At 71.7% G+C, this 224994-nt stretch carries 210 protein-coding genes and 2 pseudogenes (1 of these 212 cut by a window edge); 121 read left to right on the top strand and 91 right to left on the bottom strand.

The features are described 5' to 3' along the window. From CHC05_RS12105 to leuC, 6 genes are all read left to right on the top strand, one after another. A protein-coding gene (locus tag CHC05_RS12105; RefSeq protein WP_089247943.1) for a hydantoinase B/oxoprolinase family protein crosses the window boundary here: on the top strand, positions 1-1443 show its 3' portion. It extends 420 nt beyond the left edge of the window; the window shows 1443 of its 1863 coding nt (coding positions 421-1863); the start codon falls outside the window, past its left edge; it ends in the stop codon at positions 1441-1443. Continuing rightward, positions 1440-2066: an isochorismatase family protein gene (locus CHC05_RS12100; RefSeq protein ID WP_218824521.1), complete on the top strand. Its 627-nt coding sequence runs from the start codon at positions 1440-1442 to the stop codon at positions 2064-2066. Before CHC05_RS12105 ends, CHC05_RS12100 begins: the two co-directional genes overlap by 4 nt. Beyond that, on the top strand, positions 2063-3007 hold the full coding sequence (locus CHC05_RS12095; protein ID WP_089247941.1) for an ABC transporter permease: 945 nt from the start codon (positions 2063-2065) through the stop codon (positions 3005-3007). The genes CHC05_RS12100 and CHC05_RS12095 overlap by 4 nt, the downstream gene beginning before the upstream one ends. 121 nt (positions 3008-3128) lie before the next feature. Next, on the top strand, positions 3129-4253 hold the full coding sequence (locus CHC05_RS12090) for a sugar ABC transporter substrate-binding protein (protein ID WP_179266145.1): 1125 nt from the start codon (positions 3129-3131) through the stop codon (positions 4251-4253). A gap of 4 nt (positions 4254-4257) precedes the next feature. After that, positions 4258-5727 carry a sugar ABC transporter ATP-binding protein gene (locus CHC05_RS12085; RefSeq protein WP_089247937.1) on the top strand — a complete coding sequence of 490 codons (1470 nt, stop codon included), beginning with the start codon at positions 4258-4260 and terminating at the stop codon, positions 5725-5727. Then, positions 5727-7103: a 3-isopropylmalate dehydratase large subunit gene (leuC, locus tag CHC05_RS12080; RefSeq protein ID WP_089247935.1), complete on the top strand. Its 1377-nt coding sequence runs from the start codon at positions 5727-5729 to the stop codon at positions 7101-7103. Before CHC05_RS12085 ends, leuC begins: the two co-directional genes overlap by 1 nt. Here the strand turns inward: leuC and CHC05_RS12075 are convergent. After that, a complete protein-coding gene (locus CHC05_RS12075; protein ID WP_089247933.1) occupies positions 7100-8197 on the bottom strand; it encodes an NAD(P)/FAD-dependent oxidoreductase in 1098 nt (365 codons plus the stop codon). The two genes, leuC and CHC05_RS12075, sit on opposite strands and share 4 nt — an antisense overlap. Before the next feature lie 94 nt (positions 8198-8291). Between CHC05_RS12075 and CHC05_RS12070 the strand changes: the two genes are divergently transcribed. The 4 genes from CHC05_RS12070 to CHC05_RS12055 all read left to right on the top strand — a co-directional run bounded on the left by CHC05_RS12070 (position 8292) and on the right by CHC05_RS12055 (position 10758). Further along, entirely contained in the window at positions 8292-8978 is a 687-nt protein-coding gene (locus tag CHC05_RS12070; RefSeq protein WP_089247931.1) for a TetR/AcrR family transcriptional regulator, read from the top strand. A gap of 82 nt (positions 8979-9060) precedes the next feature. Beyond that, positions 9061-9996 (top strand): helix-turn-helix domain-containing protein, encoded by a 936-nt coding sequence (locus CHC05_RS12065; RefSeq protein ID WP_089247929.1) that lies wholly within the window; start codon positions 9061-9063, stop codon positions 9994-9996. A gap of 7 nt (positions 9997-10003) precedes the next feature. Continuing rightward, entirely contained in the window at positions 10004-10459 is a 456-nt protein-coding gene (locus CHC05_RS12060; RefSeq protein WP_089247927.1) for an RrF2 family transcriptional regulator, read from the top strand. Beyond that, a complete protein-coding gene (locus CHC05_RS12055) occupies positions 10459-10758 on the top strand; it encodes an MTH1187 family thiamine-binding protein (RefSeq protein ID WP_089247925.1) in 300 nt (99 codons plus the stop codon). Before CHC05_RS12060 ends, CHC05_RS12055 begins: the two co-directional genes overlap by 1 nt. A 7-nt stretch (positions 10759-10765) precedes the next feature. Here CHC05_RS12055 and CHC05_RS12050 read toward each other — a convergent pair whose 3' ends face one another. Next, positions 10766-11050 carry a hypothetical protein gene (locus CHC05_RS12050; protein WP_089247923.1) on the bottom strand — a complete coding sequence of 95 codons (285 nt, stop codon included), beginning with the start codon at positions 11048-11050 and terminating at the stop codon, positions 10766-10768. 60 nt (positions 11051-11110) lie between these two features. On the opposite strand from CHC05_RS12050, the gene CHC05_RS12045 reads away from it, so the two are divergent. Beyond that, positions 11111-11749 carry a TetR/AcrR family transcriptional regulator gene (locus CHC05_RS12045; RefSeq protein ID WP_245870791.1) on the top strand — a complete coding sequence of 213 codons (639 nt, stop codon included), beginning with the start codon at positions 11111-11113 and terminating at the stop codon, positions 11747-11749. Between the two features lie 4 nt (positions 11750-11753). After that, a pseudogene (locus CHC05_RS12040) lies at positions 11754-12167 on the top strand (YybH family protein); the annotation flags it as partial. Between the two features lie 17 nt (positions 12168-12184). Here CHC05_RS12040 and CHC05_RS12035 read toward each other — a convergent pair. Next, positions 12185-13537, bottom strand: coding sequence for a transaminase (locus CHC05_RS12035; RefSeq protein ID WP_089247919.1), 1353 nt, complete (start codon positions 13535-13537; stop codon positions 12185-12187). A 43-nt stretch (positions 13538-13580) separates the two neighbouring features. Between CHC05_RS12035 and CHC05_RS42420 the strand changes: the two are divergent. Continuing rightward, positions 13581-13760, top strand: a pseudogene (locus CHC05_RS42420) (nitroreductase family protein); the annotation flags it as partial. 102 nt (positions 13761-13862) lie between these two features. Here CHC05_RS42420 and CHC05_RS12025 read toward each other — a convergent pair. Then, positions 13863-15425: a glycoside hydrolase family 10-like protein gene (locus tag CHC05_RS12025; protein ID WP_245870790.1), complete on the bottom strand. Its 1563-nt coding sequence runs from the start codon at positions 15423-15425 to the stop codon at positions 13863-13865. A 108-nt stretch (positions 15426-15533) separates the two neighbouring features. Between CHC05_RS12025 and CHC05_RS12020 the strand changes: the two genes are divergently transcribed. The 3 genes from CHC05_RS12020 to CHC05_RS12010 are packed head-to-tail and all read left to right on the top strand — an operon-like array spanning position 15534 to position 17544. Beyond that, a complete protein-coding gene (locus CHC05_RS12020) occupies positions 15534-16052 on the top strand; it encodes a GNAT family N-acetyltransferase (protein WP_089247913.1) in 519 nt (172 codons plus the stop codon). Beyond that, positions 16049-16432 (top strand): RidA family protein, encoded by a 384-nt coding sequence (locus CHC05_RS12015; protein WP_089248608.1) that lies wholly within the window; start codon positions 16049-16051, stop codon positions 16430-16432. Before CHC05_RS12020 ends, CHC05_RS12015 begins: the two co-directional genes overlap by 4 nt. Before the next feature lie 20 nt (positions 16433-16452). Then, positions 16453-17544: a damage-control phosphatase ARMT1 family protein gene (locus tag CHC05_RS12010; protein WP_089247911.1), complete on the top strand. Its 1092-nt coding sequence runs from the start codon at positions 16453-16455 to the stop codon at positions 17542-17544. Here the strand turns inward: CHC05_RS12010 and CHC05_RS12005 are convergent. Both CHC05_RS12005 and CHC05_RS12000 read right to left on the bottom strand, forming a co-directional pair. After that, positions 17510-18418 (bottom strand): transglutaminase-like domain-containing protein, encoded by a 909-nt coding sequence (locus CHC05_RS12005; protein ID WP_089247909.1) that lies wholly within the window; start codon positions 18416-18418, stop codon positions 17510-17512. The two genes, CHC05_RS12010 and CHC05_RS12005, sit on opposite strands and share 35 nt — an antisense overlap. Further along, positions 18415-19260: a MerR family transcriptional regulator gene (locus CHC05_RS12000; protein WP_089247907.1), complete on the bottom strand. Its 846-nt coding sequence runs from the start codon at positions 19258-19260 to the stop codon at positions 18415-18417. Before CHC05_RS12000 ends, CHC05_RS12005 begins: the two co-directional genes overlap by 4 nt. A gap of 94 nt (positions 19261-19354) precedes the next feature. On the opposite strand from CHC05_RS12000, the gene CHC05_RS11995 reads away from it, so the two are divergent. Both CHC05_RS11995 and CHC05_RS11990 read left to right on the top strand, forming a co-directional pair. Beyond that, positions 19355-20518 carry an LCP family protein gene (locus CHC05_RS11995; RefSeq protein WP_425426734.1) on the top strand — a complete coding sequence of 388 codons (1164 nt, stop codon included), beginning with the start codon at positions 19355-19357 and terminating at the stop codon, positions 20516-20518. 10 nt (positions 20519-20528) lie between these two features. Continuing rightward, a complete protein-coding gene (locus tag CHC05_RS11990) occupies positions 20529-21185 on the top strand; it encodes a class I SAM-dependent methyltransferase (protein WP_089247905.1) in 657 nt (218 codons plus the stop codon). 382 nt (positions 21186-21567) lie between these two features. Here the strand turns inward: CHC05_RS11990 and CHC05_RS11985 are convergent, their stop codons facing one another. Continuing rightward, complete coding sequence (locus CHC05_RS11985; RefSeq protein ID WP_245870789.1) at positions 21568-22569, bottom strand: zinc-binding alcohol dehydrogenase family protein; 1002 nt, start codon at positions 22567-22569, stop codon at positions 21568-21570. A 111-nt stretch (positions 22570-22680) separates the two neighbouring features. Here CHC05_RS11985 and CHC05_RS11980 point away from each other — a divergent pair, with 111 nt between their 5' ends. After that, positions 22681-22941 carry an SHOCT domain-containing protein gene (locus CHC05_RS11980; RefSeq protein WP_218824519.1) on the top strand — a complete coding sequence of 87 codons (261 nt, stop codon included), beginning with the start codon at positions 22681-22683 and terminating at the stop codon, positions 22939-22941. Between the two features lie 274 nt (positions 22942-23215). Here the strand turns inward: CHC05_RS11980 and recQ are convergent, their stop codons facing one another. Further along, complete coding sequence (gene recQ / locus CHC05_RS11975) at positions 23216-25273, bottom strand: DNA helicase RecQ (protein WP_245870788.1); 2058 nt, start codon at positions 25271-25273, stop codon at positions 23216-23218. A 122-nt stretch (positions 25274-25395) separates the two neighbouring features. Between recQ and CHC05_RS11970 the strand changes: the two genes are divergently transcribed. From CHC05_RS11970 to CHC05_RS11955, 4 genes are all read left to right on the top strand, one after another. Next, positions 25396-25851, top strand: a complete 456-nt coding sequence (locus CHC05_RS11970) for a MarR family transcriptional regulator (RefSeq protein ID WP_089247903.1) — start codon at positions 25396-25398, stop codon at positions 25849-25851. 164 nt (positions 25852-26015) lie between these two features. Further along, positions 26016-27764 carry an ABC transporter ATP-binding protein gene (locus CHC05_RS11965; RefSeq protein ID WP_245870787.1) on the top strand — a complete coding sequence of 583 codons (1749 nt, stop codon included), beginning with the start codon at positions 26016-26018 and terminating at the stop codon, positions 27762-27764. Beyond that, positions 27709-28560, top strand: coding sequence for a Rieske (2Fe-2S) protein (locus CHC05_RS11960; protein WP_089247899.1), 852 nt, complete (start codon positions 27709-27711; stop codon positions 28558-28560). Before CHC05_RS11965 ends, CHC05_RS11960 begins: the two co-directional genes overlap by 56 nt. Positions 28561-28605: 45 nt before the next feature. Then, positions 28606-29799 carry a metallophosphoesterase gene (locus CHC05_RS11955; RefSeq protein ID WP_245870786.1) on the top strand — a complete coding sequence of 398 codons (1194 nt, stop codon included), beginning with the start codon at positions 28606-28608 and terminating at the stop codon, positions 29797-29799. On the opposite strand, the gene CHC05_RS11950 is transcribed toward CHC05_RS11955, so the two are convergent. Further along, a complete protein-coding gene (locus tag CHC05_RS11950; RefSeq protein WP_089247897.1) occupies positions 29790-30140 on the bottom strand; it encodes a DoxX family protein in 351 nt (116 codons plus the stop codon). The two genes, CHC05_RS11955 and CHC05_RS11950, sit on opposite strands and share 10 nt — an antisense overlap. Positions 30141-30188: 48 nt before the next feature. On the opposite strand from CHC05_RS11950, the gene CHC05_RS11945 reads away from it, so the two are divergent. Beyond that, positions 30189-31157 carry a ketopantoate reductase family protein gene (locus tag CHC05_RS11945; protein ID WP_089247895.1) on the top strand — a complete coding sequence of 323 codons (969 nt, stop codon included), beginning with the start codon at positions 30189-30191 and terminating at the stop codon, positions 31155-31157. A gap of 4 nt (positions 31158-31161) precedes the next feature. Here CHC05_RS11945 and CHC05_RS11940 read toward each other — a convergent pair whose 3' ends face one another. Both CHC05_RS11940 and CHC05_RS11935 read right to left on the bottom strand, forming a co-directional pair. Beyond that, positions 31162-31713 (bottom strand): dihydrofolate reductase family protein, encoded by a 552-nt coding sequence (locus tag CHC05_RS11940; protein WP_089247893.1) that lies wholly within the window; start codon positions 31711-31713, stop codon positions 31162-31164. Positions 31714-31749: 36 nt separating this feature from the next. Then, entirely contained in the window at positions 31750-32280 is a 531-nt protein-coding gene (locus CHC05_RS11935) for a GNAT family N-acetyltransferase (protein WP_089247891.1), read from the bottom strand. Between the two features lie 46 nt (positions 32281-32326). Between CHC05_RS11935 and CHC05_RS11930 the strand changes: the two genes are divergently transcribed. Continuing rightward, positions 32327-33097 (top strand): 2-phosphosulfolactate phosphatase, encoded by a 771-nt coding sequence (locus CHC05_RS11930; protein WP_089247889.1) that lies wholly within the window; start codon positions 32327-32329, stop codon positions 33095-33097. A 63-nt stretch (positions 33098-33160) separates the two neighbouring features. Here CHC05_RS11930 and def read toward each other — a convergent pair whose 3' ends face one another. Beyond that, the gene (def, locus tag CHC05_RS11925) at positions 33161-33676 is read right to left on the bottom strand and encodes a peptide deformylase (RefSeq protein WP_089248595.1); all 516 of its coding nucleotides are present in this window, start codon (positions 33674-33676) and stop codon (positions 33161-33163) included. Positions 33677-33738: 62 nt separating this feature from the next. Between def and CHC05_RS11920 the strand changes: the two genes are divergently transcribed. Both CHC05_RS11920 and CHC05_RS11915 read left to right on the top strand, forming a co-directional pair. Next, on the top strand, positions 33739-34248 hold the full coding sequence (locus CHC05_RS11920; protein ID WP_218824518.1) for a winged helix-turn-helix domain-containing protein: 510 nt from the start codon (positions 33739-33741) through the stop codon (positions 34246-34248). Further along, on the top strand, positions 34245-34772 hold the full coding sequence (locus CHC05_RS11915) for a GNAT family N-acetyltransferase (protein WP_089247885.1): 528 nt from the start codon (positions 34245-34247) through the stop codon (positions 34770-34772). Before CHC05_RS11920 ends, CHC05_RS11915 begins: the two co-directional genes overlap by 4 nt. On the opposite strand, the gene CHC05_RS11910 is transcribed toward CHC05_RS11915, so the two are convergent. Next, the gene (locus CHC05_RS11910) at positions 34694-35230 is read right to left on the bottom strand and encodes an NUDIX domain-containing protein (RefSeq protein ID WP_089247883.1); all 537 of its coding nucleotides are present in this window, start codon (positions 35228-35230) and stop codon (positions 34694-34696) included. The two genes, CHC05_RS11915 and CHC05_RS11910, sit on opposite strands and share 79 nt — an antisense overlap. 78 nt (positions 35231-35308) lie before the next feature. On the opposite strand from CHC05_RS11910, the gene CHC05_RS11905 reads away from it, so the two are divergent. Then, entirely contained in the window at positions 35309-36112 is an 804-nt protein-coding gene (locus CHC05_RS11905; RefSeq protein ID WP_089247882.1) for an SMP-30/gluconolactonase/LRE family protein, read from the top strand. On the opposite strand, the gene pdxR is transcribed toward CHC05_RS11905, so the two are convergent. Continuing rightward, entirely contained in the window at positions 36061-37413 is a 1353-nt protein-coding gene (pdxR, locus tag CHC05_RS11900) for a MocR-like pyridoxine biosynthesis transcription factor PdxR (RefSeq protein ID WP_089247880.1), read from the bottom strand. The two genes, CHC05_RS11905 and pdxR, sit on opposite strands and share 52 nt — an antisense overlap. Positions 37414-37460: 47 nt before the next feature. Between pdxR and CHC05_RS11895 the strand changes: the two genes are divergently transcribed. From CHC05_RS11895 to CHC05_RS11880, 4 genes are all read left to right on the top strand, one after another. Continuing rightward, a complete protein-coding gene (locus tag CHC05_RS11895; RefSeq protein ID WP_089247878.1) occupies positions 37461-37910 on the top strand; it encodes a carboxymuconolactone decarboxylase family protein in 450 nt (149 codons plus the stop codon). Further along, positions 37907-38641, top strand: a complete 735-nt coding sequence (locus CHC05_RS11890; RefSeq protein ID WP_089247876.1) for an isocitrate lyase/PEP mutase family protein — start codon at positions 37907-37909, stop codon at positions 38639-38641. Before CHC05_RS11895 ends, CHC05_RS11890 begins: the two co-directional genes overlap by 4 nt. 16 nt (positions 38642-38657) lie before the next feature. Then, positions 38658-39170: a DinB family protein gene (locus tag CHC05_RS11885; RefSeq protein ID WP_089247874.1), complete on the top strand. Its 513-nt coding sequence runs from the start codon at positions 38658-38660 to the stop codon at positions 39168-39170. A 68-nt stretch (positions 39171-39238) separates the two neighbouring features. Further along, positions 39239-40429 (top strand): endonuclease/exonuclease/phosphatase family protein, encoded by a 1191-nt coding sequence (locus tag CHC05_RS11880; RefSeq protein ID WP_089247872.1) that lies wholly within the window; start codon positions 39239-39241, stop codon positions 40427-40429. Here the strand turns inward: CHC05_RS11880 and CHC05_RS11875 are convergent. Then, positions 40426-40992, bottom strand: coding sequence for a TetR/AcrR family transcriptional regulator (locus CHC05_RS11875; RefSeq protein ID WP_089247870.1), 567 nt, complete (start codon positions 40990-40992; stop codon positions 40426-40428). The genes CHC05_RS11880 and CHC05_RS11875 overlap by 4 nt on opposite strands. Positions 40993-41097: 105 nt before the next feature. Here CHC05_RS11875 and CHC05_RS11870 point away from each other — a divergent pair, with 105 nt between their 5' ends. After that, a complete protein-coding gene (locus CHC05_RS11870) occupies positions 41098-42246 on the top strand; it encodes an FAD-dependent oxidoreductase (protein ID WP_089248593.1) in 1149 nt (382 codons plus the stop codon). Between the two features lie 159 nt (positions 42247-42405). Here CHC05_RS11870 and CHC05_RS11865 read toward each other — a convergent pair whose 3' ends face one another. Further along, positions 42406-43320 (bottom strand): sulfite exporter TauE/SafE family protein, encoded by a 915-nt coding sequence (locus CHC05_RS11865; protein WP_089248591.1) that lies wholly within the window; start codon positions 43318-43320, stop codon positions 42406-42408. Positions 43321-43459: 139 nt separating this feature from the next. Here CHC05_RS11865 and CHC05_RS11860 point away from each other — a divergent pair, with 139 nt between their 5' ends. Next, positions 43460-45322: an AMP-binding protein gene (locus CHC05_RS11860; RefSeq protein WP_089247868.1), complete on the top strand. Its 1863-nt coding sequence runs from the start codon at positions 43460-43462 to the stop codon at positions 45320-45322. On the opposite strand, the gene CHC05_RS11855 is transcribed toward CHC05_RS11860, so the two are convergent. After that, positions 45319-46635: an NAD(P)/FAD-dependent oxidoreductase gene (locus tag CHC05_RS11855; protein WP_089247866.1), complete on the bottom strand. Its 1317-nt coding sequence runs from the start codon at positions 46633-46635 to the stop codon at positions 45319-45321. The genes CHC05_RS11860 and CHC05_RS11855 overlap by 4 nt on opposite strands. 234 nt (positions 46636-46869) lie before the next feature. Between CHC05_RS11855 and CHC05_RS11850 the strand changes: the two genes are divergently transcribed. The 13 genes from CHC05_RS11850 to CHC05_RS11790 all read left to right on the top strand — a co-directional run bounded on the left by CHC05_RS11850 (position 46870) and on the right by CHC05_RS11790 (position 68015). Further along, on the top strand, positions 46870-50013 hold the full coding sequence (locus CHC05_RS11850; protein ID WP_089247864.1) for a fascin domain-containing protein: 3144 nt from the start codon (positions 46870-46872) through the stop codon (positions 50011-50013). A 21-nt stretch (positions 50014-50034) separates the two neighbouring features. Beyond that, positions 50035-51294: a ThuA domain-containing protein gene (locus tag CHC05_RS43415; protein WP_089247862.1), complete on the top strand. Its 1260-nt coding sequence runs from the start codon at positions 50035-50037 to the stop codon at positions 51292-51294. A 99-nt stretch (positions 51295-51393) separates the two neighbouring features. Next, entirely contained in the window at positions 51394-54264 is a 2871-nt protein-coding gene (locus CHC05_RS11840; protein ID WP_089247860.1) for a ricin-type beta-trefoil lectin domain protein, read from the top strand. A 77-nt stretch (positions 54265-54341) separates the two neighbouring features. Continuing rightward, positions 54342-56456: a ThuA domain-containing protein gene (locus CHC05_RS11835; RefSeq protein WP_089247858.1), complete on the top strand. Its 2115-nt coding sequence runs from the start codon at positions 54342-54344 to the stop codon at positions 56454-56456. 11 nt (positions 56457-56467) lie between these two features. After that, positions 56468-59299, top strand: a complete 2832-nt coding sequence (locus tag CHC05_RS11830) for a PQQ-dependent sugar dehydrogenase (protein WP_089247856.1) — start codon at positions 56468-56470, stop codon at positions 59297-59299. 127 nt (positions 59300-59426) lie between these two features. Next, a complete protein-coding gene (locus CHC05_RS11825) occupies positions 59427-60734 on the top strand; it encodes an L-fuconate dehydratase (RefSeq protein ID WP_089247854.1) in 1308 nt (435 codons plus the stop codon). 37 nt (positions 60735-60771) lie between these two features. Beyond that, complete coding sequence (locus CHC05_RS11820) at positions 60772-61836, top strand: sugar ABC transporter substrate-binding protein (RefSeq protein WP_089247852.1); 1065 nt, start codon at positions 60772-60774, stop codon at positions 61834-61836. Next, on the top strand, positions 61836-63374 hold the full coding sequence (locus CHC05_RS11815; protein WP_089247850.1) for a sugar ABC transporter ATP-binding protein: 1539 nt from the start codon (positions 61836-61838) through the stop codon (positions 63372-63374). The genes CHC05_RS11820 and CHC05_RS11815 overlap by 1 nt, the downstream gene beginning before the upstream one ends. Beyond that, complete coding sequence (locus CHC05_RS11810; protein WP_089247848.1) at positions 63371-64393, top strand: ABC transporter permease; 1023 nt, start codon at positions 63371-63373, stop codon at positions 64391-64393. Before CHC05_RS11815 ends, CHC05_RS11810 begins: the two co-directional genes overlap by 4 nt. Positions 64394-64408: 15 nt before the next feature. Further along, positions 64409-65080 carry a FadR/GntR family transcriptional regulator gene (locus CHC05_RS11805; RefSeq protein WP_089247846.1) on the top strand — a complete coding sequence of 224 codons (672 nt, stop codon included), beginning with the start codon at positions 64409-64411 and terminating at the stop codon, positions 65078-65080. A 107-nt stretch (positions 65081-65187) separates the two neighbouring features. Continuing rightward, a complete protein-coding gene (locus CHC05_RS11800) occupies positions 65188-65643 on the top strand; it encodes a hypothetical protein (protein ID WP_144022555.1) in 456 nt (151 codons plus the stop codon). Beyond that, the gene (locus CHC05_RS11795; protein ID WP_245870785.1) at positions 65640-67382 is read left to right on the top strand and encodes a multicopper oxidase family protein; all 1743 of its coding nucleotides are present in this window, start codon (positions 65640-65642) and stop codon (positions 67380-67382) included. Before CHC05_RS11800 ends, CHC05_RS11795 begins: the two co-directional genes overlap by 4 nt. An 87-nt stretch (positions 67383-67469) precedes the next feature. Beyond that, on the top strand, positions 67470-68015 hold the full coding sequence (locus CHC05_RS11790; protein WP_089247844.1) for a hypothetical protein: 546 nt from the start codon (positions 67470-67472) through the stop codon (positions 68013-68015). Between the two features lie 25 nt (positions 68016-68040). Here the strand turns inward: CHC05_RS11790 and CHC05_RS11785 are convergent, their stop codons facing one another. Further along, entirely contained in the window at positions 68041-71349 is a 3309-nt protein-coding gene (locus tag CHC05_RS11785; RefSeq protein ID WP_179266143.1) for a bifunctional diguanylate cyclase/phosphodiesterase, read from the bottom strand. A gap of 329 nt (positions 71350-71678) precedes the next feature. Beyond that, positions 71679-72272 (bottom strand): TetR/AcrR family transcriptional regulator, encoded by a 594-nt coding sequence (locus tag CHC05_RS11780; protein ID WP_089247840.1) that lies wholly within the window; start codon positions 72270-72272, stop codon positions 71679-71681. Between the two features lie 92 nt (positions 72273-72364). Here CHC05_RS11780 and CHC05_RS11775 point away from each other — a divergent pair, with 92 nt between their 5' ends. Next, complete coding sequence (locus CHC05_RS11775; protein WP_089247838.1) at positions 72365-72973, top strand: short chain dehydrogenase; 609 nt, start codon at positions 72365-72367, stop codon at positions 72971-72973. A 7-nt stretch (positions 72974-72980) separates the two neighbouring features. Next, complete coding sequence (locus CHC05_RS11770) at positions 72981-73820, top strand: ATP-grasp domain-containing protein (RefSeq protein WP_089247836.1); 840 nt, start codon at positions 72981-72983, stop codon at positions 73818-73820. A 4-nt stretch (positions 73821-73824) separates the two neighbouring features. Here CHC05_RS11770 and CHC05_RS11765 read toward each other — a convergent pair whose 3' ends face one another. From CHC05_RS11765 to CHC05_RS11750, 4 genes are read right to left on the bottom strand one after another with little or no spacing between them, the layout of a single operon-like run. Further along, entirely contained in the window at positions 73825-74937 is a 1113-nt protein-coding gene (locus CHC05_RS11765; protein ID WP_089247833.1) for a winged helix DNA-binding domain-containing protein, read from the bottom strand. Further along, positions 74934-76109 (bottom strand): low temperature requirement protein A, encoded by a 1176-nt coding sequence (locus CHC05_RS11760; RefSeq protein ID WP_089247831.1) that lies wholly within the window; start codon positions 76107-76109, stop codon positions 74934-74936. Before CHC05_RS11760 ends, CHC05_RS11765 begins: the two co-directional genes overlap by 4 nt. Positions 76110-76132: 23 nt before the next feature. Further along, a complete protein-coding gene (locus CHC05_RS11755) occupies positions 76133-76795 on the bottom strand; it encodes a spermine/spermidine synthase domain-containing protein (RefSeq protein ID WP_089247829.1) in 663 nt (220 codons plus the stop codon). 39 nt (positions 76796-76834) lie between these two features. Next, positions 76835-77884 carry a LacI family DNA-binding transcriptional regulator gene (locus CHC05_RS11750; RefSeq protein WP_089247827.1) on the bottom strand — a complete coding sequence of 350 codons (1050 nt, stop codon included), beginning with the start codon at positions 77882-77884 and terminating at the stop codon, positions 76835-76837. A gap of 212 nt (positions 77885-78096) precedes the next feature. On the opposite strand from CHC05_RS11750, the gene CHC05_RS11745 reads away from it, so the two are divergent. Together CHC05_RS11745 and CHC05_RS11740 are read left to right on the top strand one after the other, a co-directional pair. Continuing rightward, positions 78097-79722, top strand: a complete 1626-nt coding sequence (locus CHC05_RS11745) for a glycoside hydrolase family 43 protein (RefSeq protein ID WP_089248587.1) — start codon at positions 78097-78099, stop codon at positions 79720-79722. Positions 79723-79903: 181 nt separating this feature from the next. Then, the gene (locus CHC05_RS11740; protein WP_089247825.1) at positions 79904-81094 is read left to right on the top strand and encodes an endo-1,4-beta-xylanase; all 1191 of its coding nucleotides are present in this window, start codon (positions 79904-79906) and stop codon (positions 81092-81094) included. 30 nt (positions 81095-81124) lie between these two features. Here the strand turns inward: CHC05_RS11740 and CHC05_RS11735 are convergent, their stop codons facing one another. Continuing rightward, positions 81125-82183, bottom strand: a complete 1059-nt coding sequence (locus tag CHC05_RS11735; RefSeq protein WP_218824517.1) for an amidohydrolase family protein — start codon at positions 82181-82183, stop codon at positions 81125-81127. Positions 82184-82209: 26 nt separating this feature from the next. Here CHC05_RS11735 and CHC05_RS11730 point away from each other — a divergent pair, with 26 nt between their 5' ends. Next, positions 82210-83538 carry a type I glutamate--ammonia ligase gene (locus CHC05_RS11730; RefSeq protein ID WP_089248585.1) on the top strand — a complete coding sequence of 443 codons (1329 nt, stop codon included), beginning with the start codon at positions 82210-82212 and terminating at the stop codon, positions 83536-83538. Here the strand turns inward: CHC05_RS11730 and CHC05_RS11725 are convergent. Continuing rightward, positions 83519-84058 carry a TetR/AcrR family transcriptional regulator gene (locus tag CHC05_RS11725; RefSeq protein ID WP_245870784.1) on the bottom strand — a complete coding sequence of 180 codons (540 nt, stop codon included), beginning with the start codon at positions 84056-84058 and terminating at the stop codon, positions 83519-83521. The genes CHC05_RS11730 and CHC05_RS11725 overlap by 20 nt on opposite strands. Positions 84059-84173: 115 nt before the next feature. On the opposite strand from CHC05_RS11725, the gene CHC05_RS11720 reads away from it, so the two are divergent. Then, the gene (locus CHC05_RS11720; protein ID WP_089247821.1) at positions 84174-85082 is read left to right on the top strand and encodes an SDR family NAD(P)-dependent oxidoreductase; all 909 of its coding nucleotides are present in this window, start codon (positions 84174-84176) and stop codon (positions 85080-85082) included. On the opposite strand, the gene CHC05_RS11715 is transcribed toward CHC05_RS11720, so the two are convergent. From CHC05_RS11715 to CHC05_RS11705, 3 genes are all read right to left on the bottom strand, one after another. Next, complete coding sequence (locus tag CHC05_RS11715) at positions 85079-85522, bottom strand: hypothetical protein (protein ID WP_089247819.1); 444 nt, start codon at positions 85520-85522, stop codon at positions 85079-85081. The two genes, CHC05_RS11720 and CHC05_RS11715, sit on opposite strands and share 4 nt — an antisense overlap. Before the next feature lie 90 nt (positions 85523-85612). Then, entirely contained in the window at positions 85613-86719 is a 1107-nt protein-coding gene (locus CHC05_RS11710; protein WP_089247817.1) for a hypothetical protein, read from the bottom strand. 55 nt (positions 86720-86774) lie between these two features. Continuing rightward, positions 86775-87719: a DUF4142 domain-containing protein gene (locus CHC05_RS11705; RefSeq protein ID WP_245870783.1), complete on the bottom strand. Its 945-nt coding sequence runs from the start codon at positions 87717-87719 to the stop codon at positions 86775-86777. Positions 87720-87995: 276 nt separating this feature from the next. Between CHC05_RS11705 and CHC05_RS11700 the strand changes: the two genes are divergently transcribed. Both CHC05_RS11700 and CHC05_RS11695 read left to right on the top strand, forming a co-directional pair. Beyond that, positions 87996-88889: a ferredoxin gene (locus CHC05_RS11700; protein ID WP_179266142.1), complete on the top strand. Its 894-nt coding sequence runs from the start codon at positions 87996-87998 to the stop codon at positions 88887-88889. Then, positions 88886-90184 carry an NAD(P)/FAD-dependent oxidoreductase gene (locus tag CHC05_RS11695; protein ID WP_089247813.1) on the top strand — a complete coding sequence of 433 codons (1299 nt, stop codon included), beginning with the start codon at positions 88886-88888 and terminating at the stop codon, positions 90182-90184. Before CHC05_RS11700 ends, CHC05_RS11695 begins: the two co-directional genes overlap by 4 nt. A gap of 1191 nt (positions 90185-91375) precedes the next feature. On the opposite strand, the gene ligA is transcribed toward CHC05_RS11695, so the two are convergent. Then, a complete protein-coding gene (gene ligA, locus CHC05_RS11690) occupies positions 91376-93505 on the bottom strand; it encodes an NAD-dependent DNA ligase LigA (RefSeq protein ID WP_245870782.1) in 2130 nt (709 codons plus the stop codon). 66 nt (positions 93506-93571) lie between these two features. After that, positions 93572-94333 (bottom strand): polyprenyl diphosphate synthase, encoded by a 762-nt coding sequence (gene uppS / locus CHC05_RS11685; RefSeq protein WP_089248579.1) that lies wholly within the window; start codon positions 94331-94333, stop codon positions 93572-93574. A gap of 71 nt (positions 94334-94404) precedes the next feature. Here uppS and CHC05_RS11680 point away from each other — a divergent pair, with 71 nt between their 5' ends. The 3 genes from CHC05_RS11680 to CHC05_RS11670 are packed head-to-tail and all read left to right on the top strand — an operon-like array spanning position 94405 to position 97035. Further along, positions 94405-95157, top strand: coding sequence for an SDR family oxidoreductase (locus tag CHC05_RS11680; RefSeq protein WP_089247809.1), 753 nt, complete (start codon positions 94405-94407; stop codon positions 95155-95157). 31 nt (positions 95158-95188) lie between these two features. Then, on the top strand, positions 95189-96364 hold the full coding sequence (locus CHC05_RS11675) for an acyltransferase family protein (protein WP_089247807.1): 1176 nt from the start codon (positions 95189-95191) through the stop codon (positions 96362-96364). Beyond that, a complete protein-coding gene (locus CHC05_RS11670; protein WP_089247805.1) occupies positions 96361-97035 on the top strand; it encodes a ThuA domain-containing protein in 675 nt (224 codons plus the stop codon). The genes CHC05_RS11675 and CHC05_RS11670 overlap by 4 nt, the downstream gene beginning before the upstream one ends. Here CHC05_RS11670 and CHC05_RS11665 read toward each other — a convergent pair. The 5 genes from CHC05_RS11665 to CHC05_RS41420 all read right to left on the bottom strand — a co-directional run bounded on the left by CHC05_RS11665 (position 97032) and on the right by CHC05_RS41420 (position 100905). Next, entirely contained in the window at positions 97032-97265 is a 234-nt protein-coding gene (locus tag CHC05_RS11665; RefSeq protein ID WP_143049843.1) for a hypothetical protein, read from the bottom strand. The two genes, CHC05_RS11670 and CHC05_RS11665, sit on opposite strands and share 4 nt — an antisense overlap. 77 nt (positions 97266-97342) lie before the next feature. Continuing rightward, positions 97343-98206, bottom strand: coding sequence for a nucleoside hydrolase (locus tag CHC05_RS11660; RefSeq protein ID WP_089247801.1), 864 nt, complete (start codon positions 98204-98206; stop codon positions 97343-97345). 12 nt (positions 98207-98218) lie between these two features. Further along, positions 98219-100186 carry a glycoside hydrolase family 15 protein gene (locus tag CHC05_RS11655; RefSeq protein WP_089247799.1) on the bottom strand — a complete coding sequence of 656 codons (1968 nt, stop codon included), beginning with the start codon at positions 100184-100186 and terminating at the stop codon, positions 98219-98221. 9 nt (positions 100187-100195) lie between these two features. After that, on the bottom strand, positions 100196-100657 hold the full coding sequence (locus CHC05_RS11650; RefSeq protein WP_179266141.1) for a DUF7144 family membrane protein: 462 nt from the start codon (positions 100655-100657) through the stop codon (positions 100196-100198). Between the two features lie 71 nt (positions 100658-100728). Continuing rightward, positions 100729-100905, bottom strand: coding sequence for a hypothetical protein (locus tag CHC05_RS41420; protein WP_179266140.1), 177 nt, complete (start codon positions 100903-100905; stop codon positions 100729-100731). Positions 100906-101212: 307 nt separating this feature from the next. Between CHC05_RS41420 and CHC05_RS11645 the strand changes: the two genes are divergently transcribed. Next, positions 101213-101473, top strand: a complete 261-nt coding sequence (locus CHC05_RS11645; protein WP_089247797.1) for a hypothetical protein — start codon at positions 101213-101215, stop codon at positions 101471-101473. A gap of 166 nt (positions 101474-101639) precedes the next feature. Here the strand turns inward: CHC05_RS11645 and CHC05_RS11635 are convergent, their stop codons facing one another. Next, positions 101640-102557 carry a sugar kinase gene (locus tag CHC05_RS11635; RefSeq protein ID WP_089247795.1) on the bottom strand — a complete coding sequence of 306 codons (918 nt, stop codon included), beginning with the start codon at positions 102555-102557 and terminating at the stop codon, positions 101640-101642. Between the two features lie 51 nt (positions 102558-102608). Between CHC05_RS11635 and eda the strand changes: the two genes are divergently transcribed. Both eda and CHC05_RS11625 read left to right on the top strand, forming a co-directional pair. Further along, positions 102609-103238: a bifunctional 4-hydroxy-2-oxoglutarate aldolase/2-dehydro-3-deoxy-phosphogluconate aldolase gene (gene eda / locus CHC05_RS11630; RefSeq protein WP_089247793.1), complete on the top strand. Its 630-nt coding sequence runs from the start codon at positions 102609-102611 to the stop codon at positions 103236-103238. Between the two features lie 31 nt (positions 103239-103269). Beyond that, positions 103270-106524, top strand: coding sequence for an AfsR/SARP family transcriptional regulator (locus CHC05_RS11625; RefSeq protein ID WP_179266139.1), 3255 nt, complete (start codon positions 103270-103272; stop codon positions 106522-106524). On the opposite strand, the gene CHC05_RS11620 is transcribed toward CHC05_RS11625, so the two are convergent. After that, entirely contained in the window at positions 106499-107329 is an 831-nt protein-coding gene (locus CHC05_RS11620; protein WP_089247789.1) for an ABC transporter permease, read from the bottom strand. The two genes, CHC05_RS11625 and CHC05_RS11620, sit on opposite strands and share 26 nt — an antisense overlap. After that, the gene (locus tag CHC05_RS11615) at positions 107326-108276 is read right to left on the bottom strand and encodes an ATP-binding cassette domain-containing protein (protein WP_089247787.1); all 951 of its coding nucleotides are present in this window, start codon (positions 108274-108276) and stop codon (positions 107326-107328) included. Before CHC05_RS11615 ends, CHC05_RS11620 begins: the two co-directional genes overlap by 4 nt. 153 nt (positions 108277-108429) lie before the next feature. Here CHC05_RS11615 and CHC05_RS41415 point away from each other — a divergent pair, with 153 nt between their 5' ends. Genes CHC05_RS41415 through CHC05_RS11585 form a run of 7 tightly spaced genes read left to right on the top strand, consistent with a single transcriptional unit; the run spans position 108430 to position 114182 of the window. After that, a complete protein-coding gene (locus CHC05_RS41415) occupies positions 108430-108597 on the top strand; it encodes a hypothetical protein (RefSeq protein WP_179266135.1) in 168 nt (55 codons plus the stop codon). Next, entirely contained in the window at positions 108564-109586 is a 1023-nt protein-coding gene (locus CHC05_RS11610) for an AAA family ATPase (RefSeq protein WP_089248577.1), read from the top strand. Before CHC05_RS41415 ends, CHC05_RS11610 begins: the two co-directional genes overlap by 34 nt. After that, positions 109583-110497, top strand: coding sequence for a DUF58 domain-containing protein (locus tag CHC05_RS11605; protein ID WP_089247785.1), 915 nt, complete (start codon positions 109583-109585; stop codon positions 110495-110497). Before CHC05_RS11610 ends, CHC05_RS11605 begins: the two co-directional genes overlap by 4 nt. Continuing rightward, positions 110494-111444 (top strand): VWA domain-containing protein, encoded by a 951-nt coding sequence (locus tag CHC05_RS11600; RefSeq protein ID WP_089247783.1) that lies wholly within the window; start codon positions 110494-110496, stop codon positions 111442-111444. Before CHC05_RS11605 ends, CHC05_RS11600 begins: the two co-directional genes overlap by 4 nt. Positions 111445-111453: 9 nt before the next feature. Then, positions 111454-112311: a S1C family serine protease gene (locus CHC05_RS11595; protein WP_089247781.1), complete on the top strand. Its 858-nt coding sequence runs from the start codon at positions 111454-111456 to the stop codon at positions 112309-112311. 9 nt (positions 112312-112320) lie between these two features. Continuing rightward, positions 112321-113010 (top strand): response regulator transcription factor, encoded by a 690-nt coding sequence (locus CHC05_RS11590; RefSeq protein ID WP_089247779.1) that lies wholly within the window; start codon positions 112321-112323, stop codon positions 113008-113010. Further along, complete coding sequence (locus tag CHC05_RS11585) at positions 112998-114182, top strand: sensor histidine kinase (RefSeq protein ID WP_089247777.1); 1185 nt, start codon at positions 112998-113000, stop codon at positions 114180-114182. The genes CHC05_RS11590 and CHC05_RS11585 overlap by 13 nt, the downstream gene beginning before the upstream one ends. Here the strand turns inward: CHC05_RS11585 and CHC05_RS11580 are convergent. The 3 genes from CHC05_RS11580 to CHC05_RS11570 all read right to left on the bottom strand — a co-directional run bounded on the left by CHC05_RS11580 (position 114179) and on the right by CHC05_RS11570 (position 118743). Beyond that, positions 114179-115231 (bottom strand): LacI family DNA-binding transcriptional regulator, encoded by a 1053-nt coding sequence (locus tag CHC05_RS11580; protein WP_245870781.1) that lies wholly within the window; start codon positions 115229-115231, stop codon positions 114179-114181. The two genes, CHC05_RS11585 and CHC05_RS11580, sit on opposite strands and share 4 nt — an antisense overlap. 95 nt (positions 115232-115326) lie before the next feature. Further along, on the bottom strand, positions 115327-116592 hold the full coding sequence (locus tag CHC05_RS43265; protein WP_089247775.1) for a DUF1996 domain-containing protein: 1266 nt from the start codon (positions 116590-116592) through the stop codon (positions 115327-115329). A gap of 15 nt (positions 116593-116607) precedes the next feature. Further along, positions 116608-118743: a discoidin domain-containing protein gene (locus CHC05_RS11570; protein WP_179266138.1), complete on the bottom strand. Its 2136-nt coding sequence runs from the start codon at positions 118741-118743 to the stop codon at positions 116608-116610. Positions 118744-119176: 433 nt separating this feature from the next. Between CHC05_RS11570 and CHC05_RS11565 the strand changes: the two genes are divergently transcribed. From CHC05_RS11565 to CHC05_RS11550, 4 genes are all read left to right on the top strand, one after another. After that, entirely contained in the window at positions 119177-120445 is a 1269-nt protein-coding gene (locus CHC05_RS11565) for an ABC transporter substrate-binding protein (RefSeq protein ID WP_089247771.1), read from the top strand. Positions 120446-120524: 79 nt separating this feature from the next. Continuing rightward, positions 120525-121457: a carbohydrate ABC transporter permease gene (locus CHC05_RS11560; protein ID WP_144022554.1), complete on the top strand. Its 933-nt coding sequence runs from the start codon at positions 120525-120527 to the stop codon at positions 121455-121457. Between the two features lie 62 nt (positions 121458-121519). After that, the gene (locus CHC05_RS11555; RefSeq protein WP_425426742.1) at positions 121520-122350 is read left to right on the top strand and encodes a carbohydrate ABC transporter permease; all 831 of its coding nucleotides are present in this window, start codon (positions 121520-121522) and stop codon (positions 122348-122350) included. Beyond that, on the top strand, positions 122347-123732 hold the full coding sequence (locus CHC05_RS11550; RefSeq protein WP_089247767.1) for a GH1 family beta-glucosidase: 1386 nt from the start codon (positions 122347-122349) through the stop codon (positions 123730-123732). The genes CHC05_RS11555 and CHC05_RS11550 overlap by 4 nt, the downstream gene beginning before the upstream one ends. A 4-nt stretch (positions 123733-123736) precedes the next feature. Here CHC05_RS11550 and CHC05_RS11545 read toward each other — a convergent pair whose 3' ends face one another. Further along, positions 123737-123937, bottom strand: a complete 201-nt coding sequence (locus CHC05_RS11545) for a hypothetical protein (RefSeq protein ID WP_089247765.1) — start codon at positions 123935-123937, stop codon at positions 123737-123739. A 90-nt stretch (positions 123938-124027) separates the two neighbouring features. Between CHC05_RS11545 and CHC05_RS11540 the strand changes: the two genes are divergently transcribed. Further along, entirely contained in the window at positions 124028-124918 is an 891-nt protein-coding gene (locus CHC05_RS11540; RefSeq protein WP_089247763.1) for a TolB-like translocation protein, read from the top strand. On the opposite strand, the gene CHC05_RS11535 is transcribed toward CHC05_RS11540, so the two are convergent. Further along, positions 124905-126431 carry a M20/M25/M40 family metallo-hydrolase gene (locus CHC05_RS11535; RefSeq protein ID WP_089247761.1) on the bottom strand — a complete coding sequence of 509 codons (1527 nt, stop codon included), beginning with the start codon at positions 126429-126431 and terminating at the stop codon, positions 124905-124907. The two genes, CHC05_RS11540 and CHC05_RS11535, sit on opposite strands and share 14 nt — an antisense overlap. Positions 126432-126600: 169 nt before the next feature. On the opposite strand from CHC05_RS11535, the gene CHC05_RS11530 reads away from it, so the two are divergent. After that, positions 126601-127866, top strand: coding sequence for a multidrug effflux MFS transporter (locus CHC05_RS11530; protein WP_483860510.1), 1266 nt, complete (start codon positions 126601-126603; stop codon positions 127864-127866). 51 nt (positions 127867-127917) lie between these two features. Then, the gene (locus CHC05_RS11525) at positions 127918-129411 is read left to right on the top strand and encodes a dihydrolipoyl dehydrogenase family protein (RefSeq protein ID WP_089247759.1); all 1494 of its coding nucleotides are present in this window, start codon (positions 127918-127920) and stop codon (positions 129409-129411) included. Here the strand turns inward: CHC05_RS11525 and CHC05_RS11520 are convergent. From CHC05_RS11520 to CHC05_RS11480, 9 genes are all read right to left on the bottom strand, one after another. Then, a complete protein-coding gene (locus CHC05_RS11520; RefSeq protein ID WP_089247757.1) occupies positions 129393-129923 on the bottom strand; it encodes a DUF6886 family protein in 531 nt (176 codons plus the stop codon). The genes CHC05_RS11525 and CHC05_RS11520 overlap by 19 nt on opposite strands. Positions 129924-129935: 12 nt before the next feature. Further along, positions 129936-131372, bottom strand: a complete 1437-nt coding sequence (locus CHC05_RS11515; protein WP_089247755.1) for an FtsX-like permease family protein — start codon at positions 131370-131372, stop codon at positions 129936-129938. Beyond that, positions 131369-132070, bottom strand: a complete 702-nt coding sequence (locus CHC05_RS11510) for an ABC transporter ATP-binding protein (RefSeq protein WP_089247753.1) — start codon at positions 132068-132070, stop codon at positions 131369-131371. Before CHC05_RS11510 ends, CHC05_RS11515 begins: the two co-directional genes overlap by 4 nt. Beyond that, positions 132067-132603 (bottom strand): PadR family transcriptional regulator, encoded by a 537-nt coding sequence (locus CHC05_RS11505; RefSeq protein ID WP_089247751.1) that lies wholly within the window; start codon positions 132601-132603, stop codon positions 132067-132069. The genes CHC05_RS11510 and CHC05_RS11505 overlap by 4 nt, the downstream gene beginning before the upstream one ends. 49 nt (positions 132604-132652) lie before the next feature. Further along, a complete protein-coding gene (locus tag CHC05_RS11500; protein WP_089247749.1) occupies positions 132653-134782 on the bottom strand; it encodes a xanthine dehydrogenase family protein molybdopterin-binding subunit in 2130 nt (709 codons plus the stop codon). Beyond that, positions 134779-135762 carry an FAD binding domain-containing protein gene (locus CHC05_RS11495; protein ID WP_089247747.1) on the bottom strand — a complete coding sequence of 328 codons (984 nt, stop codon included), beginning with the start codon at positions 135760-135762 and terminating at the stop codon, positions 134779-134781. Before CHC05_RS11495 ends, CHC05_RS11500 begins: the two co-directional genes overlap by 4 nt. Next, positions 135759-136247, bottom strand: a complete 489-nt coding sequence (locus CHC05_RS11490; RefSeq protein WP_089247745.1) for a (2Fe-2S)-binding protein — start codon at positions 136245-136247, stop codon at positions 135759-135761. Before CHC05_RS11490 ends, CHC05_RS11495 begins: the two co-directional genes overlap by 4 nt. Positions 136248-136373: 126 nt before the next feature. Then, a complete protein-coding gene (locus tag CHC05_RS11485) occupies positions 136374-137540 on the bottom strand; it encodes an App1 family protein phosphatidate phosphatase (RefSeq protein WP_089247743.1) in 1167 nt (388 codons plus the stop codon). A 127-nt stretch (positions 137541-137667) separates the two neighbouring features. Beyond that, positions 137668-138282 carry a hypothetical protein gene (locus tag CHC05_RS11480; protein ID WP_089247741.1) on the bottom strand — a complete coding sequence of 205 codons (615 nt, stop codon included), beginning with the start codon at positions 138280-138282 and terminating at the stop codon, positions 137668-137670. An 80-nt stretch (positions 138283-138362) separates the two neighbouring features. On the opposite strand from CHC05_RS11480, the gene CHC05_RS11475 reads away from it, so the two are divergent. From CHC05_RS11475 to CHC05_RS11440, 8 genes are read left to right on the top strand one after another with little or no spacing between them, the layout of a single operon-like run. Further along, a complete protein-coding gene (locus tag CHC05_RS11475) occupies positions 138363-139241 on the top strand; it encodes an FAD binding domain-containing protein (protein WP_089247739.1) in 879 nt (292 codons plus the stop codon). Positions 139242-139243: 2 nt separating this feature from the next. Then, positions 139244-139726 (top strand): (2Fe-2S)-binding protein, encoded by a 483-nt coding sequence (locus CHC05_RS11470; protein WP_089247737.1) that lies wholly within the window; start codon positions 139244-139246, stop codon positions 139724-139726. Then, on the top strand, positions 139723-142098 hold the full coding sequence (locus CHC05_RS11465; protein WP_089247735.1) for an aerobic carbon-monoxide dehydrogenase large subunit: 2376 nt from the start codon (positions 139723-139725) through the stop codon (positions 142096-142098). The genes CHC05_RS11470 and CHC05_RS11465 overlap by 4 nt, the downstream gene beginning before the upstream one ends. After that, positions 142095-143015: an XdhC family protein gene (locus CHC05_RS11460; protein ID WP_089247733.1), complete on the top strand. Its 921-nt coding sequence runs from the start codon at positions 142095-142097 to the stop codon at positions 143013-143015. Before CHC05_RS11465 ends, CHC05_RS11460 begins: the two co-directional genes overlap by 4 nt. Then, positions 143012-143884: an AAA family ATPase gene (locus CHC05_RS11455; protein ID WP_089247731.1), complete on the top strand. Its 873-nt coding sequence runs from the start codon at positions 143012-143014 to the stop codon at positions 143882-143884. The genes CHC05_RS11460 and CHC05_RS11455 overlap by 4 nt, the downstream gene beginning before the upstream one ends. Continuing rightward, positions 143877-145070, top strand: coding sequence for a vWA domain-containing protein (locus tag CHC05_RS11450; protein ID WP_089247729.1), 1194 nt, complete (start codon positions 143877-143879; stop codon positions 145068-145070). Before CHC05_RS11455 ends, CHC05_RS11450 begins: the two co-directional genes overlap by 8 nt. Continuing rightward, positions 145067-146194: an XdhC family protein gene (locus CHC05_RS11445; protein WP_218824513.1), complete on the top strand. Its 1128-nt coding sequence runs from the start codon at positions 145067-145069 to the stop codon at positions 146192-146194. The genes CHC05_RS11450 and CHC05_RS11445 overlap by 4 nt, the downstream gene beginning before the upstream one ends. A 16-nt stretch (positions 146195-146210) precedes the next feature. Further along, positions 146211-147029 (top strand): SRPBCC family protein, encoded by an 819-nt coding sequence (locus tag CHC05_RS11440; RefSeq protein WP_089247727.1) that lies wholly within the window; start codon positions 146211-146213, stop codon positions 147027-147029. Positions 147030-147031: 2 nt separating this feature from the next. On the opposite strand, the gene CHC05_RS11435 is transcribed toward CHC05_RS11440, so the two are convergent. The 3 genes from CHC05_RS11435 to CHC05_RS11425 form a co-directional block, all read right to left on the bottom strand. Then, positions 147032-147781: an SDR family NAD(P)-dependent oxidoreductase gene (locus CHC05_RS11435; protein WP_089247725.1), complete on the bottom strand. Its 750-nt coding sequence runs from the start codon at positions 147779-147781 to the stop codon at positions 147032-147034. Between the two features lie 91 nt (positions 147782-147872). Continuing rightward, a complete protein-coding gene (locus CHC05_RS11430; RefSeq protein ID WP_089247723.1) occupies positions 147873-148463 on the bottom strand; it encodes a TetR/AcrR family transcriptional regulator in 591 nt (196 codons plus the stop codon). A gap of 65 nt (positions 148464-148528) precedes the next feature. After that, positions 148529-149155: an HhH-GDP family DNA glycosylase gene (locus CHC05_RS11425; RefSeq protein WP_089247721.1), complete on the bottom strand. Its 627-nt coding sequence runs from the start codon at positions 149153-149155 to the stop codon at positions 148529-148531. A gap of 95 nt (positions 149156-149250) precedes the next feature. Here CHC05_RS11425 and CHC05_RS11420 point away from each other — a divergent pair, with 95 nt between their 5' ends. Together CHC05_RS11420 and CHC05_RS11415 are read left to right on the top strand one after the other, a co-directional pair. Next, on the top strand, positions 149251-149628 hold the full coding sequence (locus CHC05_RS11420) for an SgcJ/EcaC family oxidoreductase (protein ID WP_179266137.1): 378 nt from the start codon (positions 149251-149253) through the stop codon (positions 149626-149628). Beyond that, positions 149625-150563: an RNA polymerase subunit sigma-70 gene (locus CHC05_RS11415; protein WP_089247717.1), complete on the top strand. Its 939-nt coding sequence runs from the start codon at positions 149625-149627 to the stop codon at positions 150561-150563. The genes CHC05_RS11420 and CHC05_RS11415 overlap by 4 nt, the downstream gene beginning before the upstream one ends. Before the next feature lie 5 nt (positions 150564-150568). Here CHC05_RS11415 and CHC05_RS11410 read toward each other — a convergent pair whose 3' ends face one another. Beyond that, positions 150569-152176, bottom strand: coding sequence for an MFS transporter (locus CHC05_RS11410; protein WP_089247715.1), 1608 nt, complete (start codon positions 152174-152176; stop codon positions 150569-150571). Between the two features lie 199 nt (positions 152177-152375). Between CHC05_RS11410 and CHC05_RS11405 the strand changes: the two genes are divergently transcribed. Next, on the top strand, positions 152376-152645 hold the full coding sequence (locus tag CHC05_RS11405; RefSeq protein WP_089247713.1) for a DUF4235 domain-containing protein: 270 nt from the start codon (positions 152376-152378) through the stop codon (positions 152643-152645). Positions 152646-152712: 67 nt separating this feature from the next. Next, positions 152713-154137: a serine/threonine-protein kinase gene (locus CHC05_RS42025; RefSeq protein WP_089247711.1), complete on the top strand. Its 1425-nt coding sequence runs from the start codon at positions 152713-152715 to the stop codon at positions 154135-154137. 35 nt (positions 154138-154172) lie between these two features. Here CHC05_RS42025 and CHC05_RS11395 read toward each other — a convergent pair whose 3' ends face one another. Then, positions 154173-156803, bottom strand: a complete 2631-nt coding sequence (locus tag CHC05_RS11395; protein WP_089247709.1) for a Tex family protein — start codon at positions 156801-156803, stop codon at positions 154173-154175. 62 nt (positions 156804-156865) lie between these two features. On the opposite strand from CHC05_RS11395, the gene CHC05_RS11390 reads away from it, so the two are divergent. Both CHC05_RS11390 and CHC05_RS11385 read left to right on the top strand, forming a co-directional pair. Further along, on the top strand, positions 156866-158077 hold the full coding sequence (locus tag CHC05_RS11390) for a PP2C family protein-serine/threonine phosphatase (protein WP_089247707.1): 1212 nt from the start codon (positions 156866-156868) through the stop codon (positions 158075-158077). Positions 158078-158112: 35 nt separating this feature from the next. Continuing rightward, entirely contained in the window at positions 158113-158571 is a 459-nt protein-coding gene (locus CHC05_RS11385; protein WP_089247705.1) for a MarR family winged helix-turn-helix transcriptional regulator, read from the top strand. Here CHC05_RS11385 and CHC05_RS11380 read toward each other — a convergent pair. Further along, positions 158548-159402 carry an aminoglycoside phosphotransferase family protein gene (locus CHC05_RS11380; protein WP_089247703.1) on the bottom strand — a complete coding sequence of 285 codons (855 nt, stop codon included), beginning with the start codon at positions 159400-159402 and terminating at the stop codon, positions 158548-158550. The two genes, CHC05_RS11385 and CHC05_RS11380, sit on opposite strands and share 24 nt — an antisense overlap. A 111-nt stretch (positions 159403-159513) precedes the next feature. Between CHC05_RS11380 and CHC05_RS41410 the strand changes: the two genes are divergently transcribed. Both CHC05_RS41410 and add read left to right on the top strand, forming a co-directional pair. Continuing rightward, on the top strand, positions 159514-159654 hold the full coding sequence (locus CHC05_RS41410; RefSeq protein ID WP_179266134.1) for a hypothetical protein: 141 nt from the start codon (positions 159514-159516) through the stop codon (positions 159652-159654). A 54-nt stretch (positions 159655-159708) separates the two neighbouring features. Continuing rightward, positions 159709-160683 (top strand): adenosine deaminase, encoded by a 975-nt coding sequence (gene add / locus CHC05_RS11375; RefSeq protein WP_089247700.1) that lies wholly within the window; start codon positions 159709-159711, stop codon positions 160681-160683. Here the strand turns inward: add and CHC05_RS11370 are convergent. Further along, the gene (locus tag CHC05_RS11370; protein WP_089247698.1) at positions 160634-161032 is read right to left on the bottom strand and encodes a carboxymuconolactone decarboxylase family protein; all 399 of its coding nucleotides are present in this window, start codon (positions 161030-161032) and stop codon (positions 160634-160636) included. The two genes, add and CHC05_RS11370, sit on opposite strands and share 50 nt — an antisense overlap. A 98-nt stretch (positions 161033-161130) precedes the next feature. Here CHC05_RS11370 and CHC05_RS11365 point away from each other — a divergent pair, with 98 nt between their 5' ends. Next, the gene (locus CHC05_RS11365; RefSeq protein ID WP_089247696.1) at positions 161131-161493 is read left to right on the top strand and encodes a metalloregulator ArsR/SmtB family transcription factor; all 363 of its coding nucleotides are present in this window, start codon (positions 161131-161133) and stop codon (positions 161491-161493) included. After that, positions 161490-161969, top strand: coding sequence for an SRPBCC family protein (locus tag CHC05_RS11360; RefSeq protein ID WP_089247694.1), 480 nt, complete (start codon positions 161490-161492; stop codon positions 161967-161969). The genes CHC05_RS11365 and CHC05_RS11360 overlap by 4 nt, the downstream gene beginning before the upstream one ends. Here CHC05_RS11360 and CHC05_RS11355 read toward each other — a convergent pair. Next, on the bottom strand, positions 161937-165023 hold the full coding sequence (locus CHC05_RS11355; RefSeq protein WP_179266136.1) for an AAA family ATPase: 3087 nt from the start codon (positions 165021-165023) through the stop codon (positions 161937-161939). The two genes, CHC05_RS11360 and CHC05_RS11355, sit on opposite strands and share 33 nt — an antisense overlap. Before the next feature lie 114 nt (positions 165024-165137). On the opposite strand from CHC05_RS11355, the gene CHC05_RS11350 reads away from it, so the two are divergent. Next, entirely contained in the window at positions 165138-165497 is a 360-nt protein-coding gene (locus CHC05_RS11350) for a cupin domain-containing protein (RefSeq protein ID WP_089247690.1), read from the top strand. After that, positions 165494-166384 (top strand): TIGR03086 family metal-binding protein, encoded by an 891-nt coding sequence (locus CHC05_RS11345; protein ID WP_089247688.1) that lies wholly within the window; start codon positions 165494-165496, stop codon positions 166382-166384. The genes CHC05_RS11350 and CHC05_RS11345 overlap by 4 nt, the downstream gene beginning before the upstream one ends. Before the next feature lie 4 nt (positions 166385-166388). Here the strand turns inward: CHC05_RS11345 and CHC05_RS11340 are convergent, their stop codons facing one another. The 3 genes from CHC05_RS11340 to CHC05_RS11330 are packed head-to-tail and all read right to left on the bottom strand — an operon-like array spanning position 166389 to position 169812. Further along, the gene (locus tag CHC05_RS11340; RefSeq protein ID WP_089247686.1) at positions 166389-167135 is read right to left on the bottom strand and encodes a succinate dehydrogenase/fumarate reductase iron-sulfur subunit; all 747 of its coding nucleotides are present in this window, start codon (positions 167133-167135) and stop codon (positions 166389-166391) included. Beyond that, positions 167132-169072 (bottom strand): fumarate reductase/succinate dehydrogenase flavoprotein subunit, encoded by a 1941-nt coding sequence (locus CHC05_RS11335; RefSeq protein ID WP_089247684.1) that lies wholly within the window; start codon positions 169070-169072, stop codon positions 167132-167134. Before CHC05_RS11335 ends, CHC05_RS11340 begins: the two co-directional genes overlap by 4 nt. A 2-nt stretch (positions 169073-169074) precedes the next feature. Continuing rightward, positions 169075-169812 carry a succinate dehydrogenase cytochrome b subunit gene (locus CHC05_RS11330; protein WP_089247681.1) on the bottom strand — a complete coding sequence of 246 codons (738 nt, stop codon included), beginning with the start codon at positions 169810-169812 and terminating at the stop codon, positions 169075-169077. A 72-nt stretch (positions 169813-169884) separates the two neighbouring features. On the opposite strand from CHC05_RS11330, the gene CHC05_RS11325 reads away from it, so the two are divergent. The 3 genes from CHC05_RS11325 to CHC05_RS11315 all read left to right on the top strand — a co-directional run bounded on the left by CHC05_RS11325 (position 169885) and on the right by CHC05_RS11315 (position 172028). Next, positions 169885-170766 carry a LysR family transcriptional regulator gene (locus tag CHC05_RS11325; RefSeq protein ID WP_179266168.1) on the top strand — a complete coding sequence of 294 codons (882 nt, stop codon included), beginning with the start codon at positions 169885-169887 and terminating at the stop codon, positions 170764-170766. 41 nt (positions 170767-170807) lie between these two features. Further along, positions 170808-171260 (top strand): type II toxin-antitoxin system PemK/MazF family toxin, encoded by a 453-nt coding sequence (locus tag CHC05_RS11320; protein WP_089247677.1) that lies wholly within the window; start codon positions 170808-170810, stop codon positions 171258-171260. A gap of 63 nt (positions 171261-171323) precedes the next feature. Beyond that, positions 171324-172028, top strand: a complete 705-nt coding sequence (locus tag CHC05_RS11315; RefSeq protein WP_245870779.1) for a carbonic anhydrase — start codon at positions 171324-171326, stop codon at positions 172026-172028. Here CHC05_RS11315 and CHC05_RS11310 read toward each other — a convergent pair. Further along, the gene (locus CHC05_RS11310) at positions 172025-172663 is read right to left on the bottom strand and encodes a phosphotransferase (RefSeq protein ID WP_089247673.1); all 639 of its coding nucleotides are present in this window, start codon (positions 172661-172663) and stop codon (positions 172025-172027) included. The two genes, CHC05_RS11315 and CHC05_RS11310, sit on opposite strands and share 4 nt — an antisense overlap. Beyond that, entirely contained in the window at positions 172663-173535 is an 873-nt protein-coding gene (gene sigJ, locus CHC05_RS11305; RefSeq protein WP_089247671.1) for an RNA polymerase sigma factor SigJ, read from the bottom strand. The genes CHC05_RS11310 and sigJ overlap by 1 nt, the downstream gene beginning before the upstream one ends. Positions 173536-173614: 79 nt before the next feature. On the opposite strand from sigJ, the gene CHC05_RS11300 reads away from it, so the two are divergent. From CHC05_RS11300 to CHC05_RS43410, 3 genes are all read left to right on the top strand, one after another. Continuing rightward, positions 173615-174403, top strand: coding sequence for an SDR family oxidoreductase (locus CHC05_RS11300; protein ID WP_089247669.1), 789 nt, complete (start codon positions 173615-173617; stop codon positions 174401-174403). 125 nt (positions 174404-174528) lie between these two features. Next, positions 174529-174765 carry a hypothetical protein gene (locus tag CHC05_RS11295; protein WP_089247667.1) on the top strand — a complete coding sequence of 79 codons (237 nt, stop codon included), beginning with the start codon at positions 174529-174531 and terminating at the stop codon, positions 174763-174765. Beyond that, positions 174743-174826, top strand: coding sequence for a 50S ribosomal protein bL37 (locus CHC05_RS43410; RefSeq protein WP_425426741.1), 84 nt, complete (start codon positions 174743-174745; stop codon positions 174824-174826). Before CHC05_RS11295 ends, CHC05_RS43410 begins: the two co-directional genes overlap by 23 nt. On the opposite strand, the gene CHC05_RS11290 is transcribed toward CHC05_RS43410, so the two are convergent. The 3 genes from CHC05_RS11290 to CHC05_RS11280 form a co-directional block, all read right to left on the bottom strand. Beyond that, positions 174823-175308 carry a universal stress protein gene (locus CHC05_RS11290; protein WP_089247665.1) on the bottom strand — a complete coding sequence of 162 codons (486 nt, stop codon included), beginning with the start codon at positions 175306-175308 and terminating at the stop codon, positions 174823-174825. The genes CHC05_RS43410 and CHC05_RS11290 overlap by 4 nt on opposite strands. Before the next feature lie 80 nt (positions 175309-175388). Continuing rightward, positions 175389-179309, bottom strand: a complete 3921-nt coding sequence (gene hrpA, locus CHC05_RS11285) for an ATP-dependent RNA helicase HrpA (RefSeq protein WP_089247663.1) — start codon at positions 179307-179309, stop codon at positions 175389-175391. A gap of 32 nt (positions 179310-179341) precedes the next feature. Further along, positions 179342-180493 carry a winged helix DNA-binding domain-containing protein gene (locus tag CHC05_RS11280; RefSeq protein ID WP_089247661.1) on the bottom strand — a complete coding sequence of 384 codons (1152 nt, stop codon included), beginning with the start codon at positions 180491-180493 and terminating at the stop codon, positions 179342-179344. An 88-nt stretch (positions 180494-180581) separates the two neighbouring features. Here CHC05_RS11280 and CHC05_RS11275 point away from each other — a divergent pair, with 88 nt between their 5' ends. Then, positions 180582-182855, top strand: a complete 2274-nt coding sequence (locus tag CHC05_RS11275; protein WP_089247659.1) for a HelD family protein — start codon at positions 180582-180584, stop codon at positions 182853-182855. A gap of 46 nt (positions 182856-182901) precedes the next feature. Here the strand turns inward: CHC05_RS11275 and CHC05_RS11270 are convergent, their stop codons facing one another. From CHC05_RS11270 to CHC05_RS11255, 4 genes are read right to left on the bottom strand one after another with little or no spacing between them, the layout of a single operon-like run. Beyond that, positions 182902-183642 carry an ABC transporter permease gene (locus CHC05_RS11270; RefSeq protein WP_089247657.1) on the bottom strand — a complete coding sequence of 247 codons (741 nt, stop codon included), beginning with the start codon at positions 183640-183642 and terminating at the stop codon, positions 182902-182904. A gap of 34 nt (positions 183643-183676) precedes the next feature. Next, positions 183677-184567 (bottom strand): ABC transporter ATP-binding protein, encoded by an 891-nt coding sequence (locus tag CHC05_RS11265; RefSeq protein WP_089247655.1) that lies wholly within the window; start codon positions 184565-184567, stop codon positions 183677-183679. Then, the gene (locus tag CHC05_RS11260) at positions 184564-184881 is read right to left on the bottom strand and encodes a transcriptional regulator (RefSeq protein WP_089247653.1); all 318 of its coding nucleotides are present in this window, start codon (positions 184879-184881) and stop codon (positions 184564-184566) included. Before CHC05_RS11260 ends, CHC05_RS11265 begins: the two co-directional genes overlap by 4 nt. Then, positions 184878-185531, bottom strand: coding sequence for a transporter (locus tag CHC05_RS11255; protein WP_245870778.1), 654 nt, complete (start codon positions 185529-185531; stop codon positions 184878-184880). Before CHC05_RS11255 ends, CHC05_RS11260 begins: the two co-directional genes overlap by 4 nt. Before the next feature lie 85 nt (positions 185532-185616). Here CHC05_RS11255 and CHC05_RS11250 point away from each other — a divergent pair, with 85 nt between their 5' ends. Next, positions 185617-186645 (top strand): DUF4331 family protein, encoded by a 1029-nt coding sequence (locus CHC05_RS11250; RefSeq protein WP_089247649.1) that lies wholly within the window; start codon positions 185617-185619, stop codon positions 186643-186645. Positions 186646-186663: 18 nt separating this feature from the next. Further along, positions 186664-187479, top strand: coding sequence for a DUF427 domain-containing protein (locus tag CHC05_RS11245; protein WP_089247647.1), 816 nt, complete (start codon positions 186664-186666; stop codon positions 187477-187479). On the opposite strand, the gene CHC05_RS11240 is transcribed toward CHC05_RS11245, so the two are convergent. The 9 genes from CHC05_RS11240 to trmB all read right to left on the bottom strand — a co-directional run bounded on the left by CHC05_RS11240 (position 187476) and on the right by trmB (position 198827). Beyond that, entirely contained in the window at positions 187476-188207 is a 732-nt protein-coding gene (locus tag CHC05_RS11240) for a hypothetical protein (protein ID WP_089247645.1), read from the bottom strand. The genes CHC05_RS11245 and CHC05_RS11240 overlap by 4 nt on opposite strands. A 1-nt stretch (position 188208) precedes the next feature. Continuing rightward, a complete protein-coding gene (locus CHC05_RS11235; RefSeq protein WP_089247643.1) occupies positions 188209-188943 on the bottom strand; it encodes a GNAT family N-acetyltransferase in 735 nt (244 codons plus the stop codon). Between the two features lie 42 nt (positions 188944-188985). Continuing rightward, complete coding sequence (locus tag CHC05_RS11230; RefSeq protein WP_245870777.1) at positions 188986-191670, bottom strand: helix-turn-helix transcriptional regulator; 2685 nt, start codon at positions 191668-191670, stop codon at positions 188986-188988. 33 nt (positions 191671-191703) lie between these two features. Continuing rightward, entirely contained in the window at positions 191704-193110 is a 1407-nt protein-coding gene (locus CHC05_RS11225; RefSeq protein WP_089247638.1) for a hypothetical protein, read from the bottom strand. Then, on the bottom strand, positions 193107-193604 hold the full coding sequence (locus tag CHC05_RS11220) for a hypothetical protein (RefSeq protein ID WP_089247636.1): 498 nt from the start codon (positions 193602-193604) through the stop codon (positions 193107-193109). Before CHC05_RS11220 ends, CHC05_RS11225 begins: the two co-directional genes overlap by 4 nt. Continuing rightward, a complete protein-coding gene (locus CHC05_RS11215) occupies positions 193601-194113 on the bottom strand; it encodes a hypothetical protein (protein WP_089248569.1) in 513 nt (170 codons plus the stop codon). Before CHC05_RS11215 ends, CHC05_RS11220 begins: the two co-directional genes overlap by 4 nt. Before the next feature lie 883 nt (positions 194114-194996). Next, complete coding sequence (locus tag CHC05_RS11210) at positions 194997-195623, bottom strand: hypothetical protein (protein WP_089247634.1); 627 nt, start codon at positions 195621-195623, stop codon at positions 194997-194999. A 58-nt stretch (positions 195624-195681) separates the two neighbouring features. Beyond that, positions 195682-198198 carry a DEAD/DEAH box helicase gene (locus tag CHC05_RS11205; protein ID WP_089247632.1) on the bottom strand — a complete coding sequence of 839 codons (2517 nt, stop codon included), beginning with the start codon at positions 198196-198198 and terminating at the stop codon, positions 195682-195684. After that, a complete protein-coding gene (gene trmB, locus CHC05_RS11200) occupies positions 198195-198827 on the bottom strand; it encodes a tRNA (guanosine(46)-N7)-methyltransferase TrmB (protein WP_089247630.1) in 633 nt (210 codons plus the stop codon). Before trmB ends, CHC05_RS11205 begins: the two co-directional genes overlap by 4 nt. A gap of 127 nt (positions 198828-198954) precedes the next feature. On the opposite strand from trmB, the gene CHC05_RS11195 reads away from it, so the two are divergent. Further along, positions 198955-199506 (top strand): hypothetical protein, encoded by a 552-nt coding sequence (locus tag CHC05_RS11195; RefSeq protein WP_245870776.1) that lies wholly within the window; start codon positions 198955-198957, stop codon positions 199504-199506. Positions 199507-199510: 4 nt separating this feature from the next. Continuing rightward, positions 199511-200110, top strand: coding sequence for a class F sortase (locus tag CHC05_RS11190; RefSeq protein ID WP_089247628.1), 600 nt, complete (start codon positions 199511-199513; stop codon positions 200108-200110). Here CHC05_RS11190 and CHC05_RS11185 read toward each other — a convergent pair. Both CHC05_RS11185 and CHC05_RS11180 read right to left on the bottom strand, forming a co-directional pair. Continuing rightward, the gene (locus CHC05_RS11185) at positions 200094-200864 is read right to left on the bottom strand and encodes an exodeoxyribonuclease III (protein WP_089247626.1); all 771 of its coding nucleotides are present in this window, start codon (positions 200862-200864) and stop codon (positions 200094-200096) included. The two genes, CHC05_RS11190 and CHC05_RS11185, sit on opposite strands and share 17 nt — an antisense overlap. Beyond that, positions 200864-201784 carry a proteasome assembly chaperone family protein gene (locus CHC05_RS11180; protein ID WP_089247624.1) on the bottom strand — a complete coding sequence of 307 codons (921 nt, stop codon included), beginning with the start codon at positions 201782-201784 and terminating at the stop codon, positions 200864-200866. Before CHC05_RS11180 ends, CHC05_RS11185 begins: the two co-directional genes overlap by 1 nt. A 414-nt stretch (positions 201785-202198) precedes the next feature. Here CHC05_RS11180 and CHC05_RS11175 point away from each other — a divergent pair, with 414 nt between their 5' ends. Further along, complete coding sequence (locus CHC05_RS11175) at positions 202199-203272, top strand: hypothetical protein (RefSeq protein ID WP_089247622.1); 1074 nt, start codon at positions 202199-202201, stop codon at positions 203270-203272. A 1-nt stretch (position 203273) separates the two neighbouring features. Here CHC05_RS11175 and CHC05_RS11170 read toward each other — a convergent pair whose 3' ends face one another. Further along, complete coding sequence (locus tag CHC05_RS11170) at positions 203274-204131, bottom strand: carbohydrate-binding protein (protein ID WP_089247619.1); 858 nt, start codon at positions 204129-204131, stop codon at positions 203274-203276. Positions 204132-204346: 215 nt separating this feature from the next. Between CHC05_RS11170 and CHC05_RS11165 the strand changes: the two genes are divergently transcribed. Then, a complete protein-coding gene (locus CHC05_RS11165) occupies positions 204347-205063 on the top strand; it encodes an EcsC family protein (protein ID WP_089247617.1) in 717 nt (238 codons plus the stop codon). Here CHC05_RS11165 and CHC05_RS11160 read toward each other — a convergent pair. Both CHC05_RS11160 and CHC05_RS11155 read right to left on the bottom strand, forming a co-directional pair. Further along, positions 205060-205728, bottom strand: coding sequence for a response regulator transcription factor (locus tag CHC05_RS11160; protein ID WP_089247615.1), 669 nt, complete (start codon positions 205726-205728; stop codon positions 205060-205062). The genes CHC05_RS11165 and CHC05_RS11160 overlap by 4 nt on opposite strands. Next, the gene (locus CHC05_RS11155; protein ID WP_089247613.1) at positions 205725-206930 is read right to left on the bottom strand and encodes a sensor histidine kinase; all 1206 of its coding nucleotides are present in this window, start codon (positions 206928-206930) and stop codon (positions 205725-205727) included. Before CHC05_RS11155 ends, CHC05_RS11160 begins: the two co-directional genes overlap by 4 nt. Before the next feature lie 199 nt (positions 206931-207129). Here CHC05_RS11155 and CHC05_RS42020 point away from each other — a divergent pair, with 199 nt between their 5' ends. From CHC05_RS42020 to CHC05_RS11115, 8 genes are all read left to right on the top strand, one after another. Then, on the top strand, positions 207130-207639 hold the full coding sequence (locus CHC05_RS42020; RefSeq protein WP_089247611.1) for a DUF1707 SHOCT-like domain-containing protein: 510 nt from the start codon (positions 207130-207132) through the stop codon (positions 207637-207639). Between the two features lie 34 nt (positions 207640-207673). Continuing rightward, positions 207674-208924, top strand: a complete 1251-nt coding sequence (locus CHC05_RS11145) for a PQQ-dependent sugar dehydrogenase (RefSeq protein ID WP_144022553.1) — start codon at positions 207674-207676, stop codon at positions 208922-208924. 29 nt (positions 208925-208953) lie between these two features. Beyond that, positions 208954-209229 (top strand): DUF6343 family protein, encoded by a 276-nt coding sequence (locus CHC05_RS11140; protein ID WP_089247607.1) that lies wholly within the window; start codon positions 208954-208956, stop codon positions 209227-209229. Between the two features lie 51 nt (positions 209230-209280). After that, a complete protein-coding gene (locus CHC05_RS11135) occupies positions 209281-209868 on the top strand; it encodes a helix-turn-helix domain-containing protein (protein ID WP_089247605.1) in 588 nt (195 codons plus the stop codon). After that, positions 209865-211151, top strand: a complete 1287-nt coding sequence (locus CHC05_RS11130; RefSeq protein WP_089247603.1) for an MFS transporter — start codon at positions 209865-209867, stop codon at positions 211149-211151. The genes CHC05_RS11135 and CHC05_RS11130 overlap by 4 nt, the downstream gene beginning before the upstream one ends. Before the next feature lie 324 nt (positions 211152-211475). Next, a complete protein-coding gene (locus CHC05_RS11125) occupies positions 211476-212432 on the top strand; it encodes a TIGR03885 family FMN-dependent LLM class oxidoreductase (RefSeq protein WP_089247601.1) in 957 nt (318 codons plus the stop codon). Positions 212433-212470: 38 nt separating this feature from the next. Then, positions 212471-214057, top strand: a complete 1587-nt coding sequence (locus CHC05_RS11120) for a Na+/H+ antiporter (RefSeq protein WP_089247599.1) — start codon at positions 212471-212473, stop codon at positions 214055-214057. Between the two features lie 10 nt (positions 214058-214067). Next, complete coding sequence (locus CHC05_RS11115) at positions 214068-214325, top strand: UBP-type zinc finger domain-containing protein (protein ID WP_089247597.1); 258 nt, start codon at positions 214068-214070, stop codon at positions 214323-214325. Between the two features lie 139 nt (positions 214326-214464). Here the strand turns inward: CHC05_RS11115 and CHC05_RS41400 are convergent, their stop codons facing one another. Further along, positions 214465-215643: a hypothetical protein gene (locus CHC05_RS41400; protein WP_089247595.1), complete on the bottom strand. Its 1179-nt coding sequence runs from the start codon at positions 215641-215643 to the stop codon at positions 214465-214467. A 133-nt stretch (positions 215644-215776) separates the two neighbouring features. Between CHC05_RS41400 and CHC05_RS11105 the strand changes: the two genes are divergently transcribed. Both CHC05_RS11105 and CHC05_RS11100 read left to right on the top strand, forming a co-directional pair. Beyond that, the gene (locus CHC05_RS11105; protein WP_089247593.1) at positions 215777-217204 is read left to right on the top strand and encodes an Nramp family divalent metal transporter; all 1428 of its coding nucleotides are present in this window, start codon (positions 215777-215779) and stop codon (positions 217202-217204) included. Positions 217205-217273: 69 nt separating this feature from the next. Beyond that, positions 217274-217813 carry a hypothetical protein gene (locus tag CHC05_RS11100; RefSeq protein ID WP_089247591.1) on the top strand — a complete coding sequence of 180 codons (540 nt, stop codon included), beginning with the start codon at positions 217274-217276 and terminating at the stop codon, positions 217811-217813. Here CHC05_RS11100 and CHC05_RS11095 read toward each other — a convergent pair. Continuing rightward, positions 217779-219182, bottom strand: a complete 1404-nt coding sequence (locus tag CHC05_RS11095) for a DUF2252 domain-containing protein (protein WP_245870774.1) — start codon at positions 219180-219182, stop codon at positions 217779-217781. The two genes, CHC05_RS11100 and CHC05_RS11095, sit on opposite strands and share 35 nt — an antisense overlap. Next, positions 219179-219784 carry a hypothetical protein gene (locus CHC05_RS11090; RefSeq protein WP_089247589.1) on the bottom strand — a complete coding sequence of 202 codons (606 nt, stop codon included), beginning with the start codon at positions 219782-219784 and terminating at the stop codon, positions 219179-219181. The genes CHC05_RS11095 and CHC05_RS11090 overlap by 4 nt, the downstream gene beginning before the upstream one ends. Positions 219785-219898: 114 nt before the next feature. Between CHC05_RS11090 and CHC05_RS11085 the strand changes: the two genes are divergently transcribed. Continuing rightward, positions 219899-221491 (top strand): MFS transporter, encoded by a 1593-nt coding sequence (locus tag CHC05_RS11085; protein ID WP_089247587.1) that lies wholly within the window; start codon positions 219899-219901, stop codon positions 221489-221491. Here the strand turns inward: CHC05_RS11085 and CHC05_RS11080 are convergent. Together CHC05_RS11080 and CHC05_RS11075 are read right to left on the bottom strand one after the other, a co-directional pair. Next, positions 221477-222778: a hypothetical protein gene (locus CHC05_RS11080; protein ID WP_089247584.1), complete on the bottom strand. Its 1302-nt coding sequence runs from the start codon at positions 222776-222778 to the stop codon at positions 221477-221479. The genes CHC05_RS11085 and CHC05_RS11080 overlap by 15 nt on opposite strands. Then, on the bottom strand, positions 222775-223503 hold the full coding sequence (locus CHC05_RS11075) for a PP2C family protein-serine/threonine phosphatase (protein WP_089247582.1): 729 nt from the start codon (positions 223501-223503) through the stop codon (positions 222775-222777). The genes CHC05_RS11080 and CHC05_RS11075 overlap by 4 nt, the downstream gene beginning before the upstream one ends. Positions 223504-223650: 147 nt before the next feature. Between CHC05_RS11075 and CHC05_RS11070 the strand changes: the two genes are divergently transcribed. Further along, complete coding sequence (locus tag CHC05_RS11070; RefSeq protein ID WP_218824511.1) at positions 223651-224559, top strand: zinc metalloprotease; 909 nt, start codon at positions 223651-223653, stop codon at positions 224557-224559. Continuing rightward, positions 224556-224882: a hypothetical protein gene (locus tag CHC05_RS11065; protein ID WP_089247580.1), complete on the top strand. Its 327-nt coding sequence runs from the start codon at positions 224556-224558 to the stop codon at positions 224880-224882. The genes CHC05_RS11070 and CHC05_RS11065 overlap by 4 nt, the downstream gene beginning before the upstream one ends. Positions 224883-224994: the final 112 nt, after the last annotated feature.

Genomic DNA, 224994 nt, shown 5'->3' with positions numbered 1-224994 from the left:
TGCTCGATGCCCACCGACGCGCACACCATCTTCGAAGAGGGCGTCATCATCCCGCCCTTCAAGCTGTACGACGGCGGGAAGCTCAACGAGGACGCGTTGCGCGTGATCCTGAACCAGGTGCGCCAGCCGGACTGGAACCGCGCCGACCTCAACGGGATCGTGGCCGCCTGCCGCACCGCGTCCCGCCGGATCCAGGAGCTGTGCGCCCGGTTCGGCGTCGACACGTACGTCTCCGCCCTCGACGCGCTGCTGGATCGCAACTACCAGGCGATGAAGGCGTTGCTGGGCATCGTCTTCGAGGACGGCGAGACGATCAGCTTCACCGACTACATCTGCGACGACGGAGTGGGCAACGGCCCCTACCAGCTCACCCTGTCGCTGACCCGGACCGGCGAGAAGGTGCTGCTGGATTTCAGCGGTAGCTCCGCCCAGTCGCCCGGCCCGATCAACTACTACATCAACGAGAACCTGGCCCGGATGTTCTTCGGGATCTACATGATCACGGTGGCCGACCCGCAGATCCTGTGGAACGACGGGTTCTACCCGCTGGTCGACGTGAAGATCCCGGACCACTCGTTCTGGAAGCCGGACTTCCCGGCCGCCCTCAACGCCCGCAACCACGGCGTCGGCCGGATCTTCGACCTGTTCGGCGGCCTGCTCGGCCAGAAGAACCCCGACCTGCTCAACGCGGCCGGCTTCTCGTCGTCGCCGCACTTCATGTACTCCGGGAACTACGCCGACGGCGAGCGCGCGGGGGAGTGGTTCCAGCTCTACTCGATCGGCTTCGGCGGCATCCCCGGCCGCCCGATCGGCGACGGGCCGGACGGACACTCGCTCTGGCCCTCGTTCGTCAACATCCCCTGCGAATACCTCGAGTCGTACTACCCGTTGCGCATCGAGACCTGGGAGACGGTGGCGGACACCGGTGGCGCCGGCCTGCACCGCGGCGGCAACGGCGTCGACGTGGCCTACCGCTTCCTGCAGCCGGGCACCATCGCGATCCACGACGACCGGTGGCTGACGTACCCGTGGGGCGTCAACGGCGGCGATCCGGGCGCGCGTGGTCGCAAGTGGATAGACCGGGCCGACGGCAGCCGCGAGATCCTGGCGAGCAAGGTGCACGACGTGGCCGTGGCCAAGGGCGACGTGCTGCACTTCGTGACCTGGGGCGGCGGCGGCTGGGGCGACCCGTTGGCCCGTGACCCGGAGCTCGTGGCGCTGGAGGTGCGGCGGGGCCTGGTCACCGCTTCTGGGGCGGCCCGCTACGGCGTGGTGCTCGACGGCGAGACGGTCGACGCGGCCGGCACCGAGGAGCTGCGGGCCCGGCTGCGGGAAGGTCGCCCGGAGAAGGCGCCCGTGTTCAACATGGGACCGCCGCTGGAAGAGATCCTGGCCAACTGCGAGGCCGAGACCGGCCTGCCCGCGCCCAAGGTGCCGGCGTGACTGATCTCGACGACGACTACGCGGGTGCCGGCTTCGGCCGGCCCCTCGACTGGGGTGAGAAGCCGGCCGTCCTGTTGATCGACATGGTCCGGGCCTACTTCGAGCCGGACGCCGAGCTCTACATGGGCAACCGCGACTGCCTGGACTCGGCGGCACGCGTGGTCTCGGCCGCGCGTACCGCCGGGGTTCCGGTCATCTACACCCGCGTCGCCTATGGGCCGGGTGGCATCGACGGCGGCCTGTTCTTCAAGAAGGTCGGCGCGTTGCGGCACTTCGTGACCGGCTCCGGCAGCGACCTCGGCGAGATCATGCCGGACGTCGCGCCGGAGGCCGGCGACCTGGTCATCACCAAGCAGTACGCGAGCGCGTTCTTCGGCACCACACTGACGGCGACGTTGGCCGCCAACCGGATCGACACGCTGGTGATCTGTGGTGTGAGCACGAGCGGCTGCGTGCGGGCCACCGCGGTCGACGCGATCTCCTACGGGTACGTGCCGATCGTCGTCCGGCAGGGCGTCGGTGACCGGGATCCCCGGCCGCACGAGGCGAACCTGTTCGACATCGCCGCCAAGTACGGCGAGGTCTGGGACGAGTCCGCCGTGACGGAACGGCTCGCCCGGTGAAGACGGTCGAGAAGTACGCCGTCCTGGTGGTCTGGGCGCTGACCATCGGGTTCTTCTCGTGGCGCTCGGACGCGTTCGGCTCGACGTCGACGGTCAAGCTGATCCTGAGCACCCAGACCGTCATCCTGATCGCCACCCTCGGCGTGATGGTGTCCCTCGCGGTGCAGGAGTTCGACCTGTCGATCGGCTCCGTGGTCGGCTTCGGCGGCTGCATGGTCGCGGTGCTCGACGGCGTGCACGGCTGGGCGCCCGGCCCCGCGATCGTCGTGTCGGTGCTCGTCTGCGCCGTCTTCGGCCTCCTCAACGCGGCCCTGTCGGTGCTGCTCGGCATCCCCTCCATCATCGTGACGCTGGGCACGGGCACTCTGCTGACCGGCATCACGCTCGGCATCACCGACTCCAAAGTGGTCACCGGCATCTCCGTCAAGACGGTGCGGTTCATGACCGACCCGTTCCTGTTCGGCATTCCGGCGCCGTTCTACCTCGGGCTGCTGCTCTGCCTCGTCGCCTGGTTCGTGCTCCAGCACACCCCGCTGGGCCGGCGGATGGTCTTCATCGCCGAGAACCGCGAAGTGGCCCGGCTGGCCGGTCTGCGGGTGACCCTCATCCGCGCCGGCGCACTCGTCGCCACCGCCACCCTCGGCGGCCTGGCCGGCATCGTGCTCGCGGGAACCAACAGCGCGGCCAACCCGCAAGCTGGTTCCTACTACCTGCTGCCCACCTTCGCGGCCGCGTTCCTCGGCTCGACCACGATCGTGCCGGGCCGGTTCAACGCCTGGGGCGCGTTCGTCGCGGTCTACTTCCTCACCACCGGCATCACCGGACTTCAGTATCTGGGCTATGCCGGCTGGCCGGAGCAGGTGTTCTACGGCGGGTCCCTGGTGGCCGCCGTGACCCTGAGCCACATCGCCGGCCACCGCCGAATGCCCAGCGTCGCTTGACCGAGCCAGCTAAGCGTCCTCAGGAACCGCGACGCTGGCGCGTCGCCGTTCCTTCCGGTCATCACCCCCTGGAGCACATCAAATGCTACGCAGATCAGCGCATGTCAGAGCAGGTGTCGCATTGGCGGTCGTCGCGTTGCTGGCCGCCGGCTGCACCGACGAGGAGGCTCCGGCCACCGCCACGGCGCAGACCACCGGACCGGCCGTCACCGACTCCGCCGCCGGCATCGCCGAAGCCCAGAAGATCATCGACCAGTACCGCAACCCGCCGGCCTGGCAGGGCCCGAACGACCCGGTGCAGATCGGCTCGCTGGCCGGCAAGAAGGTCACCTACATCAGCGTCTCCAACTCGATCCCGGTGCTGAAGTACTGGTCGGACAAGCTGACCGGGCTCCTCCAGCAGTACGGCGGCGTGCAGATGACCGTCATCGACGCCAAGGGCTCGGTCGACGAGGCCAACAAGGGCTTCGAGCAGGCCATCGCGCAGAAGGCCGACGCGATCGTGTTCCAGGCGCTGCCGCCCGCGCTGTTCCAGGCCCAGATCACCAAGGCGAAGGCCGCGGGCATCAAGGTGATCAGCGCGAACACCGGCGTGCCGGGCAAGGTCGACGGCGGCCAGGACGCCGAGATCGGCTTCGACTACGTCAAGGTCGGCCAGCTCATCGGCGACTGGATGGTGGTCGACTCGCAGGGCAAGGGCAAGGGCCTGGTGGTCAGCTCGGACGACGTGCCGGCGTCCCAGCCGCAGGCGCAGGCGACCCTCGGCGAGGTCAAGCGCCTCTGCCCGGACTGCGACGTGTCCATGAAGGACGTCCAGATCCCGCAGTGGCAGACCTCGGTGCCGACGCTGTTCCAGACCACCATCAACAGCGACCCGGACCGCAAATACCTGCTGCCGTTGTACGACGGTCAGGCGTTGCCGGGCCTGGGCGCGATCCGCACCGCCGGGGCGGGCTCGAAGGTGACCGTCGGCGCGTTCAACGCGACGCCGGGCATCGTCGAGCAGCTCAAGGACCCGGCCAGCGGTCTCAAGCTGGACATCGGCGGCCACAACGAGTGGTGGGCGTACGCCGCCGCGGACCAGATCTTCCGGGTGCTCAGCGGCGCCGCACCGATCGCGAACTACCAGATCGGGCTGCGCATCTTCGACACCAGCAACGCCGAGCTGATCCAGGGCAGCGACGAGTTCGCCTGGTACGGCGCCAGCGACTACAAGACGAAGTTCCCAGCACTGTGGACGAAGTAGCGACATGACCACGAACGTGCTCGAGCTCACCTCGGTGTCGAAGACGTTCGACGACATCCGGGTGCTGCACGACGTCACGCTCGCCGTGGGGCCGGGGGAGATCCTCGGCCTCATCGGCGAGAACGGGAGCGGGAAGTCCACGCTGATCAAGATCCTGTCGGGCTACCACGCCGCCGACCCGGGCGCCGAGGTCCGGGCGGGCGGCCTGGCCTTCGTACACCAGGATCTCGCTCTCGTGCCGTCGATGACCGTGCTGGAGAACCTGCGGATCGCCCGGTTCGCGACGGGGTTCGGTTGGCGCATCCGCTGGTCTGCAGAACGCGCGGGTGTCAAGCGGTTCCTCGACCAGGTCGGGCTGGACGTGCATCCGGACACCCGGGTGGGTGACCTGTCGGTGACCGAGCAGGCGCTGGTCGCGGTGGCGCGCGGGCTGGCCGACATCGAGGAGACGGGCAACGGCCAGCGGCTCCTCGTGCTCGACGAGCCCACGGCGTACCTGCCGAGGGATGGTGTCGAACGGCTCTTCGGTGTGCTGCGTGACCTGACCGGGCAGGGCGCGTCGGCGGTGTTCGTCTCGCACCGGCTCGACGAGGTGCGCGAGCTGTGCGACCGGGTGGCCGTGCTGCGGGGTGGCGAGCTGGTGGCGACCGTGGACGCGGCGGACAAGACGGAGCGGGACCTCCTGGAGCTGATGCTCGGCCGGCCGGTGGAGGACCTCTATCCGGACACCGCCGCGCCGGAAGGGTCGCCCTCGCTCACCGTCGACGGCCTGGGCGGTGGTGCGTTGCGCGAGCTGTCGTTCACCGCGCGGCCCGGCGAGATCATCGGTTTCGCGGGACTGCCGGGGTCCGGCTACGACGAGGTGCCGTACCTGCTGACCGGCGCCCGGCGGGCCACCGGCGGCACGGTCCGGCTCGACGACCGGTCGGTGGCGGCGGCCACGCTGCGGCCCCGGGCCGCGATCGACCTCGGCATGGCGCTGCTGCCCGCCGACCGCCCGCGGGCCGGTGGTGCGCCCGCGCTGACCGTGCGGGAGAACATGACCCTGCCCAGCCTGCCGGCGTTCACGCGGTTCCGGTCGGTGGTCAACCGCGGCCGGGAGCGGAAGGTGGCGATGGAGCAGTCCGAGCGGTACGCGGTGACGCCGCGCCGCCCGGAGTCGGCGTTGCGCTTCCTCTCCGGCGGCAACCAACAGAAGGTGCTGCTGGCCAAGTGGATGCTCGGCGAGCCCCGGGTGCTCGCGTTGCACGAGCCCACCCAGGGCGTCGACGTCGGCGCCAAGCGCGAGATCTTCGCCCACCTGTCGGCTGCGGCCGCCGCCGGCGCGGTCGTGCTGCTGTCCACCGTGGAGCACGAGGACCTCGCGCACCTGTGCGGCCGGGTGCACGTGCTGCGCGGCGGCCGCTGCGTGCGGGTCATCGAGGGTGGCGAGCTCACCCCGGCCCGATTGGCGGAGGCGGTGTACGCGAGCTGATGGGCGAGGTGCTGGCACGCAAGATCTGGGAGGCGCACCTGGTGCGGCGGGCGGCGGGCGAGCCCGACCTGCTCTACGTCGACCTGCACCTGGTGCACGAGGTGTCGTCGCCGCAGGCGTTCGACGGGCTCCGGGCGGCCGGGCGGCGGGTCCGCCGCCCGGAGCTCACCCTCGCCATGGAGGACCACGCCGTGCCGACGCTCGGGCTGACCATCGCCGACCCGATGGCCCGGGCGCAGGTCGAGGCGCTGCGCCGCAACTGCGCCGAGTTCGGCATCCGGCTGTTCTCGCTGGGTGACGCCGAGCAGGGCATCGTGCACGTGGTGGCGCCGCAGCTAGGCCTCACCCAGCCGGGCATGACCATCGTCTGCGGCGACTCGCACACGTCGACCCACGGCGCGTTCGGCGCGCTGGCGTTCGGCATCGGCACGAGCGAGGTCGAGCACGTACTCGCCACGCAGACTTTGCCGCAGCGGATGCCGCGCACGATGGAGGTGCGGGTCGACGGCCGCTTGGCGCCGGACGTGACCGCCAAGGACCTCATTCTCGCGATCATCGCGCGGGTGGGCGTCGGCGGCGGGGCCGGGCACATCGTCGAATATCGGGGCACCGCGATCGAGGCGCTGTCGATGGAAGCGCGGATGACGTTGTGCAACATGTCGATCGAGTTCGGCGCCCGGGCGGGCATGGTGGCGCCCGACGAGACCACGTACGCCTATCTGGCTGGTCGTCCGTACGCCGCGCTCGCGCTCGACCACTGGCGGGGCCTGCGTACCGACGAGGACGCGGTCTTCGACCGGACTGTCGTCCTGGACGGCGCGGCCGTGCGCCCGTTCGTCACCTGGGGCACCAACCCGGCCCAGGCGGTGCCGGTGTCGGGCGTGGTGCCGGCGCCGGAGGAGTTCGACGACCCGCTGGTGCGCTCCGCGGCCGAGCAGGCCCTGCGCTACATGGAGCTGACGCCCGGCACCCCGGTGCGCGACATCGCCGTCGACACCGTGTTCCTGGGCTCGTGCACGAACGGCCGGATCGAGGACCTGCGGGCCGCCGCGACGGTGCTGCGCGGCCGGCGGGTCGCCGACGGCGTCACCATGCTGGTGGTGCCGGGCTCGATGAAGGTCCGCGCCCAGGCCGAGGAGGAGGGCCTGGCCGAGGTCTTCACCGCGGCCGGCGCCCAGTGGCGGGCCGCCGGCTGCTCGATGTGCCTGGGCTTGAACCCGGACCGGATGGCTCCGGGCACCCGCAGCGCGTCGACCTCGAACCGCAACTTCGAGGGCAGGCAAGGCCCGGGAGCCCGGACCCACCTGGTGTCACCCCTCGTCGCGGCCGCGACCGCGGTCACCGGTCGGCTGACCGCGGCCGCGGACCTCGACTAGGCCGCGTCGAAGAGGGCCGCCCAGGGCTCGACCAGCATGGTCTTGCCCTTCAGGCCGGCGATCATCTCGGCACCGGCGACACCGTCCAGGCCAGGTAGCTGGCCGGCTCCGCCGTCCGGGCCCAGGGGCACCGCGATGGCCATCGGCCCCGGCACGTACGACCGGACCTCGCCCTCGCCCGTGATCCTGGCCCGCAGGTTCGCCGCGACCAGGTCCGCCTGCGCGCTGGCCGTGCCGATGCCGTCCCGGTCGGCGTCGGTGATGTCACCGACCGCGTAGACGCCCTCCGCACCAGCGACCCGGAGCTGGTCGTCGACCCGCACCAGGCCGTTGGGGTGGCGGGCCGCGGCGAGGTCGCCGCGCAGGTAGCCGGTTGCCGGTGTCACGCCGAAGGCCTGGTACCAGACGTCCGCCGTCAGCTTCTCGCCCTCCGCCGTCGTCACCACGACGTCGCCGACGGTGGTCGGTGGCACCGCCGGCAGGTCGCGGATCGGGGTGCCGAGCCGCAGCTCCACACCCAGCTCGTCGAGCTGGCGGCGCAGCTCGTCGCGCAGGTCCTGGTCGAACGGGCCGGGCATGACGTCGCTGTCCGCGCCGACGATGGTCACCGTCTTGTCGGGGAAGAAGGCCCTGATCTCGCCGGCCAGCTCCAGGCCCGCCGGCCCGGCGCCGATCACCAGGACCCGCTTCGCGTCCCGCAGCTCCTGGTGGGCCTGCTGGAACCTGGCTCGGGCGGTGTCGGCGTTCCGCTCGTCGACCTTGGCCGGGAACGGGTAGCCCGAGCCGGTCGCCAGGACCAGGTGGTCGGGTTCGAGCACCTGCCCGGAGGCGAGGGTGACCCGGCGCCCGTCGACGGCGGTCGCCCGGTCGTGCACGAACCGGCCGCGGGTCAGCAGGCGGTCGTACGGCAGGAAGATCCGGTCCAGCCATTCCGGCTCGACCAGGGCCCGCCAGGCGGCGCTGTTGTGGGTGAACGCGTCGGCGGGTGCGACGAGCGTCACGTCGGCGACGTCGTCGAGCGCCTTGGCGACCTTGATGCCGCTGTATCCGCCGCCCAGGACCGTGACGGTCGGGCGGGTGTCGGTGCTGCTCACAGTGTTGAACTCCCTCGATACTTTAACGGAGTGATGCCTCCGTTAAGAGGGTGTAACGGATACGGCTCTCCGGTATTCCCGCTATGCTGGACGCGTGGCGAACGAGGCTGGTGGGGGGACACGGCGCACCCGCGCCGAGCGCAGCGACAGCGTCCGCAACAGGGAGCGCCTGCTGGTGGCGGCTCGCGCGCTGTTCGCGACAGACGGGCTGCACGCGCCGCTCGACCGGATCGCGACCACGGCCGGCGTCGGCCCCGGCACTCTCTACCGGCACTTCCCGACCCGGCTGGCGCTCTGGGAGGCGGTGCTCGAGGAGCCGCTGCGGGCCCAGCTCGACCTGGTCGAGCGTGCGCTGGCCAACCCCGACCGGTGGACGGGGCTGGCCGGCTACCTGCTGGAGACCTGCGCGCACGAGGCCGAGCGCGGCGGCTACCTCAACCTGATGACCACGCGGTTCGACGGCGCGCCCCGGCTGTCGGAGCTCCGCCGGCAGATCCAGCGCCGGATCGTGGAGCTGATCAGCCGCGCCCGCACCGAAGGCGTCATCCGCCCCGACTTCACGACCGAGGACCTGGTCTTCCTCACGCTCTCGAACTCCCGGGTCGCGGAGGTCACCCGCGACGTGGCGCCCGGCGCCTGGCGCCGCAACGCGGAGCTGTTCCTCGACAGCATGCGCCCGGAACGGGCCCACCCGTTGAGCCAACCGCCGTTGCAGCCGAGCGAGGTGGCGCTCACGATGACCCGGCCGGCTCCGCGGAAGCCACTGTCCGAAGAGGACTAGGGGCGGGGTTCGGCTACCACGGACGGGGATCGTCACCGGCTTGTGGGATGCGCTCCGGCCCGTCCCCGGCTACCGTCGGGCGATGGCCCTTATCGGTCAGCCGGCCGGAGACAGTGCGGCGCTGGCGCCCGCGCCCGGCTGGGCTGGTGTCGGCACCGTTACTCTGCGCGAGCTGTCCGCACACTACGACCTGGCCGGCGTGCGCCGGTGCGACCAACACGTCCTCGTGCTGGTCACGGTCGGCCACGGTCAGCACGAGATCGACTTCCGGCCTTATCTGTGCCGGCCCGGCACGCTGCTCTGGGTGCGGCCCGGCCAGGTGATCCGCCACAACGGCGGCGCCGGGCTCGACGCCGTCGTCGTGTGTTGGGAGCCGTCCGCGGTCGCGGAGGTCGCCGACGACCCGGCGTTGCTCGACAGCGGGCTCGGCCCGGCCTGCTGGCAGCTCGCGGGTGAGGACGAGGACGCGGTCATCAACGAGGTGAGCCAGCTCGTCGTCGACTGCCAGCGCCACCGTTCCGGCACGCTCGCCGCCGGCCTGCTCCGGCACCAGCTCGCCGTGCTGCTGCTGCGCATCGCGCTGCTGCCCGGTCGCCGGCCGGCCGAGCGCAACGACGCGTACGTCCGGTTCCGCCTGGCGGTCGAGGAGGACTTCACCCGGACCAGGCGGGTCGAGGAGTACGCGGAGCGGATGGGCTACTCCGTGCGCACGGTCACCCGGGCCTGTCTCGCGGCCACCGGTCGCAGCGCCAAGCAGGTCATCGACGATCGGGTGACGCTGGAGGCCAAGCGGTTGCTCGCGGTCACCGACGACCCGATCGCCGACATCGGCCGGCGGCTGGGCTTCCCGGAGCCGACCAACTTCGGGCGGTTCTTCCACCGCGAGGCGGGCACCAGCCCGGGCGCGTTCCGGTCCGCCCAACGGCCTCCGCCGCGCAACACGTTCCCGGCCCAACGGCGGCCGGCCGCCGCTGATCTTCACGGGCGGCCGACACCCCGGGTCGCGGGCGAGGCATGATGGTCCCGTGCAGATTTCGGCGCGGGGCGACTACGCGGTACGCGCGGCACTGAGCCTCGCCGCGGCGTACCCGTCGGTGATGTCGGCTCAGGCCTTGGCCGCCGACCAGGACATGCCACGCAAGTTCCTCGAGGCGGTCCTGGCCGACCTGCGCCGCGCGGGCATCGTCCGGGCGCAACGCGGTGCCGAAGGCGGCTACACGCTGACCCAGCCGCCGCGCGAGGTGACGGTGGGCGCGATCCTGCGGGCGGTGGATGGTCCGCTGGCCGGGGTGCGCGGCGTGCGCCCCGAGGAGACGGCTTACGAAGGCTCCGCCCAGAACCTGCCCCGGATCTGGGTGGCGGTCCGCGCCGCCGTCCGCGAGGTGGTCGACGAGACGACGCTGGCCGACGTGCTCAGTGGCAAGCTGCCCGCGCACATCCGCAAGCTGACCGCCCTGCCCGACGCTTGGCAGCCGCGCTGATGTCGGTCCTGGTGGCGTTCAGCGTGACCCCGTTGGGCGTCGGCGAGGGGGTCGCCGACCTGGTCGCGGAGGCGGTCAAGGTGGTCCGCGCGTCGGGCCTGCCGCACCGCACCGACGCCATGTTCACCACGGTCGAGGGCGAGACCTGGGACGAGGCGATGGCCGTGGTCAAGGCCGCCGTCGCCGCCGTCCAGGCCCGCGCCCCACGCACCTCGACGGTCATCAAGGTGGACTGGCGCGAGGGCGTGACCGGCGCCCTCGACAGCAAGGTCGCCACCATCGACCGCCTCCTCGGCTGAGCGCGCTCTACCGCTCGTCGACGATCTCGGCCGTTTCGACACCCTTCAGCTCGACCAGTGCGAACGCCTCGGCGGCGAGCGGCAGGCGGGCCGCGGCCGCGGCGTCGGCGTGTGCCGCCGACTCCCAGGTCCAGGTGTCGGTCCAGGTCTGGCTCTCGGTGTCGCGGGTCAGGCGGGTCGCGGTGGGCCCGGCGAACTGGGCGCGCACGGTGGCGATGAGCTCGGCCCGCTTCGCCAGCACGTCGGTGTCCGGGTGGTCGGTGGTGAACCGGGTGACACGCACGATCGACATTTTCTGATCTCCTCGCTAGAGTCGTTCACTAGTGACTGACTCTAGAGTTACACTAGGTCCGTGACGAGCGTCAAGGGCAAGGCGCCGAACCGGCGCACGGTGAAGGCGCGGGAGACCCGCACCCGCATGCTGGACGCGGCGCGGCAGTTGTTCGTCGAGCGGGGCTACGGCGCCACGACGCTCGCCGACGTCGCCGAGGCGGCCGGGGTCGCGGTGCAGACCATCTACTTCACGTTCGGCAACAAGCGGTCGTTGTTCAAGGAGATGGTCGACGTCACCATCGCCGGTGACGACGAGCCGGTGGCCACGATGGACCGTGACTGGTTCCGGGCCGGGATCGACGCGCCGACCGCGCCGGAGCACCTGCTCGCCCACGTGGCCGGCAGCGCCCGCGTGCTCGAACGGGTCGCGCCGATCGTGCGGACGGTCGAGCAGGCCGCCGGCTCCGACCCGGAGATCTCCGGGCTGTGGCCCGACGCCGACCCGCGCTACACGGTGCAGTCGACGGCCGCGCGGTCGTTGATGGCCAAGCCCGGCGCCCGGCCCGGCGTCTCCGCTGCCGACGCCGCCGACGTGCTCTACTCGATCCTCTCGCCCGAGCTGTACCTGCTGTTCGTACGCGATCGGGGTTGGTCTCCCGAGCGCTTCGAGGGATGGGCCGTTTCGACCCTGCGAGCCCAGCTCTGCGCGGAGAATTGACCGCATGCCGACCGACGCCGACCGCATCGCCATCGACCGCCTCATCCGCGACTGGGTCAGGGCCGTGCACGCCGGCGACCTCGACGGAGTGTCGGCCGACCACGCCGACGACATCGTGATGTTCGACGTGCCGCCGCCGTACGCCGGCGTTCGTGGCCTGGCCGCCTACCGCGCGACCTGGCCGGACTTCTTCACCTGGCAGGCGCAGGGCGCGGAGTTCGCGCTGGAGTCACTCGACCTGACGGTCGGCGACGACGTGGCGTTCGCGCACGGGCTGCTGCGCTGTGGCACGCCCGCCGAGCTCGCCGCCAAGCCCGACCTGCGGCTGCGGCTGACCGTCGGCCTGGTCAAGCGCGACGGCCGCTGGCAGGTCACCCACGAGCACCACTCGTTCGCGGACGACAGTGCGACGGCCGACGACACCGAGCTGGCCGCCTAGCCCTTGAGGGAGGCGACCGCCGCCGCGAACACCTCGTGGTGTGCGGCCACGTCGGCGAGCGTCGTGTCCGGGCTCGTCAGCGCCATGTTGTGGAACGGGGTCAACAGCACGCCCCGGTTCAACAGGTACGCGTGCAGGTAGTCCTCCAACGCGGGGTCCGCAGCCGCGGCCGAGGCGCCGCCACTGGTCGGCGCGGGGGACTGGAAGCGGTACTCCACGCGCGCGCCGAGCTGGGTGACCGACCACGGCAGGCCCGCGCGGTCGATGATGTCGCGCACCCCGTCGGCGAACGCGGTCGCCACCGCGATCATGCCGGCGAACGCGGTCGGCGTCAGCACGTGCTGCAGGGTGGCCCGTGCGGCGGTCAGCGAGAGCGGGTTGCCGGCCAGCGTGCCGCCGACCCCGCCCATGTCGACCAGGTCCAGGTCGGCGCGGTTGCCGAGCAGGTCCGCGAGCGGTTCGGACAGGCCGTACGCGCCGATCGGAATGCCGCCGCCGATCGCCTTGCCGATGGTGACCACGTCGGGTTCGAGGCCCCAGGCCGCGGTCGCGCCGCCCGGCCCGGCGGAGAACGTGTGCGTCTCGTCGTTGACGAGGTAGCTGCCGTGCCGCCGGGTCAGCTCGCGGACGCCTTCCAGATAACCGGGTGCCGGCAGCACGATGCCGATGTTGGTCAGCGCCGGCTCCATCAGCACCGCGGCGACATCGCCGTGCGCGAGCTCGCGCTCCAGCCCGGCCAGGTCGTTGTATTCCGCGACCCGGCTGGTCGTGGTGACGTCGCTCGGCGCACCGACGTTGCCGGGCCGGCTGGCCGCGCGACCGTCCGGCCCGACCACGATCAGCGACTCGTCGACGGAGCCGTGGTAGCAGTAGGAGTTGACCAGGATGCGGGGCCGCCCGGTGACCGCCCGCAACAGTCGGATCGCCCACCGGTTGGCGTCGGTCGCGGTCAGCGCGAAGCTCCACCTCGGCACGCCGAACCGCCGGGCCAGCTCTTCGCCGACCCAGGCGGCGTCCTCGGTGGGCAGCATCGTGGCCAGTCCGCCGCCGGACGCCAACCGGTCGGTGACCGCCGCGACCACGGCGGGCGGCGAATGGCCGGCCATGGCGGCGGTGTCGCCCAGGCAGAAGTCGACGTAGTCGTGACCGTCCACATCGGTCAGCCGGGAGCCGCGCGCCCGGGCCGCGTACACGGGAAGTCCGGTGGCGGCCTTGTTCATCCAGGTCATCGGCACCCGGCCGAACAGGTTGCCGGCGGCCGCGTACGCGTCGGCGGACCGGGGATGCGTGGCGACGAACGCGGCCCGCTCGCGGGCGAGAAGCGCGTCGAGTCGATCGCGATCGATCATCGCCGCACCGTACCAGCGAACCTCCCGCCGGTACGGTGATGCGATGGAGTTTCAGGATGTTGTCCGCAAACGCCGGATGGTGCGCAGCTACGAGCTCGACCGTCCGGTGCCGCCCGAGGTCGTCGACCGGATCCTGCACAACGGCCTGCGCGCCCCGTCCGCCGGCATGTCACAGGGTTGGGGGTTCCTGGTCCTCGACACGGCCGCCGACCTCGACCGCTACGCGCAGCGGCGCCATCTCCGTGGGCTACAGCACCGAGCCGCCACGGGATCTGCGAAAGCGCCGCCGCCCGACCGACGACGTGGTCTTCCGCGGCAACTGGGGCTAACCCACCAGCACCGGCTCGCTCTCGTTGTTGGCGCGGTCCAGTGACGTGACGCAGTAGCTGGCCGCCGGGCCGATCCAGCTCGGCAGGTCGTTGGCCCGGATGGTGTCGACCAAGGTGGCGGTCTTGGCCTCCGGATCCGCCCGGTAGATCGCGTAGCTGGTCACGTCGTCGACCGGGCGCCAGGTGAGCACCGTGCGGTCGCCGTCGCGTCGGGCCCCGGTCGGGGTCGGCGCCGGCGGCCGCGCGTCGCGCAGCCGGTCGATCGTCGGCACGAGCGCGGGCGTCGCGTAGTGCTTGTCGCGGTAGCGGGACACGGCACCCAACCGGTCGGCCTTGACCTGCTTGGCACTGAAATGGATGCTGCCGCTGACGCCGTAGCGCTCGTTGAGGGTGAGCTGCTGGTCGAGCTCGGCCGGCTTGCTCCACGGGCCGGCCTCGCCGATGCGGTAGTCCGCCTGACCGACGTAGAGCTGCACGCCCGTGCCCTTGACCGTGTCGGCCCACCAGGGCAACAGCTTCGCGTAGTCGGCCTTGTCGAAGCCGATGTTCCAGTAGAGCTGCGGCACGATGTAGTCGAGCCACTTCTTCCGTACCCACTTGCGGGTGTCGGCGTAGATGGCCTCGTAGCTCTCCAGGCCGTGCGTCGGCGAGCCGGCCGGGTCCGAGCTCTTGTTGCGCCAGATGCCGAACGGGCTCAGGCCGAAGCGTACCCACGGCTTGGCGTCGTGGATCTTCTGGCTGATCTCCTCCACGAACGTGTCCACATTGGCCCGACGCCAGTCTCCTCTGGACCTGCCGTTGCCGTAGCGCGCGTAGCTGGCGTCGTCGTTGAACTCGTGCCCTTCCGGGTACGGGTAGAAGAAGTCGTCGAAGTGGACGCCGTCGATGGCGTAGCGGTTGACCGCGTCGAGGATCGCGTCCTCGACGTGCGCACGCGCCGCGGGGTTGCCCGGGTCGAAGTAGAAACGACTGTTGGCCGTGCCCTCCGGGAAGGCCACCGCCCAGTCCGGGTTCTTGCGCAGGGGGTGGTCGGGCGCGAGCTTGTCGAAGTCGGCGCCGGCACCGCCGGAGGTCGCCGGCTGGCTGCCCCGGTACGGGTTGAACCAGGCGTGGAACTCCAGGTTGCGGGCGTGCGTCTCCTCGATCATCCAGGCCAGCGGATCCCAGCCGGGGTCCTTGCCGCGCACGCCGGTCAGCCATTCCGACCACGGCGCGTACGCCGAGGGCCAGAAAGCGTCGCCGCTGGGCCGGACGTGCACGAACACCGCGTTGTGGTTCATCTTCTCGGCCAGGTCGAGCCAGCCCCGGTATTCGTCTTTCACCTTGGCCTCGGACAGGCCGGGCTTGCTCGGGAAGTCGATGTTGCTGACCGTGGTGAGCCACATGCCACGAAGCTCGCGCTTGGCGATCAGGCCCTGCGTGTCACAGGTGGCCAGCGGAGCACCGACCTGGTCGCCGTCAGGGCTCGACTCCGAGGTGCGATTGAACAGCCCGACACCGGCCGGCACCGTCACCGCGAGGACGACAACCACCAGCCCGACGAGCAACCGACGCTGCACGGCCAAGACGGTAGGCCCATGCATGCATCGTGGTCAACGGAACAAAAGGCCCACATAAGGAAAGCGACCCCTTTGGGTACGGTCGCTCGGGGCTGGTTGAATCGGATCATGGTTCAGATCCGCCCGGTCGAGACGACCGACGTCGACGCGTTCACCGCCCTCGCCATCGCGAACCGCGAGTTCATGGCACCCTTCGAGCCGGACCGTGCCGAGTCCTTCTACACGCCGGCGGGGCAGCTGTCCCGGATCGAGAGCGCCCTGGCCGACCCGCACGTGCACCGGTGCTCCATTGAGGCCGACGGCGAGGTGGTCGGGATGATCTCGCTGAGCGTCATCGAGTACGGACCGGCCCAGTCCGCCAATCTCGGGTACTGGGTGTCCCAGGCGGTCAACGGCCGGGGCATCGCGTCCAAGGCGACCGCGCTGATGATCGAGGTGGCGTTCGGCGAGTTCGGCCTCCACCGGGTGCAGGCCGGCACGCGGCTGGACAACGTCGCCTCGCAGAAGGTTCTCGCCAACAACGGTTTCGAGCGGATCGGCGTCGCCCGGTCGTACCTGCGGGTGGCCGGCGACTGGCGCGACCACGTGCTGTTCCAGCGCATCAACGACGAATGGGAGCCGGCGTGACCACCCGACAGACGATCACCAGCGGTTCGACCTTCGAGGAGCGCATCGGGTACGCCCGCGCGGTGGTCGACGGCGACCACGTGTACGTGTCCGGGACCACCGGGTACGACTACGCCACGATGACCATCGCCGACGACGTGGTCGCCCAGTGCGCACAGGTGATCCGCAACGTCGAGGCGGCCCTGGCCGAGGCCGGCTGCACGCTGGCCGACGTGGTCCGGGTCCGCTACCTGCTGCCGGACCGGGCCGACTTCGAGCCGTGCTGGCCCACCTTGAAGGCGGCGTTCGGCCCGGTGCCGCCGGCCGCCACGATGATGGTCTGCGGGCTGGCCGACCCGGCGATGCGGATCGAGATCGAGGTCGACGCCCGGCGGCACTGATTGCGCCGGATGATGGTGCGGTGCGCGACACACCTGAAGAGCTGCTGGTCGGGACCCCGGGAAGGTACGCCCGGGAGGTCTTCCACGACCGCCATCCGACGCTGATCGAGCGGGTCGCGGCCGCGCACCCCTACGGCGAGGCGCAGCGGTCCGCCCTGCGCGCGCTGCTCGACGAGTCGCTGACCGGCGAGGTCCGCGGCCTCCCCGGCGACGCGCCCGACTGGGCCGACTGGGACGCCTGGGACCGGGGGTACTTCGGTCGGCCCTGGGCGGAGGTGCCGTTCCTCTGGGCGGAGAGCTACTTCTACCGGCGGATCCTGGACGCCGTCGACTACTTCCGGGCGGGCCCGTGGCAGGGCGTCGACCCGTTCGCGCCGATGAAGGCCGCCGAGCTCGCCGACCCGGCGCTGGATCGCGACTTCGCGTGGGTTTTGAGCCTGCCGTCGTCGGCCGACGGCTTGGACGCCGTGGTGCGAGCCTCGGTGTTCGGCAACCGGGCCGACATCAGCTTCCGCCTTCAGGAGCCGGACGCGGCGTGGTCCGACGAGTTGCTTCTTGACGACACCTCTCGCTTGGCGCTGGCTCTGCCGGGATCGGTCTGCGTCGTCGTGGACAACGGCGGCCGGGAGATCATGGCGGACCTGGTGCTGGCCAACTGGCTGCTCGACACCGGTCGGGCCGACCGGGTCACGCTGCACGTCAAGCCGATGCCGTACTACGTCTCCGACGCGACGGCGTCCGATGTGGACGACGCCTGCGCGCGGTTGGGTCGGCCGCTGGACCCGCGGATCGCCGTGCGTACACACTGGTTCTGGTGTGCGCCGCTGGACTTCCGGGCCATGCCGGCGGACCTCGCCGACGACCTGCGCGGGCACCGCGTGGTCCTCGTCAAGGGCGACCTCAACTACCGCCGGCTGGTCGGCGACCGCGACTGGGACCCGACGACGCCCTTCGCCGCCGCGGCTGTCGATCTCGGTGTCCCGGTCGTCGCGCTACGCACCTGCAAGTCGGAGGTGGTGGTCGGGCTCGACGGCGCGACCGTCGCATGGCTGGACGCCGCCGAGCCCCGATGGCGGGTCAGTGGCCGGCACGGGCTGGTGCAGGCGCGCTGACCCGGGTCGCCAGGTCGACCAGCGTCTCCTCGCCGGTCGGCGACAGGCAGCGCACGTGGCCGCGCGGGTTGAGCCGGTCGTCTTCCGCGTAGCGGTCGGCCAGCTCTTTGGCGGCGGCGTCGTCGCCGGCGTCGGCGGCCAGCAGCAGTGCGGCGAGCTCGTCGGCGAGCGCCGCGCCGGCCTCGTCGACCTTGTCGGACATGTCCCCCCAAACGTCCCAGAGCAGCACCTCGTCACCCTGGCGGGCGGCGAGCTCGCCGATCACCGCGTCGCGGATGAACCAGTCACCGCGGATCGGCATCGACGGGTCGACACCGTAGGTGTCCGGGTCGACCTCGCCCTTGCGGTAGGCGGTCCAGACCGCGGCCGCCGTCGCGAACGGGGTGCCGGCACCGTCCGGCCGGGGCATGTCGTCGGGGTCGAACGGCCAGTCGCCCGGGCCGATCTGCGGGTCGGCGAGCACCCAGCGGCTGCCGTTCCAGTAGTCGGCGACCACGTGGTCGTGGTGCCAGCCGGGCACGAAGAAGTAGTCGGCGAAGCCGATCCGTACCCGGGCCGGAATCCCTTGGTGGCGCAGGGCCGAGACGGTCAGCAGGGAGAAGTCGCGACAGCACCCGCCGACGCGGTCCTCGGGTGCGCGCGGCTCGGTCAACGGGCAGTCGTGCCGGCCCTGGTCGGTGGCGAGCACGCGTTCGATCCAGCGGTTGTCGATGTCGTCCGCACGATCTTTCGGCAGCGTCACGTTGGGGTCGCGGTAGTGCGTGAGCACGTTGCGCACCACCGCGGTCAGCTCGCGCGGGTCGGTGGGGAGCTTGTCGAACAGGTGCGCGTACGCCCCGGGGTCGCTGAACGCGGTCTGGCGTGCGTAGTTCATGCGCGGTCATCCTCCATTGTGGTCTGCACTGGGACGGCGACGTGTACGAACGGGTCGTCGTCGCCGATGTCGCACCATTCGGCGAAGTAGATCTCGCGGGACACCCCGGCCGCGGTCAGACCCTTGTCGTGCACGTGGTCCTGGACGTCGTCGTACGCGAGCATGATCTTGGGGTAGAAGCAGTCTTTGCGGGGCACCGTGACGGCCGCCAGGGTCTGTGCCGGCTCGATCCGGATGACGATGTCGTCGGTCGGCTCGACGGTTCCGGTGAACGGCAGGCAGATCTCGACGGTGGCCTCGCTGTCGGGCGTGACGTGGCCGTAGAAGAGGAGCCATCGCTCGCCGGCGGAGTCGGCACCCGCGGCGCGCACGTGCGTGCCGAGTTTGTCGACGCAGGCCGCCATCGTCGGCACCAGGCTCTGTTGGTCGCAGTCGCGGGTGATGCTGGCGACCTTGGTCCGCGGCCGGTCGAGCAGGTGCACCGGATACGGAGTGCGGTCCGGGCCGCCTCGGGTGAGCTGCGCGCGCAGGTAGTCGGCGCTGGCCCGGCGGGACCGCACCTGCGCCTCCTGCGCCTGCCACCAGCGGTCCAGCCGGATCGCCGCCTCGGTGTCGTCGCCGTGCAGCACTTCCGCCACGACGGCGAGGGGCATGTCGAGTTGGCGCAGGAGGCTGATTCTTCTGGCCCGCTCGACCTGCTCGACGTTGTAGCGGCGGTAGCCCGTGGCCGGGTCCACACTGGCCGGTCGCAGCAGGCCGGACACCTCGTACAACCGCAGGGCTTTTGGTGACAAACCGGTCCGTCGACCGAACTCCCCGATGGTCAGGTCGCGCACGTCCATGGCGACAAGTCTTCACCCTGCCCAAGGGGCAAGGTAAAGACCGCAACGGATTGGGTATCCGAATGCGTCTCTCTAATGACACGGGAGGACGCCGATGCCCCGGAAGGAACCCGCCGAGCCCGAAGCCACCGTCGAGAAAACGCCCACGAAGAAGCCGGCTCGGGCGCGCATGACCCCGCGCTGGGCCCGGGTCTGCGTGATCATCGGCGCGGTGTTGATGGTCGCGAGCGGCGGGTTGATCGTCACCTCGCAGGCCTTGCTGGCCCGCTACGAGGGCGCGGTGCAGACCGAGGACCTGTTCGGCGAGGGCGGCGACGTCGAGCCGGAAGAGAGCGAAATCAAGGGCCCGATCAACATCCTGCTGGTCGGCATCGACCCGCGCGAGGAGACCGCGCTGCCGCTGGCCGACTCCATCATGATCATGCACATCCCGGCGGGGCTCGACCGCGGTTACCTGTTCTCGTTGCCGCGCGACCTGCTGGTCGACATCCCTTCTTTTCCGAAGTCGAACTATCGCGGTGGCAACGGGAAGCTCAACTCGGCGATGGCGTTCGGCAGCCGGGTCTCGGGCGGTGGGCGGCCGGACCGGGCCAAGGGCTTCGAGCTGCTGTCGAAGACGATCACCGGTTACACCGGGATCAAGCGGTTCGACGCCGGCGCGATCGTCAACTTCAACGGCTTCAAGAAGATCGTCGACGCGATGGGCGGCGTCACCATGACGGTCGACCAGGACGTGGTGCTGTCGGAGCACCTCAAGCCGGACGGCACCCATCGCCCCAACGACGGGTCGGGGAGCGAGCATCCCTACTACGGTCCGCAGGCCAAATACACGCGTGGCACGCACAAGTTCAACGGCTGGCAGGCGCTCGACTACGTGCGGCAGCGTTATGGCGTCAAGGACGGCGACTACGGGCGGCAGCGGCACCAGCAGCAGTTCGTCAAGGCGATGGCGCAGCAGGCGTTGAGCAGGTCGGTGCTGACGGACCCGCCCAAGCTCGACCGGGTGCTGCGGGCGGCGGGGGAGTCGCTGGTGTTCAACGGGCGGGGGCACAGCGTGGTCGACTTCGGCTTCGCGCTGCGGCACATGCGCCAGGACTCCATCACGATGGTCAAGTTCAAGGGCGGGAGCGTTTTCAACTCCAGCGGCAAGTACGCCGGTGAGGGGTTGCCGGCGGTCGCGAAGCAGTTCTTCGCGGCGATCCAGGCCGGCACGGCTGACTCTTTCGTCGCCGCGAACCCGGAGCTCGTCAGCAAGTAGTCTTCCCGGAATGTCGGAAAGCCGGATTCGCGAAACGTACGACACCGTGGCCGCCGCCTACGACGCGGCGCTGCGGTCGGAGCTGGCGGCGAAGCCGGTCGACCGCGCCCTGCTCGACGCGCTGCTCTCGCTCTGCCCCGGGATCGTCGCCGACGTGGGCTGCGGTCCGGGACACGTGACGCGGCACCTGGCCGCGCGGCACCGGGCGGTGGTCGGCGTCGACCTCTCGCCGTCGATGGTCGAGATCGCCCGCGCGGCCGCGCCGTCGCTCAGCTTCGAGGTCGGCTCGATGCTGGACCTGCCGGTCGCCGACGGCGCCTGGTCGGGCATCGTGGCGTTCTACTCGATCATCCACCTGACGCCGGCGGAGCGGGTCCGGGCTTTCGCGGAGTTCGCTCGCGTGCTCGAGCCGGGCGGGTGGGCGCTGGTGGCATTCCACGTGTCGGCCGACGACCAACCGCCGGGCAGCACCCAGCACACGACCTCGTGGTTCGGCTCGCCGGTCGACTTGGACTCGTTCTACCTCGACCCGGCCGAGGTGACCGCGGACCTGGGCGCGGCCGGGTTCACGGTCGCGTCCAGCACGATGCGCGCGCCTCTGCCGGATGTCGAGTACCCGAGCCACCGCTGCTATCTGCTGGCGCAGTCGGACGCGCGGCGGTTGTAGGTCCCGGGGCCGTCGATCCTTCCGTCCGCTGGCTCGGCCGTGATCAACGCGGGGTGGCGGACGCCGGTCGACGAGCGTTTGCGCTGCCTTCGGGCAGCCCCGCCGCATAGGTGGTGGCGCTGGTCGGGCCGCGGCGGCTGGCTGATGCGGGAGTGGCGGTCGGGCGTCGCCGGCCTTGCGCGGGTTGGACCGCCCCCGCCGGGCGACGGCGTCGGCCGAGGACGGAGGCCACCCGCGGTGCTGCCGCGGCGGCTGGCTAATGCGGGAGGCGGCCTTGGCGTCGACTGCACTGGCGATACCCCTTCGACCCGGCCGCCCTCCGGGTGGAAGTCGAGTTCGTGCCGATGATCTGGGGTACGACGATCGCGCTGATCGGCCTTGGTCAGCTCGCGGAGACGACCACCTTGCCGATGGCGGCCGAGCTCTCGACGCGGGCGTGCGCGTCCCGCATGGTCGCCGCGTCGAGCGGGCCTAGTCGGGTGGTCGCGGTGCTGCGTACCTTGCCCGCGTCGACCAGCTTGGCCGTCTCCTCCAGCAGGTCGTGCTGGTAGCTGTCCTCAGGCAGCAGCATCGGCCGGGTGAACATCAGCTCCCAGTGCCAGGCCACGCTCTTCGCCTTGAGCGGCAGCAGGTCGAGCCCTTCCGGCTCGTCGGTGGCCGCGATGTGTCCGAGGGGGCGGATGAGCTCGGCGTACGCGTCGATGTTGCCCTTCGAGAACGGGCTGATCAGGTAGTCGACTCCGTCCGGCGCCGCCGTGCGCACCGACTCGACCAGGTTGTGCCGGTCCACGACCTGGTGCGCGCCCATCCGCGTGGCCCAGCGTTGCGAGTCGCCGCGGCCGGCGGTGGCGACCAGGGTCAGGCCGGTGCGGGCCCGCGCCAGTTGGAGGACCATCGACCCGACGCCGCCCGCGCCGCCGATCACCAGGAGCGTGCCGGTGCTCGCGGCCGACAGTCCGAAGTGGTCGAAGAGCATCTCCCAGGCGGTGATCGTGGTCAGCGGCAGCGCGGCCGCCTCTGCGAAGTCGAGGCTGGCCGGCTTGTGCCCGACGATGTTCTCGTTGACCGCCTGGAACTGCGCGTTGCTGCCCGGCCGGTCGATCTGGCCCGCGTAGTAGACCTCGTCGCCGACCCCGAACCGGGTCACGGCGGGGCCGACCGCCGTCACCACGCCCGCCGCGTCGTACCCGAGGATGCGAAAGCCCTTCGGGTCGCTTCCCGAGCGGGACTTGACGTCGACCGGGTTGACCGAGACCGCCTCGACCCGAACGAGCAGGTCGTGCGGTCCCGGCGTGGGGATCGGCACGTCCGCGTCGACCAGGCTCTCGGAGTCGGTGATCGGAAGCCGTTTCCGGTAGCCGACCGCCCGCATGAGGTCACCCATCACCCCACGCTAGGCGCTGCGTCCGCCTGCGTACGCCGGATGTCGCTCCCAGGCTGACGTCGCGCGCGGCCGCCTGCGGGACCGTCGAGGCACAAACGAAAGGAGCCCACGATGGTGACCGAACTTGCGACCCACGCCGCCGACCCCGCGTGGCACAACGGCCCCTGGAACCACGGCGGCCCCGGCTGGTGGATCGTCTTCCCGATCGTGTTCTGGGTGCTGGTGGTGTCGGTGATCGGCTACGTCATCTGGCGCCGCTCCCCGGGTCAGAGCGCCCGACACGCGGCGGAGCAGACGCTGGCGGAGCGCTACGCCCGCGGCGAGATCGACGAACACGAGCTCCGCGAGCGCCGCGCAAACCTCAAGCGCTGACAGCATCCAGGTCGCGCCATCCCGGCTGGCGCGGGTCCCCGGGCAGGCGACAGAGCTTGGCCTCGGCGGAGGCCGCGCTTGTGCCGAGGTCGCCGGGCTTGGGCTCCGCGCGGAACTCAAGCGTTGACCAGAAACGTGGCCTGGTCATGCCGGTTTAGGCGGACTCCCCGGGAACGCGGCGGAGCCGGGCGTCGGCGGAGAGCTGTCCTTGTGCCGCGGTCGACCGGGCATGCGCTCCGCGCGAACCTAGAACGCCAACCGGAACGGGGCCCGGCTATTCGTCGTAGTAGTCGGGCTCCACCAGATCCTCATCACCCCACAGGTCGTCGTCGGCGGGCTTTGGTCGGGGTGCGGAGGTCGCGGCCCGCGCGCCCGTGGCCGGCGGAGGCGGCGGGGAGCTGGTTCCCACGGCCGCGACTGGCGGAGAGTCGGTCCGCGCGGCCGCGGTTGGCGGAGAGTCGGTCCGCGCGGCCGCGGGCGACGGGCCCGGTAGCGAGTCGGCCAGGACGTCCAGGACCGGCTGGCCGTACTTGGCCAGCTTGTTCTCGCCGATTCCGCTGATGCGGCCGAGCTCGGCCAGCGAGCCTGGCTCGTCGGCGGCGATGTGGCGCAGGGTCGCGTCGTGGAAGATCACGTAGGCCGGGACGCCCTGCTCCTTGGCGGTGGCGGCGCGCCAGGCGCGTAGCCGCTCGAACGTGCCGACCGCCTCGCCGGACAACGCCGCCGTCGCGGACGCCGCCTTGGGGGCGGCCGCGCGGGACTGCCGCGGGGTCTTGGGCGGCTCGCGCCGCAGCATCACCTGGCGTTCCTTGGCCAGCACACCGCGGCTGGCATCCGTGAGCGACAGCGTGCCGTAGTCGCCCTCGACCGCCAGCAACCCCTGCGCCAGCAGTTGCCGCACCGCGCCTCGCCACTCGGCCTCGGACAGCTCGGTGCCGATGCCGTAGACGGACAGCTGGTCGTGCCGGAACCGGGTGACCTTGTCGGTCTGCCGGCCCAGCAGGATGTCGATCAGCTGGCCGGCGCCGAACCGCTGGTTGCGCTCGCGGTCGAGGCGCAGCACCGTGGAGAGCAGCTTCTGCGCCGCGACCGTGCCGTCGAACGAGGACGGCGGCGTCAGGCAGGTGTCGCAGTTGCCGCACGGCTGGCCGTCGGGCTCGCCGAAATAGGCCAGCAACTGGACCCGGCGGCACGAAACCGTCTCGCACAGCGCCAGCATCGCGTCGAGGTGTTGGGCCAGCGCGCGGCGCCGGGTGCGGTCGGCGTCGGAAGTCTCGATCATTTTGCGTTGCTGGACCACGTCTTGCAGGCCGTAGGCCAGCCACGCCGTCGACGGCAGCCCGTCGCGGCCGGCCCGGCCCGTCTCCTGGTAGTAGCCCTCGACCGACTTCGGCAGGTCGAGGTGGGCGACGAAACGCACGTCGGGCTTGTCGATGCCCATGCCGAACGCGATGGTCGCCACCATCACCAGGCCGTCTTCGCGCAGGAAGCGGGCCTGGTTGTCGGCGCGGGTGCGGGCGTCGAGCCCGGCGTGGTAGGGCAGCGCCGGCACCCCGGTGGCGACCAGCAGCTCGGCGGTGCGCTCGACCGACGCCCGGGACAGGCAGTAGACGATGCCGGCGTCGTCCTTGTGCTCGGTGCGGAGGAAGTCGAGGAGCTGCGTGGCCGGGCTCTTCTTCGGCACGATGCGGTATTGGATGTTGGGCCGGTCGAAGCCCGCCACGAACCGCTTGGCCTCGGTCAGGTTGAGCCGGGTGGCGATCTCGTCGCGGGTCGCGGTGGTCGCGGTCGCCGTCAACGCGATGCGCGGCACGTCGGGCCAGCGCTCGTGCAGCACCGACAGCCCGAGGTAGTCGGGCCGGAAGTCGTGGCCCCACTGCGCGACGCAGTGCGCCTCGTCGATCGCGAACAGGGCGATCCGCCCGCGCTCGAGCAGGCGCATCGTCTTCTCGGAGCCGAGCGCCTCGGGTGCCAGATAGAGCAGGTCGAGCTCGCCACCGATGAACGCGGCCTCGGTGTCGCGCCGCTCGCCCCACTCCTGCGTGGAGTTGATGAAGCCCGCCCGCACCCCGAGCGTCCGCATGGCGTCGACCTGGTCCTGCATGAGCGCGATCAGCGGCGAGATGACCACGCCGACGCCGGGCCGGACGATCGCCGGGATCTGGTAGCAGAGCGACTTGCCACCGCCGGTCGGCATCAGGACCAGCGCGTCACCCCCGCCGACCAGCTGCTCGATGATCTCTTCCTGCTGGTTGCGAAACGTCTCGTAACCGAAGAGCCGCCGAAGCACCTCGACCGGCGCGGCACCTGCCAGATCCGCTGTCGTCGTCACCCGGCGATTCTATGGGGCCGCAAGCCCGGTGCGTTTCTGCCTGTGGATAACTCAATTGATACGCATGAGCTGACGACCAACCCCGGGTCGCGAGCGCAAAACCAAGAAGATATCGTCAGCGAATGCGTACGGAAACGGATGTCGCGATCGCCCGCCGGATCCGCACGGGCGTCGCCGCCTACAGCGAACGCATCCGTGCCGAACGCGCCGGCCTGCTGACACTCACCCAGACGGCGGTGCTCGGCCAGGTCTACCGGCACGGCGCGCTGACCCCGGGCGAGATCGCCGACCGGCTGCGCGCGAAGCCACAGACGCTGACCCGGGTGCTCGCCGCCCTCGAGGAAAGTGCCCTGATCACCCGCACGCCGGACCCGGACGACCGCCGCCAGTCACTGATCACGATCACCGACACCGGCCGCGCCACGCTCCGCGACGAGATGCACCCACGCGACGTCTTCGCCGCCGCACTCATCGCGCACGAGCTCACCGCCGAGGAACGCGACCTGCTGACCATCGCCGCCCGCCTGCTGGAGCGATTGGCCACCGCCGGCGACCCACCGGTGAGAACCGAACCATGAGCAGCAGTGATACGCACGACGGCGCCCCGAAACCCCGGAGGAGCACCGCCGGCCGTGGCCGTCCCGCTAGCGGTCGTGGCGCGCCGGCCGACAAGGACATCCGGCCGCCTTTGCGGCGAGTCACCGCCCTCTTCCGCAGGCACCGCCGCTGGGTGGTCGCGCTGGTGGCAGCCGCCTGTCTGCTCGGTGCTGTCAACGTCGTCTCGCCGTTTCTGCTTCGGGCGATCATCGACCGCGCTCTGCCCGACAAGAACGCGGCGCTGATCTCGTACCTTGCCGGGGGCATGATTGTCGCCGCTCTGGCCGGTGCCGGTCTTGGCGTGGTGACCACCTGGCTGGCCAACCTGATCGGCCAGCGGGTCATGCACGAGCTTCGCGTCCAGGTCTTCACGCACCTGCAGCGGATGTCACTGCTCTACTACGTGCGTACCCGCCCGGGTGAGCTCCAGTCCCGGATCGCCAACGACGTCGGCGGCGTGGAGAACGTGGTCGCCAACACCGCCGCCTCCGCCGTGCAGAACGCGACCAGTGCCGCCGCGGTCGGAGTGGCCGCGCTGGTGATGAGCTGGAAGCTCGCCCTGATCTGCCTCGCGGTGGTGCCGCTGTTCCTGTTGGCCGCGATCCGCCTCGGGTCCCAGCGCCGGGGGATCGCGCGGCGCCGCCAAGGGCAGCTCGCCAACCTGACCGCGATCGTCGAAGAAGGACTGTCGGTGGCCGGGATGCTGCTCGCCACCACGATGGGTCGGCGGGCGGCGCTGGCGCAGCGGTTCACGACGGAGTCCCAGGCGCTGGCCGACAGCGAGATGCGCGCGGCGATGAGCGGCAAGTGGCTGCTCTCGACCCGCCGGGCGAGCCTGACCATGGTGCCCGCCGTCGTCTACTGGGTGGCCGGCCTCGCGTTCGCCCACGGTGCGGTGGTCATCTCGATCGGCACCGCGGTCGCGTTCACCAGCATGCTCAACCGGCTGGTCGGGCCGGCCAGCGCGCTGCAGGGGCTGGGCCTGCAGGTGTCCACCTCGATGGCGCTGTTCGGGCGGATCTTCGAGGTGCTCGACGAACCGGTCGACATCGTCGAGAAGCCGACGGCCCGCGCCCTGCCCGCGGTGGCCGGCGACGTGCGGTTCGACGGCGTCGGCTTCCGGTACGCGGACGACCAGCCGTGGACGCTCGACGGCATCGACCTGCACGTGCCGCCCGGCACGACGACCGCCCTTGTCGGCGAGACCGGTTCGGGCAAGACCACGCTCGGCTACCTGGTGGCCCGGCTGGTCGACCCTGGGCGCGGCGCGGTCCGGATCGACGGCGTCGACCTGCGCGACCTGCGCCTCGACGCGGTGTCCGGCGCGGTCGGGCTGGTCTCGCAGGACACCTACCTGTTCCACGACACGGTGCGGGCCAACCTGCTGTTCGGCGCGCCGGACGCGAGCCAGGAGCAGGTCGAGGCGGCCTGCCGCGCGGCCCGGATCCACGACCTGGTGGTGTCCCTGCCGGACGGCTACGACACGGTGGTCGGCGCGCGCGGCCACCGGTTCTCGGGCGGCGAGCGGCAGCGGCTGGCGATCGCTCGGATGATCCTGCGCGACCCGCCGGTGCTGGTGCTCGACGAGGCGACCAGCGCGCTGGACAACGAGACGGAGCGGGCGGTGCAGGCGGCGCTCGACGAGCTGTCCCGGGGGCGCACCACGATCGCCATCGCGCACCGGCTGTCCACGGTGCGGCACGCCGACCAGATCGTGGTGCTGGACCGGGGCCGGATCGTCGAGCGGGGTACGCACGACGAGTTGATCACCCTGGGCGGCCGCTACGCCCGGCTGGCGGCCGGCGTTTGGGGTGCCGGACCCGGGGAAACCCCAGCAGATGAAGCAGCTGCTGACCCGACTCGAACAGGCGTCCGGTCTCGACCGGATCAGTGATCCACTTCAGAAGGCGCTGCAGGCGGCACTGAAGCCGCGTATGCTCCGCGACGCTCTGCACGGCGTCCAGGTCGGCCACCCGCTGCATCCCGCACTGGCCTCGTTCACCCTGGGCTCGATGACCAGCGCCGCGATCCTCGACGTGCTGCGCGGCCAGGAGTTCCCGGCGACGCTGATGGTCGGGGGCGCCGTGGCCAGCGCTCCGGTCACCGTTGTCGCGGGCGCCAACGACTGGGCGGAGCTGGACGCCGAGCAGCGCCGCGTCGGCCTCGTACACCTGTTGGTCAACACGGCTTCGGTCGGCTTCTACACCGCGTCGCTGCTGCTCCGCCTGCGCGGCGACCACGCCCGTGGCCGGCTGCTCGGCTTCGCCGGGTTCGGCCTCGTCAACCTGGGCGCGTTCCTCGGCGGACACCTGGCCTACAAGCAGGGCGCCCAGGTCAACCAGGCGGCCACCCAGCTGCACCGGATCAGCGACGGCTGGCACCCGGTGGCCGACATCAGCGCACTGCCGCACGGCACGCCGGTCTCCCGCAGCATCGGCGAGGTGCCGGTGCTCGTCTACCGCGACGGCGACCGGGTCTCGGTGCTGCTCGAGCGGTGCGGCCACGAGACCGGCCCGCTCGGCGAGGGCCGCATGGTCGACGTCGACGGCGACGCCTGCGTCGAGTGCCCGTGGCACGGCAGCACGTTCCGGCTCGCCGACGGCCTGGTCATGCACGGCCCCGCCGGATCCGATCAGCCTGTCCTGCGTACCCGCGTGGTCAACGACGTGGTCGAGGCAAACCTGCCGTAACCGCACGTCCACAAGGGAAACGGTTGATCGTGACATGCTTTGCCGGTGACCGAAGCTGAGATCGTGCCGGAGCCGCCGGCCCAGCAACCCCGCCGGCTGCGCCGGACGGTGCTGACCCTCGCGACGATGGTGCTCATCCTCTTCGGGGTGCCATGCGGGTTGCTCGTCTTCACGGGCCAGGACTGGCCGGCCTGGGTACGCGGCCTCGGCAGCGCGGTGTTCTTCTTCGGAGCCCTGCTGTACGGGCGGATGATGGTGCTCGGCCACGGCCGCCGGCATCGCGACTGGGCCGCCCGGATCGGCGACACCACGCTCGGCGTCATCTGGGTGTTGTTCACGTGCTCGATCCTGGCGCAGCTGCTGCGGCTGCCGCTGTGGGCGGGCGGCGTCGACGACCCGCTCCGGTCGCGCGTCACGGCCGGCGCCGCGGTGGTCGCCGCGCTGGTGCTGCTGGGTTGGGGGCATTACGAGGCGATGCGGGTCTCCCGCGTGCGCGAGGTGTCGGTGACCATTCCGCGCCTCGGGGCCGGGCTGGACGGGCTGCGGGTGGTGCTGCTGACGGACACGCACTACGGTCCGATCAACCGGGCGCGCTGGTCGGCCGGTGTGGTCGACGTGGTCAACGCGCTCGACGCCGACCTGGTCTGCCATACCGGTGACATCGCCGACGGCACGGTCACGCAGCGCCTGGAGCAGGCGGCGCCGCTCGGTCAGGTCAAGGCCCGCTACGGCCGCGCTTATGTGACCGGCAACCACGAGTATTTCTCCGAGGCGCAGGAGTGGCTCGACCACATGCGCGAACTCGGCTGGGACGCCCTGCACAACCGGCACATCGTGCTCACCCGCGACGGTTCGAGCCTGGTGGTGGCCGGCGTCGACGACCGCACCGCGGCGCTCTCCGGCAAGCCGGGTCACCGCACCGACCACGCGGCCGCGCTCGCCGGAGCCGACCCGGACCTGCCCGTGCTGCTGTTGGCTCACCAGCCCCGCCAGATCGACGGTGCGGTCGAGCACGGGATCGACCTGCAGATCTCCGGCCACACGCACGGCGGGCAGATCTGGCCGTTCCACTACCTGGTGCTCACCGACCAGCCGGTGCTGCACGGGCTGAGCCGCCACGGCGAGCGGACGCAGCTCTACACGAGCCGGGGCACCGGTTTCTGGGGCCCGCCGTTCCGGGTCTTCGCGCCGAGCGAGATCACGTTGATCACGTTGCGGGCCGGCGATCCTCAGACGTAGCAGAGGCTGACCAGCCCCGACAGGAGGCCGAGGCCGACGGCGTTGCGGAAGTTGCGGCGGAGGTCGCGGGCGCGGATGTGCATGGCGATGGCGATCGCGAAGTACGCGACCAGGGCGGCGCAGGTCAGCACGCCGAGGTACGGGACGACCAGGCCGGCGATCAGCCCGGTGCCGGCGGCCAGCTTGATCGGGGTGAGCAGGCGGCGGACCAGCGGCGGCGCGTGGACGTCGTCGAGGCAGCGGCGGACGGCGTCCACCGGTCGGGCGCACATGGCGGCGTCGACGTACTGGATCGCGGCGAGCACCACGACCGGCCAGACCGGGTCGGCGATGATGGTCATGCTCACAGGACGGGAGCGGCCGGCGAAATGTGACATAGGTTCGTCGGTGTGCGTTGGGTGATCGTGGGTGCGGGCGCTGTCGGCGGAGTGGTCGGTGGCCGCTTGGCGGCGGCCGGGCAGGACGTGGTGCTGGTGGCGCGCGGCGCGCACCTCGACGCCATCCGCAGCGACGGGCTCGCGCTGCACTCGCCGGAGGGCCGCCGGACGCTGCGGCTGCCCGCGGTCGGCGCGGTCACCGAGCACGAGTGGCGCCCCGGCGACGTGGCAGTGCTTGCCGTCAAGGGCATGGACACCCCGGACGTGCTGCGCCCGCTGGCCGCGGTCGCGCCGCCGGAGACACCGGTGCTGTGCCTCCAGAACGGCGTGGCCAACGAGCGCGCGGCCCTGCGGGTCTTCCCCAACGTGTACGGCGTGTGGGTCATCCTCCCGGCCACCCACCTCGCGCCGGGCGTGGTGGTGGCCCACAGCTCACCGACCCCCGGCGGCCTCGACCTCGGCCGGGTCCCGGGCGGCGTGGACGACACCGCGCTGGCGCTGTCGAGTGGCCTGCGGGCGGTCGGCTTCGCGTCGGAGCCGCGGGCCGACATCATGCGCTGGAAGTACGTCAAGCTCCTGATGAACCTCGGCAACGCGATCCAGGCCCTCTGCGGCCCGGACGCGGAGGGCATCGACGAGCTCGACGCCCTGCTGCGCGCGGAGGCCACCGAGGTGCTGCGGGTCGCCGGCATCGACGTAGCCACCCCGGAGGAGGACGCCGCCCGCCGCAAGGGCCTGCTGACCATCCAGCCGGTCGAGGGCACCCCGCGTGGTGGTGGGTCGAGCTGGCAGAGCCTGGCCCGCGGCACGGGCACGGTCGAGGCGGACTACCTCAACGGCGAGATCGTGCTGCTGGGCCGCCTGCACGGCGTCGCGACGCCGGCCAACGAACTGGCCCGCCAACTCGTCAACCGCGCGGCCCGCGAAGGCACCCGCCCAGGCGCGCTCACCCCCTCCCAGTTCCTGAAGCTCCTGCCCTAACCCCCTAACCCCCTGACACGCTGTAGGTCAGGTAGGCGAACGGGCCCACCTGTTCCGCCGCCGTCAGGGTCAGGCGGCGCGAGGTTAGTCGGCGCGGTAGGAGTGGTGCGCCGCCGCCCAGGGTCACCGGGGTCACGCCCAGGATGATTTCGTCGAGGAGGTTCGCGTCGGCGAAGGCGCCGACCAGCTCGCCGCCGCCGACCAGCCAGATGTCGCGGTCGCCGGCGGCCGCTGTCATCGCCGCGTGGACCGGGCGGACGTCGCCCGAGACGAAGGTGAGGTTGACGCCCGGGACCGTGGGTAGGTCACGGTGGGTGAAGACCCAGGCCGGACGGTCGCCGTACCACTCCTGCCATTTCGACGGGTTCTCGAGTAGCTTCTCGTGGTCGAGCATCCACTCGTAGGTCGTCGAACCCATCGCCATGGCACCGACCCGTGCGATGAACGGGCCGAAGCGGTCGTCGCGGTCGGTGACCTCGAAGAGCCAGTCGAGCGAGTTGCGCTCGTCGGCGATGTAGCCGTCGATGGACGTCGCGGTGTAGTAGCGGGTAGCCATGCGGATACGAGACCACAGGGGTACGACAAGAAAGGCTCAGAGCGGCGACCGATCAGAGCGCAACCGGCTGTAGAGGTAGCCGTTGCGCCAGGCGCCGTCACGGAACTCGCAGGCCCGCACCACGCCCTCGAGCTGGAAACCGGCCTTGACCAGGGAGTGCCGCTCCGGCAGGTTCTCCTCGTGCGTGCCGGCCTGGATGCGCTGCACCGGCGAGTGGGCGAACAGGTAGTCACAGAGCATCGCCTGCGCCCGCCAGCCGATGCCGCGGCCCCGGAAGTCGGGGAGGAGGGCGATGCCGATCTCCCAGTACGGCGCGCGCCCGGCGTAGAGCCCCTCGGTGAAGCTCACGAACCCCGTCCGCTTGCCCGCGGCCTCGACGATCAGCCGCCCGTCGCGCTCGCCGAGGAAACCGTCCTCCGCGTAGCGCTTCGCGACACCCTGCGCGTCCAGGAAGCCCCGCCAGTCGAGCCCGATCAGGCCCGGCTCGAGGCAGAACCGGCGGAACATGTCGAGGTCTTCCTCGTCGGACACCGGCCGCAGCCGGATCGCGATCTCGCTCACCACCATTCGGCCATCCTGCCGCCCGGGTACGCGGCTGTGTGACCCTGCTCGGATGGAGGCATGGTTGCAACGGGGGTACGGGGTCCGGTTCGACTGGGGTCTCGAAGGGGCGCGCCGGCTCGCGCCGGGGAGCGCGTACGCGGTGGTCGTCGACGTGCTGTCGTTCACCACCTCGGTGTCGGTGCTGGTCGACGCCGGCACCCGGGTGCGTCCCCGGGCCTGGCACGACGACGCCGCGGCACAAACTCAGGACGTGCCGGTCGCGGTCGGCCGCCGCGCGGTGACGCCCGAACGCCCCTGGTCGCTGTCGCCGGCCGCGCTGCGCCGCGCACCGCGTACCGCCGAGCTCGTCCTGCCCTCACCCAACGGCTCGGCCATCGCCGCCGCGATCAAGGACCACTGCGGCCTCGTCGCCGGCAGCCTGCGCAACGCCGCGGCGGTCGGCCGGTGGTTGCGGGAGGCGGGCATCGGCACGATGCCCGACCGCCCGCTGACCGTGATCGCCGCGGGGGAGCGCTGGCCCGACGACAGCCTGCGCCCGGCGGTCGAGGACCTGCTCGGCGCGGGCGCGGTGATCGCCGCGCTGGGCGCGACCACGCTCTCGCCGGAGGCGGAGACGGCACTGCGGGCGTACGCGGGCGCGGACCTCGAACGCACCATCACGGACAGTGCCTCGGGCCGCGAGCTGGCCGCGACCGGCTTCGCGGAGGACGTGGCTATCGCGGTGGAGGCCAACACGTCGGACGCCGTGCCGGTCTTCCGCGACGGCGCGTTCAGCGCGGCGGAGCCTGGGTCGGGTGCGGGCTCGCGGTCCGATGGGTGACCGGGTCGAGCCGGCCTGGAAGAGCACGCGCGGGCGCCGTGTGGGTATTTCGGGGCGGCGGGTTCAGCGCAGCAGGCCCCGGATCGGGTGTGGGCTGAGCTTTACGCGGATGTCGCGCATCGCGGTGCGGCGGGTGGTCGGGTCGAGTCGGTCCAGGAACAGCACGCCGTCGAGGTGGTCGGTCTCGTGCTGGAGGCAGCGGGCCAACTCGTCGGTGCCGACCACCTGCGCCGGGCGCCCGTGCTGGTCGACACCCCGCCCGACCGCGTGTAGCCGCCGCCGGGTGTCGTAGTAGAGCCCCGGGATCGACAGGCATCCCTCCGGGCCCGTCTGCTCCTCGGTGGAGGGGAAGTCGAGGGTCGGGTTGACCAGGTGGCCCCGCACGCCTTCGACGTCGAACACGAAGACCCGCAGCGGCACGCCGATCTGCGGCGCCGCGAGCCCGGAGCCGCGTTGGTCGCGCAGGGTTTCGCTCAGGTCCCGGACCAGCGTGCGCAACGATTTGTCGAAGTCGGTGACCGGGTCGGCCGCCATCGTCAGCACCGGGTCGCCGAAGAGCCGCACCTGCCGAACCGTCATCGTGACCACCCCGTCGAAAAGACTTTGCAAAGCTTTGCAAACAGCAGGGTACGATGCGATGCGTGATCGGGCAAGAGACCGAGATGGCGTTGCGGCACCCGCTGCGGGTGGCGCTGATCGACCTGCTGACCACCGCCGGCTCGGTGACTGCCAACGAGGCCGCCCGCAGGCTGGGCGAGAGTTCCGGGGCGTGTTCGTTCCACCTGCGACAGCTGGAGCGCTACGGCTATGTCGAGCCGGTGACGGGCGCGCACGGCCGGGCCCGCCCATGGCGCCTGACCACCCCGCCGGCGGCACCGAAGGTGACCCAAGGGCTCGGATCGTTGGCGCGGGAGCTGGAGGACGAGGGCTACCACCGCTGGCTGGCGCGCCGCCACACAGCCCCGGAACGCTGGCGCCGCGACGAGGCCTTCAGCGAGGTCCTGCACCTGACCCCCGACGAGCTCGCCATCGTCGCGGCCCAGATCAACGCCGTCCTGGCCCCCTACACAGCCCGCAAACGCCAACGCGGCACCGGCCCGGTAGGCGTCGTCGCCCGCCTCTTCCCACTCCTCCCGGAGCCAGACGAGTGATCGAGCTTGTGCACACGAGTGCTGCCGGTCCCAAAGCGCTGGGTGCCGCCTATCGGTTGCTCGGAGAGGTGTTCGAAGGGGACTTCGGCGCTGAGGACTGGGAGCACTCGCTCGGGGGCATGCATGCCTTCGCTTGGGAGGGCGCAAAGTTGGTGGGGCACGGGAGCGTCGTGCAGCGGCGGCTCGTGCACAGCGGGCGGGCGCTGCGTGCTGGCTACGTCGAGGGCGTCGGTGTGCATCCCGACCACCGGCGGCGCGGCTACGGCGGCGAGGTGATGGCGGCGCTCGAATCCGTCATCCGCAACGCGTACGACCTGGGCGCGCTTGGCACCACCGACGACGGTGAGCCGTTCTATCGCTCCCGCGGCTGGCTGCCATGGGCGGGGCCGCTCGCCGCGCTCACCCCCGACGGCACAAAGGACACCCCGGACGAGCAGGGTGCGGTCTACGTCTTCCCCGGCGTCATGCCGCTCGACCTGTCCGCTTCGCTGGTCTGTGACTGGCGCGACGGCGACGTCTGGTAGCCACTCTCCAGATAGATCCCGTCCGCGCCAAGAGCGGCCGCGCGCACCCGCCGGGCCAGCCTTGGCCGCAGGTGGTCGTCCAGCGCGGCCAGAGGCACGAACGCGAACGACGACAGCTCGTCAGCCGGCAGCACGATCCGGGCCACCGCCGCGGCGTCCAGGGTCCCGCCGGAGAAGACGAACATCAGCCCCGCGTCCCACGGCGGGGACGGCTCCACCCAGTCGACCACCAACAGCCGACCGACCGGGAAGTCGACGCCGAGCTCTTCCCGCACCTCCCGGCGCGCGGCGGCCAGCGGCGACTCGTCGGCCTCCACCGAGCCGCCCGGCACCTCCCAGCCGCTCTCGTAGGTCGGGCGGACCAGCAGCACTCCGCCCGCGCTGTCGCGGAACAGCACACCGGCCGCCGCCCGGACGCGGCCCAGGCCCGCGATGTGTGCGGTCAGGTCGAAAGTCATCCACGGAATTCTCCCGTGCCATGTCGAGAATCCGGTGACAGCCGCTACGTACCAGGTAAAGAGCTGAAGGAGAGGATCATGCTTCGTACCCTGGTGTCCGGTGTCGCGATGGGTGAGTCGCCGCGGTGGCGGGACGGGCGGTTGTGGTTCTGCGACTGGGGCGCCGGCCAGGTGGTCCGGGTCGAGCCCGACGGCGCCACCACCGTCGTCGCCGAGGTGGACGACATGCCGATCAGCATCGACTGGTTGCCCGACGGCCGCCTGCTGGCCGTCTCGGGGCAGCGTGGGCTGCTGCTAACGGTGGGCCAGAAGAGCGAGCACGCGGTCCTCGGCGAAGGGCGGTGGAACGAGATAGCCGTCGACCGGCGCGGCAACGTGTTCGTCAACGACATCGGTTTCGACTTCCCGGGCGGTGAGTTCCGGCCCGGCCGGGTCTGCGTGCTCACCCCGGGCGCCGAAAGGCCGCGCGAGGTCGCCGGCGGGCTCCAGTTCCCGAACGGGATGGCGGTGCAGGGCGACACCCTGATCGTCGCCGAGTCGTACGCGGGAAGGCTCACCGCCTTCGACATCGCGCCCGACGGCGGTCTGGCCAACCGGCGCGAGTTCGCCGCCGTCGAAGGCTCTGCGCCCGACGGCATCTGCCTCGACGCCGACGGCGCGGTCTGGTTCGCCGACGTGCCCAACCAGCGCTGCGTGCGGGTCGCCGAAGGCGGCGCGATCCTCGAAACCGTGGACGCCGACCGCGGCTGCTTCTCATGCGCGCTGGACGGCCACACCCTCTACATCACCGCCAACCGATGGGGAGAGGACGGCGCGGGAGACGGCGTCGTCTACGCCACCGAGGTCAACAGCCGGGCGAGTACGTCGAGCGCGGCCGGGTAGCGGCTGGAACTCGGTGTCCCGTACCCGATGATCAGCCCTTGTGGATGGTCGCCGGCCGCGTGCCAGTGGCTGCCGAGGTCGCCCAGCGCCAGTCCGCGCCGGGTGGCCTCGGCCAGCACGTCCGCCTCCCGCACGCCCGGGGGCAGCGGCAGCAGCGCGTGGAGTCCGGCCGCGACGCCCCGCACCGGCATGCCGCGCAACCGGGCCAGCAGCAGGTCGCGCCGGGACCGGTAGCGGGAGCGGGCCGCCCGGACGTGCCGGTCGTACTCGTGGCTGGTCAGCAGCGTGGCCAGGGTGAGCTGGCCGATCACCTCGGTGTGGTAGTCGGTGTGCCGCTTGGCCTCGACCACCGGCTCGACGAGCCGCTCCGGGAGCACCACCCAGCCGAGCCGCAGGGCCGGCCCGAGGGTCTTGGCCGCGGTGCCCACGTAGGCCACCTGCTCGGGCGCCATCCCCTGCACCGCACCGACCGGCTGCCGGTCGTAGCGGAACTCGCCGTCGTAGTCGTCCTCGATGACCAGCCCACCCCAGTCCACGACCGCCCGCCGCCGGGCCGGAGCCAGCGCGGCCCCGAGCGGAAACTGATTGGCGGGCGTCAGCACGACGGCATCCACAGTGGAATCGAGGGCGGAGGTGCACGCGCCGAGTCCGTCGACCGCCAACGGCACCACCCGGGCGCCCGCCCGGCGCACCACCGCCCGATGGAACGCCAGACCCGGGTCCTCCATCGCGACAGAACGGTGCAGCCCGGCCAGCAGTGCGAGCGCCTGCACATAGCCCGAGGTGACGACGATCCGGTCGGGATGGGCGAGTACGCCCCGCACCCGGCCCAGATAGTCGGCCAGCGCGGCCCGCAGCACGGGATGCCCGCGCGGGTCGCCGTAGTCCCAGGTCGCGGCCGGCGCTCCGGCCAGGGAACGCCGCGCGGCCCGCAGCCAGGCCGCCGCCGGGAAGAAGGACACGTCGGGGCTGCCGGGCCGCAGGTCGAACCGGGGCCGCTCAAGAGGTGCGAGCAAAGGGGCAGCAGGCGACGGCGACGGCAGCGCGGCCACGGTGGTGCCCGACCCCGTCCGCGCGGTCAGGTAGCCCTCGGCGACGAGCTGGTCATAGGCCGCCGCCACCGTGTTGCGGGCGACCCCGAGCTCGAGCGCCAGCGTCCGGGTCGCCGGCAGCCGGCTGCCGGGCGCGAGCCGGCCCGACCGGATCGCCGCGCGGAGGGCACGCTCCAGGCCGGCCCGCCGGCCTCCGGCGGGCACGTCGAGGTGCAGGTCGACACCGAAATCGGCCCAATCGAACGCCACGGTATTGGACCTTAGCGCGGGTCCAATCCTGGCCTAGCGTCTGCGGTATGACAACGACGACGGTCCGCCTCGCGGCCGACAAGCTCGCGCCGCACATGAACAAGGCGATGAACGCCTTCGACGCCGCGTCCCGCAAGACCACGCTGGAGGCGCCGCTGCTGGAATTGGTCCGGGCCCGCGCCTCCCAGCTCAACGGCTGCGCGTACTGCGTCGACACGCACAACGCCGACGCCCGCGCGGGCGGCGAGACCGAGCGCCGGCTCTACGCCCTGCCGGTCTGGTCGCAGACGCCGTTCTTCACCCCGCGCGAACGGGCCGCGCTCGCGCTGACCGAGGCGATGACCCGGCTGACCGACGGCCCGGTGCCGGACGCGGTCTTCGCGGCGGCCCAGGCCGAGTTCGATGAGACCGAGCTGGCCGAGCTCGTCTGGTCGATCACCGTGATCAACGCCTGGAACCGGGTGGCCGTCACGACCCACGCCTGGCCGCTCGCATGAACAAGGCCGACACGCTCAAGAAGCTGCACCGGCCGGGCGACCCCGTCGTGCTGCCCAACGCCTGGGACGCCGCGTCCGCACGGGCGGTCGAGGCGGCCGGCTTCCCCGCCGTCGCGACGAGCAGCGCGGCGGTGGCGCTCAGCCTCGGCTACGCCGACGGCGAGGCCACCCCGGTCCAGGAGATGCTGGACGCGGTCGCCCGGATCGCCCGCGCGGTCGGGGTTCCGGTCACGGCGGACATCGAACGGGGGTACTGGCTGCCGCCGGCGGAGCTGGCCGAGCGCCTGCTGGCCACCGGCGCGGTGGGCTGCAACCTGGAGGACTCGGACCCACGTACCAAGCGACTCATCGATGTGGACAGACACGCCGACTTCCTGGCCGAGGTGCGGCAGGCCGCGGGCGACGACCTGGTGATCAACGCCCGGGTCGATGCCTACCTCAGGGTGCGCCAAGACCCGCTGCCCGTGGCACTGGAGCGAGCGCGACGTTTCGGCACGATCGCCGACTGTGTCTATCCGATCGGCGCCAGCGCGAAGGAAGACATCGCCGCGCTCGCCGAGGTGGGCCGCACAAACATCCTGTTCACCAACGAGACCCCCGCCCTGGCCGAGCTGGCCGCCCTGAACGTGGCGCGGGTCAGCTTCGGCGACGGCATCCACGAGGCCCTCGCCGCCGAGCACGCCCGGATGCTCGCCGCGATCGTGGCAGGAGCCTCGCCGTACCGGAAATGAGCGTTACCGTGGCTGGGTGACCGACGTGCGCGAGCCCCGGCATGACCTGGCCGACCCGAAGATCCTGCTGTTGGACTTCCTCGACTACTACCGGGTGGTCGTCGGGCGCAAGGTGGTCGGCCTGGCGCCGGAGGAGGTCGACCGCAGCCGGCTGCCGTCCGGGTGGACTCCGCTGCAACTGCTCAAGCACCTGGTCTACATGGAGGAGCGCTGGATCCGCTGGGGCTTCGCGGCCGAGCCAGTGCCGCACCCGTGGGGCGACCAGGACGACGACGGCAAGTGGCAGGTCCGTCCGGAGGAGACGGTCGACGCGCTGCTGGCCGCGATGGACCTCGCCGGCGCGCGTACCCGCGAGATCGCGGACCGCTGCGGGCTCGACGAACGCGCAGCGGTCGGGGGCCGGTTCGCCACCGAGGCGGAATGCCCGTCGCTGGGCTGGATCCTGACCCACGTCCTCCAGGAGTACGCCCGCCACGCTGGCCACCTGGACGTCGCGCGCGAGCTGATCGACGGATCCGTCGGCGAATAGGACCCTTTGGAGGGCGAGCGTCGCGCGGCTGACACCACGGCGCGGAAACCGGTCGTACCGTGCGGTGCGTGACCATCCGGCTGGCGACGTTCAACGTCGAGAACCTGTTCGCGCGCGCCAAGGCGCTCGACACCGAAGTGCGCGCGGAAGGCCAGCCGGCCCTCTCCGCGTTCGAGACCTTCAACCGCATCGCGGCCAACCCGGTCTACTCCGACCAGGACAAGGCCGAGATGATCACGGCGCTGACCACCCTGCGCGTGCTGATCGAGACGGAGCGGGGCCTGCGCCTCAACCCGAGCCAGTTCGACAACGCGTGGGCCCTGCTGCGGGAGAACCGGGGCGACTTCCTCGCCGCGCCCGCCAACGCGCCGCCGCGGATCGTCGCCAACGGCCGGGGCGACTGGCTGGGCTGGGTCGAGCTGACCGTCGAGCCGGTCGACGAGACCTCCACCCGGATGACCGCCAAGGTGATCGACGAGCTGGCGCCCGACCTGCTCTGCGTGGTCGAGGCCGAGAACCGCCCGGCGCTGGCCCGGTTCAACGACGAGCTGCTCGGCGGCCGGTTCGCGCACTGCATGCTGGTCGACGGCAACGACCCGCGCGGCATCGACGTCGGGCTGTTCTGCACCGACAAGGTCAAGGTGCGTTGGGTGCGCAGCAACGTCGACGTGCCCGACCCGAAGCGCAAGGGCAAGCGCCTGTTCAGCCGGGACTGCCCGGTCTACCAGCTCCGCCTGCCCGGTGGCGAGGACCTGTTCCTCCTGCTCAACCACCTCAAGAGCCAGTCGTTCAGCAGCGGCGACCCGGATCCGCTGCGGCGGCGCCAGGCGACCGAGGTCCGCTCGATCTACGACAGCCTGCGGGCCGAGGGCGCCGACTTCGTCGCGGTGCTCGGCGACCTCAACAAAGGCCCCGACGGCGACCGGCACCCGACGCTGGAGGCCCTGATCGGGCCCGACTCACCCCTGGTCGACGTGTACGGGCATGCGAAGTTCAGCCAACTGTGGGGCGACAAGGACCCCGACCACGAGCGGCCGGGCAGCTTCCAGTCGTGCTCGTTGAAGAACCGGCTCGACTACATCCTGCTGTCGCCGGAGCTCGCCGGGAAGGTCGCCGACGGCGGGGTGTTCCGCAAGGGGCTCTGGGGCACGCCCAGCAATCAGAACCCGCCGAAGCTCTGGACCGTCTACCCGGAGATCACCACGGGCCGGCACGGCGCCTCCGACCACGGCGCGGTCTGGGTCGACCTCGACATCTAGAGATCCTCGACCAGATAGCGCTGGATGGTCGGTGCGACCCACGCGACGAGCTGGTCGCGGTGTAGGGCCACCACCGGAGCGAAGCGGAGCACGTACCTGGTGAGTGCCAGCCCCAGGATCTGACTGGCGACCAGGCCGGCGCGTTGCTCCGCTGTCGGTCCCTTGGCACCGCGTGCTGCTCGGGCGACCACCGGACCGAGCTGTCTCGCGAAGATCTCGCGCATGCGTTCGGCGGCGGCCGGGTTGGTGGTGCCGGCCCGAAGCAGCGCGATGAGCGTCTCGTCGCCGTCCCACCGGTCGAAGAAGTGCTTGACCACGATCTCGCCGATCGCGTGGCGGGGGAGCCCGGTGAGGTCCGGCAGCCGCAGGTCGAAATCCGCCGCGGCCGCGAAGAGCCGCTCCTTGTTGCCGTAGTAGCGCATCACCATCGACGGGTCGATGGCGGCGTCCGCCGCGATGGCCCGGATCGTCGCGCGCTCGTAGCCGTCGGCGGCGAACCGCTCCCGGGCCGCACGCAGGATCGCCGCCCGGGTGGCGTCGGAGCGGCGCACGTTTTCGGTCATGCCAACAAGCGTAGGCCAACAGTTGTTGACTGCATGCGCCGGGCTGGCGTACGGTTGCCAACAAGCGTTGGCCAACGCTTGTTGGCATTGATGGAGGAGGTTGTCGTGCTGCCGAACGAAACCGACGTGCTGGTGGTGGGTGCGGGCCCGGTGGGTCTGGCCACCGCGGTCACGCTCGCGCAGCGGGGGATCACGGCCACGGTGGTCGACCAGGCGGCCGAGGGTGCCAACACGTCCCGGGCCGCGGTGATCCACGCGCACACCCTCGAGGAGCTCGATCGGATCGGGGTGGCGGAAACACTCGTTCGGCAGGGGGTACGCGCACCGCGGTTCACGATCCGCGACCGCGACCGGACCCTGGTACCGGTGCGCTTCGACGACCTGCCCACCCGATTCCCGTACGCGCTGATGGTCTCGCAGGCCGTCACGGAAGCGGTCCTGCTCGACCGGCTCACCCAGCTCGGCGGGCGGGTCCTCCGGCCGCACCAGGTGCTCGGTCTCACCGTCGACGGCGAGGGTGCGAAGGTCGACTTCGCGGACGGCGCGACCTGCCGGGCCCGCTACGTGGTCGGAGCGGACGGCATGCACAGCGCGGTAAGGAAGCACGCCGGAATCGGCTTCGGCGACGCGGGCACGGCGGGCGAGTCGTTCACGCTGGCCGACATCCGGGTCGACAGCGACCTGCCGCGCGACGAGGTGGTGCTCTTCTTCTCCGGCACGGGCATGGTGGTCTGGGCGCCGCTGCCCGGCGACGTGGTGCGGATCGTCGCCGCCGTCGACGACGCGCCGGAGGTTCCGGACGTGGCCTACATCCAGGCACTGCTCGACGCGCGTGGCCCGGCCCGGCGGCGCTCCGTGGTGCGGGACGTCGTCTGGGGTTCGCGGTTCCGGGTGCACCACCGGGTCGCCGACCGGTTCCGGGCCGGCCCCGTGCTCCTGGCCGGCGACGCCGGTCACGTGCACAGCCCGGCCGGCGGGCAGGGGATGAACCTCGGCCTGCACGACGCGATCGCCCTCGGCGAGACGCTGGCGGCGGTGCTGTCCGGCGAGCCGGAGTCGATGCTGGACGACTACGCCGCGGCCCGCCGACCGATCGCGCAGGAGGTGGTCACGTTCGCCAACCGCCTGACCCGACTGGCGACGGCCCCGGCGCCGGCGCGCCCGGTCCGCAACACGATCCTGGCGGGACTGTCGGCGCTGCCGGTCTTCCGCCGCAAGCTGGCATGGCGCCTGTCCGGCCTGGTCTATCGCTAACCACCCGGCACAACGCCACCGAGCCCGCGTGGGCGACGGCAGCGGGATTCAGGCCGGGCGGGGATCGCGGTGAAGGTGGGGGATCTGCGCGGGTGGCGGCAAGGGTTCAGGCCCGCGCGGGTCGCCGTGAAGGCGTCCGCGCGGGCCTGGCGCGACGGTTCAGACCCGGGCCGGCTCGGCGGCCGGCTCCTCGGTGGCGGCGAGCTCGCGGTTGGCGGCCAGGTGAGCGCGCACCGAATAGGCCACGGCGGCCGCCCAGGCCGCCCAGATGACCGCGTAGACGGTGTAGCGGACGCCGTCCGAGGCGTCGATCCAGTCGCTGCGCAGCAGCGTCCGCACGTTGGTCAGGATGATCACGCCACCGACCGCGGAGCCGAGCACCCGTGGCGGCACGTGCCGGACCAGCCAGGCGGCGATCGGCGCGGCGATCACGCCGCCGGCCAGCAGGGCGCCGACCCAGGCGAAGTTGATCTGCTCCGAGCCGATGCCGACGATGAAGCCGATGCTGGCGGCGATCGCGACCAGGAACTCGCTGGTGTCGATCGAGCCGATCGTCTTGCGCGGCTCGAGCCGGCCGCTGGCCAGGATCGCCGGCGTGCCGACCGGGCCCCAGCCACCGCCGCCGGTCGAGTCGACGAAGCCCGCGACGAGGCCGAGCGGGGTGAGGAACCGCTTGCGCAGCGGCTTGCCGAGGTTGCCCTTGGGCAGGCCGGAGACGGTGAACCGGGTCAGGATGTAAAGACCCAGCGCGAGCAGGATCAGCGACATGACGGGGGCGGCGGTCTCGGTCGACAGGTTCGACAGGAACGTCGCGCCGGCGAAGGCGCCGACCGCGCCCGGGATGCCGATCTTGGCGACGACCTTCCAGTCGACGTTGCCGAACCGCCAGTGGGAAGCACCCGAGACCAGCGTGGTGCCGATCTCGGCCAGGTGCACGGTGGCCGACGCGGCGGCCGGGTTTGTGCCGATCGCGAGCAGGAGGGTCGTCGACGTGACGCCGTAGGCCATGCCCAGGCTGCCGTCGACGAGCTGGGCGCCGAGCCCGACCAGTGCCAGGAGGACCAGCTTGCGCACCGCCGCCACCACCTTTCCCTAGTTTGTCGATAGAGAATATGTGTCCCATCGAGAAACGGGCAAGGCGCGTCCCACGAGACAGGAATTTCCCAGCCGTAACAGGGATCCACAAACCCGGTGCAGGCCGGATGATGGCTAGATGGGTGCCTACGCCGACGCGTACCGGACGAGCCTCACCGACCCGAGCGCCTTCTGGAAGGCCGCCGCCCACGACCTCGAGTGGTACCGCCGGCCGGCCACCGTGCTCGACGACAGCGCGGCGCCGTTCTACCGCTGGTTCCCCGACGGCGTGCTGAACACCTGCTTCAACGCGGTCGACCGGCATGTCCGGGCGGGGCGTGGGGACCAGGCCGCCATCGAGTACGACAGCCCGGTCACCGACACCCGGCGCACGCTGACCTACCGCGAGCTGCAGGACCAGGTCGCGCGCTTCGCCGGCGTACTCCGGCATCTCGGTGTCGACCGCGGCGACCGCGTGGTGATCTACCTGCCGATGGTCCCCGAGGCCGTGGTCGCCATGCTGGCCTGCGCCCGGCTCGGCGCGGTGCATTCCGTGGTGTTCGGCGGCTTCGCACCGCGCGAGCTCGCCGCGCGGATCGACCACGCCCGGCCCAAGGTCCTCGTGACGGCATCGTGCGGCATCGAGGTCAAGCGGGTCATCGAATACCTGCCGATCGTCGAGCAGGCGCTCGGCCTGGCCACCCACACCCCGGCCAGCGTGGTGCTGCTCCAGCGTCCCCAGGCGCGGGCCACCGCGCGGCCCGGCCGCGACGTCGACTGGCACGCCGCGCTCAGCGAGGCGGAGCCGGTCGACTGCGTGCCGGTGGCCGCCACCGACCCGCTCTACATCCTCTACACCTCGGGCACCACCGCCCGGCCCAAGGGCGTGGTGCGCGACAACGGGGGCCACGCGGTGGCCCTGCGGTGGAGCATGCGGCACGTCTACGACACCCATCAGGGCGAGACGATGTGGACCGCCTCAGACATCGGATGGGTCGTCGGGCATTCCTACATCGTGTACGGGCCGCTGCTCGCCGGCTGCACCTCGGTGCTCTACGAGGGCAAGCCGGTCGGCACCCCGGACGCCGGCGCGTTCTGGCGGGTGGCCGCCGAGCACCGGGTCAAGACGATGTTCACCGCGCCGACCGCGTTCCGGGCGATCCGCCGCGCCGACCCGGCGGGCGCGCTGCTCGACGGCTACGACCTGAGCGAGCTGCGCTACCTCTTCCTGGCGGGGGAGCGGCTCGACCCGGACACGTACGCGTGGGCCCGGGAACGGCTCGGCATCCCCGTGGTCGACCACTGGTGGCAGACCGAGACGGGCTGGCCGGTCGCCGCCAACCCGATGGGCCTCGAACCCCTCGAGCCGCGGCCCGGCTCGGCCACGGTGCCGATGCCCGGGTACGACGTGCGGGTGGTCGACGACGACGGCCGGCCGGCGCGCGAGGGGCAGATCGTGATCAAGCTCCCGCTGCCGCCCGGCACGCTGCCGACGCTCTGGCAGGACGACGAGCGCTACGTGGCCTCCTACCTGACCACCCACCCGGGCCACTACCTGACCGGCGACGGCGGGTACGTCGACGACGACGGCTACCTGTTCGTCATGGGCCGCACCGACGACGTCATCAACGTGGCCGGGCACCGGCTGTCCACCGGCGCGATCGAGCAGGTCCTGGCGGCGCACGCGGCGGTCGCGGAGTGCGCCGTGATCGGCGTCGCCGACCAGCTCAAGGGCCAGGTGCCGCGGGCGCTGGTGGTGCTGAAAGCCGGTGCGGCGGCCGACGACCTGGACGCCGAGCTCAAGGCGCTGGTGCGCGAGCGGATCGGCGGGATCGCCGCGCTGAGCCGGGTCGACGTGGTGGCCGCGCTGCCGAAGACCCGCTCGGGCAAGGTGCTCCGCAAGACCATGCGCGGCCTGGCCGACGGCGCCGACGAGCCGGTGCCGGCGACGATCGAGGACCCGGCGGTGCTGGACGCGCTACGCGAGATCTTGCGGGCCTAGCGGGCGCGCGCCGGCGTCGGCGGGCGGACCGGCAGCTCCGGAGCCGCGTTGTTCAGCGGCACCTCGGGGCCGCGGATCAGGCCGAGCTGCACCGCCTGGCGGGGCCCCAGCGCGTGCAGGAGCCAGTCGCCGACCACCCGGACCCGGTTGCCGGGCAGCGACAGCAGGTGGTAGCCCCGCGTCACCACCATGCCCGGCAGGCCCGAGACGTGGATGCCCAGCGGGTTGGCGGTCGCGGCGAGCCCGCCGAGGTCGACCACGAAGCCCAGGTCGCGGTGCCGGTACGGCTTGCGCTTCCCGGTCCCGTACTCCGCGGCGATGTTGGCCGCGACCTGCTTGCCGTGCCGGACCGCGTGCTGGGCGGTCATCGGGGTGGCCCGACCCGGGTGCTGCGGGTCCGGCACCGCGGCCGCGTCGCCGATCGCGTAGACCCGCGGGTGGCCGGGCACGTTGAGGAACTCGTCGACCACGATGCGGCCCTTGTCGGTGGGCAGGCCCAGATCCTCGACCACCGGGTCGGGGCGCACACCGACGCACCAGATCAGCGAACGGGTCGGGATGTAACGGCCGTCGGTCAGGCGTACGCCGTCGAACAGCGCCTCCTGCACCGAGGTGCCCAGCAGCACCTCGACGCCGCGCTCCTCGAGCACCCGGTGCGCGTCCTTCGACATCCGCTCGTCGAGCTCCGGCAGCACCCGCTTGGCGAGGTCGAGCAGGATCCACTGCGGCTTGATCGGGGTCTTCTTCTGCTTGGCCAGCATGTCGGTGAACTGCACGCCGTGGGCGGCCACCTCGGTGCCGGTGTAGCCGGCGCCGACCACCACGAAGGTGCAGCGGGCCGTGCACTCACCGGGGTCGGCCTCGGTCAGGGCCATCTCGAGCTGGCGGACCATGTGGTCGTGCAGGAACAGCGCCTCGGGCACGCCCCGGAAGCCGTGGGCGTGGTCGGCGACGCCGGGGATCGGCAGCAGCTTGTTGACGCTGCCCAGCGCTATCACCAGCCGGTCGTACTTGACGTGCCCCTCGCCGCCCTCCGGGTTGGTGTAGTGCACCCGGTTTTCCTTCAGGTCGAGCGCGTTCGCCTCGCCGAGCACGAGCCGGACCCCGGGCAGCTTGTGGGTCAGCGAGACCGCGATCTGCCGAGGCTCCAGCACCCCGACCGCGACCTCGGGTAACAACGGCACGTAGAGCAGGTAGTCCGTCGGGTTGATCAGCGTGATGTCCGCCCGGCCCCGGGCGAGCCGGACCAGCTTGTGCGCTGCGTGATACCCGGCGAAGCCGCCGCCGACGATGACCACCCTGGGACGAGCCATGCCACCCACGTTAGTGGCCCTTGGGAGGTCCGGCACGCTATGTGCCTAAATCCGCCCGGTGCTCATACCTCCGATGTCTCGTGACCTCGGTGCGGAGAACGCTCGGGAAAGACATCGATGCTCGGGGATTGACGGCCGAAGACATCCAATGTTAAATCCTTGTCACAGATGAAGGTCGATGCCCATTTCGGCGGATGGGCACCGCCCGAAACGATCTAGAAGGGATCGTGTCGGATGAAGGTGCGTTCGCCGATCTGGCGACCAATGCTGCGCGCCAGCGCGCTCCTCCTCGTGCTGACCGGTGGCCTCGTCATCACCGGGCCGGGTCCAGCCCTCGCTGCACCCACCGACGCCGCCTACAACGCCGGCACCGGAGCGCTCAACGTCGACTACGCGAGCTACCTGTCGAAGCACGACGTCGTCTACAACCGGCCCAACACCAACCCACTGCACGGCCTGACCGTCGGCAACGGCCGGACCGGCGCGATGATGTGGAACCAGAACGGGCTGACCGCGCAGGTGTCCGGTGTGGACCTGGCTCAGCAGTCGACGTACGCGGCCGGCAACCTCAACCTGTTCACCTCGCCGCAGATGGACACCGGCTACAGCACGTTCCAGCAGCGGCTGTCGCTCTACGACGGCACGCTCACCACCAAGTACGACAGCAACCGCACGGTGACGGTGCTCGGCTCGCCCAACTCCGAGGTGATGGGCATCCACGTCGAGGACTCGCGGCCCGGCGTCACGAGCATCGGCCTGGACCTGTCGCTCTGGGACATGAACACCGTCCAGAACATCGCCGACGTGCCGAACCTGACCACCTGGCGCACCGTGAGCACGTTCGCGGACTCGACCGGCGTGGGCCTGTCCCGCGGCCAGGCCGACCCCAACAACTTCGGCTACACGTTCGCGGCGACCGTCGAGGGCGCCGCCTACACCTCGCAGGCCGTCAACGGCACCCGGGTGCGGCTGAACATCACGCCGACGTCGAGCTACACGATCTGGTTCACCGCGGCCAGCCGGGTCAACTCGCCCGGCCAGAACTCGGTGCAGCAGGCCAAGAACCAGCTCGCCGCCGTCAAGGCGACCGGGTACGCCAGCACGCTGACCGCGTACAAGAACTGGTGGCACGCCTTCTGGGCCAAGTCGTTCGTGCAGTACGGCGGCAGCGCCGACAACGACTACCTGGAGAACGCCTACTACCTGTTCACCTACATGATCGCGGCCGGCGGCTACGGCAACTACCCGCTGCACTTCATCAACGGCAACTTCCGGGCCACGCAGGACAACTCGAAGTGGTCCAACGGCTACTGGTACTGGAACCAACGGGACGTCTACAACTCGTTCTACAGCTCGAACCACACCGAGCTGATGCGGACGTTCAACAACCTCTACTCCCGCAACTACGCGGCGATAAAGAGCTACACGCAGACGCGGTACGGCACCGACTCGCTGTGGGTGCCCGAGACGATGGGCTGGGACGGCAACGCCCGCGGCACCATCAACAGCGACTTCGTCAACGACACGTACTCGACGGGCACCGAGGCCGCCTACAACATGTACCTCTATTACAGGTATACGAACGACACGGCGTACCTGCAGAACGTCGTCTACCCGTTCATGCGTGACGCGGCGCGGTTCTACCAGAACCGGTTGTCCCGCAATGGCGCCCAGTACTACATGGCGAGCTCCAACGCGCACGAGACGTACTGGGACGTGAAGAACGCGCTCACCGACCTGGCCGCCATCCGGCTGCTGTTCCCGTTGACGATCCAGGTGTCCACGCAGCTCGGGCTCGACAGTGGACTGCGGGCCGGCTGGCAGGACGTCGTCAACAACCTGGCGCCGTACCAGATCTCGAACGGGGCCTATCTGCCGCACGACCCGCCGAGCGCCCAGATCCGCAACGGCGAGAACGTGGCGTTGGAGCTCGTCTGGCCATACGACCAGAGCGGCATCGGCTTCCCCGACCAGCAGACGTCGGTCAACACCTGGAACGTGCGGCCGTTCCCGTATGGCAACGTCTGGGCCAACGACCACGTGCACGCGGCCCGGCTCGGCCTCGGCCCGCAGGCGCAGGCCGGCATGAAGACGATGCTCCAGAAGTACCAGAACTACCCCAACGGCATGACCAGCAACACCAACGGGGTGTACGAGTACATCGGCATCCACCTCGCGGCGATGAACGAGTCGCTGATGCAGTCGTACAACGACAAGATCCGGGTGTTCCCCGCGATCCCGTCCGGCTCCGCGTTCGTCGGCAAGTTCACGCTGCTGGCCAAGGACGGCTTCCTGGTCAGCTCGGAGCGCGAGGCGTCGGAGACCAAGTACGTCGGCGTCCGCAGCCTGCACGGCAAGCCGGCGCGGGTGGTCAACCCCTGGGGGACCGAGCAGATCCGGGTCCGCCGCACCAGTGACAACGCCATCATCACCACGGTCTCGGCGGCCGAGGTGACGTGGGCGACCGCGGCGAACACGAGCTACGTGGTGGAGCGGGTGGCCAAGCCGCTCACGTCCTACTCCGCGACGACGCTGACGGGCACGGTCAACAACGGCGCGAAGTCGCTGTCCGGGACGGCGTCGACGCTGGGCCTCGGCCCGGCCGGGCAGGGCGGGCTGGTCAACAACACCGACCTGACCTACGGCGCCAACTGGCACCTGACCACGGCCCGGGGGTACGGCGACTACAACGACGACACCCACCACAGCAACACCGTCAACGCGGAAGCGTCCTACACGTTCACCGGTACGGGCGTGGAGTACCTGTCCGAGCGGTTCAGCGACATGGGCAACGTCGACGTCTACCTCGACGGCACGTTCCAGGCCAACGTCAACCTCAACGTGAGTGGCGCGCGGCAGGTCCAACAGGTGGTGTGGAGCCGGACCGGGCTGACCAACGGCCAGCACACGATCCGGATCGTCAACAAGACGACCTCGGTGGGCATGATCGACGCGTTGCGGATCCTCACCGGCGGGGGCAGCAACCCGACGGGCGGCACCGCGCTGCGGGCCGGCGCCAACAACCTCTACGTAACGGCCGCGGGCACCACGCCGCTGATCGCCAGCGCGACGGCGATCGGCGGGAACGAGCGGTTCGACGTCGTCGACCTCGGCGGCGGCAACGTGGGATTGCGTTCGCGGGCCAACAACATGTTCGCCTGCGCGGAGAACGCCGGCGCCAACCCGCTGGTCGCGAACCGGGCGTCGGCGGGGTCCTGGGAGACGTTCGCCCGGGTCAACAACTCCGACGGGACGGTCAGCTTCCGGGCCACCGTCAACAACAAGTACGTCGTCGCGGAGAACGGCGGTGCGGCCAGCCTCATCGCCAACCGTGACGCCATCGGACCGTGGGAGAAGTTCACGCTCGTCGCGGGCTGAACCCACAGCGGGGCCAGGGGAATGGCACACCCTGGCCCCATCACCCGTCCCTACCAACCGTTCCAGCCGAGCATCGGCGGCCCGGCTCCTACCCCCATTCCGTCAGAGCGGAGGAGCAGAGTGTTGAGACGATTGGTGGCGGCCCTTGCCGGGCTCGCCGTGGTGCTGGTCGCCGCGTTGTACGCGGCACCCGCCTCGGCGGCTCCCGTGACAAAGGTTCTCGTGTTCTCCAAGACGGCCGGTTTCCGGCACTCGTCGATACCCAACGGCATCGCGGCGATCCAGTTGCTCGGGTCGCAGAACGGCTTCACGGTGACGGCCACCGAGGACGCCGCCCAGTTCACCACCGCCAACCTGGCCCAGTACCAGGCGGTGGTCTTCCTCTCCACGACCGGTGACGTGCTGAACGCGACCCAGCAGACCGCGTTCCAGTCGTACATCGCCAGTGGCAAGGGCTATGTGGGCGTGCACGCCGCCGCCGACACCGAGTACGACTGGGCGTGGTACGGCGGCCTGGTCGGCGCCTACTTCCAGTCGCACCCGGCGATCCAGACGGCGACCCTGCGGGTCGAGGACACCACGAACCCGGCGTCGGCGCACCTGCCGGCCAACTGGACCCGCTCGGACGAGTGGTACAACTACCGGACCAACCCGCGGGCCAACGTACGCGTGCTCGTGCGGCTCGACGAGGCCACCTACAGCGGTGGGTCGATGGGCGACCACCCCATCACCTGGTGCCAGAACTACGGCGGTGGCCGCGCGTTCTACACCGGGCTCGGGCACACCGAGGCGTCGTACACGGAGTCGAACTTCACCCGGATGCTGCTCGGCGCGATCCAGTGGGCCGGTGGCGCGGTCACCGCGACCTGCACGCCGCCCACGACGCCGCCGGTGAGCGGCACGGCGGTGCGGGCGCAGGCGAACAACCTGTTCGTCACCGCCGGCTCCGGCAACCTGATCGCCAACGCGTCCGCCGCGTCCACCACGGCGCAGCGGTTCGACGTCGTCGACCTCGGCGGCGGCAACGTCGCGCTGCGGTCGCGCGCCAACGGCATGTACGTCTGCGCGGAGAACGCCGGCGCGAACCCGCTGGTCGCCAACCGGGCCGCCGTCGGTGGCTGGGAGACGTTCGCGCGGGTGAACAACTCCGACGGCACGGTCAGCTTCCGCGCCCAGGCGAACGGCCGCTACGTGGTGGCCGAGAACGCCGGCGCGGCGGCCCTGATCGCCAACCGCACCGCCATCGGCCCCTGGGAGAAGTTCACCCTCACGACCAGCTAGCCCACTCCACGGACCCACGGTCCCGCACCGCCGCCCGCGGCAGTGCGGGCCGCGGTCCGCGGTTGCTCCGTACCCCTACCCAGTCACGGGAGCATCCACATGCGACGTACGTCCCTGCGCCGCAGACCGCGCCTCTTGAGCGCGCTCGGCGCCGCCCTGCTCACGGCGGCCAGCCTCACGGCCCTGACCGTCACCGCCACGCCGGCGGCCGCCGCGCCGCCGGCGACCAACCTGTTCGAGAAGGTCAAGCTCGACGGCGGCACCTCGATGGGCGAGCCGATCGAGCTCGCGGTCGCACCGGACCAGAAGGTCTTCTACATCAACCGTGGCACGTCGTCCGGCGGCGGCCAGGTCCGGCTCTACAACCCCACGACGCGGACCACGACGGTCGCGCTGACGATCGCCCTGGACGCCCGCTTCGAGGACGGCCTGATCGGCATCACGCTCGACCCCGGCTTCGCCACCAACCGCTGGCTCTATCTGTTCTACTCGCCCGCCCAGGCGAACCTGGTCAACCGGATCTCCCGGTTCACCTTCAACGCGACCACGAACGTCATCGACCCGGCGTCCGAAGACATGATCATCGAGTGGCCCACCGAGCGGCGGCTGTGCTGTCACTCAGCCGGCTCGATGACCTGGGACACCGCCGGCAACCTCTATTTCGCGGTCGGTGACAACACCAACTCCGGTGGCGACTCGGCCGGCATGGCGCCGATCGACGAGCGCACCAACCGCGACGCCCAGTACGACGCGCAGCGCACGAGCGGCAACACCAACGACCTGCGCGGCAAGATCAACCGGATCAAGCCGACGACGACCGGCACGTACACGATCCCGAGCGGCAACCTGTTCGCGGCCGGCACGGCCGGCACCCGGCCCGAGATCTACATCATGGGCACCCGCAACCCGTACCGGATCTGGGTCGACAAGAAGGCCAACAACACCCTGTACTGGGGCGAGGTCGGTCCGGACGCCGGTGCGACGATCGCCAACCGGGGACCGGCGGCCTACGACGAGTTCAACCGGGCGACCGCGCCGGGCAACTACGGCTGGCCGTACTGCGGCGGCCCGAACGTGGCGTACAACGACTGGGACTTCGCCGCCAACGCACCGCGCGGCTGGTTCCCCTGCGGCGGCACGACCGGCCCGGTCAACAACTCGCCGCGCAACACCGGCCTCCAGCAGCTTCCACCGACCAAGCCGGCGCTGGTCTGGGAGCAGCACGGCGGCAGCCGGGAGTGGCCGGCGCTGGACAACCCGGGCGGCTGCGGCTCGCCGAACCACACCGAGGTCTACCACTACGACCCGAACCTGGTCTCGGACGTCAAGTGGCCGGCCTACTACGACAACAAGTGGCTGATCTCCGAGTACTGCCGCAACTGGATCAAGGAGGTCCAGTTCAACAACGGCAACCCGGTGACCGGCACGCCGACCGTGATCGAGCCGGTGCTGGCCGGGATGCAGCTCGTGCACCCGATCGACATGGAGTTCGGCCCGGACGGGTCGCTCTACCTGCTCGAGTACGGCAACGGCTACTTCTCCGGTGACGTCGCGGCCGGCCTCTACAAGATCAATTATGTGGCCGGCGGACGCGCGCCCATCGCCGTCGCCTCCGCCAACCGCGACAACGGCCTGGCGCCGCTGGCCGTCACGTTCTCCAGCGCGGGCAGCACCGACCCCGACGGCGACCCGCTGACCTACCAGTGGGACTTCGACAACAACGGCACGGTCGACTCGACCGCGGCCAACCCCTCGTACACGTACACGACCAACGGCGACAAGCGGGCGCGGCTGACCGTCAACGACGGCACCGGCCGCAGCGGCACCACGCTGCTGCCGATCGTGGTCGGCAACAACCGGCCCACGGTCGCGCTGAACGGCCTGCCGGCCGGCGGCATGATCTCGTGGGGCGAGAACGTCACCTCCACGGGTACGGCCACCGACCCGCAGGACGGCACGATCCCCTGTGGCAGCGTGGTGATCCGGGCCGCGCTCGGCCACCAGGAGCACGCGCACGAGGAGGGCCAGGGCACCGGCTGCGGCTTCACCGTCAACACCGGCCCGGTGCACGCCGGCCCCGACTCGACGCTGTTCTTCGTGCTGCGGTCCAGCTACACCGACCGGGGCGCGACCGGCAGCGTGCCGCTGACCGGCGAGAAGGAGATCACCCTCTGGCCCAAGCAGTGGCAGGCCGAGCACTACGTGACGCTCAACGGCCCGCAGGTGATCAACGCGTCGGGTGCCGAGGGTGGCAAGCGGCTCGGTGACATCCAGAACGGCGAGTACGTGCGGCACCACGCCGTCAGCCTCAAGGGGATCACCCAGCTCCGGGCCCGGGTCTCGTCCGGCGGCGCCGGCGGCACCATCTCGTTCCGCTACGACTCGACCACCGGCACCGAGGTGGCCCGGGTCACGGTGCCGAGCACCGGGAGCTGGGACACGTACACGGACATCACCGTTCCCGTCTCCAAGCCCGACGACAACACCCACGACCTCTACATCGTGTTCAACGGCGGCAGCGGGGCGTTCCTCGACCTCGACAGCTACACGTTCGTCGGTGCGGGCGTCTCGACTCCGGTCAGCGGCGGACCGCGCACGGGCCCGCTGCGGGCGCTCGGCAAGTGCGCCGACGTGAACGGCGGCGCGACCGCCGACGGCACCAAGGTGCAGATCTGGGACTGCAACGGCGCGACGAACCAGAGCTGGACGGTCGGCACCGACGGCACGATCCGCTCGCTCGGCAAGTGCCTCGACGTCCAGTCCAGCGGCACGACCAACGGCACGAAGATCCACCTCTGGACCTGCAACAGCACCGGTGCCCAGCAGTGGGTCACCGCCGCCAACGGCGGCCTGCGCAACCCGCAGGCCAACAAGTGCCTGGACATCCCAGGGTCGAACACCACCAACGGAACCCAGCTTCAGATCTACGACTGCAACGGCACCGGCGCCCAGAACTGGACGCTGCCGTAAGGCCGGAGCGCATAGCCGCGCGGGGTCCGGTCGCGCCGACGGCCGGGCCCCGCGCCCCCTACCTCTTAGGAGCACGCATGCGCATCCGCGCCCTCGCCGCGACCGCGGCGCTCGCCCTCGTGGCGGGCCTCGCGGTCGCTCCGCCCGCCCAGGCCGCCGCACCGCTGACCAAGGTCCTCGTCTTCTCCAAGACCGCCGGCTTCCGGCACTCGTCGATTCCCAACGGCATCGCGGCGATCCAGCAGCTCGGCTCGCAGAACGGCTTCACGGTGACCGCGACCGAGGACGCCGCCCAGTTCACCACCGCCAACCTCGCGCAGTACCAGGCGGTGGTCTTCCTCTCGACCACCGGTGACGTGCTCAACGCGACCCAGCAAACCGCCTTCCAAACGTACGTGACCGGCGGTGGCGGGTTCGTCGGTGTGCACGCGGCCGCCGACACCGAGTACGACTGGCCGTTCTACGGCGAGCTCGTCGGCGCCTGGTTCGCCTCGCACCCGGCCAACCAGACCGCGACGATCCGGGTCGAGGACCGCGGCAACGCCTCGACCGCACACCTGCCGGCGACCTGGTCCCGGCTGGACGAGTGGTACAACTACCGCACCAACCCCCGGTCCACCGCCAAGGTGCTGGCCAGCCTCGACGAGTCCTCGTACTCCGGTGGCTCGATGGGTGGCGACCACCCGATCACCTGGTGCAAGAACGTCGGCAGCGGCCGGTCCTGGTACACCGGGCTCGGGCACGTCGAGGACGCGTACACGGACGCGAACTTCACCCGGATGCTGCTCGGCGGCATCCAGATCGCGGCCAACAACCGGCCGGCCGACTGCCGACCGGAGACGGGCTACACGGCGCTGTTCGACGGGACCCAGGCGAGCCTCAACAACTGGCGCCAGATCGGCGCCGGCAACTTCACCCTGGCCAACGGGACGCTGAGCTCGGTCGGCGGCATGGGGCTGCTCTGGTACCCCGTGCGGACGTTCGCCAACTACTCGCTGAAGCTCGACTGGATGATGCCGGGCGACGACAACGGCGGCGTGTTCATCGGCTTCCCGGACCCTGCGGGCGATCCCTGGAACCCGGTCAACCAGGGTCACGAGATCCAGATAGACGCGACCGACGCCGACCCGACCCGCACGACCGGCAGCGTCTACAGCTTCCAGGGGCCGAACTACGCGCTGCGGGACGCCGCGCTCAACCCGCCGGGCTCGTGGAACACCTACGAGATCGGCGTGCACGGCCAGCGGGTCGAGATCTGGCTCAACGGCGTGAAGGTCAACGACTACGTCTCGCCCCGGGCCATCTCCAACGGCTACATCGGCGTGCAGAACGACGGCGCCGGGCTCGACATCAACTACCGCAACATCCGCATCAAGGCCGAGGGCGGCAACCCGCCGGCGACGGACATCGCGCAGGGCAAGCCGGTCACGGTGACCAGTGTGGAGGGACCGAACCAGGCCGCCTACGCCACCGACGGCAACTCGGCCACGCGGTGGGGCTCGGCCTACACCGACCCCCAGTCCATCACCGTGGACCTCGGGCAGTCCTACAACCTCTCCCGGGTGCGGCTCAACTGGGAGACGGCGTTCGGGCGGGCGTACCAGATCCAGACCTCGCCCAACAACTCCACCTGGACGACGGTCTACTCGACCACCACCGGCGACGGCGGGGTCGACGACCTGACCCTGTCGGGCACCGGCCGCTACGTCCGGATGAACGGCACGCAGCGCGGCACCCAGTGGGGTTACTCGCTCTGGGACTTCAACGTGTACGGGACGCCGGCCTCTTCCGGGCCGGCACTGCTGTCTCGCAACCAGCCGGTGACGGTGTCCAGTGTGGAGCCGGGATCGGCCCACGCGGGCGCCAATGCGGTCGACGGCAACACCGCCACCCGCTGGGGGTCGGCCTACAGCGACCCGCAGTGGATCACCGTCGACCTGGGCTCGGCGCGGACCGTCAACCGCGTCCGGCTCCAGTGGGAGGCGGCCTACGCGCGGGCGTACCAGATCCAGACGTCGACGAACGGCTCGACCTGGACCAACGCCTACGCCACCACGACCGGTGACGGCGCCGTCGACGACGTCACCCTTTCCACCCCGCCCACCGCCCGCTACGTCCGCGTCAACGGCACGCAGCGGGCCCTGACCCAGTACGGCTACTCCCTCTGGGAGTTCGAGGTCTACGGATCATGAAAGGAACGCACATGCGCCCAACCCCTCGGCGCTGGTCGCGGCTGCTCGCCGTCGGCCTGCTCGGCGTCGCCAGCTCCACGCTGGCGGTGACCACGACCGCGGCACCCGCCGCCGCGGCGGACATCCCGGCGGCCGACTACCAGGCCGTCCAGCTCGCCCTCGGCTCCGCCGAGATCGGCGAGGCGATGTCGCTGGCCGTGCTGCCGGACCGCACGGTCATCCACACCGCCCGCAACGGCACGGTCCGGGTCACCGACCCGGCCGGCAACACCAAGGTGGCCGGCACCATCCCCGTCTACACGCACGACGAGGAGGGCCTGCAGGGCGTCGCGGTCGACCCGGGCTTCGCGACCAACCGCTACGTCTGGCTCTACTACTCGCCGCCGCTCTCGACGCCCGGCGGTGACGCGCCGACCACCGGCACCGCCGCCGACTTCAACGCGTGGAAGGGCCACCTGAACCTGTCGCGGTTCACCCTCAACGCCGACAACACGCTCAACATGGCCAGCCAGGTCGTCACGCTGACCGTCGACAACGACCGGGGCCAGTGCTGCCACGTCGGTGGCGACATCGACTTCGACGCGGCCGGCAACCTCTACCTGACCACCGGCGACGACACCAACCCGTTCGAGAGCAACGCGTTCACCCCGATCGACGAGCGGACCAACCGGAACCCGCAGTTCGACGCGCAGCGCTCCTCGGGCAACACCAACGACCTGCGCGGCAAGGTCCTGCGGATCAAGCCGACGGCGGCCGGCGGCTACACGATCCCGGCCGGCAACATGTTCGCGCCGGGCACCGCCAACACCCGGCCGGAGATCTACGCGATGGGCTTCCGGAACCCGTTCCGGATGAGCGTCGACAAGCCGACCGGCATCGTCTACCTCGGCGACTACGGCCCGGACGCGGGCGCGGCGGACCCCAACCGGGGTCCGGGTGGCCAGGTCGAGTTCAACCGGATCACGGCACCGGGCAACTACGGCTGGCCGTACTGCACCGGCAGCAACTCGACGACCGAGACCTACAACGAGTACACCTTCCCGAGCGGTCCGTCGTTGGGCAAGTACAACTGCGCGGGCGGGCCGACCAACAACTCGTTCCGCAACACCGGCCTCACGACGTTGCCCGCGGCCAAGCCGGCCTGGATCCGGTACGGCTTCGACTCGACCCCGCCGGAGTTCGGTGGCGGCTCCGAGTCGCCGATGGGCGGCCCGGTCTACCGCTACAACGCGTCGCTGAACTCCCCGGTCAAGTTCCCGCAGTCGCTGGACGGCCGCTACTTCGCCGGTGAGTACGGCCGGCAGTGGATAAAGGCGATCGCGGTCAACAGCAACGGCACCTACGGCGAGATCTCGGACTTCCCGTGGGACGGCACGCAGGTCATGGACATGGCCTTCGGGCCGGACGGCGCGCTCTACGTGCTCGACTACGGCACGGGCTCCAACAACCAGGCGCTGTACCGGATCGAGTACATCGGCGGCGGCAACCGCAGCCCGGTGGCGGTGGCCTCGGCCAACCGGACGTCCGGACCCGCGCCGCTGAGCATCACCTTCTCGTCGGCCGGCTCGACGGACCCGGAGGGTGGCGCGCTGTCGTATCTGTGGACGTTCGGCGACGGGACCACGTCGACGGCGGCCAACCCGACCAAGACGTACACCACCAACGGCACCTATACGCCGACGTTGCGGGTCACCGACCCGACCGGGCTGAGCGGGACGGCCAGCCTCGTCGTCACGGTCGGCAACTCGGCGCCGACGGTCAACCTCAGCGCCCCGGCCGATGGGACGCTGTTCAACTTCGGTGACACGATTCCGTACACGGTGAGCGTCTCGGATCCCGAGGACGGCACCATCAACTGCGCGCGGGTGTCGGTCACCTACTTCCTCGGCCACGACAACCACTCGCACCAGATCACCTCGAAGACCGGCTGTTCCGGCACGCTGACCGTGCCCACCGACGGTGAGCACGACGCGGCGGCCAACATCTTCGGCATCTTCGTGGCGTCGTACACCGACAACGGCGGCCTGACCACGACCAACCAGAAGACGCTGCAGCCCCGGCACCGCCAGGGTGAGCACTTCGCGGCGCAGTCCGGTGGCGTGCAGATCGCCAACCACGCGGCGGCCGAGGGCGGCGCCACCGCCGGCTACATCGACAACAACGACTGGATCTCGTTCCGGCCGTACACCCTGGCGGGGGCTTCGAGCATCACCGCCCGGGTCGCCTCCGGCACGATCGGCGGCACCATCGAGGTGCGCAGCGGCTCGCAGACCGGCACCCTGCACGGCACGCTGACGGTCAGCCCGACCGGCGGTTGGGAGACCTACGCCAACGTGACGGCCAACCTGTCGAACCTGCCGTCGGGCTCGACGCAGCTCTTCTTCGTGTTCAAGGGCGGGGCGGGCAACCTGTTCGACCTCGACGCGTTCACCTTCAACTCGACCGGCACCCCGCCGACCGGGGGCTCGACGATCAAGGCGCTGGTCAACAACCAGTTCGTCAGCGCCGCCAACAGCACGACGCCGCTGATCGCCAACAAGGCGACGGCGGGCACCACCGAGCGGTTCGACGTCGTCGACCTGGGCGGTGGCAACGTCGCGCTGCGCTCGCGGGCCAACAACATGTTCGTCTGCGCGGAGAACGCCGGTGCGGGCGCGCTGGTGGCCAACCGGGCGACGGCCGGCTCGTGGGAGACGTTCACGCTGATCCGGAACTCGGACGGCAGTGAGAGCTTCCGCGCGACCGTCAACAACATGTACGTGGTCGCGGAGAACAGCGGCGCCGGCTCGCTGATCGCCAACCGCGCGGCCATCGGGCCGTGGGAGAAGTTCGACCTGGTCTAACTCGCGGATAGATTGGATGAATCGCCTCGGTAACGGGGCGATTCTTCCTTTGTGGAGATCGAAGGTCTTGCCACACATCCGATCACCTGGTAAACATCGGATCTATGAATGCGCGTGAGGATCGTCGATGACCGCCCGCTTCGTGTCGCTGGACACCTACGACGTGCGGTTCCCGACCTCGCGCGAGCTCGACGGCTCCGACGCGATGAATCCCGACCCCGACTACTCGGCGGCCTACGTGGTCCTGCGGACCGACGAGGTCGACGGGCACGAAGGGCACGGGTTCGCGTTCACCATCGGGCGCGGCAACGAGGTGCAGACCGCGGCGATCGCCGCGCTGCGGCCGTACCTCGCGGGTCGCCTGGTCAAGAACGTCCTCGACGACCTGGGCGCGTTCTGGCGCGAGCTGGTGCACGACTCGCAGCTGCGCTGGCTGGGACCGGAGAAGGGCGTCATGCACATGGCCATCTCGGCCGTGGTCAACGCCCTGTGGGACCTCAAGGCCAAGCAGGCGGGGCTGCCGCTGTGGCAGCTGCTCGCCTCGATGCCGCCGGAGGAGCTCGTCTCCCTGGTCGACTTCCGCTACCTGACCGACGCGCTCACTCCGGCGGAGGCGTTGGAGCTGCTCCAGCCCGGCTCGGTCGGCCGGGAGGAGCGGGTCGCCGAGTTGCTGGCGCACGGCTATCCGGGCTACGCCACGTCGCCTGGTTGGCTCGGCTACGACGACGCCAAGCTGCGCCGCCTGTGCCAGGAGGCCCTCGACGCCGGCTTCACGCAGATCAAGCTGAAGGTCGGGGCGGACCTGGCCGACGACATCCGCCGGCTCCGGATCGCCCGCGAGGTGTGCGGCCCCGACATCCGGATCGCGGTCGACGCGAACCAGCGCTGGGACGTCGGCCAGGCGATCTCGTGGGTCGGGGCGCTGGCGGAGTTCAACCCGTGGTGGGTGGAGGAGCCGACCAGCCCGGACGACGTGGTCGGGCACGCCGCCATCGCCCGGGGCATCGCGCCCGTGCCGGTGGCCACGGGCGAGCACGTGCAGAACCGCGTCGTCTTCAAGCAGCTCCTCCAGCTCGGCGCGGTGTCCTATGTGCAGCTCGACGCCGCCCGGGTGGCCGGCGTCAACGAGAACATCGCCATCCTGTTGCTGGCGGCCAAGTTCGGGGTGCCGGTCTGCCCGCACGCGGGTGGCGTCGGCCTGTGCGAACTGGTGCAGCACCTCTCGCTCTTCGACTACGTCGCGGTGTCGCGGTCGATGGACAACCGCGTCATCGAGTACGTCGACCATCTCCACGAGCACTTTCTCGATCCTGTGCAGATCCGCGCCGGTCGTTACCTGGCACCTCAGGCACCCGGCTTCAGCTCGACCATGCGTCCCGAAAGCCGGGCCCGGTTCGCCTTCCCCGACGGACCGGCCTGGTCACGCACCGTCTGACCCCCTGCAACACCCCTACCCACCACAGAGGACTGCGATGATCCTGAACAGACGCGCCGTCGTCAGCGTGGCGGTCGTGGCCGCATTCGCCGCGGCGACCGCTGGTTGCAACTCGTCCGACACCGGCTCCACCGGCGGCGGGGGCACCGACGCCGGCGCCGCCAAGCCGCCGATCGCGGTCGACCTGCCCCGGGCCGACTCCGACTTCTGGAACTCGTACGCCAAGTACATCCCGGAGTACGCGAAGGAAAGCGACATCAACCTGATGACGCCGACCAACTCGCAGAACGACATCGCCAAGCTGGTCGCCAACGCGCAGGCCGTCACCGCGCAGGGCGCCAAGGCGATCGTGATGGCGCCGCAGGACACGGGCGCGATCGCCTCGACGCTGACGATGCTGGAGAGCAAGAAGATTCCGGTCATCTCCGTCGACACCCGGCCCGACAAGGGCAAGGTCTTCATGGTGGTGCGGGCCGACAACCGTGCCTACGGCCAGAAGGCGTGCGAGTTCCTCGGCGAGAAGCTGGGCGGCAAGGGCAAGGTCATCGAGTTCCAGGGCTCGCTCTCGTCGGTCAACGGCCGCGACCGCTCCGAGGCGTTCGCCGAGTGCATGAAGACGAAGTTCCCCGACATCACCATCTTCGAGGAGCCGACGGAGTGGGAGGGCACCAAGGCGGCCGCCGCGCTGCAGACCCGCCTCGCCCAGCACCCTGACATCAAGGGCGTCTACATGCAGGCCGGCGGTGTGTTCCTCGCGCCGACGCTGCAGGTGCTCAAGTCGAAGAACCTGCTCGTGCCGCCGACCGACCCGAAGCACATCTTCATCGTCTCCAACGACGGCATCCCGCAGGAGTTCGAGGCGATCCGCAAGGGCGAGATCGACGCGACCGTCTCGCAGCCGGCGGACCTCTACGCCAAGTACGCGATCTACTACGCCAAGGCCGCGGTCGAGGGAAAGACGTTCACCCCTGGACCTACCGAGCATGACAGCACCATCATCGACGTCGGCAACGGCGTGCTCGAAGACCAGCTGCCGGCGCCGCTCGTGACGAAGGACAACGTCGACGACGCGTCGTTGTGGGGCAACCAGATCGGGAAGTGATGACCGACGTACTGACCGACGCGGCCGGGAGTGGGGCTGCCGCCCCGCCCCCGGCCGTCTCGGCCCACGAGATAACCAAACGCTTCGGCGCGACCACGGCGCTGTCCGAGGTGAGCGTCTCGATCCAGGCCGGCACGACGCACGCCCTCGTGGGCCGCAACGGCGCCGGGAAGTCGACGCTGGTCTCGGTGCTCACCGGGCTGCAGCGGGCCGACGAGGGCACCGTCGCCTTCGGTGGCGCACCGGCGCCGGCACCGTCCGATCGGGACGGTTGGCGGCGCCAGGTCGCCTGTGTGTACCAGCGCTCGACCATCATCCCGGCGCTGTCGGTGGCGGAGAACCTCTTCCTCAACCGGCAGACCGACGGTGGCCCGATCAAGTGGGGCGGCCTGCGTAGGCGGGCGGGCGCGCTGCTCGAGGAGTACGGCGTCGACGTCGACCCGGGCGCACTCGCCGGCGACCTCAACGTGGAGCAGCGCCAGCTCGTCGAGATCGCCCGGGCGCTGTCCCTCGGCACCCGGTTCATCATCCTCGACGAGCCCACCGCGCGGCTGGACGCGACCGCGATCGAGCGGCTGTTCGGCCGGATGCGCACGCTGGCCGCGGCCGGCGTGACGATGCTGTTCATCTCGCACCACCTGCGCGAGGTCTACGAGGTGTGCGACACCGTGACCGTGCTGCGCGACGCCCGCTGGGTGTTGACGGAGCCGGTGTCGGCGGTCGGGCACGACGCGTTGGTTGCAGCTATGACGGGGGAGGCGGTCAAGCTCACCGAGGTCGCGCCGCGGTCGGTGCCAGATGCTCCACCGGTGCTCTCCTTGCGCGCACTGACGCTGGGCGACGCGTATACCGGGATCGATCTTGATTTGCGTCCTGGCGAGATGGTCGGCGTGACCGGATCCGGCAGCAGCGGCAAGGTGTCGTTGGCGGAGACCCTCGGTGGGCTGCGGCGCGCGGACAGTGGCTCCGTGTCCGTCTCCGGTTCTGCTGTCGGCGTTGGTGTGCCCGCGGCCCTTCGGGCGGGGATCGGGCTCGTTCCCGAGGACCGGCATCGCGAAGGGCTCGTGCCGCTGCTGTCGGTGGCCGAGAACGCGACGCTGCCGATCGGTGACCGCCTCGGGCCGGCGGGTGTCGTCGTGCCCCGGCGGCGGACCGCCGTGGCCGAGGAGATGGTCCGGCGGTACGACATCCGCACCGAGAGCGCGGCCGCACCCGTCGCCAGCCTGTCCGGTGGCAACGCCCAGAAGGTCGTGCTGGCCCGCGCGCTGTCCACCGACCCACGGGTGCTGGTGCTGATCAACCCCACCGCCGGTGTCGACGTGCGCTCCAAGGAGTCGCTGCTCGGCGCCGTCCGCTCGGCGGCCGACCAGGGCACGGGCGTGCTCATGGTCTCCGACGAGCTCGACGACCTGCGCCACTGCGACCGGGTGCTGGTCATGTTCCACGGCCGGGTGACGGCCACGCTGTCCCGCGGCTGGGACGACGCGCAGGTGGTCGCGGCAGTCGAGGGTGTTACTTCTGAAGGAGCTTCGTCATGACTACGACAGCGCCGGTTTCGCCGCCGGAGGCGCCCGTCGCGCGGCGGCGGCTGACCGGGCCGCGGCTGGCGCGGATGCGGGACCTGGCGCTCGTACCCGCGATCATCGTGTTGGTCCTGGTCGGTGCGCTCATCGATCCGGTGTTCCTGAGCAGCGCCAACATCACCAACGTGCTGCAGCAGCAGACCGAGCTCTCGCTGCTGGTGCTGGCCGAGGCGATCATCCTGATCGGTGGCCGGTTCGATCTGTCGCTGGAGTCGACCGTCGGCCTCGCGCCGGCGCTGGCCGTGGCGCTGGTCATCCCGGCCGCCAGCAACGGGATCGGCACCGAGTGGGCCTCGTACCTGGCGATCCCGCTCTGTCTGCTCGTCGGCCTCGCCGTCGGTGCCTTCAACGGGCTGCTGATCCTGCGGTTCGGGCTGTCGGCGTTCATCGTCACGCTCGGCATGCTGATCGTGCTGCGCGGCCTGCAGATCGGCATCACCGGCGGGCAGAACCTGTTCGAGCTGCCGATGTCCGTGCTCTACCTGGGCAACGCGGTCTGGCTCGGCCTGCCGGCCTCGATCTGGATCTGCGGGATCCTGTTCGCGATCGGCATCGCGGTGCTCGGCTTCTTCCGGCACGGGCGCGCGGTGTACGCCATCGGAGGCAACCGGGACGCGGCGCGCGCGGCGGGCATCCGGGTCGACCGCGTCATGTGGACCGTGTTCATCGTCGGCGGTCTGCTCGCGGCGCTGGCCGGCCTGCTGATGACCGGGCGGCTCGGCTCGGTCGCGGCGGCCCAGGGCGACGGCATGATCTTCACGGTGTTCGCGGCGGCCGTCATCGGCGGCGTCAGCATGGAGGGCGGCAAGGGCACGCTGTTCGGCGCGCTCTGCGGCGTGATCGTGCTCGGTCTGATCAACAACATCCTCACGCTGGCCGGCGTCTCGGCGCAGTGGATCCAGGCCATCTACGGCCTGATCATCCTGGTGGCGCTCATGCTCGCCCGGTTGACGACAGGCAAAGCCCAGGACTGAGGTTGAGGTGACGGCGTGGCGTTGACCGACGAGGCCATCGACAAGATCAAGGAGATGATCGTCTCCGGGGCCCTCGGCCCCGGGGACCGGCTCCCGAAGGAGGCGGATCTCGCCGAGACGCTCGGGCTGTCCCGCAACTCGTTGCGCGAGGCGGTCAAGGCGCTGTCCATCATCAAGATCCTTGATGTGCGGCAGGGCGACGGCACGTACGTCACGAGCCTGTCGCCGGACCTGCTGCTGGAGTCGCTGAGCTTCGTCGTGGACTTCCACCGGGACGACACGGTGCTGCAGTTCCTCGAGGTGCGCCGGATCCTGGAGCCGGCGGCGACGGCGTTGGCGTCGTTGCGGATGAGCTCTGCCGACGTGGCGAAGCTGCAGCGGACGCTCGACGAGCTCGGCTCGTCGCCGTCGGTCGAGGCGCTGGTCGCCAACGACCTCGAGTTCCACCGCGCCATCGCCGCCGGGTCGGGCAACCCGGCGCTCTGCTCGCTGATCGACGGGCTCTCCGGGCCGACCACCCGGGCGCGGATCTGGCGGGGGCTCACCCAGGAGGGTGCGGTCGACAAGACCCGCGAGCAGCACCAGGCGATCGTCGACGCGATCGCGGCCCACGAGCCGGAGCTCGCCCGCTCGTGGGCGACGGTGCACATCGCTGGTGTGGAGGAGTGGTTGCGACAGGCGCTCTGATACGTCGGGTGACGTACCGACGGATACTCCCTGCCGAGTACGAACCTGTCGTACGCCCGCCTTAGAGTCATCGCGTCCACACAGACTCTTCAGACGGGGTTCCTCCGATGCGTACGCTCTACATCTGGTTGTCCAGGTTGATCGCGCTCGGCGTGGTGGTGCAGGTGCTGGTCATCGCCTGGAGCGCGTTCGACATCCAAAACAAGGCAAGCGACGGCGTGCCCTTCACCGCCGACACCGAAGCCAACGCCGGCGCGATGTTGCACTCGGTGATCGGCATGATGGTCATCCCGGTGCTGGCCCTGCTCTTCGGCATCGTCTCGCTCTTCGCCAAGGTCCGCGGCGGCGCGGCCCTGGCGTGGGGAGTGGTCGGCCTGGTCGTCCTACAGATCGCCCTGGCCTACGCCTCCTTCGCGGCGCCGGTGGTGGGCACCCTGCACGCCCTCAACGCGTTCGCGGTGGCGGGCCTGGCCGGCATGGCCGGGGCGCGCGCGAACAGGCCCGATCCCTCGGTCGCCGCTCCGGCCCGGAGCAGCGAGCCCGGGGTCACCGCCGGCGCATGACAGCCACGAACCACCCGGCCGAGCGCACCACGAACTCGGCCGGGTCGGCCAACCATGCCCACACAACGCCCGAAGGCGTCACCAGCCCGGGCGGCCCGGTCCCTTCGCAGGCGGAGCGTGTCGCGGGTTCGGCGGGGTCGGGCGGTGATGCCCGGGCGGCGGTCGAGCAGCCGACCGTTTCGGGCGGCGGTCGTGACGGGGTGACCTCGGAGTCGTCCGGCGGTGCGGAGGCCGCCGGTCGGCGTTCGTGGCTTCGGTGGGGTGCACTGGTCCTGACCGTGGTCCTGGTCGGCGCGCTGGGTTACCTCTGGTACGACAGCCGCGTCCCCTCGACGTTGTCTGTCATGGAGATGGGCTATGCCGACTGGGGCGGCGGTGCGGTGCCCGCGGCCGGGCATCAGCATGCCGGCGGGATCAGCATCACCGGCCTGACCGGGCCGTCGGGGCCGCCGGCCGTCGCTGTCTCGTTGACGGCGCGGGCGGAGTCGTTCACGTTGGCCACCGGGGAGCGGGTCGCGGGCTACACGCTCAACCACTCGTCGCCGGGCCCGGAGATCCGGGCTCGGGTCGGTGACCTGGTCCAGGTCGAGCTGGTCAACGAGTCTGTGCCCGACGGCGTGGCCCTGCACTGGCACGGGGTGCGGGTGCCCAACGCCGAGGACGGGGTCGCCGGGGTGACCCAGGACGCGGTGCCGATCGGTGGGCGGCACACCTACCGGTTCGTGGTGCACGATCCAGGGACCTACTGGTACCACTCCCATCAGGTCTCCCACGAACAGGTGAAAGGTGGGCTGTTCGGGGCATTGGTGGTCGAGCCCGCGACGGCGGATGCGGGGCCTGACGTCGTGGCCCAGGTGCACACCTACGACGGGCGGCGGACCGTCCAGGGCGCGACGGGGGAGCGATCCGTCTCGGCTCCTGCTGGGGTCGCGACCCGGGTGCGGGTGGTCAACACCGACAACGGGCCGTTGCGGGTGTCGGTGACCGGTGCGCCTTATCGGGTGGTCGCGGTCGATGGGCACGACCTGCACGGGCCGTCCGATGTGACTGACCGGGGCGTCTCGGTCGCGGCCGGTGGTCGGGTCGACCTGCTGGTCACGCCTCCGGCTGGGGGTGCGGTCCGGGTCGATCTCGGTGCGGGGTCCGCGCTGGTGGTGGGCCCACCGGGTGCTTCTGCCCCAGCCGCGGTGACGCCCGCGGCGATGCTCGACCTGCTGTCCTACGGAACGCCGGCCCCGGTCTCGCTGGGTGCGGGCTCGCCGGGCGCGGGCTCGCTGGGGCCGGTCACCCTGGATACCGGACATTTTGACCGGTCTTTCGAGCTGACGATCGACCGTCGCCCCGGGTTTCTCGACGGGCGGCCCGGTCTGTGGTGGACGATGAATGGCCACCTCTATCCCGACGTGCCGATGTTCATGGTCCGCGCGGGCGACATCGTGCGGATGACGATCACCAACAACTCGGGCGAGGTGCACCCGATGCACCTGCACGGCCACGTGGCCCTCGTGCTGTCCCGCGACGGGGTCGCGGGCACCGGCAGTCCATGGTGGACCGACTCGCTCGACGTCGCGGAGGGCGAAAGCTACGTGATCGCCTTCCGGGCCGACAATCCCGGCATCTGGATGGACCACTGCCATAACCTCCCGCATGCCACGGACGGGATGGTCGCGCATCTGGCGTACGAGGGCTACACAACTCCGTACCTGATCGGCGGAACGGCCAAGAACGAACCCGAATGATGATCCCGACAACCTGAATGACCTTGCATTTTTCGTACATCCCGGTACCGTTGCCTGTCGATCAATGATCGAGGAGCGGGCGGGTTCATGCACGTCGACGTCGAGAAGGTCCTGACCGGCACACGACGCGAGGAGGCCTGGCACCTCTACACGACGGCTTTCGAAGAACTGAGGTACGCGGCGGTCCAGCGCCACCTCATGCACCGCGACGAGTTCGACGAGGTCGTGGCCGACGACCGGGTCGAGAAGTACGTCGCCGTGACCGACGAGGGCGAGCTCGCGGCCCTGTCGACGTTCACCAACGACCTCGAAGCGATGCCGCTGATCTCCCCGGAGTATTTCGCGCACCGGTGGCCGGACCACTACGCCGAACGCCGCATCTGGTACCTGGGTTTCATCGCCATCGCCGCCGACCAACGCCGGTCGGGCATCTTCGAAGCGATGATCGAAAAGATGTGGCGCATCGTCCGCGCGAACGCCGGCATCGCGGCTCTGGACCTGTGCGCGCGCAACGAGTCCCGCCAACTCGACGCGGCCATCACCCGAACCCTGACGGCCCTGACTCCGGACGTGGTCGCCACCCGCCTGGACACCCAGGCCTTCTGGTCCTGGGAGCTCCCCACCGCCTCCTAGGATCGCCGCTTCGCGGCGGCGGTGGTCAGTTCTCGTCGTAGTCGGGGCTCGCGTCCGTCATCGGGCCGGACCGGTCGACCGGCGTGCGGCCAACGCGCCGTGCCACCTCGACCTCGTCGACGGGTTCCGGGCCCGCGCCGTTCGCCGCATCCGGGGTCGGCCGAGGGCCCTGCACGTCGTACGCCGACCGACGGCGATTCTTGACCGGGGCCGGCGGCACCAGGTTGGCCGCCCCGGAACCGTGGTCGCCATCCTCGCGTCCTGGCGATGACGACCCGTTCGCCTCGTTCTGAGCTGTGGCATCAGGCCGGCCGTTGGCGGTGGTGCCCCTGGCACCCGCCGCCGTCGACTCCGAGCTGGCGGGGAGCAGATTGAGGCGGCTGTTGACCGTCCATCTGGGACCATCCGCCGGCACCGTCTCGCCGCCGACGGACCCGTTCCCGTTGGCCGGCGGCGCACCGGCATCGACCGCGTCGCCCGACTGCCCGACGCCACCGTCCGCCGCGCGAGCGGCAGGCGCGCGCCCACGAACATCGCCGCCCTCGTTTGCCGTCTCCCCGTCGCTGCCGAGTTGCGCCTCGACGCCGTTCGCGCCCGAAGGCCGTCGAGGCGACGCGAACCGGCCCGCCGAGTCGGCACCGTTCGTCCAGGCGCCGGACGAGTCCTTGTCCGACCCGAGCCCGCCCGCCGGGTCGATACCGTTCGTCCGTGCGGCGGGCGGCTCCTCAGCCGACGTGAGCCCGCCGGCCGGGTCGGCGCCGTTCGTCCGGGCGCCCGTCGGCGCCTCGTCCGGCGCGGGCTTCGCGCCTGTCGCGCGGCGGACCGCTGCCTCGCCAGCCGAAGGCTTCGAGGCCGTCGTCGGGCGGGTGGGGATGATCGGTGGCTCGCCCGGGATCGGGTCGAGCAGGCGGCGGGCCGCTTCGGCGTCGTCGCCGCTAGCGCCCGGAGTCGGTCCGAGCCGCGGGAATCCCTCGACCACCTTCGAACGCTTGGGCTCGTCGGTGGTCGGCCGGGAAGCGGGGGCCAGGTCGCCACCTCGGCCGATGGCGGCCGGGCGGCGGAGGCGGGCGAAGGTCTCCGGGTCCTGGGGGCGGCCCCACAGCCAACCCTGCCCGTACACGACGCCCAGCGCCTGCAGCACGTCCCGCTGTGACTGGGTCTGCACCCCCTCGGCCACCACGGTCAGGCCGAGGGCCGAGCTCATCGCGACCACGGCGCGGACGATCTCCTCGTCCTCCGGGTTGGTGCCGAGGCCACCCACGAACGAGCGGTCGATCTTCACGCCGGTGACCGGGTGGCGGCGCAGGTAGCCCAGCGCGGAGAAGCCCGTGCCGAAGTCGTCCACGACGAGCCGCACGCCGAGCCCGCGCAGGTCGGCCATCACCTGGTCGGTGACCTGCGAGCCGTCGACCATCACCGACTCGGTGATCTCCAGCATCACCGACTCGCCGGACAGGCCGTTCTCCGCCAGGGCCTCGGCCAGTTCGCCGGGCAGGCGGGGGTCGCGGAGCTGGCGCGGCGAGACGTTGATCGACAACCAGAACTCGTCTGTGACCACGTCGTTGCGGCGCCATTCGGCGAGCTGGCGCAGGGCCTCGCGCATCACCCAGCGGCCCAGGTCGGTGATCAGCCCCGTCTCCTCGGCGACCGGGATGAACTTGGTCGGCGCGATCGTGCCCCGCGTCGGGTGCTCCCAGCGGATCAGCGCCTCGACACCCGTCAGGCGGGCGCCACTGAGCCGGACGATCGGCTGGTACGCGAGCCGGAGCTGGTCGTGCGCGAGCGCGTGGCGCAGCGACAGCTCGAGCTCGATGCGGTCGCGTACCCGGTCGTGCATGGTCGAGTCGAACAGCACCCAGCGGCCGCGCCCCTCGGCCTTGGCCTGGTACATCGCGGTGTCCGCGTCCCTCAGCAGGCCCTCGGCGGTGATGAAGGCGGAGCCGGCGTCGTCGGTCTTGGCCACCGCCGAGCCGGCGATGCCGATCGAGCCCGACACCACCACGTCGGAGGCGGTGGCCTGCAGCGGCAGGGTGAGGCTGGCCAGCACCCGCTCGGCGAGCGCGATCGCCTCGTCGGCGGTCGACACGTGCGCGATCACGAACTCGTCGCCGCCGACCCGCGCGACCGCGGCACCGGCCGGCACCGTGCGGCGCAGGCGGCGGGCCACCTCGACGATCACCCGGTCGCCCGCGTAGTGGCCCCACGAGTCGTTGACCAGCTTGAAACCGTCGAGGTCGAGGAAGTACAGCCACAGCGGCCGGTCCGGGTCGGTGGTCGGTCGGGCGAGGATCTGGCCGACCTGGTCGACGAGCAGGGCCCGGTTCGGCAGCGCGGTCAGGTGGTCGTGCGTGGCCTGGTACTCGTACTCGCGCTGCGCCGCCGCGTACGCCTGCACCGCCGACACCGACCGCAGCAGCAGCAACGCGACCATCAGCGCGCCACCCACGGCCAGCACGATCCGGTCGAGCCGGCTCAGGTCGGGGATCGTCGCCGTGAGCACGAACGGCACCGCGAGCGCCGGGATGAGCAGCAGCAGGCGGCGCCAGGACCAGGCCTGGACGGGCAGCGGCGTACGCCGGCCGATGTGTCGCATGGACGGATGGAGCGCGCACGCGCCGATCAGCACGAAACCGAGGAGGAAGGGCAGGTCGATGAGCCGGTTGCCGTTGAGCGTGCCGTTGACGCCGATGATGGCGTAACCGATGTCGCCGGCCAGCAACAACACCATGGAACCGATGAGCATGAGGTAGCTGGGGCCGCGGATCGCCGTGGTGAACGCGACGTTGGCGACGAGCAGCACCAGCACCAGGTCGAAGATGGGGTACAGACCGGCCACGGTGGACACCGCGGCGGACCGGTCGGCGATGCCCGCCGCCGGCACGCTGAACAGCAGCGCGAAGATCAGGCCCGCGCCGAGCCCGAGCAGCATCCCGTCGATGACGGCGTGGCGTTTGGGCCCGTGTTTGACGGTGAGAAAGCCGACCAGCGCCGCGAACATCAGCACATATCCGGGCAGGGTGAACGCGTCGCCCATCAGTTCGGTGGCGCCGGTCTGCTCGGTGGACCAGGGCCGCACGATCGCACCTATCACGAACAGCACGGAGGCGGCCCCGAGCAACAGCCAGGGCCACCGAGGTCGCGCGCTGTTGCGGCCCGACCCGATGACCAGCGAGGCCGCTGCACCCGCCCCGACGACCGCGAACGTGATCCCGCTGGCCGTCGTGCTGTCGACGAGGAGATATGCGATGGCGGCGGCCAGACCTACCAGGACGAAAAGCCCAGCCCAAAGCGCGGGGGCCTGCGACTTCGCGACGGCCGAGACCGCACGTGGCATTTCATCGCCCCCTGCGCGGACTTCCGGCGACATTTTCCCAAGCGAACCACGACTGTAGCAGGGTTGATCGGCGCTAAGTGACTGTTCTTCGCGTTTGTCGGCCAGATTCGGAATGAGAGCGCTATCGATGTCGAATTGACTGGAACGGTCGCCGTCCTAGTCCCACCCACAGGACGCTCTACCAGCCCTTGAGGACGGTTGAAGACCCGATAGAAGCAGTTCGGGACCGATGATGACCCGGGTTCGCATGGGGCGCGACCGTCGCTCCCGCCGGGGATCGCTCGCTGACGCGTCGCTGTCCAGGCTCGCCGCCGGTCACCCCTAACCTGTTATCCCCGAACTGCGGCGATTGCCGTGTCCAGGAGCTTTGCGAGAGGTTTTCGGCCATTGCTGCGGGCCCAGTCGTCCACCGCGTTGTTCAGGCAGGTCAGAGCGGCTCCGACCAATGAACGGGCGGCCAGGTCGCGGCGGGCCGGTGGCAGTTTCAGGCGGCGACTGATGTCCGGGACCAGGGCTTCTGCCCAGCGGGCACGTTTCGCGAGGAGGGCGCCGCGGAGCGCCGGGGTGTCGGCGAGGAGCATCGCCGTGGCGATCGTGCGGTCACTGTCGCGCGTGAGGCTGTCGAGGTGGGGGGTCATGGCGTTGCGGAGGGCGACCCAGGGCGGCTCGTCGCGGGGTCGGGCGGCCAGCGCCGCGGCCAGCTCGTCGCCGATGCCGTCCAGCAGGCCGACGACGATGTCCTCCTTGGTCGGGAAGTAGCGGAACACGCTGCGACCGGAGATGCCGACCGCCGCGGCGATCTCGTCGACGGTGGTCTCCTCGTAGCCCTTCGCGACGAAAAGCTCCATCGCCGTCTCGGCGATCTGCGTGCGCACCGCACGACGGGTCAGCTCCCGCAGTCCCACCCCGCTGCTCGCCGCCATGCGGGCAACGGTACCAGCGGCCTGACGGAATATGCCGTGACTAACAGGCTCGGCCTTGGCTGTCAGTCGCTGACAGAACTAGCATGGCCCGCATGAAGGTGATTCTGGTAGGCAGCGGTGACATCGGCGCGGCGGTGCGCGCGACCCTGGAGGCACACGGGCACGAGGTGGTGACGGTCGGGCGCACGTCGGGCACGCACCAGGCGGACCTCACCGACAAGGCCAGCCTCGACGCGCTGTTCGCCCGCCTGGCCCCGTTCGACGCCGTGGCCAGCGCGGCCGGCGAGGTCTCTCCAGGGCCACTGACGGAGGCCTCCGACGAACAGTGGGCGGCCTCGATCGCGGGCAAGGGCATGGGCCAGATCAACCTGGTCCGCGCCGCGCTGCCGCACATCGCCGACGGCGGCTCGTTCTCGCTGGTGTCCGGCGTGCTGAGCGAGGAGTACACCCGCCACAGCACCATCGGCAGCACCGTCAACCACCTGGTCGAGGGCTTCGTCAAAGCGGCGGCCACCGAACTGCCCCGCGGCCTGCGGATCAACTGCGTCAGCCCGACGGTGCTGACCGAGTCGACGCACTACTACCCGTACTTCCCCGGGTTCGCGACGGTCCCGGCGGCCGAGGTGGGCCTGGCCTACCTGCGGGCGATCGCCAACCCGATCACCGGCCGCATCCTCAAACTCCACAAAACCAACTCCTAGCGGCGACGTGATCCTCCTCGTTCCCGCCGACCCGCTGGGGCCGCGCCGCCCGGATGACCATTTCGCACCCGAGGCCGCCTCCGCGCGGGCCGTCGGCCTCGACGTCGCCGTCGTCGACCACGACGCGTTGACCGGGGGCGGTGCCGATCGGGCTGTCCAGTCGGTGCCCGCGGACGGAGGCCTGGCCGTCTATCGGGGGTGGATGCTGCGAGCCGAGGAGTACACGGCGTTCGCCGAGTCGCTCGCCGCGCGCGGCGTAACCCTGCGAACCACCCCGGACCACTACCGGCGGGCGCACGAGCTGCCCGGCTGGTACGCCGCGGTCGCGCCGGTCACACCGTCGTCGGAGTGGACCGACGGCTGGCACGAGGCCGACTTCGAGCGAGCGCGTGTCAGCCTGGGTTCGGGCCCGGCGGTGCTGCGCGACTACAGCAAGTCCATGAAGGCCTACTGGAACGAGGCCGCCTTCATCCCGGACCTCGACGACGCCGCCGCAGCCTGGCGGGTGGCGCGCCGGTTCCTCGAACTACGCGACGACGAGGCGACCGGCGGCTTCGTTCTCCGCCGCTACGAACGGTTCGTGTCGGCCGAGGTCCGCACCTGGTGGGTCGATGGCGCGTGCGTGCTGGCCGGGGCGCACCCGGACACCCCGCACGACCTTCCGCCGACGGAGGCCGATCTCACGGCGGTAGAACCCCTGGTCGCCTCGCTCGGACTCCCGTTCGTGACGGCCGACCTGGTGCGGCGCGACGACGGGGTGTGGCGGGTCGTAGAAGTCGGAGACGGCCAGGTCAGCGATCGCCCGGCCAGCATGCCCCCGGAGACGCTGATCGCCGCACTCGATTGACCCGTCAGGCCGGCAGCACCCGTACCTCGGCGGCCGGGATGCCTTTGGTCCACCAGTGGCGGTAGCGGCGGTAGACGGTCGGGTCGCGGTCCGCGAGGAAGGCCGACAACGCACCCGCCTCGGCCGCCAGCCCCGCCCAAGCGTCCTCGGACAGCGGATGGAAGGCGGACGCCTCGATGCCGGTGCCGTCCTCGGCAGGTCGCCAGACGCCCGCGACGTAGCCGTCGACCAACAGCGTCGGCAGCACGTCGCCGTTGCGCCGCACCACGAGTGGGCGGTAGTCGGCCGGAATCACCCGGGTGCGGTCGGCGTACGCCAGCAGGACGTTGTCCCACATCCCCAGCAACCGCGGCGGCGCCGGGGTGTCCTCGGGTGGCAGCGTCAAGCCGGCCACGTCGAGCAGGCCGTCGTGGACCGTCAGCTCGGAGCCCAGGGCCGCGACGGCCGCCTTGACCCGGGCGCTGTTGAGCCGGGTGAACGCCATGAGGTCCGATGTGGAGGCCGGACCGAAGGCGGCCAGGTAGCGCCGCACCAGGAGGCGCACCGAGTCCTCGTGGTCGGCCACGGCGGGCGCCGTCACGAACGCGGCCGGGTGCCGGAACGACCAGGGACCCCCGGTCGGCCGGTAGTGCAGCGGCGCGAACGTGCGCAGCGCCCACCACATCTGGCCCGGGTCGGCGACCCGCCCCGCCAGCATCTCCTGGATCTCCGCGCCGGATCGGGGCTCGGTCGCGAACGCGGCCAGGTGGTCGAGCGCCGCCAGCGCCTCCGCGTCGGTCAGCGAGCTCTCCAACCAGCGGTAGTCGGCCAGCCGCGACGCCCGCAGCAACGGCGTCATCGCGGCATGCAGAGCGGCCCAGTCGCCGCCGTGCACGGCGTGCAGCGTGACCCGCATCAGGCTGGAGCGCACGAGCCTACCGTCGGCGAACGCCCGGTCGACCTCGGCGGCGTCCAGCCCGGCCACCCGGTTCCACAACGCCACATAGGGCGACGCCGGCTCCTGCGCCTGCACCGCCAACAACAGCCGCACCGCCTCCGCCACCGACACGGACCGCCGCTCCAGCAGTAGCTGCCGGTCGAGAGTCGCGCGATTGAGCTGGCGCGCCGTGGTCGTCATCCGACGATTGAACCCTGCGGTCGAACCAGAGAGCTCCTCCGACCCCGGTAGACGTTGAGCAGGACGTGCGCGAGCGCCACCGCGATCAGGGCGGCCAGGCCCGCGGCCGGACCGGCTGGGCCGACGACGGCGATGACGACCAGGATGGCGACCAGCCCGGTGCGCTCGACGAGCAGCGAGTCCGCGAGCGGCACCCGCCCCAGGAGCGTGAGCAGGTTCAGGCCCAGCAGATACAGCGCCAGCCCGCTCGCGGCGACGACCCGGGCCGGACCGGCCGCCACGCCGGCGGCCTCCAACACGGCGAGCTGCGCACCGACACCGATGCCGACCACGCCGAGCACGATCGGGAAGTGGCCGTAGGCGTACACGAGCGCGGCGTTCCACCCGGCGTCCGACGACCGCAGGCCGCCGGCCCGCAGTTCGCGCGCCCGTCTGTCGAAGTATCCCCACCACACCGCACACGCCAGCACCGCCGTGCAGATCAAGGTCACCACCGGCTGGAAATTCCAACGGCGCACCGCGTCCGCGGCAAGGCCGCCGGTAGTGATGATCGACTCGCCGAGCACGATGATGAAGAACGCGGCGAACCTGTCGACGAGGTGGTCGGCGTCGACGGGGAGCAGGCCGACCCGCCGTTCGATCAGCACCGAGGTCGCGAGGTCGACGCCGACCGCCACCGCCCAGACCGCCAGGCGGATCCCCGGCGGCAGCGGCGTCCCAGCGGCCCAGAGCAGCACCGCCAGGCCGAAGCCGAGGGCGTACCCGCCGGCCTGCCCGCGGGCGCGCGGCTCCGATCGGCGGGCGCGCATGTAGAGGCCGATCAGGATCAGCCGGATGAAGACGTACGCCAGCCCGAGCACGACCACGCCCGGGCCGGGCACCCGGGTCAGGCTGAGGCCGAGCGTGCCCATGCCGATCGCGGCGGCGAGGACCGACACCCGGTGGATCGCGTCGTCGACGGTGTAGCGGTTGTCGTAGAAGGTGAAACCGATCCAGGCCCACCACAACGGCACGAACACCAGCACGAGTAAGCCCGCGCCGTGCCAGGTCGGGTCGAGCCGCAGCAGCCGGGCGGCCTGCGACACCGCGACGGCGACGACCAGGTCGAAGAAGAGCTCGAGGTTGGCGGACCGCCGGGCCGGGTCGCCGAACAGCACCGGGCCTCTCAGCACGACCTCCCGGCGACGGCGTCAGGTCATTCGTCGTTGTCCGCAAGCCTAGGTGCGCGGGCCAGGTATACGACGTCGGGCTCGCCGTGGGTGACCTCGGTCAGTAGGGTCTCGACCGGGCCGATCGTGGTCGTCAGGCGGGCCAGGTAGGCGGCCGACGCGTTGGCGCTCCAGACCGCCAGCACGCCGCCCGGGTGCAGGTGGGCGCGTAGCAGCGACGTGCCCGCGTCGTCGTACAGCGCGGCGTTTTCGCCGAAGACCGTCCAGTCCGGACCGTTGTCGACGTCGAGGCAGATGGCGTCGAACAGCTCGTCGGTGGTGGCCAGCCACCGGCCCAGGTCGGCCGTGACCACCCGCACCCGCGGGTCGTCGAGCGCTCCGCCGCTGAACGCCTTCAGGTGCGACGCGTGCCAGGCGACCACGGCCGGCTCGATCTCGACGACCACGATCTCCGCCGGTGTCTGCGAGGCGACCGCCTCGGCCAGCGAGAAGCCCACGCCGAGGCCGCCGATCAAGAGGCGGGCGCCGGGCGCGGTGGCGGACAGCGCGGCCTGGACCAGCGTGCGCTCCGAAGCGCCCGAGCGGGTGTCCATCAGGAACACACCGTTGCTGATCAGCTCGTAGTCGGCGCCGTCGCGGCGGAGGACCAGCTCACCCCGGTCGGTGACGACGCGCTCGACGGTTTCCATCAGCCCAGAGACTACTGACCACCGTGGACGCGGGCCAGGTCATTTGGGCGGCGCCACCGCGCTGTCGCGGACGATGAGCTCCGTGGCCAGCTCGACCCGTGGGCTCTCGATCTGCTCGCCGCGGGCCAGCCGCAGCACCGTGCGGGCGGCCAGCAGGCCCATCTCGGCCAGCGGCTGGCGGACCGTGGTCAGCGGCGGCGAGCACCAGCGCACCTCGGGGAGGTCGTCGAAGCCGACCACGCTGATGTCGTCGGGCACCCGCAGTTGGCGTTGCCGCACCGCCTCGTAGACGCCGAGCGCCATCTGGTCGCTGGAGGCGAAGATCGCGGTCGGCGGGTCGGGCAGCGCGAGCAGTTCGGTGCCGCCCGCGAAGCCGGCCTCGTGGTAGAAGTTGCCCGGCCGGATCAGCCCGTCGTCGATCGCGATGCCGGCCGACTCGAGCGCCGCCCGGTAGCCGTCGAGCCGGGCCCGGCTGCACATCAGCTGCGGCGGCCCGCCGATGAAGCCGATCCGCCGGTGCCCGAGGCCGATCAGGTATTCGGTGGCGTGCAGGCTGCCGACCCAGTTGGTGGCGCCGATCGTGGGCGCCTCCTGCGGCGGCACGCCGGCCGGGTCGACGATCACCACCGGGATGTTGAGCCGGCGCAGCTCGCTCTGCAGCGGGGGCTCCAACGTGGAGGTCACGAAGATGACGCCCTCGGTGGACCGGGTGCGGATGTTGTCGAGCCACTGCTTGGCCGACGACGTGCGGCGGTGGATGGCGGACACGACCGTGCCGACGCCGGAGGCGTGCGCGACGTCCTCGACGCCACGGATGATCTCGACCGCCCACGGGCTGTCGATGTCGTTGAAGACCAGGTCGACCAGCCCCGAGTTGGCCCGCATGCTGGGCGGTCGGCGCCGGTAGCCGTGCTGGCTGAGCAGGTCCTCGACCCGCTTGCGGGTGTTCGGCGAGACGTCGGCGCGACCGTTCAGGACGCGGGACACGGTCGGCACCGACACGCCGGCCAGGCGCGCGATCGCCGCGATCGTCACGGTCCTCTTGTCACCCGCGGCAGTGCCACCAGACACGGATCGCCCTTTCGTCATGGGTGGAGCCTACGGACGTCGATCAGTCCGTCAACCCGCCGAAACTTCCAGGTCGATTTCCGGTACGTCGGCGACGTTACGACGGCCGCAACTGCCGGTCAAGGAACTGTCGGATCTCGATATAAGCCGTTACCGTGTTCGGGACGCTCGCCGATCCCGCGGGCGAGCGGCTTCCGGAAGTCGCCGGAAGCGGACCCGAAGGGGAGCTGCCCATGTCGACCGAGACCGCAGCCACCGCCACCACCGCCCGGTCGATCCAGAACCCGGTCCTACGCGGCTTCAACCCGGACCCGTCCGTGTTGCGGGTGGGCGCCGACTACTACCTGGCGACCTCGACCTTCGAGTGGTACCCCGGGGTCCGCCTCCACCACTCCCGCGACCTCGTGCACTGGCGCCCGATCGGCGGCGTCATCACCGACACGCGCCTGCTCGACCTGCGCGGCAGCGGCGACTCCAACGGGGTGTGGGCGCCGGACCTGACCTATCACGACGGTCGCTTCCACCTGGTCTACAGCGACGTGGCCAGCTTCGCGAGCGGCTACTGGGACCCGCTGAACTTCCACACGAGCGCGCCGTCGATCGACGGGCCCTGGGACGACCCGGTGCGGCTGCACGGCCACGGCTTCGACGCGTCCCTGTTCCACGACGAGGACGGCAGCACCTGGCTGCTCAACCTGAGCGCCGACTGGCGGCCCGGCCGCGAGCGCTTCGCCGGCATCGAGATCCAGCGGTACGACCTGGCGAAGCGCGAGCTCGTCGGCCCGAGCCGGATCATCTTCACCGGCACCGCCGCCGGACTGACCGAGGGACCGCACCTCTACCGCCACGAGGGCTGGTACTGGCTGGTCACCGCGGAGGGCGGGACGAGCTGGGAGCACCAGGCCACGGTGGCCCGGTCCCGGGAGCTGTTCGGCCCCTACGAGCCGGACCCGAACGGACCCCTGCTCACCTCGTACGGCCGCCCCGACCTCCGGCTGCAGAAGGCGGGCCACGGCAGCCTCGTCGAGGTGCCGGGCGACGGCTGGTACTTCGCGCACCTCGCGGCCCGGCCGGACACCCCGCTGGGCAACTGCGTGCTCGGCCGGGAAACGGCGATCCAGCGGGTCGACTGGGCACCCGGCGGCTGGCCACGGATCCTGGGCGGCGTCCCGGCCGACGAGGTCGCCGCACCTGCCCTGCCGGCGCACCCCTGGCCCGACGAGCCGGCCACCGACCACTTCACCGGGCCCCGGCTCGCGCCGTGGTGGTCGACGCTGCGCCGCCCGGCCACACCGGACTGGGTCGACCTGACCACCCGACCGGCCCACCTGCGGCTGCACGGCGGCCAATCGCCGGTCGGCCGGCGGGCGCCGAGCCTCGTCGCCCGCCGGGTCGGCTCCCTGCACTGTGAACTGTCCACCGTGGTCGAGTTCGATCCGCGCGACCATCGCCAACTCGCCGGCATCACCGCCTACTACAACTCGCTCAACTGGCACTTCCTCTACCTGACCCGCGCCGACGACGGCCAGGTGGTGCTGGAGCTGCTCAGCAGCGACCAGGGCCGGCGCACCGCGCACCCGGAGCTCACCGTCGAACGCGGCGCGGACACCCGGGTCCGGCTGCGCGCCGCGTTCGACGGCGCGGTCGTGCGGTTCGGCTACGACCTCGGCGCCGGCTGGCACGACCTGCCGGTCGCGCTCGACGCCACGATCCTCTCCGACGAGCACGCCGCGCTGGTGGTCGACGGCGAGCCGGCCGCGTGGGGCTTCACGGGTGCCTTCCTCGGCCTGTGGGTGCAGGACCTGGGTGCCGACGGCGCTTACGCGGACTTCGCCGAGGCCACGTACACGGAGGCCTGACCCGAAACTTCCGGCGGTCCCGCGGCGCCGGAACCGCGTGCTCTCGTCCGAATTCCGGAACTCTTTTCGATTGACGGGGAGCGATCTCGGCGGATACGTTTCCGGAAAGTTACGGAACTCGATCCGCAACTATCGGCGTCGCTCGCGATCGGCATCCCCGGTCATCCCGAGAGGAGCGCATATGAAGCTGAATCGATGGTTAGCCACCGGCATGGTGGTCGCGGCAGCCGCCGTCGCGGGCGCCGCACCCGCCACGGCGAGCCACCCGGTCGACCCGACCCAGCAGAGCCTCGGCCAACTGGGCCTGCGGCACGACCTCTACATCGGCACCGCTGTCGACATGGCCGCCCTGGCCGACCCGGCCGACCCGCAATACCGGGCCACCGTCTCCACGGAGTTCTCCTCGGTCACCGCGGAGAACGTGATGAAGTGGGAGACCCTCGAGCCCACCCGCGGCACGTACAACTTCGGTCCGGCCGACGAGCTGATCGCCTTCGCGAAGCGCAACAACCAGAAGGTCCGCGGCCACGTGCTGGTCTGGCAGAACCAGTTGCCGGCCTGGCTCACCACGGGCGTCAACAACGGCACGATCGGCAAGGACGAGCTGCGCGACATCCTGCGCAACCACATCACCACCGTCGTCAAGCACTTCAAGGGAAAGATCTGGCAGTGGGACGTCGTCAACGAGGCGGTCAGCGACCCCTGGGACAGCCCGCCGACGTTGCACTACAAGGGTTTCTGGGCGCAGCACCTGGGTCCCGGCTACATCGCCGACGCGTTCCGCTGGGCCCGCGCCGCCGACCCGAAGGCGCTGCTGTTCTACAACGACTACAACATCGAGGCGTTCGGCTCGGGCGACCCGGCCAACGACAAGACCCAGTTCGTGTACGACCTGGCCAAGGCACTGCTGCGCGACCGGGTGCCGATCGACGGCATCGGGAGCCAGGGCCACCTCGGCACGCAGTACGGCAACTACGACACCCTCCAGGTCGCCGCCGCGCTGAAGAAGTTCGCCGGGCTCGGTCTGGCCACGGCCTTCACCGAGGTCGACGTGCGCAGTGTCATGACCCCGGGCGTGCAGGCCGGCGACTCCGGCGAGATCAACCCGCGCCTCCAGGCGTCGGCCGCCAACTACAGCGTGCTGCTGCAGGCCTGCCTGGCCGATCGCCACTGCCTCTCGTACACCGTCTGGGGCTTCACCGACAAGCACTCGTGGGTGCCCGGCTGGTTCACGAACCCGCCGGAGGGCCTCGCCACGATCATGGACGAGAACTACCAACCCAAGCGGGCGTACAACCTGATGAAGGCCGACCTGATCCACAGTGGTCCGCCGTACGTGCTCCCGCGCGTGCCCCAAAAGCCCCGGCGCTGACGCGCGGGCGGTGAGAAGGCGGAAGGGACCCTATCGGCCAGGGCCCCTTCCGCCCACCGTCGGATAGACCCGCCGCGCGTTCTCGGTGGTCCGCCGGACCAGGTCGGGCTCGGCCGCCGCCCGGAACAGCTCCGCACCGAGGAAGTGCAGCTCCGGCAGGGCGTACCCGTCGGAGGAATAGAGGAACTTGCCGTACGGGCACAGCTCCAGCGCCTCGGCCAGCACCGCGGCCGCCCGCTCGCCGACGTTGTGCGTGGCCAGCCCGAGGTCCATGTGGACGGTCGGGAACACCTGGGCCAGATAGGCGGCGTTCCGGTGGTACGGGTAGCAGTGCAGCAGCAGCACCGGCACCTCGGTCGACTCGGCCGCCCGCAGCCACGGCGCCAGCAGCAGCGGGTCACCGAGACGCAGGTCGGTGTCGCGGTCGCCGAGTCCGGTGTGGAACTGCAGCGGCAGCCCGGTGTCCAGCGCCGCGAAGGCCAGGAACCGGTGCAGCACCTCGTCGGCGACCCGCCCCGCACCGTCGGCCAGCCAACGTCCCGCGGCCTCGCGGACCTCCGCCTCGCTCGGGCGCTCGTCGCGTAGCGCCAGGCCGACCCGGTAGGCGGCCACCGACTTGAACGCCACGGTGTCCGGCCGTCCCGCCGCCGCGGCGAGCGCCTCGTGCACCGCGCCCGCGAACCCCGTCGCGGTGCCCACCTCGAGCTCCTCCGCGACCGCTTCGAGGCGGACCACCTCGTGCGGCGCCGCGTCCGCCGCCGCGCCGAGCTCGGCCGGCGTGGTGAGCGGTTCGGGGAGGAAACCGGTGTCCACGAGCACGGCCGAAAGGCCGGCGGCCCGCAGCAGCCGCCGCGCGACCTCCTCGTGCCCGAGTTCCGAGCGCCGGGCCAGGTAGTCGTCGGAGGTGGCGCTGGACGCCAGGTCGAGCACGGGGAAGCAATGCCGGCGCAGCGCGTCGCCGAGCGCCGAGTCGAACAGCGTCGTGCCGGGTGCGGGCCGGTCGGCCTCGCTCAGCCGGCTCTCGAACTCGGCCCGGTCGAGATCGCGCCGCACGACGCCGTGGCAATGATGGTCCACCAGCAGGTCCATCGTCATAACCTAGGTCCGTGGACGCCATGCAGCGGGATCGACGTGCCGCGCAGGCTCGGGTCGCCGCCGACCGGCTGGCCGCCGACGGCATCGACGGGGTCGCGCTGACCTGGGTGGACACCAGCGGCGTCACGCGGGTCAAGGCGGTGCCGGCGGCCCGGCTGCCCCACGTGGCCGCCTGGGGCGCGGGCGCCGCACCGGTCTTCGACACCTTCCTCGTCGACGACGGCTCGGTGCGCGGCCGCTTCGCCGGCGGCCCGGTCGGCGACCTGCGGCTGCACCCCGACCTCGACCGGCTCGTGCCGCTGGCCGCCTCGCCGGGCTGGGCCTGGGCGCCGGGCGAGCGGCTCGACCAAGGCGGCGAGCCGCACCCGCTGGACGGCCGCTGGCTGCTGCGGCGCGAGGTCGACCGGCTCGCGGCGGCCGGGCTGACGGTCATTGCCGGCTTCGAGGTCGAGTGGTGCGCGTCGCGGGGGAGTGGCGACGAGTTCGTTCCGGCCACCACCGGTCCGGCGTACGGGATGATCCGGCTCGTCGAGCTCGCGCCGTACCTGCGCGCGGTCCTCACGGCGCTGGCCGCGCAGGGGGTCACGGTCGAGCAGATCCATCCCGAGTACGCGCACGGCCAGTTCGAGGTCGCGCTCGCGCCGGAGGACCCGGTGGCCGCCGCCGACACGGTGGTGCTCGTGCAGGAGACGATCCGCGCGGTCAGCTCCGCGCACGGCCTGCGCCCGTCGTTCGCACCCGTGGTCAGCGCCGGGAAGGTCGGCAACGGTCGGCACGCGCACCTGAGCGTGCTGCGCGACGGGGTGAGCGCGATGACCGGCGGGGCCGGCCAGTTCGGCCTCGACCGCGCCGGTGAGGGCTTCGCCGCCGGCATCCTGTCGCGGCTGCCGGCGCTGCTCGCGCTCGGTGCCCCGTCGGTGGCGTCCTACCTGCGGCTGGTGCCCGAGCGCTGGGCCGGCGCGTACGCCTGCTGGGGTCTGGAGAACCGCGAGGCGGCGCTGCGGATGATCGCGGGACCGAACGCCAACCTCGAAGTCAAGTGCGTCGACGCGGCGGCGAACCCGCACCTGCTGCTGGCCGGTCTGCTCGCGGCCGGCCGCGCGGGCGTCTCGTCGAACGCGCGGTTGCCGGAGCCGGTTCCGGTCGACCCCCACGACGTGGGCGGCATCGAGCGGCTGCCGGCGTCACTGACCGCGGCGGTGGCCGCGTTCGAGGCGGACGAGGTGCTGGCCGAGGCGCTCGGCGCGGCGCTGGTCGACACGGTCGCGGCCGTCCGGCACGGCGAGATCACCCTATTCGAGGGCGCCGACGACGAGACGGTGGTGGCGGCTACCCGCTGGCGCTATTGACTCCCCGCAGCAGCAGGTCGATGAGCCGGCTGGCCAGCTCGCGCTGCTGCTCCGCGCCGGCGATCAGGGTGATCCCGCCGAGGGAGAGCAGCACGTCGTACGGGTCGACGCCGGATCGCACCACGCCGGCGGCCTCGCCCGCGTCTAGCAGGGTGGCCAGGGCGGCGCTTAGCTCGGCCCGGGTCTGCCACCGGTCGTCGGGGGAGAGCAGCAGCGCCTCGGCGATGCCGCGCTTCGCGGCCATGAAGTCGACGAACCGCTCCATCCAGGCGGTCAGCGCGACTGCCGGTGGCTCGACTGCGAGCAGGTCCGGCGCGGCGGCGCAGAGCCGCTCGACCTCGTTGCGGTAGACGGCCTCGATCAGCGCCTCGCGGGTGGGGAAGCGGCGGTAGAGGGTGCCGATGCCGACCCCGGCCGCGCGGGCGATCGCCTTCAACGAGGCGTCCGTGCCCTCGCGGGCGAACGCGTCCGCCGCGACGGCGAGCAGGCGGTCGTGGTTGGCGCGCGCGTCGGCCCGCAATGCCTTGTCTCCCTGCTCCCTGTGACGTGGATCGCTGGCTAAGCGGAGCCGGGTCCGCTTATGGTTCGGCTTAGCGGAGTCGGCTCCGTTTAGAGTCTAGCCCCTGGGAGGGACCATGATCACCACCCCGTTCGGCGCCACCTCGACGGCAGCCGAGGTGCTCTCCGGCGTCGACCTGACCGGGCGGCGCGCGGTCGTCACGGGCGGGTCGTCGGGCATCGGTGCGGCGACCGTCCGGGCGTTGGCCGGCGCCGGTGCGGAGGTGACGATGGCCGTCCGCGACGTCGCCGCCGGCGCGCGGGTCGCGGCGACCGTGGCCGGACGGCGGCCCGCAGTCGCACCGCTCGAGCTCGCCGACCCGGCGTCGGTGGCGGCGTTCGTGGCGGCCTGGTCCGGTCCGCTGGACATCCTGGTCAACAACGCCGGGATCATGGCTACGCCGCTGACGCGCACGGCACGGGGCTGGGAGCTCCAGTTCGCGACCAACCACCTCGGCCACTTCGCGCTCGCGGTCGGGCTGCGGGCGGCCCTCGCCGCCGCCTCCGGGGGCGCCCGGATCGTGTCGGTGAGCTCGGTCGGGCACGTCAACGCCGGAGTCGACTTCGCCGACATCAACCTTCTCCGCCGGCCGTACGACCCGTGGGTGGCCTATGGGCAGTCGAAGACGGCGAACATCCTCTTCGCGGTCGAGGCGGCGCGGCGCTGGGCGGCCGACGGGATCACCGCGAACGCGCTGAACCCCGGCCGGATCACCGGGACGAACCTCAGCCGGCACATCGGCGAGATCAGCAACGCACCGGCGTCGTTCGAGCCGGGCAGCACCGACGTGTCGTGGAAGGACGTCGAGCAGGGCGCGGCGACCTCGGTGCTGCTGGCGGGCTCACCGCTGGTCGCCGGCGTCACCGGCCGCTACTTCGAGGACTGCGCGGAGGCGGCACCTCACCGGCCGGGCGTGCGGCGCGGGGTGGCCGCGTACGCGCTGGATCCCGAGGCGGCGTCGCGGCTCTGGGAGTTGTCCGCCTAGAACCCGCTCGCGTACAGCGGAGCCGGGCTGCTGTCCCACATCGGCATCGTCCAAGTCAGGCCGGCGTCGCGGGCGGCGCGGCGCACCTCGTCGAGGAAGACGGTGACCCGTCCGGCGATCCACTCGAGGTCGGCCGGGCCGAGCAGCGCCACCGCGCCGACGCGGGTCTCGGCCAGCACGCACGGGCGGCCGTCGCGGGCGACATGGCGGATCGACTCACCGGTGCGGTCGAGGTGGGTGAGGACGACCGGGACGATGAGCTCCGTCACCATCGCCGTCCAGTGTGGATTGGCCAGCAGGCCGTGGTGGGTCAGCGCGCGCAACGGGCAACCGTCGCCGACCACCCGGGCGGCGAGGAGACCCGCACCACCCCGTACCCCGGCATCGAACCGGTAGACACAGGTGAGCTGGCGGATCCGGGTCGCGCGACGCTCTTCCATGATCTTCCCCTTCGGGACGGGGGTCCTGCCGCGTCGGGCCGGGCACCGTCTCCGGTGCCCGGCCCTGCCGCAGCGGTAGTGCTCGTGGTACTAGCGGGTGACGACGATCCGGACCGAGTCGAACGCGGGGATCTGGTTGGCCCGCACCATCATCGGGATGCGGTGCGAACCGTCACCGGCCCACGCGGCGCACTGGGCGACACCGGTCGCCGCCAGACCAGGCACGGTCACGGTCACGGTGTCGGGGGTAGCGCCGCCGCCGCCGTCCTCGACCGCCTTGAAGAAGGCGGGTACCAGCGCGGGGTCCTGGGCGTTGCGACCGCTGAGCAGGCGGCAGGCGAGGTGGAAGTGACCGCGCTGGAGACCTTCCTCCGTCAGGCGCGAGCTCTCCTTGTAGTAGCCACCCGCGGCAGCCGGCAGGAAACGGTCACGGACGAGGTTGCGGGTGCTCACCTGGATGTCGAACGGCTGGTTGAGGCGGGCCCGGGCGGGCGCCCGGCTGATCAGCAGCGTCGGGTTGTTCTCGACGGCGCCGACCTCACCGAACTGGGTCGTGGCGCAGCGCGGGCCGGCCTGGAAGCCGTCGTGCTCCTGGAGCTGCGTGCCCTCGCAGGTGTTGCCCAGCGTCTCGGGCAGCGTGGGCGGCGCGGCGGGCGAGGTGGGGCTGGTGGTCGGGCCACCGCTGGTGCCGTCGCTCGGCGAGGTCGTGCTGCCGGGGTTCGAACCACCGTTGTTGTCGCCACCGCCGTTGTCGCCGGTGCCGCCGTTGTTGCCACCGCCGGTGGAGCTGGTCGGCGTGGTGGTCGGACGGCAGTTCCTGTTGCTGTCGTTGTGCCGGCGGCGCTGCTCGGCCTGTGCCTGCGCGGCGGCCGAAGCCGTCGCCTTGGCCTCCGCGGCGGCCTCGGGGTCGGGCGCGGGGGCGTCGCCCGTCGTGCCGTCACCAGCCGCACCCGCCACCTCGCCAGCCGGAGCATCGGCCGGCGGCGTCGCGTTCGGGTCCTGGTCGTTGGTGTGATCGTGCGCGGCGGCGGCCGCCGCCGGCTGACACCACGGCAGGTTGTTGCCGCTGTTGTGACCCCGGCGGCTGCCCGCTAGCGACACCTGCGTGACAGCCACGAGGCCCGCGAAGACCGCCAGCGTCGCGAACACGGCGATGAACCGCCGGTTCTTGCGGGGGGCCTGCCTACTTCTGGTCATTACGTGTCACCTTCCATTGGACACACACCGTTGCGGTTTGTTGGTGTTTGTGGTGTTACCGGGGACGCGTTACGCGGATCATGGTGATGAGGCCTGCGACCAGCGCGGCTCCCAAGACCAGCCAGATCACTGTCGGGCTGACGCCGCTCTTGATGTATCCGGCGGCGGGAACGGGGCCGTCGGCCGGCTCGGGGGGAAGTGGCAGGTGCTGCCAGTCGACCAGAGAGGTGCTTTCCAGCAGCGTGAGGTGGGTACCGACGAACTGGTTCGACTGCTGGGCCAGTTCACGGACGAGGTCGTTGCGGGTGCCGGCGCGGACGAAGGCGATAGCGGAGAAGACCTTGCCGTGGGCAGCGCGCAGCCGGTCGACAAAGATCTGGTCGAACTCGTCGCCCTCCGCGTCGCGCATCTCCTGCAGCCAGTACTGCTGGTCCGCGTTGGGTTCGTTCGGGAGCTCGATGCCCAAGCGCTTGGCTGCCAGGACGTCCAGCTTGTCGAGGACGGCGTGCTGCTCGGCGATCATCTTGCCGATCTCTTTGACGCGTGGGTTCTTGCCCTTCTCCACGGCCATCCCGCCGGCAGGCTGTTCCCACAGGCCAGCGAGCCGCACCTTGACCACCAGGTCGACATCAGAGGGACCAATCGGACCGTATTTGCCGTTCTCGGCGATCGCGACGTCCGGCGGCACGGGAATCGGGAACTCCTCCGGCCCGGGGGACGGTGCGAGATAACGCAGCTTGCTGGTGTCCTGCAGCGCATTCATCGCGGCCAGGTGCGCGGCGTTGTTCTTGTTCCAGGTGGCCTGGTTCATCGCCGCCATGTGCTCGGTGTGGCTCATCCCTGCCATGTGGCCGGGGTGGGTCATCGCGCCGCCACCGACCGCCGCCGCCGGGGCACGGTAGTGATCGTTGGCGAGGGCCGCGGACGTCGGCACCAGCGCCACCAAGGACGCCACCGCGATCGCTCGCGCTCCCAACCCGACCAGCTGCCGTACTTCCACTTTCACTCCTCCGGGGATGGCGGCCTGGGCCGCACCTCGACACGCAGAGAGACGATAAACGTCTGTCAATTAGAGAAGGCTTAAGTGAAGGAAGGCCTAGGCAACGCCTAAAGCAAATTTATAGTTCGCGAACCGACCGTCCGGTGACCGTTCCTGTGCGTGTTGGCCCGCGAAAACTCACCCCGAAACGGGCGACGGCACCAGATTGACAATTCGTCGTGCCGCACCATACTTGCGTTGTCCCCACATCCCCTCACGAACATGGGAGGAACCGCCGTGCGCAACGCACAGGAGAGCGTGCACATCGTCGCGGCCACAGTTGGGTTCGTGTCGCTCTTCCTGCTCTGGCTGGCGGTCCTCTGGGGACTCATGCTCCGCAACGGTTGGGCCCAGAGCCGGATCAAGCACGCCACTGTGTACGGAATCCACCAGACCATCGCGCTGCTCGGCCTCACGCTCGGCGTGGTGCACGGGTTCACGCAGCTCGCCGGCCCCATGGGCACGGTCAGGCTGATCGACGTGATCGTGCCGTTCACCAACCCGTACGACCCGATCGGCATCGGCGTCGGTGTGATCTCGCTCGAGCTCTTCGTGGCCTGCACCCTCTCGGTGCTGATCCAGAAGAAGATCGGCTACACCCGCTGGCGGGCGTTCCACGCGTTCAACTACGTCGCGTACATGCTGCTGGTCGGGCACGTCCTGATGTCCGGCTCCGAGATGGCCACGGGTGTCCGCTGGGGAGCCGTCCTCGGCTCCTTCGTGATCACCCTGCTGCTGTGGGGCACGACAACGCCCTGGTACCTCGGGTGGCGCCAGGAACGCGCCACCCGCCGCAACGGCAACGCCGGCGTCGGCGACGAGCTGCTGGTCAATGTGGACGGCAACCGCTGCGCCCGGTTCGGGTTCTGCGAGCACGAGGCGCCCAAGGTGTTCGCCCTGCGCGGTGACGGACGCCTGGCCTACAAGGCGACCGTCCCGCCCGACCTGGCGAATGACGTGATCAGAGCCGTGGAGGTGTGTCCGGCCCGAGCGATCCAGCTCAACCGGACCGCGACCACGGTGGTTACCCAGAAGAAGACTGAGCCGGCCGAGGAACCACTCACCGGCCCCACACGGATTCCGGCGGGCTCGGGCGCCGGACCACGTCGACGTAGCAGGGGAGACCGATGACGCGGCGGAACAGGCGCGCGGACTACGGCCGAATTCTGATCGTCGGAACGGGACGCGCTGGCGTCGCCGCGGCCGAAGAGCTGCGGCGCCAGGGATACCCGGGCGAGATCGCGATGGTCGGTGCGGAGAAGGAAGGCCCATACGACCGTCCGTCGTGCTCCAAGGGCATCCTGACCGGCCACAAGCGCCCGCAGGACACCCGGATGCCGTTCCACGACGAAGACCTGACCTGGTATCTCGGTCGGAAAGCCGTGGACCTCGATCCGGACAACCGCCGGGTGGAGACCGACACCGGCGAGTCCTTCGCGTACGACGGTCTGGTCATCGCCACGGGTTCGTCACCGACGATGCCGAAGTGGGCCGCCGAGCCGGGTGTGCACCTCCTGCACAACCTGGAGCACGCCTGGTCGCTGCGCCGCGCGCTGCGTGACGCCGAGCGCGTCATCATCGTGGGCGGTGGCATCACCGGCAGCGAGGTCGCCTCCGCGGTGCGCTCGATGGCTCGTAATTGTGTCGTCATCGACTCTAAGCCGCAGGTCATGGTCCGCGCGCTCGGCGAAGAGGTCGGCAACCACGTCACCGATGTCATGCGCGGCGAGGGCGTCGACTTCCGCCTGGGCCACCGGGTGGCGACCGCCAACCGCTTCCGCGACGGCTGGATGGTGCAGCTCGACGACGGCGAGAACCTGGTGGGCGACGTGGTCGTCGCGACGACGGGCGGTCGCCCGGACACCGCGTGGCTGTCGAACTCAGGGATCGACGCGTCCAAGGGTGTCGTCTGCGACGAGAGCCTACGGGTAGTCGGCCTGGAAGATGTCGTCGCTTGTGGAGCGGTCGCGACCTGGCCGAACTTGCGGTACGGGCCGCAGCTCCGCAAGGCCGAGCACTGGATCAGCTCCCTGGAGCAGGGCCGCGGTGCCGCGCGCACGCTCCTCGCCGAAGACGGCGACCCGGGCCCGGTCACGGTCATCCCGCGCTTCTGGACCGAGCAGTGGGGCTTGCGCATCCAGGTCTGCGGCGAGCTCGTGCCGGACGGCGAGGTCTCGATCAGCGAGATGAAGCGCCACCGCCGCGACACGGCCCGCGCCGGCGTGGTGGTCGGCTACCACCGCGACGACCGCCTGGTCGGTCTCGTCTCGGTCAACGCCGCGCACGCGTTCACGTCGCTGGCCCGCGCGATGATCGCGACGCCGCTGCCGACCCTGCAGGCAACCCCGATGCCGCTGCAGACCGACCGCCCGCTCAACACCGAAATCGCGGAGCCGGCCCGCCGCCGCCTCGCATCGGTGGCCTGATCCGCGACAATATGAATTGCTGATACTACAGTCGGTCACTTAAGAGAAAAATAAGCAAGAAAAAGGTTGGCCGGAGCGTTTAGCTCCGGCCAACCTCGCATTTCGCCGCACCCGACGCGCCCCAAGAATGCGGAAGCGGGGAGTCGTTAGTGCGTTTCCCCTGCTCGCGCCGGGTGGCCGGGAAACGGTGAGCGATTTGGTCGCGAGGGGCCCCATCGCCTACCGCGGGCGCGGTGGGCGCGGTCGCGCGGCGCGGTGGCGCGGTAGGCACAGGCGGAAGTGCGCGCGGTAGGAGCGGTGACCGGGGTCGTGCGGCGGGTGCGCGGTAAGCGCGCGGCCGCGCGCCCGAGGCGGAAGCGCCCGGTAGGCGCGGTGACCGCGCCGCCGCCTCGCGCGACCGCACCGCACGACCGCCGTGCCTACCGCGCCCCGCGCGCGCGCACCGCGCGACCGCGCTTACCGCGCCCGCGCCTACCGCCTACGCCCGCCCACCGCTTCCGCGCCGCGCCGCGTGGCCGCACCGCACCGCGCGACCGCCCTGCCTACCGCGCGCACGCGCGCGCACCGCGCGACCGCGCTTACCACGCCCGCCGCGCGACCGCGCGCTTCCGCCTGGGGCGCGCCCACCGCGCGCGACCAGGCCCACCGCGCGACCGCGCCTACCGCCTAGGCCCGCCCACCGCTACCGCACCGCATCGCGCGGCCGCACCGCACGACCGCTCCGCACGACCGCTCCGCGCCGGACCGCACGACCGCACCGCGCGGCCGCGCCCACCGCTACCGCACCGCACCGCGCGGCCGCACCGCACCGCGCGGCCGCACCGCACCGCGCGGCCGCACCGCACCGCGCGGCCGCACCGCACCGCGCGGCCGCACCGCACCGCACGACCGCGGCGCGCCGCGCCGCGCCGCGCGACCGCCGTGCCTACCGCGCCCACGCGCGCGCATCGCGCGACCGCGCTTGCCACGCCCGCCGCGCGACCGCGCGCTTCCGCCTGGGGCGCGCCCACCGCGCGACCGCGCCTACCGCCTAGGCCCGCCCACCGCTACCGCACCGCGCCGCACGACCGCTCCGCGCCGCACGACCGCTCCGCGCCGCACGACCGCTCCGCGCCGCACGACCGCTCTGCGCGACCGCCGCGCCCACCGCCTAGGCCCGCCCACGCGCGACCGCGCCCACGCGGCGGCGCGTCAGGCTGGGGTTGGTAGGGCTTCTTCCAGGAGGGTGGCCACTCGGGCGGTGTCGCCGGCTGTGTGGGCCGCCAGGAGGTCGGCGAAGCGGTCCGCCGGCATGATGGGGACGCCGAGGTCTTCGGCCTTGGCCGCCTTGGAGCCTGCGCCGTCGCCGACGACTACCAGGTCGGTGCGTTTCGAGACTGAGCCTGATGACTTGCCGCCGAGGCGTTCGACTGCCTCGTTGCCCTCGTCGCGGGTCAGGCCCGGCACCGAGCCCGTTACCACCACGGTCATCGGGGCGCCGTCGGGCTTGCGGAACGGGGCCGCGGCGGCGGTCGCGGTGTCGTCGTCGCCTGCGGCGGCCGCGGCCGCCGCAGGGTCGACCGGCTCGGTCATGTTGATGCCGCGGGCCGCGAGCTTGTCGATGACCGGGCGTAGCTCCACCAGCTCGGCCGCGATCGTGACCGCTCGCTCCGGGCCCACGCCCTCGACCGTTTGGAGGTCTTCGATCGTCGCGGCCAGGAGCGCGTCCATCGTCACGAAGTGGCGGGCCAAGCGGCGGGACATCGAGCGGCCCGTCATTCGCAGGCCCAGGCCCGTCAGCACCCGCGAGAACGGCTGGGCCTTGGAGCCCTGGATGCTCGCGACCAGCTTGCCCGCTGAGACGTCGCCCATGCGGTCGAGGGGCTTGAGTGTCGCCACGTCGAGGTCGTAGAGGTCGGCCGGGTCGGTGACCAGGCCCGCGCGGACCAGCAGGTCGATGATTTTGTCGCCCAGGCCTTCGATGTCCATCGAGGTGCGGGCCGTGTAGTAGGCCAGCGACTCGTGCGCGCCGCAGGCCCGGCCGCGGGTGCAGCGCCAGCGCTTCTGGGAGCGGTCGATCTCGCCGCCGCAGCGCGGGCATTCCGTCGGCGGGGTGAAGGGCTCCGAGGACTCCGGGCGTTCGTCGAGCTTGGCGCCCGTCACCTCGGGAATGACGTCGCCCGCGCGGCGGACGAAGACCGTGTCGCCGGCGCGGACGTTGCGGCGGGTCAGGTCGTCGAAGTTGTGCAGCGTCGCCGACGTGACGGTGACGCCGCTGATCTGCACCGGCTCGAGGACCGCGACCGGGGTGATCACGCCCGTGCGGCCGACCTGGACCTCGATGCGCAGCAGCGTCGTGGTGCGGGTGTCGGCCGGGAACTTGTAGGCGATGCCCCACCGCGGCGCCCGGCTGGACGAACCGGCGTCGTCACGGTCGGCGGCGGCGTCGGCCTTGACCACCGCGCCGTCGACGCCGAACCCCAAGGTGAGCCGGGCCGCATCCAGGTGCGAGATCGCGGCGACCACCTCGGCGATCGTCGCGCACATCGGCATGCCTGCGGCGGACCCCGCCGTCGTGGCCACGCCCAGCGACGCGACATAGCCCATCGCGCCGGCGTGCGACAGGTGGGCGGCCGGGTCGAGACCGTGCACCGCGTAGGCGAAGAACGACAGCGGCGCCGAATAGGCCCGGTCGACCGCGCGCAGGGTGCCGGCGGCCGCGCTGCGCGGGTGGGCGAACGGGGGCTCGCCGTGGCCGGTGCGTAGCTCGTTGGCCAGCGCGAAGTCGGCCTCGGTCATGAAGACCTCGCCGCGGATCTCCAGCGTGACCGGCTCGGCCAACCGGTGCGGCAGGCCGACCGCCCGCCGCGCCTGGCCCGTGACGTCTTCGCCGGCGCGCCCGTCACCTCGGGTGATCACCTGGGTGAGGTCGCCGTCGGCGTAGCGCGCCGAGATGGCCAGCCCGTCGATCTTCGGCTCGACCGTGTAGCCCGCCGCCGGCCGGCCGAGGATGCGGTCGAGCCGAGCCGCCCACTTGGTCAGCCCGTCGGCGTCGAAGACGTTGTCGAGGCTCAGCATCGGCGTGGTGTGCGGCACGTCGCCGACCACACCACCGCCGGCGCCGACGGTCTCCGTCGGCGACTCCGCCACCGTCCACTCAGGACTCGCCGCCTCGGTCGCCGCGACCCGGGCGATCAGGGCGTCGTAGGTGGCGTCGTCCATCGCCAGGGTCGAACCCGAGTAGTAGTCGCGAGCGGCCGCGCGGATCTGCTCGACCGCGGCCACGTAGTCGGCGCGCGAGTCGAAGGCCGCGGCGTGCGCGGGATCGACGGTCGTGGACATCTTGCCCCCCATGAGCAGCATCGGACGAACAACCAGACACTAGCGGGCGGGTACGACAAGACCGCGTCACCCAGCGGCGGCCCGGCGGGCGGCATACGCGCGCAGGGCCCGCAGAAAATCGATCTTGCGGAACCCCGGCCAGTAGACGTCACAGAAATACAGCGACGAGAACGCCGACTGCCACAGCAGGAACCCCGACAGCCGCTGCTCGCCGCTGGTCCGGATGACCAGGTCAGGGTCCGGCAATCCGCGAGTGTCGAGATGCACGTCGATGTCAGATGGCGCGAAACGCGAGGCCAGATCGTGCGGAGATTCGCCGGACGCCGCCGCCGCCACCAGACCCCGCCGGACGGCCTCGACCACCTCCGACCGACCGTCGTAGCCGATGGCCACCGTCAGCGTCCAAGGCCGATCCCGGGTCACCAAAGACGCCTCCGCGAGCGCCTGCCGGGTCGACGAAGGCAGCAGGTCGACCTGCCCCGCGACCCGCACCTGCCACGGACTCGACGGCCGCGCCAGCCGCTCCCGGCACGCGTCCTCGATCAGCCTCATCAGGTGGTCGACCTCGCCCGCCGCGCGCTTGCGCAGGTTGTCGGCCGAGGCGGCATAGACCGTCACACAGCCGATCCCGAGCTCGCCACACCACCCGAGCACCCGGTCGAGGTGCTCCGCGCCGTGCCGGTGTCCGGCGCTCGGCGAGTCGTACCCCATCGAGGTCGCCCATCGCCGATTGCCGTCCGTGACGATCGCGACGTGCCGGGGCACCGAGGTCAACGTGCGCCGAAGCCGGCGCGCGTAGGCACGCTCGACGAGCGCTCTGGGCGACATGATCATGCCCGATCAAACCACGAAGCCCACCGGAAGAGGGGAAAATCAACACCGGAGACGGGGGTACGCGCATGCGAGTGGCAGTGATCGGCGGCACCGGACTGGTCGGGCGCCAGACCGTGGCCGCGCTCGAGGCCAAGAGCCACGACCCGGTGGTGGTGTCGCGGAGCACAGGTGTCGACGTGACCACCGGCGAGGGGCTCGATGCCGCCCTCGACGGGGTCGGCGCCGTCATCGACACGATCAGCTTCGAGTCCGCCGACCGGGCCGAGGCGGAGCGCTTCTTCGCGCTGGAGACCGAGAACCTGCTGGCCGCCGAGCAGCGTGCCGGGGTCGGCCACCACGTGCTGCTGTCCATCGTCGGGATCGACGCGGTCGTCGGCAACGCGCACTACGCCGGCAAGCGCATCCAGGAGGCCATGGTCAGCGACGGCGCGACCCCGTGGACCATCGTCGCGGCGACCGAGTTCTTCGACTTCGCCGCGACGCTGGTCGGGTGGACCCGCACCGGCGACACCGCGGTCGTCCCGCCGCTGCTGGTGCGACCGATCGCGGTCGCCGACGTGGCCGACATCCTGGTCGAGGTGGCGGTGGGCCCGCCGCTGGGCCGGATCATCGAGATCGCCGGCCCGGACACCCACGACCTGGTCGACATGGCCCGCCGCACCCTGACCGCGCGGGGTGAGAACGTGCGGCTCAGAGCGAGCTGGCGCGACAGCCCGCTCGGCGTCGAGATGGCCGGCGAGGTGCGGCTGCCCGGCGACAGAGCCCGCATCGCGCCGACGACCTTCGAGACCTGGCTGGCCGGCGAGCACCGGGGCTGACGAGAGCCCCACCCTGCTGCCATCCTGAGGCGTGACCACCCCGCGTACGACCACAGTGGACCGCCGCCCGGAGCTCGACGCGATCCGTACGCTGGTCGTCGTCGGCCTGGTGTTCTTCCACTCCGCGCTGGTGTTCGACGAGAACGACGACTACTACGTCAAGAACGCCGACACGACCAGCATCACCACCGTCCTGGCCGGGCTCGCCGTGCTGTGGGCGATGCCGGCGCTCTTCCTCATCGCGGGCTTCGGCTCGTGGCACTCGATGGCCCGGCGCGGCCCGGCCGGCTTCGCGCGGGAGCGCCTCCAACGCCTCGGCGTGCCCCTGCTCTTCGCGATCCTGACCATCCTGCCCGCGCCGGTGTGGCTGCGGCTGAAAGCCGCCGACCCGGGCTACCACGAGAGCTACCTGAGCTTCCTGCCGCAGTTCTACACGGTCCACCTGGATCTCGCGGACTTCCCGTTCGTGTTGGGCGGCGACTACTTCGAGACCGGCCACCTCTGGTTCGTCGTCCTGCTGCTCACCTTCTCGCTGCTGCTCGCGGCCGCGCGCAACTGGGTGCCGGGCGGGGCGAAGGAGAGCCTGGCCGGCGCGGTCGACCGGCGCGGCGTCGTCCTGCTGCCCGCGCTGCTCATGTCGGCGATCTGCGCCTTCGTCGGCATGGAGGAGGCGTTCGCGGGCTGGAGCCGTTGGGCGTACCTGTTGTATTTCGCGGGCGGTTTCCTGCTCGCCTCGGACGAGCGCTTCCGGCTGGCGATGCGCCGCGACGCCGTGCCCGCGGCCATCATCGCGGTCGTGGTGTTCGTGGCGAGCGGCCCGGTGCTGCTGACCGCCGGCGACGACCCGTTCACCGAGCTGACCGGGCAGGCCATCGCCGGCCGTGCCCTGTTCGGCCTGGCCGGCTGGTGCGCGGTGGTCGCGATCTTGGGCCTGCTCGACCGCCGCAACGTCGAGCGCACACCGAAGGAGCCGAGCCGCGCCTACCTCTACCTGGCCGTCGCGGCGCTGCCGATCTACGTGCTGCACCAGCCGATCGTGGTCGCGGTCGCCTACGGTGTCGTGCGCTGGGACGCGCCGATCGTCGTCAAGTACCTGGCGCTCGCCTCCGCCGCTTTCGCGTTGACCCTGGTCGCGTACGAGCTCCTTGTCCGCCGCACCCGGCTCACCCGCGCTCTGTTCGGCATGCGCCTACGATCAACCGAATGACTGACAACCGAAGGGCCCTCGTGGTCCGCGGGGGCTGGGACGGGCACGTCCCGGTCGAGGCGACCGACCGGTTCGTGCCGTTCCTCCGCGAACAGGGCTTCCGGGTCGAGACCAGCGAGACCCTCGACGTGTACGCGGACCCCACGGCGCTGGCCGGGCTCGACCTGATCGTCCAGTGCTGGACCATGGGCACCGCGACCGACGCCCAGCTCGACGGCCTGATCGGTGCGGTGCGCTCCGGCACCGGTTTCGCAGGCTGGCACGGCGGCATCGTCGACTCGTTCCGGTCGTCCAGCCGCTATCTGCAAATGACCGGCGGGCAGTTCGCCGAGCACCCCGACAACTTCGTCGACTACGAGGTCGAGGTGGTGCCCGAGCGGGCGGACCACCCGATCGTCGCGGGGCTGCCGGCGAAGTGGTCGTTGCACACCGAGCAGTACTGGATGCTCACCGACGGGCTCTCCGACGTGCTCGCCACGACCCGGTTCCGGGCGACTGAGCGCACTGCCTGGCGCGCCGACGTCGTCGTGCCGGCCGTGTGGACCCGCCAGTGGGGCGAGGGCAGGATCTTCGTTTCCACGGTGGGGCACAAGCTGGAAGACCTCGACCACCCGGACGTACGCACGCTGACGGAACGCGGCCTCCTGTGGGCGGCGGCGCGTAAAGGCTAAGGGCAGTCGGGGGCTTTGCACCCTCGGCGGGCTTTGGCGTGAAGCTCGAAGTCGTGGTGGCTGATCCGCACGAGGCTCAGCCGGGGGCGCATCGGGCCGCGGGCCCAGTAGGACCGCACCCGATCCAGCTCGCGTAGGGCCGCGGCCTCGTCGGACCGCGGACAGCCGAACTCATGGTCGCCGGCGGGCCACTCCAGGCGGACCGCCCACAGCGCGTTCCTCCGCAACACAGTCGTCCCCTTCGCCGCATCCTGCACTGCCTCGCCGGCCGAAGGGGGAAGTCACCGGCGTCCATCGATTTTACCCGTTACACCGCCCGGGAAACTGTCGTGAAGTAGTGGGCGAGGAACGCGTCCGGGTGGACTTCCGACGCAACCTCGTGCGGGCCCTGGGCGTCGGGTCGCCAGCGGGTCGCGCCGTCAGCGGTGTCCACGGTCACCTTGCCCCGAGAGAAGCCGCAGAGCTCCGGGGCGAAGATCGTGGCGGCCGCGAGCGGGTCGTGGAACGTCACCGTCGGGCGCTCGGCGAACCAGGATCCGGCCATGTCGGCCACCGGGTGGAGCAGCGGGTGGTCGCACCTGGCCAGGAACTCGTCCGCGTCCATCCGTACGCGCCGGGTGACGTCGAGGCCGACGGAGCGGTGCACGCGGGCGGAGGCCGCGTAGACGCGGGCCGCGGCGTGCGGGTCGTTGCGGATGTTCCATTCCGGGCCGCCGCCGTCGAGGAACGACCCGCCCATCAGCAACAGCCGCTTCAGCAGGGACGGCACCGACGGGTCCACCGCGAACAGCAGCGCCACGTTGGTCAGCGGGCCGATGGCGAGCAGGGTGACCTCGCCGGGGTGGGCGTGGATCGTGCGGCGCAGGAACTCGACCGCCTCGCCGACCACGAACACCTCGTCGTGCGGCCAGCGCCGCAGCGCGGCGGCCTGGGGTGGCGGCTTCTGCAGCGGCGGTCCCACCAACGGGATCCCGGCGCCGGGCAGGATGGGCACCGCGCGGCCGACCGTCCGGCACAGCACGCTGGCCAGCGAGGCGCGTTCGACCGGCGCCGCGGTCACCGTCGTGATGCCGAGCAGCTCGCAGTCCGGCTGCGCGAGCAGGTACGCGAGGCAGACGGCGTCGTCGATGTCGTTGCCGATGTCGGTGTCCAGCAGCACTAGCTCGGCCATGGCACCAGGATGTCAGGAGACCTCGGCCAGCCGCTCGGCCAGGATGATCCGCGACGCGGCCTGGATCAGCGCCAGGTGCGAGAACGCCTGCGGGAAGTTGCCGAGATGCCGGCCGGTCTTCACCTCGAACTCCTCGGCGTAGAGGTTGAGCGGCGAGCCGACTTTGAGCAGCCGCTCCATCAGTTGCACCGCGCGCTGCACCTCGCCGACCGCGGTGAGCGCGGACACCATCCAGAACGAGCAGATCAGGAACGAGCCCTCCTTGCCGGAGAGGCCGTCGTCGGTCTGGTCGGTGTGGTAGCGCAGCACGAACCCGTCCTCGGTGAGGTCCTTGGCGATCGCCTCGACCGTCTTGCGCATCCGTTCGTCGCTGGGCGGCAGGAAGTTGTAGAGCACGGCGAGCAGGGTGGAGGCGTCCAGCGCGTCGGTGTCGTAGTGCTGGCGCAGCACACCGTCGTCCCGTACGCCATGGGCCAGGATGTCGTCGTGGATCTCCTTGGCCGAGGCCGCGAGCCGCTCCGACTGGTCCTTGTGCCCGCGGATCTCGGACAGCCGTGCCGCCCGGTCCATCGCGATCCAGCACATCAGCTTCGAGGAGACGTAGTGCTGCGGGTCGCCGCGGGCCTCCCAGATGCCCTGGTCCGGGTTGCGCCAGACCTTCTCGGCCGAGTCGGCCTGGCTGGCCACGATCGGCCAGAGCCGGCGGGGCATGCGCTGGCTGCGCCTGGTGTGCAGGAGCACCGAGTCGAGCACCGCGCCGAACACGTCGTTCTGCCGCTGGCTGTACGCGCTGTTGCCGATCCGCACCGGCCGCGCGCCGTCGTACCCGGAAAGGTCGTCGCGGGTCTTCTCGGTGAGGTCGCGACGCCCGTCGATGCCGTACATGATCTGCAGTGTGCCGTCGTGGTTGGGCTCGATGTCGGCGACGAACTGCATGAACTCGTCGGCTTCCCAGTCCAGGTTCAGATAGTGCAGAGCCTGCATGGTGAACGAGCTGTCGCGCATCCACGTGTACCGGTAGTCCCAGTTGCGTTCCCCGCCCGGCGTCTCGGGCAGCGACGTGGTCAGCGCCGCCACGGTCGCGCCGGTCGGCATGTACGTCAGCCCTTTGACCGCGAGCGCGGATCGCTGCAGGGCGTCGCGCCAGCGGTGGTCCGGGATCCGGGCGCCGGCCAGCCAGTTGCGCCAGTAGGCGGTGGTGTTGTCGATGCAGCCGATCGCCTCGGCGAAGGTGGCCGGAGCGGCCAGTTGGTCGGCCCAGGACAGCACGCAGTACGCGTGGTCGCCGCGGTTGAGCCGGCGCCGGCCACGGATCCGGTTGCCTTCGATGCCCATCGCCATGTCGGACCGCAGGCGCACGGTGACCCCGGCGCCGGTGCCGTCGGCCACGTGCTGATCGCCATCCACAAAGGACCAACTGGCCGGGGTGCGGCCGTAGTCGAAGGCCGGCTCGCAGATCAGCTCGATGTCGACGTGCCCGTCCAGGCATTCGACGGTACGCACGAAGAGGTGGTCGGCGTCCTCGTCGTACGGTGGCCGGCTGTGCGGGGTGACCAGGTCCGGGCCGTTCGCCGGGCCGATGGTCAGCGCGTCCCGGACCTGGATCCAACCGGTCAGCGTGCGCCAGGTGGTGACCAGCACGTTGGTGCCCGGCTCGTAGTCGCGGGCGGTGAAGTGGTTGATCCCGTAGGGACCGAGGCGGAACATGCCGGACTCGCGGTCGAGCATGCTGCCGAAGATGGCGGGTGAGTCGAACCGGGGGACGCACAGCCAGTCGACGGAACCGTCCGGCGCGACCAGCGCGCCGGTGTGGCAGTTCGAGAGGAAGGCGTAGCTCTCGATCGGCGGGAACGGCGAGCGGGTCGGGGTACTCGTGACCCACCCGCTCGCCGCCCGCAGGTTCCGCCCGCCCGCCGCGACCAGCCCGCCCGCGCCGGAGATCGCTGCGGCGGCTTCGGCACTGTCCGGGTTGCTGGTCATGGCGTCAACTCACCGCATCGGCGCGGTGCCGGTGCGGGGCAGGTCGCCGGTGTCGTCACGCATCGAGTGCATGCCGACCTCACGCGGCTTCCAGACCGCTAGCGCCCAGATCACGAAGACCGCCATCGCGATCTCCAGCAGGGCCCAGAACGGGTAGTAGGGAATGAAGAAGAAGTTGGCCGTCGCGGACAGCACCGCGAAGAAGATGCCGAGCGCCCGGGCCCAGGTGGCGCCGGTGAACAGCGCCAGACCCGCGAGCGCGGCCAGCGCGCCCAGCACGATGTGCAGGATGCCCCAGCCGGTGGTGCTGAACGAGTAGAGGTAGTTCTGCGTCACCACGAAGAACGAACCCCTGACCACCGCGACGATTCCCATCACGAGCTGCCAGAGACCCATCATCAGCAGAACCACCGCGGCGAAGATCGCACCGCTCGCCGCCCACAACTGCCTGCTCGACGTATCCCGCGTCATCGCGTCCCTCCGATGCTCGGACGTATGGCTCCCTCATCGTGGCAGAGGTTTCCGAATCGCGAGGTAAGTTCCTATTTTGGGTGGTCCTGGAGCTGTGCGAGGAGCGCGGCCAACCGATCCCGCCCGGCGGTGTCCGCCGGATCCTTGATCCGCGCCACCAACACCACCTCGGTGCCGTCGAGCGTCACGGTGAGCGCGAGATGCCGCAGCAGCTCCTGCTCGGTGGCCAACCGCGCCACCGCACCCACGACCCCGAACCCCGCGGGCCACCGAACCTCCGCGGCGACATCGGTCCGATGCGCCAACCGCCCACCGGACGGCCGAACAGGGGCGGCCGCCCCGCCGTCCCACGGCGTAGGCGGCGGCAACCGATGCGTGGGAATCCGCATGACGACCTCCCAACCCCACCCCCACCGTCCCAGACCCGACCCACCGCCCGGACCGCTTTCCGAACGCCCAAACCCGGCTCCCACCGGCGCGTCACGACCCGGGCGTGTCACCCGGCGTCGGGAATTGGCAACGGCCCCTGACCCGCAGCCCTACTACCATGGAGAGGTGACCGAGATGCCTCTTCCGGAAGACGACGAGCTGGCAGCGGTGGCGCGCGAAGCCGCCGCGTCCGGTGAGGTCGTATACCTGACCGACCATGGCCGACGGCTCGCGGCGATCGTTCCCGCCGCGTTGGCCGAGATCCTCGAACGTGGTGCGTCGAGAACAGGTCGGCGAGCCCTCGGTGCCCGCGGCGCCGGTCGCAGCGGCCGAAGCGACATCTCCGAGCGCATCGAGGAGATCTTCCGGCGCGAGGTGACGCCATAACGATCGTGGTCGACGCCGGTCCGCTCTACGCCTACGTGGATGCCGACGACAAGCACCACGAGGCATGTGCCGACCTGCTGGAGACCCATCCGGGTCCGTTGATCGTTCCGACACTCGTGATCACTCACCCTGCTGCCCTGAACCAAATAGGAGGCGGGTACGGCGGTCAGCCGGCGGCGAGGATGGTGGCTCTGGTTGGGATCGGGCCTACCGCGCCGTGGCCCTGGGTGGTTAGGGCTCCCGCTACCGCCGCGTAGTGGGCCGCTTCCGGGGGTGTGGCTCCGGCTACCAGGGCCGCCATGAAGGCGCCGTCGAAGGCGTCGCCGGCTCCTGTGCTGTCCACCGGAGTTACCGGGTGTGGCTTGATCTCCGTGAGCGTGTCCTCGTGCCGGAGGAGGGCTCCGTCCGCGCCCATCTTGAGAACTACCGTTCGGGGGCCCCGCGTCGCGTACCAGTCGATGATCGATCTTGGGTCTGTCGCGCCCGTCAGGAGGCGGCCTTCTTCGATGTTGGGGAAGGCCACGTCGCACAGTTCGATGCTGCGGGCGACCACCGCGCGGGCGCGTTCCAAGGGCCACAGTTGCGGGCGGTAGTTCGGGTCGTAGCTAATTAGCGTGCCCGCCGCGCGGGCGACCGTCATCGCGTGGAAGGCCGCGTCGCAGGCCGAGACGCTGATCGCCTGGGTTATCCCGGATACGTGCAGGGCGCTCGCGGACGCCACCGCCGCCTCGGGTACGTCGGCCGGGGACAGGCGGCTCGCGGCCGAGTCCGCGCGGTAGTAGGTGAACACGCTGCGGGCCGGGTCGCGGGAGATGAAGTAGACGCCCGTGCGCTCGCCGTCGGCCCGTACCACGTGGGTCGTGTCGATGTCCTCCGTCTGCCAGAGGCGCAGGAAGGCGTCGCCGAACGGGTCGGTGCCGATTCTGGTCAGATAGCCCGTGCGGGCGCCCGAGCGGGCGGCGGCCACGAGGAAGTTGGAAGTGTCGCCGCCGAAGCCTGTGGCGAACTCGCCCGCGCTGTCGAGGGCCGCGTGGCCGACGGTGCTGAACTCCAGGAGCGGTTCACCGATCGCGAGGATGTCCATGGCGAGTGACAATATGCGAGGGTCACCTTCGATGCCTCAAGGAGCGAGTCGATGACGTCGTACGCCCGGGAGCTGCTCGCGATCAGCCCGGTGATCCCGGTCGTGGTGGTCGAGGACGCGGCCGACGCGGTGCCCCTGGCCGAGGCGTTGCTGCGGGGCGGGGTCGGGATCATCGAGATCACCCTGCGTACGCCGGACGCCCTGGCCGCCGTGGCCGCGGTCGCCAAGGCCGTGCCGGAGATGCGGGTTGGCGCCGGCACCGTGGTCACGCCCGGGCAGGTCGAGGCCGCGCGGGACGCGGGTGCCACGTTCCTGGTGAGCCCGGGCGTCACCGCCGACCTGGTCGACGCGGCCGAGGCTTCCGGCCTGCCCTTCCTGCCGGGTGCCGGCACGGTGAGCGAGATGCTGGTGTTGCGCGAGCGCGGGCTCGACACGCTCAAGTTCTTCCCGGCCGAGGCGAGCGGCGGGCGCGGCTACCTGTCGTCGGTGCACGGGCCGCTGCCAGATCTGGCCTTCTGCCCGACGGGCGGGATCACCCCGAGCACCGCGGCGGACTGGCTGGCGCTGCCCAACGTCGGCTGCGTCGGTGGGTCCTGGCTGACCCCTGCTGACGCCGTACGCGCGCACGACTGGGACCGGATCGAGCGCCTCGCGCGGGAGTCGGCCGGCTTGCGCCGGTAAACCTGTCGCACGCATGGTGGACAGTAGAAGCGTGCAGATCGCGATTCTCGGGCCGTTGGCGGTCACCGTCGACGGGCAACCGGTCGAGGTGGGCGGCGCGCGACTACGCGCGCTGTTGACCCGGCTCGCCCTCGACCCGGGCCGGCCGGTCGGCACCGAGGCGCTGGCCGACGCGCTCTGGGGCGACGCGCAGCCGGCCGATTTCGCCAACGCCCTGCAGTCCCTCGTGTCACGACTGCGGCGCACGGTGCCGGGGATTCCGGTGTTGCTGGGCCCGGGCGGCTACCGGCTCGACGTGCCCGCCGACGCCGTCGACGCCGAGCGCTTCACCACCCTGGCCCGCGACGGGCGCGACGCGCTGACCGGCGGCGACCCCGACAAGGCGGTCGGGCTGCTGCGCGACGCCCTCGCGCTCTGGCGGGGTCCGGCGCTCGCCGACGTCGCCGACGCCGGGTTCGCCGCGGCGCCCGTGGCCCGGCTCGACGAGCTGCGGCTGGCCGCCGTCGAGGACCGCATCGACGCCGAGCTGCGGCTGGCCGGGCCGGCCCATATGGTCGCCGAGCTCGACGAGCTGGCGACCGCCCACCCGTTGCGCGAGCGGGTCTGGGCGCTGCGACTGCGGGCCCTGGCCGCGGCGGGGCGGCCCGCCGAGGCGCTGGCCGCCTACGACGAGTTCCGCCGCCGGCTGGCCGACGAGCTGGGCGCCGACCCGTCCGCCGAGCTGCGCGAGGCGCACCTGGCCGTGCTCCGCGGCGAGGGCCAGCCCCGGCGCACCGCGCGGGGCAACCTGCGGGCCGCGCTGACCAGTTTCGTGGGTCGCGACGCCGAGCTGCACCGGGTCGAGGGGCTGCTGGCCGAGGGGCGGCTGGTCACCCTCGTCGGCCCGGGCGGCGCGGGCAAGACCCGGCTCGGCACGGTGACCGCGGCCGCGCTGGCGGCGCACAGCGTCGACGAGACCTGGCTGGTCGAGCTGGCACCCGTCACCGACCCCGCCGACGTGCCGCAGGCCGCGCTGGTCGCCATCGACGGCCGGGCCACCGGGTTCACCGAGCCCGGGCGCCGCCAGGCCAACCGCGACGCGATCACCCGGCTGGTCGAGGCGCTCGCGCCGATCGACGCGCTGATCGTGCTCGACAACTGCGAGCACGTGATCGACGCCGCCGCCCGGCTCGCCGACGAGCTGCTGGCGCGCTGCCCGCGACTACGCATCCTGGCGACGTCCCGCGAGCCGCTCGGCATCACCGGTGAGGCGCTGTGCCCGCTGCCGCCGCTGGGTCTGCCGGCCCTCGGCGAAGACGACGTCTCGGCGTACCCGTCGATCCAGCTCTTCCGTGATCGTGCCGCGGCCGTCCGGCCGGGGTTCGAGATCACTGCCGACAACGCCGCCGACGTCGTGGAGATCTGCCGGCGGCTCGACGGCCTCCCGCTGGCGATCGAGCTGGCCGCGGCCCGCCTGCGCACCATGTCGACGGCGCAGGTCGCGGCCCGGCTCGACGACCGGTTCCGGCTGCTCACCGGCGGCAGCCGCACCGCGCTCGAACGGCACCGCACGCTGCGCGCGGTCGTCGCGTGGAGCTGGGAGCTGCTCACCGACGACGAGCGCCGGCTGTCCGAGCGGCTGTCCGTGTTCCCGTCGACGATCACCGCCGAGAGCGCCGCCGGGGTGGCCGCGCCCGACGCGCCGCTCGAGGCCGTCGAAGACCTGCTGGCCGCGCTCGTCGACAAGTCCCTGCTGCAACTGGTCGGCGAGGGGCGCTTCCGGATGCTGGAGACGATCCGGGAATACGGGCTGGAGCGGCTCGTGGCCGCCGGCGAGGCGACCCGGCTGCGGGCGGCGCACGCGGCCTACTTCCTGGCCCTGGCCGAGCTGATGGAGCCCCGGCTGCGCACCAGCGACCAGCTCCGCTGGCTCGACGCGTTCGACGCCGACCGGGCCAACATGATCGGTGCGTTGCACTACGCGGCGGAGACCGACGACGCGTCCACGGCGATCCGGCTGGCGGCGGCGGTGACCATGCCGTTCACGATCCGCGGTGACCACGAGCAGGCGGTGGCCCTGCTGGGCCGGGCGCTGGCGGCCAAGGGTCCGGCGCCGCTCGGGCATCGGGCGGTGGTCTCCGCCATCCACCTGCTCAACCAGATCTTCACCGGCACCTGGCCCGGCGACGTGGCCCTCGACGACCTGCGGGCGCTGGTCGCGGCGGCGCCGCCCCGGTCCCATCCGTTCCTGCCGGTCATCGAACCGATGATGACCATGTTCACCGACGACACCGAGCGGGGGCTGGCGGCGGTCAACCGCGGTCTGGAGGGCGCCGACCCGTTCACCCGCGGCCTGCTGCTCTCGTTGAGCGGCAGCATCAAGGAGAACGACGGCGACGCCGACGGCATGCTCGCCGACCTGACCGCCGCGGCCGAGATCCAGCGGTCTCTGGGCGAGCGGTGGAGCCTGGGCATGACGCTCGGCTCGCTCGCCGACGCGCTGTCCAAGCGGGGCGACCTGGCCGGTGCGACGGCGGCGCTGGAGGAGGCGTCCCGGCTGGCGGTCGAGCTCAACGCCCGGGAAGACGTCGGCTACCAGCGGGTCTGGCTGGCCAACCTGCGGGCCCAGGCCGGCGACATCGAGTGGGCCCGGGCCGACCTGGAGCGGTTCCTGGTCGAGTCGTCGCGCGAGGGCTTCGCCAACCGCACGGCCGCGTTCGTGGTGATGATGCTCGGCGAATACGACCGCCAGGAGGGCAAGCTCGACAGCGCCCGCGAGCGCTACCGGCAGGCCGAGGAGCTGCAGACCCTGGCGCCGCTGGTGGCACCGCAGTTCCGCGGCATGCTGTGCGGCTTCGAGGCGCACATCGCGATCGCGGAGGGCCGCCTCGCCGACGCGCGGGCCCTGGCCAGCGAGGGCATCGAGCGCGCGATGCTCGGCAAGGACATGCCGGTGATCGCCCTGATCGCGGTGGCCACGGTGTCGTTGCGGACGGCGCTGGGCGAGTCGGAGCTCGCGGCCGAGACGATGGGAGCGTCCGACTCGCTGCGCGGCAGCCCCGACCTGTCCAACTGCGACGCCCAACTGCTGACCGCGACGCTGCGCGAGCGGCTGGGCGACGAGGCCTTCGACGCCGCGTACGCCCGCGGCCGCGCGTTGAGCCGGGCCGACGCACTCGCGTTCGTCGACCCGGCCCACGACGCCGATCTCGGACCGGCCGGCGGGCGCGAACCCGGCGCCGACCTGGGGTCTGTCGCCGGGTCCGAACCTGATGATGGCGTCACACCCGGCGGCGGTAGAACCTGACCGCTAGTGGGGCGAAGACCACGATGATGCCGATCGACCAGAGGATGGATTTGGTGACCGTGTCGCCGACCGGGCCGCCGGTGATCAGGGCCCGGGCCGCGTCCATCACGTCCGAGACCGGGTTGATCTTCACCCAGGCCTGCAGCCAGCCCGGGAGGGTGTCGGTCGGCACCATCATGTTGGTGCCGAAGGTGAGCGGGAAGAGCACCAGGAACGCCGTGCCCTGGACCGCGCCCGGCTCGCGCATGATCACGCCGAGGAGCACGAAGATCCAGGTGATCGCCGACGCGAAGAAGATGACCAGCAGGCAGCCGGCCAGGGCGGTGAGCGGGTTCGTGCCGATCCGGAAGCCGATCGCGTAGCCGAAGCCGAGCAGCACCGCGATCGAGACCACGAACCGGGCCAGGTCGCCGAGCACCGAGCCGATCAGCGGCGCGGACCGGGCGATCGGCAGGCTGCGGAACCGGTCGAAGACGCCCTTCTTCACGTCGGTGTTGAGCGAGAAGCCCGTCGCCACCGACGCGAACATCACCGACTGCACCATGATCGCGGGGAGCAGGTACTCCAGGTAGACGGTCTGCGAACCGGAGATCGCGCCGCCCAGCAGGTACACGAAGATCACCACGAACATCACCGGCTGGAGCGTCACGTCCAGCAGCTGCTCGGGCGTGCGCAGCGTCTTGATCAGGCTGCGCCGAGCCAGCGCCAGGCTGTGCCGCGCGACCCGGAACGTCCGGGCGGGCGGCGGACCCGACGGGCCCGCGCTGGTGACCGGAGCCGGAGAGCGCTCGATAGTCGTTGTCATGCCGCCACCTCCGCGGTCGCCGGCTTGCCGGTCAGCGTGAAGAACACCTCGTCCAGGCTCGGCAGCCGGAGCGACAGCTCCATGACGCCGATCCCGGCTTCCTCGATCCGGCGTACGACGGTCGGGAACGCCCGGTCGTCGTCGATCGGCACGGTCAGCACACCGCGCCCCGGCGACTCCGGCTCGCGCTGGGCGACGGCGGCCAGGATGCCGCTGACCTCCGCCAGCCGGGCCGGGTCGGTCGGGCGCACCAGGATCGTCTGGCCGCCGGCGATCTGCTTGAGCTGCGCCGGCGTACCGTGCGCGATGACCTTGCCGTGGTCGATCACCGAGATCTCGTCGGCCAGCGCGTCGGCCTCGTCCAGGTACTGCGTGGTGAGCAGCACCGTCGAGCCGTCGCCGACCAGCGAGCGGACGACACCCCACATGTCCTCGCGCTTGGCCGGGTCGAGACCGGTGGTCGGCTCGTCCAGGTAGATCACGGCCGGCCGGCCGACCAGGCTGGCGGCCAGGTCGAGCCGGCGGCGCATGCCCCCCGAGTACGTCTTCGCCGGGCGGTTGGCCGCCTCGGTGAGGTCGAACCAGTCCAGCAGCTCGGCGGCCCGCACCTTGGCGTCGCGGCGCCGCAGGTCGAGCAGCTCGCCGATCAGCACCAGGTTCTGCGTGCCGGTCAGGTCCTCGTCGACCGACGCGTACTGCCCGGTCAGCCCGATCAGCCGCCGCACCGCCCCGGCGTCCTTGACCACGTCGTGCCCACCCACCGTGGCCCGCCCCGAGTCGGGCCGCAGCAGTGTGGCCAGGATCCGCACCGCCGTGGTCTTGCCGGCGCCGTTCGGCCCGAGCACCCCCAGCACGCTGCCCTGCTCGGCGGCCAGGTCGATGCCGGCCAGGGCCGTGGTCTTACCGAAGCGCTTGACCAGGCCCTCCGCCTGGAAAGCGAGGCTCATCGTGTTCCCCCTTGGTCGTCTTTCACGAGACCAAGGTGCCGGGCACCGCTGTCAGCGCACGCACACCGGGCTGGCACGGCCGTGCCAGCGACGTTCGGTCGGCTTTCGGTCGCGGCTGGTCACATGGACGCACCGACAACCGGAGGAGTTGCGATGAAGAAGCGGATCATGCTGGGTGTCGCCGTAGCCGCCGCGGCAGCCGGAGCGGCGCTGGCCGGCACCGCGGCCTGGGCGGCGGACGACGCTGCCGACGTGCGGATCAGCTACGAGCAGGTCCAGGACAAGGACTGCCCGGAGAGCACGCCGGAGGCCGACCTGTGACCGAGGCGCACACGGAGCTCGAAGAGGTGCTGTTCGCGGTCAAGCGGGTGATCGTGGGGCAGGACCGGCTGGTGGAGCGGCTGGTGGTGGCGTTGCTGGCCGACGGCCACTGCCTGCTGGAGGGCGTGCCCGGCGTCGCCAAGACCCTGGCCGCGCAGACCCTGGCCGAGACGGTCGGCGGGAGGTTCTCGAGGATCCAGTTCACCCCGGACCTGGTGCCCTCGGACATCGTGGGTACGCGGATCTACCGCTCGTCGACCGAGTCCTTCGACGTGGAGCTGGGGCCGGTGATGGCCAACCTCCTACTGGCGGACGAGATCAACCGGGCCCCGGCCAAGGTCCAGTCCGCGCTCCTGGAGGCGATGGCCGACCGCCAGGTCTCGATCGGCGGCCGCTCGTGGCCGGTGCCTGACCCGTTCCTCGTGCTCGCCACCCAGAACCCCATCGAGTCGGAAGGCGTCTACCACCTGCCCGAGGCCCAGCGGGACCGGTTCCTCATGCGCGTGGTCGTCGGCTACCCGACCGACCAGGAGGAGCTGGGCATCCTCTACCGGATGAGCACGGACGGGCCAGAGCCAAAACGCGTGCTCGACCCCAATCGCGTACGCGAGCTGCGCGCGGCGGCCCGCGACGTCTTCGTCCACCACGCGTTGGCGGAGTACGTCGTCCGCCTGGTCGTGGCGACCCGCGACCCGGCTCGGTTCGGCGCACCCGACGCAGCACCGAGCCTGGCGTACGGCGCCAGCCCGCGCGCCACGCTCGGCCTGGTCGCCGCCGCCCGGGCGCTGGCCCTGTTGCGGGGCCGCGACTACGTCCTCCCGGCCGACGTCACGGACCTGGCCGTCGACGTGCTGGCGCACCGACTGGTGCTCTCGTTCGACGCGATCGCCGACGAGGTCTCCGGCGAGTCCATCGTGGAGCGTCTGCTGGTGGCGGTCCCACCACCGCGGATCGCACCGTACGAGGCCGAACGGGCGGCGGCGGCATGACGGCGACCGTCAGCCACCTCGTGCCCGAACGGCGGCTGCGGCGGCTGGAGCTCCTGGTCACCCGCCGCCTCGACGGCCTGCTGCAGGGCCAGTACCTGGGCCTGTTGCCGGGCCCGGGGTCGGAGTTCGCGGGCTCGCGGGAGTACCGCCCGGGCGAGGACGAGGTGCGCCGGATGGACTGGGCGGTCACGGCGCGCACCAACGTGCCGCACGTGCGCCAGGTCGACGCCGACCGCGAGCTGACGACCTGGGTGCTGGTCGACGGCTCGGCCAGCATGGACTTCGGCACCGCCGAGATCGAGAAGCGCGAGCTGGCCGTCGCGGCGGTGGCCGCCGTCGGCTATCTCACCGCGGGAGCCGGGAACCGGCTCGGCGCCCGGCTGGCCGGCGGAACCCGGCGGGCGTTCCCGGCCCGGACGGGGCGAAACCACCTGCGGGCGGTGCTGCGTGCCCTGCTCGACGCCCCACGCGTGCCGACCGGCCCGCCGACCCCGCTCGCGGATGCGATCCAAGGACTGGCCCGCACGGCAAGTCGACGCGGTCTCGTCGTGGTGGTCTCCGACTTCCTCGACGACTCCGACTGGGCGACCGCCCTGCGCCGCCTCGCCGCGCGGCACCAGGTGCTCGCGGTCGAGGTCGCCGACCCGCGCGAGCTGGAGCTCCCGGACGTCGGCCTGATCACCCTGGTCGACACCGAGACCGGACGGCGCCGCGAGGTGTCCACCGCGAGCCGGCGGCTCCGCGCGGACTACGCCGAAGCGGCGGCGGCCGAGCGGGCCGCCGTGCACAAGGCGATCCGGCAGGCCGGCGCGACCCACCTTCCACTTCGGACGGACCGCGACTGGGTGGTCGACATCGTCCGGCACGTGCTCCTCCAGCGCCGGCTGGCGCGGCGGGGAGGTGCCGCATGACGTTCCAGAGCCCGTGGCGGCTCCTGCTGCTGGTCGGCGTCGCCGCCCTGCTGGCCGCCTACGTCCTGCTCCGCCGCCGGCGCAGCCGGTACGCCGTCCGGTTCACCAACCTGCGGCTGCTCGACAAGGTCGCCCCGGACCGACCGGCCTGGCGCCGACACGTGCCGGCCGGACTCTTCCTGGCGATGCTCGCGCTGCTGACGGTCGGCTTCGCCCGGCCGACGGACGACGTGCGGGTGCCCCGCGACCGCGCGGTCGTCATGGTCGCCGTCGACGTCTCGCTGTCGATGACGGCGACGGACGTGGCGCCCGACCGGCTCGCCGCGGCCAAGGAGGCGGCCAGCGGGTTCGTGGCCGGACTACCGGACACGTTCAGCGTCGGGCTGGTCGGCTTCGCGGGCAGCGCGACGGTGGCGGTGGCCCCGGTCACGGACCGGGAAACGCTCGCGGCCGGCATCGAGCGGCTGGCCGAGGGCGACACCGGCCGGCAGGGCACCGCGATCGGCGAGGCGATCTACGCGGCGTTGGACGCGGCCGCGGGTGTCGACCCCGAGAACCCGCCGCCGGCCCGGATCGTGGTGCTGTCGGACGGCTCGAACACCGCGGGCCGCGATCCCGGCGAGGCGGCGGCCACGGCGCGCGAGGCCGGCGTGCCGGTCGACACGATCGCGTTCGGTACGAGCGACGGCGTCATCGACCTGCAGGGCCGCGACCAGTCGGTGCCGGTCGACGGCGAGACGCTGCGCGCGGTCGCCGAGCAGGCGGCCGGGAGCTACCACGAGGCGGGCAGCGCCGACGAGCTGCGCGCCGTCTACGACGACATCAACACGACGGTCGGCTACACCACGCAGACCCAGGACGTGTCGGCCCGGTTCATCGGCATCGCGCTGGTCCTCGCGGCCCTCGCGGCGATCGCCTCGATGGTCTGGTTCGCCCGTCTTCCTTAAGGAGTAGCAATGAGCGGCCTCGGCACCACCCCACGCGGCCCCGGGTTCGTGTCCCCCCACATCGAGCCCGGGGTCCCCACGGACCCTCCCGCCCCTGCCGGTCCGGCGGGAGGGTCCGGCCGGGGACGCCCACGCTGGCTGCTCGCCGGCCTGGCCACGGTCGGCGTCTCGGCGGTCACCGGCGCGCTGGCCGGCGGCTGGGCCAGCACCGGCAACGATGGCACCGCAGCGCCGCCGGCCCCGGCAACTGCCACGCCCGCGCCCGCCGGCGCGATTCCGAGTGACCTGGTCGGGGCGGCTGCAGCCGCCCTGCCGGGTGTCGTCTCGGTGCGGGCCGGCGCGGCCGGCGGCTCCGGCTTCGTGACCGACCAGAGTGGACACATAATCACCAACAACCACGTGGTCGCCGGCGCCTCGACCGTTTCGGTGGTCGGCGCCGACGGCCGCCGGCGCACCGCCGAGGTGGTCGGCCGCGACCCGGGCAACGACATCGCCGTGCTGCGGGTCGCGGCGGCGGACGGGTTGCGCCCGCTGGCGTTCGCGGCCGCACAACCTCGGGTCGGCGAGCCGGTCCTGGCGGTCGGCTCGCCGCTCGGCCTGTCCGGCACGGTCACCGCTGGCATCGTCAGCGCCCTCGACCGGCAGGTCCGGCTCGGTGAGGGCGTGCGGCGGACCGCGATCCAGACCGACGCCTCGATCAACCCCGGCAACTCGGGCGGCCCACTGGTCAACGCGCGCGGCGAGGTGGTCGGGGTGAACACCGCGATCGCCACACTGGAGGGTGGCGGCAACATCGGCATCGGCTTCGCGATCCCGGTCGAGCAGGCCCGGGCCGCGGCACAGCGAATCATCAGCAGCGGTGGATAACGTCGAGTGATGCGGTTGCTTGTGGTGGAAGACGAGGAGGACCTCGCGACGGCGGTGCGGCTCGGCCTGACCCGGGCCGGCTACGCGGTCGACGTCGCGACCGACGCCGGTCAGGCGCTCGACCGGCTGTCGTACACGGCGTACGACCTGATGCTGCTGGACCTCAACCTGCCCGACGGCGACGGCTTCGCGATGTGCCGGGCGATCCGCCGCGGCGAGGTGCCGGTGGCGGGCTGCGGTGACCTGCGGGTGTTGATGCTGACCGCGCGGGGCGCCCTGCGCGACCGGGTGCGCGGCCTCGACGAGGGTGCCGACGACTACCTGGTCAAGCCGTTCGCCCTGGCCGAGCTGCTGGCCCGGGTGCGGGCGCTGCTCCGGCGCGACACCGGTGGTCAGCCCGCGGTGCTCACCGTCGGCCCGTTCACGCTCGACGCCGCCCGGTTCGAGGCCGCCCGGGGTGGCACGCCGCTCGCCCTGACCAACAAGGAGTTCGGCGTCCTGGAATACCTGATGACCCGGCCGGGGCGGGTCGTGCCGGCCGAGGAGCTGCTCGAGCACGTCTGGGACGAGAACGCCGACCCGTTCACGCAGACCGTGCGGGTCACGGTCGGCACCCTGCGCCGCAAGCTCGGCGGCGAGGCGATCGAGACGGTGGTCGGGCGGGGCTACCGGCTCCGGGAGGCGGCGTGCGACGGCTGACCCAGTCGATCAGGTTCCGCCTGACGGTCCTCTACTCGACGTTGCTCTTCGCGCTCGCCGGCACGGCGCTCGGCGTCACCTACGTGGCCGTCGAACGGGCCACCGACCCGAAGCCGGTCACCAAGCAGTACCAGGCCGGGGTGTTCAAGGGCGGGCGGAACGTCGGCACGATCGAGGTGGCCGAGGTCGACCAGATCGAGTCGGCGGTCAACTTCGGCACGCTCCAGACGCTGCGCACCTACTCGCTGTTCGCGCTCGGCGGCCTGTTCGTCGCGAGCCTGGGCATCGGGTGGGTGCTGTCCGGCCGGGCCCTGCGACCCGTCGGTGCGATCGTCCGCACGACCCGCGAGATCCAGGCGACCGACCTGTCCCGGCGGATCCGGCTCGGCGGCGCGCGGGACGAGCTGCGCGACCTCGCCGACACCATCGACGACATGCTCGACCGGCTCGACGACGCCTTCCGCGGCCAGCGCGAGCTGATCGACGACGCCTCGCACGAGCTGCGCAACCCCCTTGCCGTGATCCGGGCCAACCTGGACGCCTCGCTGATCGACGCGCCCGAGGCGACCGAGGCCGAACGAACCCGCGCGGTCGCCGTCATCGACCGGGCCGCCACCCGGATGTCCCGGCTAGTCGAGGATTTGCTGGCCACCGCACGAAGGGACGCCGACGGGCTCGCCGACACGGACGTCGACCTCGGCGCCGTCGCCCGCGAGGCGGGGGAGGAGTACACCGCGGTCGCCGCCGCCAGCCAGGTGTTCCTGGCCTACGACATCCGGCCGGGCCTGACCTACGTCGGCGACCACGACGCGCTGCGGCGTGCCGTCGGCAACCTGCTGTCCAACGCGGTGCGCCTGTCACCGGAGGGCGGCACGGTCACCGTCGCGGCGGGATCGGCGCCGGGCTGGCGCTGGATCGCCGTCGCCGACCACGGTCCCGGCATCGCAGCCGGCGACCAGGGCCGGGTCTTCGACCGCTTCTGGCGCGCGCCCGACACCCCGGCCGGCCGGGACCGGCGCACGGGGCTCGGGCTCGCGATCGTGCGCCAGATCGTCGAGTCGCACGGCGGCCAGGTGGCCCTGCACTCGACACCCGGCCGGGGCAGCACGTTCGTGCTCTGGCTCCCTTTGCCGAACGCCGACGGCCACCCGCCCGCCGACTCTCCGATCTAGGAGCTGTCCCGCACCACCAGCGTCGGGTTGAAGATCACTGTGCGGGGTGACCGTTGGGGCTCGCGGAGGCCGGCCAGCAGCAGCCGGGCCATCTCGCCGGCCATCTCCTCGACCGGCTGGCGGACCGTGGTCAGCTGGGGATGGGCCTCGAGCGCGGCGCTGCTGTCGTCGAACCCGACCACCGAGACGTCCCGGGGCACGTCCCGGCCGGCCTCCTGGAGAGCCCGCACAGCGCCCTCGGCCATCAGGTCGTTGGCCACGAAGAGGCCGTCGATCTCCGGATGGTCGGCGATCAGCGCCCGCGCGGCCGCCTCGCCGCTGGCCCGGGTGAAGTCACCCTCGACCACCGGCGGCGCCGGCAGGCCGTGGCGGGCCAGCGCGTCCCGGAACGCGGAGAGCCGACCCTGACCCGCCGGCATGTCCTGTGGTCCGGCGATCGTCGCCAGCCGCCGCCGGCCGCGGCGCACCAGGTGGTCGGCGGCGAGCTCGACCCCGGCCGGCTGGTCGACGTCGACGTAGCTGAGCGGCACCGGCCGGCCCGGCCGGGCGGAGAGCACGGTGACCACGCCCATCTCGGCGAGCTGTGCCGGGAACGGGTCGGCGGCGTGGCTGGAGATCAGCAGGACGCCGTCGACGTGCCCCTGGCGGAGATAGCGCAGCACCTGGTCGTGGGCCGGCGGGTCGGCCGGGATGATCACCAGATGGATGCCGTCGGCGCGGAGGACCTCCTGGGCGCCGGCGGTGATCCGGCCGAAGTACGGGTCCGTGAAGACCCGGTTCAGGAAGGTCGCCGCGTACTCCCGGTGGTTCGGTGGCTCGCTGATCACCAGCGCGACCGAGTCCGTGCGGCGGGTGACCAGCGACCGGGCCGCGAGGTTGGGCACGTAGCCGGTCTCCTGGATCGCCCGCTCGACGACCGCCCGCAACCGCGGGTCGACGGTCGGCACGTCGTTGATCACCCGGGACACCGTGGCCCGGGACACCCCGGCCGCGACGGCCACCTCGTCCAGGGTCGGCGGGCGCGGTGGATCGACGGGACGGGTGGTCACGGGACCAGTTATAGCACCGGAAGGCTTTCCGGAACTTCCGTTATTGGACCCCGCCGGCCCAGGGGTGCTGGACCGGCGGGGTCGATGAGTTCGAGTCACGGGGTTCCGTTGACGCCGCACTTGATGATGGGCCGGATGCAGTCCCGTACCCGGCGCTCCATCTCCGCCACGGGCCAGGCGTTGAAGAAGTCGCCGTGCATCGTGAACCCGCGGCCGGACGCGAGCCGGATCCGGCTGGGGTCACCGTTGACCGGATACCTCAGCACCTGGCGCAGCTTCGGCACCGGCACCGGGTGGGTGCTGGGGCAGTCGTTGTTGACCGGGTACGCCATGTGGCTCTTGTGGTTCGGCGAGTCCAGGTCGACGCCGTTCCAGCACTGCGGGAAGTCCAGATAGGACTCCAGCATGCTGCCCGCCGGGCAGTTGATGAAGTCCTTCCCGGCCCCGGCCTCGTTGTGGTGCAGGCACGACCACCGCGAGATCGTGGTCGCGTCCGGCGCCGTCGCCTGTGCGTTGCCGGCGACGATCCGCAGGCCGAGCGGCAGCGGCTGGATCCGGGCGGTCACGTCGGCGCGCACGCCCTCACCGAGGTAGTAGAAGATCCCGGTGACCGGCTCGACCGGCTGGTTGTCGTAGTAGAGGGTGGGCACCCAGTACGACGACAGGTCGATGCTCGGGTTGCAGTTGCTGGTGCCCGACTGCAGCGAGGCGAGGTTGGTGTACGCGTTGACGTTGCGCGCCCCGAAGAAGCTGTGCATGTGCGAGGCGCCGGGCAGACCCGGGTAGATGATCGGGTCGTCGGGGAGCCGGTGTGAGAACGGGCAGTCCGCGAGGAACTCGGAGACCCGCACGATCGGCCCGGTGGGCGGCGGCGGCTGGGTGGACCCGCCGACGCCGTACACCTGGAACTCCCAGAGCGAGACGCCCCACTGGGTGGCCCGCCGGGTGGTGTTGACCCGCACGTAGCGGCCGCTGCCGGAGACGGTCAGGTCCTGGTTGCCGCCGGTCGCGGTGGTCGTGCTGTAGACGGTCGTCCACGAACTGCCGTTGGCGGACGTCTGGATGGTGTACGCCGTGGCGTAGGCGGCCTCCCACCGGAGCACCACCCGGCTGATGGTGGCGCTGGCGCCGAGGTCGACCTGCAGCCACTGCGGGTCGCTGAACGCGCTCGCCCACCGGGTGCCGTTGTTGCCGTCGACCGCGTTGCTGGCGGGGGTGCCACCGTTCTCGGTCGACGACGCGCTCGCCGCGCGCCCCTGTGAGATGAGCGGATCGGCCGCGACGGCGTCACCGGCCGCAGCCACCAGGTAGCCACCGAGCAGCAGAACCAGCACGGCGGCGAAGCTTCCTGTTCGTCGCATGAGGACTCCTAGGGACTAGTTCTGGTAGACCCGGACGTAGTCGACGAGCATCCGGGAGGGGAACGGGGTGGTGCCGTCCACCGGGCCGGGGAAGTCGCCGCCGACCGCGAGGTTGAGGATCACGTAGAACGGGTGGTCGTAGACCCAGGGACCGCGGGTCGCCTCGACGGTGGCCTTGCTGGCCACGAAGACCGTGGTGCCGTCGAGCTTGAAGGTCATGCCCTTGCTGTCCCACTCGACGGCCCAGACGTGGAAGTCGTTGGCCAGGTCGGCGCCGCCGGGGGCGGTGTACTTCAACCCGTAGCCGGCTCCGCCGTTGTAGGCCGGCGCGTGCAGGGTCGAGTAGCCCTCCAGCGTGTTGCGGCCGAGGACCTCCATGATGTCGATCTCGCCGTTGTAGGGCCACGGGCGGCCGGTCAGGAAGTCGGCGCCCATCATCCAGAACGCGGGCCACAGGCCGTTGCCCTTGGGCACCTTGACGCGCGCCTCGATCCGGCCGTACTGGACGTGGAACTTGTTGCCGGTGTTCATCCGGTGCGAGGTGTAGTCGCGACCGCCGGCGGTCTCCCGGCGGGCCTCGATGACCAGCGAGCCGGCGCCGTCCATGTTGGCGTTGTTGTTGTTCGTGTAGTACTGGATCTCGTTGTTCTGCCCGGTGCCCGGGTCGATCGTCCACTTGGCAGGGTCGGGCTTGGAGCCTGCGGCGCCGTTGAACTCGTCACTCCACACCAGACGGTTGGCGGGGAAGACCGGGTCCGCGGGCATCGCCGGCGGCGTGGTCGGGTTGCCGCCGGTGCCGTACACCTTGAACTCCCAGAGCGAGTAGCCGTAGGTGCTGGACCGGGCGGTGCCGTACATCCGGACGTAGCGGCCGGTCCCGGTGACGTTGAGCGTCTCCTTGAAGCCGGCGCCGGTGGTGGTGGAGTAGATGCTCGTCCAGGTGGTCGCGTTCGGCGACACCTGGATCTGGTACGCCCGCGCGAACGCCGGATCCCACTGCAGCACCACCTGCGTGATGCCGGCCGTGGCGCCGAGGTCGACGTAGATCCAACCGGGGTCGACCCAGCCGGTGTTCGCGGCGGTGGCCCAGCGGCTGGCCGGGTCGTTGTCGAACGCCCGCGCCGGCGTGCACTCCCAGCAGGCGCCGTCGTTCTGGCTGGTGCTGGCGACCGCGGGTTTGTTGTAGGACAGCAGCCGCACGTCGCCGCCCGGCGGGTTGGTGGGCGGATCGGTGGGCGGGTTGGTCGGGCCGCCGCTACCGGTACGGACCTGGAACTCCCAGAGCGAATAGCCGTACGCGGTGCCCCGCGCGGTGCCGTAGACCCGCACGTAGCGGCCCGTGCCGCTGACCGTGAGCAGCTGCGTGCCACCCGCGCCCGTGGTGGTCGAGTAGACCGACGTCCAGGTCGCGGCGTCAGTCGACACCTGCACCTGGAAGGAGCGCCCGAAGGCGGCCTCCCACTGCAGCGTCACGCCGCAGATCGACTGGGCCGAGCCGAGGTCGACCTGCAGCCACTGCGGGTCGGCGGCGGCGCTGGACCAGCGGGTGCCGGCGTTGCCGTCGACCGCGGAGCTCGCCGGGAACACCGTGCTCTGGACCGACGACGCGGTGGCGGGACGGCCCAACGCGGCGTTGGCGGTGCCACAGCTGCCGGTGCTGCCGTACACCTGGAACTCCCAGAGCGAGACGCCGTAGCCGGTCGCCTTGGCGGTGGCGTTGACCCGCACGTAGCGACCGCTGCCGCTGACCGTGAGGTCCTGCACGCCGCCCGTGCCGTTGGTGGTGGTGTGGACGGTGGTCCAGGTCGTGCCGCTGGCCGAGGTCTGGACCGTGAAGGCGGTCGCGTACGCGGCCTCCCAGGTGAGCACGACCCGGCTGATCGTGGCCGACTCGCCGAGGTCGACCTGCAGCCACTGCGGCACGCTGAACGTGCTCGACCAGCGGGTGCCGGCGTTGCCGTCGACGGCGGCGGAGGCCGGCGTGCCGGCGTTCTCGGTGGAGGACGCGGTCGCGGTGCGACCCTGTGAGATCAGCGGATCGGCGGCCGCGGCGGTCACCGTGGTGACCACCAGCAAGCCGGCGAGCAGGGCGATCACGGCGCCTACGACCGTGGCCAGGCGCCATCGTCGGCCGGGCAGAACCCGACTCATATGGATCTCCTTTACGTGGGACGGGACGTAAAGAGAGCGCTCTCTTCCGCGCCACTCTGACGGGTCACCCAATCCGTGTCAATGGCTGACGTGCGTCGATGTCTTGGGGCGCCAAACGCGGTGCTAAACAGGCTCGATTGGCGGATCTCTATCGCTTGACGCCGTGCCCGGCATGTTCCACCCTTGAGGAAGCGCTCTCCCAGCCCGCTCTCGCAGCATGTAACGAAACCGCAACAGCTCCTTGACATGGCGCTCACGGTCCTCGATGGTCGGGAACCAGGTGAGAGCGCTCTCTCTCATTCGGCGTCACGCACCCCCCCGCACCACACCACGTCCCAGACTCAGATCCGACAAAGTGACCGCCGATCGTCGCACCTGCCGTGGAGAGCGCTCTCCAAACCCTGCCCATTCAACCGATCGCCTGGAGGAGTCCATGCGCAGGTTCACCGCGGTCGTCCCGATCGCCATCGCGGCAATGCTCGCGACGGCGGCATGTGGGAGCGACGACGGCGACAACCAAGCTGCCGACGACGGTCCGGTATCCCTTACGGTCGCGACGTTCGGCGAGTTCGGATACAAGGAGCTGTACGAGGAGTACATGAAGCTCCACCCCAACGTGAAGATCACCGAGCGGATCACCAAGACCGAGGACCACCACAAGAACCTCGCCGCGCACCTCGCGACCAACACCGGTGCCGCCGACATCGAGGCGCTCGAAGAGGGCTGGATCGGCCAGTTCACCGCGCAGCCGTCGAAGTTCGTCGACCTCACCGAGTACGGCGCCAACGACATCAAGGCGCAGTGGCCCGAGTGGAAGTGGAACGTCGGGTCCTCGAAGGACGGCAAGGTGATCGGCCTCGGCACCGACGCCGGCGGCATGGCCATGTGCTACCGGACGGACCTGTTCCAGAAGGCCGGCCTGCCGACCGACCGCGCCGAGGTCTCGAAGCTCTGGCCGACGTGGGAGCAGTACATCGAGACCGGCAAGAAGTTCGAGGCGGCCAAGGTGCCCGGCGCCCACTTCTTCGACGGCCCGACCGTCATGTACCGGTCGATCCTCGGCCAGGCCCCGGTCGGCCTCTACGACGGCGACAACGTCGTGGTCGACAGCAACCCGGACGTGAAGAAGGCGTTCGACCTCTCCGCGCAGGCCGTGACCTCGGGTCTGTCGGCGCGCGCCGAGGCGTGGACGCCGGCCTGGAACGCCGGTTTCGCGAAGGGCACGTTCGCCACGCTGGCCTGCCCGTCGTGGATGATGGCCTACATCCAGACCCAGGCCAAGGACGCCTCGGGCAAGTGGGACATCGCCGACGTGCCCGGTGGCGGCGGCAACTGGGGCGGCTCCTGGCTGACGGTTCCGAAGCAGGGCAAGCACACCAAGGCGGCGTACGAGCTCGCCAAGTGGCTGACCGCTCCGGAGCAGGAGGTCAAGGTCTTCCAGAAGTACGGCAACTTCCCGTCGACCGTCACCCTCTACGACGACCCGGCGATCAAGGACTTCGTGAACCCGTACTTCAACAACGCACCGGTTGGCCAGATCTTCTCCAAGTCGGTGACGACGATGAAGCCGCAGTACCTGGGCCCGAAGGCCGGTGACATCAACACCCAGATCATCAACGGCCTCACCCGGATCGAGCAGGGCAAGCAGACGCCCGACCAGTCCTGGGCGCAGGTCCTGACCGACGTCAAGGCGCTGCTCTAGCAGATCCCCGCTCGCCTGGTCCCGGTGCGCTCCTCGCGCCCGGGACCACGGCGCGCACCGACAACCGGAGGTGACGGGGATGACCCAGTTGGCGACGGAGGAGCGGGTGGGGCCGCGCCGCGGCCTGCTGCACCGCCTCGACGTCAAGGGCTCGCCCTACCTGTACATCGCGCCGTTCTTCATCCTGTTCCTGGGGTTCGGCGTCTTTCCGCTGATCTTCACGGCCTGGGTCTCGCTCCACGAGTGGAGCCTGCTGTCCGAGGAACACACCTGGATCGGCTTTGGCAACTACACGAAGCTCTTCGACGACCCGGCGTTCTGGAACGCGCTCTGGAACACGGTGTCGATCTGGGTGATATCAACCGTGCCACAGCTTCTGCTGGCGCTGGTCCTGGCGCACATCCTCAACCAGCGGCTGCGGGGGCAGACGTTCTGGCGGATGAGCGCGCTGATTCCCAACATTACGAGCGTCGCCGCCGTGGCGATCATCTTCAGCCAGCTCTTCGGCCGTGACTACGGGCTCTTCAACTGGGTGCTCGGCCTCTTCGGTGTCGACAAGATTGACTGGACCGCGAACACGTGGAGCTCGCACGTCGCGGTGTCCACGATGATCATTTGGCGGTGGACCGGCTACAACGCGCTGATCTACCTCGCCGCGATGCAGGCGGTGCCGAAGGAGTTGTACGACTCGGCCTCGTTGGACGGCGCGAGCAGCTTCCAGCAGCTCCGGAAGATCACCGTGCCGGCCATCCGGCCGACCATCATCTTCACCGTCATCATCTCCACGATCGGCGGTATGCAGGTGCTCGCCGAGCCGTTGTTGTTCGGCGGCAACGGCCTGACCGGTGGTTCGGACCGGCAGTTCCAGACCCTGGCGCTGTACCTCTACGAGGTCGCGTTCGGCCGCTTCGACTTCGGCTACGCGTCGGCGAGCTCGTGGGTGATGTTCTTGATCATCGTGGTCGTCGCCGCGATCAACTTCGGCATTACCAGCCGGCTTCGGAGGAGCTGATGGCCACTACCCTCGCCCCGCCGCCCCGGCATGTCAGCCCGCCGCAGACGGCCCGCCGCCGGATCCGCCGCCTGTCGCGCCGCCGGCCGGGCAAGCTGACGTACCTGATGCTGACGGCGATCGCGTTCTTCTCGTTCTTCCCGCTCTACTGGTCGGTGGTCGTCGCGTCCCAGGACAACAGTGCCCTGGGCAAGATTCCGCCGCCGGTCCTGTTGGGCGGCAACCTCTGGTTCAACCTCAAGCGGGCGTTCACGATGGTCCCGTTCGAGAAGGCTCTGATCAACTCGTTCCTGGTGGCCGGTGCCATCACGCTCAGCGTGGTGCTCTTCTCCACGCTGGCCGGGTTCGCCTTCGCCAAGCTCCGGTTCCGCGGCCGCAACATCCTGCTGCTCAGCATCATCGGGACGATGATGGTGCCGACCACGCTCGGCATCATCCCGCTCTACATGCTGATGGCGAAGATCCAGTGGACCGGCACGATCTACGCGGTCATCGTCCCGGCCATGGTCAACGGGTTCGGCGTCTTCTTCATGACGCAATATCTCAGCGAGGCCGTGCCCACCGAGCTGCTGGAGGCCGGCCGGGTCGACGGCTGCTCGACCATCAGGCTGTTCTGGCACGTGGTGCTGCCCGCCGCGCGACCGGCGGCCGCGGTGCTCGGCATGCTGACCTTCCTGACGGCGTGGAACGACTTCTTCTGGCCGTTGGTCGTGCTGACACCGGAGGACCCGACCGTCCAGGTCGTGCTCTCGACGCTGTCGGCCGGCCGGATCACCGACTACTCGTTGGCGCTGACCGGCGCGCTCATCGCGATCCTGCCGCTGCTCGTCGTCTTCGTGGTGCTCGGCAAACAGATCATCGGAGGAATCATGCAAGGAGCCGTCAAGGGATGACCATCGTCGAGGAAGCCACCGACGCCCGTCCGCTGCGGTTCCCGGAGGGGTTCCGGTGGGGGGCGGCCACCGCGTCGTACCAGATCGAGGGCGCCGCGCAGGCCGACGGCCGGTCACCGTCCATCTGGGACACGTTCGCGCGTACGCCCGGCAAGGTCGACGGCGGACACACGGGCGACGTGGCCTGCGACCACTACCACCGGTTCGCGCAGGACGTCGCGCTGATGGCCGACCTGGGCCTGGGCACGTACCGGTTCTCCGTCGCCTGGCCGCGGATCAAGCCGGACGGCAGCGGCCCGGTCAACCCCAGTGGCCTGGACTTCTACGACCGGCTGGTGGACGCGCTGCTGGCCGCCGGCATCGAGCCGATGGCCACGCTCTACCACTGGGACCTGCCGCAGGCGCTGGAGGACCGGGGCGGCTGGACCAACCGGGAGACCGCGTACGCGTTCGCCGACCTGGCCGCCGCCACGGTGGCCCGGCTCGGCGACCGGGTGCCGACCTGGACCACGCTGAACGAGCCGTGGTGCTCGGCCTTCCTGGGGTACGCCAGCGGGGCGCACGCACCCGGCCGGCGGGACCCGCGGGCGGCCTTCGAGGCGGCACACCACCTGCTGCTGGCGCACGGGCTGGGTGTGTCCGCGCTGCGGGCGGGGGGAGCGCGGGAGGTGTCGCTCACGCTCAACCTGACGCGGGTGACGCCGCACGACCCTGCCGACGCGCACGACCGGGCGGCCGCGACGCTGGTCGACGGCCTGCAGAACCGGATCTTCCTGGATCCGGTGCTCAAGGGCGGCTATCCGCAGGACATGCGGGACCTGTTCGACCGGTTCGGCGCCGACGGCGTCATCCACGACGGCGACCTGGCCACCATCGCGGCGCCGATCGACCTGCTGGGCGTCAACTACTACCAGCCGTCACTGGTGGCCGCCCAGGTCGGCGCCCCGCCCAACCCGTGCTACCCGGGCAGCGAGGGCATCGGCTACCCCCCACAAGCGCTACCGGTGACGGCGATGGACTGGCCGGTCGACCCGACCGGGTTGGGTGACCTGCTGGTCCGGCTCTCGGTCGACTACCCGGGCACGCCGCTGATCGTCACCGAGAACGGCGCGTCGTACGTCGACACGCTGGTCGACGGGCGGGTCGCCGACGTGGCCCGGATCGAGTACCTGGACGGCCACGTGCGCGCGGTGCACGACGCGATCCGGCGGGGTGCCGACATGCGCGGCTACTTCGCCTGGTCGCTGCTCGACAACTTCGAGTGGGCGTACGGGTACGACAAGCGGTTCGGCCTGGTCTACGTCGACTACGCCACGCAGCACCGCGTGCCGAAGGACAGCGCGCTCTGGTTCCGCGACGTGATCCGCCGCAACGCGGTGTAACGGGCTACGGGACGGTCCGGTCGATCGCGGCCGGGCCGTCCTTGTCGAGCTCTTCCTTGGCCCGCGCGACGTTCTCCGGCGTCGGATCCTTGCCCTCCGCCTCGGCCAGGTCCTCCGGGTCCCATGGCTGGTCGGAGCCGGTGCGCGGCAGCCAGCCCGGTTCGCGGAACACCGGGGTGTCGGGGTCGTGCTGTTCATCGGTCATGGGCGCCCACATACCCGGCTGCCGCCCCGGTATGCCCGGCGGCCCCGGCGTTGTAGGGTCGTGCCTCGTTCCGACAACACTGGGGCAGGAGTGAAACGAGGGAAGCCTGCGGCGCGCCTCCTCGCGGCGTGTCTGCTGCTCACGCTGGGCGGGTGCGCCACGACGCGGGCCGAGGTCGTGTCGCGGTCCCCGGTGTGGCTGTCCGCCGACGCCATCTACTTCCTGCGGGCCGCCGGGCCGGCGCCGGCCGAGCTGTGGACGCGCGACCCGGAGTCCGGCGAGCAGCGGGCGGTGGGTGCCGCCGTGCCGGACCCGTGCGGCCCGCTGGACTACCTGTTCCGGGTGCCGGACGGGCGGCTCGGTCTCGCGCTGCGCTGCGGGCAGACCGGGCGGCTGGTGGCCTTCGACCCCGCGTCCGCCTCGTTCGAGCGGCTGGCCGACCTGGCGTCCTGGGCGCCCCAGGTGACGCTGTCGACCGATCTGCGCGGTGGCTACGGCGCCGGCGTGAACGACGGGTGCTGGTCGCTGTCCACCATCGCGCTCCCGCGCGGCGACCTCAGCCCGACCCTTCCCGAGCTCACCTGCGCGGCCGGCGCGTCCGCCCGTTCGCCGGCCCTGACCCGCTGGGGCGGCCTGGTGTTCGCGGCCACCCGGGACGCCCCGCCGGCCGGCGACAAGCGCCGCTGGTCGGTGCACCTGGCCGGGTTCCAGGGCGTCCCGTACAAGGGGATCGGTCCGACGTTCGAAGGGCTCCCGGATGTCGACCTGTCGCCGGACGAGTCCACCGCCGCCGTGACGGCCACGAAGTTCGGGCGCTCGCGGCTGATCCTGGTCAGCCTGAAGAACGGCGAGAGCCACGAGCTGCTGTCGTCGACCGCGAGCTTCTCGGATCCGAGCTTCGCGCCCGACGGCACGCGGGTCGCCTACAGCGACCTGCGCGCCATCAGGGTCGTCTCTCTTCCCGGACCTAGCCGCGGGTGATGCGGACGTCGTCCACCCCGGCCTCGACCAGGCTGGCCGTGCTGGCGTCGACCGCGCGGAACAGGATTCGGACCGACTGACCGGCGTACGCGGTCAGGCTCGCCGTGCGGGTGGCCCAGGCGCCGTTGCGGTTGCTGGCCGCGCCGGCCTGGGTGAACAGCGTGGTCGTGCCGCCGCTGTGCACGACGGCCGCCGAGAACGAGTCGGCGCTGCTGGAGTTGCTGCCGTGGGCGAGATACCACGAGAACGACAGGTTCAGCGGGCCGGTGGCCGGCAGCGTGATCGCGGGGGACTGGATCGTCGTGGTGCCGCCGTCGACGTCGAAGTCGCCCGCCGAGGTGCCGGCCGCCGCGCCGGTGACCAGGTCGTTGGTGCCGCTCACGGTGGTGCCCAGCTGCTTGGCGCCGCTCGACGTGGTGGCCGCCGGGTCGCCGCGCACCCACTGGCCCAGGGTCGCGGTGTCGGTGCCGGCCGGGTTGGCGGTCCAGCCGGTCGCCGTCTCGAACGTGTCGCTGTAGACGGTGGCCGGCGGTGCGGGCGGGCTGACCGCGACGTTCCAGACCGCGTACGCGATCGCGTCGGCGTTGCGGTCCAGGGCGGTGTCGTTGATGTTGGTGGTGGTGTCGCAGGACCGGTGGTAGCAGACGTCGTACGCGACGCCGGACGAGCCGCCCCACTTCGTCGCCTGTGCCGCCGTCTTGCGGCCCTCGGCGCCGGTGAACGTGCCGCCGGCCGGGATGCCCGCCGCGATGAACGGGCCGTAGTCGCTACGGCCGTCGAAGTCGGTGCCCTCCGTCGGCACGCCGATGCTGGTGAAGTACTCGGCGAGGACCGCTTCGAGCAGGGCGGAGCCGGCCGGGCCGGGACCGGCGCCGGTGCCGTCGGAGTTGTCGCCGTCGTAGAGGAAGTAGCCGGGGTTCGGCGAGCCGACCATGTCGAAGTTGTAGTAGGCCTCGATGTTGGCCCGCGCCGCCGCGCTCAGGCTGTCGACGTAGAAGTCCGAGCCGATCAGCCCGCGCTCCTCGGCGCCCCACCAGGCGAACCGCAGGTGCCGGGTCGGCGTGATGCCCTGCCGGGCCACCTCGAGCGCGACCTCGAGGATCGCCGCCGAGCCGGAGCCGTTGTCGTTGATGCCGGGCCCGGCGGCCACGCTGTCGAGGTGCGCACCGACGATCACGGTGTTGGTGGTGTCGCCGCCCGGCCAGTCGGCGATCAGGTTGTAGCCGGTCGCGCCGCCGTAGCTGAACGACTGGACGGCGGTCGTGTAGCCGGCGGCGTCGAGCCGGCCGCGCACGTAGTTGACCGAGGCCAGGTAGCCCGGCTGGCCGTGTGCCCGGTTGCCGCCGTTGGCGGTCGCGATGCTCTGCAGCTGGGTCAGGTGGGCCTTGACGTTGGCCAGCGGGATGTTGGGCCCCGGCACGGCGGCCACGGCCGGACCCGCGCCGGTGGTCGCGGTCAGCGCGGCCGTGACCACGGCGGTCAGCAGAATGGGGATGATTCGGGGAATCCGCATGTCGCTCCCTTGTGGGTGAACGGGCATGTGCCGGCCGTATGGTCGCGACGCGTGCGGTCACGGACAAGACATCGAAGGGTTTCTTTCCCGGGTGCGCTGAAAGGGACCTGTGAGCTGAAACACCATCCTTGCCGGGAATGGGCCGCCGCCCGGCGGATTTGCAGGCAGTGTGATCGACCCGCCTGTGCTCCCCGGTGAGCTGATGAGCCTCCGGCAACGTGTCCGTCTCGTCGTCGTGCTCGGCTCCCTGATCGCGATCGGTCCACTGACGATCGACATGTACCTGCCGGCCCTGCCGTCGATCACCGACGATCTGGGCACCACCTCGACCGCCGTCCAGCTCACGCTGACCGGCACGCTGGCCGGGCTGGCGCTCGGCCAGTTGGTGATCGGCCCGCTCGCCGACGCCCTCGGGCGCCGCCGGCCGCTGCTGGCCGGTCTCGCGCTGCACGTGGTGGCCTCGGTGCTGTGCGTCGTCGCGCCCTCGATCGCCGTGCTCGGCACCCTGCGGGTGGTGCAGGGGCTCGGCGTCGCGGCCACCTCCGTCGTCGCGATGGCCGTGGTCCGCGACCTGTTCAGCGGCAGCGCCTTCGCCCGGCTGTTCTCGCGGCTGATGCTGGTCATGGGGCTCGCGCCGATCCTGGCGCCGACCCTGGGCAGCGCGGTGCTGGAGGCGACCAACTGGCGCGGTGTCTTCGTCGTGCTCGCCGGCTTCGGCGTGCTGCTCACGCTGACGGCGCTGCTCGCGCTGCGCGAGACGCTGCCGCCGGAGCGCCGCCGCCGGGGCGGGATGGCCGACACCGTGCGCACCTACGGCGAGCTGGCGCGCGACCGGGTGTTCGTCGGTATGGTGCTGGTCGCCGGGTTCGCGATGGCGGCCTTGTTCGCCTACGTGGCGGGTTCGAGCTTCGTCTTCCAGGACCAGTACGGCCTGGACGAGCGGCAGTTCGGCATCGCGTTCGGCGCCGGCGCGGTCGGCCTGATCACGGCCACCCAGCTCAACGTCCGCCTGCTGCGCCGCTGGACCCCGCAGCGCGTGCTGGTCGGCGCGCTGACCTTGGGCACCGCAGCTGGCGCCCTGCTGATCGTCTTCGCCGCGACCGGCTTCGGCGGCCTGGCCACGCTGCTCGCGGCGCTCTGGCTGGTGCTGTTCTCGGGCGGCCTGGCCATGCCGAACTCGGCGGCGGTCGCGATGACCCGGCACGGCGAGGCCGCCGGCACCGCGGCCGCGCTGCTGGGAGCGGTTCAGTTCGGCACGGGTGCGGTCGCCGCGCCGCTGGTCGGCGTGCTCGGCAACGACGGCCTCGCGATGGCCACCGTGGTGGCGGGCGGCATGGTCGCCTCGACGCTCGCCCTGGTCCTGGTCGCCCGCCCGCACCGGATGACCGACCCGGAGCTCACCCCCGCCGCGATCCCCGAGCCGGCGGTCGCCTGAGTTCTGCCATTACCGGCCAGTAGCCCACCGCGAGCGTGTTTGGCTGGGTGGATGGCCGGATCCGTCAATCCCGCCCGTTCGGAATGGGACGTCATCGTCGTCGGCGGTGCGCCGCCCGGCGAGACGATCTCGCTCTACAGCAGCCAGGCCGGGCTCTCGGTCGCGCTGGTCGAGCAGGACAAGGTGGGCGGCGAGTGCCTGTACTGGGCGTGCATGCCGAGCAAGGCGATGCTGCTGCCGGTGCAGCTGCGCAACCTCGCGATCGACACCCCGGGCGTGCGGCAGCTCGTCAACGGTCGCCGGGTCGACGCCGCGGCCGTCCTGGCGCGCCGCGACGAGATCACCTACCACCATGACGACACCTCCTCCGTCGACCTCATGCTGCGCAACGACGTCGACGTGATCAGGGGCCGCGGGCGGCTCGCCGGCCCCCGCACGGTCGAGGTCAGCGACGACGGGCGGACCCGGGAGATCACCGCGCGCCGGGCGGTCGTGCTGTCACCCGGCACGGACGCGGCGGTGCCGCCGATCCCCGGGCTGGCCGACGCCAGGCCGTGGCGGTCCCGGGACGTGACCAACATGCACGAGGTGCCCCGCCGGGTCGTCGTGATCGGCGGCGGCGTGGTGGCCTGCGAGGCGGCGACCTGGCTGCGCGGGCTCGGCGTCGAGGAGCTGACGCTGGTCTTCCCCGGCGAGCGGCTGCTGGGCATGAAGGAGCCGTTCGTCGGCGAGCTCGTGCTGGCCGCCTTCGAGGCCGACGGCATCTCGGTCCGGACCGGAACCCCGGTCCGGGAAGTCAGCCGCGAGCGGGTGGACGACCGGGGCATCGGGCGCCGGCACGGTGGCGAGGTCACCGTGACCGTCGGCGACGGCGAGCGGATCGTCGCGGACGAGGTGCTGGTCGCGACCGGCCGCGTGCCGAACAGCCGGGACATCGGGCTGGAGACGGTCGGCGTCGAGACCACGGACCGCGGCTTCGTCGAGGTGGACGACCATCTGACGGTGCCGGGCACCGACTGGCTCTACGTGCTCGGCGACCTGACCGGCCGGGCGCTGCTGACGCACATGGGCAAGTACCACGCGCGGGTCGCCGGAGAGGTGATCGCCGCGCGGGCCGCCGGGCGACCGCTGGACGAGCGGCCGTACAACCCGTACACGGACCTGGCCGACCGGGACGGCGCGCCGCAGGTCGTCTTCTGCGATCCCGAGGTCGCCTCCGTGGGTCTGACCGAGGCCGAGGCGCTGGACCGGGAGATCCCGGTCGAGGTGGTCGAGCGCGACTTCGCCGGCATCGACGGCGCCCGGTTGGCCCGCGAGCACTACGTCGGCCGGGCGAAGCTGGTCGTCGACAACGCCCGCGACACGCTCGTCGGTGCCACCTTCGTCGGGCCAGGGGTCAGCGAGCTGCTGCACGCGGCGACCGTCGCGGTGACCGGCAAGGTGCCGGTGCCCGCGCTGCGGCACGCGGTGGCCAGCTTCCCGACGATCAGCGAGATCTGGCTCTACCTGCTGGAACAGCTCCGGGCTCAGCGCGCGGCGGCGTAGCGCAGCCGGATGCCGCTGAAGCCCAGCGTGCTGCCGACGACCTCGTCCCAGAACGGCCACAGGTTGGGCAGCACGCGCAGCTGGATGCCGGCGGCCTCGTGCAGCGCGAACAGGTCGCCGACCGGCTCCGGCGGCCCCAGCGGCTCGACGGGCTCGGTCGCCACCAGCGCGTGCCCGTCCGCGCTGATCGGGTGGAACGGCGCGGCCGGCAGGCGGTAGCCGTAGAGCGTCACGGCGCGCATCTGCTCCAGGGCGCGGTATTCGACGGCGTGTACCCGGTCGCCGGAGCCCGCGCCGATGATCCGGTCGCGGTCCTCCGGCGTGGTGTCCGGCCACACCCAGGCCATCGCCCGGGGTGTGTCGCGCGGGAACCAGTAGTCGGGCGCGCGGTCGTGGCCGACCGCCCAGACGTACGCCTCGGTCTCCGCGGCCGTCGCAGCCACGTGCGGCACGAACAGGGTGATCGCGGGGTCTTCGGAGAAGTGCAGGACCTCGTCGTCGGCCGGGCGCATCCGGCCAGTCTCTCAACCGGTGCGCAGTTCCTCCACCGCCGTGCTGCTGCGCAGGAACAGCAGCCCGATGCCGACCGTCACCACCACCGCGCCGACCGCCAGGAGGCCGTAGGCGGCGAGGGTGTCGTAGGCGTGGACGAACGGCGCGGAGCCACCGTAGTTGCTCACCTCGGAGCCCGTCACCGGAGCGATCAACGACGTGCCGACGACGAGCGCGAGCAGGACCGACGGGACGATCGGGACCAGCGAGTGCCAGAGGATCGAGCGCGCGAGCACCGACCGCGGCACACCGGAGGCGACCACCGCGGCGTACGCCTGCCGGCGCGCGACGATCCCTTCGCCGACCGCTACGACCAGCCCGGCCGCGGCGATCACCACGGCGACCACGATCGCGAGGTCGACCAGGTTCATGGTGTCGAGATAGAACCCGTCGCCCGGACCCACGCCGTAGTTGCCGTCCCGCGCCGAGGCGAGCTCGAGGCCGCGCATGATCCGGAAGTAGCTCCGCATCTCGGCCGCGCCAGCACCCACGAAGACGCAGGCGAGCAGGGCGGCGAACGTGCGTGCGCCGTGCCACGGGTCGCTGGTCAGGCGGCGCGCGGCGAGCAGGGCCGAGGGCCACCGCGCGAACCGGTGCAGGAGGCGGCCGGCGGCGTACGAGATCCAGCCGGTGCCCAGGATGACGCCGAGCGTCGCGGCGAGGGTCCCACCGGCGCCCAGCGTGGTGATCAGCCAGTTCGGCGCGGACCGCCCGCGTTCGAAGAACCACTCCAGCACCGGGGCGATGCTGCCGAAGCTGACCAGGCCGAGCACGATCAGCACGCCCGGCCAGGGGAGTGGGGCCCGCTGGCGCCGGACCCGGCGCACCACGCCGAGCGGGCCGATCACGACCCGGCGCAGCAGCAGGGCGGCGGCGAGCGCGGCGACCAGCGGGAGTGCCACGGCGGTGACCGCGATCTGCCACGGCTCGGGCAGCACGTCCGTCGGCAGGGCGCGCAGGCCGTCGGGACCCGGCCGGTCGAGCAGCGGGCGGGCCGCGAAGAAGACGCCCAGCCCGGCGGCGACGCCGAGCACCGCGGCCACGCCGGTCTCGGCCACCGCCACCAGTGTCGCCTGGCCGGGCGTGGCGCCCGCGAGGCGTAGCGCGGCCAGCCGGCGGTCGCGGGCCGGTGCGCCGAGGCGTGCGCACTGCCCGGCCAGCGCGAGGATCGGGACGGTCAACAGCAGCAGCGTGAAGACGGTGCCGGCGCGCAGGCCGGGCTCGTCCAGCAGGGCGTTGCGGTAGCGCTGGTTGTGCTCGTACGCGCCCAGCTCGGGAATCGCGATGACCGTGAGGGCCGACAGGATGGCCAGGGTGGCCAGCAGCGCGCTGAACCCGGTGAGCGCCACCCGCACGCCGTCGGTGCGGCTGCCGGCCAGGGCGAGCCGCAGCAGGGTCCCCGGCTTCATCGCCCGTGCCTGCCCTGCGCCGCTGTCAGGCCGAGCCCGCTCGCGTCGACGACACCGTCGCGCAGCGAAACCTCGCGGTCCGCGTACGCGGCGACCTGCACGTCGTGCGTCACGAGCAGCACGGTCGTGCGTTGCTCCCGGGCCAGCCGGACGAGCTCGCCGAGCAGCGCCTCGCTGGTGCGCGAGTCGAGCGCGCCGGTGGGCTCGTCGGCGAACAGCACCCGCGGCTCGGTGACCAGCGCCCGGGCGACCGCGCAGCGCTGCTGCTGGCCGCCGGACATCTCGCCCGGCCGGGCGTCGGCGACGTCGGCGACGCCCAGCCGGTCGAGCCACCCCTCCGCGGCGGTCCGCGCCTCTCGCCGCCCCGTGCCGGCGAGCAGCAGCGGCAGTGCCACGTTCTCCGCCGCGGTCAGCTCGGCCACCAACTGGCCGAACTGGAACAGGACGCCGAACTCGGTGCGGCGCAGGCGCGACCGCATCCGCTCCGACCAGGTGTCGAGCCGGTGCCCGCCGTAGGTCACCTCGCCGGCGTCCGGCCGCAGGATGCCGGCCAGGCAGTGCAGCAGCGTCGACTTGCCGCAGCCGCTAGGCCCGGTGACGGCGAGGATCTCGCCCTCGGCGACGTCGATGGTGACGCCGCGCAGGGCCGCCGTCCGCCCGTAGGACTTCACCACGCCCCGGGCACGCAGGATCGTCATGGGTGCACCTCCCGATGCAGGTCGGCGACGCGCTCGAGGGTGTTGGAGACCCAGCGCAGGTCGGCGTCGAGGTGGAGAATCGCGTAGTCGGCGGCGACCACTTCGCCGAGCGAGCTGGCCGGGTCGGTCTTGACCGCGGTGAGCGCCCGCAGCCGCTCCATGTGCGCCGCCCGCTGCGCCACCAGGTAGTCGCGGGCCCGGTCGGCGCCGCTGACCAGCACGGCGACGGCGACCTTGGCGAACAGCGTGCTGGTGACATAGGGCGCCGGTGGCTCGGTCTCGCCCAGCCAGTCGTCGAGCCGCTTGCGTCCGGCTTCGGTGATCTCGAAGCTGGTGCGCTCGGGTCCGCCCTCCTGGTCGTGCCCGGCAGTGGTCACCAGGCCGTCGCGTTGCAGGCGACCGATCGTGGCGTAGACCTGGCCGAAAGCCACCGGCTTGGCCTGCGGCAGGCGCTGGTCGTGCGACCGCTTGAGCTCGTAGCCGTGCATGGGACCGCCGGCCAGCAGCCCCAGCAGCACATGCGCGGTCGACATGACGCCCACTATTCATCGAGCGAATAGTGGGCGTCAAGCCAATGCCCGGTTAGAGCATCTTGTCCAAAGTGATCGGAAGGTCACGGATGCGCCGACCGGTGGCATGGTGCACCGCGTTGGCGATCGCCGGCGCGATGCTGACGATGCCGATCTCGCCGAGGCCCTTGCCGCCGGTCGGGTTGAACGTGTCCGGCTCGCCGACGAACGTGATGTCCAGGTCGGGCACGTCCAGGTTGACCGGCACCAGGTAGTCGCCGAACGTGCCGTTGGCGACCCGGCCGGAGTTCGGGTCGTAGGCGAGCTCCTCCAGCAGGGCCATGCCGATGCCCATCACAGCACCGCCGATCGCCTGGCTGCGGGCGGTCTTGGCGTTGAACACCCGGCCGCCGTCGATCACGGAGACCAGCCGGCGGACCCGGACGACCCCGAGCTCCTCGTCGACACCCACCTCGGCGTACGCGGCCGCGAACGCGCCAGCCGGAGCCACGTCGCTGTGCGTGGCCGCGCCGGCCAGGTCGGAGTAGCCGGTCACCGCGAGCTCGTCGAGGCCGTGCCGGTCGAGCAGCGAGGCGAACGACTCGCCCGGGCGGCCGTCCAACCTGGCCAGTTGCTCGGCCAGCTCACCCGCGGCGTTCTGGATCGCCGCGGCCAGCGCGCCGGCCAGACCGGAGCCGCCCGACTGGGGCGCCGGCGGCTGGTCGGTGTCGCCGATCACCACGCGGACGTTCTCGACGTCGATACCGAGCAGCTCGGCGGTGATCTGGGCGGTGATCGTGTAGGTCCCGGTGCCGATGTCCGTGCCGGCGGTGCGCACGGTCGCGTTGCCGCGGCGGTCGACGGCGAGCCGGACCGTGCAGGGCAGCGCGTAGAACTCGAAGCTCGCCCCGGCCATCCCCTGGCCGACGAGTTGGTCGCCGTCGTGCGTCGAGCGCGGCGCCGGGTCGCGGCCGGCCCAGCCGAACCGCTGGGCGCCGACCTCCAGGCACTCGCGAAGGGCCTTGCTGGACCAGGGCTTGCCCGACTCCGGGTGCACCTCGGCGTAGTTGCGCAGCCGCAGCTCGACCGGGTCGACACCCGTCTGGTCGGCCAGCTCGTCGAGCGCCGACTCGATCGCGAAGTGTGCCTCGACCGCGCCGGGTGCCCGCATGAACCCCGTGTACGGGATGTTCAGGTGCGCCCGCCGCTCGTGCGTGGCGACGTTGGCGCAGGCGTACGTGGCCGGTGTGACGGCCACGATCGGCGAGGGCAGGTTGTCGCCCATGCCGTTCGCGGCGATCGCGTCGTGGTCGAGCGCGGTCAGCCGGCCGTCGCGGTCCGCGCCGAGCTGGACGCGTTGGCGGCTGGCGGCCCGGTGACCGACCGAGTGGAACATCTGCGGCCGGCTCAGCACGAGCTTGACCGGGCGGTCCAGCACCCGGGCGGCCAGCGTGGTCAGCACCGTGTGGCTCCACAGCCGCAGGCCGGCGCCGAACCCACCGCCGAGGAACGGGATCAGCACCCGGACGTTCTCCTCCGGCACCTCGAACATCACCGACAGCGCGATGCGCAGGAATGACGGCGCCTGGGTGGTGTCGTGCACCACCAGCCGGCCGCCCTGCCAACTGGCGACGGTGGTGAACAGGCCCATCGGGCTGTTGGCCTCGGCACCGATCGTGTACGTCCCGTCCACCGTGACGTCGGCGGCGGCGAGCGCGGCCGGCACGTCGCCGCGGCTGCTCGCCATGCCGAACGGGTTGTCCTCGACGGCGGCCCGCGGGTCGTCCAGGTCGAGCACCGGGTCCTCCTCGGCGTACTCGATCTCGACCAGCTTCGCCGCGGCGAGTGCCTCCGCGCGGGTGTTGGCCACGACGATGCCGATGTGCTGCCCGTAGTGCAGGATCCGGTCGTCGCGCAGCGGCCGCCGCATGGTCGAGCCCAGCGCGTTCTGCGGCGGGTCGACCAGCGCCGGCGCGTTGTCGTGGGTGAGCACCGTCAGCACGCCCGGCGCCGCCTCGGCCCGGCTGCGGTCGATCCGGGTGATCCGTCCCGCCGCGACCGTCGACGAGATCAGGGCGGCGTGGACCTGGCCGGGCAGGTCGAAGTCGGACGGGTACGGCGCCGCGCCGGCCACCTTGCGCCGCCCGTCGATCCGGTCGATCGGCCGGCCGATCACGTTCTCCTTGGCCAGGGTCGCGGTCATGAGGTCACCGTCCGCAGGATTCGTACGATCGTGCGCTTGGCCAGCTCGACCTTGAAGGCGGTGCCCGGCACGGTGAACGGGTCGCGAATGGCCGCCTCGGCCGCGGCGCGGAACGTGCGCTCGTTGGCGGGTGCGCCGACCAGCACCGACTCGGCCTCCCAGGCCCGCCACGGCACGGTGCCGACCCCGCCCAGCCCGAGCCTGGCCCAGGTGATCGTGCCGTCCTCGACCGTGATCGCGGCGCCGGCCGAGGTGGTGGCGAACTCGTACGACGTGCGGTCGCGCACCTTGAGGTAGCCGGAGCGGGCACCGGCGGGCAGCAGCGGCACCTGGACGTGGGTGACCAACTCACCGTGCCGCAGGACGTTCTCGACGTCGGGCCGGTCGCCCGGGGTCCGGTAGAACTGGGTCAACGGGACCGTCCGGGTGCCGTCGGCGTCGAGGAGCTCGACCTCCGCGTCCATCGCCACCAGTGGCACGCACAGGTCCGAGGCGTGCAGCGCGATGCAGGTAGGCCCGGCACCGAGGATCGCGTGCATCCGGGCGACGCCCTTGATCGCGGCGCAGCCCGACCCGGGCTCGCGTTTGTTGCAGGCGCCCACCTCGGGGTCCCGGAAGTAGCGGCACCTGGTGCGTTGCAACAGGTTGCCGCCGATGGTGGCCATGTTGCGCAGCTGGGTGGAGGCGCCGAGCAGCAGGGCCTCGCGGACGAAGGGCAGGCGGTCCCGCACGGTCGGGTCGGCGGCCAGCTCCTCCATCGTCGTCAGGGCGGCGACCCGCAGCCGGTCGCCGTCGCGGGTGACGCCGCGCAACGGCAGCCGTCCGATGTCGACGAACCGGCTCGGGTGCACGACCTGGTCCTTGAGCGCCAGGTCCAGCTCCGTGGTGCCACCGGCGAGGAAGACGGCGTCGGGGTCCTCGGCCACCAGCGCCAGCGCGCTGCCCTGGTCGGCCGCGCGCACGTACCCGATGTCGCTCATGACTCCGCCACCTCGCGGATCGCGGCGACGATGTTGGGGTAGGCCGCGCAGCGGCACAGGTTGCCGCTCATGAACTCGCGGATCTCGTCGTCACTGCCGGCCCGGCCCTCGCGGAGCAGCGCGACCGCCGACATCACCTGGCCGGTCGTGCAGTAGCCGCACTGGAGCGCGTCGTGCCGGACGAACGCTTCCTGCAGTGGGTGCGGGTGACCGTCCTCGGAGATGCCCTCGATGGTGGTGATCTCGCTGCCGTCGCACTGGGCGGCGAGCGTCAGGCACGAGACGATCCGCTTGCCGTCGCGCAACACGGTGCACGCGCCGCAGGCACCCTGATCGCAGCCCTTCTTGGTGCCCGTCAGGTGCAGGTCGTCGCGCAGGGCGTCGAGCAGGGTGGTGGTGCTGTCCAGACGGACGGGATACGTGCGTCCGTTGACCCGCAGTTCGACGGTGACCTGCGTCGAGCGGGCGGTGGTTGCCGAAGACATGAAGGCTCCTCGTGGCCGGCGGCCGCTTTCGGGCGACGTTACCGGCGCGCCCGAGCGCGGGTGGCGCTTCGAGAAGCTTTGCCGGATGGGCAACCACGAGGGCCGGGGCTGGAGCGGCACGCGGTTCTAGAGCAGGCCGGCCTCACGCATGAGGCGGGAGAGGCCCGCGCCGTCCGGTGCCCAGAGCCAGCGCTGGGCGCCGGTGCCGCGGGAGCGAGGGCTGTTGTCGTGGATTGGCAGGGCACCGGCCAGCACCGCCTGGGTCGGTGACAGCCGGCGGATGGCGACCGCGGCGACGTTGTCCGGGTGCTCGCGGACGAACTCCGCGTAGATCTCCGGGTCGTGTTGGCCGTCGTCGCCGATCAGCAGCCACTTGACGGTCGGGAACTCGGCCGCCAGCCGGCGCAGGCTGGCCCGCTTGTGCTCCTGGCCGCTGCGGAACCAGCGGTCCGTCTGCGGACCCCAGTCGGTGAGCAGCAGCGGGCCGGCCGGGTAGAGGTGCCGCGACAGGAACCGGGTCAGGGTCGGTGCGACGTTCCAGGCGCCGGTCGACAGGTAGAGCACCGGTGCGCCCGGGTGGGCGGTGACCAGCCGTTCGTAGAGGACCGCCATGCCGGGCACCGCGGCCCGGGCGTGCTCGTCGAGCACGAAGGTGTTCCACGCGGCGAGCAGGGGGCGGGGCAGCGCCGTGACCATCACGGTGTCGTCGATGTCGGAGACGATTCCGAAGGTCACCGCCGGGTCGACGATCCGCACCGGCACCTGGACCGGCTTGGCGCCCGCGGTGCTGATCAGCACGGTCTGCCAGCCGGGCGGGAGGTCGACCTCGACCCGCGCGTCGATGAAGCCACCCCGGTCGGTGCGCAGCACCCGGCGCTGGTCACCGGCCTCGATCTCCACCTCGGCGGCGTTGACGGCCACGGTGGCGAAGCTGCGCCAGCCCCGCACGATCTTGGCTTTCTTGCCGTTCGCCGCGGCCGTCGGCTCCGGACCGGGTGGCGGTGTGTCGCCCGGCCCGGGGCGGCTGAGCAGCACCCGGCCCATCACCCGCACCCAGCCGGGCGCGCCGTAGCCGGTGTACGGCACGATCGTCGCCCGCCACCCCCGACGGCGCATGCGACGTTCGAGCATGCCGCGAACGGCGTCTTCGGCGCGGGCGGCCCGGTGCAGGACCGGGGCGGCGGGCGGCAGCGACACGCGCCCAGCCTGCCACAACCGCCTGAACGCGGCGCGACGGCGGTGGATCTTGAACGGCTCATGACCGGAATTCCGGACAGGGGCCCCGGGACACATCAGAGGCAAAGGTTTCCGCAGAATGCAGTGATCAAGAACATACGCGAGGGATAGTTGATATATGGCGGGCACGGCGCCACCGTGGCCCGACGGCAAAGGTTGCCGCCGGCAAGTCTCCGCGCGCCCGTCAGAGGTGCGAGCGGCCCTCTTCGAAGAACGCCACGATCGCGTCGGCGTTCGGCAGTTCCTCGATCGACCGGGCCGCACCGAACGGCGCGTTCCAGAACTCGCCCGTTCGCGCCGTCCACGGCCCGACATAGGCATACGGCTCGTTGTGCCAGTTGTCGCCGGGGGAGACCCCGTAGTTGACCTCGTTCTCGGTGACCGAGACGTCGAAGTGCTCCGGCCACAGCACCGGCATCTGGCTCGGCACCGCCCGGCGCAGCGCCTGCTCGCCCTCGTTGAACCACGCACCCAGATACGCCGCGATCGCCACGTCGACGACCAGCGCCTCGTCCTCCCGTACGCCCGAATGGTCGTCGTAGATGTCGGGCACCCCGGCCTCGATGTCGGCCGCGGCCGCGAGCCCCGCGGGCGTGTTGCCCGGCAGGGCCAGCCGTTGGTCGCCCACGACGAGGTCGGCACCGTCGACCCGCAGCGACGGTGTCTTGGTGGTCGCGAAGCCGCCAGGCACCACGCGCAGCCGGATGGTGCCGCTGTGGCGATACTGCGGCCCCGCCAGCAACAGCTCGGCCACGCCGTGCCAGGCACGGCGGGTCTCAGCGAGACGGCGTCCGGTCACCTCGCCAAGGCTACCGGCGACACCCAGTCGTCCGGCCCGCAACGCACCACAACCCGCCGCAGTGAACCCCGGAGGTGCTAATGCAAGTCCCTGCTCCGTTCACCTATGAACGGGCGACGAGTGTCGAGCACGCGATCGCGTTGCTCGGCGAACTGGGCCCCGAGGCCCGGGTCGTCGCCGGTGGTCACAGCCTTATCCCCATGATGAAGCTCCGGCTCGCCCGGCCCGACGCGTTGGTCGACATCAACGGTCTGGGCGCCGAGCTGGCGCAGATCCGGGTCGACGGTGACGACCTGGTCATCGGCTCCCTGGCCCGGCACGCCGACCTGCTCGGCTCGGCCGTCGCCGGTGAGCATTTCCCGATCTTCCACGACGCCGAGAAGGTGATCGCCGACCCGGTGGTGCGCAACTTCGGCACCGTCGGCGGCTCGCTGTGCCAGGCCGACCCGGCGGAGGACCTCGCCGCCGTGTTCGCCGCGCTCGACGGCGTCGCCACCCTGCGCGGCCCGGCCGGTGTCCGCCAGGTGCGGGTCCGCGAGCTGCACGTCGGTCCCTACGAGACGGTCCTCGCCCCCGACGAGCTGATGCTCGAGCTGCGGGTGGCGATCCGGCCCGGCGGCGGCAGCGCCTACGAGAAGGTCGAGCGCCGGGTCGGCGACTACCCGGTGGCCGCGGCCGGCGCGGCCGTGTGGCTCGACGGCGACACCGTGCGCGACGTCGGCATCGGGCTCACCGCGGTCGGCGCCGAGCACTTCGCGGCGCCCGAGGCCGAGGCGGCGCTGCGCGGGCAACCGGCCACGGAGGAGTCCTTCCGGGCGGCCGGCCAGCTCGCCGCCGAGCACTGCAACCCCAGCGCCGACCAGCGCGGTCCCGTCGACTACAAGCGGCACCTCGCCGCCGAGCTCACCACCCGGGCGCTGCTCCGGGCGGCGGCCCGCGCCCGAGGCCAGGAGGCATAAAGATGGAAGTAACGATCAACATCAACGGCACGCCGGAGACCCACGACGTCGAGCCGCGCCTCCTGCTCGTGCACTTCATCCGGGAGAAGGCCGGGCTGCGCGGCACGCACTGGGGCTGCGACACGTCCAACTGCGGCACATGTGTGGTGTGGCTCGACGGCAAGCCGGTCAAGTCGTGCACGGTGTTCGCCGCGATGGCCGACGGCCGTTCCGTGCGCACGGTCGAAGGGCTGGAGCAGGGCGGGAAGCTCGACCCCGTGCAGGAGGGCTTCATGGAGTGCCACGGGCTGCAGTGCGGGTTCTGCACCCCGGGCATGCTGATGACCTCGCGGGCGCTGCTCGACGCCAACCCCGACCCGACCGAGACCGAGATCCGCGAGGCGATCTCCGGTCAGCTCTGCCGGTGCACGGGCTACGAGAACATCGTGCGCTCGGTCCGCTGGGCCGCCGAGAAGGAAGCCTCCACCGAGGAGGTGACGGCATGACCACCGTCGAAGAGCGGCCGCACACCGGTTTCGGCCGCACGCTGCGCAAGGAAGACGTCCGGCTGGTCCGGGGCAAGGGCAACTACGTCGACGACGTGCGGCTGCCCGGCATGCTGCACGGCGCCCTGCTGCGGAGCCCGTACGCGCATGCCAAGATCAACTCGATCGACACGTCGGCCGCCGAGGCGCACCCGAAGGTGCTCGCGGTGATCACCGGCGAGACGCTCAAGGGGCTGGGCCTGGCCTGGATGCCCACCTTGTCGTACGACGTGCAGGCGGTGCTGGCCACCGACAAGGTCCGCTACCAGGGCCAGGAAGTGGCCTTCGTGATCGCCGAGGACCACTACTCGGCGCGCGACGCGGTCGAGCTGATCGAGGTCGACTACGAGCCGCTGCCGGTCGTCGCCGACGCCAAGAAGGCGATGGCCGCGGACGCGCCGGTGATCCGCGACGACAAGGAAGGCCAGACCGACAACCACATCTTCGACTGGGAGTCGGGCGACCAGGCCGAGACCGACGCGGTGTTCGCCAACGCCGAGGTGGTCGTCGCCGAGGACATCCTCTACCCGCGGGTGCACCCGGCGCCGCTGGAGACCTGCGGCTCGGTCGCCGACATGGACCCGGTGACCGGCAAGCTCACGCTCTACACCACGAGCCAGGCCCCGCACGCCCACCGCACGGTGTACGCGCTGGTCGCCGGCCTGCCCGAGCACAAGATCCGGGTGATCTCGCCGGACATCGGCGGCGGCTTCGGCAACAAGGTCGGCATCTACCCCGGCTACGTGATGTCGATCGTCGGCTCGATCGTGACGGGCAAGCCGGTCAAGTGGGTCGAGGACCGCGCCGAGCACCTGATGAGCACGGCGTTCGCCCGCGACTACCACATGCGTGGCGAGATCGCGGCGACCAAGGACGGCAAGATCCTGGGCCTGCGGGTCAAGGTGCTGGCCGACCACGGCGCGTTCAACGCGACCGCGCAGCCGACCAAGTTCCCGGCCGGCTTCTTCCACGTGTTCACCGGTTCCTACGACCTGCAGGCCGCGCACTGCACCGTCACCGGCGTCTACACCAACAAGGCGCCCGGCGGTGTCGCGTACGCCTGCTCGTTCCGCATCACCGAGGCGGTCTACCTGGTCGAGCGGATGGTCGACGTGCTCGCCTACGAGCTCAAGGCCGACCCCGCCGAGCTGCGGATGAAGAACCTGATCCAGCCGGAGCAGTTCCCCTACACGACCAAGACCGGCTGGGAGTACGACTCGGGCGACTACCCGAAGGCCCTCCAGCTCGCCATGGACATGGCGGGATACGACGAGCTGCGCAAGGAACAGGCGGAGAAGCGCGAGCGCGGCGAGCTGATGGGCATCGGCGTGGCGTTCTTCACCGAGGCGGTGGGTGCGGGCCCGCGCAAGCACATGGACATCCTCGGGCTCGGCATGGCGGACGGCGCCGAGCTGCGGATCCACCCGACCGGCAAGGCGGTGCTGCGGATCTCGGTGAAGACCCAGGGCCAGGGCCACGAGACGACGTTCGCCCAGATCGTCGGCAACGAGCTCGGACTGCCCACGGCCGACATCGAGGTCGTGCACGGCGACACCGACCAGACGCCGTTCGGCCTCGGCACCTACGGCTCCCGGTCGACGCCGGTGTCCGGCGCCGCGACGGCGCTGGTGGCCCGCAAGATCCGCGACAAGGCGAAGATCGTCGCCTCGGCGATGCTGGAGGTCTCGCCCGACGACCTCGAGTGGGAGGGCAACCGCTGGCAGGTCAAGGGTGACCCGGAGCAGGGCAAGACGATCCAGGAGATCGCCCTGGCGGCGCACTCGAGCCTGGAGCTGCCCGAGGGCGTCGAGGGGCACCTCGACGCGACGACCGTCTACAACCCGCCGAACCTGACGTACCCGTTCGGCGCGTACATCTGCGTCGTCGACGTCGACAAGGGCACCGGCGGGGTCAAGGTGCGGCGGTTCATCGCGGTCGACGACTGCGGCGTGCGGATCAACCCGATGATCGTCGAGGGCCAGGTGCACGGCGGCCTCGCCGACGGCGTGGGCATGGCGCTCATGCAGGTGATCGCGTTCGACGAGGAGGGCAACCACCTCGGGGCGTCCTTCATGGACTACCTGCTGCCGACCTCGCTGGAGTGCCCGTCGTGGGAGCTGGGCGAGACGACCACCCCGTCGCCGCACCACCCGATCGGCGCCAAGGGCGTCGGTGAGTCGGCCACGGTCGGCTCGCCGTGCGCGGTGGTCAACGCGGTGCTGGACGCCATCAAGCCCTACGGCGTGCGGCACGCGGACATGCCGCTCACGCCGGCCGCGGTCTGGGGTGCCCTGAACGGCCGGCCGATCCGGACGGACCTCGCGATCCCGTGACGTCCACGACGGAGCAGAGGGCGAACGAGCTGCGCCAGGCGCGCAGCCCGTTCGTCCTCGCGGTCGTGGTCCGCGCCGAGCGGCCCACCTCCGCGAAGCCGGGCGACCGCGCGATCATCCACGCCGACGGCACGATCGAGGGCTTCGTCGGCGGCTCCTGCGCGGAGTCGACCGTGCGGATCCAGAGCCTGCGCCAGCTCGCGGCCGGCGAGTCGACGCTGCTGCGGATCACGCCGGGCGGCGACTCGACCGGGCCGCGTGACCTGCCCGGTCTCGTGGTCACCGACAACACCTGCCTGTCCGGTGGCACCATCGACGTGTTCCTGGAGGTGGTCGTGCCGGCGCCGCTGCTGCAGGTCTACGGAGACACCCCGATCGCGCGCGCCCTGGTCTCGGTCGGGTCGGCGGCCGGCTACGAGGTGCGGATCGCGCCGGCCCCCGGGCCGGTGCCGGCCGACGCGCTCGCGGTCGTGGTCGCCTCGCACGGGCACGACGAGACCGGCCTGCTGGCCGAGGCCGTCAGCGCCGGGGTGCCGTACATCGCGCTGGTCGCCTCCCCGAAACGGGGCGCGGCCGTGCTCGCCGAGTCGGGCGTGCCAGCCGGGCGGGTCAAGACGCCGGCCGGGCTCGACCTCGGCGCCCGTACTCCCGGCGACGTGGCCATCTCGATCCTGGCGGAGGTGGTCGCGGCCCGGACCGGTTTGCCGAGGCCGGCACCGGCACCCCGCGCGCCCTTGCTGCAGATCGGCCTGGCCGTGCCGACCCCGCCGGAGATCGCGATCGACCCGATCTGCGAGATGGAGGTCGTCGTCGAGCCTGGCGCGTTGTCCTATGAGCACGCCGGCCGCACCTGGTACTTCTGCGCGCCCGGCTGCCGCAAGAAGTTCGCCGCCGACCCCGCCCGGTGGGGCGGATGAGCGGCGACCTGCCCGCCGACATCGGCGCGCTGACGGCGGCGCTCGACCGCACCGGCTACCTCGCGGACGAGCCCCTCGCCACGGCCCTGTTCCTGGCCACGGGGATGCCGGCGCCGATCCTGCTCGAGGGCGAGCCCGGCGTCGGCAAGACCGAGGCGGCCAAGGCGCTCGCCGTCGCGCTGGACACGCCGCTGGTGCGGCTCCAGTGCTACGAGGGGCTGACCGTCTCGGAGGCGCTCTACGAGTGGAACTACCCGCGGCAGCTGCTGGCGATCCGGCTGGCCGAGGCGTCCGGTGAGACGCTGGCCTCGGCCGACCTGTTCACGCCCGAGTTCCTGCTGCGCCGCCCGCTGCTGACCGCGCTGGAGCATCCCGGGCCGCGCCCGGCCGTGCTGCTGCTCGACGAGGTCGACCGGGCCGACGACGAGTTCGAGGCGTTCCTGCTGGAGCTGCTGGCCGAGGCCACCGTCACGATTCCGGAGCTGGGCACCCGGCGGGCGGTGCTGCCGCCGATCGTGGTGCTCACCTCCAACCGCACCCGCGACCTGCACGACGCGCTCAAGCGCCGCTGCCTCTACCACTGGATCGGCTATCCGCCCGCTTCCCGCGTGGCGGCGATCGTTCGGCGGCGGGTGCCCGGCATCGGCGATCCGCTGGCCGACCAGGTCGCCGCCGCGGTGCACAAGCTGCGCGGGCTCGAGCTCTACAAGCCGCCCGGCGTGGCCGAGGCGGTCGACTGGGCCACGGCGCTGCGGGTGCTGGGCCTGTCGGCACTGACGCCGGCGGCCGCGACGCAGACCCTCTCCACGGTGGTCAAATACGACGAGGACCTGGCCACGGTACGCGGCAGCGGGCTCTTCGATGGCTGACCTGGCGACTGTCGACCTGGCCGCCGTGGTGGCCCGGTTCGGCGCGCTACTGCACGACACCGGCGTGGCGGTCGGGCCGGACCGGAGCGAACGGTTCGCGCGCGCGGTGCTGCTCGTGCGCCCGCGGACCACCCGCGAGCTGTACTGGTGCGCCGCCGTCACCCTGCTCGCCGACCCGGCGGACCGGCCGGCGTTCGACCGCGCCTTCGACCTGGTCTTCGGCGGCATGGTCGACGACGCACCGAACCGTGGGGGAGAGGGCGGCTCGACGTCGTCCAACTCCACTGTGCCGCCCCGGCCGGGTCGCGCCGACGGCGGGCAGCCAGGCATCGGCGACCGGTCACCAGGTTCGCCTCCTTCGACCGACGGGGCACGTAGCCCGTATCCGGTGATAGCGACGGCGACGGAACGACTCGGTGGTCGCGACTTCGCGAAGCTCTCACCCGACGAGCTCGCGGAGCTCGCCGTCGCCATGCGGCGGCTCCGTCTCGCCACCCCGCCACGGCGTAGCCGACGCACTGTTGTCGGTCGGCGTGGACCCTCAGTCGACCTCCGGTCGAGCTTGCGTGCGGCGCGACGGACCGGTGGCCATCCAGTGCGGCTGAGTCGACGCCGGCCCCGCGTCAAACCGCGCCGACTCGTCGTGCTCTGCGACATCTCCGGCTCGATGGCGCCTTACGCGCGGGCGTTGCTGCAACTCGTCTACTGCGCGGCCGACGGTCAACGAGCGGAGGTCTTCACCTTCGCCACCCGCCTCACGCGACTGACCCGTGTGCTGCATCGGGTGCCGCCTGCGGTGGCCCTGGAACGGGCCGGACGCGCCGCACCGGACTGGTCCGGCGGCACGAGAATCGGAGCGGCGCTGCGGACGTTCATCGACGACTATGGCGCGCGGGGCATGGCCCGTGGTGCGGTGGTCCTCATCCTGAGCGATGGGTGGGACACGGGTGAACCGACGGAACTGGAACGCCAGATGATTCGCTTGTCCCGATTGGCTTATCGGGTGGTTTGGGCGAACCCGCGCACGCAGAGCGCGGCGTTCCGACCGCTGACGGGGGGAATGGCCGCCGCGTGGCCGCATTGCGACGCGGTGGTGAGCGCGCATCGACTGGACGCGCTCGACGAACTGTTGGCGGCTCTGGCGGCGGGGAACCGGACCGACCATAGTGATACCTGGGGGCGATGATCGTGCGGGACGTGCTCGCCGACCTCTCACGCTGGTGGCGTGACGGTCGACCGGTGGGGATGGCCACGGTGGTTGGCACCTGGAAGAGTGCCCCGCGGCCACCCGGTGCCACCATGCTCGTCGGGCCCGACCAGACCGCGGTGGGCAGCGTCTCCGGCGGTTGTGTCGAGGCCGCCGTCTACGAGCTCGGCCTGACCGCGATCGAGACGGGCGAGCCGCACCTGCAGCGCTACGGGGTCAGCGACGACGACGCGTTCTCCGTCGGCCTGACCTGCGGCGGCATCATCGACATCTTCGTCGAGCGCGTCGACCCGGAGTCGTTCCCGCAGCTCGGCGAGGTGGTTGCGGCGATCGAGGCGGAGTCGCCGGTCGCGGTGGCCACCGTGATCAGCGACCCGTTGGGGCGGGTGGGCCGGCGCGTGCTGGTCTGGCCCGACCGGGTCGACGGTTCCCTCGGTTCGGAACATTTCGACGCGGCGCTGACCTCGGACGTGCGGGGCATGCTCGCCTCCGGACTGACCGGGCCGCTGCGCTACGGCCCCGACGGCGAGCGGCTCGACGACTCGGTGACCGTGTTCGTCGCGTCGTACGCGCCCCCGCCGCGCATGCTGGTCTTCGGCGCGATCGACTTCGCGGCCGCGCTGGCCCGGCAGGGCGCGTTCCTCGGCTACCGGGTGACGGTCTGCGACGCCAGGCCGGTGTTCGCCACCAACCGCCGGTTCCCCGGTGTCGAGGTGGTGGTCGACTGGCCGCACCGCTACCTCGCGGCCGAGATCGAGGCCGGGCGGGTGGACGGTCGCACCGTGGTCTGCGTGCTGACCCACGACCCGAAGTTCGACCTGCCGGTGCTGCGGCTCGCGCTGGAGCGCGAGTTCGCCTACGTCGGTGCGATGGGCTCCCGGCGGACCCACGACGACCGGGTGACCGGCCTGCTCGCGGCGGGCGTGCCGGAGGCGCAGCTCAAGAAGCTGCACTCGCCGATCGGGCTGGCGTTGGGCGCGCGTACGCCGGAGGAGACCGCGGTGAGCATCACCGCCGAGATCATCGCCGACCGCTGGGGCGGTGGCGGGCAGAAGCTGTCCACTCTGGACGGCAGCATCCACGAGAACCTCGACCGACGCTGACTGGGAGACCCTTTCAATGGAGCTGGAACACGAGTTCACCGTCGCGGCACCCGTCGAGCGCGCCTGGGAGGTCCTGCTCGACCTCGACACGGTGGTGCCGTGCATGCCCGGTGCGGCGCTGACCGGCCAGGACGGCGACAACTTCGACGGCACGGTCAAGGTGAAGCTCGGCCCGGTCTCGATGACGTTCGCGGGCAAGGGCCGGTTCGTCGAGCGCGACGAGGCCAACCGCACCGTGGTGGTCGAGGCCGCCGGGCGCGACTCCCGGGGCGGCGGCACGGCGAAGGCCACGGTCCGCGCGACGCTGACCCCGTCGGCCGACCCGTCGTCGACGGACGTGCACGTGGTCACCGACCTGGCCGTGACCGGCCGGATCGCCCAGTTCGGCCGCGGCATGATCGCCGACGTGAGCGGCCGCCTGCTCGGCCAGTTCACCGACTGCCTGCAGGGCAAGCTGGCCGGCGGGGCGACGGTGTCCGCCAGCCAGACCGCCACCTCGGCCGGCGCGGGCGCTTCCGGCGCGGCCCCGGTGGCTGGTTCGAGTGCCTCGGGCGGTGGCGGTGCGCCCCCGAACGGCCGGGTGGAGGGCCGTCCGGAGGCGTTCCACGGCACGACGCCGGCGGAGCGGGCCTTCCCGGGCCAACTGGACTCCGAGGAGCAGCAGGCGTTCATGGAAGAGCGCCAGGTGACGTTCACCGAGACCGAGGTCGAGCCCGTCGACCTGCTCGCGGTCACCGGCCTCGACACGGCGGTCCGGCGCGTCCTGCCGTACGCGTTGGCCGTGATCGCGGGCATCACGATCGGCGCGATCATTTGGCGGCGCGCGAAGGGCTAGACCTAGATCTGGTTGCGGCCGCCGTCGACGAACAGCTCGATGCCGGTGATGAAGCTGCTCTGGTCGCTGGCGAGGAACAGCACGGCGTTCGCCACCTCGTCGGGGCGACCGACGCGGCCCATCGGGATCGTGCTGGCCATAAACGACTTAAGCTGTTCGGCCTCTTCCTGCGACGGGACGAGGCCGTCGACGCCCGGGGTGTCGATGGTGCCCGGGCTGACCGCGTTGACCCGGATCGAGCGCTCCTTGAGCTCCGCGGCCCAGGTGCGGGCGAAGGAGCGCACGGCGGCCTTGGACGCCCCGTAGACGCCGAACGCCGCGTTGCCGAGACTGCCGGCGTTGGACGACTGGAGGATGACCGAGGCGCCGTCGTTCAGCAACGGCAACGCCTTCTGCACCGTGAACAGCATGCCCTTGGTGTTCTTGCCGAACGTCTCGTCGAAGTGCTTCTCGGTGACCTGCTCCAGGGTGGCGAACTCGCCGCCGCCCGCGTTGGCGAAGAGCACGTCGACGCGGCGGTCGTCCTGGGCCACCGTGGCGTAGAGCCGGTCCAGGTCGGCCAGGTCCGCGACGTCACCCTGGACGCCGGTCGCGTGGTGGCCGATCTTCGCCACCGCGGCGTCGAGCGCCTCCTGGCGCCGCCCGGTGAGGTAGACATGCGCGCCCTCGGCCGCGAACCGCTCCGCGGTGGCCAGGCCGATGCCGCTGGTGCCGCCGGTCACGATGGCGGTCTTGCCGTCAAGCTGCCCCATGGTTGGGTGCTCCCTCTGTCCTGCGTTTTATATCGAACACTAAAAAACGTAGGCCGGCGTCGGGATGGCTGTCAACGGTGTGTGACGGCCCTTACCGGGGCCAGGCGGCCATGGCGGTGTCGACGATCTGGTGCAGCTGCTCCCGGGTCGCTCCACCGGCGGCCTGGACGGCGATGCCCTGGTAGATGGTGGTGAAGTAGCGCGCCAGGCGCTCGAGATCGGCGTCGGCCGGGAGCTCTTGGGCCTCGACCGCTCGCTCCAGCCGCGCGCGCAGGGCCGCCTCACCGGCCGCCCGCCGCGCCGTCAGCTCTTCTCGCGCGGTCCGGGCGCCCGGCGAGCAGGCGAGCGCGCCCTGCACCGTGATGCAGCCGCGCGGGTGGTCGGGGTCCGTGGTCGCGTCGGCGGCACCGTGCAGCAGCGCCTCCACCGCACCCTTGGCGGTGGGCTGGTCGAACGCCTCACGGATGTAGCGGGCGGGCCCGTCGGCGTACCGGTCGAGCACCTTGCTGAACAGCTGCTCCTTGTTGCCGAAGGCGTTGTAGAGGCTGGGGGCGTTGTTGATGCCCATGGCCTTGGTGAGGTCGGAGATGGCGGTGCCCTCGTAGCCCTGGCGCCAGAACACCTCCAGCGCCCGGTCGAGAGCCGCCTCGCTGTCGAACGCGCGCGGCCGTCCGCCTGCCATGATCGCCTCCGGGGTCCGGATTTATAGCCATTGCTAAAATACCCCGGTTCCGGCGATCTGCTGGCTCAAGCTGCTGTCAGGGCCTTGTCGCGGGAGCCACGCAGGACGGCGGCGGCGAGCTCCGGCAGGCGGTCCGGCGGCACCAGGTTGGCCAGCCTGGCCGGAGTGGCGGGCAGGCGGACGGCCTTCGCGGCGGCGGTGACCCGCTCGTCCAGGTACGGGCGGATGTCGGGCCAGACCGCCTGGACCTCGCGCAGGTAGATGTCGGCGCCGGTCGGGCCGATCCCGGGGAACTCGGTCAGCGCGGCCCGCAGCGCCGCCCGGTCGCCGGCCGCCTCCCGGTGCATGCGGCGCAGGTCGCCGCCCCACCGGTCGAGGACCAGTTGGGCACCGCCGCTGAGCGCTCTGATGGCCGGGCCGCCGTAGCGGACGTAGTGCGCCCGGGCCAGCGTGTGCCACAGCGTGTGCTCGTCGGCCGCCAGCATCGCCTTCGGCGAGGTCAGGCCGGCCTGGAACAACTCGCGAGCGGCGGCCACGGCCACGGTGGCGGAGATCCGGGCGCTGAGTAGCTTCGTCAGCACCAGCAGCTGGTAGAGCGGCTGCGGCCGGTCGGCGAGGCGGATACCCGCCTGGTGCGCGTACGTCTCGCCGTACCGGTCCAGCAGCCGCTCCACGCGGTCGTTGTCCGTCATGCCTCCCGGATTTCCCACGCTCGGCGATCTAACCGATGAGTTTCGCCCGTCGGCGCGGTACATACCTCGACCGCACTTCGAGGAGGAAGCTAGAGATGATGCAAGAAGACATTCGCGAGCTGTTCGACCGGGTCTACGCCGCGTGGGGCGACGCCGACGCGTTCGCGGCGCTCTACCGCCCGGACGTGACGGTCGTCATGCCGGGTGTGTTCCGGCAGGGCCGCGAGGCCGTCCGCGAGTCGATGGCCGCCGCCTGGGCCGGCCCGCTGCGCGGCTCACGGGCGATCGACGAGCCGCTGGACGTCCGGGTGCTCGGCGACACCGCGGTGGTGGTGAGTCGCGCCGCGATCGTGCCGTTCGGCCTCGACGCGCCGGTGCCCGGGAGCGAGGCGATCGCCACCTGGGTGCTGACCCGCACATCGGGCGAAGGCTGGGCGGTGGCCGCGTACACGAACACCCCGGCGGCTGGATGACGTTCGAGTCTCATCGGGGCGAGCTGCTCGCACACTGCTACCGGATGCTCGGGTCGGTCGACGACGCCGAGGACGTGGTGCAGGAGACGATGCTGCGCGCCTGGCGCGCCCGGGAAAGCTATGACCCCGGGCGCGCCTCGCCGCGCACCTGGCTCTACCGGATAGCCACGAACGCGTGCCTGACCGCGCTGGCCGGCCGCTCCCGGCGACCGTTGCCGTCCGGCCTGGGCGTGCCGCCGAGCGACGACCCGAACGCGCCGCTGACGCCCTCGTTCGAGATCCCGTGGCTCCAGCCGTTTCCGGACACCCGCCTGGCCGAAAGCGACCCGGCCGGCATCGTGGCCCGCCAGGGCAGCCTGCGCCTGGCGCTGGTCGCCGCGCTCCAGCTGCTGCCACCCAAGCAGCGAGCGGCGCTGCTCCTACGCGAGGTCCTGGAGTTCTCGGCGGCCGAGGTGGCGGACCTGCTGGACACGTCGGTGCCCGCGGTCAACAGCGCCCTGCGGCGCGCGCGGGCGACGATGTCCGAGGTGGGGGAGGGCTCGGTAGCGGAGCCGGACGACAGCACGGTCCGCGACACGGTCGACCGCTACGTCCGCGCCTTCGAGATCGCCGATGTCGACGGCCTGGTGCGGCTACTGACCACCGACGCGATCCTGGAGATGCCCCCGGTCCCACTCTGGTACCAGGGCGCGGACGCGTACTGCGCGTTCCTGCGGCGGGTGTTCGCGATGCGGGGCGACCGCTGGCGGGTGATCCGCCTGGAAGCCAACACCCAGCCGGCGTTCGCCGCGTACGTCCGCACCGACGAGGGCTTCACCCTGCACACCCTGCAGATCCTCACGGTGACGCCAGCCGGCACGATCTCCCACAACGTGGTCTTCCACGACCCAGCGGTCTTCGCCATCTTCGCCCTGCCACCCACCCTCGCCGTCTGACTTTGTCAAGCGGTGCCTGGTGCCGGGTCGGCGTCGCGGCCGGCGGGCGCGGCTGCGCCCTGCGCCGCACCTTGGGCGGCCGTGCCGGCCGACGCCGGCTGTCCGGCCACGCCCGCGTCGGCCTCGCCCTCGCCCTCGTCGGTCGGTGGGGCGCCCGACGGTTGCGGTGCGTGGGCCTGGATCAGGAAGAAGATCAGGACCGCGCCGGCGGCGAAGATGCCCGCCGACACCAGGAACGCGATCTTGTAGCCCGCTACCGGTGCCTCGGCCGCGGCGGCCGCTCCCACGTGGGTCGCCGCGTACGTGCTGGTCACGCTCGCCGCGATCGTGCTCAGCAGGGCCGTGCCGATCGAGCCGCCGACCTGTTGCGTGGTGTTGACCAGGGCCGACGCCACGCCCGCGTCCTCGCGGTTGACCCGTTCCGTCGCCGTGTTGATGGCCGGCGCGAAGATCAGGCCGAAGCCGAATCCCAGGACCGGCAGCGACGGCAGGATGTGCACCCAGTAGTTCGACGTCGAGTCGATGAAGTACAGGTACACCATGCCGACCGCGGCCAGGGCCATGCCGGCCGTGATCAGCAGGCGGGCGCCGAGGATCGGCATCAGCTTGACGTTGGCCAGCGTCGAGCCGATCAGCACGAAGGCGATCATCGGCAGGAACGCGACGCCCGTCAGCACGGGGCTGTAGCCCTTGGTGAGCTGCAGGTAGAAGGTCAGGAACAGGAAGACCCCGAAGATCGCGATCGCGGCCAGACCCACCGACAGGTACGCGCCGCCGCGGCTGCGGTCCTTGACGATGCGCAGGGGCAGCAACGGTTGCCCCACCCGCCGCTCGATCTGCACGAACGCCAGCAGCAGGAGCGCCGACACCACCAGGCTGATGATCGTGACGATGTCGCCCCAGCCGTCGGAGGCCGCTCTCGAGAACCCGTACACCAGCAGGAACAGGCCCACGACGGCGCAGACGGTGCCCAGCCAGTCGATCTTCGGTTTGGTCTTCGAGGTCTCGTTGCGCAGGTAGTACTGGCCGCCGATCCAGGCGATGCCCGCGAAGACCAGGTTCACGAAGAAGCACCAGCGCCAGGACGCGTACTCCGTCAGGACACCGCCCAGCAGCAGGCCCACCGCGCCGCCGCCGCCGGCCACCGCTCCGTACACGCCGAATGCCCGGCCCCGTTCGGCCGGTGACGAGAACGAGTTGGCGATGGTCGAGAGCGCGGCCGGGGCGAGCAGTGCGCCGAACGCTCCCTGAGCGGCCCGCGAGATCACCAGCACCATGAAGTCGGTCGACGCTCCGCCGGCCGCCGACGCGACCGCGAAACCGATGAGACCGATGACGAACATGCGTTTTCGGCCGAACAGGTCGCCGAGCTTGCCGCCGAGCAGCAGCAGTGAGCCGAACGCCAGCGCGTACGCGGTCACCACCCACTGCCGGTCGCTGTCGGCGAAGCCCAGGGCGTCCTGGGCCGCCGGGAGGGCGATATTGACGATCGTGGCGTCGAGTACGACCATGAGCTGCGCGATCGAAACGATCACCAGGATGGTCCAGCGGTGCTTGTGCTCGAACTCGCGGTCCGCGTCGTACCGCTGTGCCGCAGCAGTTTGTGACGTCATATGGCTTCCTCGGCCGAAATGACCGGAAAAATCACTCTTATGGGTGGCTCGACCTCCACGTTATGACGTGATTTCGTCACCACCAGCTACAACCGGCGACTTATCGAGGTGTCCTGGCTCTCACCGCCGGAGTTTGCCGCGCCCGCCCGTCGGGCATTGCCGATCCACAATCCCTCGACACCCCCCGAGGAGAGAGGCGATGGGCATCGTGGGCAAAGTGGCGTACAAGCCGGTCGGTGTGTTGCTCGGCATCGCGGCGGGCGGCCTGGCCGGGCTCGTGTTCAAGCAGGTCTGGAAGCGCGTCTCGGGCGACGACGACGCGCCCAACGCGACCGACGAGGAGCGCGGCTGGGGTGAGGTGCTCGCCGCCGCGGCGCTCCAGGGGGCGATCTTCGCCCTGGTCAAGGCCGCCGTCGACCGCGGCGGCGCGACGGGCGTCAAGCGGCTGACCGGGCGCTGGCCGACGTAACGGTTCTGTGCCATGAGTGCGCGAGCTCAGGGCACCTGTCGTAGCCAGTCCGTACGATGAACCCGCCATGTCGACGCTCGCGCCCGGCCTTCGCCTGCACGACCGGTTCCTGCTGGTCGGCCGGATCGGCGTGGGCGGCATGGCCGAGGTCTGGCGGGCCGACGACACGGTGCTCGGCCGCCCCGTCGCGGTCAAGGTGCTCGACCCGTCGGTCGGCAGCGACACCACGATCCGGCTCGCCACCCACCGCGAGGCCCGCGCGGCCGCGGGCCTGACCCACCCCAACATCACCCGGGTGTACGACTACGGCGAGGCCGCCCTCCCCGGCGGTGTCCTGGCGCCCTACCTGGTGATGGAGCTCGTCGAGGGTGACGACCTGGCCGAGCGCCTGGAGGCCGGCCCGCTGCCCTGGCCCGCCGCCGCCGCGATCGCCGCCCAGGTGGCGGCCGGCCTGGCCGCGGCGCACGCCGCCAACGTCGTGCACTGCGACGTCAAGCCCGGCAACGTGATGCTCACCCACAGCGGCGTCAAGATCCTCGACTTCGGCATCGCCGACCTGGCCGGCAGCGCCGACAGCGGCGAGCGCTACGGCACGGTCGGCTACTGCTCACCCGAGCGCCTGGCCGGCGCCAACCCGACTTCGGCGAGCGACGTCTACAGCCTGGGCGTCCTGCTCGCCGAGGCGTTGGTCGGCCACCGCCCGGAGTCGTCCGGCGGGGTGGCCCGGTTCCCGGTGCTGCCCGGGGTGCCCGCGGCCCTGACCCGGGCCGGCGCGGCCAGCCTGGCCGCCGATCCCGCGCAACGCCCCTCCGCCGCCGAGCTCTCCCGCGTGCTGGGTGAGCTCGCCGCGTCGGCGGGTGCCTATGCGGTCGCACCGACCCGTTCCCACGCGGTCGAGACGCCCGCGGCGACCTCGGGCCGCCCGGCGACGCCGGGCCGTGCGGTGGTGCCGGCGCCGACGAGCCTGCTGCGCGGCCGGGTCGCCGAGCCCGAGCCCGAGCCCGCCCGTCACCCGGGGCCGGCCCGCAGCCCGATGCGAGCGGTGGCCGTCGGCGGAGTCGCCGCCGCCCTGGTCGTCGTGGCCATCGTGGTGGCGATCCTGCTCAACCCGGGCAACGACGGCCCGCCCGGCGGGTCGGTGGCCCAGGCCGGCGCCAGCCCTCAGCAGCAGGCGGGCGACGTCGTGGTCGAGCCGACGACCGAGCCACCCGCGCCGACCGACCCCGACGACGCCCTGGCCGCGTTCAAGTCGGCGGTGAAGGACGCGGGCGACGCGGGCAAGATCGACGAGAAGGCGGTCGAACGGATCCTCAAGCGCGCCGACGACCTCGAGCGCGCGATCACCTTCGGCGACGAGGACGACATCGCCGACGAGGCCCGTGACCTGCGCTCCGAGGTGCTGCGCGACCGCAACAAGGAACACGTCGACGAACTGACCCGCCGCCAGCTGGTCCGGCTGCTGATCCCGTTCGGCTCCGACGCCGACCGCTAGGCCCGGCGAGTCGATCGCCGGGCCTGTTCGTGCCGCTAGAGCAGCCCGGCCTTGCGCAGCGCGTCTTCCATGGCGCTGTTGACCGGCGCGGACGACCGACCGCCGCCACCCTGCCGGCCACCGCTGCCGCCACCCTGCCGGCCACCGCTGCCGCCACCCTGCCGGCCACCGCTGCCGCCGCCCTGGCGACCGCCGCTGCCACCTTGACCGCCAGCGCCTTGCCGCCCGCCGGCGCCCTGGCCACCGCCCTGCCGGGCACCGCCACCCTGGCCACCGCCCTGACCGCCGCCCTGCCGGCCACCGCCAGCTTGACCGCCCTGGCCGCCGCCTTGCCGGCCGCCGCCGCCCGGAGCGGCACCGCGGCCGTCCCGCGCGCCCTGGCGCTGCTGGCCCGGGCGGCCGCCGTCCCGGCCGCCGCCGCGTGGCGCTCCGGGTCCGTTCTCCTCGTCCAGCCGCAGCGTCAGCGAGATCCGCTTGCGCGGCACGTCGACGTCGAGCACCTTGACCTTGACGACGTCACCAGGCTTGACGACCTCGCGCGGGTCGCTGACGAACGTTCGCGACATCGCCGACACGTGCACGAGTCCGTCCTGGTGCACGCCGACGTCGACGAACGCGCCGAACGCCGCCACGTTGGTCACGACGCCTTCGAGCACCATGCCGGCGGCCAGGTCGCCGATCTTCTCTACGCCCTCGGCGAAGGTCGCCGTCTTGAACGCAGGCCGGGGGTCGCGGCCCGGCTTCTCCAGCTCGCCCAGGATGTCGGTGACGGTCGGCACGCCGAACACCGCGTCGGCGAAGTCGCCGGGCTTCAGCCCGCGCAGCAGGGTGCCGTTGCCGATCAGCGCGGGCAGTTCGATGTTCACCGAGGACAGGATCCGGCGGACCACCGGGTACGCCTCGGGGTGCACCGACGACCCGTCCAGCGGGTCGTCGCCACCGGCGATCCGCAGGAAGCCCGCGCACTGCTCGAACGCCTTCGGGCCGAGCCGCGGCACCTCCTTGAGCGCGGTCCGGTTGCGGAACGGCCCGTTGGCCTCGCGGTGCGCGACGATGTTGGCGGCCAGCGACTCGCCGATGCCGGAGACCCGGGACAGCAGCGGTGCGGACGCCAGGTTGACGTCGACACCGACGCCGTTGACGCAGTCCTCGACCACCGCGTCGAGCGAGCGGGACAGCTTCACCTCGGAGATGTCGTGCTGGTACTGCCCGACCCCGATCGACTTGGGGTCGATCTTCACCAGCTCGGCCAGCGGGTCCTGGAGCCGGCGGGCGATGGACACCGCCCCGCGCAGCGAGACGTCCATGCCGGGCAGCTCCGACGCGGCGTACGCGGAGGCCGAATAGACCGAAGCCCCCGCCTCCGACACCATCACCTTGGTCAGGTTGAGGTCGGGGTTCGCCGCGATCAGCTCACCGGCCAGCTTGTCGGTCTCGCGGGACGCCGTGCCGTTGCCGATCGCGACGAGCTCGACGTCGTGCTGCTTCGCCAGCGCGGCCAGCGTCGTCAGCGCCGCGGACCACTTGTTGGCCGGCACGTGCGGGTAGATCGTGTCGGTGGCCAGCACCTTGCCCGTCGCCGAGACGACCGCGACCTTCACGCCGGTGCGGAAGCCCGGGTCGAGGCCCATCGTGGCGCGGGTGCCGGCGGGTGCGGCGAGCAGCAGGTCGCGCAGGTTGGCCGCGAACACGCGGACCGCTTCGTCCTCGGCCGCCTGGAACAACCGCATCCGCAGGGACATGTCCAGGTGTACGACGATCCGCGTGCGCCAGGCCCAGCGGACCGTGTCGAGCAGCCAGCGGTCAGCCGCCCGGCCGTGGTCGGCGATCCCGAAGTGGCCCGCGATCCGCTGCTCGTAGTACACCGGCCCGGTGGTCAGCGTGCCGGCCGCGACCGCGTCGGCCTCCTCGGCGGACGGCTCCAGGATGAGGTCGAGGATCTCCTCCTTCTCGCCGCGGAACAGCGCGAGGATCCGGTGCGACGGCAGCGTGGTCAGCGGCTCGGCGAAGTCGAAGTAGTCGCTGAACTTCGCGCCCGCCTCCTCCTTGCCGTCCTTGACCTTGCCCCGCATCCGGCCGCGCTCCCAGACCTGCTCGCGCAGCCCACCGATCAGGTCGGCGTCCTCCGCGAACCGCTCGACCAGGATCGACCGGGCGCCGTCCAGCGCGGCCGCCGCGTCGGCGACACCCTTCTCCGCGTCGACGTACGAAGCAGCCGCACCGGTCGGGTCCTGCGTCGGGTCGCCGAACAGCAGGTCGGCCAGCGGCTCCAGGCCGGCCTCGCGGGCGATCTGGGCCTTGGTGCGGCGCTTGGGCTTGAACGGCAGGTAGATGTCCTCCAGGCGGGCCTTCGAGTCGGCCGCCACGATCTGCGCCTCGAGCTCGGGGTCCAGCTTGCCCTGCGAGCGGATCGACTCGAGGATCGCCGCCCGGCGTTCGTCGAGCTCACGCAGGTAGCGCAGCCGCTCTTCGAGGGTGCGCAGCTGGGTGTCGTCGAGCCCGCCGGTGGCCTCCTTGCGGTAGCGGGCCACGAACGGCACCGTCGCGCCGCCGTCGAGCAGGTCGACGGCGGAGACGACCTGCGTCTCGCGTACCCCCAACTCCTCGGCGATGCGGGCGGAGACGGACGGAGCTGCTGCCTGGATCTGGTCGGTCACGTCCGGCATTCTGCCGGACCGGTTCGTTTCCCGTGGCCAGTGGGTAGAAGCCACACCGAGGGAGGTACGCCATGCTGGCCGAGCGACTGCGCGACGTCGCGCCCGACGCACTGGTCGAGGTGGTCGACCACCATGTCCGGTCGGAGCTGGGCGGCCTGCGCGCCGACGTGCTGCTGGCCGACTACCGGATCGCGGGGCTCTGGCCGGTGCTGCGGCCCGACGACCCGACGCAGGGCCTGCTGGCCGAGCAGAACATCGCCGCGCGCTGCTACGCGCGGCAGGAACACCGCGTCGAGGACGTGCCGGAGACGCCGGGCGTACGCCTGTATGTGCCGTTGACCGTCTGGGGTGAGCGGTTGGGCATCCTCGTCGCCGACTTCCCGGCCGCGCCGTCCGATGCCACGGTGCGGCACTGCCGCGCGGCCGCCGACGAGCTCGCCGTCGCGTTGCGCGCCGCGGACCGGGACACCGACCGCTACCGGCTGACCCGCCGCCGGCAGCGCCTGTCGATGGCCGCGGAGATGCAGTGGGAGCTGCTGCCCGGGCGCTGTGTGAGTGATCACGGGTACGTGCTCGCCGGTCAGCTCGAACCCGCGTACCGGACGTCCGGCGACAACTTCGACTGGGCGGTCAACGAGGGCCGGTTGACGGTGACGGTGGTCAACGGGCACGGCACCGGGCTCGCCGCGTCGGCGCTGACCTCGTTGGCCGTCAACGCGATGCGCAACGCCCGGCGCTCCGGTGGCACGCTCGTCGAGCAGGCGGAGCTCGCCTCGGACACGGTCTTCGCGGCGCATCGCGGCGCGCGCCCGGTGGACGTGCTGCTGCTGGAGTACGACGGCGGCACCGGCCGGGTGCGCGCGATCGACACCGGATCGCCCAAGGCGTGGCGGGTCCGTGGCTCGGCGGTGGCGCCCGTGGTGCTCGACCAGCAGTTGCCGTTGGGCATGTTCGAGGAGACGCGGTACGGGGTGCAGACCTTCGACCTGGCCGCCGGGGACCGGTTGTTCGTGGTGAGCGACGGCGTGCACGACGCGGCGCCGGGCGGCGGTCCGACCTACGGCGAACAGCGGCTGGTGGCGGCGATCCGGTCGGCCCGGGTCCACCCGCCGGCACAGGCGATCAGCGCGGTGATGCTGGCCCTGCGCGCGTACCACGGGGACATCGAGCTCGAAGACGACGCGGTGATGGTCTGCCTGGACCGCAAGCATCCCGTGGACGGGACGGAAGGCACTGTGGATCACATCGGTCGAAGGCGCATGGTGGAGGCGGCGTCCGGGTAAGTCACAGTTTTCACGACTGGGCGAGAGGCGACGGAATGGACCGCGCGAACCTGGCCAGTTCCATAGAGGCCGCTTCGGAGGCGCTGGTCAGCGTGCTCGAGGCGGCCCGCACGCGCCAGGAGTCGCCGGTCTCGCCGACCCAGGTCCGGGTCCTCTCGATCATCAACGTGCGCCCGGACACCAACGTCAACCGGCTGGCCGAGTTGCTGGACGTGGTCCCGTCGTCCGCCAGCCGGCTGTGCGACCGGTTGGAGGCGGTCGGCCTGCTGCGCCGGGCGGCCGACGAGCGCGACCGGCGCGAGGTCCGCCTCGTGTTGACTGCGGCCGGCGCGGCGGTGCTCCGCGAGCTACGCGAACGGCGGGCCCAGGCGGTGCGCTCGGTGCTCGACCGCATGCCGCACCGGGCCCAGCACGACCTGCTGGTGGCGCTGCTGGCGTTCGGCCACGCGGCGGCCCAGGTGCAGGCGGAGTCAGCGGAGCCGCGTACCGCCTAGCAGGGTTTCGACCTGTCGTGGGCTGTCTTTACCGCTGTCGAACGTGATCAGCGCCTTCCAGAGGGCCCAGCCACGGCCGCGTTGCCAGGTCGCGTCGTCAACGTTGAGCGCCTTGCGGAAGGCGTCGCGCGCCGGGGCGTCCAGGAACGTCCAGGCGATGACCAGGTCGCAGGCCGGGTCGCCGACCCCGGAGGTGCCGAAGTCGATGACGGCGGCCAGGCGCCCGTCGCGGACCAGGATGTTGCCAGCCGCGACGTCGCCGTGGAACCAGACGGGGTTCCCCTGCCAGTGCGCGCCCAACGCCGCGTCCCACTCGGCGGTCGCGGCGGCGGCGTCGATCCGGCCGTCCAGGGCCGCGATCGCCTTGCGGGTCTCGTCGTCGTAATGCGCGAGCGTGGCGCCGCGCCAGAAGCTGTGCCGGCCGGCCGCGGGCTCGCCACCGGTGTCGACACCCTGGAGTGCGGTCAGGAACCCGGCGAGGTCGACCGCGAACTCCGTCTGGTCCGCGACGGTGTCGTGGGCGGCGGTTGTGCCGTCGAGCCAGCGGTTGACCGACCACGGCCACGGGTAGCCGGCGCCGGGCCGCCCCTGCGCGAGCGGAGCCGGGATCGGCACGGGCAGGTGCGGCGCGAGGACCGGCAGCCAGCGCTGTTCCTTCTCGACACCGGCGACGTAGCCCTCGGCGCTGGGCAGCCGCACGCTCATCGCGTCGCCGAGGTGGAAGGTGCGGTTGTCGTTGCCACCGACCGCGACGGGCCGCACCGGCAGGTCGGCCCAGTGCGGAAACTGCTCGGCGACAAGCCGGCGAACCAACGCGACGTCGATGATCACCGCCCGATGCTCGCGGTGCGACCGACGGCTCCGCAAGCGGTTTAGCACCAACACGGCAACTCAGGCCGGTGCGGCAAGCCCGGACATCGGGGACAATGAACCATGGCGTCGATGGCAGACAAGATTCGCGACTTCCTCAGAAGCCCACGTGGGCAACGGCTCGTGCAACAGGGCCGCACCCAGCTCAACAAGCCCGAAAACCAGCGCCGACTCCAGCAACTGGCCAACAAGCTGCGCAGCCGGGGCCGCTGACGCGCGGAAAATCGCGGGCGGCGACGCGATAGGCGGAGCTAGTCTTCGCGGGCCATGACCGAGTTGCCGCCCGTCGCGCACCTGCACGTGCACCTGGAGAGTGCGGTGCGGTGGTCGACGCTGGCCGAGATCGCCGGGCCCGACTTTCCCGACCACCTGCGCGGCGGGGAGCACCGCTTCACCTCGTTCAGCGACTTCTTCGACCAGAACCAGCTCGTACGCGACTGCCTGCGGCGGCCAGAGCACTTCCACCGGGTCGCCGTCGAGTTCTGTGCTGACCAGGTCGCCCAGGGGGTCGGCTACGTCGAGGTCTCGTTCACCGCGGCCGCGCACGGCGAGCGGCTCGGCGACCTTGGCATGCCGCTCGCGGCGGTGCTCGACGGGCTCGCGGAGGGCGGCGAGCGCTATGGCCTCGACTGGAACGTCATCCTCGACACCTCGCGCCGCCGCTCGGTCGAGCGGGCCTGGCGGACCCTCGACCTGGCCCGCAAGCACGACCGCGTGGTCGCCGTGGGGCTGGCCGGCGACGAGGACCACCCGGCCGCGCCGTTCGCCGCCGTCTTCGCCGAGGCCCGCGAGGCCGGCCTGCACATCGTGCACCACGCCGGTGAGGCGGCCGGCGCCGCCAGCATCCGCGAGGCGCTCGACGTCGGCCTGACCGAGCGCCTGGGCCACGGCATTCGGGTCCTCGACGACCCGGACCTGACCGCCGAGGTGCGCGAGCGCGGCATCCCGCTCGAGGTCTGCCCGAGCTCCAACGTCGCCCTGGGCTTCGTACCGTCGTACGCGGAGCATCCGTTGCCCCGACTGCGCGCAGCGGGCCTGACGGTCACCCTCAACACCGACATCCCGGAGATGATCCACACCACGCTGCGCGACGAGTACGCCGCCGCGGCGGAGGTGTTCGGCGCGGATCTCCACGAGCTGGCGCGCGCGTCGGTGGACGCGTCGTTCGCCGACCCCGCGACGAAGGCCCGGCTCAGGTCAGCGGCAGCAGACCGCGCTCCGCGAACACCTTCTTGGCCGTGAAGACGGCGTTGAGCGCCCGGGGGAAGCCGCAGTAGACCGCCGAGTGCAGGAACGCCTCCACGATCTCCTGCGGCGTCAGCCCGACGTTGAGCGCGGCACGCACGTGCACGTCGAGCTGCGCCTCGACACCACCGAGCGCGGTGAGCATGCCGAGCGTGACGAGCTGGCGGTCCCGCGGCGGGAGTCCGGGCCGGGCATAGATGTCCCCGTACGCCCAGGCGACGACCTGCTCGCCGAGCTCCGGTGCGATATCGGCGAGGGACTCGATGACCTTCGTGCCGGTCTCCCCGTTGACCGCCTCGAGCACCCGCATCCCCTGCTCGAACCGGTCCTGTTGCGCTTCACTCATGCGACCAACGCTAGGAGCTGGAGTGCGCTCTAGGTCAAAACGTGTCCGGGCCCACGGCCGGCCCGGCTGACGCGTAACCGACGTGTTACGCTTCCGGCGTGGACGAGGTGGCGGGGGCGGTCGCCGACCGGGTGCGGCGGGAGATCCTGCTGATGCTCCGGGACGGCCCGCTCACGGCCGGCCAGATCGCCGACCGGTTCGCGATCAGCCGCCCGGCCGTCAGCCGCCACCTCCGCGTGCTGCGCGAGGCCGGCCTGGTCAGCGACGCGGCCGACGGACGGCATCGCGTCTACGCGCTGGTCACCGCGCCGATCGAGGAGCTGATGGGGTGGCTGGCCGAGCTGACCCGGCCGTCCGCCTGGCAGCACCGGTTCGACGCGCTGGAGACCGAGGTCTACCGCACCCGGCGCGAGCGGCGCACGGCCGCCGGCCCCGACCGATCCGAGGAGAAGACCGCATGAGCCCGACACCGACGGGACGACTGTTCGGCAACGACCTCGTGCTCACCCGCACGTTCCGCGCACCCGCGGCGGACGTGTGGGCGAGCCTGACCGACCCCGACCGCACGGCCCGCTGGTTCGGCCCGTGGAAGGGTGACGCGGCGCCGGGGGCCACGATCCAGGTCCAGCTCGTCCAGGAGGAAACCCAGCCCTGGATGGACTTCCGGATCGACGCGTGCGAGCCGGAGCGCCGCTTGGCCGTCTCCGCGGTCGACGAGCACGGCGACTGGCACCTCGACCTGGTGCTGGCGGAGGCCGACGGCGTGACCGAACTGCGCTTCACACAGCGCCTGACCGACACGGCCGGCGTCGGCGACATCGGGCCGGGCTGGGAGTTCTATCTGGACGCCCTGGTGGCCGCCCGCGAGGACCGCCCACTACCGACGTTCGACGACTACCACCCGTCAATGAAGGCCCATTTCGAAGCGCAGCGCTAGTTCGGCAAGCGGGGGCAGGTAGATCCGGGCGTCCGCTGCCCTGGCCGCCTGCGTGGCCTCGCTGACCACCTCCGCGGCGCGCGCGTCACCCCTGGCCACGGCGAGCGCCGCCGCTGCCCACCGCGCCTCGTGCTGGCCCAGCGCCGGCCCAGCCGCGCGGGCCTGGGCGACCAGGGGCGCCGCTTCGTCGAGTCGGCCGAGCGCGACGCAGACCAGGGCGGCCCGGGCCGCCGCCCAGCAGCCGAACAGGTCCAGGTTGGTCGACAGGCGCAGGGACTCGCGGAACGCCTCCAGTGCGGCGGGCAGGTCACCGGCGCTCTGCTGGGCGATGCCGATCGCCCGCCAGGCCGTGGCCGTCCAGCCGCGGTGCCCCAGCCGCTGCGCGATGGCCAGCGCCGCGCGGCCGTCGGTCAGGGCCGGTGCGGACCGGCCGAGTGCGGCCGAGGCCTCGGCGCGGTGCCACAGTGCGTAGGTCTCGCCTTCCGGGTGGCCGAGGGTGCGGGCCACGTCGAGTGCGCGCTCGGTGTCGGCGAGGCCCTCGGCCGCCCGGTCCAGCAGGACCCGGCCATGCCCGCAGGTGGAGCGGGGCGTGACCGCGTGCACGAGGTCGCCGGAGCTCTCGAACAGGTGGGCGGCCCGGTCGAGCTCGTCGACCGCCGCGGCGATGTTGCCGTGCAGGAATCGCGCCATGGCCTGGGCGTCGAGGACGCGGGCGGCGCCACGCGAGTCGCCGGCCCGGGTGTAGCGGGCGAGGGCCTCGGCGGCCCGCGTCTCGGCGCGGGCCGGGCGGTCGAGGTTCATGTCGATCACGGACGCGACCTCCAGCGCGGCCGCCCGGGCCGGATCGTTGTCGCCGGCTTCGACGAGGGCGAGCTCGGCGAGCTCGGCCGCCCGGCGCAGGTCGTCGGCGCCGGAGTCGAGGCTGGCGAGCTGCGCCAGGAGCGTCGCCCGGCGGGGGCCGCCGGAGCAGGCGGCCAGTGCGGCGCGGAGGTCGTCGCGGGCGGCGCCGATGTCACCGTGCCGGCGGCGGGCCTGGGCCCGGGCCTCCAGCAGGCGCACCCGCACCGGGTGGTCGGGGGCGCAGTCGGCGAGGCCGGCACCGGCCAGGCGCTCCGCCTCGGCGTCGGCGACCTGGTCGAGGGCGCGCGCCGCCGCCCGGGCGCAGGCCTCGGCCGCCCGCGCGCCGTCGCCGGCGCCGCGCCAGTGCCGGGCCTGCTCGGCGGACTCGCCACCCTCTTGCTCGAGCACGCCGGCGAGCCGGGCGTGCAGCCGGGCCCGCGTGCCGTCGCTCAGGTCCGCGACGACGACCTCCCCGACCATGTCGTGCGTGGTGCGCCAGCCGTGCTCGCCGAGGCGGGCCAGGCCGGCCGCGGCCAGCTCGTCGAGCGCGCCGAGGGCAGCCGTCTCGCTGAGCTCGGCCGCCGCTCCCACGGTCCGGGCCGAGGCCTCCCGGCCCAGCAGCGAGAGCAGGCTCAGCGCGGTGGCCGCCGGCCCGTCGTGGGCGGCCGCCCGGTCCGCGATGGCCCGCCGCTGCCCGTTCCGGCCGACGTGCCGGGCCCGCTCGGCCAAAGCGACCAAGGCGCGCGGGGCGGAAGCAACCGTCCGCCAGCGACCGGAGCCCGGATCCATCCGGACGAGGCCCTCGGCGTGCAGCACCCGGAGCACCTCGCCCACCGCCATCGGCGTGCGGTCGGTGTCGGCGGCGAGCGCGGCGACCAGACCGGGATCGTCGACCAGCTCGGCCAGGGCGGACCTGGTGAGCCCGCCAAGGCTGGTTGCCGGCGGTCCGGGCAGCCGGCGCAGCAGTTGCTTCGTGTCGGCGGTCAGCTCGTCCGGTCGGTACGCGACGACGAACGCGGGACCGCCACGCCGCCCGGCGAGGGACCCGAGCAACCCGAGACTGCTCGGGTCCGCCCACTGCAGGTCGTCGACGATGACGACCCGCTGCGGAGCGGCGTCCAGCAGCCGGCGCGCCGCCTCGGCCACCAGGGCGTTGCGCGTCTCGGCGTCGAAGGCGGTGGGCGGCGCGTCGAGCTCGGGCACCAGGTGGGCCAGCGCCGACCCGAGCCGGCGGGGCAACGCCTGCCAGGAGGATGGGTCCGAGATGAACAGCCGGCGCAGCAGCGTACGCACGAGGGAGTAAGGCTCGTCGCGTTCGGCCCAGTACGCGGCCAGGTCGATCGCCGGCACCGCCGCACCGACCGCCTCCAGCACCCGGGACTTTCCGGTCCCGGACCGCCCCGCGACCCGCACCACGCCGCCGGTGAGCCCCGACAGGATCGCGCCGACCACCTCGTCGCGCCCGACGAAGCGCAGGAGCCCGAACCCCGCGGGGCTGACCTCGCCGGTCGCCAGCACCATGCGCTGCACGTCCGTCGCCGCCGCCGAGGGCTCGATACCCAGCTCGTCGACGACGGCGCGCCGGTACCGGTCGAACTCCTCCAGCGCCGCCGCCCGGTCGCCGGCGGCGGCCAGGGCCCGCACGAGCGCCAGTGCGGCCGCCTCCCGCAAGGGCTCGGCGGCCGCCGCCTCCGCCGCGTACTGCACGGCCAGGGCCGGCTCGCCCTGCTCCACGGCCAGGAAGGCGGCTCGTTCCCAGGCGAGCTGGCGGGCCTGGAACACCTTCGTGCGATACGGCTGCGCCCAGTCGGCGTACGCCTCCTCGGGCAGCGGCTCGGCGACCCCGGCGAGGGCCGAGCGGTAGGCCGCCAGCGCCGCGGACCCGGCCAGCCGCTCGGCGGCCACGAGCGCGGCGAGGAGCACCTCGGTGTCGACGACGCACTCGGGTGGTCCCGCCAGGGTGTAACCGCCCGGGCCGGTGCGGATCAGCTCGGCGCGGCCGATCGCGCGCCGGGCCCGGTTGACCAGCACCTGCAGGTTGGCGGCCGGGCTGGCCGGCGGCCGCTGCGTCCACACCGCCTCGGCGAGCACGTCGTTGGGCACGAACCGCCCCTGCCGGGTCGCGAGGACGCGCAGCAGGGTACGGACCTTCCGGCCCTGGAACGCCGTCTCGCTGACTTCCCGGCCGTCGCACAGCACCGAGAACCGGCCCATCAGCCGCAGCTCCACGGGGGTCGGAGGGGCCGCTAGATAACCGCCAGCAAGCTGCAAGCGCGCGCTCCTAACGTCGGGCCGACGGAATCGAACGAAGCACCCTGGAGGGCCCCGATGTCCGAGCAGACCACCGAGCATCGTACGTTCACCACCCCCGACGAGACCCGATCGTTCACGAACGGACGACTCGAGCTGCTGAGCGTCGGCGGGGCCGACATCGGGCGGCTCGTGCTCGACCCGGGATGGCGCTGGTCCAACGACGTCAAGCCGATCGCGGGTACGACGCTGTGCGAGGCGCCGCATTTCCAGTACCACGTCTCGGGCGTGCTGCGCGTGGCGATGGCGGACGGCTCCACGTTCGACGCCCACCCGGGCGACGTGACCTCGCTGCCGGCCGGGCACGACGCCTGGGTGGTCGGCGACGAGCCGGTCGTCGTGGTGGATTGGTTCGGCGCGAGCGGCTACGCGAAATGACCGCCGCGCTGCTCTACACGCGTGCCGTGTCGGTCTTCGACGGAGTCCTGCGAGCGGTGCCAGCCGACCGCCAGGCGGCCCCGACCCCATGCGCCGGCTGGGACGTGCGGGCGCTGGTCAACCACGTGGTGGGTGAGGATCTCTGGGCCGCCGAGCTGCTCGCCGGCCGCACCATCGCCGGCGTCGGCACCGCGTTCGACGGGGATCTGCTCGGTGACGCGCCGCTCGAGACGTGGTCCGTCGCGGCGGAGGCCGCCGGAAAGGCGCTCGCCGACGTCGCCGACGACGCGGTCGTGGCACTGTCGGCCGGACCGACCCCGGTCGACGAGTACCTGCGCCAGCTCGCCGCCGACCACCTGGTGCACGCCTGGGACCTGGCCACCGCCGCGGGCACGAACCTACGCCTGGACAGCGATCTCGTCGCCGCGGTCAGCCGCTGGTTCGCGCCCGTGGAGGACGCGTACCGGGTCCACGGCATGATCGGCCCTCGCCCGCTGGTGCCGGCCGACGCCGAACCCCAGGAGCTCCTGCTCGCCATGTTCGGCCGCAGCGAGGCGCTCGCCGCCGCGGAACGGTTCGGCGCGGCGTTCGACACCCGGGACGTCAACGCCGTCATGGCCGCGATGACCGGCGACTGCGTGTTCGAGTCGACCGCACCACCGGGCGGCGAGCGGCACAGCGGCGCCGACGCGGTGCGGGCCGCGTGGCAACGGTTCTTCGCCGAGGCCGGCGAGCACCGCTTCACCACGGAGGAGACGATCGTGGCCGGCGACCGGGTCGTCGTGCGCTGGCGGTACGACTGGCCCGCCGGCCACGTACGCGGCGTGGACCTGTTGCGTGTCCGGGGTGGGCTCGTCGCCGAGAAGCTGGCCTACGTCAAAGGCTGACCCGTCAGCGGCCGCGGATCGTCGAGCCGAGGATGTCGTGGTTCAGCGAGCCGATCACGGTCAGCGGGATGCCCTTCGGGCAGACCGCGGTGCATTCACCCGCGTTGGTGCAGCCGCCGAAGTCGGCCTCGTCGTGGGCGTGCAGCATCGCTGCCGCGCGGGAGGCGCGTTCCGGCTGGCCCTGGGGGAGGGCGCCCAGGTGGGCGACCTTCGCGGCCGTGAAGAGCATCGCCGAGCCGTTCGGGCACGCCGCCACGCAGGCGCCGCAGCCGATGCAGGCCGCCGCTTCGAACGCGGCGTCGGCGGCCGGCTTCGGCACCGGGGTGGCGTGCGCGTCGGGGGCGCTGCCCGTCGGTGCCGAGATGTAGCCGCCGGCCTGGATGATCTTGTCGAACGCGCCGCGGTCGACCACCAGGTCCTTGACCACCGGGAAGGCCCGCGCGCGCCACGGCTCGACGTCGATCGTGTCGCCGTCCTTGAAGTGTCGCATGTGGAGCTGGCAGGCCGTGGTCAGCTTCTGCGGGCCGTGTGCCACGCCGTTGATGACCATGCCGCAGGCGCCGCAGATGCCCTCGCGGCAGTCGTGGTCGAACGCCACCGGCTCCTCGCCGGCCGTGGTCAGCTGCTCGTTGAGGACGTCGAGCACCTCGAGGAACGACATGTCCGCCGAGACGTCGTCGAGCTTGTAGGACACCATCTTGCCGCGAGCCTCGCGGTCCGACTGGCGCCAGATGCGCAGGGTCAGTTTCACGAGTAGCTCCGCTGGCTGGGTGTCTCGTACTCGAAGGTCAGGTGTTCCTTGTGCAGCACCGGCGGGGAGGCGAACTCCCAGGCGGCGACGTAGGAGAACTCGTCGTCCTGGCGCATCGCCTCACCGTCCGGCGTCTGCGACTCGGCCCGGAAGTGGCCGCCGCAGGACTCGCCGCGGTGCAGCGCGTCGATGCACATCAGCTCGGCGAGCTCGAAGAAGTCGGCCACGCGGCCGGCCCGCTCCAGCGACTGGTTGAGCTCGGCGCCGGTGCCCGGCACCTTGACCCGCGTCCAGAACTCGTCCCGCAGCGACCGGATCAGCTCGATCGCCTTGCGGAGACCGGCGTCCGTGCGCTCCATGCCGCAGTACTCCCACATGATCTTGCCCAGCTCGCGGTGGAACGAGTCCACCGAGCGGTCGCCGTCGATCGAGAGCAGCTTCTGCACCCGGTCCGTGACCCCGCTCCGCGCCGCCGCCACGTCAGGGTGCTTCGGCGTGAGCTTCTGGAACGGCCCGTCGGCCAGGTACGCGCCGATCGTGTTGGGCAGCACGAAGTAGCCGTCGGCGAGCCCCTGCATGAGCGCGGACGCACCGAGCCGGTTGGCGCCGTGGTCGGAGAAGTTGGCCTCGCCGATCACGAACAGGCCCGGGATCGTCGAGCTCAGGTCGTAGTCGACCCACAGCCCACCCATTGTGTAGTGCACGGCGGGATAGATCCGCATCGGCGTCACGTACGGGTCGTCGCCGGTGATCCGCTCGTACATCTCGAAGAGGTTGCCGTAGCGTTCCTCGATCGCCGGACGGCCCAGCCGCTGGAGGGCGTCGGCGAAGTCGAGGTAGACGCCCCGACCCCCGGGACCCACGCCGCGGCCGTCGTCGCAGACCGCCTTGGTCGCCCGGGACGCGATGTCGCGCGGCACCAGGTTTCCGTACGCCGGGTAACGCCGTTCGAGGAAGTAGTCGCGCTCGTCCTCGGGGATGTCCGCCGGCGACCGCGTGTCACCCGCGGACGACGGCACCCACACCCGGCCGTCGTTGCGCAACGACTCGCTCATCAGGGTCAGCTTCGACTGGTGGTCGCCGGAGACGGGGATGCAGGTCGGGTGGATCTGGGTGAACGCCGGGTTGGCGAACAGCGCGCCCTTCCGGTGCGCCCGCCAGCTCGCCGTGACGTTGCAGCCCTTGGCGTTGGTCGACAGGTGGAACACGTTGCCGTAGCCGCCGCTGGCCAGCACCACCGCGTCGGCCAGGTCGACGGTGACCGCGCCGGTCTCCAGGTCGCGCACCACGATGCCGCGGGCGCGGCCGTCGACCACGATCAGGTCGAGCATCTCGTGCCGCGTGTGCATCTGCACGGTGCCGGCGTTGACCTGCCGCTCCAGCGCCTGGTACGCGCCGAGCAGCAGCTGCTGGCCCGTCTGGCCGCGGGCGTAGAAGGTGCGGGACACCTGGGCGCCGCCGAACGAGCGGGTGTCCAGCAGGCCGCCGTACTCGCGGGCGAACGGCACGCCCTGCGCCACGCACTGGTCGATGATCTCGACGGAGACCTCGGCCAGCCGGTAGACGTTGGACTCGCGCGACCGGAAGTCGCCGCCCTTGATGGTGTCGTGGAACAGCCGCTCGACCGAGTCGCCGTCGTTGCGGTAGTTCTTGGCCGCGTTGATGCCGCCCTGCGCCGCGATCGAGTGCGCCCGCCGCGGGCTGTCCTGGTAGCAGTAGCAGCGCACCCGGTAGCCGAGCTCGCCGAGCGTCGCGGCGGCCGAGCCACCGGCCAGGCCGCTGCCCACCACGATCACGTCGAGGCGGCGCCGGTTGGCCGGGTTGACCAGGCGGCCGGTGGAACGGCGCTTGGTCCACCGCTCCGCGAGCGGCCCGTCCGGCGCCTTGGTGTCGGCGATCGGGTCGCCGTCGACGAAGAACTCACCTGGGTACGTCATGGTTAGCCCACCCATCCGACGAGCACGGCGAACGGCACCACGAGGAAGCCGACGCAGAGGAGGATCGCGAAGCCGAGGGCGGCCACCCGGGCCCACCGCTCGCCGTTCGCGGTGCGCTGGCCGAGGGTGCGCAGCGCGCTGAACAGACCGTGCCGCACGTGGAAGCCGACGGCGACCACGGCCAGCGCGTAGAACAGGGTCACCGGCCAGCGGCTGGGCGCGAAACCGGCCACCACGTTGGCGTACGGGGTCGCCGGGTTGCCGACCGGGTTGACGACGCCGACCGTGAGGTCGAGCAGGTGCCAGACCAGGAACAGGAAGATGATCACGCCGCCCCAGCGCATCGTCCGGGCCGCATAGCTGCCCTGCACCTTGGGGCGGTGCGCGTAGCCGACCGGGCGCGCCCGCTTGGCCCGCAGAGCCAGGGTCGCCGCTGCCCAGACGTGGCCGACCAGCGCGAGGGTCAGCACGCCGCGCTGGATCCAGAGGAACCATTCGTGGGGGAGCGCGGGTGCGCCGATGTCGCGCAGCCAGTGCGCGTAGTGGTCGAACGACTCGGCGCCGAAGAAGATCTTCAGGTTGCCGGCCATGTGCAGCACGAGGAAGGTCAGGAACAGGAGGCCGGTCACCGCCATGACCACTTTGATCCCTACCGTCGAGCGGTAGGACGCGTTCCGCCGAGGCGCCGAGGATTCCTTCGTCGCCACCACCGCGCGGTCGCGCGTACCCGATGCCACCATGCGTTTGACGCTAGGTTGAGCTGTTCTGATGCGTCCAATGCATGGCGATAGCAGTGCTGATAGCTGTAAGCTATCGAAATGCGTCTGGAGCAGCTCCGGTCCTTCGTGGCCGTAGCGGAACTACGACATTTCACCCAGGCGGCCGTCGCGGTCGGTGTGGCGCAACCCTCACTCAGTAAGCAGATTCACAGCCTCGAAGCCGAGCTCGGAGCGCCGCTGTTCACCCGCCTGCCGTCGGAGGTCGAGCTGACCCCGGCCGGCGAGACCCTGCTGCCACTGGCCCAACGGATCCTCGCCGACGCGGAGACCGCCCACCGCGAGGTCCGCAACCTGGTCGGGCTCACCCGCGGGCGGGTCCGACTCGGTGCGACACCGAGCCTGTGCACCTCGCTGGCGCCGCGGGTGCTGCGCCGCTTCCACACCGCCCACCCCGAGATCGAGCTGCGGGTGGCCGAGGGCGGCTCGCAGGAGCTGGTCAACGCGCTCTCGCACGGCGAGCTCGACCTGGCCCTGGTGGTGCTGCCGGAGACCGGCATCGACCCGGCGCTGGAAGCCGCGCCGATCCTGGACGAGGACCTCGTCGTCGCGACCGCGGTGGGCACGTCGCTGCCCCAGCCGATGCTCGTCGAGGACCTGCGCGACCGGCCGCTGGTGATGTTCCGGCCCGGCTACACGCTGCGCGACGACGTGCTCGCGGCGTGCCGGCAGGCCGGTTTCGAGCCGACCTTCGCGGTCGAGGGCGGCGAGCTCGACGCGGTGCTCGGGTTCGTCGAGGCCGGGCTCGGCCTGGCCGTCGTGCCCGAGATGGTGCTGGCCAACCGCCCGGGCCTGTGGGCCGTGCCGCTGGCGCCGCCGCTGCGCCGGACCATCGCGGTCGCGCAGCGGCGCGGCGTCACGCTGACCCACGCCGCGTCGGCGTTGCGCGACGTCCTGCTGGCCGAGGTCGGCCGCTAACATCAGCCAACGTGAAACCTTGGCGCGATGTAGCGGCCCGCATGCTCGGACGTCCCACACCGGCGCGGGTGGTGCCCACCGCTTCGGTCCGGCAGCGGCGCATGCCGGCTCCGCTGCGGCGGCGGTCCGACCGGATGCTCGAATACTCGCCCGAGCTGGACGGCCGCGCGGATCCCGGCGAGGTCGTCTGGACCTGGGTGCCCTACGAGGAGGACCCGCGCCAGGGCAAGGATCGGCCGGTGCTGGTGGTCGGCCGCCGTGGCCGCACGATGCTCGGCCTCATGCTCTCCAGCAACGACCGGCGGGACGGCGAACGCACCTGGCTCGCCCTCGGCGCCGGTTCGTGGGACCGCTCGTCCCGGCCGAGCTGGGTGCGGCTCGACCGCGTGCTGACCGTCGACGAGCGCGGCATCCGGCGCGAGGGGTCCATCCTGGACCGTTCGCGGTTCGACCGGATCGCCACCCGGCTGCGCAGCGACTACGGCTGGCGATAAGCGCTTCACCACACTGGCGTGTCTGCGACACTTCCGAGAGGTGTTCGCGGGTTACGGTCGGGCGTGACTGAATCCACGCATTCGCATGTGCTGAGCCGTCGTGGCGTGCTGACCGGCATCGGGGTGGCCGGTGTCGCCGGCCTGACGGTCGGGTCCGCCGCGCCGGCGGCCGCCTCGACCCCGACCACGCCCGGCGCCGCCCTCGCCAGCCTGCTCGCCGGCAACGCCCGCTTCCGGTCCGGCCACTCGCGCCACCCGCACCAGGGCGTCGCCGACGTGCACCGGCTCGCGGCCGGGCAGCACCCGTTCGCGATCGTCCTGGGCTGCGCCGACTCCCGGGTGTCGCCCGAGGTCCTGTTCGACCAGGGCCTGGGCGACATCTTCGACAACCGGGTCGCCGGCAACATCGTCGACGAGGTCGTGACGGGCAGCATCGAGTACGCCGTGGCGGAGTTCGCCCCGCCGGTGCTGGTCGTGCTGGGTCACGAGCGCTGCGGCGCGGTGGCCGCGACGGTCGAGACCATCGAGAGCGGTGGTACGCCGCCCGGCTCGATCGGTGCGCTCGTCGAGGCCCTGCGGCCGGCGATCGAGCCGGTGCTGCACCAGCCCGGCGACGTCGTCGAGAACGGGGTGCGGGCCAACATCCGCTACCAGGTCGCGCGGCTGCTGGCCGGCAGCGCGATCGTCCGCGACGCGGTCGCCGCCCGCACGCTGCGCGTGGTCGGCGCCCGCTACGACCTCGACACCGCGGCGGTCACGCTCCTCTAGACGAGGGCCGCGGCCTGGTCCAGTTGGGCCAGCTCCGTGGCGCTCATCGTCGGGTTGGCCCGGCGCTGGTCCAGCACCCAGGCCAGCGCCGCGGCCGACGGGCGTGGCAGCTGTGCCTGGAGCTCGGCGAAGCCCGCCTTGGCGACCGTCGCCAGTGTCGGCTCGTGCTCCCAGAGCGTCACCTGCGCCATGATCAGGAGCGTCATCGCGACGTCCCGGTCCGGTGGGCCCTCGGCCGCGTTCGCCCAGTCGAACAGCACCGGGCCGCGCGGGGTCAGCATCACGTTGTCCGGGTGCAGGTCGAGGTGCAGGATCCGGTCGCCGTTGTCGTTCTTGGTGCGGGCCGGCAGCGCGTGCAGCCGCCGGTGCAGGTCGGCGAGGATCGCGGCGGCGGTTTCCGGGCCCGCCGATCCCTCGATCGCCGCGGCGAGCAGTGTCCGGCCCTCGAGGCGTTCCATGACCAGGTCGGCGCCGTCGGCGTCGTACACCAGCGGCACCGGATAGCCGGCCGCCGCGAGGTGGCTCATCAGCTCGGCCTCCGGCGCGGCGGCGCGGCCGTGCCGGGACCGGCGTAGTACCCGGTCGGGGCCGAGCGCGTACACGTCGCAGTCCCGGCCCGAAGCGATCAACTCCATCAGCCCACCCAAGCCGCGAGGTCGAGCGCGCGCAAGCGGTGCGGGTCGCCGAGGACGTGGATCTGCGTGATCCGCCCGTCGCGGACCACGAACGACATGATCGAGACGACCTCGCCGCGCGGTGCGACGACCGCGCCCGGCGTGCCGTTGACCAGCGCGGGCTTGACGAACGGTGCGAGCTGGCGCGCGGTGCGGGCCTGGCCGGCCACCTCGTGGCCGCCACGGATGATCGCGGAGAACGCGGGCCGGGACGTGCCGCCGTCGGCGCGCAGCACCACCTCCGGGTCGAGCACCGCGAGCAGGGCGTCGAAGTCGCCGGCCCGCGAGGCGGCGAAGAACGCGTCGACCACCGCGCGCTGGCGGGCCAGGTCGGTGTCCGGCGCCGGAGCGGCCTCCTGGACGCGGCGGCGGGCCCGGCTCGCGAGCTGCCGGGTGGCCGCCGGTGACCGGTCGACGATCAGCGCGATCTCGTCGAAGGCCACGGCGAACAGGTCGTGCAGCACGAAGGCGAGCCGCTCGGCCGGGTTCAGCGTGTCGAGCACGACCAGCAGGGCGAGACCGACGGCATCCGCGAGCAGCGCCTGGTCCTCGGGGCCGACCCCGTCGGCGGGGCTCACCACCGGGTCCGGCACGTGGGTTTCGAGTGGACGCGTCGAGCGGGACCGCAGTAGGTTGAGGCAGATCCGGCCGACGACGGTGGTCAGCCAGCCGCCGAGGTTGGTCACCTCGGCCGCGTCGGTGCGGGCGAGCCGCAGCCAGGCCTCCTGCACCGCGTCGTCGGCCTCGTCGAACGAGCCGAGCATCCGGTACGCCACCGCGCGCAGATGGCCGCGGTGCTCCTCGAAGCGCCGGGCCAACTCGTTTTCGTCCACCGGTCACATCCTCTCGCCACCGCGTGTCATACCGGTAGAACTGCGAAGCTACCAATGCCCACACAGCGGGAGGAAACTCGTGAACACTCCGATTCTGGTCACCGGCGGCACCGGGACCCTCGGGCGGTATGTCGTCGCCCGGTTGCGCTCGCGGGGCGCCGAGGTGCGGGTGTTGACCCGGCACCCGAAGCCGGCCGCCGACGGGGTCACCTACGTGGCCGGTGACCTGGAGACGGGCGCCGGTGCCGCGGCCGCGGTCGAGGGCGTGCACACCGTCGTGCACTGCGCCGGCAGCCAGAAGGGCGACGACGTCAAGGCCCGTCACCTGATGGCCGCGGCGGCCCGGGCCGGCGTGCGGCACGTGGTCTACATCTCCGTCGTCGGCGCCGACCGCACGCCGGTGACGAGCGGCGTCGACCGCGCGATGTTCGGCTACGTCGCGGCGAAGCGCGCGGCCGAGGAGATCGTGGCGAGCTCCGGCGTTCCCTGGACGACGCTGCGCGCCACCCAGTTCCACGAGCTCGCGTTCCAGGCCGTCGCGGCGATGGCGAAACTGCCGGTGGTGTTCGCACCGGGCGGCACGAAGCTGCAACCGATCGCCGCCGACGAGGTGGCCGCCCGGCTGGTCGAGCTCGCGCTCGGCGAGCCACAGGGCCTCGTGGCGGACCTCGGCGGCCCGCGGATCTACCCGTTCGCGGACCTGGCGCGCTCGTACCTGCGGGCGACGGGCCGCCGCCGGCCGATCCTCTCGGTGCCCGCGCCGGGCGGTGCGGCCCGGGCCTTCCGCGCCGGAGCGAACCTGACTCCCGAGCACGCGGTCGGCCACCTCACGTGGGAGGACTTCCTCACCGCGCGCCTCGCGCTCTAGCGTCGTAGGGGTTTCGTCAAGACGCTGGACGGCGGTGGCCGGAAACCCTTGTAATGGTTGGTGATCCGCCGCCTGCTGCGTCCATCATGGACATACTGGCGGTCCTACCATCCTGGACGGGCACCATGTTCGAACCCGGCTTCCCGGCTGTCGACCCGCCGGACGGCCCGGCTTCCGCTACCGCGACCGACGGCGCCGGCTACGTGCAGGCCACCGTGTTGCCGGGTGGCCGGCTGCACGCGCTCTACGTCAGTCCACACGCCATGTATGACCTCACCGCCGACCAGCTCGCCACCGCGTGTCTGGAGGCGGTGGTGAAAGCACAGACCCGGAGGTTCGATGTCTCACCGTTCCAGCCGTAAGCGCCAGCGTCGCCGCCGCAAGGCCAACCACGGCAAGCGGCCCAACGCCGGCCGCGGTTAGCGGATCTCCCGGTCCAGTTCGCGCAGGAGAGCGTCGACCGGTTGGCGCTGGGCCAGGGCCGGGGGTGGCACGACGACGATCGGGCAGCGGGCGTGGCGGACGCTGTAGCGGGTGACCGGCCCGCTGCCCAGGAGGTGTGAGCCGCGCCGGTCGCCGCCGACCACCAGCAGGTCCGCGTCGTCACCGGCGTGCTCGACCAGGCTCTGGACCGTCAGGCCCTCCAGCACCACCGGCTCGATCTTGACGCCGGTCGGTGGGCCGCCCATCGCGGCGTCGAACGCGTGCGGGATCAGCAGCTCCGCCTCGGCGAGATGCACCCGGCGTTCGAACGTCGCCGTGGTGTCGCGCCAGAGCGGCCGGAACAGCCACACCCGCACCGCGTCGACGGTGCCGCCGCGCTCGCGGGCCACCTTCACCGCGTAGCGCAGCGCCTGCAGGCCGGCCAGCGAAGGGCTGACGCCGACCACGATCCGAGATCGCATCGGCCAAGCATGGACCTGGCGGCCGCCCGCGTCGACCGTCTTGCCACGATCTTTACGCGGACGGAGGAAATCCTGACGGCTCACGCCGCTTCGGCGGCGTCCATCGCCTTGTAGATGCGCTGCTCCGACACCGGGTACGGCGTGCCGAGGGCCTGCGCGAACACGTTGACCCGCAGCTCCTCGATCATCCAGCGGATCTCGGTGACCGCCTCGGCGCGGCGGCGGCTCGGCGACAACGCGGCCAGCATGGCGTCGTACTCCTTGCGCACCTGGGCGATCCGGGCCTGGCCGTTGCGGTCACGGGCGACGTCCTGGCCCAGCCGGTCCAGCCGCCGTTCGATGGCCGCCAGATAGCGGGGCAGGTCGCCGAGGTGGGTCCAGCCGGTCGCGGTCACGAAGCCGGGATAGATCAGCCCGGCGACCTGGGCCTTCACGTCGGTCAGCGTCGACAGCGCGTCCAGCGCCGACATCCGGGAGATCCGCTGGTCCACGGCGTGCTGTGCGGCCAGCGCGCGTTCGACCCGGCTGACCACCGCTTCCACCGTGTCGACCAGGTCGCCCCGGACCGCGTCGCGCAGGGCGGCGAAGCCCGCGGGATCCCAGGCCGGGCCGCTGGCCTGCTCGACCAGCCGGTCCACGGCCGCGCCGGCACAGTCGCGCAGCAGGTCGGTGACGTTGCGGTGCGGGTTGCGGGACAGCGCCAACTTCTGCTGGTTGGTCAGCCGCCCCTGGAGAAAGGTCGCGGGGTTGGGCAGCGAGAGCAGCAGCAGGCGCCGGGTGCCGGCGATCATCGCGGCCGCCTGCTCACCGGCGCTGTCGAAGACCTCGACCCCGACGGTCGCGCCCTCGTCGACCAGCGCCGGGTACGCCGTGACCCGGAAGCCGGCCCGGTCCTGCTCCAGGGTGCGCGGCAGCGGGCCGAAGTCCCAGGCGGTCAGCCCGGTGCGGGCGATCCCCGGCGCCGCGGCGGTCACCGTCGCGCGCACCTCGGCCTTGAGCTGCGCCTGCAACGCCGCCAGGTCCTTGCCTCGGGCAACTTCGCGGTCGCCGTCGACCACCCGGTAGGTGAGCCGCAGGTGGTCGGGCACCCGCGACAGGTCCCAGGCGTCGTGCGGCACCGTCGCGCCCGTCATCCGGCGCAGTTCCCGGGTCACGGCCTCGACCAGCGACAGCCCCGGTGCCGGCGCGATCCGGGTCAGCACCGCCCGGGCGAAGTCGGGCGCGGGCACGAAGTTGGTGCGGATCGCCTTCGGTAGCGAGCGGAGCAGCGCGACCACCAGGTCTTCCCGCAGCCCCGGCACCTGCCAGTCGAAATCCTCGGGCGTCACCTGGCCGAGCATCGGCAGCGGCACGTCGACCGTGACACCGTCCGAGGTGGTCCCGGGGGCGAACTCGTACGACAGCGGCAGTGGTGCCGACTCGGACCGCCACACGTCGGGATAGGCCTCGGGGCTGACGTCGCCGCGGCCGGCGTTGACCAGGAACTCGCGGGTGAACGTCAGCAGGCGCGGATCGGTGTGCCGGGCCTTCTTCCACCACGTGTCGAAATGCCGCCCGGACACGACGTCGGCCGGGATCCGCTGGTCGTAGAAGGAGTACAGGGTGTCCTCGTCGACCAGGATGTCGCGCCGGCGCACCCGGTCCTCGAGCGCGGCCACCGACTCCAGCAGCGCCGCGTTGTCACGGAAGAAGTGGTGGTTGTTCTGCCAGTCGCCCTCGACGAGGGCGTTGCGGATGAACAGCTCCCGGGACAGGACCGGGTCGATCCGCCCGTACTGGACCCGGCGCCCGACCACGATCGGCACGCCGTAGAGGGTGACCCGCTCGACCGCGACCACCGAGGCCTGCTTCTTCTCCCAGTGCGGTTCGCTGTAGCTGCGCTTGACGAGATGGCCGGCCAGCGGCTCGACCCACTCGGGCTCGATCCGGGCGTTGACCCGCGCCCACAGCCGGGACGTCTCGACCAGCTCGGCGGACATCACGAACCGCGGCGGCTTCTTGGCCAGCGAAGAGCCGGGGAAGATGGCGAACCTGGCGTTGCGGGCACCCAGGTATTCGCGTTTCTCGCCCTCCCGCAGCCCGATCTGGGAGAGCAGGCCGGCCAGCAGCGACTGGTGCAGCCGGGCCGGGTCCGTCGACGACGACGGCACGAGGCCCAGCGACTTGGTCACCTGGCGGAGCTGGGCGTTGATGTCCTGCCACTCGCGTACCCGAAGGTAGTTGAGGTATTCGGACCGGCACAGCCGGCGGAACGCGCTGGACGACAGCTCCCGCTGCTTCTCCCGCAGGTACGTCCACAGGTTGAGGTAGGTGACGAAGTCCGAGTCCGGGTCGGTGAATCGCGCGTGCAGCTGGTCGGCGTGGGTGCGGTGCTCGACCGGGCGCTCGCGCGGGTCCTGGATGGACAGTGCGGCCGTGACCACGCTCACCTCGTCGAGGCAGCCGTTGCGGTCGGCCTCCAGCACCATCCGGCCTAGTCGCGGGTCGACGGGCAGCTGGGCCAGCCGGCGGCCGGCCTCGGTCAGCCGTTTCGCCTCGTCGAGCGCGCCCAGCTCCTGCAACAGGTTGACGCCGTCGGTGATGTTGCGCCGGTCCGGCGGGTCGATGAACGGGAACTTCGCGACGTCGCCGAGGCCGATCGCGGTCATCTGGAGAATGACCGAGGCCAGGTTGGTACGCAGGATCTCGGGCTCGGTGTATTCCGGCCGCGACAGGAAGTCCTGCTCGTCGTAGAGCCGGATGCAGATGCCCGGCGAGGTGCGGCCGCTGCGGCCCTTGCGCTGGTTGGCCGACGCCTGGGATACCCGCTCGATCGGCAGCCGCTGCACCTTGAGCCGGTGGCTGTAGCGGGAGATCCGCGCGGTGCCCGGGTCCACGACGTATTTGACGCCGGGCACGGTCAGCGAGGTCTCGGCGACGTTGGTGGCCAGCACGACCCGGCGCCCGGTGTGCGGCTGGAACACCCGGTGCTGCTCGGCCGTGGACAGCCGCGCGTACAAGGGAAGGATCTCCAGGTGGGGCAGGTCGAGCCGGCCCAGCGAGTCGGCGGCGTCGCGGATCTCCCGCTCGCCGCTGAGGAACACCAGGATGTCACCGGGGCCCTCGGCCGCGAGCTCGGTGACCGCGTCGCCGATCGCCGTGATCGGGTCACGCACGACAGCGCCGGCGACCTCTTCCTCGTCGTCGTCCTCGACGTCCTCCTCCAGGACCAAAGGCCGATAACGCAACTCGACCGGGTACGTCCGACCCGACACCTCGACCACCGGCGCCGGCTCACCATCAGGCTGGCGGAAGTGCTGGGCGAACCGCTCCGTCTCGATGGTCGCCGAGGTGATGACGACCTTGAGGTCCGGCCGGCGGGGCAGGAGCTGCGCCAGGTAGCCGAGGATGAAGTCGATGTTGAGGCTGCGCTCGTGGGCCTCGTCGATCACCAGCGTGTCGTACCGCAGGAGGTCGCGGTCGTTCTGCAGCTCGGCCAGCAGGATGCCGTCGGTCATCAGCTTGATCAGGGTGTCGTCGCCACCCCGGTCGGTGAACCGGACCTTGTAGCCGACGGTGCTGCCCAGCGGCGTGCCCAGCTCCTCGGCGATCCGGTCGGCGACGGTGCGGGCGGCCAGCCGGCGGGGCTGCGTGTGGCCGATCTGCCCGCGTACGCCGCGACCCAGCTCGAGACAGATCTTGGGGATCTGGGTGGTCTTGCCGGACCCGGTCTCGCCGGCGACGATCACCACCTGGTGGTCGCGGATCGCGGCGGCGATGTCGTCGCGCCGCTCGCTGACGGGCAACTCGGCCGGATAGCGGATCACGGGGACGCTGGCCTGGCGGGCCGCGACCCGGGCTTCGGCGGCCACCACGTCGGCCTCGATGGCGGCGACGGCGGAGGCCTTCTTGGCGGCGTCGCGGATCTTGCGGGTGCCTTCCAACCGCCGGCCCAGCCGATGCGCGTCGCGCAGGGTCAGGGTCGACAGGCGGGTCTGCAACGACGGGTTGGGCGCGTTCATCTCGCGCCCAAGAATAGGCGGGCGGGTCCGGATCAGCTCGCGGTTATCCGCACGACGTGATCTTTGGCGGCCGGCTCGACGAGCCGGGCCAGCGCCTCACCCTCGGCCTCGACCTCGGCGGTCGCCGTCTTGGCCAGCTTGCCGAACGCGGTCACCGTGAGCGTCACCACGCCGCGCTTGGTCTCGGCCGACCAGACGCCCGCGACCAGGCCGTCCACCAGCAGCGTGGGCAACCAGCGCAGGTTCCGCTTGAGATAGACCCGTTCCTTGTGCTCGTCGGGCAGGATCCGGGTCCGGCGGTTGGCGGCGAACGCCAGCAGCGCGTTGTCGAACGCCGGCAGGAAGCGGGGCGGCGCGGGGGTGTCGGCGGCCGGCCGCGGCGCGTCGGGCAGGTCGTAGAGCACCCGCCGGCCGCCCTCCTCGCCCAGGGTGACCAGGTCGAGCCGCTCGATCGCCGCCTTGACCGGACCGGCCGTCGAGCCCAGCCAGTACGCGATGTCGTCGGCGCCGGCCGGCCCGAACGCGCCCAGGTGCCGGGTGACCGCCGTGTCCCAGGCCTTTTCGCTGGTCAGGCCGCGTGGGGTCGGCGGGCCGGCGTGGTAGCAGGCCGGCGTCTTGGCGCCCCAGGAGCCGTTGGCGGGCACCTTCACAAACGCCGGCTGGGCCCGGAACGGCCGCCACTTGTATTCCCGCTGGGCCTCGACCGCCTTGGCCGGCAGCGCCTCGGGGTGCTTGGCGACCCACTGCTCCGCGAAATCGGTGAGCTCGTCGCCGGTGCGGGCCTGCTTCGCGTACGCGATGGTGGCCTTCAGCATGTCGTCGGCCCGCTCCGGGGTCTCGACGCCGCGCAGCAGCCAGCCGCCGACCCCGGTCTCGGCCGCGATCCGGGCCCACATCGGGTGCTCGGCCGCGCTGACCAGGTGCAGGGTGCGACGCATGAGGATGCCGGTGACGACGTCGCCTGCGTCCATGGCGGCCCAGAGCTGGTCGGCGGTGAAGCCGTCCAGGCGGCTCCAGAGCCCGACCGGTGGCGAAGACCACTGCTGGGCCTGGAGGGCGCCGATCTGTTCGATAGCCGACACCAGGGCCCGGTCGCCGCCCTGGTGCCTGTCCAGGAGGCCCTGGCGGGCGAGCAGCGCACGGTTCAGCCCGGCCGCGGTCGCGGTATCTTGGGGAGTTCGCATAGTTCCCGGTTCGCTTCCGGAAGGAACGTCGTTGTCTGAGCGCGTTGATCCTAGTCGCGTCCTCGATCCCACAGACTCACCTGCCGAGATGGAAGCTGAACAAAAACACGTCACGTCGCTTTACGACCGGCTCGACGGGATGCGGGCGCTGGCCGAGACCCGGCTGTCCGGAGCCCTGTCCTCGACCGGGGGCACACCGCAGGCGCGGTCGCAGCGCGAGTCGTCGGTCGGCATGTACACCGAGCAGCTCGCCCAGCTCTCCGCCGTGGAGAGTGGGCTGTGCTTCGGCCGCCTCGACCCCGAGTCCGGCGCGCCGCTCTACATCGGCCGGATCGGCATCTTCGACGAGGAGGGCGACTACGAGCCGCTGCTGCTCGACTGGCGCGCACCCGCCTCGCGGCCGTTCTATCTCGCCACCGCCGCCGACCCGCTGGGCATCCGGCGCCGCCGGCACATCCGCTCCAAGGGGCGCACGGTCGTGGCCCTCGACGACGAGGTGCTCGACCTGGCGGCCGCGGCCGGTTCGGCGACCCGGGAGGGGCTGGCCGGCGAGGCGGCGCTGCTCTCCGCCGTCGACGCCAACCGCACCGGCCGGATGCGCGACATCGTCGAGACCATCCAGGCCGAGCAGGACCGGATCATCCGCGCCGACCTCGGCGGCGTGCTGGTCGTGCAGGGCGGACCGGGCACGGGCAAGACCGCGGTGGCGCTGCACCGGGCGGCCTACCTGCTCTACACCCACCGGCGCGAGCTCTCCACGCGGGCGGTGCTGGTGGTCGGCCCCAACCCGACGTTCCTGCGCTACATCTCCCACGTGCTGCCCTCGCTGGCCGAGACCGGCGTGCTGCTGTGGACGCTCGGCGACCTCTTCCCGGGCGTGACCGCCCGCGGCGAGGAGCCGGAGCGGGTGGCCGCCGTCAAGGGCCGTCTGGGCATGGTCGACGTGCTCGCGGCGGCGATCGCCGACCGCCAGGAGCTGCCCACCGAGCCGATCGCCGTCGAGCTCGACCGGGAGCCGCTGACCATCGACCGGGAGCTGGCCGCGACCGCGCGCGACCGCGCCCGGCGCTCGGGCAAGGTGCACAACCAGGCCCGCGACGTCTTCCAGGAGGCGCTGATCGACGGGCTGGTCGAGCAGGCCGCCGCGATCATCGGCACCGACCCGTACGCCGACGACCCGCTCGGCGGGGATGACGCGCCCGGCGACCCGCAGCTCATGGGTGCCGCCGACCTGGCCGACATCCGCGCGGAGCTGGCCGCCGACGACGGTGTGCGGGCGGCGCTGGACACCCTCTGGCCCCGGCTGACCCCGCAGCGCCTGCTGCGCGACCTGTTCTCCTCGCCGGAGCGGCTGGCGGCCGCCCGGGGCGAGTCGCTGACCCTGGCCGAGACGGCGGCCCTGGTCCGGCCGGCCGGCTCGCCGTGGACACCCGCGGACGCGCCGCTGCTGGACGAGGCCGCCGAGCAGCTCGGCCCGCTGCCCGAGCTCGAGGCCGCGGCGAAGACCATGGCCGAGCGGGTACGCCGTTCGGAGCTCTCCTACGCGGAGGGCGCGCTCGAGATCGCCCGCGGGTCGGCGTCGATCGACGTCGAGGACGAGGACGACCCCGAGCTGCTGCTGGTCACCGACCTGCTGGACGCCTCGCGGCTGGCGGAGCGGCAGGAGGACGGCGAATACCTGAGCGTCGCCGAGCGGGCCGCCCGCGACCGGAAGTGGGCGTTCGGGCACGTCATCGTCGACGAGGCGCAGGAGCTGTCGCCGATGGCCTGGCGGGTGCTGATGCGCCGCTCGCCGAGCCGGTCGATGACCGTGGTCGGTGACATCGCGCAGACCGGCGACCCGGCCGGCGCGGCGTCCTGGTCGGAGGTGTTCGACCCGTACGTGACCGACCGCTGGAAGCTGGCCGAGCTGAGCGTCAACTACCGCACGCCGGCCGAGGTGATGGCGCTGGCCGGCGAGGTGCTGGCCCGGATCGACCCTGCGGCGACGCCGCCGCGCTCGGTGCGGTCGACCGGCCAGCAGCCGGTGCAGGGCTCGCTCGACGACCTGGCGTCGGTGCTTTCAGGCGAGGCCGCGATGCTCGGCGGTGGCCGGCTGGCGGTCATCGCACCCGCCGCCCGGGTTGCCGGGCTGGCCGACGAGGTGCGGGCCGCGCTGCCTTCGCTCGCCGTGGCGGTCGGTGACGAGCCCGACCTGGAGAGTCCGGTCGCGGTGCTCAGCGCGCGCCAGTCCAAGGGGCTGGAGTTCGACGCGGTGGTGGTCGCGGACCCGGACGGCATCGAGACGGAGTCGCCGCGCGGGGTCAACGACCTCTATGTGGCGTTGACCCGCGCGACGCAGCGGTTGACGGTCCTGAAATGACGCTGGGGCTGACCGGGGGCCCCGTGACCCCCGGTCAGCTCCTGGTTCAGCGGAAGCGGCGGCCTTCGTCTCGGCGGTAGGCCCAGACCGCGACGGCGCCCGCCGCCACCGTCCAGGCCGCGAACGCGACGAGGGAGGTGGCGTGCGGCGAGTAGTCGCCGACCGCCGCCCACATCAGCTCGACCGCGCCCCGGGTGGGCAGGTAGGGCGCGATCGTCTGGATGAAGCCGGGCGCCTGGTCGGGCGCCGACATCAGGCCGCCGCCGAAGGCCAGGGGGAAGAAGATGACCTGGCAGACCACCAGGGCGGCCTTGAGGGGGAGCGCGTAGCCGATGGCCAGCCCCATCAGGGTGAACGGCAGCGCGCCGACGAACACCGTCGCGATCCCCAGCAGGAAGCCCAGCGCGGTGGTGGTCGCCTCGGTGAACAGCGCGCCGATCAGCACGACGGGCACCAGCGAGACCAGCGACATCGCCATGCCGGCCAGGATCCGCCCGGCGAACCGGGGTGCCGCTCCGGCGGCCAGCGTCCGCATGTAGCCGTCCCACGGCTGGGACCGGTCGTCGGCGACGCCGACGCCGTAGGTGAACAGGCTGCTCACCATGATGGAGAACGTGACCATCGAGGCGGTGGCGTAGGTGGCGGCCACCGGGTCGTCGCCGGCGAACGGCACGACGAAGAAGAGCATCGAGGCGGCCGGGAAGAACGCCGAGCCGATCAGGGCGATCGGGATCCGGATGGTCTCCAGGAGCTGATATCTGGCGTGTACGAGGGTGAGCGTCGTCAAGGGGTGCTCCGTTCTCAAGCGTTCTCAAGCGTGCTCAGGCGGCGAGGGCGACGGCGGCGGAGCTGTCGGTGATGGCGAGGAAGGCCTCTTCGAGCGAGGTCGGGGCGACCTCCAGGTCCGTGAAGTCCACCGTGGACGCGACCAGCGCGCGGACCAGCGCGTCGGAGTCCGGGGTGAGCAGGTGGGTGCGGCCCTCGCGCTGCTCGATCGCGACCACGCCGGGCAGCGCCGGCGGCTCGCCGTCGTGCGCGAAGCTGACCCGGCGGACGCCGACCATGCCGCGCACGTGGGCGACCGTGTCGTCGGCGAGCACACGGCCGTGGCCGAGCACCACGACCCGGTCGGCGAGCGCCTCGATCTCCTCCAGGTAGTGGCTGGACAGCAGCACCGTGCCACCGGCGGCGTGGTAGGCCTTGATGGCGTCCCACAGGGCGCGCCGGGACTGCACGTCGAGGCCGGTGGTCGGCTCGTCGAGCACCACGATCCTGGGTCGCCCGACGAACGCGAGCGCGATGGCCAGCCGCCGCTTCTGGCCGCCGGACAGGCCACCCGTCTGCCGCTTGGCCAGGTCGGCCAGGCCGAACTGGTCGAGCAGCTCCGCCCGGGGCACCGGGTTCGGGTAGTGGGCGCCGACGAAGTCGACGACCTCGCCGACCCGCAGGGTGGCCGGCAGGCCGGTCTCCTGGGGCGTCACCCCGAGCGTCCGGCGCGTGCTCGGGTCGCGGGGGTCGCCGCCGCAGAGGGTGACCCGGCCCGCGTCCGGGCGGCGTACCCCGGTCAGCAGGTTGGCCAGGGTGCTCTTGCCGGCGCCGTTGGGGCCGAGCAGGCCGACGAGCTCGCCCTCGGTGACCTGGAGTGAGACGCGGTCGAGGGCCGTGACGTCGCCGTACCGCCGGCTGACCTCGATCGCCTCGGCGAGGATCATGTCTTCTCCTTGATGTCCGGGGGTTGCAGCAGGGCGCGTACGGATGCCGTGTATTCCTCGAAGGCCCCTCGGCCGCGGTGGGTCAGCGCGACGAGGGTGACCGGGGTGCGGCCGCGGTGGGTCTTGGTGATCTCGACGTAGTCGGCGTCCTCGAGCTTGCGCAGGTGCACCGAGAGGTTGCCGGCGGTCATGCCGAGGATCTCTTGCAGTCGCGGAAAGGCGATCTGGTCGCCGGGGCCCAATGTGGACAGTGCCGCCACCACCCGCAACCGGGCCTGGGCATGAATGACCGGGTCCAGCGGCGTATCACTCATGCTCTGCGCCCGCGCCGGTGCCAGTGACTGGCGAACAGGCCGAAGGCGAGCATGCCGCCGCCGCCCGCGATGCACATGATCAGGGCTTGCCAGCCCGGGCCGGCGAGGACGCCCGCCACGTTGACCACCGAGATCCAGGCGCCGAGCGTGAAGAGCTGGCGGTTGAGCCAGATCGCCCCGCCGGCCAGGTGCAGCGCGCCGGTCAGGCCGACCATGGTGGCGGACCAGACCATGATCTGCAGGTCGTCGGGGAGCCGGTCGCTGATCCGCACCAGGATCACCGTCATGGTGGTGAACGTGATCATCCAGGCCCAGCCGTAGTAGGCGCCGCGTTTCGCCGACTCGCCGGCGAGGTGGCCGTAGGCCCGGGCACCCGTGACGCCGGAGATCGCGCCGGCCGCCACGATCAGGGCCACCAGCACCGCCGTCGGCAGCCAGTCGGGCAGGTCGACGAAGACCCGCCCGTCGGGGCCGAACCGCAGGAAGATCAGCCCGAAGCCGACCAGCCAGGCGAAACCCCAGGGCCAGAACCACCACCGGTCGTCGACGTAGATCTGGCGCACCGCAGACGCGCGCTGCTCCTCGATCATCCGGAGCGCCTCGGCGGGGTCGCCGGGCGGCTGATCGTTGTCGACAAAGCTCTCACTCACGTAAAGAACTTTAAAACACAAAGTCGAGCTTGGGAAGAGGCGGGGGTAGCGTCGAAAGCTCCGCGGTCCACGGGGGGAGAACGCGATGTCTCACCATCTCGACACGCCGCTGGCGCGGCAGAGCGGTCAGCTCTTCATCGACGATCTTTATGTCTTCGGTGGTGACGGATGCACGGTGCTGATGATGGATGTCAACTCCAACATCACCGAGCCCAACGTCACGCCCGGTTTCCACGCGCAGGCGCGCTACGAGTTCCGGGTGCACTTCGACGGTGCCGACACCGAGGAGCTGACCTACCGGGTGGCGTTCGACCCGGCCGGGTCCGACGGGCGGCAGGCGTACGAGGTGTGGGAGCTGAGCGGCACCGAGGCCCGTGGTGACGACGGGACCGGGGTCCGGGTCGCGGCGGGGCACACCGGCGAACCCGTCGACAGCGGCAACGTCCGGGTGTTCGCGGGCCGGATCAACGACCCGTTCTACATCGACCTCGACGAGCTGTTCGTCATCAACGCCGCCGTCAAGGACGGCACGAAGGCCGACCTGTCGAAGTGGCGTTCGGGCAAACCGAAGAACACCTTCGGCGGTACGCAGGTCTACGCGATCGTCCTGGAGATCTCGCACGACCATCCCCGGCTGCGCCCGGGCGCCGAGATCGGTGTCTGGTGCACGACCAAGCTGGCCACCGACGCCGGCGGGTGGCGCCAGGTCAACCGGTTCGGCCTGCCGATGATGTGGCCGATCTTCTGGCCGGACGACACCGACTTCTCGAACCCGGCCAACGAGCGGCATCCGTCCGCGGACTTCAACGAGGACGGCAAGTACATCGCGGAGAAGATCGCCGCGGTGGTGTCCGCGAACGGTGGGAACTCGGCCGATCCGGACGGCTACGGCCAACTCGTCGCGCGCCGGATCTTCCCGGAGGTCATGCCGTACACGGTCGGCACGCCGGCCAGTTTCGGTTTCACCGGCATCAACGGCCGCACGCTGGCCGACAACGCGCCCGAGGTGATGTTCTCGCTGGTCCTGGACTCGGCGACGAGCTCCGGGCTGTCCCCGTCGGTGGCGTCCGACATGCGCCGCGACGCGTTCCCGTGGGTGGTGCCGGCGTCCTGAGTGGGTCAAGGTGGTGACATGAGTACCCGGATGCGTGACGCCATGGCGCAGCGCTTCAAGGAGCTGCGCCACGAACCGACCGAGAAGCGGGTCCGTGCCGTCCTCGGCGGCGAGACCATCGTGGACACCACCGACGCGGTGCTGGTCTGGGAGCCCCGGCGGATCGTCCCGACGTACGCGGTGCCGGCGACCGACCTGCGGGCGACGGTCACCCCGGGCGACGAGGTGATGCCCGGCGGCCCGGGGTTCCTGCACCCCGGCATCCCGTTCTCCGTGCACTCCACCGCCGGCCGGTCGCTGACGATCGCGGCCGGCGGCCTGACCCGACCCGACGCGGGGTTCCGCCCCGCCGACCCCGACCTGACCGACTACGTCGTCCTCGACTTCGACGCGTTCGAGTGGTTCGAGGAGGACGAGCGGATCCACGCGCACCCGCGCGATCCGTACCACCGGGTGGACGCCCGGGCCAGCTCCCGGCGGATCCGGATCGAGGACGGCGGCACGCTGCTGGCCGAGACCACCCGCGCGGTGCTGGTGTTCGAGACGAACCTGCCGGTGCGGTTCTACCTGCCGCGGGAGGACGTGGTCGCTCCACTGACGGCGAGCGACCAGGTGTCCTACTGCCCTTACAAGGGCGAGGCGTCGTACTGGTCGACGGACTCGCGGTCCAATGTGGTCTGGTCCTACCTCGCGCCCCTGCCGGACGCGATGCCGATCGCAGGCCTGGTCGCGTTCTACGACGACCTACTCGACGTCACGGTAGACGGCAAACTCCGCGACCGCCCAGGCGGCGCGGTGGTCCGCTCCCTACGCGACGAGTTCGGCGTCAGCTAAGCGTGCTGGACCCAGAGGTTCTCCTCGACGTAGCTGCCTCGGTCGGTCTCGCGGTCGATGTGCACCAGGTTCAGGGCGTCCGGGACCACGTAGTCGCCGGTGACAGGGAACGCCATCTCCGTCCAGCTCTCCCATTCCGCGACCGTGCCCTCGATGACCATCGAGCGGGCGGCCGGGGCGAGGATGCGGGCGCCCATGCGTTGGTGGGTGCGGATCCACGGGTCGACGGAGAGGCCGTCGGCGCGGGTCCAGCCGGCGTACTCGGCCATCGGGACCAGGGGGTAGCGGTGTTTCCAGGTCGGCCGCAGCGGCGCGATGACGTGGGTCAGGCCGTCTTCGCGTGCCCGCTGGGTCAGTCCGGATAGGACGGTGGTGGCCAGGCCGCGCTTGTCGTGCTTGGAGCTGACGGCGGCCGCCATGAAGCTCAGGGTGGTCGGCGGGGTGCCGGCCTCGTGGCCCTCGACCGCTTGGACCATCGCGTCGTCGTACCCGGACGGCAGGTCTTCGGTCTTTCCGCTCCAGGCCAGCGGCACGCCCCAGCCGCCGGCGACCACGGCGCCCTCGTCGTCGAGCACCATGATGTCGTAGCGGGAGAAGAACTGTTCGACCCGAGCCAGATACTTCTTGGGTACGTCGTCGTGGAAGATGAACTCCGGCCAGCGCTCCCGGAACACCACCGCGGCCTGTTCGTCGAGGTCAGGCCGGTCGGCCCGCGTCACGATCTCCATGTCAGGCCTCCGGCAGGTGCACGGTGAGCACCCGGACGACGGGTCGGAAGCCGGCCGCGTCGTAGAGGCGGCGGGCGGGGTTGCCGTCGGCGACGGACAGGTCCAGGCTCGGCAGGCCGGCGGCGCGGGTGCCGTGCAGCGCGTAGGTCAGCAGCGCGCGGCCGAAGCCGCGGCCCTGCGCCCGCGGTCCGACGGCGATGTTGAGCATCCACGCGCAGGTGTTGTCGGTCCACGGCACCGGGCCGGCGCACAGCACGTGGCCGGCGCTGCGCCCGTCGGGGTCGACCAGCCGGGCCGACGCCGATGCCAGCGGCGGCACGGGGTCGTTCCGCTCGAACATGTCGCGGACGGACGTGGTGTCGTTCTCCGACCAGCCGCCGTCGGGGTGGCCCGGGGGATAGGCCGCCGCGGCCGCCTCGGCCAGGTCGTCGTCCCAGCCGGCTTCCGCGAGGGTCCAGCCGGCCGGCAGCGCCACCGGCTCGGGTAGGTCGGCCAGGTCGTGGCGCAGCTCTGTCGCGGACCGCTCCAGCGGGACACCGAGCGCGGCGGCCAGGTCGTCGTCGGGCGTCTCCAGCCGTTGCCCGGCCAGGTCCCGCAACGCCTGTGCGGCCACCCGGGCCACCGGCACGCCGGGCTCGGGGCGCAGCTCGGCGGCGACGCGTACGCCTTCGTCGTCCCTGGACCGGAACCGGGCCAGCACCGTGCCGTCGCCGGCGCGCAGTTCTTCGTCGGGCATGCGCGGACCCTACGGGTGCGGCGGGCCGCGCCGCCACCCGATTCAGTCCGGCAGGCGGGTCATCGTGACCGCGAGCTGGGCGCGGTTGGTGATGCCGAGTTTGCGGTACGCGCGGGCCAGGTTGGCCTCCACCGTCTTCGGGCTGATGAACAGCGCGTCGGCGATCGCCCGGTTGGTTTGGCCCTGCGCTGCCAGCCGGGCCACCCGCAGCTCGGTGGGCGTCAGCTCGGTCGCCGACGCGGTCCGACCGGTGGTGCGGGTCAGCTCCGCCGCGGCCCGGTCGGCGAAGGCGGCCGCGCCGAGCGCGGTGAACTCGGCCGCCGCCGTCTCCAGGGCCGCCCGGGCCTCGCGCTTGCGCCTGCCACGGCGGTGGGCCATCCCGGCGACCAGCAGGCACCGCGCCCGGTCGACCGGCAGCACGTCGGCGGGCACCGCCGCGCGGGCATCGGCGAGCGCGGCGAGAGCGGGCAGGGGGTCGGCGCCGGTCGCGGTGTCGAGCAGGACGCGGCTGCGGGCCAGGCCGAGCGTCGTCCAGGGCCTTGGCAGCCGGTCGTGCCGGTCGGTCAACCGCTGTAGCACGCGCCGTGCGGTGTCCAGGTCACCGGCGCCGACACAGGCCTCGATCCAGTCCGGCTCGAAGCGTTGGGTGATCGGCTCGACCACGCCGAGCTCGCCGAGGAGCGTGGCCAGCTCCCGGTAGGTTGTCGCCGCCTCGGCCGGTCGCCCCCGGGACAGCTGCACGAAAGCGGCGAGGTGGAGGTGGATGCGCAGGCACCAGGGGTCGTCGTTGGCCCGGCCGCGCGTCAGGCCGGCTTCGACGACGGCGTCGGCGGCGTCGAGGCGGCCCCGGTACGCGTCCAGGGTGCCGCCCAGCCAGGTCTCGCCCACCAACCCGGTGCCGAGCATCTCACCGAGCTCGCGGGCGGCGGCGATGTGCTTCTCCGCTGCGGTGAACCGGCCGGCCAGCAGCTCGGTCTCGCCGAGGTGGGTGAGCACCTCGTGCTGCCACGGCTCGTCGCCGAGCGCGGTGGCGTGGGCCAGCAGCCCGTGCAACCGGTCGCGCGCCCGCCCGTGGTCGTCGACGCCCTTCCACCAGATCGCGGGGATGGTGCCCGACAGCCAGGAAGGGGTGCCGTCCTCCAGGGCCAGCGCCCGGTCGAGCAGATCGGTGCGCGCCACGCCGCCGCGCACCTCGTGGAAGAAGAGGTTCAGCAACGCCGCGCAGAGCAGGGGGCGCTCGCTGCCTTCCTCGCTGAGTAAGGCGATCGCGGCGTGGGCGTGGTCCCGGCCGCGTTCCGGGAGTTCCTGGAACATGCTCAGGTGGGCCTGGATCCGACCTTCCAGCGGGCTTCCGGTGCCGGCTGCGGCCAGGCTCGCCTCGGCGGCCTCGACCGCGCCGCCCAGGTCGTCGGCGCCCCAGGCGACCATCGCCCGCAACAGCAGCGCCTCCGCGCGGGCATCGCCGGTCAGCGCCCGCGCGGCGGCGTCGGCGGCCACGCCCGCGGCGGTGTAGTCGCCACAGTCGAACCGGCACCTGACCGCGGCCAACCGCCATTCGTCGGCGTCGGGGCCGGCCAGCTCCGCGGCCCGCTCGTAGAGGTCCGCGGCAACCGCGGGCGCGCCGCGGGCCCGTTGCCGGTGGGCGGCGGCGGCCAGTTCGGCGGCGACCGCCGGGTCGGGCCCGGTCGTGCACTGGGCGAGTTGGCGGGCCCGCTCGTCCGGGTCGGCGACCGCGCCGGCCAACGTCCGCCGCATCCGGCGCCGGGTCGCGGCGGGGATACCGGCGCGGACCGTGCTCGCGTAGACCGGATGGGCGAACGAGATGCCGTTGCCGGTCACCGTGAGCAGGCCGGCCTCCTCGGCGGGATCGAGGTCGGCCGCCACTACGCCGGCCGACACCAGATCGTCCACAGTGGGCACGGTGAGCAGCGCGGCCAGTCGCACCGCGGCCTGGCCGGCCGGCGGGAGCGCGCGGGTGGCGTCCGCGACCAGTTGGCGCATCGACGCCACGACCGGCAGATCCTCGCCCGGGCCGGGTGGTCGCGGCAGCCGCAGCACCGCGCGGGCCAGCTCGATCGCGAGCAGCGGGTTGCCGCCGGCGTCGCGGGCGATGCGGGCCAGCAGCGACCGGCTCAGCGTGCCGCCGAGGCGGTCCCGGATGATCTGGTGGAGGGCGCCGGCGCCGAGCGGGGCCAGGGCCACCCGCCGGGCGTCGTCGAGGTCGAGGGCGGCCGCGGTCGGCGCGGTGCCGCTGGTGCGGCAGGCGACCAGCGCCGGCGGCCGGGGTGCCAGCCGGCGCAGCGCGAACCGGATCGCCCGCTCGCTGGGCTGGTCCAGCCAGGGCGCGTCGTCCACGGCCACGAGCAGGGGTCGGGCCGCCCGTTCCAGCAGCGATCGGGTGGCCGCGCCGATCGCGCGCTCGTCGACCACCTCCTCGGGGAAGTCGGTGAGCAGCACCGCGTCGGCGGCGGCTCGTTGCGGTGGGGGCAGCGCCGGCACGAGGTCGCGCAGCGGCCGGATCAGGTCGGCGAGGGCGGCGAACGGCAGGGCCGCCTCCGCCTCGGTGGGCGCGCAGGCGAGCACCAGGCAGTCGCGGCGCCGGGCGTCGTCGACGAGGGCGCGCCAGACCGCCGTCTTGCCGATGCCGGCGTCGCCTTCGAGCAGCACGGACGTGCCCTCGGTCAGGGTCTGCCGAGCGTCGGCGAGGATGGTGTCGCGACCGACCACGCCCCACTCCACAGGGGCGATGATCTCACGGGGCTATGCCGGGACGTGCCCACAGACGGCGACGTCGGGGATGACCTCCTCGTTCGTGTAGACCTCGCTCGTCGAGCGGATGCCGCCCGAGTTCTTGATCGGTGGTATGTCGACCACTTTGAACGGTTTCAGCAGGCTCAGGAACGAGTTGATCACTTTGACCACCGGGTCCAGGATCGTGTAACCGACCCCGAACGCCGCGTCCACCCCGATGGCGACACCACGACATTGGGCGTACGGCGCACCGAGGGCGGAACCCAGCGTCGACCCGTACCTGGTGATCAGTTCGAAGTAGACCCCCGCCTTGAACAGGAACGCGCCGATCCCGACGGTGAACCTGACTCCGTGCGCGATGACCAGACCCATGACGCCGACGGGTACGCCGGTCAGGGAGTTGAGCAGGGACGACCGGCGCTGGAAGTCGTGCTTGACATGCGGCCCGAACGTGCCGTTCGCGTACCCGAAGCCGAGCGAGCCCGCCAGCGAGAACTCGCCGGATCCCTTGACCGTGCCGACCTTGGCGCCGAACGCGGTGGTGACGCCCAGCGTCTGGCTCACGGTGAACGACAGCGGGATGCCGGCCAGCGAGCCGATCGGAAACGACAGGTCGGCAGCGATCGGGAAGACCTTCTTGTGGTTCTTCCCGTCCTTGATCCCGGCCTCGAACTCGGCCTTCAGGCCGAACCCGCCGCTGATCTCCAACTCGGCGCGGGTCACCGTGCCACCGCCGATGGCCAGGTGGAACGCGGCCCTGGGCGCCTTGCTGGTCAACGTGACGGTGCCGACGAGGCGCACACCGCCGTCGTCGTAACTGAAATGAACCCCGGCGCCGTTGGTGCAGCAGGTCGGGTAGACGGTGTAGCCGAGCGCCCGCGTCGTGACCTCGCCGCCGCGCTGCCGCCCCGGCTGGGTGGGTTGGTCCGTGCGGCGCTGCACCGGCACGGACCGCCCGTACGTGCTGGGTGGTTTCGGTCGCTCGTCGGCCCAGAACGGCTCGCCGGCGGGATAGACGACCGGGTCCTCCAGCGCGACGTCGGCGCGCTCGAACGTGCCGTCCCGGACCACCTCGGTGATGTCCACGGGCCCGACGGTGACCAGCAGGTCGTCGCCGGCGGGAGCGATGTCGAGCACGCGGCCGACCCCACGCTCGGTGACGAACATGACCTTGCCGGGAGCGAGGTCGTCGGCGTGCGGCGCGTCGGCGTCGATCCGCCAGGACAGACCGTCGGCGGTGACGGACCGCACCGACCGGCCGCCGCCACCGACGATGACGACGTCCGGCTGGAGGGTCACGCCATCGGGCTTCGGCGCGGCACCGTAGCTGAGGTCCTCATCGGACGGTGCGCTGTCGTTGGCGCAACCGGCGAGCAGGAGCAGCCCGGCGACCGCGGCCGCTATTGTCCGTCTCACATGCGGCCCGCGGCGGTGCGGGCGGCCGCCTCCAGCGGATCGCGGGTCTCCGCGGGGTCGACCAGCCGGACCAGCCGGATGCTCACCCAGACGCCACCTTTGGCGAAGAAGACGGTCCCGTCCTCGAGGTGGGCCTCGTCACCGATGCCGGCCAGCTCGGTGAACGCGTGCCCGAGCTCCCGATCGATGTCGAGAAACTTCTTGGCGCCGTCGCCGACGTAGACCTCGACCTGCGCGGTGGGCCCGGTCACCGGCCCGGTGTACGTACAGGTGTCCTTGACAGGCAACGGCGGGTCGAGCGGCGTGCCGGCCAGCTTCTCGGCGTCGGCCTGTTTGATCAGCTCGCAGGCGTCGGGCAGGGCGGGTGCCTCGTCGACCAGCGGCGCGGTAGTGACCGGCGGCACGGCGGGCGCCGGCGGTGCTGGTGTCGGCTCGTTGCCGCATCCGGCCAATGTCGTGAGCGTGAGGGCAAGAACGACCAGGCGGCGCCTCATCCGAGGATCACGTCAATCAGGGCGTTCATGGTCTGGTCGTACTTGGCCTCGTCGAAACCGAAACTACTCATGATCAGGGTGTACGCACCCTGGTCGCTGATCAGCGCCGCCTCGGCCTGGATGTCCTTGACGGCCAGATAGGACTTCTTCCCCTTGCCGAGGTCGCTGACTTTCGGAAACGACTTGCCGGCGGTCTCACGCTGGTAGTCGTAGGTGGTCTCACCGGCCAACGCCGACGACACGGTGACGGTCAGACTGGCCACACCCTTGCCGTCCCCGAACAGGCAGTTCCCCTCGTCGTTCATCGGCTGCCCGACCAGCTCGGTGACCTGGGCCGCCGTGAACGGACAGCCGGGCACGGTCGTCGACATCGCCCCGGCCGCGCCGCCCTCGTCGGCGACCGCGCTGTCGGCGGCTGGCGAGGTCTCGCCGCCGTCGCCCGAACTGCCGCAACCCGCCGGCGCCAGCAACGCACCCACCAGCAACAACGACACAACAACCCGCCGCATGACCACGCCTCCGTCGTTTCGGTCGTGCCCATGCGGCCTCCCACCCCGAGCGGCCGTCACCGACACACCTCGACGCTATGGCCGGCCGCACCCCCTACGAATCGGGTGTTTCCCTACGGCTGAAGGTCTGCCGCACTCGTGACGGATCAGCTGGGTCGCTTTTCCGAAGTGTCGAGCCCGATCGCGCGCTGCGGTGGTGTCCCGCCCCCGACGGGCCTGTCGACGGATCCGCCCGGGCCCACCGACTGCGGCGCCGGAGCACGTCGCCGACAGTCGCCGACGCGAACCGTTCGGCGGTTGTCGACCGTGGCAGAGGCGGTGTGGGGTGCTTGATCCTGTGTTGTCCCCGACAGCCTGGCGCGGTCCGCAGATGATCGTGTGCATCAGGTCTGGGCGACGCGCCGCCGGCTCTCCAGACCACGCGCACCCGATCATGAACATGGCCGGCCGAATCCCAGATCTCGCGCACCCGATCATGAACGCGCTGGCTGGGTTCGGGATTCGCATTCCGATCATGAACCCCCGGGTGGGTTCTGGGCTGGCGGATCTCGGTCACGGGCGCAACGGGGCTGGGTCGGAATTCGCATCCGATCGTGAATGCGGTCTGTTGGGTTCGGGGCCTGATCGAGTGGCCTGGAAAGCCTGGCGGCGGCCAGGTTTGTGCTGCGCCGGAACGCGACAGGCTGGTGCCGCCCTGCTCGCGCGGCGCGGTCTCGCCGGACGCCGCTCGGGTTGTGGCAGCGGTCTGCGATGACTGGCAGGGCGTGGCGTTGTCGGTCTCGCCGGACGGCGTTCGGGGTCGGGCTGCCGCCGCGGGGACCGATCGGCGCGCCGCCCTCGCCGGCGGAAGCGCGCGGGCGCTTCCGGCCGGCGGCGCGTGCTCTTACGCCGCTACCGACCAGGTCGCGCGGAAGGCGGCCGCTTCGCCGGCCAGCCACTGCTCGACCTGCGCGGTCTTCACCGACGGGTCGGGGCGGTGGACGATGCCGCGGCGGAGGTCGACCAGGGTGGGGGTGGCGTGGGGGAGGACCTGGTCCATGTGGCGGCCCATCAGGTGCAGCGTGGCCATCACGGTTTCGGGGCTGGGGGGCTGCTCGTCCATGTGTAGTCGCACGGCTTCGGCCTGGCCGTCCGCGTGGCGTAGGCCGAAGTGGGGGTTGATCTTTACCGGTAGGTCGCCCAGCATGGCGATCGCGTCTCGGGTTTGGGCTAGGTCCGTGTCTTTGGGCAGGGTGCCCAGGTAGGTCAGGGCGCCCGGTAGCAGGGCCTCGTAGAGGGGCTTCCAGCGCGGTTTGACCTCGTTGACCACCGCGTGGAGGTGGCGGCCTCCGCCGTGGAAGGCGATGTCGCTTTTGAGGGCCTTGATGAGTTGGCCGTGGGGGTTGAAGCCCGAGCGGGACTCGCGCTGTTTGCGTAGGCCGCCGACGAACGTGGCCTTGGCCGGGCCGATGCGGTCGACGTAGCGGGCGAACGCGAGAAGAGTGGCGTACGGGACGGCGGGTGAGGTCACGGGTGCCCTCCAGGCCTCAAGATCTCCGCTGGTCAGCGGCGATTTTCGTACACCTATTCTAATCGAAACTCGCCGCTGTGCCCACCCGGGTTACGGTCACCGCGGCCACTCCCGCGAGGTCTGAGGCGGCCAGGTCGACCGTGGCCTCGATGGCCCAGTCGTGGTCCTCCTCCGGGTCGTCGAAGATCTGCCGAACGTCCCAGCGGTCGGGTTTCTCGTCGATCAGCAACAGGGACGGACCGCGCGCATCCGGCCCGACGCCAATATCGGCATATTCGGCGAAGTAGGGCTCCAAAGCCGCAGCCCACTCCGAAGCAGTGAAACCGTCCGCCCCGTCGAGCTCGCCCAGAGCTTCCCAATCCCGCAACGCAGCCAGCTCCACCCGGCGGAACAGCGCGTTGCGCACCAGCACCCGGAACGCCCGGCGGTTCCGGGTAACCGCCGGCGGCGGCCGCTCGATGTCCGCGACCTCCTCGTCCACCGACGCGGGATCGCGCAGCCGCTCCCACTCGTCCAGCAGGCTCGAGTCGACCTGCCGCACCAGCTCGCCCAGCCACTCGATCAGGTCGGACAGCTCCTCGGTGCGCGAGTCCTCGGGCACCGTGCGGCGCAGCGCGTGGTACGCGTCCGCCAGATAGCGCAGGACCAGCCCCTCCGACCGCGACAGGCCGTAGAACGACACGTACTCGCCGAACGTCATGGCCCGCTCGTACATGTCGCGGACCACCGACTTCGGCGCCAGCTCGTGGTCGGAGACCCAGGGATGACCACGGGCATACATCGTGTACGCGTCTTCGAGCAGCTCCGCCAGCGGACGCGGGTGGGTGACCTCCTCGAGAAGCTCCATCCGCTCCTCGTACTCGATCCCCTCGGACTTCATCGCCGCCACGGCCTCGCCGCGCGCCTTGAACCGCTGCGCCGACAGCACCTGCCGTGGGTCGTCCAGAGTGGACTCGATGACGGACAGCGCGTCGAGGAAGTAGTCGGGCGACTCCTGGTCCAGCAGCTCGATCGCGGCCAGCGCGAACGGCGACAGCGGCTGGTTCAACGCGAAGTCGGCCTGCAGGTCGACGGTCAGCCGCACGGTCCGGCCGGACTCGTCCGGCGGTGAGACCCGCTCGACGACGCCACCGGCCAGCAGCGCCCGGTAGATGGCGATCGCCCGCTTGATGTGCTTGCGCTGGGCGGCCGGCTCCTCGTGGTTGTCGGTCAGCAGGTGCCGCATCGCCTGGAACGGGTCTCCGTGCCGGCCGATCACGTTGAGCAGCATGGCGTGCGAGACGTGGAACGACGACTGGAGCGGCTCGGGCTCGGCCTCGATCAGCCGGTCGAACGTCGCCCGCCCCCACCCGATCGAACCCTCCGGCGGCTTCTTCTTCACCACCTTGCGCCGCTTCTTAGGGTCGTCCCCGGCCTTGGCCAACGCCCGCTCGTTGTCGATGACGTGTTCCGGCGCCTGCACCACCACGGTGCCGATGGTGTCGAACCCGGCCCGCCCGGCCCGGCCCGCGATCTGGTGGAACTCGCGCGCCTTGAGCAGTCGTACCCGTACACCGTCGTATTTGGACAGTCCCGTGAACAACACGGTCCGGATGGGCACGTTGATGCCGACCCCGAGCGTGTCGGTGCCGCAGATGACTTTCAGCAGACCGGCCTGGGCCAGCGTCTCGACCAACCGCCGATAGCGGGGCAGCATGCCGGCGTGGTGCACGCCGATCCCGTGGCGCACCAACCGCGACAGCGTGCGCCCGAACCCGGCCGAGAAGCGGAAGTTGCCGATGGCCGCGGCGATCGCGTCCTTCTCGGCGCGGGTGGCCACGTTCACCGACATCAGCGCCTGGGCCCGCTCCAACGCGGCGACCTGGGTGAAGTGCACGACGTACACGGGTGCCTGCCGGGTGTCCAGCAGCTCCTGCAGCGTCTCGTGCATCGGGGTGACCGCGTAGGTGTACATCAGCGGCACCGGGCGGTCGACGGACTTGACCACCGCGGTCGGCCGGCCGGTGCGCCGGGTCAGGTCCGTCTCGAACCGCGACACGTCACCGAGCGTCGCCGACATGAGCAGGAACTGCGTGTGCGGAAGCTCGATCAGCGGCACCTGCCACGCCCAGCCCCGGTCCGGCTCCGCGTAGAAGTGGAACTCGTCCATCACGACCTGACCGACATCGGCGTACGAGCCGTCGCGCAGCGCGATGTTGGCCAGGATCTCGGCCGTGCAGCAGATGATCGGCGCGGTCTCGTTGACGGCGGCGTCGCCGGTCAGCATGCCGACGTTCTCCGCGCCGAAGATCCGGCAGAGGTCGAAGAACTTCTCGGAGACGAGCGCCTTGATCGGCGCCGTGTAGAAGGTGCGTCGCCCGTAGGCCAGCGCGGCGAAGTGCGCACCGGTCGCGACCAGGCTCTTCCCGGAGCCGGTCGGCGTGTTCAGGATGACGTTGGCGTCCGAGACGAGCTCGATCAACGCCTCTTCCTGGTGCGGATAGAGGGTCAGTCCACGCTCGCCCGCCCACTCCGCGAACGCCTCGAAGAGCGAGTCGGGGGTGACGTCGGCCGGGATCCGGTCGGCGAGGTTCACGCGGCGCGCCTGGTGAAGACGAGGTCGAACACGTCGCGTCCCTGCCGGGCCGCGCGCCGTTCGAAGTGTGTGACCGCGCGGTACGCGGGCCGGGGCGCGTAGCCGTCGGCGGTGTTCACCAGTTCGGGGTCGGCCGACAGGGTTGACAGCATCGACGCAGCGTACGGCTCCCAGTCGGTGGCGCAGTGCAGCACACCCGTGCCGGGCAGCAGGCGGGAGCGCAGCAGAGCCACGTGAGAAGGCTGGATGATGCGCCGCTTGTGGTGCTTGAGCTTCGGCCACGGGTCGGGGAAGAACACGTGCACCGCGGCGAGCCGGTCCGGGGGCAGCATGTGCGTCATGAGCTCGATAGCGTCGCCGCGGGCGATCCGCAGGTTTCGCAGCCCGCGCGTCTCGATGTGGCTGAGCAGCGACGCGATGCCCGGGACGTGCACCTCGACGGCCAGGTAGTCCCGGTCGGGGTCGGCCGCCGCCATCGCCGCCGTCGCGTCACCCATCCCGGACCCGATCTCCACGACCAGGGGAGCGGACCGACCGAACAACGCCGGGGCGTCGAGCGGGTCGTCCGAGACCGTCAACCCGTACAGGGGCCACAGCCGAGACAGGGCATCGTGATGCCGGTCACCCATCCGCCCCCCACGGTTGTGGAAGGTGCGGATATGCGACACAGCGATAGCACTCACTTAGCGATTTTGACAGGTGTCGCGTGGGCGCTCCAAATGCGACAATCGACGCACGGGCGGCAGGGAGGTCACGATGTCCGGTCGTCGAGCGCTAGCCACAGCCGCGGTTGCGGCCCTGATCGTCGTCATGAGCGGCGCGCCGGCGTTCGCCGCGCCCGCCCCCACACCCACCCCGACCGTGGCCGACGTCCCGGACGGGCAGTTCCTCGAGCTCACGCCGAGCACGGTCGAGGCCGGCTACATCGTGGGCATCCGGGCGAGCTGCACGGAGGCCGACGACGACCCGCCGGAAGACAACGAGACCGCGACCGTCGAGTCGACCGCCTTCGACGACGTCGTCGTGGAGCCGCAGTTCGGCCACCTGACCGGCGCGGTGACGATCCCGGCCGACACCCGGGCCCGGTCCTACCGGGTCGTGCTCGACTGCCCGGGCTTCCTCGCGGGCAGCGCCGAGGCCACGCTCAACGTGCTCAACGACAGCCAGCCCAGCCGCGGCCCGGCGACCGGCTTCGGCGGCACGGCGGGCGACGACGACAGCACGCTGGTGTTGACCGGCGGCATGGCGGCGCTGGCCGCCGGCCTCGTGCTCGCGGTGGTCACCCTGCGCCGGCGGCGCACCGCCTAGAAACATGGCCAAGCTGTCCGGACCGCTGGCGGTCGTGTTGATCGCCGCCGGGGCCATCGCGACGTTCGCCGGGGTCGTGCAGAAGGGCGGCTTCGGGCCCGACGACGTGCCGCCGCCGAGCCAGTTCCCGGTGCTGGAGCCGAGCCGGCCCGTCGAGCTGCGGATTCCGTCGTTGAAGCTCGACGCGCCCGTGCACGACGTGGGCCTGGCGGACGACGGCTCGATCGAGGTGCCGGCGCTGGAGAAGCACAACCAGGCCGGGTGGTTCGAGAACAGCCCGACACCGGGGCAGTACGGTCCCGCGGTGCTGGTCGGGCACGCGGACACGCGCACCGGGCCGTCGATCTTCCACGACCTGTCCAAGGTCAAGCCGGGCGCGCGCATCGAGGTCGAAAGACGCGACGACTCGGTGGCGATCTTCGAGGTCAACTCCGTGGAGAAGTTCAAGAAGGCCGACCAGCCGATCGAGCGGATCTACGGCGACTTCACCCGCCCGGCGCTGCGCCTGATCACCTGTGGTGGCGAGTTCAAGGGCGGCAGCATCGGCTACGTCGACAACATCATCGTGTTCGCCTCGCTGGTAGAGGCTAGAAATCCACGATGATCGGCGCGTGGTCGGACGGGCCCTTGCCCTTGCGGGCCTCCCGGTCGACGACGGCCGACGAGACCCGGTCGGCCACTGCCGGGGTCGCGTACACCAGGTCGATCCGCATGCCCTTGTTCTGGTGGAACATCCCGGCCCGGTAGTCCCAGTAGGTGAAGGGGAACGGCCCCTTCATCGGGGTGGGCACCACGTCGCGCAGGCCGGTGTCCAGCAGAGCGGTCAGGGCGGACCGCTCCGGGGCCGTCACGTGCGTCGAGTTCACGAAGGCCGAAGGGTCCCAGACGTCGGCGTCGGTCGGTGCCACGTTGAAGTCGCCGCAGACCGCCAGGTCGGTGTGGCCGGCCAGGTCGGCGGCGACCGCGTCGCGCAGTGCCGCCAGCCAGGTCAGCTTGTATTGATAGTGCGGGTCGTCCGGAGTGCGCCCGTTCGGCACGTAGATCGACCAGATGCGTACGCCGCCGCAGGTCGCCGAGATCGCCCGGGTCTCCGGGTCGGGGAACCCGGGCTCGCCGGGGAAACCGCGCACCACGTCGTCGAGGCCGACCCGGGACAGCAGGGCGACCCCGTTCCAGCGACCGTCGACGTGCGTGGCGGCGGTGTAACCCAGCTCACCGACCTGCTCGGTCGGGAACAGCTCGGTGGTCGACTTCACCTCCTGGAGGCAGACCACGTCGGGCTTCTTCTCGTCGAGCCAGGCCAGCAGCCGGGGCTCGCGAGCCTTGACCGAGTTGACGTTCCAGGTGGCGATGCGCATCAGGCCCCCGGGTTGTTGTCGCCCGGGCGGGGCTGGGAGGCCAGGAAGCGCTCCAGCTCGGCTCCGAGCTCGTCAGCGGTGGGCAGGGGACCGGTCTGCTGGCCGAGCATGTTGCTGGCCCGGCCGCGGTTGAAGGCGTCGTACTGCTCCTCCAGCGCCTGGACCACGCCCGCCGCGTCGTTGGTCTCCTCGACCTGGCGGTCGATGTCGACCCGGACCGCCTCGGCCGCCGTGCGCAGGCCCTCGGTGGGCAGCAGGAGGCCGGTGGTGCGGGAGACGGAGGAGAGCAGCACTTCCGCCGCTGCCGGGTATTCGGCCTGGGAGACGTAGTGCGGCACGTGTGCGGCGAAACCGATCGCGTCGCGCCCCGCCTGCCCGAGTCGGAACTCCAGCAGGTGGCCCACGCTGCCGGGCACCTGGACCCGCTGGAGCCAGGGCTCGTAGCCGCTGATCAGGTCGCGCCGGGTGGCGTGGGCGGTGACGCCGGCCGGGCGGGTGTGCGGCACGGCCATCGGGATCGAGTTGAGGCCGATGGTCGTGCTGACCCGGAACCGGTCGATCAGGCTCATCACGGCCTTGGTGAACCGTTCCCAGTGCAGATCGGGCTCGTGGCCGCCGAGCATGAGATAAGCAGTGCCGGCGTCGTCGCGGAGCATGCGCAGCTCGAGCACCGGATCGGCGTACTCCTCCCAGTGGTCCTCCATGAAGACCATCGGGGGGCGCCGGGACCGGTAGTCGAGCAGCTGGTCGATGTCGAAAGTCGCGACTACGCGGCTCTCGCTCGTGGCCAGGAGATGTTCGCGGGCGAGCCGGGTGGCGTTGCCGGCGTCGACGAAGCCGGACAGCGTCTGGATCAGCACCGGCTCGCCCATGTCGGGCAGGTCGCCGGAAAGCTCGTAGAGCGTGTGCGGATCGAGCACCGCGGGCCTACCTCCCTGAGTTGTGGTGGGTTACCGGTATGGGCAACCACGCGTCCATCTTCCTGCATTCCACCGGCGGCTGACGGAAGGCAGGCCTGACCCCTGGTTTGTCGGCCATTTCTATACGCAGAGTAGTCAACTGACCCCTGTGCGGAGGGTGTGGGGGATACCCCCGGAGGGTGTCTGGGGGCCGGTCGGAGGGCCTCACCAAGGGTCACCGTACGTAGAGTAAAAATAGGGCGGAACCTCCGGCCGCTACGCATATTTGGCTATTTTCCGAGTTGCCGGTTACGCGAGGCTATGTGCATACCGTGAGCGCCCGATATCGACTGACCGATTAGGTATTCGGCTTTTGTGGCAACTGCCACTAAATAACAGTGGGTAATCGGCTGTCGGCCTGCCTAGCCTCGTCCAATGCGTGACGACCACACCCTCGAGCCCGAGACCGGCGCCGCTACCCCCGCGGACCGGTCCCCCGAAACCAACGACTCGATCGACCGGCCGACCGGCGCCCGCCGCCTTCAGGAGCGACTGGTCTTCCGGACCTCGCAGATGAGCAACTCGACCCGGAACCGGCTGAACCGGACGGCGGACTCGATCAAGGCCAACCCGTACGCCGAGCGTGCCGCCGGCATGTGGACCGCTTCCCGCGACCGCGTGACCGCCATGCCCGCGTACGACAAGATGCGCAGCGTCCTCGGTGAGCGCGGCCCCGCGCGGATCGCGATCGCCGGCGGCATGCTGGCCGCGGTCGGCGTGGCCACCGCCGGCGGCGTGGCCGCTGCCACCCAGAACCACACCGACACCAAGAGCACCACCGCCGCGGTCGCCGCGGTCGAGTCGGCCAAGAAGGCCGAGATCAGCCAGTTCCCGACCGCGCCTCCCACCTCGGGCGGGCACGGCACGGAGCACGGCAACAGCGGCGGTCACGGCAGCGGTGCCACCAAGGGCGCCGACAAGCCGGTCCCGTCCGTCGAGCGGCCGAAGGCCGAGCACAAGGCCGTGGCTCCGAAGAAGGCCGACAAGGCCAAGACCGTGCGCCCGGTGCAGCCGAAGCCGGTCATGGGCCTGAGCCAGACCCAGATGAACAACGCTCTGCAGATCGTCAAGGCCGCCGAGAAGCGTGGCATGGGCGAGCGGGGCGCGGTCATCGCGGTCGCGACGGCCATGCAGGAGAGCCAGCTGCTCAACCTGGCCAGCACCGCGGTGCCGGAGTCGGAGAACTACCACCACGAGGGCAGCGGCTCGGACCACGACTCCGTGGGTCTGTTCCAGCAGCGCTCGACGTCCGGCTGGGGCGCGGTCAAGGACCTGATGACCCCGTCGTACTCGGCGGGTGCCTTCCTCGACGCGCTCGAGAACGTGCCGAACTGGCAGAACATGCCGCTGACGGCCGCCGCTCAGGCCGTGCAGGTGTCGGCGTTCCCGGACGCCTACGCCCAGCACGAGTACCGCGCCACCGCCGTGGTGGACGCGCTGATGAAGTAGTTCAGCTGGTGGTGGTGAGGGCGATCCGGTCGAAGTCCGGCGCCCAGCCATCCGAGTTGGAGAGTTCGACGGTGTTCGGTCCGGCTGCCAACGGCAGCCGGACCGTCATCGTTTTCACCGAGTCCCAGCTGCCCGTGGACGGGAAGTCGAACCGCCCGACGGACTGGCCGTTGACCTCGATCGAGGCGCGGCGGCTGTCGTCGGCCACGTAGTAGATGACCAGGTCGTACTGGCCGGCCCGCGGCGCGTTCAGGCCACGGAAGGTCAGCTCGCCGCGGCGGTAGCCGACCCCCGTGACCACCCGGCCGCCAGAGGCGGAGTCGACATGGCGCGTCCGGGCCCAGCCGTCGAGATCGGCGGCCTCGGCCTCCAGCGACTGGGTCGTCGACCGGCCGGCGCTGGCCTGCTGGGTCGACCCCTTGGTCGACTTCGCGGGCGACGTCGGCGCGTGTTCCGGCGGCCGGACCGCACCCCGGCTGGCCGGCGGCTTGGTCGGCCGGACGGTCGGCAGCTCGCTCGGCGTGCTGTCGGGGTCGGCCGACGCGGTCGGGGCGGGCAGCACGAGCAGGTTGGGCGGGTCGGGCTGGTCCATGGCCGAGATCAGCAGAGGTACGCCGGCCGCCACCGCGATCGTCGTCACCGAGGCCACGACGGCGAGCATCGCGCGTCGGCCCGGCCGGCGCAGGCCGGACACCGGTGCTCCACCGTCGTCGCCGATCACGGAGCCGTGCCGCGGTTGCGCCGGCACGGCCGGGATCAGCTGGGTGACCTGGTTGTCGTCAGCGTTCGCGGAGAGCTCCGTCGGTGGCAGCCAGCCGCCGATCCGCAGCTCGCCGGGTTCCTCGCCGGCCGTGGACATGCGCGCCCTCACGGTTCTTGATCACGGTCAGTCAGGCGGGCACGCTACCGCATTTCGGCCCGACCGGTGAAGCGCGGAACGGGTATCCGACTCGACCGGCCGGACGAGCCTGGGCGTGACGGTGGTGCGACTGGGGTACAAAGAGTGCCTTCCCGAATCCCCCCCCGGAGGACGCAGTGACCCACCCAGAGACGGGTGCCGACACCCCGCCCCCCATGCCGCCAACGCCCGCTCCGGAGGTCGACGGCGCCACCGCGCCACCGGCCGGCCTGTGGGAGAAGATGAAGGCCGATCCGCAGTACGCGCCGGAGCACCTCGCCCTGGAGGCGGTGCGCCGGCTCGGCCCCGAGGCACACGCGTGGCAGGAGCGCACCCGCGCGCAGCGGCCTGGCATCCCGCCCGACGCGCTGGCCGACCTCGCCGTGAAGCGCTTCGTCAACCTGGCTCGGCTCTCCGGCGCCGTCTCGGGCGCGACCGGCATCGCGGGCGCCGTGCTCGACGTCGGCGTGCTCGCCTGGAACCAGGCCCGGATGGTGCTGCACGTGGCGGCCGCGTACGGCGTCGACCCGCGCGAACCGGAGCGGGCCACCGACCTGCTGGTGTTGCAGAAGGTCCACAAGGTCGCCGAGACCGCCCGGCTCGCCCTCGGCGTCGCGGCCGGCCGGGAGCGGGCGGGCGCGCTGCTGCGCGGCAACGGCACACCCATGCACCGGGTGCTGGTCAAGCTCGGGGTCAAGCTGGCCCAGATGGCCGGCATCCGGGCGGCCAAGCGGATCTTCGCGAAGATCGTGCCGGGCGCGGCGATCATCCTGGGCACGTGGGCCAACTCGTCGGCCACCACCGACCTGGCCCGCCGGGCGACCGAGCTCTACCGGCCGCGCGCCGCGTACTGGTCGGACCCGCCCCAACTACCGGGGCCGCGGCAGGGCTAGTCCGTCCACGATGGTCGGACGAGGCCAGCCTCGTAGGCGTAGACGACCAGCTGCGCGCGGTCGCGGGCGGAGAGCTTGACCATCGCCCGGCTGACGTGGGTCTTGGCGGTGGCCGGGCTGACCACCAGGTGGGCCGCGATCTCGTCGTTGGACAGGCCGGCACCGACCAGCGCGACCACCTCCCGCTCCCGGTCGGTGAGCTGGTCGGCCGGCGGCAGCGGCGGCACCGCCCGGCGGTCCCGGGACGCGAACTCGGCGATCAGCCGCCGGGTCACGCCGGGCGAGAGCAGCGCGTCGCCGGCCGCCACCGCGCGCACGCCGCGGATCAGCTCGACCGGCTCGGTGTCCTTGACCAGGAAGCCGGACGCGCCGACCCGGAGCGCCTCGAACAGGTACTCGTCGAGCTCGAACGTGGTCAGGATGACGATCCGGGTGGCCGCCAGCGCCGGGTCGGTGGTGATCCGCCGGGTGGCCTCCAGGCCGTCGACGCCCGGCATCCGGATGTCCATCAGCACCACGTCGGGCCGACTGGTCGCCGCGGCCCGCACCGCCGCCAGGCCGTCACCGGCCTCGGCCACCACGGTGATGTCGGCCTCCGCGTCGAGCAGGGCACGGAAGCCGGCGCGTACGAGGGCCTGGTCGTCCGCCAGCAGCACGCTGATCATCGGTCGGATTCTCCCGTCTCGGGCAGGACCGCCTCGACCCGCCAACCGCTGCCCTCGGGGTCCGGGCCGGCGGTGAGCGTGCCGCCCAGCGCGACCGCCCGGGCCCGCATGCCGGCGATGCCGTTGCCACCCTCCGCGGCCGGGCCGGACAGAGCGCCGTCGTCCGAGACGCGCACCGTGACCTGACCCGGCTCGTAGACCACCGACACCGTGGCCGACGCACCCAGACCGGCGTGCCGGCGCACGTTGGTCAGCGCCTCCTGCACGATCCGGAACGCCGCCCGGTCGACCTCGGCGGGCAGCGGCCGGACGACCCCGGTCACCGCCGTGCCGACCGGGAACCCGGCGCCCGAGGTCAACTCGCCCAGCCGGGAGAGCCCCGGCGCCGGTGTGCGCGGCGCCGCCTCCTCGGCCGGTCGCAGCGCGGCCAGCACCGATCGGACCTCGCGCAGCGCCTCCGCGCTCGCCGATTTGATCACCGCGAGCGCCTCCCGGGCCTGCTCGGGCCGCTGGTCGATCAGGTGCAGCCCGACCCCGGCCTGCACGTTGATCAAAGACAGGTGGTGGCCGAGCACGTCGTGCAGCTCGCGGGCGATCCGCAGTCGCTCCTCGCTGGCCTGCCGCCGCTCCTGTTCCTCTTGTATCCGCCGCTGTTCGGCCCGCATCCGGGCGAGCGCGGCGCGCTGGGCGCGGTGCCCCCGGCTGAACTCGCCGGCCGCGAGCACGGCGACGAGCCAGGCACCGGCGACCACGGCGTCCCGGTGCGTCACGGCCGACACGTCCGGCACGCCGAGCGCACTTCGGAACCACCAGCCACCCGAGAGGTACGCGGTCACGGCCACTGTCGACAGCACCAGCGCCGGTGTCCGCCGGCCCTGCGCCACCGCGGAGAAGTAGGCGGCCGTGGCGGCCAGGAAGAAGGGGCCGTAGGGGTGGCCGGAGAACGCGTACCCGAGGGTGGCGGTGAGCACGACCGCGAGCACCGGCAGCGGGGCGCGGCGCCGCCAGGCGAGCGCGACCGAGGCGACGAGGAGCGGGGCCGCCCGCGCGTAGCCGAGCTCGGCGCCGACGTCGCGGGCCGCCGCCTCGGCGCCGATCACCTGCACCAGAGAGAGCAGCGTGGCCAGGCCGGCGCCGTGCCGCCCGTACCGTCGCTCGCTCCCGGGTCGCACCCAGGGCGCGCGAGGCCAGGCGTCCTCCATGGCACCGACGGTAGGGCACGGAACACACCCGGGTCATCCGCCGCCGGACCCGCCCGGCGTACCGCGTGGGGAGTATTGACGCCACATGCGCCACATCCGTGTACTCCCTGCGTGGTAGCGGGATAGCCGTCACAGGCCGCAGGCAATCTGTCGCGGAAAGGAGCAGTCTTGTAGGAGGTCGACATGAGCGGAGGGAGCCATGACCACGCCAACAGGCCCGCGGCTTCGAGCCTCGGACGCCGAACGCGAACAGATCGCGACCATCCTGCGTGCCGCCATGACCGAGGGGCGGCTCAACCTCGACGAGGGCGAGAAGCGGCTGGCAGCGGCGTACGGCGCGACGTACCGCGACGAGCTCGGACCGCTGACGGCGGATCTGCCCGACGGCGGCCGCGCGGCGCTCGCGCGCTCGCCCGAGGCGCAGGCGCAGGCCAAGGCCGAGATGCGGATGTTCGTGCGCCGCCGGGCGGGCGTCCTGGCCGCCATCGGGGTGCTCTTCGCCGCGTTGTTCATCGCCAACGGTGCGCTGTTCTTCCCCGTCTTCCCGTTGATCGTCCTGCTGTTCTTCCTGCACTGGGCCAGTTGGGGGAGGCGCGCGTACTACGCCCGCTCCAACCGTGGTGACTGGTACTCGCGGGGCGACGTGCAGGGTCGTGGCGACTGGCGGGGGCGGCGCGACTGGTACGGACACGGCCGCTACGGGCATTGACAGAGTTGAGGGTCCGGCCGGGTAGGTTGCAACCATGCGCCCGGCCGGACCCTTAGCCCTGCTCGCATTGCTGGCCACCCTGCTGGCCGGCTGCACCAAGGCCCCGGCGCCGCCCGAGCTGGCGCCGACCGGCAACGTCTCGCCCGGCACCGGCCTGGCCCCGGTGCCGATCGAGGGCGCCGACCACACGGTCAACCTGCCCAAGGGCTGGACCGCGGCCGTGTACGCGCGGGTGTCCAACGCTCGCTTCCTGCTCGCGCTGCCGGACGGCGCCGTGCTCGTCTCCCAGCCGTCGGTCGGCCAGGTGACCCGGGTCCCGGCCGGTGGGGGAGAGCCGGCCACCTTCCTGTCCGGTCTGGACCGCCCGCACGACCTGGTGCTCGCCACCGTCGGCGGGCGGCAGTGGATCTACGTGTCCGCGGTCGACCGGGTGGTCCGCTATCCCTACGTGGCCGGCGCCGCCACCGCCGGTGCCGCCGAGGTGATCGTCGACGGCCTGCCCGACGACAGCCTGCCGGAACTCGGTGGCAAGTACGGCCACGTGCTCAAGAACATCGCGGTGGACGGCGACACCCTCTACGTCTCGATCGCGTCGACCTGCAACGCCTGCGCGTCCGACACTCGTAGCGATCCGATCCGCGGCGCTGTCTACCGCTGGGACGCCGCCGGCCACAACGCCGGGAAAGCGTTGGTGGCAAAGGGCTTGCGGAACGCCGAGGGGTTGGCGATCGCGCCCGGCACGCACGACCTCTGGGTCGTGGTCAACAACCGCGACAACATCATCGATCCCGCCACGGGCCGCAAGGACACCGCGTACGTCGACAACCACCCGCCCGAGGAGTTCATCAAGGTCAGGCAGGGCGGCTTCTACGGCTGGCCGTTCTGCAACCCGAACCCGGACGGCGGCCTGCGCGACATGCCCTTCCAGCGCGACCACGAGCTCAACCGCGACGGCGCGGCGGCCGACTGCGCGACGGCGACCCCGGTCGACGTCGGCATCCAGGCCCACTCGGCACCGCTCGGGCTGACCTTCGTGCCGGACCTGGGCGCGGTGATCGCCCTGCACGGATCGTGGAACCGCAGCGAGCCGACCGGCTACAAGGTGATCAACTTCCCGTGGGTGGACGGCCGCCCGGGCGACCAGCACGACCTGGCCACCGGCTTCCTCGGCGCGGAGTCACCGTGGGCGCGGCCGGTCGACATCGCCCTGCTCGCCGACGGCTCGCTGCTGGTCAGCGACGACCTCGGGGGCAACGTGTTCCGATTTGCGCCGCCGCCGGGTTAGCCCCGGTACGGGACGGGTAGCTGTCCCGTATGACCGGAAACCGGCCCGGAGGTCAGCCGCGTGGGGCGCGGGGGACTGTCGGGCACCCGTACACGGCGTTGAATCTCCGTCTGGTCCTCGCCGCCTTCGGTCTGGTCGTCTTCGCCGTGCTGACCTGGCTCGCCGCCCGGGCCGACCTGCTGGTGCTCGCCGTGCTCTGCGGCGTGGTCGTGCTGACCGCGGCTGTCGACCTGGTGGTCATCCAGCACCGCCGCCGGGCGCGCCACCGCGCCGAGCCAGGCGTGCATCACTCGCTCTTCGAGTAATCGCAGAATTCTGTTTGCAAAATTATCTCTGCGATTGGTACGGTCCGTCGCATGGCGGATCGCATCATCACCGAGGTCGATGAGCTGAAGGCGGTGACGCACCCGTTGCGGGTGCGGATGCTCGGCGCGCTGCGGGCCGACGGGCCGGCCACGGCGACCGAGCTGGCCCGGCGCTTCGACACCGACACCGGCACGACCAGCTACCACCTGCGCAAGCTGGCCCGGCACGGCTTCGTCGAGGAGGCCGAGCAGCGCGACGGGCGGGAGCGGCGCTGGCAGGCCAGCCACGCGACGACCTCGTGGGACACCGGTGCGCTGGCGAAGACCGCCGAGGGTCGGGCCGCGATCTCGGTCATGCGCCGGCACCAGCTGGCCGCGCTCGATCGCGCGGTCTCGGCCTACGAGTCGGCCGAGGCCGACCTGCCGGCGGAGTGGGTGGCCGCCGCGGGGATGAGCGACCTGCGGGCCCGGCTGTCGCCGCGGTCGCTGCTCGAGCTGGAGTCGCGGATCATCGAGCTGATCGACGAGCGCGTCGCGGCCGACGCCGACGACCCCGACGCCCGTCCCGTGCTCCTGCACTTCGGCGGATTCCCGCGGATCGACCCGCCGGGCTGGGCCGACGTGGCGGACGAGTCGTGACCGGCCGCCGCGCCGAATGGCGCTACGCGCTGCTGGTCCTGCTGTTCTGGTTGCCGACCGGGCTCTACCTGGCGACCAAGATCCTGCTCATGCTGGACCGCGGCCTGAGCGTCGCGGCGATCGGCACGGTCGTGCTGATCTTCTCGCTGACGACCGCCGCGCTCGAGCTGCCGACCGGCGGGCTCGCGGACGTCATCGGCCGGCGCACGGTGCTGGCCGCCTCGGCCGTGGCCAGCTGCGCCGGCCTGGCCCTGCTGGCGGTCGCCGACGGCTTCTGGCTGTTCGCGGCGTCGGCGGTGCTGCGCGGCATCGCCCGGGCGCTGTCCAGCGGCCCCGACGAGGCCTGGTTCGTCGACACGATGCATGCCGTCGAGGGCCCGGACGCGCCGCTGACCCGGGGCCTGGCCCGCGGCGAGGCCGCCGGATCGGTCGGGTTGGGCATCGGCACGCTGCTGGGCGGCGCGCTGCCGCTGGCGCTAGGCGCGGCCTTCGGCCTGTCGGCGCTGGCCGTGCCGGTGGCCATCGCCGCGCTCGTCGAGTTGGTCCGCCTGCTGGTCACGGTGTTCGGCATGCCGGAGCCGCCCAGGCCGCGGACCTCTGTCGGCGCGGTGCTACGCGGTGTGCCGGCGACGGTCGCGGCCGGGCTCCGACTCGGCCTGCGCGACGGGGTGCTGGCCCGCCTGCTGCTTGCCGGGGCCGGGGTAGGGGTGGCGCTCTCGGCGATCGAGCTGCTCACCCCGGGCTGGCTGGCCGACCTGGTCGGCGACCCGGAGCGGGGCGCGTCGACCTACGCGGTGGTCGCGGCCGCCGGCTTCGGCGCGAGCGCGGTGGGCAGCCTGCTCGGCCCGTGGGCACAGCGCCGCCTCGGCTCGGCCGTCCGGGCGGGCGTGGCAGGCATCGCCCTGGGCGCGGCGGCGCTGGTCGCGGTCGCGCTCGCGGGTCCAACGCTGCGCGAGGCGACGATCGGCGTGCCGGTGATCGCGGCGGCCTACCTGCTGCTCTTCGTCGGGCTGGGCGTGACCGCCGCACCGCAGGCGGCGCTGCTGCACGCCCGAGTGGCCCCCACCGAACGCGCGACAGTGATCTCCGTGCAGTCACTGGCGCTCCAGGCCGCGGGCGCCCTCGGCTCGGTCGGTTCCGGCGCGCTCGCCACGGCCCGAGGCCCGGCCCTCGCCTTCGGCACGGCCGGCGCGGCCTTGGTCGCCGCGGCCTGGGTGGTGGCCCGAATCCAGGTCACGGACCCCGCACCGGAGCCGCTCCGCGAGCCCGCGGCGGCGCTGTAGGCGGCCTTCGCCTTCGCCTTCGCCTTCGGCGCGGTTGGCGTGGCGTTGATTGCCGCGGCCTGGGTGGTAGCCCGGATCAAGATCGCGGACCCGGCACCGGAACCAATCCGTGAGCCTGCGGCAGCGTTGTGGGCCGCGCCCGGCCCGCGTTGGCCGCGCCCGGCGCGCGCCTGGCCTGCGTTGGCCGCGCCCGGCCCGCGTTGGCCGCGCCCGGCGCGCGCCTGGCCTGCGTTGGCCGCGCCCGGCCCGCGTTGCCGCGGCCCGCCCGCGTTGGCCGCGCGGCGCCCGTGTAGCGGCGCCCGCGTCCGGGTAGTAACCGACCGCATGACGGTCTATGGCTGGCACGCCTCGCACGAGCAGGTCCATCCCCGCGCGCTTCTCGATGCCGCGGTAGCGGCACAGGACGCCGGGTTCGGGGCCGCTATGTGCTCCGACCACTTCTCGCCCTGGAGTGCGCGGCAGGGGCAGTCCGGGTTCGCCTGGTCCTGGCTCGGCGCCGCCCTCCAGGCCACCGACCTTCAGTTCGGCGTCGTCAACGCGCCTGGGCAGCGCTATCACCCCGCGATCATCGCCCAGGCGATCGGCACGCTCGCGGCCATGTACCCCCGGCGGTTCTGGACCGCGCTCGGCACCGGTGAAGCGAGCAACGAGCACATCACCGGTGGCGGGTGGCCGCGCAAGGACCTGCGGGCCGCCCGCCTTCGGGAGTGCGTCGACGTCATCCGGGCACTTCTTGCCGGCGACGAGGTCAGCCACGACGGGCTCGTCACCGTCGACCGGGCGCGGTTGTGGACCCGGCCCGCGGAACCACCCGCGCTCGTCGGCGCGGCCGTCAGCGTCGAGACCGCCAAATGGTGCGCCGACTGGGCCGACGGCCTCATCACCGTCAACGCGCCGCACGAGCACCTCCGACGCATGGTCGCCGCCTACCGGGACGCCGGCGGGCGTGGGCCCGTCTGCCTTCAGACGCACCTCAGTTGGGCCGGCAGCGACGACGAGGCCGAGCGGATCGCCTACGAGCAGTGGCGGTCCAACGTGTTCCCGCCGCCGGTCTGCTGGGACCTCGAGCTCACCGACCACTTCGACGCCGTCTCGGAGGACGTGCCGCGGGAGCGGGTCGCCCGGACCGTGGACATCTCCGCCGACCTCGGATGGCACGCGGCCCGGCTGCGCTCGTACGCGGAGATCGGTTTTGACCGGATCTATCTGCATCACGTCGGTCAGGAGCAGTCCGCGTTCATCGACGCGTTCGGTGCGAAGGTGCTGCCGCAACTGGACTGACTGGTCGCGGCCCGCCGCGCCCACATAGCATTCCGCGCATGGAAGGCATGAACGAGATCGTCATTCTGCTGGCGGTCGCCGTGTTCGGTGCGGCGCTCGCCCGCAAGATCGGCTTTTTGTCGCCGATCGTGCTGATGATTCTCGGGCTTGCCCTGTCGTTCCTGCCCGGCTTCCCGACCTTCCACCTCGAACCCGAGTTCGTGCTGATCGGCGTCCTGCCGCCGCTGCTGTACGTCGCCGCGCTGCAGACCTCCGTGCCCGCCTTCCGGTTCAACATCCGGCCGATCCTGCTGCTCGGCGTCGGGCTGGTGGTGTTCACGGCGCTGGCGGTCGGCTTCGTCGTGCACCTGATCCTGCCGCAGGCGCCCTTCGCGATCTGTGTCGCGCTCGGCGCGGTGGTGGCACCACCCGACGCGGTCTCGGCGACGGCGATCGCGCGCCGGATCGGCCTGCCGCGGCGGGTCGTCACGATCCTCGAGGGCGAGAGCCTGATCAACGACGCCACCGCGCTGGTGCTGCTCCGGGTCGGCACGGCCGCCGCGGTCGGTGGTGCGGGTGAGGTCGGCTTCACCGACGTCGGCAGGGAGGTGATCGTCTCGGCCGGCGGCGGCATCCTGATCGGCATCGCGGGGGCGACGGTCTTCGGCTTCCTGCACAAGCGGATCAAGGACCCGCTGCTCGACAACGCGCTCTCGCTGCTCACCCCGTGGGCCGTCGTACTGCCCTCCGAGGCCATCCACGCCTCCGGCGTCGTCGCCGTGGTGGTCACCGGCCTCGCGCTCGGGCACCGCATGCCGACCCTGATGGCGGCCGGCTCGCGGTTGCAGATGGACGCGTTCTGGCGGTTGGTCCGCTTCCTGCTCGAAGGCCTCGTCTTCCTGCTTGTCGGCCTCCAGCTGCGCACCGTCATCGACGAGATCAGCACACCCTGGGGCACCGTGATCGGCGCGACCTTCGCGGTCATCGGGACGCTGATAGCCACCCGCTACATCTGGGTCCTGCCCGGCGGCTGGATCCCCCGGCTGTCGGCCCGCGTCCGCCGCCGCGAGGTCACCTTCACCTGGCAGCACCCGGTGATCATCGGTTGGGCCGGCATGCGCGGCGTGGTGACGCTCGCCGCCGCCCTCGCCCTGCCCAGCGTCGGCACCGGCAAGAACGAGGCGCTCTACCCGCGCGACGTGTTCATCTTCATCGCGTTCGCCGTGATCCTCTTCACGCTGCTGGTGTTCGGCCTGACCCTGCCGACGTTCTCCCGCAAGCTCGGCCTGCCGCCCGAGGACCCGACGAAGGACTTCCTGGCCGAGGCCGCGGTGCAGCAGGCCGCGACCAGGGCGGCCAAGGAGCGCCTGGAGGCCAACTCCGAGGGCGCGCCGCAGTCGGTGGTGACCAGGCTCCGCCAGCAGGTGGTCGACCGCACCAACACCGCGTGGGAACGGCTGGGCGGGGACGGGCGGGAGACCCCGTCGGCGGCGTACGGTCGACTGCGGCAAGAGATGATCGACGCCGAGCGCGAGGTGTTCCGGACGGCCCGTGACGAGGGTCGCATCCCGGAAGAGGTGCTCAACCGCGCCTACCGCGATCTCGACCTCGAGGAATCCCTGCTCACCCGCCGCGAAGAAGACTGATGGGGGACGAATGACCTGCGACGACATCACGTTGGCCGAATCGCCGGAGCCGCAGACCACCGAGGGCTGCCAGGACTGCCTGGCCGCGGGCGAGCACGACTGGGTACACCTGCGCCTTTGCGAAAGCTGCGGACATATCGGCTGCTGCGACTCCTCACCCAACCGCCACGCCACCGCACACTTCAAAGAGACCGGCCATCCAGTTATCAAGTCCTTCCAGCCGGGCGAGAACTGGAAATGGTGCTTCGTCCACGAAACGTTGGGATGACGATCAAGATCAATAGCTAGATCATGACTCGGGTTCGCGGTGGTGCGGACCGTTCCTCCCGCGAGGGACCGCTCCGCTTGCCAGGTCCGTCGTTGGTTGAAAATCCGAAAGGGGTGTCGCGATGCGACACCCCTTCGGGTTAACCGGGCTCCGTTGGGAGCGTGGGTAGGTTGTCGAAGAACGGGTCGTGCCACGTCGGGAGCGGTGGGATGGTCGGTACCGGGATCGTCGGTAGCGGCGGGTCCGTCGGGATCGGCGGGAGCGTCGGGGTCGGCGGCACTGTGGGCACCGGCGGGATGGTCGGGGACGGGGTCCAGGGCGGCTCGCCGTAGGTTTGCGGGCGGGCGTAGTAGAGGTTTTCGTCCTCTGCTACGAAGGCGATGTCGTGGGTGCCGCGTACGAACGTGCCGCCCTCGACCGACGCGCCGCCGGAGGCCTCGAAGCGGGCCGTGCCCGTTGCCTTGTGGGCGGTCGCATCCTTCATGAAGTCGTCGCCGGTCCGGCCCGGGTCCGTGGTGAAGACCCAGAGGCGCTCGTGGTCCTGGACCATCATCCGGGTGCGGTCGTCGGAGATGCTCGCCGACGAGATGTTGTCGACGTCGCGGCCGAAGCGGCCGACCCGGGTCAGCTTCGCCTCGCCCGAGGTGCCGGACGGTAGGTCGACCCGGTAGACCGGCGTCCCGCTGGTCTTGGCGAACACGTAGAAGTGCCCGTCCAGCCAGAGCATGGCCTCCGAGTTGTACGTGCGACACCCAGGCTTGGTGTTGTCGGTGAAGCGCAGGGTGTAGGAGGCGACAACCTCCAACGGACCGGAACCGCCCGGTGCCGGCTCGGCCACCCGGAGCAGCCGCTGCTGGTCCTTGCAGTTGTTGGCGCCGAGCTGACCGATCCACAGCGCGCCGGCGTCGTCGACGGTCAGGTCCTCCCAGTCCTCGTTCTTCGCGCCCGTCACCGGGTACGACGGGAACAGCTCGTCCCCGCGCACCGGCTCCGGCATGCCGCCGGCGGAGATCCGCATGCCCCAGATCGCGTCGCGCGGCTTGCCGGGCTTGCTGGACCCGCCGTCGCGCAGCCAGTAGTACATGCCCGGATAGGTCCGGCTGGCGATCAGCCCGGACGCCTCCGAGGCGGGCAGCTTCACCCCGAGCGGCGGCATCCGCCCGGGAAAGATCGGCGCGTCCCTGGCCGCGGACCGGGCTTCGGACCGCGCGTCGGCCGGGTCGGCGTTCGCGCCGGTGCCGCCGCCGGTGACCGCGTACCAGCCCGCCAGCGAGGCCGCCGCGAGGGCGACGACGCTCCACAGTGATCGTCTGCGCACCTGGGCCTCCTCGTAAGCGAGCCGGTCTCTCCTATTCGTAACATAAAGGACAGTCCGGACGATGAGGACTCTACGGGTTTGACGTCCGTCGATATGGGGAAGGAGGGGCGCCAGTCTGCCCCGGGAGGCCCGCATGACCCAGACCGCCGCCGATCGTTTCCGCAGCCGCCACGTACCGCACGAGGTCAAGGTCCGTGACCTGCCCGACGCGCCCAGATCGCACTGGCGGATCATCGGGCCGGGGGTGATCGCCGCCGGTGTCGGGCTGGCCTCCGGCGAGTTCATCCTGTTCCCGTACATCGCCTCGCAGGTCGGTCTGGTCTTCCTGTGGGCGGCGGCGGTCGGCCTGATCACCCAGTGGTTCCTCAACATGGAGATCGAGCGCTACACGCTCGCCACCGGCGAGACCGCGCTGACCGGCTTCTCGCGTACCTGGCGCCACTGGGGTCTGGTGTTCGCGATCCTGACCTACTTCGCCAACCTCTGGCCGGGCTGGGCGACGAGCTCAGCCACGATGCTGACCTACATCTTCGGCGGCGAGCCACGCTGGATCGCGGTCGGCATGCTCGCGCTGATCGGCGTCACGCTGACCCTGGCGCCGGTGATCTACACCGTGCTGGAGCGGGTCGAGTTCCTCAAGGTCGGCCTCGTCATCCTCTTCATCGTGGTCGCGGTGATCTTCGCGGTGACCAGCGACGCCTGGTCGGCGCTCGGGCACGACGTCGTCCGCCCCGAGTTCCCGACCGAGCTCGGCTTCGCGCTGATGCTCTCCGCGCTGGTCTTCGCGGGCGCCGGCGGCGGCCAGAACCTGGTGCAGAGCAACTGGATCCGGGACAAGGGCTTCGGGATGGGCGCGTACGTGCCGCGCCTGGTCAGCCCGGTCACCGGCAAGGAGGAGGCGGCGCCCGACTCGGCCGGCTTCGTGTTCGAGGACAACGACGCCAACCTGGCCCGCTGGAAGCAGTGGTGGAAGCTGGCCAACAAGGAGCAGCTCTACACCTTCGTGCTGATCACCATCGTGACCATCACGCTGATGTCGCTGCTGTCCTACTCGACCGTGTTCGGCGTGCCCGGGCTGGCCAACAGCGTCAGCTTCCTGCAGGTCGAGGGGGAGCGGCTCAAGGAGCTCGTCGGCGAGTGGTTCGGCGTCCTGTTCTGGGCCATCGGAGCGGTCTCGCTGTTCGCGGCGGCGATGGGCATCGTCGACTACACCAGCCGGCTGGCCGCGGACGTGCTCAAGGTCAGCTACCTGCGCCGGGTCTCGGAGAGCCGGATCTACTTCGCGCTGGTCTGGGGCCTGGTCCTGATCGGCGTCCTGGTGCTGGTGGGCGGCTTCGACCAGCCCCTGGTCCTGCTGGTCATCTCCGCCTGCGTCGGCGGCCTGATGATGTTCCTCTACTCGGGCCTGCTGCTGCTGATCAACAAGAGGTTCCTGCCGGAACGCGTACGCCCGCGCGGCATCCGCGTCCTGGCCCTGATCTGGGGCGTCCTGCTCTTCGGCGTCTTCTCCGTGCTGACCATCAAGGAACAGGGAGCCAAGCTCCTCGACTGGCTGGGGTGATCTCCCTACGGGCGCCGCGGGGGATCTTCCCGATGTCGTCTAGGGCGGCGAGCTTGGAAGTGTTCGGTCATGACCACCACAACCAGGCTCACCGCCCTCGCGGCGCCGTTGCTCATGCTGTTCTACGGGATCAACCGGTACGTCGACGGGCTCGACGGTGACCGGGGCAACGGGATCGCCTGGGACCTCGGGCACACCACGTTCTTCTTCGCGTTCGTGCTGTTCGCCGTGCTCGCGGTCAGCCTGCACCGGGTCGTGCCGGTGCCCGAGCGCTGGCAGCGGCACCTGCGCGACGGTGCGCTGGCCGCCGCCCTGGTCGGTGCCGCCGCGTTTCTCTGGGTGACGCTGACCGACCTGGTGCCGGCGATCCCGATCGGGCTGCCCGACTGGGCCCTGGTCGCTTTGCCGGCGCTGTTCCAGGTCGGCATGCTGACCCTGCTCGGTCAGCTCGTCGCGGCCCGGCGCCTGCCGATCTGGAGCCCGCTGGTCATGCTGTTCGGCTTCATGCTGATCGTCGTCAACCTCGACCTGCTGCCGTTCGCCTCGGTCGTCATCCTCGCCGGGCTGTTCCCCCTCAGTTCGGGCTTACGCCGACCAGTTGGTCCTTGACGTGGTCGCGGAAGGCCACGTAGTCCTGCTCGTTCTGGTCCGCGTAGTCCTCCGCGTACGCCACGATCGCCTTGTCGAAGCGGTCGGAGCCGCCCAGGTAGGCACCGATCGCGATCGGGTCGCCCGACCGGGCGTGGGCCCGGGCCAGCGTCCAGCCGCACATCCGCGCGTACAACGCCATGCCCTCGGCGCGCATCCGCTCGATCGGCGCCGAGAACTTCCAGTCGCGTAGCTGGCGGACGTAGAAGTCCCGCGTCGTGCCGTCCGGGGCCTGGGCCTTGGTCCAACCCAGGAAGATGTCGCTGAGGGCCTGCATCAGGTGCTGGCCCGCGACCACCCGCTCGCCCTGGTTGCGGTAGCGGCTGGCACCGGCGTACCGCGCGAGCACGGACTTCTGCGCCTCCTTGGCCTGGAGGAACAGCGGCTCGCCCTCGCCGGTCTCCAGCAGCACGATCCAGGCGCGGGTGCCGACACTGCCGACGCCGACGACCTTGCGGGCGACCTGGACCAGGTCGAACTCGCCCAGCAGGTGCCGGCGGTCGGTCGGCAGGCTGCGCTGGTACGACTCGATCACGCCACCGATCAGCTGGTAGATGACGTCGGCCTCCAGCCCGCTGAAGACCTCCTCGATCGGGACGATGGTCGGCGGCTGGCTGATGATCCGCCGGCGGCCGTCGACCACCTCGGTGAGCTTGCCCAGCGCCTGCCGGCTGTCCTTGCCCCGCGCCTTGGCCAGCACGGAGGTCGCCTCGCTGTACGCCTTCGGCCGGATCTGGTCGCGGAACCGCGCGATGGTCGACTCGACGTCGAGGTGCGCGTACCAGACCGCCATGCGGCCCTGCTCGGCGAAGGTCCGGATGTTCTTCCGGTACGCCTCGACCCCGGACCGGACGATGTCCTTGCGCGCCTTGCGCTTGAAGCCGTTGTCCCGCGCGGCCACCGTGAGGCTGGCGGCCAGGCGCTTGACGTCCCACTCGAACGGGCCCGGCAGCGTCTCGTCGAAGTCGTTGCAGTCGAAGACCAGCCGCCGCTCGGGCGACGCGAACGCACCGAAGTTCGACAGGTGGGCGTCACCGCAGAGCTGCACGTCCAGGCCCGAACGCGGTCCCTCGGCCAGGTCCGCGGCCATCGGCAGGGCGGCGCCGCGGAAGTAGGTGAACGGCGAGACCGCCATCCGCGCGTGCCGGACCGGCACGAGCTCGGGCACACGCGACGCGGCCTGGCCCATCAGCAGCCCGATCGGGTCGCGCCCGCTCTCGACACCGGTCGCGGCGTGCGCGTCCAGCGGCACCTCGTTGCGGACCGCGCGACCGGCGGCGATCCGTTCGGCTCGCCCCGCGTGGGCGTGACCGTTGCCGGCGGCGCTCACGGCTCGTCGATCCAGGGCGTGCGCAGGTCGTAGTACCGGGTCTCGCGGACCTGGAGCCGCCGCACCTCGGCCATCTCCTCGGCCAGTTTGGGCGGAAGCGGCTTCCGCTCACCGGCGCGCGCGTCGTTCTCGTTGGTGAAGTAGACGGCCATCGTGTACTCGCCGTCGCCGTACGAGCAGCCGATGGTGCCGAGCACTTCGGGCCGGAACTTGGACCACTCCTCGGAGTCGCCGAGCAGCAGCGTCAGCGCCCGGTCGCGGTCGCTGCCCTGGCCCTGCACGATCTGCACGAAGCCGGCCTTGCTCGGATCGCCGGGGTAGTCGGCGACCGCGTCGTCGGCGTCGTGGAACTGGACCTCGCCGTCGAAGAGCTTCGACGTGCGCTGCCACCACTGGTCCTGTTCGGGCCGCTCGCTGTTGCGCTGGGCCGAGTTGAGATCGGTGAAGCAGGCGAGGCCGATGAACTCGTTCTCCTCGGTCACGCCACCAGTCGAGTGGATCCAGCCCTGGGCGCCGGGCGACAGGTACTTCACCCACTCGTCGAGGGCCGCTCTCACCTGCCCGGGGTCGCGCACGTGACCCTGGATGATCTGGACGAACATCACGAGCCTCCTTGCCGGGACGAGGGGGACACTCACCTTCAAACCTACGACGGGTCCGGGCGCAAAACGGCAAATCGACCGTATGGGTTAAATGTCCAGATTAGGATCACGCCGGTGACGTCCGCACCCTCTGTCCGGACCGGCGAGCGCGACACGCCGTCCGCGCCGGCTCGGGCGGGCCTGGTGCTGTCCGCGCTGATCCTGGTGGCCTCGGTGGCCAACCTCAACCTCTCGGTGGCCAACGTCGCGCTGCCCGACATCGGCCGGGCGTTCGACTCGTCGCAGACCCGGCTCGACCTGATCGCGATCGGCTACTCGCTGGGGCTCGCCGCGTCGGTCCTCTACCTCGGCGCGCTCGGCGACCGGCACGGCCGCAAGATGATGTTGCTGATCGGCGTGACGCTGGCGATGCCGATCAGTGTGCTGGCCGCGTGGTCGCCGTCCGACATCGTGCTGATCGTGGCCCGGATCCTCGGCGGGGTGTCCGCCGGCATGGCGTACCCGACGACGCTCGCCCTGATCACCGCGCTCTGGTCGGGCCCGGCGCGGACGAAGGCCATCGCTCTCTGGTCCGGCGTGGGCGGCGCGGTCGCGGCGCTGGGCCCGACCATCGCCGGCGCGGTCCTCGAGGCCTTCTGGTGGGGTGCGGTCTTCCTGGTCACCCTGCCGCTGGCCGCGGTCGCGCTGGTGCTGGCCGCCGTGCTGGTGCCCGGACACGTCAACGAGGGCGGCGGGCGGGTCGACAACCTCGGCGGCGTGCTGTCCATCCTGCTGGTCGGCGCGCTGGTGCTCTCGATCAACGACGCCGCGGTGCCCGGGGCCGGGCTGCGCGCGATCGTCCTGGGCGTGATCGCGGTGGTCGCCGCGGTGCTGTTCGTGCTGCGCCAGCGCGCGGCCGCCAACCCGCTCTACGACCTGCACTACGCCGGGCGGCGGCTGTTCTGGGTCGCGGCCTGCGCCGGGATCATCGTGTTCGGCTCGCTGATGGGCGCGATGTTCGTGGGCCAGCAGTTCCTGCAGAACGTGCTCGGCTACTCGACGCTCAAGGCCGGCCTGTCGATCCTGCCGGCCGCCGCGCTGATGGTGCTGGTCGCGCCCCGGTCGGCGGTGCTGGTCCGGCGCCGGGGCTCCCGGGTGACCCTGCTGCTCGGCTACGTGTTCTGCCTGCTCGGCTTCGTCGCGATGCTGCTGCTCTGGAAGGAGGACATCGCGTTCTGGCGGGTCGCGCTGGCGTACGGGCTGATCGGCATCGGCGTCGGGCTGGCCGGCACGCCCGCGTCGCACGCGCTGACGAGCTCCGTGCCGGTGCGCCGGGCGGGCATGGCCTCCGGCACCGCCGACCTCCAGCGCGACCTCGGCGGGGCGGTGCTCCAGTCGGTGTTCGGCGCGCTGCTCACCGCCGGCTACTCGGCCGCGTTCGCCCGCGAGCTGGCCGGCGCTCCGGCCGCCCTGCAGCCGGAGATCGACGCGACCCAGACCGAGCTCGAGAACTCGTTCGCCAGCGCCGTCGACACCGCGCAGCGCTATCCGGCGTACGCGGAGCAGATCGTCGGCGCCGCCCGGTCGGCGTTCCTGGACGGCGACCGGTGGACCTACGCCGCCGGCATCGGCGCGATCGCGATCGGCGCGCTGCTGGTGTTCTTCGCGTTCCCCAAGCAGGAGAAGGAGCAGGAGCTGCTCCGCGCGTACGCGTCAGCCGACCGCTAGCGGCGTCGGGGCGGAGCGCGCCGGCCGGGCGCGCCAGACCAGCAGTGCCGCGGTCGCGAGGCCGACGAGCCACATCGGCGCGTACAGGACGGCTAGCTGGAAACGCGCGGGTGTCGTCTCGGCCCGCGGGTCGGCGACCAGCCACCCGAGCTGGCTCAGGAGGCTGAACAGGACCGGCACGGTCAGCACCAGCGTGACCAGCCCGCACAGCGCGCCGGCGGAGGAGGTGCGGGCCAGGGCCGCGCCGAGTGCGAAGGCGGCAACCGCCAGGCCCACGATGGCGAGCGCGACGATCTCGGTCTGCGCCGTGGCGATGAGCAGTGCGGCCACCGCGACCGCGGCCAGCCCGGCCGCGTCCCAGGGCACCGCCGGGAGGTGCCGCGCCAGCAGCACGCCGGCAACGGCGGCCGCGATGCCGAGCAGCGGCACCAGGTCGTGCGCCCAGACCACGTTGAGGTTGCGGCCGCTGGCCACGAACATCGCACCCGTGGCGCCGGCGCAGGTCAGCGCGAAGCGGGCCGCCTCCGCGCCGGCCACCCGGCCGCTCCACCCGACGAGCCACCAGGTCAGCGCGACCCAGACGGCGAGCGTGAGCAGCAGCACGAGGACGGCCACCGCCGACGGCGCCCCGTCCATGGCGCGGTCGACGTACTGCATGTGGAAGGCGGCGCCGGCGAGCGCGCCGAGCAGGGCGATCCGGCTCACCGCCGCGAGACCCGGCATCCGGCCACCCTCGGCCGACCGGACCACGATCGCCGCCACGACAGCGAGCACCAGCGCGGCGACGTCGGCCCAGTCCAGCCGGCGCAGCTCGGGAAGGCTGGGCAGGAGGTCCGGGGCCAACGGCAGGCCCACCAGCGCCCCGGCGGTGAACGCGGCGATCGGCCAGGGGTCGCCGCCGGCCGGGTCGGCTGGCAGCACCGCGACGATGGCCGCGCCGAGCACGACGCCGCCGACCAGCGCGGCGACCAGCCGGACCAGTGGGTGCAGCTCGCCCAGGGCAGATGCGGCGTCCAGCGGGGCGTAGGTGGCGAGCAGCCCGCCCACCAGCAGCCCGGCCGCGACCAGCGGCCAGCCGCGCGCCCGGCCCCGGACCTGCGCGGCCGCTGCGGCGCCGACGAGGAGCAACACGACCGCGCCCGTGGCGGAGACGACCCGCATCACGCCTTTGGCGTCGGCTTCGGCAGGGAAGCTCTCCAGGCCGTAGAACAGGACCTCGCCGGCCGGCCCGAGCGCGACCATGCCGACCGCGAAGGCGGCCAGGGTCACCAGTACGCGGCGGATCATGGTGTCTCCTCCAGATCGGCGACGATCACCGTGATGTTGTCGGGGCCGCCGGCCCGCCGGGCCAGGTCGATCAGCCGGGCCGCGCAGGCGGCACGCTCCGGGTGGGTGCGGAGCACGTCCGAGATCGTATCCTCGCGCACCACATTGGACAGCCCGTCGCTGCACAGCAGCCAGCGGTCGCCCGTGAGCGGCTTGAGCGTCGTGAAGGCCGGCTGCACCGGGTCGCCCTGGAGCGCCTGGGTGACCACCGCGCGGCGCGGGTGCACGTGCGCCTCGTCCGGGGTGATCACGCCCTCGTCGACCAGCATCTGGACGAACGTGTCGTCCTTGGTCATCTGCTGGGTGTGTCCGTCGCGGTGCAGGTAGGCCCGCGAGTCGCCGACGTGGGCCAGCGCCACGGCGCTGTTGTCGGGCGCGAACAGCAGCGCGGTCAGCGTCGTACCCATGCCGTCCCGGGTCGGGTCCTCGGCCACCGCGGCCCGGATCCGGTCGCCGGCGGCGTCGATCACGTCGCGCATCGCGTCGACGAGCTCGGCGGCCGGGTGGTCGGTGTCGGCGGCCACCACCGCCTCGATGGTGATGGCGCTCGCGAGGTCGCCGGCGGCCATGCCGCCCATCCCGTCGGCGACGGCGAGCAACCGGGCGCCCGCGTACACCGCGTCCTGGTTGGCTCGCCGGACCAGGCCGCGGTCGGTGAGTGCGACGGACCGCAGCAGAAGCGTCATGGCAGGCAGGATGCCAGGATGTGCGCCGGTTGTCTCTAGTAGATCACCTTCTCGGCCATCCGGTTCGCACCGTCCGGCCATCCGGAGGTACCGCGAAGAGTCCAAGATCAGATAGTGCGCGGCGGCGAAGGCCGGGAGAATGGCGCGATGGCATTCGACGGAGGGCGGCTCGCGCCCGGCGCGGCGCGGGACTGGTGCGGCACGATGCCGGTGCACCGCCGGCTGCTGGACAGCGACCCCGGCTACGCCCGGGCCCGCGAGGAGATCGAGACCTTCACCTTCGGCGCCGCCCGCGAGGAGCCGCCGCCGCTGGGCCTGGTGACCATCCCGACCGTCGTGCACGTGGTCTGGTCACAGGCCGCGCAGAACATCGGCGACGACCAGATCGCGACGCAGCTGGAGGCGCTCAACCGCGACTTCCGCAAGCGCAACGCCGACCTGTCGGTGCTGCCACCGGTCTGGGTGCCGCTGGCCGCCGACGCCGACATCGAGTTCGTGCTGGCCGACGTGACCCGCACCCGCACCGACGTGGCGACCTTCGACACCGACGACGGCGTCAAGTCGGCGCGCACCGGCGGCGTCGACCCCGTGTCGACCGACACCCACCTCAACCTCTGGGTCTGCCAGCTCGGCGGCGGCCTGCTCGGCTACGCCCAGTTCCCGGGCGGCCCGCCGGAGACCGACGGCGTGGTGGTCACCCACACGGCGTTCGGCTCGTCGGGCACCGCGACGGCGCCGTTCGACCTCGGCCGCACGCTGACGCACGAGGTCGGCCACTGGCTCAACCTGCGCCACATCTGGGGCGACGACGGCGACGGCTGCGGCGGCGACGACTTCGTGGCCGACACCCCCAACCAGGCGGGCCCCAACTACGGTCGACCGACGTACCCGAAGGTGTCCTGCAACAACGCCCCGCACGGCGACATGTTCGTCAACTACATGGACTACACCGACGACGCGGCCATGGTCATGTTCACGCTGGGCCAGGCGGCCCGGATGGCGGCCGCGCTGCGCGGCCCGCGCTCGGGCCTGCTGGCGGCGGCGGCCACGTCGTGACGGCACCGCCCGCGGCCCTGTTCCGGCGGTGGGTGCACGTGCGGGAGGAAGACGCGGCCGGCGTACGCGTCTACCGCCCGGCCGACCAGCCCTTGCCGCCGGCCCGCGGGCGCGACGGCATCGAGTTCCGCTCGGATGGCACGTTCGCCGACCTGCGCCCCGGCCCGACCGACGCCCCGGTGGCGTCGGTCGGCCGCTGGACCCTGCCGGCGGCGGGCCGGATCGCCCTGGCGTATCCGCCTGGCGCCCGATCCGCGGGCGCCCCTACCGGCTACGAGATCGTCGAGGTCACCTCGGACCTCCTCCGCCTGCGCCCGATCTAGCCGCGGCTGAGGCAAGGCCGCGTTGCGGCAACGGCGGGGGTTGCGGCACTGCGGGGTTGCGGCAACGCCGGGAGTGCGACATCGCTGGGCTTGCGGCAACGCCGGGAGTGCG

It is taken from the genome of Asanoa hainanensis (assembly GCF_900188485.1).
Lineage (GTDB): Bacteria > Actinomycetota > Actinomycetes > Mycobacteriales > Micromonosporaceae > Asanoa > Asanoa hainanensis.
This window is presented reverse-complemented; position numbering and strand designations above follow the sequence as displayed.

What these genes read in the sequence shown, in the direction of transcription:
- CHC05_RS11435 (WP_089247725.1), bottom strand. Translation starts at nt 147,781, where the DNA reads ATGGGGCAGCTTGACGGCAAGACCGCCATCGTGACCGGCGGCACCAGC.
- CHC05_RS11105 (WP_089247593.1), top strand. Translation starts at nt 215,777, where the DNA reads ATGACCCAGACCGCCGCCGATCGTTTCCGCAGCCGCCACGTACCGCAC.
- CHC05_RS11545 (WP_089247765.1), bottom strand. Translation starts at nt 123,937, where the DNA reads ATGACCGATGAACAGCACGACCCCGACACCCCGGTGTTCCGCGAACCG.
- CHC05_RS11090 (WP_089247589.1), bottom strand. Translation starts at nt 219,784, where the DNA reads ATGTTCGTCCAGATCATCCAGGGTCACGTGCGCGACCCCGGGCAGGTG.
- CHC05_RS11635 (WP_089247795.1), bottom strand. Translation starts at nt 102,557, where the DNA reads ATGGACATCCTCGCGATCGGTGAACCGCTCCTGGAGTTCAGCACCGTC.
- CHC05_RS11850 (WP_089247864.1), top strand. Translation starts at nt 46,870, where the DNA reads ATGAAGGTGCGTTCGCCGATCTGGCGACCAATGCTGCGCGCCAGCGCG.
- CHC05_RS11960 (WP_089247899.1), top strand. Translation starts at nt 27,709, where the DNA reads ATGAAGCAGCTGCTGACCCGACTCGAACAGGCGTCCGGTCTCGACCGG.
- CHC05_RS11620 (WP_089247789.1), bottom strand. Translation starts at nt 107,329, where the DNA reads ATGACAACGACTATCGAGCGCTCTCCGGCTCCGGTCACCAGCGCGGGC.
- CHC05_RS11135 (WP_089247605.1), top strand. Translation starts at nt 209,281, where the DNA reads ATGGCGGATCGCATCATCACCGAGGTCGATGAGCTGAAGGCGGTGACG.
- CHC05_RS11170 (WP_089247619.1), bottom strand. Translation starts at nt 204,131, where the DNA reads ATGTCCACGGCCGGCGAGGAACCCGGCGAGCTGCGGATCGGCGGCTGG.
- CHC05_RS11810 (WP_089247848.1), top strand. Translation starts at nt 63,371, where the DNA reads ATGACTACGACAGCGCCGGTTTCGCCGCCGGAGGCGCCCGTCGCGCGG.
- CHC05_RS11280 (WP_089247661.1), bottom strand. Translation starts at nt 180,493, where the DNA reads ATGCGAACTCCCCAAGATACCGCGACCGCGGCCGGGCTGAACCGTGCG.
- CHC05_RS11275 (WP_089247659.1), top strand. Translation starts at nt 180,582, where the DNA reads ATGGAAGCTGAACAAAAACACGTCACGTCGCTTTACGACCGGCTCGAC.
- CHC05_RS11730 (WP_089248585.1), top strand. Translation starts at nt 82,210, where the DNA reads ATGCAGCGGGATCGACGTGCCGCGCAGGCTCGGGTCGCCGCCGACCGG.
- CHC05_RS11260 (WP_089247653.1), bottom strand. Translation starts at nt 184,881, where the DNA reads ATGAGTGATACGCCGCTGGACCCGGTCATTCATGCCCAGGCCCGGTTG.
- eda (WP_089247793.1), top strand. Translation starts at nt 102,609, where the DNA reads ATGACGTCGTACGCCCGGGAGCTGCTCGCGATCAGCCCGGTGATCCCG.
- CHC05_RS11415 (WP_089247717.1), top strand. Translation starts at nt 149,625, where the DNA reads ATGACGTTCGAGTCTCATCGGGGCGAGCTGCTCGCACACTGCTACCGG.
- CHC05_RS11360 (WP_089247694.1), top strand. Translation starts at nt 161,490, where the DNA reads ATGAGCCCGACACCGACGGGACGACTGTTCGGCAACGACCTCGTGCTC.
- CHC05_RS11465 (WP_089247735.1), top strand. Translation starts at nt 139,723, where the DNA reads ATGACCACCGTCGAAGAGCGGCCGCACACCGGTTTCGGCCGCACGCTG.
- CHC05_RS11935 (WP_089247891.1), bottom strand. Translation starts at nt 32,280, where the DNA reads ATGGTGGTGAGCGAGATCGCGATCCGGCTGCGGCCGGTGTCCGACGAG.
- CHC05_RS11190 (WP_089247628.1), top strand. Translation starts at nt 199,511, where the DNA reads ATGGCCAAGCTGTCCGGACCGCTGGCGGTCGTGTTGATCGCCGCCGGG.
- CHC05_RS11895 (WP_089247878.1), top strand. Translation starts at nt 37,461, where the DNA reads ATGACAACGACGACGGTCCGCCTCGCGGCCGACAAGCTCGCGCCGCAC.
- CHC05_RS12050 (WP_089247923.1), bottom strand. Translation starts at nt 11,050, where the DNA reads ATGTCGATCGTGCGTGTCACCCGGTTCACCACCGACCACCCGGACACC.
- CHC05_RS11565 (WP_089247771.1), top strand. Translation starts at nt 119,177, where the DNA reads ATGCGCAGGTTCACCGCGGTCGTCCCGATCGCCATCGCGGCAATGCTC.
- CHC05_RS12005 (WP_089247909.1), bottom strand. Translation starts at nt 18,418, where the DNA reads ATGAACTACGCACGCCAGACCGCGTTCAGCGACCCCGGGGCGTACGCG.
- CHC05_RS11405 (WP_089247713.1), top strand. Translation starts at nt 152,376, where the DNA reads ATGGGCATCGTGGGCAAAGTGGCGTACAAGCCGGTCGGTGTGTTGCTC.
- CHC05_RS11455 (WP_089247731.1), top strand. Translation starts at nt 143,012, where the DNA reads ATGAGCGGCGACCTGCCCGCCGACATCGGCGCGCTGACGGCGGCGCTC.
- CHC05_RS11425 (WP_089247721.1), bottom strand. Translation starts at nt 149,155, where the DNA reads ATGACGGACAACGACCGCGTGGAGCGGCTGCTGGACCGGTACGGCGAG.
- CHC05_RS11245 (WP_089247647.1), top strand. Translation starts at nt 186,664, where the DNA reads ATGAGTACCCGGATGCGTGACGCCATGGCGCAGCGCTTCAAGGAGCTG.
- CHC05_RS11950 (WP_089247897.1), bottom strand. Translation starts at nt 30,140, where the DNA reads ATGACCATCATCGCCGACCCGGTCTGGCCGGTCGTGGTGCTCGCCGCG.
- trmB (WP_089247630.1), bottom strand. Translation starts at nt 198,827, where the DNA reads ATGGGTGACCGGCATCACGATGCCCTGTCTCGGCTGTGGCCCCTGTAC.
- CHC05_RS11440 (WP_089247727.1), top strand. Translation starts at nt 146,211, where the DNA reads ATGGAGCTGGAACACGAGTTCACCGTCGCGGCACCCGTCGAGCGCGCC.
- CHC05_RS11310 (WP_089247673.1), bottom strand. Translation starts at nt 172,663, where the DNA reads ATGGAGTTGATCGCTTCGGGCCGGGACTGCGACGTGTACGCGCTCGGC.
- CHC05_RS11660 (WP_089247801.1), bottom strand. Translation starts at nt 98,206, where the DNA reads ATGGCCGAGCTAGTGCTGCTGGACACCGACATCGGCAACGACATCGAC.
- CHC05_RS11475 (WP_089247739.1), top strand. Translation starts at nt 138,363, where the DNA reads ATGCAAGTCCCTGCTCCGTTCACCTATGAACGGGCGACGAGTGTCGAG.
- CHC05_RS11595 (WP_089247781.1), top strand. Translation starts at nt 111,454, where the DNA reads ATGAGCGGCCTCGGCACCACCCCACGCGGCCCCGGGTTCGTGTCCCCC.
- CHC05_RS12065 (WP_089247929.1), top strand. Translation starts at nt 9,061, where the DNA reads ATGGCCCTTATCGGTCAGCCGGCCGGAGACAGTGCGGCGCTGGCGCCC.
- CHC05_RS11670 (WP_089247805.1), top strand. Translation starts at nt 96,361, where the DNA reads ATGACTGACAACCGAAGGGCCCTCGTGGTCCGCGGGGGCTGGGACGGG.
- CHC05_RS11855 (WP_089247866.1), bottom strand. Translation starts at nt 46,635, where the DNA reads ATGGCTCGTCCCAGGGTGGTCATCGTCGGCGGCGGCTTCGCCGGGTAT.
- CHC05_RS12055 (WP_089247925.1), top strand. Translation starts at nt 10,459, where the DNA reads ATGTCGGTCCTGGTGGCGTTCAGCGTGACCCCGTTGGGCGTCGGCGAG.
- CHC05_RS11795 (WP_245870785.1), top strand. Translation starts at nt 65,640, where the DNA reads ATGACAGCCACGAACCACCCGGCCGAGCGCACCACGAACTCGGCCGGG.
- CHC05_RS11320 (WP_089247677.1), top strand. Translation starts at nt 170,808, where the DNA reads ATGCTCGGACGTCCCACACCGGCGCGGGTGGTGCCCACCGCTTCGGTC.
- CHC05_RS43415 (WP_089247862.1), top strand. Translation starts at nt 50,035, where the DNA reads ATGGCACACCCTGGCCCCATCACCCGTCCCTACCAACCGTTCCAGCCG.
- CHC05_RS41410 (WP_179266134.1), top strand. Translation starts at nt 159,514, where the DNA reads ATGGCAGACAAGATTCGCGACTTCCTCAGAAGCCCACGTGGGCAACGG.
- CHC05_RS11860 (WP_089247868.1), top strand. Translation starts at nt 43,460, where the DNA reads ATGGGTGCCTACGCCGACGCGTACCGGACGAGCCTCACCGACCCGAGC.
- CHC05_RS11970 (WP_089247903.1), top strand. Translation starts at nt 25,396, where the DNA reads ATGCGTACGGAAACGGATGTCGCGATCGCCCGCCGGATCCGCACGGGC.
- CHC05_RS11995 (WP_425426734.1), top strand. Translation starts at nt 19,355, where the DNA reads ATGCCCCGGAAGGAACCCGCCGAGCCCGAAGCCACCGTCGAGAAAACG.
- CHC05_RS11430 (WP_089247723.1), bottom strand. Translation starts at nt 148,463, where the DNA reads ATGGCAGGCGGACGGCCGCGCGCGTTCGACAGCGAGGCGGCTCTCGAC.
- CHC05_RS11470 (WP_089247737.1), top strand. Translation starts at nt 139,244, where the DNA reads ATGGAAGTAACGATCAACATCAACGGCACGCCGGAGACCCACGACGTC.
- CHC05_RS43410 (WP_425426741.1), top strand. Translation starts at nt 174,743, where the DNA reads ATGTCTCACCGTTCCAGCCGTAAGCGCCAGCGTCGCCGCCGCAAGGCC.
- CHC05_RS11070 (WP_218824511.1), top strand. Translation starts at nt 223,651, where the DNA reads ATGGCATTCGACGGAGGGCGGCTCGCGCCCGGCGCGGCGCGGGACTGG.
- CHC05_RS11735 (WP_218824517.1), bottom strand. Translation starts at nt 82,183, where the DNA reads ATGGACCTGCTGGTGGACCATCATTGCCACGGCGTCGTGCGGCGCGAT.
- CHC05_RS11160 (WP_089247615.1), bottom strand. Translation starts at nt 205,728, where the DNA reads ATGATCAGCGTGCTGCTGGCGGACGACCAGGCCCTCGTACGCGCCGGC.
- CHC05_RS11505 (WP_089247751.1), bottom strand. Translation starts at nt 132,603, where the DNA reads ATGTCGACCGCGCATGTGCTGCTGGGGCTGCTGGCCGGCGGTCCCATG.
- CHC05_RS11395 (WP_089247709.1), bottom strand. Translation starts at nt 156,803, where the DNA reads ATGCCGGACGTGACCGACCAGATCCAGGCAGCAGCTCCGTCCGTCTCC.
- CHC05_RS11080 (WP_089247584.1), bottom strand. Translation starts at nt 222,778, where the DNA reads ATGATCCGCCGCGTACTGGTGACCCTGGCCGCCTTCGCGGTCGGCATG.
- CHC05_RS11215 (WP_089248569.1), bottom strand. Translation starts at nt 194,113, where the DNA reads ATGCGGCGGGTTGTTGTGTCGTTGTTGCTGGTGGGTGCGTTGCTGGCG.
- CHC05_RS11890 (WP_089247876.1), top strand. Translation starts at nt 37,907, where the DNA reads ATGAACAAGGCCGACACGCTCAAGAAGCTGCACCGGCCGGGCGACCCC.
- CHC05_RS11815 (WP_089247850.1), top strand. Translation starts at nt 61,836, where the DNA reads ATGACCGACGTACTGACCGACGCGGCCGGGAGTGGGGCTGCCGCCCCG.
- CHC05_RS11155 (WP_089247613.1), bottom strand. Translation starts at nt 206,930, where the DNA reads ATGGAGGACGCCTGGCCTCGCGCGCCCTGGGTGCGACCCGGGAGCGAG.
- CHC05_RS11985 (WP_245870789.1), bottom strand. Translation starts at nt 22,569, where the DNA reads ATGGGTGACCTCATGCGGGCGGTCGGCTACCGGAAACGGCTTCCGATC.
- CHC05_RS11075 (WP_089247582.1), bottom strand. Translation starts at nt 223,503, where the DNA reads ATGACGCTTCTGCTGCGGTCCGTCGCACTCACCGACCGCGGCCTGGTC.
- CHC05_RS11515 (WP_089247755.1), bottom strand. Translation starts at nt 131,372, where the DNA reads ATGAAGCCGGGGACCCTGCTGCGGCTCGCCCTGGCCGGCAGCCGCACC.
- leuC (WP_089247935.1), top strand. Translation starts at nt 5,727, where the DNA reads ATGGGCGAGGTGCTGGCACGCAAGATCTGGGAGGCGCACCTGGTGCGG.
- CHC05_RS11550 (WP_089247767.1), top strand. Translation starts at nt 122,347, where the DNA reads ATGACCATCGTCGAGGAAGCCACCGACGCCCGTCCGCTGCGGTTCCCG.
- CHC05_RS11295 (WP_089247667.1), top strand. Translation starts at nt 174,529, where the DNA reads ATGTTCGAACCCGGCTTCCCGGCTGTCGACCCGCCGGACGGCCCGGCT.
- CHC05_RS11560 (WP_144022554.1), top strand. Translation starts at nt 120,525, where the DNA reads ATGACCCAGTTGGCGACGGAGGAGCGGGTGGGGCCGCGCCGCGGCCTG.
- CHC05_RS11385 (WP_089247705.1), top strand. Translation starts at nt 158,113, where the DNA reads ATGGACCGCGCGAACCTGGCCAGTTCCATAGAGGCCGCTTCGGAGGCG.
- CHC05_RS11410 (WP_089247715.1), bottom strand. Translation starts at nt 152,176, where the DNA reads ATGACGTCACAAACTGCTGCGGCACAGCGGTACGACGCGGACCGCGAG.
- CHC05_RS11140 (WP_089247607.1), top strand. Translation starts at nt 208,954, where the DNA reads ATGACCGGAAACCGGCCCGGAGGTCAGCCGCGTGGGGCGCGGGGGACT.
- CHC05_RS11910 (WP_089247883.1), bottom strand. Translation starts at nt 35,230, where the DNA reads ATGACTTTCGACCTGACCGCACACATCGCGGGCCTGGGCCGCGTCCGG.
- CHC05_RS11265 (WP_089247655.1), bottom strand. Translation starts at nt 184,567, where the DNA reads ATGATCCTCGCCGAGGCGATCGAGGTCAGCCGGCGGTACGGCGACGTC.
- CHC05_RS11990 (WP_089247905.1), top strand. Translation starts at nt 20,529, where the DNA reads ATGTCGGAAAGCCGGATTCGCGAAACGTACGACACCGTGGCCGCCGCC.
- CHC05_RS12000 (WP_089247907.1), bottom strand. Translation starts at nt 19,260, where the DNA reads ATGGACGTGCGCGACCTGACCATCGGGGAGTTCGGTCGACGGACCGGT.
- CHC05_RS11250 (WP_089247649.1), top strand. Translation starts at nt 185,617, where the DNA reads ATGTCTCACCATCTCGACACGCCGCTGGCGCGGCAGAGCGGTCAGCTC.
- CHC05_RS11420 (WP_179266137.1), top strand. Translation starts at nt 149,251, where the DNA reads ATGATGCAAGAAGACATTCGCGAGCTGTTCGACCGGGTCTACGCCGCG.
- CHC05_RS11835 (WP_089247858.1), top strand. Translation starts at nt 54,342, where the DNA reads ATGCGCATCCGCGCCCTCGCCGCGACCGCGGCGCTCGCCCTCGTGGCG.
- add (WP_089247700.1), top strand. Translation starts at nt 159,709, where the DNA reads ATGACCGAGTTGCCGCCCGTCGCGCACCTGCACGTGCACCTGGAGAGT.
- CHC05_RS11785 (WP_179266143.1), bottom strand. Translation starts at nt 71,349, where the DNA reads ATGCCACGTGCGGTCTCGGCCGTCGCGAAGTCGCAGGCCCCCGCGCTT.
- CHC05_RS11500 (WP_089247749.1), bottom strand. Translation starts at nt 134,782, where the DNA reads ATGACCGCGACCCTGGCCAAGGAGAACGTGATCGGCCGGCCGATCGAC.
- CHC05_RS42025 (WP_089247711.1), top strand. Translation starts at nt 152,713, where the DNA reads ATGTCGACGCTCGCGCCCGGCCTTCGCCTGCACGACCGGTTCCTGCTG.
- CHC05_RS11335 (WP_089247684.1), bottom strand. Translation starts at nt 169,072, where the DNA reads ATGACGTACCCAGGTGAGTTCTTCGTCGACGGCGACCCGATCGCCGAC.
- CHC05_RS11775 (WP_089247838.1), top strand. Translation starts at nt 72,365, where the DNA reads ATGAAGGTGATTCTGGTAGGCAGCGGTGACATCGGCGCGGCGGTGCGC.
- CHC05_RS11710 (WP_089247817.1), bottom strand. Translation starts at nt 86,719, where the DNA reads ATGACCAGAAGTAGGCAGGCCCCCCGCAAGAACCGGCGGTTCATCGCC.
- CHC05_RS11745 (WP_089248587.1), top strand. Translation starts at nt 78,097, where the DNA reads ATGTCGACCGAGACCGCAGCCACCGCCACCACCGCCCGGTCGATCCAG.
- hrpA (WP_089247663.1), bottom strand. Translation starts at nt 179,309, where the DNA reads ATGAACGCGCCCAACCCGTCGTTGCAGACCCGCCTGTCGACCCTGACC.
- CHC05_RS11590 (WP_089247779.1), top strand. Translation starts at nt 112,321, where the DNA reads ATGCGGTTGCTTGTGGTGGAAGACGAGGAGGACCTCGCGACGGCGGTG.
- CHC05_RS11145 (WP_144022553.1), top strand. Translation starts at nt 207,674, where the DNA reads ATGCGCCCGGCCGGACCCTTAGCCCTGCTCGCATTGCTGGCCACCCTG.
- CHC05_RS11820 (WP_089247852.1), top strand. Translation starts at nt 60,772, where the DNA reads ATGATCCTGAACAGACGCGCCGTCGTCAGCGTGGCGGTCGTGGCCGCA.
- CHC05_RS11840 (WP_089247860.1), top strand. Translation starts at nt 51,394, where the DNA reads ATGCGACGTACGTCCCTGCGCCGCAGACCGCGCCTCTTGAGCGCGCTC.
- CHC05_RS11755 (WP_089247829.1), bottom strand. Translation starts at nt 76,795, where the DNA reads ATGGAAACCGTCGAGCGCGTCGTCACCGACCGGGGTGAGCTGGTCCTC.
- CHC05_RS11100 (WP_089247591.1), top strand. Translation starts at nt 217,274, where the DNA reads ATGACCACCACAACCAGGCTCACCGCCCTCGCGGCGCCGTTGCTCATG.
- CHC05_RS11605 (WP_089247785.1), top strand. Translation starts at nt 109,583, where the DNA reads ATGACGGCGACCGTCAGCCACCTCGTGCCCGAACGGCGGCTGCGGCGG.
- uppS (WP_089248579.1), bottom strand. Translation starts at nt 94,333, where the DNA reads ATGTCGCCCAGAGCGCTCGTCGAGCGTGCCTACGCGCGCCGGCTTCGG.
- CHC05_RS11220 (WP_089247636.1), bottom strand. Translation starts at nt 193,604, where the DNA reads ATGAGGCGCCGCCTGGTCGTTCTTGCCCTCACGCTCACGACATTGGCC.
- CHC05_RS11905 (WP_089247882.1), top strand. Translation starts at nt 35,309, where the DNA reads ATGCTTCGTACCCTGGTGTCCGGTGTCGCGATGGGTGAGTCGCCGCGG.
- CHC05_RS11780 (WP_089247840.1), bottom strand. Translation starts at nt 72,272, where the DNA reads ATGGCGGCGAGCAGCGGGGTGGGACTGCGGGAGCTGACCCGTCGTGCG.
- CHC05_RS12020 (WP_089247913.1), top strand. Translation starts at nt 15,534, where the DNA reads ATGGTTCAGATCCGCCCGGTCGAGACGACCGACGTCGACGCGTTCACC.
- CHC05_RS11450 (WP_089247729.1), top strand. Translation starts at nt 143,877, where the DNA reads ATGGCTGACCTGGCGACTGTCGACCTGGCCGCCGTGGTGGCCCGGTTC.
- CHC05_RS41415 (WP_179266135.1), top strand. Translation starts at nt 108,430, where the DNA reads ATGAAGAAGCGGATCATGCTGGGTGTCGCCGTAGCCGCCGCGGCAGCC.
- CHC05_RS11520 (WP_089247757.1), bottom strand. Translation starts at nt 129,923, where the DNA reads ATGCGCCCGGCCGACGACGAGGTCCTGCACTTCTCCGAAGACCCCGCG.
- CHC05_RS11390 (WP_089247707.1), top strand. Translation starts at nt 156,866, where the DNA reads ATGCTGGCCGAGCGACTGCGCGACGTCGCGCCCGACGCACTGGTCGAG.
- CHC05_RS11510 (WP_089247753.1), bottom strand. Translation starts at nt 132,070, where the DNA reads ATGACGATCCTGCGTGCCCGGGGCGTGGTGAAGTCCTACGGGCGGACG.
- CHC05_RS11765 (WP_089247833.1), bottom strand. Translation starts at nt 74,937, where the DNA reads ATGACGACCACGGCGCGCCAGCTCAATCGCGCGACTCTCGACCGGCAG.
- CHC05_RS12085 (WP_089247937.1), top strand. Translation starts at nt 4,258, where the DNA reads ATGACCACGAACGTGCTCGAGCTCACCTCGGTGTCGAAGACGTTCGAC.
- def (WP_089248595.1), bottom strand. Translation starts at nt 33,676, where the DNA reads ATGACGGTTCGGCAGGTGCGGCTCTTCGGCGACCCGGTGCTGACGATG.
- CHC05_RS11940 (WP_089247893.1), bottom strand. Translation starts at nt 31,713, where the DNA reads ATGGCTACCCGCTACTACACCGCGACGTCCATCGACGGCTACATCGCC.
- CHC05_RS11355 (WP_179266136.1), bottom strand. Translation starts at nt 165,023, where the DNA reads ATGGGCCGGTTCTCGGTGCTGTGCGACGGCCGGGAAGTCAGCGAGACG.
- CHC05_RS11290 (WP_089247665.1), bottom strand. Translation starts at nt 175,308, where the DNA reads ATGCGATCTCGGATCGTGGTCGGCGTCAGCCCTTCGCTGGCCGGCCTG.
- ligA (WP_245870782.1), bottom strand. Translation starts at nt 93,505, where the DNA reads ATGTCCACGACCGTCGATCCCGCGCACGCCGCGGCCTTCGACTCGCGC.
- CHC05_RS12035 (WP_089247919.1), bottom strand. Translation starts at nt 13,537, where the DNA reads ATGATCGATCGCGATCGACTCGACGCGCTTCTCGCCCGCGAGCGGGCC.
- CHC05_RS11120 (WP_089247599.1), top strand. Translation starts at nt 212,471, where the DNA reads ATGGAAGGCATGAACGAGATCGTCATTCTGCTGGCGGTCGCCGTGTTC.
- CHC05_RS11790 (WP_089247844.1), top strand. Translation starts at nt 67,470, where the DNA reads ATGCACGTCGACGTCGAGAAGGTCCTGACCGGCACACGACGCGAGGAG.
- CHC05_RS11695 (WP_089247813.1), top strand. Translation starts at nt 88,886, where the DNA reads ATGACGCGGCGGAACAGGCGCGCGGACTACGGCCGAATTCTGATCGTC.
- CHC05_RS11350 (WP_089247690.1), top strand. Translation starts at nt 165,138, where the DNA reads ATGTCCGAGCAGACCACCGAGCATCGTACGTTCACCACCCCCGACGAG.
- CHC05_RS11185 (WP_089247626.1), bottom strand. Translation starts at nt 200,864, where the DNA reads ATGCGCATCGCCACCTGGAACGTCAACTCGGTCAAGGCTCGCGAGCCC.
- CHC05_RS11980 (WP_218824519.1), top strand. Translation starts at nt 22,681, where the DNA reads ATGGTGACCGAACTTGCGACCCACGCCGCCGACCCCGCGTGGCACAAC.
- CHC05_RS11800 (WP_144022555.1), top strand. Translation starts at nt 65,188, where the DNA reads ATGCGTACGCTCTACATCTGGTTGTCCAGGTTGATCGCGCTCGGCGTG.
- CHC05_RS11370 (WP_089247698.1), bottom strand. Translation starts at nt 161,032, where the DNA reads ATGAGTGAAGCGCAACAGGACCGGTTCGAGCAGGGGATGCGGGTGCTC.
- CHC05_RS11600 (WP_089247783.1), top strand. Translation starts at nt 110,494, where the DNA reads ATGACGTTCCAGAGCCCGTGGCGGCTCCTGCTGCTGGTCGGCGTCGCC.
- CHC05_RS11115 (WP_089247597.1), top strand. Translation starts at nt 214,068, where the DNA reads ATGACCTGCGACGACATCACGTTGGCCGAATCGCCGGAGCCGCAGACC.
- CHC05_RS43265 (WP_089247775.1), bottom strand. Translation starts at nt 116,592, where the DNA reads ATGCGACGAACAGGAAGCTTCGCCGCCGTGCTGGTTCTGCTGCTCGGT.
- CHC05_RS11345 (WP_089247688.1), top strand. Translation starts at nt 165,494, where the DNA reads ATGACCGCCGCGCTGCTCTACACGCGTGCCGTGTCGGTCTTCGACGGA.
- CHC05_RS11240 (WP_089247645.1), bottom strand. Translation starts at nt 188,207, where the DNA reads ATGGAGATCGTGACGCGGGCCGACCGGCCTGACCTCGACGAACAGGCC.
- CHC05_RS11175 (WP_089247622.1), top strand. Translation starts at nt 202,199, where the DNA reads ATGCGTGACGACCACACCCTCGAGCCCGAGACCGGCGCCGCTACCCCC.
- CHC05_RS11740 (WP_089247825.1), top strand. Translation starts at nt 79,904, where the DNA reads ATGAAGCTGAATCGATGGTTAGCCACCGGCATGGTGGTCGCGGCAGCC.
- CHC05_RS11720 (WP_089247821.1), top strand. Translation starts at nt 84,174, where the DNA reads ATGATCACCACCCCGTTCGGCGCCACCTCGACGGCAGCCGAGGTGCTC.
- CHC05_RS11715 (WP_089247819.1), bottom strand. Translation starts at nt 85,522, where the DNA reads ATGGAAGAGCGTCGCGCGACCCGGATCCGCCAGCTCACCTGTGTCTAC.
- CHC05_RS11750 (WP_089247827.1), bottom strand. Translation starts at nt 77,884, where the DNA reads ATGACGAAAGGGCGATCCGTGTCTGGTGGCACTGCCGCGGGTGACAAG.
- CHC05_RS11830 (WP_089247856.1), top strand. Translation starts at nt 56,468, where the DNA reads ATGCGCCCAACCCCTCGGCGCTGGTCGCGGCTGCTCGCCGTCGGCCTG.
- CHC05_RS42020 (WP_089247611.1), top strand. Translation starts at nt 207,130, where the DNA reads ATGACCACGCCAACAGGCCCGCGGCTTCGAGCCTCGGACGCCGAACGC.
- CHC05_RS11535 (WP_089247761.1), bottom strand. Translation starts at nt 126,431, where the DNA reads ATGCGGATTCCCCGAATCATCCCCATTCTGCTGACCGCCGTGGTCACG.
- CHC05_RS11930 (WP_089247889.1), top strand. Translation starts at nt 32,327, where the DNA reads ATGGAGGCATGGTTGCAACGGGGGTACGGGGTCCGGTTCGACTGGGGT.
- CHC05_RS11875 (WP_089247870.1), bottom strand. Translation starts at nt 40,992, where the DNA reads ATGACCGAAAACGTGCGCCGCTCCGACGCCACCCGGGCGGCGATCCTG.
- CHC05_RS11485 (WP_089247743.1), bottom strand. Translation starts at nt 137,540, where the DNA reads ATGTGTCCCGGGGCCCCTGTCCGGAATTCCGGTCATGAGCCGTTCAAG.
- CHC05_RS11125 (WP_089247601.1), top strand. Translation starts at nt 211,476, where the DNA reads ATGACGGTCTATGGCTGGCACGCCTCGCACGAGCAGGTCCATCCCCGC.
- CHC05_RS11525 (WP_089247759.1), top strand. Translation starts at nt 127,918, where the DNA reads ATGGCCGGATCCGTCAATCCCGCCCGTTCGGAATGGGACGTCATCGTC.
- CHC05_RS11495 (WP_089247747.1), bottom strand. Translation starts at nt 135,762, where the DNA reads ATGAGCGACATCGGGTACGTGCGCGCGGCCGACCAGGGCAGCGCGCTG.
- CHC05_RS11165 (WP_089247617.1), top strand. Translation starts at nt 204,347, where the DNA reads ATGCCGCCAACGCCCGCTCCGGAGGTCGACGGCGCCACCGCGCCACCG.
- CHC05_RS11680 (WP_089247809.1), top strand. Translation starts at nt 94,405, where the DNA reads ATGCGAGTGGCAGTGATCGGCGGCACCGGACTGGTCGGGCGCCAGACC.
- CHC05_RS11445 (WP_218824513.1), top strand. Translation starts at nt 145,067, where the DNA reads ATGATCGTGCGGGACGTGCTCGCCGACCTCTCACGCTGGTGGCGTGAC.
- CHC05_RS11195 (WP_245870776.1), top strand. Translation starts at nt 198,955, where the DNA reads ATGTCCGGTCGTCGAGCGCTAGCCACAGCCGCGGTTGCGGCCCTGATC.
- CHC05_RS11330 (WP_089247681.1), bottom strand. Translation starts at nt 169,812, where the DNA reads ATGGTGGCATCGGGTACGCGCGACCGCGCGGTGGTGGCGACGAAGGAA.
- CHC05_RS11615 (WP_089247787.1), bottom strand. Translation starts at nt 108,276, where the DNA reads ATGAGCCTCGCTTTCCAGGCGGAGGGCCTGGTCAAGCGCTTCGGTAAG.
- CHC05_RS11650 (WP_179266141.1), bottom strand. Translation starts at nt 100,657, where the DNA reads ATGACGCGGGATACGTCGAGCAGGCAGTTGTGGGCGGCGAGCGGTGCG.
- CHC05_RS11490 (WP_089247745.1), bottom strand. Translation starts at nt 136,247, where the DNA reads ATGTCTTCGGCAACCACCGCCCGCTCGACGCAGGTCACCGTCGAACTG.
- CHC05_RS11655 (WP_089247799.1), bottom strand. Translation starts at nt 100,186, where the DNA reads ATGACCAGCAACCCGGACAGTGCCGAAGCCGCCGCAGCGATCTCCGGC.
- CHC05_RS11825 (WP_089247854.1), top strand. Translation starts at nt 59,427, where the DNA reads ATGACCGCCCGCTTCGTGTCGCTGGACACCTACGACGTGCGGTTCCCG.
- CHC05_RS11235 (WP_089247643.1), bottom strand. Translation starts at nt 188,943, where the DNA reads ATGCCCGACGAAGAACTGCGCGCCGGCGACGGCACGGTGCTGGCCCGG.
- CHC05_RS11570 (WP_179266138.1), bottom strand. Translation starts at nt 118,743, where the DNA reads ATGAGTCGGGTTCTGCCCGGCCGACGATGGCGCCTGGCCACGGTCGTA.